Origin of the sequence: Allobosea lupini (genome assembly GCF_900109525.1) — a bacterium.
Classification (GTDB): Bacteria; Pseudomonadota; Alphaproteobacteria; order Rhizobiales; family Beijerinckiaceae; genus Allobosea; species Allobosea lupini.
Map to the genome: position 1 here is coordinate 275,247 of NZ_FOAN01000004.1, position 222,203 is coordinate 497,449.

General features: G+C 67.3%; 214 protein-coding genes and 1 tRNA gene (2 of these 215 cut by a window edge). 94 read left to right on the plus strand and 121 right to left on the minus strand.

Translation table 11 applies throughout. The features are described 5' to 3' along the window. Both BMZ21_RS13975 and hrpB read left to right on the plus strand, forming a co-directional pair. Positions 1-480 carry the 3' portion of a class II glutamine amidotransferase gene (locus tag BMZ21_RS13975; protein ID WP_091835194.1) on the plus strand. It extends 309 nt beyond the left edge of the window, so the window shows 480 of its 789 coding nt (coding positions 310-789); the start codon falls outside the window, past its left edge; the stop codon is at positions 478-480. 43 nt (positions 481-523) lie between these two features. After that, on the plus strand, positions 524-3,022 hold the full coding sequence (gene hrpB / locus BMZ21_RS13980; protein WP_091835197.1) for an ATP-dependent helicase HrpB: 2,499 nt from the start codon (positions 524-526) through the stop codon (positions 3,020-3,022). Positions 3,023-3,026: 4 nt separating this feature from the next. Here the strand turns inward: hrpB and BMZ21_RS13985 are convergent, their stop codons facing one another. Next, positions 3,027-5,177 (minus strand): transglycosylase domain-containing protein, encoded by a 2,151-nt coding sequence (locus BMZ21_RS13985; protein ID WP_091835200.1) that lies wholly within the window; start codon positions 5,175-5,177, stop codon positions 3,027-3,029. A 310-nt stretch (positions 5,178-5,487) separates the two neighbouring features. Between BMZ21_RS13985 and BMZ21_RS13990 the strand changes: the two genes are divergently transcribed. Continuing rightward, the gene (locus tag BMZ21_RS13990; protein ID WP_091835204.1) at positions 5,488-5,883 is read left to right on the plus strand and encodes a DoxX family protein; all 396 of its coding nucleotides are present in this window, start codon (positions 5,488-5,490) and stop codon (positions 5,881-5,883) included. Positions 5,884-5,957: 74 nt separating this feature from the next. On the opposite strand, the gene trxA is transcribed toward BMZ21_RS13990, so the two are convergent. Further along, positions 5,958-6,278, minus strand: a complete 321-nt coding sequence (gene trxA / locus BMZ21_RS13995; protein ID WP_091835207.1) for a thioredoxin — start codon at positions 6,276-6,278, stop codon at positions 5,958-5,960. A 163-nt stretch (positions 6,279-6,441) separates the two neighbouring features. After that, positions 6,442-7,686: a Zn-dependent hydrolase gene (locus BMZ21_RS14000; protein WP_091835209.1), complete on the minus strand. Its 1,245-nt coding sequence runs from the start codon at positions 7,684-7,686 to the stop codon at positions 6,442-6,444. Positions 7,687-8,078: 392 nt separating this feature from the next. On the opposite strand from BMZ21_RS14000, the gene BMZ21_RS14005 reads away from it, so the two are divergent. From BMZ21_RS14005 to BMZ21_RS14025, 5 genes are all read left to right on the plus strand, one after another. Further along, positions 8,079-9,014, plus strand: a complete 936-nt coding sequence (locus BMZ21_RS14005; RefSeq protein WP_091835212.1) for a sugar ABC transporter substrate-binding protein — start codon at positions 8,079-8,081, stop codon at positions 9,012-9,014. Positions 9,015-9,083: 69 nt separating this feature from the next. Next, positions 9,084-10,232 carry an ABC transporter permease gene (locus BMZ21_RS14010; RefSeq protein ID WP_091836051.1) on the plus strand — a complete coding sequence of 383 codons (1,149 nt, stop codon included), beginning with the start codon at positions 9,084-9,086 and terminating at the stop codon, positions 10,230-10,232. A 2-nt stretch (positions 10,233-10,234) separates the two neighbouring features. After that, complete coding sequence (locus tag BMZ21_RS14015; protein WP_091835215.1) at positions 10,235-11,032, plus strand: ATP-binding cassette domain-containing protein; 798 nt, start codon at positions 10,235-10,237, stop codon at positions 11,030-11,032. A 220-nt stretch (positions 11,033-11,252) separates the two neighbouring features. Continuing rightward, complete coding sequence (locus BMZ21_RS14020; protein ID WP_091835218.1) at positions 11,253-12,365, plus strand: Gfo/Idh/MocA family protein; 1,113 nt, start codon at positions 11,253-11,255, stop codon at positions 12,363-12,365. A gap of 112 nt (positions 12,366-12,477) precedes the next feature. Continuing rightward, positions 12,478-12,933: a MarR family winged helix-turn-helix transcriptional regulator gene (locus tag BMZ21_RS14025; protein WP_091835221.1), complete on the plus strand. Its 456-nt coding sequence runs from the start codon at positions 12,478-12,480 to the stop codon at positions 12,931-12,933. A gap of 167 nt (positions 12,934-13,100) precedes the next feature. Here the strand turns inward: BMZ21_RS14025 and phnN are convergent, their stop codons facing one another. Beyond that, positions 13,101-15,143 carry a phosphonate metabolism protein/1,5-bisphosphokinase (PRPP-forming) PhnN gene (gene phnN / locus BMZ21_RS14030; RefSeq protein WP_091835223.1) on the minus strand — a complete coding sequence of 681 codons (2,043 nt, stop codon included), beginning with the start codon at positions 15,141-15,143 and terminating at the stop codon, positions 13,101-13,103. Positions 15,144-15,163: 20 nt separating this feature from the next. Next, on the minus strand, positions 15,164-15,997 hold the full coding sequence (gene nadC / locus BMZ21_RS14035; RefSeq protein ID WP_091835226.1) for a carboxylating nicotinate-nucleotide diphosphorylase: 834 nt from the start codon (positions 15,995-15,997) through the stop codon (positions 15,164-15,166). A 391-nt stretch (positions 15,998-16,388) separates the two neighbouring features. Between nadC and BMZ21_RS14040 the strand changes: the two genes are divergently transcribed. The 4 genes from BMZ21_RS14040 to BMZ21_RS14055 are packed head-to-tail and all read left to right on the plus strand — an operon-like array spanning position 16,389 to position 19,923. Then, positions 16,389-17,873, plus strand: a complete 1,485-nt coding sequence (locus BMZ21_RS14040) for a 6-hydroxynicotinate reductase (RefSeq protein ID WP_091835229.1) — start codon at positions 16,389-16,391, stop codon at positions 17,871-17,873. Positions 17,874-17,877: 4 nt separating this feature from the next. Continuing rightward, positions 17,878-18,765 (plus strand): UPF0280 family protein, encoded by an 888-nt coding sequence (locus BMZ21_RS14045; RefSeq protein ID WP_091835232.1) that lies wholly within the window; start codon positions 17,878-17,880, stop codon positions 18,763-18,765. Beyond that, positions 18,758-19,342 carry an amino acid synthesis family protein gene (locus BMZ21_RS14050; RefSeq protein ID WP_091835235.1) on the plus strand — a complete coding sequence of 195 codons (585 nt, stop codon included), beginning with the start codon at positions 18,758-18,760 and terminating at the stop codon, positions 19,340-19,342. Before BMZ21_RS14045 ends, BMZ21_RS14050 begins: the two co-directional genes overlap by 8 nt. Then, positions 19,339-19,923 carry an amino acid synthesis family protein gene (locus tag BMZ21_RS14055; protein WP_091835238.1) on the plus strand — a complete coding sequence of 195 codons (585 nt, stop codon included), beginning with the start codon at positions 19,339-19,341 and terminating at the stop codon, positions 19,921-19,923. The genes BMZ21_RS14050 and BMZ21_RS14055 overlap by 4 nt, the downstream gene beginning before the upstream one ends. A gap of 28 nt (positions 19,924-19,951) precedes the next feature. Here BMZ21_RS14055 and BMZ21_RS14060 read toward each other — a convergent pair whose 3' ends face one another. The 5 genes from BMZ21_RS14060 to BMZ21_RS14080 all read right to left on the minus strand — a co-directional run bounded on the left by BMZ21_RS14060 (position 19,952) and on the right by BMZ21_RS14080 (position 25,612). Further along, the gene (locus BMZ21_RS14060) at positions 19,952-20,731 is read right to left on the minus strand and encodes an ATP-binding cassette domain-containing protein (protein ID WP_091835241.1); all 780 of its coding nucleotides are present in this window, start codon (positions 20,729-20,731) and stop codon (positions 19,952-19,954) included. An 11-nt stretch (positions 20,732-20,742) separates the two neighbouring features. Further along, positions 20,743-22,047: a sugar ABC transporter permease gene (locus BMZ21_RS14065; protein ID WP_425285442.1), complete on the minus strand. Its 1,305-nt coding sequence runs from the start codon at positions 22,045-22,047 to the stop codon at positions 20,743-20,745. Continuing rightward, a complete protein-coding gene (gene xylF, locus BMZ21_RS14070; RefSeq protein ID WP_425285446.1) occupies positions 22,040-23,059 on the minus strand; it encodes a D-xylose ABC transporter substrate-binding protein in 1,020 nt (339 codons plus the stop codon). The genes BMZ21_RS14065 and xylF overlap by 8 nt, the downstream gene beginning before the upstream one ends. 222 nt (positions 23,060-23,281) lie before the next feature. Beyond that, a complete protein-coding gene (locus BMZ21_RS14075; RefSeq protein ID WP_091835247.1) occupies positions 23,282-24,520 on the minus strand; it encodes a COG3904 family protein in 1,239 nt (412 codons plus the stop codon). Positions 24,521-24,673: 153 nt separating this feature from the next. Then, a complete protein-coding gene (locus tag BMZ21_RS14080) occupies positions 24,674-25,612 on the minus strand; it encodes an aldo/keto reductase (protein ID WP_091835250.1) in 939 nt (312 codons plus the stop codon). 172 nt (positions 25,613-25,784) lie between these two features. On the opposite strand from BMZ21_RS14080, the gene BMZ21_RS14085 reads away from it, so the two are divergent. Both BMZ21_RS14085 and BMZ21_RS14090 read left to right on the plus strand, forming a co-directional pair. After that, positions 25,785-26,699 (plus strand): hypothetical protein, encoded by a 915-nt coding sequence (locus BMZ21_RS14085; protein ID WP_091835253.1) that lies wholly within the window; start codon positions 25,785-25,787, stop codon positions 26,697-26,699. Between the two features lie 40 nt (positions 26,700-26,739). Beyond that, a complete protein-coding gene (locus BMZ21_RS14090) occupies positions 26,740-27,180 on the plus strand; it encodes a peptidoglycan-binding domain-containing protein (RefSeq protein ID WP_091835256.1) in 441 nt (146 codons plus the stop codon). Positions 27,181-27,223: 43 nt separating this feature from the next. Here BMZ21_RS14090 and typA read toward each other — a convergent pair whose 3' ends face one another. Beyond that, positions 27,224-29,047, minus strand: coding sequence for a translational GTPase TypA (typA, locus tag BMZ21_RS14095; RefSeq protein WP_091835259.1), 1,824 nt, complete (start codon positions 29,045-29,047; stop codon positions 27,224-27,226). Between the two features lie 195 nt (positions 29,048-29,242). On the opposite strand from typA, the gene BMZ21_RS14100 reads away from it, so the two are divergent. Further along, positions 29,243-29,704 carry an Rrf2 family transcriptional regulator gene (locus BMZ21_RS14100; protein ID WP_091835262.1) on the plus strand — a complete coding sequence of 154 codons (462 nt, stop codon included), beginning with the start codon at positions 29,243-29,245 and terminating at the stop codon, positions 29,702-29,704. Continuing rightward, positions 29,679-30,584 (plus strand): NAD(P)/FAD-dependent oxidoreductase, encoded by a 906-nt coding sequence (locus tag BMZ21_RS14105; protein WP_091835265.1) that lies wholly within the window; start codon positions 29,679-29,681, stop codon positions 30,582-30,584. Before BMZ21_RS14100 ends, BMZ21_RS14105 begins: the two co-directional genes overlap by 26 nt. Before the next feature lie 7 nt (positions 30,585-30,591). On the opposite strand, the gene BMZ21_RS14110 is transcribed toward BMZ21_RS14105, so the two are convergent. Continuing rightward, positions 30,592-30,927, minus strand: coding sequence for a hypothetical protein (locus BMZ21_RS14110; RefSeq protein ID WP_091835268.1), 336 nt, complete (start codon positions 30,925-30,927; stop codon positions 30,592-30,594). Between the two features lie 72 nt (positions 30,928-30,999). After that, a complete protein-coding gene (locus tag BMZ21_RS14115; protein WP_091835271.1) occupies positions 31,000-32,295 on the minus strand; it encodes a TAXI family TRAP transporter solute-binding subunit in 1,296 nt (431 codons plus the stop codon). Positions 32,296-32,383: 88 nt separating this feature from the next. On the opposite strand from BMZ21_RS14115, the gene BMZ21_RS14120 reads away from it, so the two are divergent. The 3 genes from BMZ21_RS14120 to BMZ21_RS14130 all read left to right on the plus strand — a co-directional run bounded on the left by BMZ21_RS14120 (position 32,384) and on the right by BMZ21_RS14130 (position 35,129). Then, positions 32,384-33,082, plus strand: coding sequence for a phosphoribosylanthranilate isomerase (locus BMZ21_RS14120; RefSeq protein ID WP_091835275.1), 699 nt, complete (start codon positions 32,384-32,386; stop codon positions 33,080-33,082). Beyond that, the gene (trpB, locus tag BMZ21_RS14125) at positions 33,079-34,296 is read left to right on the plus strand and encodes a tryptophan synthase subunit beta (protein ID WP_091835278.1); all 1,218 of its coding nucleotides are present in this window, start codon (positions 33,079-33,081) and stop codon (positions 34,294-34,296) included. The genes BMZ21_RS14120 and trpB overlap by 4 nt, the downstream gene beginning before the upstream one ends. 95 nt (positions 34,297-34,391) lie before the next feature. After that, positions 34,392-35,129, plus strand: coding sequence for an SIMPL domain-containing protein (locus BMZ21_RS14130; RefSeq protein ID WP_167561638.1), 738 nt, complete (start codon positions 34,392-34,394; stop codon positions 35,127-35,129). Between the two features lie 3 nt (positions 35,130-35,132). On the opposite strand, the gene BMZ21_RS14135 is transcribed toward BMZ21_RS14130, so the two are convergent. Beyond that, positions 35,133-35,981: an aldo/keto reductase gene (locus tag BMZ21_RS14135; RefSeq protein ID WP_091835284.1), complete on the minus strand. Its 849-nt coding sequence runs from the start codon at positions 35,979-35,981 to the stop codon at positions 35,133-35,135. Positions 35,982-36,089: 108 nt separating this feature from the next. Here BMZ21_RS14135 and BMZ21_RS14140 point away from each other — a divergent pair, with 108 nt between their 5' ends. Then, positions 36,090-36,923 carry an alpha/beta hydrolase family protein gene (locus tag BMZ21_RS14140; RefSeq protein WP_091835287.1) on the plus strand — a complete coding sequence of 278 codons (834 nt, stop codon included), beginning with the start codon at positions 36,090-36,092 and terminating at the stop codon, positions 36,921-36,923. Positions 36,924-36,928: 5 nt separating this feature from the next. Here the strand turns inward: BMZ21_RS14140 and BMZ21_RS14145 are convergent, their stop codons facing one another. From BMZ21_RS14145 to BMZ21_RS14165, 5 genes are all read right to left on the minus strand, one after another. Next, the gene (locus BMZ21_RS14145) at positions 36,929-37,342 is read right to left on the minus strand and encodes a hypothetical protein (RefSeq protein ID WP_091835290.1); all 414 of its coding nucleotides are present in this window, start codon (positions 37,340-37,342) and stop codon (positions 36,929-36,931) included. 21 nt (positions 37,343-37,363) lie between these two features. Continuing rightward, a complete protein-coding gene (locus BMZ21_RS14150) occupies positions 37,364-38,686 on the minus strand; it encodes a bifunctional folylpolyglutamate synthase/dihydrofolate synthase (protein ID WP_091836055.1) in 1,323 nt (440 codons plus the stop codon). 34 nt (positions 38,687-38,720) lie between these two features. Beyond that, positions 38,721-39,617 carry an acetyl-CoA carboxylase, carboxyltransferase subunit beta gene (gene accD, locus BMZ21_RS14155; protein ID WP_091835293.1) on the minus strand — a complete coding sequence of 299 codons (897 nt, stop codon included), beginning with the start codon at positions 39,615-39,617 and terminating at the stop codon, positions 38,721-38,723. An 89-nt stretch (positions 39,618-39,706) separates the two neighbouring features. Beyond that, positions 39,707-40,552, minus strand: a complete 846-nt coding sequence (gene trpA / locus BMZ21_RS14160; RefSeq protein WP_091835296.1) for a tryptophan synthase subunit alpha — start codon at positions 40,550-40,552, stop codon at positions 39,707-39,709. Positions 40,553-40,610: 58 nt separating this feature from the next. Further along, the gene (locus tag BMZ21_RS14165) at positions 40,611-40,997 is read right to left on the minus strand and encodes a DUF488 domain-containing protein (RefSeq protein WP_091835299.1); all 387 of its coding nucleotides are present in this window, start codon (positions 40,995-40,997) and stop codon (positions 40,611-40,613) included. An 86-nt stretch (positions 40,998-41,083) separates the two neighbouring features. On the opposite strand from BMZ21_RS14165, the gene BMZ21_RS14170 reads away from it, so the two are divergent. Together BMZ21_RS14170 and BMZ21_RS14175 are read left to right on the plus strand one after the other, a co-directional pair. Then, a complete protein-coding gene (locus BMZ21_RS14170; RefSeq protein ID WP_091835302.1) occupies positions 41,084-41,329 on the plus strand; it encodes a type II toxin-antitoxin system Phd/YefM family antitoxin in 246 nt (81 codons plus the stop codon). Next, positions 41,329-41,781 (plus strand): PIN domain-containing protein, encoded by a 453-nt coding sequence (locus BMZ21_RS14175; RefSeq protein WP_091835305.1) that lies wholly within the window; start codon positions 41,329-41,331, stop codon positions 41,779-41,781. The genes BMZ21_RS14170 and BMZ21_RS14175 overlap by 1 nt, the downstream gene beginning before the upstream one ends. A gap of 6 nt (positions 41,782-41,787) precedes the next feature. On the opposite strand, the gene BMZ21_RS14180 is transcribed toward BMZ21_RS14175, so the two are convergent. Further along, positions 41,788-42,723: an acetamidase/formamidase family protein gene (locus tag BMZ21_RS14180; protein ID WP_091835308.1), complete on the minus strand. Its 936-nt coding sequence runs from the start codon at positions 42,721-42,723 to the stop codon at positions 41,788-41,790. A gap of 17 nt (positions 42,724-42,740) precedes the next feature. Further along, positions 42,741-43,835, minus strand: coding sequence for a DMT family transporter (locus BMZ21_RS14185; protein ID WP_091835314.1), 1,095 nt, complete (start codon positions 43,833-43,835; stop codon positions 42,741-42,743). Between the two features lie 257 nt (positions 43,836-44,092). On the opposite strand from BMZ21_RS14185, the gene BMZ21_RS14190 reads away from it, so the two are divergent. Continuing rightward, positions 44,093-45,187, plus strand: a complete 1,095-nt coding sequence (locus BMZ21_RS14190; protein ID WP_091835317.1) for an AbrB family transcriptional regulator — start codon at positions 44,093-44,095, stop codon at positions 45,185-45,187. Here the strand turns inward: BMZ21_RS14190 and BMZ21_RS14195 are convergent. Then, positions 45,184-45,993, minus strand: a complete 810-nt coding sequence (locus BMZ21_RS14195) for a WecB/TagA/CpsF family glycosyltransferase (RefSeq protein WP_091835320.1) — start codon at positions 45,991-45,993, stop codon at positions 45,184-45,186. The genes BMZ21_RS14190 and BMZ21_RS14195 overlap by 4 nt on opposite strands. A gap of 357 nt (positions 45,994-46,350) precedes the next feature. On the opposite strand from BMZ21_RS14195, the gene BMZ21_RS14200 reads away from it, so the two are divergent. From BMZ21_RS14200 to BMZ21_RS14210, 3 genes are all read left to right on the plus strand, one after another. Continuing rightward, the gene (locus BMZ21_RS14200) at positions 46,351-47,805 is read left to right on the plus strand and encodes an undecaprenyl-phosphate glucose phosphotransferase (RefSeq protein ID WP_167561639.1); all 1,455 of its coding nucleotides are present in this window, start codon (positions 46,351-46,353) and stop codon (positions 47,803-47,805) included. Between the two features lie 163 nt (positions 47,806-47,968). Continuing rightward, positions 47,969-48,715 carry an SDR family NAD(P)-dependent oxidoreductase gene (locus tag BMZ21_RS14205; RefSeq protein WP_091835326.1) on the plus strand — a complete coding sequence of 249 codons (747 nt, stop codon included), beginning with the start codon at positions 47,969-47,971 and terminating at the stop codon, positions 48,713-48,715. Positions 48,716-48,784: 69 nt separating this feature from the next. Beyond that, entirely contained in the window at positions 48,785-50,044 is a 1,260-nt protein-coding gene (locus BMZ21_RS14210; protein WP_091835329.1) for an allantoate amidohydrolase, read from the plus strand. A 45-nt stretch (positions 50,045-50,089) separates the two neighbouring features. Here BMZ21_RS14210 and BMZ21_RS14215 read toward each other — a convergent pair whose 3' ends face one another. Together BMZ21_RS14215 and BMZ21_RS14220 are read right to left on the minus strand one after the other, a co-directional pair. Further along, positions 50,090-50,572: a hypothetical protein gene (locus tag BMZ21_RS14215; protein WP_091835332.1), complete on the minus strand. Its 483-nt coding sequence runs from the start codon at positions 50,570-50,572 to the stop codon at positions 50,090-50,092. Positions 50,573-50,611: 39 nt separating this feature from the next. Beyond that, positions 50,612-51,520: a protein-methionine-sulfoxide reductase heme-binding subunit MsrQ gene (locus BMZ21_RS14220; protein WP_091836058.1), complete on the minus strand. Its 909-nt coding sequence runs from the start codon at positions 51,518-51,520 to the stop codon at positions 50,612-50,614. 128 nt (positions 51,521-51,648) lie between these two features. Between BMZ21_RS14220 and BMZ21_RS14225 the strand changes: the two genes are divergently transcribed. Next, a complete protein-coding gene (locus BMZ21_RS14225; protein ID WP_091835335.1) occupies positions 51,649-52,260 on the plus strand; it encodes an HAD family hydrolase in 612 nt (203 codons plus the stop codon). Between the two features lie 62 nt (positions 52,261-52,322). On the opposite strand, the gene BMZ21_RS29935 is transcribed toward BMZ21_RS14225, so the two are convergent. The 3 genes from BMZ21_RS29935 to BMZ21_RS14235 form a co-directional block, all read right to left on the minus strand. Continuing rightward, a complete protein-coding gene (locus BMZ21_RS29935) occupies positions 52,323-52,622 on the minus strand; it encodes a hypothetical protein (protein WP_143079710.1) in 300 nt (99 codons plus the stop codon). Between the two features lie 94 nt (positions 52,623-52,716). Next, the gene (gene lepA / locus BMZ21_RS14230; RefSeq protein WP_091835338.1) at positions 52,717-54,522 is read right to left on the minus strand and encodes a translation elongation factor 4; all 1,806 of its coding nucleotides are present in this window, start codon (positions 54,520-54,522) and stop codon (positions 52,717-52,719) included. A gap of 67 nt (positions 54,523-54,589) precedes the next feature. Then, positions 54,590-55,357, minus strand: coding sequence for a YiiX/YebB-like N1pC/P60 family cysteine hydrolase (locus BMZ21_RS14235; protein WP_091835341.1), 768 nt, complete (start codon positions 55,355-55,357; stop codon positions 54,590-54,592). 244 nt (positions 55,358-55,601) lie between these two features. Here BMZ21_RS14235 and BMZ21_RS14240 point away from each other — a divergent pair, with 244 nt between their 5' ends. Continuing rightward, on the plus strand, positions 55,602-56,135 hold the full coding sequence (locus BMZ21_RS14240; RefSeq protein WP_091835344.1) for a GNAT family N-acetyltransferase: 534 nt from the start codon (positions 55,602-55,604) through the stop codon (positions 56,133-56,135). Between the two features lie 7 nt (positions 56,136-56,142). On the opposite strand, the gene BMZ21_RS14245 is transcribed toward BMZ21_RS14240, so the two are convergent. The 3 genes from BMZ21_RS14245 to fdxA form a co-directional block, all read right to left on the minus strand. After that, entirely contained in the window at positions 56,143-56,385 is a 243-nt protein-coding gene (locus BMZ21_RS14245) for a DUF3297 family protein (protein ID WP_091836060.1), read from the minus strand. Between the two features lie 233 nt (positions 56,386-56,618). Continuing rightward, a complete protein-coding gene (locus BMZ21_RS14250) occupies positions 56,619-57,392 on the minus strand; it encodes a ferredoxin--NADP reductase (protein WP_091835346.1) in 774 nt (257 codons plus the stop codon). Between the two features lie 60 nt (positions 57,393-57,452). Continuing rightward, a complete protein-coding gene (gene fdxA, locus BMZ21_RS14255) occupies positions 57,453-57,782 on the minus strand; it encodes a ferredoxin FdxA (protein WP_091835349.1) in 330 nt (109 codons plus the stop codon). 151 nt (positions 57,783-57,933) lie between these two features. Here fdxA and BMZ21_RS14260 point away from each other — a divergent pair, with 151 nt between their 5' ends. From BMZ21_RS14260 to BMZ21_RS14270, 3 genes are all read left to right on the plus strand, one after another. Beyond that, positions 57,934-59,130, plus strand: a complete 1,197-nt coding sequence (locus BMZ21_RS14260) for an amidohydrolase family protein (protein WP_091835352.1) — start codon at positions 57,934-57,936, stop codon at positions 59,128-59,130. A 252-nt stretch (positions 59,131-59,382) separates the two neighbouring features. Further along, on the plus strand, positions 59,383-59,874 hold the full coding sequence (locus BMZ21_RS14265; protein ID WP_091835355.1) for a (2Fe-2S)-binding protein: 492 nt from the start codon (positions 59,383-59,385) through the stop codon (positions 59,872-59,874). Beyond that, positions 59,871-63,395, plus strand: a complete 3,525-nt coding sequence (locus BMZ21_RS14270; RefSeq protein ID WP_091835358.1) for a molybdopterin cofactor-binding domain-containing protein — start codon at positions 59,871-59,873, stop codon at positions 63,393-63,395. Before BMZ21_RS14265 ends, BMZ21_RS14270 begins: the two co-directional genes overlap by 4 nt. An 82-nt stretch (positions 63,396-63,477) precedes the next feature. On the opposite strand, the gene BMZ21_RS14275 is transcribed toward BMZ21_RS14270, so the two are convergent. Continuing rightward, positions 63,478-64,836 (minus strand): esterase-like activity of phytase family protein, encoded by a 1,359-nt coding sequence (locus BMZ21_RS14275; RefSeq protein ID WP_091835361.1) that lies wholly within the window; start codon positions 64,834-64,836, stop codon positions 63,478-63,480. A 153-nt stretch (positions 64,837-64,989) separates the two neighbouring features. On the opposite strand from BMZ21_RS14275, the gene BMZ21_RS14280 reads away from it, so the two are divergent. Beyond that, positions 64,990-65,211, plus strand: coding sequence for a hypervirulence associated TUDOR domain-containing protein (locus tag BMZ21_RS14280; protein WP_091835364.1), 222 nt, complete (start codon positions 64,990-64,992; stop codon positions 65,209-65,211). A gap of 59 nt (positions 65,212-65,270) precedes the next feature. On the opposite strand, the gene BMZ21_RS14285 is transcribed toward BMZ21_RS14280, so the two are convergent. Continuing rightward, positions 65,271-68,717 (minus strand): class I SAM-dependent DNA methyltransferase, encoded by a 3,447-nt coding sequence (locus BMZ21_RS14285; protein WP_091836064.1) that lies wholly within the window; start codon positions 68,715-68,717, stop codon positions 65,271-65,273. 139 nt (positions 68,718-68,856) lie between these two features. On the opposite strand from BMZ21_RS14285, the gene uvrB reads away from it, so the two are divergent. After that, positions 68,857-71,532: an excinuclease ABC subunit UvrB gene (gene uvrB, locus BMZ21_RS14290; RefSeq protein ID WP_208862282.1), complete on the plus strand. Its 2,676-nt coding sequence runs from the start codon at positions 68,857-68,859 to the stop codon at positions 71,530-71,532. A gap of 13 nt (positions 71,533-71,545) precedes the next feature. Here uvrB and BMZ21_RS14295 read toward each other — a convergent pair whose 3' ends face one another. The 7 genes from BMZ21_RS14295 to BMZ21_RS14325 all read right to left on the minus strand — a co-directional run bounded on the left by BMZ21_RS14295 (position 71,546) and on the right by BMZ21_RS14325 (position 78,048). Then, positions 71,546-72,517: a DarT ssDNA thymidine ADP-ribosyltransferase family protein gene (locus BMZ21_RS14295; protein WP_091835367.1), complete on the minus strand. Its 972-nt coding sequence runs from the start codon at positions 72,515-72,517 to the stop codon at positions 71,546-71,548. Continuing rightward, positions 72,502-73,419, minus strand: coding sequence for a macro domain-containing protein (locus BMZ21_RS14300; protein ID WP_091835370.1), 918 nt, complete (start codon positions 73,417-73,419; stop codon positions 72,502-72,504). Before BMZ21_RS14300 ends, BMZ21_RS14295 begins: the two co-directional genes overlap by 16 nt. Positions 73,420-74,342: 923 nt before the next feature. After that, the gene (locus BMZ21_RS14305) at positions 74,343-74,612 is read right to left on the minus strand and encodes a hypothetical protein (protein ID WP_091835375.1); all 270 of its coding nucleotides are present in this window, start codon (positions 74,610-74,612) and stop codon (positions 74,343-74,345) included. Between the two features lie 96 nt (positions 74,613-74,708). After that, entirely contained in the window at positions 74,709-75,440 is a 732-nt protein-coding gene (locus BMZ21_RS14310; RefSeq protein ID WP_091835380.1) for an ABC transporter permease, read from the minus strand. Between the two features lie 29 nt (positions 75,441-75,469). Continuing rightward, positions 75,470-76,216: an ABC transporter permease gene (locus BMZ21_RS14315; RefSeq protein WP_091835383.1), complete on the minus strand. Its 747-nt coding sequence runs from the start codon at positions 76,214-76,216 to the stop codon at positions 75,470-75,472. A gap of 3 nt (positions 76,217-76,219) precedes the next feature. Beyond that, a complete protein-coding gene (locus BMZ21_RS14320; RefSeq protein ID WP_091835387.1) occupies positions 76,220-77,062 on the minus strand; it encodes an ABC transporter ATP-binding protein in 843 nt (280 codons plus the stop codon). Beyond that, positions 77,059-78,048 carry an ABC transporter substrate-binding protein gene (locus tag BMZ21_RS14325; RefSeq protein WP_091835391.1) on the minus strand — a complete coding sequence of 330 codons (990 nt, stop codon included), beginning with the start codon at positions 78,046-78,048 and terminating at the stop codon, positions 77,059-77,061. Before BMZ21_RS14325 ends, BMZ21_RS14320 begins: the two co-directional genes overlap by 4 nt. A 547-nt stretch (positions 78,049-78,595) precedes the next feature. Here BMZ21_RS14325 and BMZ21_RS14330 point away from each other — a divergent pair. Further along, positions 78,596-80,551, plus strand: coding sequence for a glycosyltransferase (locus BMZ21_RS14330; RefSeq protein ID WP_167561640.1), 1,956 nt, complete (start codon positions 78,596-78,598; stop codon positions 80,549-80,551). Here the strand turns inward: BMZ21_RS14330 and BMZ21_RS14335 are convergent. Continuing rightward, positions 80,496-81,089, minus strand: a complete 594-nt coding sequence (locus BMZ21_RS14335; RefSeq protein WP_091835397.1) for an SCO family protein — start codon at positions 81,087-81,089, stop codon at positions 80,496-80,498. The two genes, BMZ21_RS14330 and BMZ21_RS14335, sit on opposite strands and share 56 nt — an antisense overlap. A gap of 32 nt (positions 81,090-81,121) precedes the next feature. Continuing rightward, positions 81,122-81,298 carry a hypothetical protein gene (locus BMZ21_RS30370; RefSeq protein ID WP_158673287.1) on the minus strand — a complete coding sequence of 59 codons (177 nt, stop codon included), beginning with the start codon at positions 81,296-81,298 and terminating at the stop codon, positions 81,122-81,124. A gap of 323 nt (positions 81,299-81,621) precedes the next feature. Here BMZ21_RS30370 and BMZ21_RS14340 point away from each other — a divergent pair, with 323 nt between their 5' ends. The 3 genes from BMZ21_RS14340 to BMZ21_RS14350 all read left to right on the plus strand — a co-directional run bounded on the left by BMZ21_RS14340 (position 81,622) and on the right by BMZ21_RS14350 (position 86,516). Continuing rightward, a complete protein-coding gene (locus BMZ21_RS14340) occupies positions 81,622-83,568 on the plus strand; it encodes a PrkA family serine protein kinase (protein WP_091835400.1) in 1,947 nt (648 codons plus the stop codon). 75 nt (positions 83,569-83,643) lie between these two features. Then, the gene (locus BMZ21_RS14345; RefSeq protein WP_091835402.1) at positions 83,644-84,948 is read left to right on the plus strand and encodes a YeaH/YhbH family protein; all 1,305 of its coding nucleotides are present in this window, start codon (positions 83,644-83,646) and stop codon (positions 84,946-84,948) included. 11 nt (positions 84,949-84,959) lie between these two features. After that, positions 84,960-86,516 carry a SpoVR family protein gene (locus BMZ21_RS14350; protein WP_091835404.1) on the plus strand — a complete coding sequence of 519 codons (1,557 nt, stop codon included), beginning with the start codon at positions 84,960-84,962 and terminating at the stop codon, positions 86,514-86,516. Positions 86,517-86,535: 19 nt separating this feature from the next. Here the strand turns inward: BMZ21_RS14350 and BMZ21_RS14355 are convergent, their stop codons facing one another. From BMZ21_RS14355 to psrA, 5 genes are all read right to left on the minus strand, one after another. Beyond that, a complete protein-coding gene (locus BMZ21_RS14355; RefSeq protein WP_091835406.1) occupies positions 86,536-87,273 on the minus strand; it encodes a metallophosphoesterase family protein in 738 nt (245 codons plus the stop codon). A 105-nt stretch (positions 87,274-87,378) separates the two neighbouring features. Further along, entirely contained in the window at positions 87,379-88,182 is an 804-nt protein-coding gene (gene phnE / locus BMZ21_RS14360; RefSeq protein WP_091835409.1) for a phosphonate ABC transporter, permease protein PhnE, read from the minus strand. Between the two features lie 14 nt (positions 88,183-88,196). Continuing rightward, positions 88,197-89,006: a phosphonate ABC transporter ATP-binding protein gene (gene phnC / locus BMZ21_RS14365; protein WP_091835413.1), complete on the minus strand. Its 810-nt coding sequence runs from the start codon at positions 89,004-89,006 to the stop codon at positions 88,197-88,199. Positions 89,007-89,037: 31 nt separating this feature from the next. Beyond that, the gene (locus tag BMZ21_RS14370; protein WP_091835416.1) at positions 89,038-89,913 is read right to left on the minus strand and encodes a phosphate/phosphite/phosphonate ABC transporter substrate-binding protein; all 876 of its coding nucleotides are present in this window, start codon (positions 89,911-89,913) and stop codon (positions 89,038-89,040) included. A gap of 78 nt (positions 89,914-89,991) precedes the next feature. Then, a complete protein-coding gene (psrA, locus tag BMZ21_RS14375) occupies positions 89,992-91,080 on the minus strand; it encodes an iron-containing alcohol dehydrogenase PsrA (protein ID WP_091836067.1) in 1,089 nt (362 codons plus the stop codon). A gap of 108 nt (positions 91,081-91,188) precedes the next feature. Here psrA and BMZ21_RS14380 point away from each other — a divergent pair, with 108 nt between their 5' ends. Beyond that, complete coding sequence (locus BMZ21_RS14380) at positions 91,189-92,076, plus strand: LysR substrate-binding domain-containing protein (protein ID WP_091835419.1); 888 nt, start codon at positions 91,189-91,191, stop codon at positions 92,074-92,076. Between the two features lie 99 nt (positions 92,077-92,175). On the opposite strand, the gene BMZ21_RS14385 is transcribed toward BMZ21_RS14380, so the two are convergent. The 3 genes from BMZ21_RS14385 to BMZ21_RS14395 form a co-directional block, all read right to left on the minus strand. Continuing rightward, positions 92,176-92,250, minus strand: a tRNA-Gly gene (locus BMZ21_RS14385). 126 nt (positions 92,251-92,376) lie between these two features. Then, positions 92,377-92,673 (minus strand): hypothetical protein, encoded by a 297-nt coding sequence (locus BMZ21_RS14390; protein ID WP_091835422.1) that lies wholly within the window; start codon positions 92,671-92,673, stop codon positions 92,377-92,379. 253 nt (positions 92,674-92,926) lie between these two features. Next, on the minus strand, positions 92,927-94,090 hold the full coding sequence (locus BMZ21_RS14395; RefSeq protein WP_244543841.1) for a 2'-deoxycytidine 5'-triphosphate deaminase: 1,164 nt from the start codon (positions 94,088-94,090) through the stop codon (positions 92,927-92,929). Between the two features lie 244 nt (positions 94,091-94,334). On the opposite strand from BMZ21_RS14395, the gene apaG reads away from it, so the two are divergent. Both apaG and argE read left to right on the plus strand, forming a co-directional pair. Beyond that, complete coding sequence (apaG, locus tag BMZ21_RS14400) at positions 94,335-94,727, plus strand: Co2+/Mg2+ efflux protein ApaG (RefSeq protein WP_091836072.1); 393 nt, start codon at positions 94,335-94,337, stop codon at positions 94,725-94,727. Next, positions 94,724-95,902: an acetylornithine deacetylase gene (gene argE, locus BMZ21_RS14405; protein ID WP_280141482.1), complete on the plus strand. Its 1,179-nt coding sequence runs from the start codon at positions 94,724-94,726 to the stop codon at positions 95,900-95,902. The genes apaG and argE overlap by 4 nt, the downstream gene beginning before the upstream one ends. Positions 95,903-96,024: 122 nt before the next feature. Here argE and BMZ21_RS14410 read toward each other — a convergent pair whose 3' ends face one another. Genes BMZ21_RS14410 through BMZ21_RS14420 form a run of 3 tightly spaced genes read right to left on the minus strand, consistent with a single transcriptional unit; the run spans position 96,025 to position 99,166 of the window. Then, positions 96,025-97,023, minus strand: a complete 999-nt coding sequence (locus tag BMZ21_RS14410; protein ID WP_091835425.1) for an Hsp33 family molecular chaperone — start codon at positions 97,021-97,023, stop codon at positions 96,025-96,027. Next, entirely contained in the window at positions 97,023-97,952 is a 930-nt protein-coding gene (gene argF / locus BMZ21_RS14415; RefSeq protein ID WP_208862283.1) for an ornithine carbamoyltransferase, read from the minus strand. The genes BMZ21_RS14410 and argF overlap by 1 nt, the downstream gene beginning before the upstream one ends. A 2-nt stretch (positions 97,953-97,954) precedes the next feature. Then, a complete protein-coding gene (locus BMZ21_RS14420; RefSeq protein WP_091835432.1) occupies positions 97,955-99,166 on the minus strand; it encodes an aspartate aminotransferase family protein in 1,212 nt (403 codons plus the stop codon). Positions 99,167-99,826: 660 nt separating this feature from the next. Between BMZ21_RS14420 and BMZ21_RS14425 the strand changes: the two genes are divergently transcribed. Both BMZ21_RS14425 and BMZ21_RS14430 read left to right on the plus strand, forming a co-directional pair. After that, positions 99,827-100,375, plus strand: coding sequence for a GcrA family cell cycle regulator (locus BMZ21_RS14425; protein WP_091835435.1), 549 nt, complete (start codon positions 99,827-99,829; stop codon positions 100,373-100,375). A 77-nt stretch (positions 100,376-100,452) separates the two neighbouring features. Then, a complete protein-coding gene (locus tag BMZ21_RS14430) occupies positions 100,453-100,773 on the plus strand; it encodes a YnfA family protein (protein ID WP_091835438.1) in 321 nt (106 codons plus the stop codon). A 9-nt stretch (positions 100,774-100,782) separates the two neighbouring features. On the opposite strand, the gene phoB is transcribed toward BMZ21_RS14430, so the two are convergent. The 16 genes from phoB to BMZ21_RS14510 form a co-directional block, all read right to left on the minus strand. Further along, positions 100,783-101,481: a phosphate regulon transcriptional regulator PhoB gene (gene phoB / locus BMZ21_RS14435; RefSeq protein ID WP_091835441.1), complete on the minus strand. Its 699-nt coding sequence runs from the start codon at positions 101,479-101,481 to the stop codon at positions 100,783-100,785. A 28-nt stretch (positions 101,482-101,509) separates the two neighbouring features. Next, a complete protein-coding gene (gene phoU / locus BMZ21_RS14440; protein ID WP_091835444.1) occupies positions 101,510-102,235 on the minus strand; it encodes a phosphate signaling complex protein PhoU in 726 nt (241 codons plus the stop codon). A 39-nt stretch (positions 102,236-102,274) separates the two neighbouring features. After that, positions 102,275-103,081 (minus strand): phosphate ABC transporter ATP-binding protein PstB, encoded by an 807-nt coding sequence (pstB, locus tag BMZ21_RS14445; protein WP_091835447.1) that lies wholly within the window; start codon positions 103,079-103,081, stop codon positions 102,275-102,277. A 22-nt stretch (positions 103,082-103,103) separates the two neighbouring features. Next, a complete protein-coding gene (pstA, locus tag BMZ21_RS14450) occupies positions 103,104-103,994 on the minus strand; it encodes a phosphate ABC transporter permease PstA (protein WP_091835450.1) in 891 nt (296 codons plus the stop codon). Positions 103,995-104,009: 15 nt separating this feature from the next. Further along, on the minus strand, positions 104,010-104,981 hold the full coding sequence (pstC, locus tag BMZ21_RS14455) for a phosphate ABC transporter permease subunit PstC (protein ID WP_091835453.1): 972 nt from the start codon (positions 104,979-104,981) through the stop codon (positions 104,010-104,012). Positions 104,982-105,155: 174 nt separating this feature from the next. Then, a complete protein-coding gene (gene pstS / locus BMZ21_RS14460; RefSeq protein ID WP_091835456.1) occupies positions 105,156-106,181 on the minus strand; it encodes a phosphate ABC transporter substrate-binding protein PstS in 1,026 nt (341 codons plus the stop codon). A 108-nt stretch (positions 106,182-106,289) separates the two neighbouring features. Beyond that, entirely contained in the window at positions 106,290-107,342 is a 1,053-nt protein-coding gene (locus tag BMZ21_RS14465) for an ATP-binding protein (protein ID WP_091835459.1), read from the minus strand. Between the two features lie 90 nt (positions 107,343-107,432). Continuing rightward, entirely contained in the window at positions 107,433-108,536 is a 1,104-nt protein-coding gene (locus BMZ21_RS14470; protein WP_091835462.1) for a helix-turn-helix transcriptional regulator, read from the minus strand. A 112-nt stretch (positions 108,537-108,648) separates the two neighbouring features. After that, entirely contained in the window at positions 108,649-109,596 is a 948-nt protein-coding gene (locus BMZ21_RS14475; protein ID WP_244543842.1) for a lysylphosphatidylglycerol synthase domain-containing protein, read from the minus strand. 220 nt (positions 109,597-109,816) lie between these two features. Further along, positions 109,817-111,340, minus strand: coding sequence for an ABC-F family ATP-binding cassette domain-containing protein (locus BMZ21_RS14480; protein ID WP_091835467.1), 1,524 nt, complete (start codon positions 111,338-111,340; stop codon positions 109,817-109,819). A gap of 326 nt (positions 111,341-111,666) precedes the next feature. Beyond that, positions 111,667-112,230 carry a hypothetical protein gene (locus BMZ21_RS14485; protein WP_208862284.1) on the minus strand — a complete coding sequence of 188 codons (564 nt, stop codon included), beginning with the start codon at positions 112,228-112,230 and terminating at the stop codon, positions 111,667-111,669. Positions 112,231-112,302: 72 nt separating this feature from the next. Continuing rightward, complete coding sequence (locus tag BMZ21_RS14490) at positions 112,303-114,096, minus strand: ABC transporter ATP-binding protein/permease (RefSeq protein ID WP_091835471.1); 1,794 nt, start codon at positions 114,094-114,096, stop codon at positions 112,303-112,305. Positions 114,097-114,240: 144 nt separating this feature from the next. Next, positions 114,241-114,717, minus strand: coding sequence for an SRPBCC family protein (locus BMZ21_RS14495; RefSeq protein ID WP_091835474.1), 477 nt, complete (start codon positions 114,715-114,717; stop codon positions 114,241-114,243). Between the two features lie 45 nt (positions 114,718-114,762). Beyond that, complete coding sequence (locus BMZ21_RS14500) at positions 114,763-115,437, minus strand: glutathione S-transferase family protein (protein WP_091835477.1); 675 nt, start codon at positions 115,435-115,437, stop codon at positions 114,763-114,765. Positions 115,438-115,502: 65 nt separating this feature from the next. Next, positions 115,503-115,976: an SRPBCC family protein gene (locus tag BMZ21_RS14505; protein ID WP_091835480.1), complete on the minus strand. Its 474-nt coding sequence runs from the start codon at positions 115,974-115,976 to the stop codon at positions 115,503-115,505. Next, positions 115,973-116,326, minus strand: coding sequence for an ArsR/SmtB family transcription factor (locus tag BMZ21_RS14510; RefSeq protein WP_091835484.1), 354 nt, complete (start codon positions 116,324-116,326; stop codon positions 115,973-115,975). The genes BMZ21_RS14505 and BMZ21_RS14510 overlap by 4 nt, the downstream gene beginning before the upstream one ends. Before the next feature lie 189 nt (positions 116,327-116,515). On the opposite strand from BMZ21_RS14510, the gene BMZ21_RS14515 reads away from it, so the two are divergent. Then, a complete protein-coding gene (locus BMZ21_RS14515) occupies positions 116,516-117,559 on the plus strand; it encodes a GMP reductase (protein WP_091835488.1) in 1,044 nt (347 codons plus the stop codon). Between the two features lie 160 nt (positions 117,560-117,719). Continuing rightward, complete coding sequence (locus tag BMZ21_RS14520; protein WP_091835491.1) at positions 117,720-118,949, plus strand: TIGR03862 family flavoprotein; 1,230 nt, start codon at positions 117,720-117,722, stop codon at positions 118,947-118,949. Here the strand turns inward: BMZ21_RS14520 and mutS are convergent. Then, the gene (gene mutS, locus BMZ21_RS14525) at positions 118,933-121,659 is read right to left on the minus strand and encodes a DNA mismatch repair protein MutS (protein WP_091835495.1); all 2,727 of its coding nucleotides are present in this window, start codon (positions 121,657-121,659) and stop codon (positions 118,933-118,935) included. The two genes, BMZ21_RS14520 and mutS, sit on opposite strands and share 17 nt — an antisense overlap. A gap of 102 nt (positions 121,660-121,761) precedes the next feature. Between mutS and BMZ21_RS14530 the strand changes: the two genes are divergently transcribed. Then, entirely contained in the window at positions 121,762-123,597 is a 1,836-nt protein-coding gene (locus BMZ21_RS14530; RefSeq protein WP_091835498.1) for a methyl-accepting chemotaxis protein, read from the plus strand. A gap of 134 nt (positions 123,598-123,731) precedes the next feature. Continuing rightward, positions 123,732-126,017 carry an NADP-dependent malic enzyme gene (locus BMZ21_RS14535; protein ID WP_091835501.1) on the plus strand — a complete coding sequence of 762 codons (2,286 nt, stop codon included), beginning with the start codon at positions 123,732-123,734 and terminating at the stop codon, positions 126,015-126,017. Positions 126,018-126,151: 134 nt separating this feature from the next. Here BMZ21_RS14535 and BMZ21_RS14540 read toward each other — a convergent pair whose 3' ends face one another. Beyond that, entirely contained in the window at positions 126,152-127,363 is a 1,212-nt protein-coding gene (locus BMZ21_RS14540; RefSeq protein ID WP_244543843.1) for a penicillin-binding protein activator, read from the minus strand. Between the two features lie 171 nt (positions 127,364-127,534). On the opposite strand from BMZ21_RS14540, the gene rsmI reads away from it, so the two are divergent. From rsmI to gshB, 3 genes are all read left to right on the plus strand, one after another. Then, complete coding sequence (gene rsmI / locus BMZ21_RS14545; RefSeq protein WP_091835507.1) at positions 127,535-128,461, plus strand: 16S rRNA (cytidine(1402)-2'-O)-methyltransferase; 927 nt, start codon at positions 127,535-127,537, stop codon at positions 128,459-128,461. After that, positions 128,458-128,838, plus strand: a complete 381-nt coding sequence (locus BMZ21_RS14550) for a YraN family protein (protein WP_091835510.1) — start codon at positions 128,458-128,460, stop codon at positions 128,836-128,838. The genes rsmI and BMZ21_RS14550 overlap by 4 nt, the downstream gene beginning before the upstream one ends. A gap of 70 nt (positions 128,839-128,908) precedes the next feature. Then, complete coding sequence (gene gshB / locus BMZ21_RS14555; RefSeq protein WP_091835513.1) at positions 128,909-129,856, plus strand: glutathione synthase; 948 nt, start codon at positions 128,909-128,911, stop codon at positions 129,854-129,856. Between the two features lies 1 nt (position 129,857). Here the strand turns inward: gshB and BMZ21_RS14560 are convergent, their stop codons facing one another. Further along, positions 129,858-130,643, minus strand: coding sequence for a HesA/MoeB/ThiF family protein (locus BMZ21_RS14560; protein ID WP_091835516.1), 786 nt, complete (start codon positions 130,641-130,643; stop codon positions 129,858-129,860). A 128-nt stretch (positions 130,644-130,771) separates the two neighbouring features. Here BMZ21_RS14560 and BMZ21_RS14565 point away from each other — a divergent pair, with 128 nt between their 5' ends. From BMZ21_RS14565 to BMZ21_RS14610, 10 genes are all read left to right on the plus strand, one after another. Next, positions 130,772-131,542 carry an SDR family oxidoreductase gene (locus BMZ21_RS14565; protein ID WP_091835519.1) on the plus strand — a complete coding sequence of 257 codons (771 nt, stop codon included), beginning with the start codon at positions 130,772-130,774 and terminating at the stop codon, positions 131,540-131,542. A 132-nt stretch (positions 131,543-131,674) separates the two neighbouring features. Next, positions 131,675-132,676: a BMP family lipoprotein gene (locus BMZ21_RS14570; protein WP_091835522.1), complete on the plus strand. Its 1,002-nt coding sequence runs from the start codon at positions 131,675-131,677 to the stop codon at positions 132,674-132,676. Positions 132,677-132,689: 13 nt separating this feature from the next. Then, entirely contained in the window at positions 132,690-134,222 is a 1,533-nt protein-coding gene (locus tag BMZ21_RS14575) for an ABC transporter ATP-binding protein (RefSeq protein WP_091835525.1), read from the plus strand. Beyond that, positions 134,219-135,319 carry an ABC transporter permease gene (locus BMZ21_RS14580; protein ID WP_091835528.1) on the plus strand — a complete coding sequence of 367 codons (1,101 nt, stop codon included), beginning with the start codon at positions 134,219-134,221 and terminating at the stop codon, positions 135,317-135,319. Before BMZ21_RS14575 ends, BMZ21_RS14580 begins: the two co-directional genes overlap by 4 nt. Positions 135,320-135,322: 3 nt before the next feature. After that, positions 135,323-136,294 carry an ABC transporter permease gene (locus BMZ21_RS14585; RefSeq protein ID WP_091835531.1) on the plus strand — a complete coding sequence of 324 codons (972 nt, stop codon included), beginning with the start codon at positions 135,323-135,325 and terminating at the stop codon, positions 136,292-136,294. After that, a complete protein-coding gene (locus BMZ21_RS14590) occupies positions 136,295-136,705 on the plus strand; it encodes a cytidine deaminase (protein ID WP_091835534.1) in 411 nt (136 codons plus the stop codon). Between the two features lie 61 nt (positions 136,706-136,766). Further along, positions 136,767-137,579: a purine-nucleoside phosphorylase gene (locus BMZ21_RS14595; protein WP_091835537.1), complete on the plus strand. Its 813-nt coding sequence runs from the start codon at positions 136,767-136,769 to the stop codon at positions 137,577-137,579. A 2-nt stretch (positions 137,580-137,581) separates the two neighbouring features. Next, a complete protein-coding gene (gene deoC, locus BMZ21_RS14600) occupies positions 137,582-138,343 on the plus strand; it encodes a deoxyribose-phosphate aldolase (RefSeq protein WP_091835540.1) in 762 nt (253 codons plus the stop codon). Further along, positions 138,343-139,650 (plus strand): thymidine phosphorylase, encoded by a 1,308-nt coding sequence (deoA, locus tag BMZ21_RS14605; RefSeq protein WP_091835543.1) that lies wholly within the window; start codon positions 138,343-138,345, stop codon positions 139,648-139,650. The genes deoC and deoA overlap by 1 nt, the downstream gene beginning before the upstream one ends. 13 nt (positions 139,651-139,663) lie before the next feature. Then, positions 139,664-140,608: a 2-hydroxyacid dehydrogenase gene (locus BMZ21_RS14610; RefSeq protein ID WP_091835546.1), complete on the plus strand. Its 945-nt coding sequence runs from the start codon at positions 139,664-139,666 to the stop codon at positions 140,606-140,608. A gap of 106 nt (positions 140,609-140,714) precedes the next feature. On the opposite strand, the gene BMZ21_RS14615 is transcribed toward BMZ21_RS14610, so the two are convergent. The 3 genes from BMZ21_RS14615 to BMZ21_RS14625 all read right to left on the minus strand — a co-directional run bounded on the left by BMZ21_RS14615 (position 140,715) and on the right by BMZ21_RS14625 (position 143,557). After that, positions 140,715-141,572: a C40 family peptidase gene (locus tag BMZ21_RS14615; RefSeq protein ID WP_091835549.1), complete on the minus strand. Its 858-nt coding sequence runs from the start codon at positions 141,570-141,572 to the stop codon at positions 140,715-140,717. Positions 141,573-141,743: 171 nt separating this feature from the next. After that, positions 141,744-142,097 carry a MarR family winged helix-turn-helix transcriptional regulator gene (locus BMZ21_RS14620; protein WP_091835552.1) on the minus strand — a complete coding sequence of 118 codons (354 nt, stop codon included), beginning with the start codon at positions 142,095-142,097 and terminating at the stop codon, positions 141,744-141,746. Between the two features lie 74 nt (positions 142,098-142,171). After that, positions 142,172-143,557: a leucyl aminopeptidase family protein gene (locus tag BMZ21_RS14625; RefSeq protein WP_208862285.1), complete on the minus strand. Its 1,386-nt coding sequence runs from the start codon at positions 143,555-143,557 to the stop codon at positions 142,172-142,174. A gap of 141 nt (positions 143,558-143,698) precedes the next feature. Between BMZ21_RS14625 and BMZ21_RS14630 the strand changes: the two genes are divergently transcribed. Then, positions 143,699-144,538: a tetratricopeptide repeat protein gene (locus BMZ21_RS14630; protein WP_091835554.1), complete on the plus strand. Its 840-nt coding sequence runs from the start codon at positions 143,699-143,701 to the stop codon at positions 144,536-144,538. A 207-nt stretch (positions 144,539-144,745) separates the two neighbouring features. On the opposite strand, the gene BMZ21_RS14635 is transcribed toward BMZ21_RS14630, so the two are convergent. The 9 genes from BMZ21_RS14635 to BMZ21_RS14675 form a co-directional block, all read right to left on the minus strand. Further along, positions 144,746-145,723, minus strand: coding sequence for a type II secretion system F family protein (locus BMZ21_RS14635; protein WP_091835557.1), 978 nt, complete (start codon positions 145,721-145,723; stop codon positions 144,746-144,748). Positions 145,724-145,735: 12 nt separating this feature from the next. Continuing rightward, positions 145,736-146,716, minus strand: a complete 981-nt coding sequence (locus BMZ21_RS14640; protein WP_091835561.1) for a type II secretion system F family protein — start codon at positions 146,714-146,716, stop codon at positions 145,736-145,738. 18 nt (positions 146,717-146,734) lie between these two features. Continuing rightward, positions 146,735-148,180: a TadA family conjugal transfer-associated ATPase gene (locus tag BMZ21_RS14645; protein ID WP_091835564.1), complete on the minus strand. Its 1,446-nt coding sequence runs from the start codon at positions 148,178-148,180 to the stop codon at positions 146,735-146,737. Between the two features lie 3 nt (positions 148,181-148,183). Further along, positions 148,184-149,431, minus strand: a complete 1,248-nt coding sequence (locus BMZ21_RS14650) for a CpaE/TadZ family protein (protein ID WP_091836080.1) — start codon at positions 149,429-149,431, stop codon at positions 148,184-148,186. 8 nt (positions 149,432-149,439) lie between these two features. Then, entirely contained in the window at positions 149,440-150,168 is a 729-nt protein-coding gene (locus BMZ21_RS14655) for a CpaD family pilus assembly protein (protein WP_244543844.1), read from the minus strand. 28 nt (positions 150,169-150,196) lie between these two features. Further along, on the minus strand, positions 150,197-151,681 hold the full coding sequence (locus BMZ21_RS14660) for a type II and III secretion system protein family protein (RefSeq protein WP_091835570.1): 1,485 nt from the start codon (positions 151,679-151,681) through the stop codon (positions 150,197-150,199). After that, positions 151,678-152,454, minus strand: coding sequence for a Flp pilus assembly protein CpaB (cpaB, locus tag BMZ21_RS14665; RefSeq protein WP_091835573.1), 777 nt, complete (start codon positions 152,452-152,454; stop codon positions 151,678-151,680). The genes BMZ21_RS14660 and cpaB overlap by 4 nt, the downstream gene beginning before the upstream one ends. 125 nt (positions 152,455-152,579) lie before the next feature. Continuing rightward, positions 152,580-153,092, minus strand: coding sequence for an A24 family peptidase (locus BMZ21_RS14670; protein WP_091835575.1), 513 nt, complete (start codon positions 153,090-153,092; stop codon positions 152,580-152,582). Positions 153,093-153,251: 159 nt separating this feature from the next. Then, complete coding sequence (locus BMZ21_RS14675; protein ID WP_091835578.1) at positions 153,252-153,416, minus strand: Flp family type IVb pilin; 165 nt, start codon at positions 153,414-153,416, stop codon at positions 153,252-153,254. 426 nt (positions 153,417-153,842) lie between these two features. Between BMZ21_RS14675 and BMZ21_RS14680 the strand changes: the two genes are divergently transcribed. Continuing rightward, positions 153,843-154,388, plus strand: coding sequence for a pilus assembly protein N-terminal domain-containing protein (locus BMZ21_RS14680; protein WP_091835581.1), 546 nt, complete (start codon positions 153,843-153,845; stop codon positions 154,386-154,388). A 23-nt stretch (positions 154,389-154,411) separates the two neighbouring features. Here BMZ21_RS14680 and BMZ21_RS14685 read toward each other — a convergent pair whose 3' ends face one another. The 4 genes from BMZ21_RS14685 to BMZ21_RS14700 all read right to left on the minus strand — a co-directional run bounded on the left by BMZ21_RS14685 (position 154,412) and on the right by BMZ21_RS14700 (position 158,541). Further along, on the minus strand, positions 154,412-155,911 hold the full coding sequence (locus BMZ21_RS14685; protein ID WP_091835584.1) for a phosphomannomutase/phosphoglucomutase: 1,500 nt from the start codon (positions 155,909-155,911) through the stop codon (positions 154,412-154,414). 134 nt (positions 155,912-156,045) lie between these two features. Next, a complete protein-coding gene (locus BMZ21_RS14690; RefSeq protein ID WP_091835588.1) occupies positions 156,046-156,567 on the minus strand; it encodes a retropepsin-like aspartic protease family protein in 522 nt (173 codons plus the stop codon). A 172-nt stretch (positions 156,568-156,739) separates the two neighbouring features. Then, on the minus strand, positions 156,740-157,648 hold the full coding sequence (locus BMZ21_RS14695; RefSeq protein ID WP_091835591.1) for a ribokinase: 909 nt from the start codon (positions 157,646-157,648) through the stop codon (positions 156,740-156,742). Beyond that, on the minus strand, positions 157,645-158,541 hold the full coding sequence (locus BMZ21_RS14700; protein ID WP_167561641.1) for a 2-dehydro-3-deoxygalactonokinase: 897 nt from the start codon (positions 158,539-158,541) through the stop codon (positions 157,645-157,647). Before BMZ21_RS14700 ends, BMZ21_RS14695 begins: the two co-directional genes overlap by 4 nt. Before the next feature lie 190 nt (positions 158,542-158,731). Between BMZ21_RS14700 and BMZ21_RS14705 the strand changes: the two genes are divergently transcribed. Next, positions 158,732-159,616 carry an aldose epimerase family protein gene (locus tag BMZ21_RS14705; protein ID WP_091835597.1) on the plus strand — a complete coding sequence of 295 codons (885 nt, stop codon included), beginning with the start codon at positions 158,732-158,734 and terminating at the stop codon, positions 159,614-159,616. Positions 159,617-159,625: 9 nt separating this feature from the next. On the opposite strand, the gene BMZ21_RS14710 is transcribed toward BMZ21_RS14705, so the two are convergent. From BMZ21_RS14710 to ubiE, 3 genes are all read right to left on the minus strand, one after another. Further along, the gene (locus tag BMZ21_RS14710) at positions 159,626-160,264 is read right to left on the minus strand and encodes a L,D-transpeptidase (protein ID WP_091835600.1); all 639 of its coding nucleotides are present in this window, start codon (positions 160,262-160,264) and stop codon (positions 159,626-159,628) included. A gap of 183 nt (positions 160,265-160,447) precedes the next feature. Continuing rightward, positions 160,448-162,007, minus strand: coding sequence for a 2-polyprenylphenol 6-hydroxylase (gene ubiB / locus BMZ21_RS14715; protein ID WP_091836082.1), 1,560 nt, complete (start codon positions 162,005-162,007; stop codon positions 160,448-160,450). Between the two features lie 151 nt (positions 162,008-162,158). Further along, positions 162,159-162,920 carry a bifunctional demethylmenaquinone methyltransferase/2-methoxy-6-polyprenyl-1,4-benzoquinol methylase UbiE gene (ubiE, locus tag BMZ21_RS14720; RefSeq protein ID WP_244543845.1) on the minus strand — a complete coding sequence of 254 codons (762 nt, stop codon included), beginning with the start codon at positions 162,918-162,920 and terminating at the stop codon, positions 162,159-162,161. 95 nt (positions 162,921-163,015) lie between these two features. Here ubiE and mutM point away from each other — a divergent pair, with 95 nt between their 5' ends. Both mutM and BMZ21_RS14730 read left to right on the plus strand, forming a co-directional pair. Then, entirely contained in the window at positions 163,016-163,906 is an 891-nt protein-coding gene (mutM, locus tag BMZ21_RS14725; protein WP_091835605.1) for a bifunctional DNA-formamidopyrimidine glycosylase/DNA-(apurinic or apyrimidinic site) lyase, read from the plus strand. Positions 163,907-163,911: 5 nt separating this feature from the next. Next, the gene (locus BMZ21_RS14730; protein WP_091835608.1) at positions 163,912-164,493 is read left to right on the plus strand and encodes a chloramphenicol phosphotransferase CPT family protein; all 582 of its coding nucleotides are present in this window, start codon (positions 163,912-163,914) and stop codon (positions 164,491-164,493) included. Here the strand turns inward: BMZ21_RS14730 and BMZ21_RS14735 are convergent, their stop codons facing one another. Both BMZ21_RS14735 and BMZ21_RS14740 read right to left on the minus strand, forming a co-directional pair. Next, a complete protein-coding gene (locus tag BMZ21_RS14735) occupies positions 164,494-164,967 on the minus strand; it encodes an SRPBCC family protein (protein WP_091835611.1) in 474 nt (157 codons plus the stop codon). 69 nt (positions 164,968-165,036) lie between these two features. Next, on the minus strand, positions 165,037-165,894 hold the full coding sequence (locus BMZ21_RS14740; RefSeq protein ID WP_091835615.1) for a LysR family transcriptional regulator: 858 nt from the start codon (positions 165,892-165,894) through the stop codon (positions 165,037-165,039). Positions 165,895-166,025: 131 nt separating this feature from the next. Between BMZ21_RS14740 and BMZ21_RS14745 the strand changes: the two genes are divergently transcribed. From BMZ21_RS14745 to BMZ21_RS14790, 10 genes are all read left to right on the plus strand, one after another. Beyond that, positions 166,026-166,439: a nuclear transport factor 2 family protein gene (locus tag BMZ21_RS14745; RefSeq protein WP_091835618.1), complete on the plus strand. Its 414-nt coding sequence runs from the start codon at positions 166,026-166,028 to the stop codon at positions 166,437-166,439. 118 nt (positions 166,440-166,557) lie between these two features. Further along, positions 166,558-167,331: an enoyl-CoA hydratase gene (locus BMZ21_RS14750; protein WP_091835621.1), complete on the plus strand. Its 774-nt coding sequence runs from the start codon at positions 166,558-166,560 to the stop codon at positions 167,329-167,331. Positions 167,332-167,449: 118 nt separating this feature from the next. Continuing rightward, entirely contained in the window at positions 167,450-168,448 is a 999-nt protein-coding gene (locus BMZ21_RS14755) for a threo-3-hydroxy-L-aspartate ammonia-lyase (RefSeq protein WP_091835625.1), read from the plus strand. After that, the gene (locus BMZ21_RS14760) at positions 168,445-168,840 is read left to right on the plus strand and encodes a RidA family protein (protein WP_091835628.1); all 396 of its coding nucleotides are present in this window, start codon (positions 168,445-168,447) and stop codon (positions 168,838-168,840) included. Before BMZ21_RS14755 ends, BMZ21_RS14760 begins: the two co-directional genes overlap by 4 nt. Before the next feature lie 169 nt (positions 168,841-169,009). Then, on the plus strand, positions 169,010-169,276 hold the full coding sequence (gene rpsT, locus BMZ21_RS14765; protein WP_091835631.1) for a 30S ribosomal protein S20: 267 nt from the start codon (positions 169,010-169,012) through the stop codon (positions 169,274-169,276). Positions 169,277-170,065: 789 nt separating this feature from the next. After that, positions 170,066-171,580, plus strand: coding sequence for a chromosomal replication initiator protein DnaA (gene dnaA, locus BMZ21_RS14770; protein ID WP_244543846.1), 1,515 nt, complete (start codon positions 170,066-170,068; stop codon positions 171,578-171,580). A gap of 137 nt (positions 171,581-171,717) precedes the next feature. After that, complete coding sequence (gene dnaN, locus BMZ21_RS14775; RefSeq protein ID WP_091835634.1) at positions 171,718-172,836, plus strand: DNA polymerase III subunit beta; 1,119 nt, start codon at positions 171,718-171,720, stop codon at positions 172,834-172,836. Positions 172,837-172,851: 15 nt separating this feature from the next. Continuing rightward, positions 172,852-173,979, plus strand: a complete 1,128-nt coding sequence (gene recF / locus BMZ21_RS14780; protein ID WP_244543847.1) for a DNA replication/repair protein RecF — start codon at positions 172,852-172,854, stop codon at positions 173,977-173,979. Between the two features lie 124 nt (positions 173,980-174,103). Further along, positions 174,104-174,718, plus strand: coding sequence for a LysE family translocator (locus BMZ21_RS14785; protein WP_091835641.1), 615 nt, complete (start codon positions 174,104-174,106; stop codon positions 174,716-174,718). Between the two features lies 1 nt (position 174,719). Next, entirely contained in the window at positions 174,720-175,073 is a 354-nt protein-coding gene (locus BMZ21_RS14790) for a cupin domain-containing protein (protein ID WP_091835645.1), read from the plus strand. Between the two features lie 3 nt (positions 175,074-175,076). Here BMZ21_RS14790 and BMZ21_RS14795 read toward each other — a convergent pair whose 3' ends face one another. Next, positions 175,077-175,733, minus strand: coding sequence for an ankyrin repeat domain-containing protein (locus BMZ21_RS14795; protein ID WP_091835648.1), 657 nt, complete (start codon positions 175,731-175,733; stop codon positions 175,077-175,079). Next, complete coding sequence (gene hrcA / locus BMZ21_RS14800; protein WP_091835651.1) at positions 175,730-176,812, minus strand: heat-inducible transcriptional repressor HrcA; 1,083 nt, start codon at positions 176,810-176,812, stop codon at positions 175,730-175,732. The genes BMZ21_RS14795 and hrcA overlap by 4 nt, the downstream gene beginning before the upstream one ends. Before the next feature lie 137 nt (positions 176,813-176,949). Between hrcA and rph the strand changes: the two genes are divergently transcribed. The 4 genes from rph to BMZ21_RS14820 all read left to right on the plus strand — a co-directional run bounded on the left by rph (position 176,950) and on the right by BMZ21_RS14820 (position 180,922). Further along, positions 176,950-177,666: a ribonuclease PH gene (gene rph / locus BMZ21_RS14805; RefSeq protein WP_091835654.1), complete on the plus strand. Its 717-nt coding sequence runs from the start codon at positions 176,950-176,952 to the stop codon at positions 177,664-177,666. Positions 177,667-177,670: 4 nt separating this feature from the next. Beyond that, entirely contained in the window at positions 177,671-178,318 is a 648-nt protein-coding gene (gene rdgB / locus BMZ21_RS14810; protein WP_091835657.1) for an RdgB/HAM1 family non-canonical purine NTP pyrophosphatase, read from the plus strand. Further along, the gene (hemW, locus tag BMZ21_RS14815) at positions 178,315-179,517 is read left to right on the plus strand and encodes a radical SAM family heme chaperone HemW (RefSeq protein ID WP_244543848.1); all 1,203 of its coding nucleotides are present in this window, start codon (positions 178,315-178,317) and stop codon (positions 179,515-179,517) included. Before rdgB ends, hemW begins: the two co-directional genes overlap by 4 nt. A gap of 193 nt (positions 179,518-179,710) precedes the next feature. Next, the gene (locus BMZ21_RS14820; protein ID WP_244543849.1) at positions 179,711-180,922 is read left to right on the plus strand and encodes an SMP-30/gluconolactonase/LRE family protein; all 1,212 of its coding nucleotides are present in this window, start codon (positions 179,711-179,713) and stop codon (positions 180,920-180,922) included. Positions 180,923-180,931: 9 nt separating this feature from the next. On the opposite strand, the gene tsaE is transcribed toward BMZ21_RS14820, so the two are convergent. The 8 genes from tsaE to BMZ21_RS14860 all read right to left on the minus strand — a co-directional run bounded on the left by tsaE (position 180,932) and on the right by BMZ21_RS14860 (position 191,024). Beyond that, positions 180,932-182,548 (minus strand): tRNA (adenosine(37)-N6)-threonylcarbamoyltransferase complex ATPase subunit type 1 TsaE, encoded by a 1,617-nt coding sequence (tsaE, locus tag BMZ21_RS14825; RefSeq protein ID WP_091835663.1) that lies wholly within the window; start codon positions 182,546-182,548, stop codon positions 180,932-180,934. Continuing rightward, complete coding sequence (locus BMZ21_RS14830; protein WP_244543861.1) at positions 182,545-184,989, minus strand: sensor histidine kinase; 2,445 nt, start codon at positions 184,987-184,989, stop codon at positions 182,545-182,547. Before BMZ21_RS14830 ends, tsaE begins: the two co-directional genes overlap by 4 nt. Before the next feature lie 475 nt (positions 184,990-185,464). Further along, on the minus strand, positions 185,465-186,865 hold the full coding sequence (gene ahcY / locus BMZ21_RS14835; RefSeq protein ID WP_199777565.1) for an adenosylhomocysteinase: 1,401 nt from the start codon (positions 186,863-186,865) through the stop codon (positions 185,465-185,467). A 275-nt stretch (positions 186,866-187,140) separates the two neighbouring features. Then, positions 187,141-187,473, minus strand: coding sequence for an HPr family phosphocarrier protein (locus BMZ21_RS14840; RefSeq protein ID WP_091835672.1), 333 nt, complete (start codon positions 187,471-187,473; stop codon positions 187,141-187,143). Positions 187,474-187,504: 31 nt separating this feature from the next. Continuing rightward, a complete protein-coding gene (locus tag BMZ21_RS14845) occupies positions 187,505-187,906 on the minus strand; it encodes a PTS sugar transporter subunit IIA (RefSeq protein ID WP_057189350.1) in 402 nt (133 codons plus the stop codon). A gap of 106 nt (positions 187,907-188,012) precedes the next feature. Beyond that, the gene (locus BMZ21_RS14850; RefSeq protein ID WP_091835675.1) at positions 188,013-188,465 is read right to left on the minus strand and encodes an HPr kinase/phosphorylase; all 453 of its coding nucleotides are present in this window, start codon (positions 188,463-188,465) and stop codon (positions 188,013-188,015) included. Continuing rightward, positions 188,462-190,258 carry a sensor histidine kinase gene (locus BMZ21_RS14855; RefSeq protein WP_091835678.1) on the minus strand — a complete coding sequence of 599 codons (1,797 nt, stop codon included), beginning with the start codon at positions 190,256-190,258 and terminating at the stop codon, positions 188,462-188,464. The genes BMZ21_RS14850 and BMZ21_RS14855 overlap by 4 nt, the downstream gene beginning before the upstream one ends. Positions 190,259-190,322: 64 nt before the next feature. Beyond that, on the minus strand, positions 190,323-191,024 hold the full coding sequence (locus BMZ21_RS14860) for a response regulator transcription factor (RefSeq protein WP_091835682.1): 702 nt from the start codon (positions 191,022-191,024) through the stop codon (positions 190,323-190,325). 147 nt (positions 191,025-191,171) lie between these two features. On the opposite strand from BMZ21_RS14860, the gene BMZ21_RS14865 reads away from it, so the two are divergent. The 3 genes from BMZ21_RS14865 (at position 191,172) to BMZ21_RS14875 (ending at position 194,792) form a co-directional block, all read left to right on the plus strand. Continuing rightward, positions 191,172-191,921 carry a HugZ family pyridoxamine 5'-phosphate oxidase gene (locus tag BMZ21_RS14865; protein WP_091835685.1) on the plus strand — a complete coding sequence of 250 codons (750 nt, stop codon included), beginning with the start codon at positions 191,172-191,174 and terminating at the stop codon, positions 191,919-191,921. Between the two features lie 212 nt (positions 191,922-192,133). Continuing rightward, the gene (locus BMZ21_RS14870; protein WP_244543850.1) at positions 192,134-193,744 is read left to right on the plus strand and encodes a phosphoenolpyruvate carboxykinase; all 1,611 of its coding nucleotides are present in this window, start codon (positions 192,134-192,136) and stop codon (positions 193,742-193,744) included. 37 nt (positions 193,745-193,781) lie between these two features. Further along, on the plus strand, positions 193,782-194,792 hold the full coding sequence (locus BMZ21_RS14875) for an Lnb N-terminal periplasmic domain-containing protein (protein WP_091835692.1): 1,011 nt from the start codon (positions 193,782-193,784) through the stop codon (positions 194,790-194,792). A 55-nt stretch (positions 194,793-194,847) separates the two neighbouring features. On the opposite strand, the gene BMZ21_RS14880 is transcribed toward BMZ21_RS14875, so the two are convergent. Together BMZ21_RS14880 and BMZ21_RS14885 are read right to left on the minus strand one after the other, a co-directional pair. Continuing rightward, a complete protein-coding gene (locus BMZ21_RS14880) occupies positions 194,848-195,588 on the minus strand; it encodes a M48 family metallopeptidase (RefSeq protein ID WP_091835695.1) in 741 nt (246 codons plus the stop codon). A gap of 52 nt (positions 195,589-195,640) precedes the next feature. Beyond that, positions 195,641-196,942 carry a polyhydroxyalkanoate depolymerase gene (locus BMZ21_RS14885; RefSeq protein WP_091835698.1) on the minus strand — a complete coding sequence of 434 codons (1,302 nt, stop codon included), beginning with the start codon at positions 196,940-196,942 and terminating at the stop codon, positions 195,641-195,643. Positions 196,943-197,126: 184 nt separating this feature from the next. Here BMZ21_RS14885 and BMZ21_RS14890 point away from each other — a divergent pair, with 184 nt between their 5' ends. The 3 genes from BMZ21_RS14890 to BMZ21_RS14900 all read left to right on the plus strand — a co-directional run bounded on the left by BMZ21_RS14890 (position 197,127) and on the right by BMZ21_RS14900 (position 199,596). Then, positions 197,127-198,476, plus strand: a complete 1,350-nt coding sequence (locus BMZ21_RS14890) for an ActS/PrrB/RegB family redox-sensitive histidine kinase (protein ID WP_091836087.1) — start codon at positions 197,127-197,129, stop codon at positions 198,474-198,476. 85 nt (positions 198,477-198,561) lie between these two features. Beyond that, positions 198,562-199,131 carry an ActR/PrrA/RegA family redox response regulator transcription factor gene (locus BMZ21_RS14895; RefSeq protein WP_143079712.1) on the plus strand — a complete coding sequence of 190 codons (570 nt, stop codon included), beginning with the start codon at positions 198,562-198,564 and terminating at the stop codon, positions 199,129-199,131. 15 nt (positions 199,132-199,146) lie between these two features. After that, positions 199,147-199,596 carry a group III truncated hemoglobin gene (locus BMZ21_RS14900; protein WP_091835705.1) on the plus strand — a complete coding sequence of 150 codons (450 nt, stop codon included), beginning with the start codon at positions 199,147-199,149 and terminating at the stop codon, positions 199,594-199,596. A 5-nt stretch (positions 199,597-199,601) separates the two neighbouring features. Here the strand turns inward: BMZ21_RS14900 and BMZ21_RS14905 are convergent, their stop codons facing one another. Continuing rightward, positions 199,602-200,039: a hypothetical protein gene (locus BMZ21_RS14905; RefSeq protein ID WP_143079713.1), complete on the minus strand. Its 438-nt coding sequence runs from the start codon at positions 200,037-200,039 to the stop codon at positions 199,602-199,604. A 120-nt stretch (positions 200,040-200,159) separates the two neighbouring features. After that, complete coding sequence (locus BMZ21_RS14910; protein ID WP_091835711.1) at positions 200,160-200,624, minus strand: MmcB family DNA repair protein; 465 nt, start codon at positions 200,622-200,624, stop codon at positions 200,160-200,162. Between the two features lie 80 nt (positions 200,625-200,704). Between BMZ21_RS14910 and BMZ21_RS14915 the strand changes: the two genes are divergently transcribed. Together BMZ21_RS14915 and BMZ21_RS14920 are read left to right on the plus strand one after the other, a co-directional pair. After that, complete coding sequence (locus tag BMZ21_RS14915; RefSeq protein ID WP_091836090.1) at positions 200,705-201,724, plus strand: MraY family glycosyltransferase; 1,020 nt, start codon at positions 200,705-200,707, stop codon at positions 201,722-201,724. Further along, positions 201,721-202,650, plus strand: coding sequence for an NAD-dependent epimerase/dehydratase family protein (locus tag BMZ21_RS14920; protein ID WP_091835714.1), 930 nt, complete (start codon positions 201,721-201,723; stop codon positions 202,648-202,650). The genes BMZ21_RS14915 and BMZ21_RS14920 overlap by 4 nt, the downstream gene beginning before the upstream one ends. Here BMZ21_RS14920 and BMZ21_RS14925 read toward each other — a convergent pair. The 3 genes from BMZ21_RS14925 to BMZ21_RS14935 form a co-directional block, all read right to left on the minus strand. Next, positions 202,571-204,538: an SDR family NAD(P)-dependent oxidoreductase gene (locus tag BMZ21_RS14925; RefSeq protein WP_091835717.1), complete on the minus strand. Its 1,968-nt coding sequence runs from the start codon at positions 204,536-204,538 to the stop codon at positions 202,571-202,573. The genes BMZ21_RS14920 and BMZ21_RS14925 overlap by 80 nt on opposite strands. Before the next feature lie 57 nt (positions 204,539-204,595). Beyond that, the gene (locus tag BMZ21_RS14930; protein ID WP_091835720.1) at positions 204,596-205,192 is read right to left on the minus strand and encodes a TetR/AcrR family transcriptional regulator; all 597 of its coding nucleotides are present in this window, start codon (positions 205,190-205,192) and stop codon (positions 204,596-204,598) included. 154 nt (positions 205,193-205,346) lie between these two features. After that, the gene (locus BMZ21_RS14935) at positions 205,347-206,825 is read right to left on the minus strand and encodes a cobyric acid synthase (RefSeq protein ID WP_091835723.1); all 1,479 of its coding nucleotides are present in this window, start codon (positions 206,823-206,825) and stop codon (positions 205,347-205,349) included. 260 nt (positions 206,826-207,085) lie between these two features. Between BMZ21_RS14935 and BMZ21_RS14940 the strand changes: the two genes are divergently transcribed. Then, positions 207,086-208,237, plus strand: a complete 1,152-nt coding sequence (locus BMZ21_RS14940; RefSeq protein ID WP_091835726.1) for an aminotransferase — start codon at positions 207,086-207,088, stop codon at positions 208,235-208,237. On the opposite strand, the gene BMZ21_RS14945 is transcribed toward BMZ21_RS14940, so the two are convergent. From BMZ21_RS14945 to hisF, 7 genes are all read right to left on the minus strand, one after another. Next, positions 208,238-209,638, minus strand: a complete 1,401-nt coding sequence (locus BMZ21_RS14945; RefSeq protein ID WP_143079714.1) for a hypothetical protein — start codon at positions 209,636-209,638, stop codon at positions 208,238-208,240. It abuts the gene before it with no gap. A gap of 94 nt (positions 209,639-209,732) precedes the next feature. Continuing rightward, positions 209,733-210,083 carry a RidA family protein gene (locus BMZ21_RS14950; protein ID WP_091835733.1) on the minus strand — a complete coding sequence of 117 codons (351 nt, stop codon included), beginning with the start codon at positions 210,081-210,083 and terminating at the stop codon, positions 209,733-209,735. A gap of 61 nt (positions 210,084-210,144) precedes the next feature. Further along, positions 210,145-210,594 (minus strand): YqaA family protein, encoded by a 450-nt coding sequence (locus tag BMZ21_RS14955; RefSeq protein WP_091835736.1) that lies wholly within the window; start codon positions 210,592-210,594, stop codon positions 210,145-210,147. Then, positions 210,594-211,121 (minus strand): DUF1697 domain-containing protein, encoded by a 528-nt coding sequence (locus BMZ21_RS14960; RefSeq protein ID WP_091835739.1) that lies wholly within the window; start codon positions 211,119-211,121, stop codon positions 210,594-210,596. The genes BMZ21_RS14955 and BMZ21_RS14960 overlap by 1 nt, the downstream gene beginning before the upstream one ends. Positions 211,122-211,153: 32 nt before the next feature. Further along, on the minus strand, positions 211,154-212,128 hold the full coding sequence (coaA, locus tag BMZ21_RS14965) for a type I pantothenate kinase (protein ID WP_091835742.1): 975 nt from the start codon (positions 212,126-212,128) through the stop codon (positions 211,154-211,156). A gap of 74 nt (positions 212,129-212,202) precedes the next feature. Further along, positions 212,203-212,523: a phosphoribosyl-ATP diphosphatase gene (locus BMZ21_RS14970; RefSeq protein WP_091835745.1), complete on the minus strand. Its 321-nt coding sequence runs from the start codon at positions 212,521-212,523 to the stop codon at positions 212,203-212,205. A gap of 3 nt (positions 212,524-212,526) precedes the next feature. Further along, entirely contained in the window at positions 212,527-213,291 is a 765-nt protein-coding gene (gene hisF, locus BMZ21_RS14975; protein ID WP_091835749.1) for an imidazole glycerol phosphate synthase subunit HisF, read from the minus strand. A 153-nt stretch (positions 213,292-213,444) separates the two neighbouring features. Here hisF and BMZ21_RS14980 point away from each other — a divergent pair, with 153 nt between their 5' ends. Continuing rightward, positions 213,445-214,242 carry a transporter substrate-binding domain-containing protein gene (locus tag BMZ21_RS14980; RefSeq protein WP_091836092.1) on the plus strand — a complete coding sequence of 266 codons (798 nt, stop codon included), beginning with the start codon at positions 213,445-213,447 and terminating at the stop codon, positions 214,240-214,242. 203 nt (positions 214,243-214,445) lie between these two features. Continuing rightward, positions 214,446-215,231 (plus strand): transporter substrate-binding domain-containing protein, encoded by a 786-nt coding sequence (locus BMZ21_RS14985; RefSeq protein ID WP_244543851.1) that lies wholly within the window; start codon positions 214,446-214,448, stop codon positions 215,229-215,231. A 3-nt stretch (positions 215,232-215,234) separates the two neighbouring features. Here the strand turns inward: BMZ21_RS14985 and hisA are convergent, their stop codons facing one another. The 4 genes from hisA to hisB form a co-directional block, all read right to left on the minus strand. Continuing rightward, the gene (gene hisA, locus BMZ21_RS14990; RefSeq protein WP_208862286.1) at positions 215,235-215,972 is read right to left on the minus strand and encodes a 1-(5-phosphoribosyl)-5-[(5-phosphoribosylamino)methylideneamino]imidazole-4-carboxamide isomerase; all 738 of its coding nucleotides are present in this window, start codon (positions 215,970-215,972) and stop codon (positions 215,235-215,237) included. Beyond that, positions 215,960-216,616 (minus strand): imidazole glycerol phosphate synthase subunit HisH, encoded by a 657-nt coding sequence (gene hisH / locus BMZ21_RS14995; protein ID WP_091835755.1) that lies wholly within the window; start codon positions 216,614-216,616, stop codon positions 215,960-215,962. Before hisH ends, hisA begins: the two co-directional genes overlap by 13 nt. After that, positions 216,613-217,098, minus strand: coding sequence for a DUF2628 domain-containing protein (locus BMZ21_RS15000; RefSeq protein ID WP_091835759.1), 486 nt, complete (start codon positions 217,096-217,098; stop codon positions 216,613-216,615). The genes hisH and BMZ21_RS15000 overlap by 4 nt, the downstream gene beginning before the upstream one ends. A 78-nt stretch (positions 217,099-217,176) precedes the next feature. Further along, complete coding sequence (gene hisB / locus BMZ21_RS15005; RefSeq protein WP_091835762.1) at positions 217,177-217,764, minus strand: imidazoleglycerol-phosphate dehydratase HisB; 588 nt, start codon at positions 217,762-217,764, stop codon at positions 217,177-217,179. A gap of 185 nt (positions 217,765-217,949) precedes the next feature. Here hisB and BMZ21_RS15010 point away from each other — a divergent pair, with 185 nt between their 5' ends. After that, a complete protein-coding gene (locus BMZ21_RS15010; RefSeq protein WP_091835767.1) occupies positions 217,950-218,720 on the plus strand; it encodes an isocitrate lyase/PEP mutase family protein in 771 nt (256 codons plus the stop codon). On the opposite strand, the gene BMZ21_RS15015 is transcribed toward BMZ21_RS15010, so the two are convergent. After that, a complete protein-coding gene (locus BMZ21_RS15015) occupies positions 218,634-219,161 on the minus strand; it encodes a hypothetical protein (protein WP_208862287.1) in 528 nt (175 codons plus the stop codon). The two genes, BMZ21_RS15010 and BMZ21_RS15015, sit on opposite strands and share 87 nt — an antisense overlap. 42 nt (positions 219,162-219,203) lie before the next feature. Between BMZ21_RS15015 and hslV the strand changes: the two genes are divergently transcribed. The 4 genes in view from hslV to murJ are tightly spaced (each overlapping or abutting the next) and all read left to right on the plus strand, a layout consistent with a single transcriptional unit that may run on beyond the window. After that, positions 219,204-219,773, plus strand: a complete 570-nt coding sequence (hslV, locus tag BMZ21_RS15020) for an ATP-dependent protease subunit HslV (RefSeq protein ID WP_091835770.1) — start codon at positions 219,204-219,206, stop codon at positions 219,771-219,773. Beyond that, a complete protein-coding gene (locus BMZ21_RS15025; protein WP_091835773.1) occupies positions 219,770-220,270 on the plus strand; it encodes a GNAT family N-acetyltransferase in 501 nt (166 codons plus the stop codon). The genes hslV and BMZ21_RS15025 overlap by 4 nt, the downstream gene beginning before the upstream one ends. Further along, positions 220,270-221,577: an ATP-dependent protease ATPase subunit HslU gene (gene hslU, locus BMZ21_RS15030; RefSeq protein ID WP_091835776.1), complete on the plus strand. Its 1,308-nt coding sequence runs from the start codon at positions 220,270-220,272 to the stop codon at positions 221,575-221,577. Before BMZ21_RS15025 ends, hslU begins: the two co-directional genes overlap by 1 nt. Beyond that, positions 221,574-222,203: the start of a murein biosynthesis integral membrane protein MurJ gene (gene murJ, locus BMZ21_RS15035; protein WP_091835779.1), read on the plus strand. Its footprint extends 975 nt past the window's final position; the window shows 630 of its 1,605 coding nt (coding positions 1-630); it begins with the start codon at positions 221,574-221,576; its stop codon lies beyond the right edge, outside the window. Before hslU ends, murJ begins: the two co-directional genes overlap by 4 nt.

The window sequence follows — 222,203 nt, forward strand, 5'->3', positions numbered from 1 at the left end:
CATGGCCGGCATCTGTTCATGCATAATGGCCAGATCGGCGGCTACGCCCTGATCAGGCGCAGGCTCGAGAGCCTGATCCCCGACGGGCTCTACGGCGCGCGCGTCGGCACGACCGATTCCGAGGCGCTGTTCCTGCTGGCACTGGCCCGCATCACCGAGGGCGCTGCGCCTGGCGATGCCCTGGCGGGCGCGCTCGGCGATGCATTCGCGCTGATGCAGGAAGCCGGCGTGCGCGAGCCCTTGCGCTGCGCCGCCGCGCTGGCCGACGGCGAGACGATCCATGCGGTGCGCTGGTCGTCCGATCCGAAGCCGCCGACGCTCTATCTCTGCGATCGCGGCGATGCCGTGGTGATCGCCTCCGAGCCGGTCGATGCCGCCCGCGATTGCTGGCAGGCGCTGCCCTGCAACACTTTGGTCTCGGTCAGGGCCGGCACCGTCAGCATGACGCCGTTCGCGGTTGGATTGCAGCAGGCGGCCTGAGGCGGCTTGCACAGCAGCGCCGCCTGCGCCACATCGCAGGCGCATGCGCGCCTTCGACACAGCCCTCCCGATCGACACGGTTCTCGACGCCCTCGCTAACTCGCTGCGCGAGAAGCCGAACGCCGTGCTCGTCGCTCCGCCCGGCGCCGGCAAGACCACGCGTGTGCCGCTCGCTCTGCTGGATGAGCCTTGGACCAGCGGCGGCAAGCTGATCGTGCTGGAGCCGCGGCGCCTCGCAGCCCGCGGCGCGGCCAATCGCATGGCACAGACATTGGGCGAGCGCGTCGGCGAGACGGTCGGCCTGCGCGTCCGGCTCGGCTCGAAGATCGGCCCGAAGACGCGGATCGAGGTCGTCACCGAAGGCGTCTTCGCCCGGATGATCCTCGATGATCCCGCGCTCGACGGCATCGCCGCCGTGCTGTTCGACGAATTCCACGAGCGCTCGCTCGATGCCGATTTCGGGCTGGCGCTGGCGCTCGATGCGCAGGCCGGCCTGCGCGAGGACCTGCGCATCCTGGTGATGTCGGCGACGCTGGACGGCGCGCGCGTCGCCAGGCTTCTCGGCGATGCCCCGGTGATCGAGAGCCAGGGCCGCGCCTATCCGGTCGAGACGCGCTATCTCGGCCGCGACCCGCTGAAGCGCATCGAGGATCAGGTCACCGAGGCCGTGCTGCAGGCGCTGAACGAACAGGTCGGCTCCCTGCTGGTCTTCCTGCCCGGCCAGGGCGAGATCCGCCGCGTCGAGGAGCGCTTGCGCGAGAGGATCCGCGATCCAGCGATCGAGATCGCGCCGCTCTATGGTGCGCTCGACCAGGCCGAGCAGGACCGCGCCGTGCTGCCGGCGCCCAACGGCAGGCGCAAGGTCGTGCTGGCGACCTCGATCGCCGAGACCTCGCTGACGATCGAGGGCGTGCGCGTCGTCATCGATTCCGGCCTCGCCCGCATACCGCTCTACGAGCCCGACATCGGCATCACCCGCCTCGTCACCCAACGCGCCAGCCGCGCAGCCTGCGACCAGCGCCGCGGCCGCGCCGGCCGCACCGAGCCCGGCATCTGCTATCGGCTCTGGGAGGAGGCGGGCAATGGCGCGCTCGAAGCCTTCGCCCGCCCGGAAATCCTCTCGGCCGATCTCGCGCCGCTCCTGCTCGACTGCGCCGCCTGGGGCGTCTCCAATCCGACCACGCTCGCTTTCCTCGACCCGCCGCCGGCGCCGGCGCTCAAAGAAGCGCGGACGCTGCTGAACGACCTCGACGCGCTCGATTCCGACGGGCGGATCACCGAAGACGGCAAGGCGCTGCAGGGCCTGCCGCTGCCACCGCGGCTGGCGCATATGGTCGTCGGTGCGGCGCATGTTCGCCAGGCCGAGCCCGCCGCCGTGCTGGCGGCGCTGCTGGTCGAGCGCGGGCTCGGCGGCGATGCGATCGACCTGTCCGAGCGGCTGGAGCGCTTCGGCCGCGAGCGCGGCGGCCGCGCGGCCGACATGCGCCGCCTCGCCGAGGGCTGGGCGCGGCAGGCGGCGAGCAAGGTCAAGGCCGGCGCGGAGCAGCCGCTCTCGCCCGGTTTCCTGCTCGGCCTCGCCTTTCCGGATCGCGTCGCCAAGGCGCGCCAGCCCGGCTCCGGCCAATACCTGCTCGCAAATGGTCGCGGCGCGGCCCTCGAACCCGGCCAGAGGCTGGCGCGCGAGCCCTATCTCGTCGTCGGCGAGATGACCGGAAGCGCCCAGCAGGCCCGCATCCTCAGCGCCGTCGCGATCAGCGAGGCCGAGACCGCCGCGCTGGCCGCCTCCGGCCTGATCCGGATCGGGCTGTCCGAGCGCAACGAGACCGTCTTCGACCGGCAGGCAAGGGCATTGCGGGCCCGCGCCGCCCGCAAATACGGCTCGCTGGTGCTGGCCGAGCGGCCCTTGCCGGTCGAGTCGTCCGCGGAGAATGCCGAGGTGCTGGCAAAGGGCATCGCCATCATCGGCATCGAGACGCTGCCCTGGAGCAAGGCGCAGGCGCAATTGCGCGAGCGCGTCGCCTTCCTGCGCACAGCGGAGGGAGAGGATGCCGGCTGGCCCGATCTCTCAGATACCGGCCTCGCCCAGATGGCCGCGGACTGGCTGGCGCCGCATATCGTCGGCCGGAGCTCCCTGGCGGCAATCACGCCGGGCGATCTCGATGCCGCGCTGTCGACACTGCTGCCCTGGGAGTTGAAGCGGCGGCTCGATGCGGAGGCGCCGACGCATTTTGCCGCGCCGACGGGCTCGCAACTCGCGGTCGACTACGGTGCCGAGGCCGGGCCGACGATTTCGGTCCGGGTGCAGGAGCTGTTCGGGCTGGCCCAGCACCCTTCGCTCGCCGGCGGGCGGGTACCGCTGGTGCTGGAGCTGCTCTCGCCCGGACACCGGCCGATCCAGATCACCCGCGACCTGCCGGGCTTCTGGCGAGGCTCCTGGGCTGCGGTAAAGAGCGAGATGAAAGGTCGCTATCCGCGCCATCCCTGGCCAGACGATCCTGCTGCGGCGGCACCGACGACGCGGGCCAAGCCGCGCGGGACCTAAGGGGTCAGCCGCCGAACAGGCGCTCGAAGAAGTTCTTCTCCTGCGGCGCCGGCGGGGTCCAGGCGCGGTCGCCGGAAGCGACCGGCTGGGTCCGTGGCGAGGGCGCGACGCCGGCGACCGGCTCGCCGCCATCGAAGATCGACTTCGGCGCCGACTGCCAGAGCCCGCCCGGCAGCTGGATCGGTTGCTGGCCGGCATGGGCCGTCTTCATGTACTTGCCCCAGATCTCGGCCGGCAGGCCGGAGCCGGTGACGCGCTTCATCGTCGAATTGTCGTCATTGCCGACCCAGACGGCGGTGACGAGGCGGCCGGTGAAGCCGACGAACCAGGCGTCGCGATAATCCTGCGTCGTGCCCGACTTGCCGCCGACCTCCCAGCCGGGAATGTTGACCTTGCTGCCGGTGCCGCCGGTCATCACCGCATGGAACATCGAGTTCATCATCGAGAGCGTCTGCGGCTGGATCACCGGGCCGAAATTATTCGCCTTGCGGGCATAGACGACCTTTCCACTGGTCGATTTGACCTCGCGGATGACATAGGGAAGTACCGACTGGCCGCCATTGGCGAAGGTCGCATACGCCGCGGTCATCTCCAGCGGCGTCACCTCCGAGGTGCCGAGCGACAGCGACGGGTTGGCCTGCAGCGACGAGTTCACGCCAAGGCGCTGGGCCGTGCGCACGACCTCGCGCGGCGTCACCTCCTGGATCAGGCGCGCCACGACCGTGTTCAGCGAATGGGCGAAGGCGGTCTGCAGTGTCACCGGGCCGCGGAAGGTGCGCGAATAGTTCTCAGGCTCCCAGCCCTTGATCGAGACGGGCGAGTCGTCGCGGATCGTATCCGGCGTCATGCCCTTCTCGAGCGCGGTGAGGTAGACGAAGGGCTTGAAGGACGAGCCCGGCTGGCGATGCGCGGCCGTGGCGCGGTTGAACTGGCTCTTGGTGTAGTCGCGCCCGCCGATCAAAGCGCGGATCGCCCCGTCCGGCGCCAGCGAGACCACCGCGCCCTGCGAGGCGTTGAGCTTGGCGCCCTGCGCCGAGAGCGCCTCGACAAGGATGTTTTCCGCCGAGCTCTGTAGCTTGGTGTCGACCGTGGTCAGCACGGTGACGTCGCCCTCGATCGCGCCGATGAAGTCGTCGAGCACGTCCATGACGTAATCGGCGGCGTAATTGACCGAGCCGGCGCCGACGCGCTCTGGCACCTCGGCGGGTGCGCCAAGCGCGGTCTTGGCCGTGGCCTGCGAGATCAGGCCCTGCTCTGCCATCGCCGAGATCACCAGCTGGGCGCGTTTCTCCGCCGCTTCCGGGTTGCGGTTGGGCGCGAGGCGCGAGGGCGCCTGGACGAGGCCGGCGAGCATGGCGGCTTCGGCGACCGAGACCGAACGCGCCGACTTGTTGAAATAGCGCTGCGCCGCCGCCTCGACGCCATAGGCGCCCGAGCCGAAATAGACGCGGTTGAGATAGAGTTCGAGGATCTGGTCCTTGGTGTAGGTCCGCTCCAGCCAGAGCGAGAGGATCGCTTCCTGGATCTTGCGCGCCGCCGTGCGCTCCTGGGTCAGGAACAGGTTCTTGGCGAGCTGCTGGGTCAGGGTCGAGCCGCCCTGGACGCCGCCGCGCTTGGTCAGGTTGTTGACGATGGCGCGGCCGAGGCCGATCGGGTCGATGCCGAAATGGTCGTAGAAGCGCCGGTCCTCGATCGCGACGAAGGCTTTCGGCAGATAGGGCGGGACTTCACCGATGGTGATCGTGCGTCCGCCGGTCTCGCCGCGATTGGCGAGCAGCGTGCCGTCGGCCGCGAGGATCGCGATGTTCGGCGGCCGCTTCGGTACGGTTAGCTGGTCGATCGGCGGCAATTGCGCGGCGTGATAGGCGACGAGCCCGCCGACGGCGAGTACCGCCCAGAGCCCCATGACGACGCCCCAATAGAAGATGCGGCCGAAGAAGGAGCCGCGCTTGCGGCGCGGCTTGCGGCCGCCCTTGCTGCGCTCGTTCTGCGGTCGGCGCGGTTGCTGGCGCGGTGCCACCGAATTCTTTCCTCCGCGATAGGGGCGGTCCTCGGCCGACAGGCGCAATTCGCCGTCGTCGCGCCCGTAATCGTCGCGCGCACGCTCGAAGGACGGCTCGCGCCGCTCACCGCCTCGTTTCGACCGGTCGTTCATCCCGCCCCGTTCAGGCCCCGCCACCGCGCTGCGATCCGCAGCCCGGCGTTTTCCAGACAGGATTCAAACATGGCGCTTTTAAGGGGTGGTTAAGCCCGATTTCGGCGAACTTTCCGCAAGGGTGAACGAAGCGGCCGCTGTTGCGGATTTGCCGCTCGGTGATTTTGCTGCACTGCAAACGAAAACGTGACTTGATAGATCTTCTTTGCATGGGGACAAGCGCGAGGCGATGAGGAAGACTTCTTCGCCAGCAAACCCAACCACTTAGCAAATTTTTCCAATTCCAAACCGGACGGAAGGCAACCCGCCCATGCAGGCTCTCAACTCCCTCAATCGCTACGCGCCGCAGGCGCTCGCACTGCTTCGCATTGCCACGGCGCTGATCTTCATCGCCCATGGCACGCAAAAGCTGTTCGGCTTCCCGGCTCCGCCGGCGAGCGGCTTGCCTGCAGCGTTCACGCTGTTCTGGTTCGGCGCGATCCTCGAGGCCTTCGGCGGCCTGCTCATCCTGATCGGCCTGTGGACCCGCCCGGTCGCCTTCATCCTCTCGGGCGAGATGGCCTATGCCTACTGGATGTTCCATGCGCCGCGGAACGTCTACCCGCTGCTGAACAATGGCGATGCGGCGATCCTTTACTGCTTCGTCTTCTTCTACCTCGTCTTCGCCGGCGCTGGCGCCTGGGCTCTCGACAACCGCTCCAAGTGACGCAGCGCATAGCCTGAAACGAAAAAGGCCCGCCCTCATCGAGAGCGGGCCTTCCTGATTTTGCGATCGCCAGATCAGACCGCGGCCGAGATCCAGCGCGACAGGTCGCTCTTGGGGGCAGCGCCGACCTTCTGCGAGGCCAGCTTGCCGTCCTTGAACAGCATCAGGGTCGGGATCGAGCGGATGCCGAACTGGGCCGGAATCTGCTGGTTCTCGTCAACGTTCATCTTGACGATCTTGACCTTGCCGTCGAGCTCGCCGGCGATCTCCTCGAGCGCCGGGCCGATCATCCGGCAGGGGCCGCACCACTCGGCCCAGAAGTCCACCACCACCGGCTCAGCTGACTTCAGCACATCGGCCTCGAAGCTCGCATCGGTCACTTTGGTCGTCGCCATGGCTCATCGCCTTTCGATTCTGAGTGCGGCAACAATACCGCTATTCGAGGCTGAAGCTATGAACGGGCGGGCACAGGGTCAAGGCTGGCTCACCTTCCGGTGATGCGGGTCAGCCGTGCTTCCACCGGGGATGGATGGTTGCCTCGGGGATCGACATGCGGGTTCAGCGATTCGCCCGCGCCACCACCGTGTGCAGCAGCACGTTGAGGCCGGGTTCGAGATCGTCCGGCGTGCACAGCTCCTGATTGTTGTGGGTGATGCCGCCCCTGCAGGGCGCGAAGATCATCGTCGTCGGCGCATGGCGGGCGACGAAATAGGCGTCGTGCCCGGCCTGGCTCAGGATGTCGCGGGTGCGGTAGCCGAGGCCGAGCGAGGTGGCCCGGACCTGCTCGATCAACTCGTCGGCGAAGACCTTGCCGCCCCAGTTCCAGACATCGAGGATCTCGGCCGTGCAATCGGCCCGCGCCGCCGCTTCATGCACGGCGCGGCGCACGCGCTCGGCCATCACGGCGCTGGTTTCCGGATCGGCATGGCGGACGTCGCAGGTCGCCTGGGCCCAGTCGGAGAGAATGCCGGGCTTGTTCGGCCAAGCTACGAGGCGTGAAGCCGTCGCCTTGCCGCCGCTGCCGGCATGCTCCCAGCCGAGATCGTCGACAGCGACCAGCAGGCGCGCGCCGGCGATCAGCGCATTCCTGCGCCGCTCCATCGGCCAGGGGCCGGTATGGGCGGTTTCGCCGCGGAATTCGACCAGCATGCCGGTGCTGGCATAGCCGCCGGTGACGACGCCGACCTGCATGCCCTCGCGGTCGAGGATCGGGCCCTGCTCGATATGGAACTCGACATAGGCGTCGAAGGGGCGGGGCGTAGCCTCCATCTCACCGCGATAACCGATCCGGTCGAGCTCCTCGCCGATCGTTCGGCCGTCGTCGTCACGCCGGCCCAGCGCCCAGTCGAGCGTGTACGCGCCGGTGAAGCAGCCCGAGCCGACCATGGGCGGCGAGAAGCGCCCGCCCTCCTCATTGGTCCAGTTGACCACTTCGATCGGCCGTTTCGTGCGGTGGCCGAGCTGGTCGAGCGTCCGGCAGACCTCGAGTCCGCCGAGCACGCCGGCGATGCCGTCGAAGCGCCCACCATTCACCTGGGTGTCGAGATGGCTGCCCATCACCACCGGCGGCAGGCTGTCGTCCTCACCGGGCCGGCGCGCGAAGATGTTGCCGATGCCGTCGATCCGGACGCTCAACCCCGCCTCCCGGCACCAGGCGATGAAGACGTCGCGGACCTCCCGGTCGGCATCGCCGAGCGCCAGCCGGGACAGGCCGCCCGGTCGACCGACCCCGATCTCGCCGGAACGCTCGATCGTCGTCCAGAAGCGCCCGATATCGATGCGCGCAGTCGCTGGCAGGCCCATGACATTCCCCCGGTACCGGGCGCTGAGCGCGCCGCCTCATCACCGACAATCGAGGCCGCAGCCCGATCCTGGCAAATCGATATTGGTGATGAATTTCTCCGGTCCCGGTGGAACGATCAGATGCACGCTCAGGTATGTCAGCGGCGCAGAAGGCGCTTGACAGCTGCGTATGCGCGATGGAATGATTGTTCCATTGAATATTGAAAACGGTTTTTTTGTTTCGTTTTGAATGAAGCGCAGAGTCGGCGGTCGCGCCTGGCGCGCCCTCCCTCCTACGCCATCCCAGGCAGTCCGCGGCGCTTCGCGGCCGGCCAAATCGCCCGAAAACCGGCCGATCGAGCCCGATCGGACCGATAACGAAAGCGGGGGACATCCCCGCAAGGGAGGATGAGATGAAGCGTTTTCTCGCAGGGATGATTGCTGCCGCCGCCATCGCGGTTGCAGGGGCGACGCCGAGCGTCGCGCAGCAGACCAGGATCATCGTCGTCAGCCATGGCCAGGCCGCGGACCCGTTCTGGTCGGTTGTCAAGAACGGCGTCGCCAAGGCGGCGGCCGATCTCAAGGTGTCCGTCGATTATCGCGCGCCCGAGACCTTCGACATGGTGGCGATGAGCCAGCTGATCGATGCCGCGGTGAACCAGAAGCCGGCCGGCCTCGTCGTCTCGATCCCCGACGCCTCGGCGCTCGGCCCGTCGATCCAGAAGGCCGTCGCCGCCGGCATCCCGGTGATCTCGATGAATTCCGGCTCCGACGTCTCGAAGAAGCTCGGCGCACTCCTGCATGTCGGTCAGGACGAGTTCGACGCCGGCAAGGCCGCCGGCGAGAAACTCGCCAGCATGGGCGGCAAGGTCGGCGTCTGCGTCAACCACGAGGTCGGCAATGTCGCGCTCGACCTGCGCTGCAAGGGTTTCGCCGAAGGCTTCAAGGGCAAGGTCACCGTGCTGCCGGTCTCGAACGACCCGTCCGAGATCCGCTCCAAGGTCAAGGCGGCGCTCTCCGACGCCAGCGTCGACACGGTGATGGCGCTCAGCGCATCGCTCGGCGGCGAGCCGACCCTGGCGGGCGTCAAGGAGGCCGGCAAGATCGCCAGCGTCCGTGTCGCCACCTTCGATCTCTCGGCCAATTTCCTCAAGGCGATCGTCGCGGGTGAGGCCGCCTTCGGCATCGACCAGCAGCAGTTCCTGCAGGGCTATCTGCCGGTCGCTTTCCTGGCGCTCAACGCCGAGTACGGGCTCGTGCCCGGCGGCAATGTCCCGTCCGGCCCGAACCTCGTCACCAAGGAGAAGGCGGCCCAGGTCGTCGACCTCTCGGCCAAGGGCATCCGCTGAGCTTTTGCGGCGGCGCATCCAGCGCCGCCGCCCCCTCTCCGGACAGTGCAGAAGCTGAAGGTGCGCGCCATGGCCACATCGACCGCCGATCTCGCTGCGGGCTCGTCCCGTATTCCTGACCCGGCCGCTGCGGCCCGCGACGAACGGCTGCGCCGCGTCTCGCTGATCGCCCGGCTGATGCGCCGGCCCGAGCTGGGCGCGGTCGCCGGCCTCGTCCTGGTCACCGTCTTCTTCGGGCTCACCGCCAATCCGGCGATGTTCACCCTCGCCGGGCTGATGACTGTGCTCTCGCCGGCGGCCCAGCTCGGCATCCTCGCCATCGCGGCGGCGCTCTTGATGATCGGCGGCGAATTCGATCTCTCGATCGGCTCGATGATCGCCTTCGCGGGACTCATCTTCGGCGCGCTGATCGTCGTCGGCGACCTGCCGCTGCTGGCGGCGATCGTCGCGACCTTCGTCTTCGCCGGGTGGATGGGTGCGGTGAACGGGCAGATCGTCATCAGAACGCGCCTGCCCTCGTTCATCGTCACCCTCGCCTTTCTCTTCATCCTGCGCGGGCTCTCACTGGTCGGGCTGAAATGGGCGACCGGCGGCTCGACGCAATTGCGCGGCATCGGCGACAAGGCAGGCACGGGCGTGGTGCGCGAGCTCTTCTCCGGCCAGGCGCTCGAGGGGCTGTTCGCCTGGCTGGCGCAGGCCAACCTGATCGCCAAGTTTCCCAACGGCACGCCGACCGTGACGGGCGTTCCCGTCGGGGTCCTCTGGTTCCTCGCCATCGCCGCCCTCGCGACCTATGTCCTCTTGCGCACCCGCTTCGGCAACTGGATCTTCGCCGCCGGCGGCGATCCCAATGCGGCCCGCAATTCCGGCGTGCCGGTCAACATGGTCAAGACGACTTTGTTCGTGCTGACCGCCTGCGCCGCCACCCTCGTCGCCATCCTCACCGTGCTCGACGCCGGCTCGACCGATGCCCGCCGCGGCTTCCAGAAGGAGTTCGAGGCGATCATCGCCGCGGTGATCGGCGGCTGCCTGCTCACCGGCGGCTATGGCTCGGCGATCGGCGCCTTCTTCGGCGCGATCATCTTCGGCATGGTCTCGATCGGCCTGACCTACACCAGCTTCGACAGCGACTGGTTCCAGGTCTTCCTCGGCGGCATGCTGCTGCTCGCCGTGCTGTTCAACAACTTCATCCGCCGCAAGGCGACAGGGGAGCGCTGAACATGACAACCGCAGCTCCAGAACAGACGCCCCTCATCGAGGTCCGCGACATCGTCAAGCATTTCGGCTCGGTGATCGCGCTCTCGGGCGTCTCGCTCAAGGTCTCCGCCGGCGAGGTGCTCTGCCTGCTCGGCGACAACGGCGCCGGCAAGTCGACGCTGATCAAGACGCTCTCGGGCTGCCACAAGCCGAGCTCGGGCGAGTTCCTGGTCGAGGGCCGGCCGGTCGCCTTCTCCAGCCCGCGCGACGCGCTCGATGCGGGCATCGCCACCGTCTACCAAGATCTGGCGATGATCCCGCTGATGTCGATCACGCGGAACTTCTTCATGGGTCGCGAACCGATCCGCGGCTTCGGCCCGCTGAAATGGATCGATTTCGACCTCGCCCACGCGGTGACCCGCGACGAGATGCACAGGATCGGCATCGACATCCGCGATCCCCATCAGGCGGTCGGCACGCTCTCCGGCGGCGAGCGCCAATGCGTCGCCATCGCCCGCGCCGTCTATTTCGGCGCCAAGGTGCTGATCCTGGACGAGCCCACTTCCGCACTCGGCGTCGCCCAGACCTCGATGGTGCTGAAATACATCAACCTCGTGCGCGCCAAGGGCCTCGGCGTGATCTTCATCACCCATAATGTCCGCCACGCCTATGCCGTCGGCGACCGCTTCACCGTGCTCAACCGCGGCAAGACGCTCGGCACCTACGCCAAGTCCGGCATCGCCATGGACGAGCTGCAGAACCTGATGGCAGGCGGCAAGGAGTTGCAGGCGGTCTCCGAGGAGCTCGGCGGCACGGTCTGACCCATTCACGCCATCCCCTCAGTCCTCATCCTGAGGAGCGCCGAAGGCGCGTCTCGAAGGATGTTTCAGGAGACTCGGGAACCAGCTGGAGCATCCTTCGAGACGGCCGCTGACGCGGCCTCCTCAGGATGAGGGCTGTGAAAATAGGTGATCTTGGATCGGCGCGGCTTAGCCGCTTGTCCGGGATGACCCGAATTTGTAGCGGAAGAAGGATGGTCTCATGCGCGCGCTCGGCGTCGGCCTGATCGGTACCGGCTATATGGGCAAATGCCATGCGCTGGCCTGGAACGCCGTCGCACCGGTCTTCGGCGACGTGCGTCGTCCGAAGCTCGCCATGCTCTGCGAGGTCGACGAGGCCCTGGCGGCGCAGCGGGCCGGCGAGTTCGGCTTCGCTGAATCGACCGCCGACTGGAAGGCGCTGATCGCTCATCCCGAGGTCGATGTCGTCTCGATCACCACGCCGAACGCCTTCCATGCGCAGATGGCGATCGCGGCGCTGAAAGCCGGCAAGCATGTCTGGTGCGAGAAGCCGATGGCGACGAGCCTCGCCGACGCCGAAGCGATGCTGGTGGCGGCGAAGGCGGCCGGCACGGTCGCCGCCCTCGGCTACAACTACATCCAGAACCCCGCGATCCGGCTGGCGCAACGCCTGATCGCCGATGGCACGATCGGGCCTGTCAACCATGTCCGCGTCGAGATGGACGAGGACTTCATGGCCGATGCCGGCGCGTTGTTCTCCTGGAAGAGCGAGGCGGCGTCCGGCCATGGCGCGCTCGACGATTTTGGCGTGCACGCCTTCTCGCTGATCAAGGTGCTGATCGGCGAGGTCGAAGCCGTGATGGCCGATATGGCCAGGCCCTATGCCGAGCGCCCGCTCGCGGCCGGCGGCACCCGCGCGGTCGAGACCCACGACATTGCGACCTTGCTGCTGCGCCTCTCGTCCGGCGCTTCCGGGCTCGTCGCGCTCAACCGCTCGGCCTGGGGCCGCAAGGGCCGCATCGCCCTGCAGGTTTTTGGTGCCAAGGGGACGATCGCCTACGACCAGGAGCGGATGAACGAGATCGAGCTCTACACCGCCGACGGCGACAGCGACGTCCAGGGCTTCCGCCGCATCCTGACCGCCCCGGCGCACGCGCCCTATGACCGCTTCATCCCGGCACCCGGTCATGGCCTCGGCTTCAACGAGCTCAAGATCATCGAATGCCGCGAGCTGCTCCGCGCCATCGCCGGCGAGCCTGCGCATCTCCTCGATTTCGAGGCAGGCCTGCGCATCGAGCGTACGGTCGACGCCGCGGCCCGGAGTTTCCGCGAAGGGCGCTGGACGACGATCTGAGGACCTGCTTCGCTGACATCGTGGACGAAGCGTGATTTTCGGCGATCCAGCCGGTTCCGGTCGCCAGAAAAGCGCGCTAGAAATATCGTTCGTATACGAACGAGGACCAGCGATGGCGCGACCGAGCACTGCGGCCGAGACGCCCGACCTTGCCGATGAGAGCTATGATCTCGCCGAGCAGGTCGGCTTCATCATGCGCCAGGCGGCGCAGCGCCATGTCTCGATCTTCAACGAGATCATGGGCGCCGACCTGACGCCGACGCAATGGGCGGTGCTGGCGCGGCTTTACCAGGATGGCGGGTCCTCGCAGAACCTTCTGGGACGCCAGACCGCGATGGACGCGGCCACGATCAAGGGCGTGGTCGACCGTCTGCTCAAGCGCAAGCTGGTGCAGACCAAGCCCGATCCGGAGGATGGCCGCCGACTCATCGTCGAGCTCAGCCCGGCCGGGGTCGACTACACGCGCGAGCTACTGCCCAAGGCGGAGACAGTGACCAAGGTGACGCTGGCCCCGCTCGCGACCAACCAGCGGGCGACGCTGATCGCGCTGCTGAAGCAGCTGCGCTGAGGCTTTTCAGGCGGATCAGGCTTTAACGCGAGTCATCCCGGGCGACCGAAGTGAGACCCGGGATCCATTCCGGAGCCTTTCCGATAGAGGTTCCGGAATGGGTCCCGGATCGGCGCGGCTTCGCCGCTTGTCCGGGATGACTCGCGTTTGGGTGTGCAGGAATTCAGCTACCTGATCACGTAGCAGTCGCAGCTCTCCGCCATCGCCTTGGCCTCGTCGAGATCGCTCGAGGCGCTGGCATGGATGGCGAAGAGCGGATCGCCGACCGCAACGGCGTCGCCGACATGGCGGCGCAGATCGATGCCGGCCGCCTTATCGAACGGCGCTCCCGCACGCCGCGCGATTCCCGCGACCGCCCAGCCGTCGATCTCGGTGACGAGCCCCGCCTTTGGCGAGCGCACGGTATGGACCAGCAGCCCCGGCGCGACCGGCGGCTCGCGCCGCCCCTGCGCATCGATAATCCGCTCGAAGGCGGCGCGCGCCGCGCCGGAGCGCAGCAGTTCCTCCGCGCGTGCCCGCCCGGCCGCGATCGAGCCGAGGGTCGGGTCCCAGGCCAGGATGCGGCTGGCGAAGAACAGCGCCTTCTCGACCAGGTCGGCCGGTGCCTGCGGGTCGTTATCGAGCACCCAGCCGACATCGCGGCATTCCAGCGCCGGGCCGATGCCGCGCCCGATCGGCCGGCTGCCATCGGTCGGGAAGGCCTTGACGACGAGGCCGAGCCCGGCACCGACCGTCTCGAACAAATCAGCCAGTTCGGCGGCTTCCGCTTCGCTTCTCAGCTTCGCGCGCGGGCCATAGGGCAGGTCGACGATGACATGGGTCGAGCCCGCCGTGAGCTTCTTCGACAGGATCGAAGCGACCGACCAGCGGTTGGAATCGATGCCGAGCGGCCGCGTGATCGCGTTCATCACGTCGTCGACGACGGAATGGTTGAGCCGCCCGTTCCAGGCGATGCAGCCGCGCGCCTTTTCCACGCAGGCGCGCAATTCGGCCGGGTTCAGCTCGACGCGGGCGAGCGCCTCCATCGCATCGGCCGTGCCCGCCGCCGAAGTGATGGCGCGCGACGAGGTCTTCGGCATCAGGAAGGCGCCATGCGCGGCGACGATCGGCACGACGATCAGCGTGATCCGGCTGCCCGGAATGCCGCCCATCGAATGCTTGTCGACGACGATCCCGTCCGGCCAGGTGATCTTTTGCGCGAAGCGGGTGCGCACCCGCGCCAGCGCGACGACCTCGTCGTCGGAGAGCGTCTGCGTCGCCGCGACCAGGAAGGCCGCGACCTCGCCATCGGGATAGCGCGCCTCGACGATGTCGCGGATCAGCGTGTGGTACTGCTCCTCGGTGAGCTCGCCGCCCTGGATCTTGCGGGTCAGCGCCGCCCGGCTCTCCGGCGAGGGCGTGCGCCGGAGCGTGACTTCGCTGCCCTCGGGCAGACCGAGCTCGTCGAAGGCCTCGGCCGAGAGGCCGATCTCGTCGCCCGCGAGCAGCGCGGGTAAATCGACCACCTGTACGTTCGAGCGGATGCTGGCGCCGACACCGGAAATCTCGACCCGTCCCGGCCCGAGATAGTCGAAGCCGTTGACGATCTCGCCCTTGGCCGGGAGATAAGCGCAGTGCGCCCGTCCCGCGAAAAGCGGCAGGCGGCGCAGGCGCATCGTGTTGGCGGCGGCCTCGACCGCAGCGACGAAGCGCTCGATGCCGATCTCGACACTCTGGTCGTTGCAGATCGTCGCCGCCCGGATTCCGTCCGGACGCGGCTCGACCGTGCGCGACAGGCGCTTCTCGATCGCTTCGCCGCTCTCGCGCCCGCGCCCGGCGATACGGGCGGCGAGCACCTCGGGCGGCGCCGTGACCTCGACCACGACGAAACGCGGCAGGCGGGCGGCGAGCGCCGCGATCGTGGCGCGCGAGCCATTGGCGATGACGTTGCGCCCGGCCTCGACCAGCCGCTTCAGTTCGGCCGGCAGGCCGTAGCGCAGGCCGTGGGCGCCCCAGGTGATCAGGAAGTCGCCTTTGGCCTCGCGCGCGTCGAAGGCCTCGTCCGTCGCCGCCTCATGGTCCTCGCCCGGCGAGCCCGCGGGGCGGGTGACGACGCGGCGCGCGAAGACATAGCGGCCGGTCGGCTCCAGCAAGGCGCGGGCGCCGTCGATCAGCGAGTCCTTGCCGGCCCCGCTTGGGCCGACGACGAGGAAGAAGGTGCCTTGCCGCATTCCCTGGCCGCAGTCCCTGCTCAGGCTTCGTCGAGGCCGATATCCACCGCCGGCGCCGACTGGGTGATCTTGCTGGTCGAGATATAGTCGACACCGGTCCTGGAGATCGGGCCGATCGTGTCGATATTGATGCCGCCGGAGGCCTCGACCTTGGCGCGGCCGGCGATCAGCTCGACCGCCTTGGTCATGTCGGCGACCGACATGTTGTCGAGCATGATCACGTCGGCGCCGGCCCTGGCGGCCTCTTCGACCTGCTCGAGCCGGTCGCACTCGACCTCGAGCTTGGTCAGCACCGGCAGCTTCTTGCGGGCGCGTTCGACGGCGGCGGTGATGCTGCCGCAGACGGCGATGTGGTTGTCCTTGATCATCACGCCATTATCGAGGCCGAGGCGGTGGTTGAGGCCGCCGCCGCAGGTCACCGCGTGCTTCTCCATCATGCGCAGGCCGGGCGTGGTCTTGCGGGTGTCGATCAGGCGCGCCTTGCTGCCGGCCATGGCGGCGGCGTAGCGCGCGGTCTCGTTGGCGATGCCGGAGAGGCGCTGGGCGATGTTGAGCGCGGTGCGCTCGGCGGTGAGCACGCTGCGGGCCGAGCCCTCGATCTCGACCAGGATCGCGCCCTTCTCGACCTTGTCGCCGTCCTTGACGCGCAGGGTCACCTTGAGATCGGGATCGTAGCGCTTGAACACCCGGGCTGCGACCTCGACGCCGGCGACGATCATCGGCTCGCGGGCGTTCATGTGGAACCTGCCGGTCTCATTCGGCTCGATCATCACCTGGACGGTGAGGTCGCAGGCGCCGATGTCCTCGACAAGCCAATGGTCGATCAGGCGGTCCGTGGCGAAGACGTCATACATGGCAGGGCCCTCTCTCCCGCGGCGATACCGCTTCAAACATGTTTGTATGCAAACAATAGCAGCGGGAAAATTTGGCTGTCAATGCGCCATCGATGCCGTGCTTGCAACCGCCAATCGCGTCATATGGAAGTCACCTCGGCCGGGTAGGAGCGCCGCACAGAAGCGCCTCGAATATTCTTGTATGCAAGATTACGTGGGCACACTGTCCTCTCATCGACGAATCGGCACGCGCTCGGCCGTCGCGGCCGAAGCTGTGGGCCAGCCCTGGGAACAGGCGTAGGGTGGGGGCGGTCCCGCGCCTCGCGGCTGTCTTGACTTGCTCCAAGAGGCGCGCCAGTATCGTTTGTACACAAACAAAATCCTCAAGGCCCGCTCTGCGGGAGGATCAAGCATGGCGCTGGACGAAGCGAGCCCGGTCGCGGACGACAAGATCCGCTGCGATGCCTGCCCGGTGATGTGCTTCATCAAGCCGGGCGCCGTCGGCGCCTGCGATCGCTACGGCAATGTCGACGGCGAGCTGGTGCGGATGGAGCCGCATATCGTGCTCGAACGCACGCTGGAGCATGGCGGCGAAATCGTTCCCTTCGCCGGATCGCGCGAGTGGGACGGCGAGATCGTCCACCAGCAGGGCACCTTCATCACCGCGATCGGCGCCGGCACCACCTATCCCGACTACAAGCCCGCCCCGTTCATCGTCTCGTCCGAGGTCGACGGCGTCGACATGGTCACCGTCGTGACCGAGGGCATCTTCAGCTATTGCGGCGTCAAGGTGAAGATCGACACCGACCGCTTCCTCGGCCCCGAGCAGGCGACGGTGCGCGTCGAGGGCGAGGCGATCGGCCATGTCACCACCGGCGAATACGGCTCGCAGATGCTCTCGCTCGGCGGCGTTCACCACCTCACCGGCGGCTCGAAGAAGGAGGGCCGCGTCACCTGCGACGCCCTGCTCCAGCTCAGCAACAGCAAGGCGGTCGAGCTGACCATCGACGAGGGCGAGACCGTGATCGTCCAGGCCGGCAAGCCGCCGATCGTCAACGGCATCCAGGAAAGCCGGATGCGCGTCGGCTGCGGCTCGGCGACGATCGGCATCTTCGCCAAGCAATGGCACGGAAAGGTCGACGAGGTCGTCGTCGTCGACGACCACATCACCGGCGTCCTCTCCGAGCACCAGGCCGGCAAGCTGCTCGGCATGGCCGGCACCGGCATCAAGCTGAAGGGCCGGCGCTCGACGCCCGGCCGCTATTTCCAGGTGGCGCAGCCCGGCACCGGCTGGGGCGGCACCAATATCAGCGACCCCCTGACCATTCTCGGGCCGTTCGATCCCAAGGTTGCCTATCCCGGCCTGCGCCTGCTGATGGTCTCGACCACCGGCGAGCACGCCGCCTATTACGAGCTCGACGAGAACCTCGTGCCGGTCGAGATGCAGATGCCGCAGCCGCTGGTCGAGCCGGTCGAGCGCATCGCCGAGAACTGCGAGCCGGCGCTGTCGACCGTTCTCTTCATCGGCGGCGCCGGCGGCTCGCTGCGCGCCGGCGTCACCGAGAACCCGGTCCGTTTGACCCGCTCGGTCAAGGATGCGCTGACTTATGTCACTTGTGGGGGAGCCCCTGTGTATATCTGGCCGGGCGGCGGCATCACCTTCATGGTCGACGTCACCCGCCTGCCCGAAAACGCCTTCGGCTATGTGCCGACCCCGGCCTTGGTCGCGCCGCTGGAGTTCACCATGAGCCTGACCGACTACGAGGCGCTCGGCGGCCATATGGACGCGATCCAGCCGCTGGCTTCGCTCAAGGGCGGCAGCCGCCTGCGCCTGCCGCAGCGCCCGGACAATCCCTGGCCGCTGGCGCCGGAGCAGCCGCGCCGCTCGCTGGGGTAGGGCGATGTGGGAGAAGCCCTCCGCGCGCGTCCTGCCGGATGGCCGGCGCCTGCTGCTGCAGCAGGGCCCGATCGATCTCGTCATCGAGGCCGTCGGCGAGCAAGCCGCGGTCAGGGCCGCGCACGAGGCTGCCATCCTTCGCTTCGACGGCCTGCTTGTCGAACTCTGTGACGAGCTGCAGCTGCTGCGCACGGCGGTGACCCGGACGAGCCCGCTGCCGCTTGGCCCCGTCGCTCGGCGCATGCATGCGGCCGTCAGCCCCTTCGCCATCGGCGGCTTCATCACCCCGATGGCCGCCGTCGCCGGCTCGGTGGCGCAGGAGATCCTCGGCGTGATCTGCCAGGCCGCGCCGCTGCGGCGCGCCTATGTCAACAATGGCGGCGACATCGCCCTGCATCTCGCCCCTGGCGAGCAGTTCCGCATCGGCCTGGTGAAGCGTCCCGACCGGCCGGAGTTCTTCGCAACCGCGACGATCCGGCCTGAACACGGCGTCGCCGGCATCGCCACATCGGGCTATCCCGGCCGCAGCTTCTCGCTGGGGATCGCCGAGGCGGTAACCGTAATGGCGCCCACAGCGGCCATGGCCGACGCTGCCGCGACCATGATCGCCAATGCGATCGACCTGCCCGGCCATCCCGCGGTCGAGCGCCTGCCGGCCAGCTCGATCCAGAGCGACAGCGATCTCGGCGAGCGGCTCGTCACTCGCGACGTCGGTCCGCTAGCCACCGACGAGATCGAGACCGCGCTTGCCGCCGGGCTGGCCGAGGCGGAGCGCCTGCGGGCGGCAGGTCTGATCGTCTCTGCGGCCATGCATCTTCAGGGCGTGAGTCACATGCTCGCCACGCCTATGATCGTTCAAGAAAAGCCTGAGAGGAGACTGGCCCGTGCCTGAGATCGCTGTCCGCAAATACGCCGTGACCGTCGAGGAGATCCATCACGAGGGCGGCCCCGCCGCCGCGGTGCCGCTGAAGCGCGGCGCGGCGCTGGCGGTGATCGCCAACCCCTATGCCGGCCGCTACGTCGAGGACATCCAGGGCTTCATGGACGACCTTAAGCCCTTCGGCCTCGCCATGGCGCAGCGCCTGCTCGCGGCGATGGGCGGCGATGCCAAGGCGATCCAGGGCTATGGCAAGGGCGCCATCGTCGGCGCCGCCGGCGAACTGGAGCATGGCGCGCTCTGGCATGTGCCGGGCGGCTACGCCATGCGCGAACTGCTCGGCGATGCCAAGGCCATCGTGCCCTCGACCAAAAAGGTCGGCGGCCCCGGCACGCGCCTCGACATTCCCGTCACCCACATCAATGCCTCCTATGTCCGCAGCCATTTCGACGCCTTCGAGATCGGCATCACCGACGCTCCCAAGGCCGATGAATTGCTGTTCGCGCTGGTGATGACCACCGGCTCGCGCATCCATGCCCGCGTCGGCGGCCTCAAGGCGAGCGAGATCAAGGGCGAGGACGGCCTGCGATGAAAGCCAGGATCCGCAAGATCGTCACGGTCCTCGACGAGACCCATAGCGAGCTCGGGCGCCCCGTCTCGCCGCCGATCAAGCGCGCTGCCGCCGTCGCGGTGATCGCCAATCCCTTCGCCGGCACCTATCAGGATGATCTCGCCGAGCTGATCGACATCGGCGAGGAGCTCGGCGACCTGCTCGGCCGCCATGCGCTCGCCGCGCTCGGCATCGCGGGCGAGGCGGTCCAGGGCTATGGCAAGGCCGCCGCCGTCGGTGAGGATGGCGAATTGGAGCACGCCGCCGCGATCCTGCATCCCAAGCTCGGGGCGCCGCTACGCAAGCTTCTGGGCAAGGCGCCGGCTCTGATCCCGTCTTCGAAGAAGCGCGGCTCGCTCGGCGTCGTCCTCGACGTGCCGCTCGGCCACAAGGCGGCGGCCTATGTCCGCAGCCATTTCGACGGCATGGAGGTCCGCATCCCCGACGCGCCGCGCGCCGGCGAGATCGTCGTTGCGGTGGCGCTGACCAGCGGCGGTCGGCCCTTGCCGCGCGTCGGCGGGCTCACCCATGCCGAGGCGAAGGGCGAGGACGGCTTGCGCTGAGGCGCGTCCCGTCGGTTCGCCAGCGCTGCTAGCTCCGCAGCGCGCCCGGCCCGGCTACCGCGCCGGGCGGGCATTTGCCGGATATGATCATCCCCAGCACCTCGTCCTGCGTGACGTCGCGGACATGGGCGCTGCCGACCACCTTGCCGTTCTTCATCACGCTGACGCGGTCGGCGAGGTCGAAGACATCGTGCAGGTCATGGCTGATCAGGAAGATGCCGATGCCCTGCTTCTTCAGTTCGAGGATGAGATCGGCGACCTGCTTGGTCTCTGCCGGCCCGAGCGCCGCGGTCGGCTCGTCCATGATCAGCACCCGCGCGTTGAAATAGATCGCGCGGGCGATCGCGACAGACTGGCGCTGGCCGCCGGAGAGCGCCTTCACCGGCTCCTTGAAGCGGCGGAAATGCGGGTTGAGCCGGCCCATCACCTTGCGGGTCTCGGCCTCCATCGCGCTGTCGTCGAGCGTGCCCCAGTTGGTCAAAAGCTCGCGGCCGAGGAAAATGTTGGCGGCGGCGTCGACATTGTCGGCCAGCGCTAGCGTCTGGTAGATCGTCTCGATGCCGTGGCGCTTGGCGTCGCGTGGGCTGGAGATGGCGACTGGCTCGCCGGCGATCCTGATCTCGCCGGCATCGGCGCGATAGGCGCCCGACAGGATCTTGATCAGCGTCGACTTGCCGGCGCCGTTATGGCCGAGCAGGCCGACGACCTCGCCGGCATGGAGATCGACGCTCGCGCGGTCGACCGCCTTGATGCCGCCGAAGGCGATCGAGATTTCGCGCATCTCGACGAGGGGCGTAGTTGCGTCCATGGCGCCCTCCTTCAGCCGAGCCGCTTGCGATAGAGCCCGTCGAGCCAGACGGCGAGAACGAGCACGAGTCCGACGACGATGTTCTGCAACGGCGTGTCTACGCCGATCAGCACCATGCCCGATTGCAGCGACTGCATCACCAGCGCGCCCAGCATCGCGCCGGCGATGGTGCCGACGCCGCCGGCGAGCGAGGTGCCGCCGATCACCGCCGCGGCGATGACATAGAGCTCGTCGAGCTGGCCGGCGGAGTTGGTCGCGGCGTTGAGGCGGGCGGTCGAGATGCAGGCGGCGATGCCGACCAGCATGCCCATCAGCCCGTAGACCAGCATCAGCACTTTTCGCGTGTTGACGCCGGAGAGCTGGGCCGCCTCGGGATTACCGCCGATCGAGAAGACATAGCGCCCGAAGCGCAGGCGCCGCGCCAGAAAGCTCATGGCGACGCCGACCGCGAGCGCGAGCAGTACCGGTACGGCGAGGCCATGGCCGATGACGAGCCCGCCCTCAGGCCAGCTGCCGCCCTTGGCCTCGACGAGGCGGCGGGCGACGCCGGCCGGCAGTGCATAGGCGTTGGCGATCATGACCGCGCCGATCACCGTGCCGCAGGCGAGCCCGCCGAGCACGATCTCGGCCCAGAGCGGGCGCAGGGCGAAGCCGTAGCGCTTGCGCCGGCGCCGGGCGAAGGCGATCCCCGCGAGGATCAGGGCGCAGATGACGAGACCGATGACCCAGGAGGCGGTGGTGCCGATCGCGCCCTCGATGCCGCCGCCGAGCGGGCGAAAACGCGAATCCATCGGCGCGATGGTCTGGCCCTGCGTCACCCACCAGGCGCCGCCGCGCCAGACCAGCAGGCCGCCGAGCGTGACGATGAAGGAGGGGATGGCGAGATAGGCGATCAGCGCGCCCTGGAACAGGCCGATCAGCCCGCCGAGCACGATCGCGGCCAGGATCGAGAGCAGCCAGGTGGCGGGGTGCTCGAAGCCGATGAGGCCGGGGAGCAATTGCGCCTGGACGAGGCCGGTGACCATGCCGACGAAGCCGAGCATCGAGCCGACCGAGAGGTCGATGTTGCGGGTGACGATGACCAGCACCATGCCGCAAGCCATTACCGCGACCGAGGCGGTCTGGACCGAGAGGTTCCAGAGATTGCGCGGCGTCAGGAAGGCGCCGCCGGAGAGCCAGTTAAAGCCGAGCCAGATCACCGCCAGCGCGGCGACCATGCCGACCATCCGCGCGTCGAACTCGATGGCGCGCAGATGATCGGCAAGGCTCTTCGCATCCTGCGACGGCGTTGCCGGCGCGGGAACGGTTTCAGTCACAGGCCTTGACCTTGCCGGCGGCGACGCCCTGGCAGACAGCCGCCTTCGGCGCCCAGCCGGCCTCGATCACCACGCCGAGATTGTCCTTGGTCACCGGCACCGGCTTCAGGAAGAGCGCGGTCATCTTGGCCTTGCTCGGGCCCTGGTCCCAGGCGGTCGCACCGGCGACCTCGGTCAGCTTGGCGCCCCCGGCGAGCTTGATCGCGATCTCGGCGGCGGTGCGCCCGAGTTCGCGCGCATCCTTCCAGATCGTCACCGTCTGGGTGCCGAGCGCGACGCGGTTGAGCGCGGCGCGGTCGGCGTCCTGGCCAGAGACGGGCACGGAGCCGGCGAGGCCCTGCGCGGCCAGCGCCGCGATGGCACCGCCACCGGTGCCGTCATTGGCGGCGATCACGGCGTCGACCTTGTTGGCGTTGCGCGTCAGGAACTGCTCCATGTTGCGCTGGGCGTTGGCTGGCAGCCAGCCATCGGTATAGGCCTCGCCGACATTCTTGATCTTGCCGGCGTCGATAGCGGGCTTCAGCACCTCGATCGAGCCCTGGAACAGGAAGTTGGCGTTCGGGTCCGAGCTCGAGCCCTTGATGAAGACGTAGTTGCCTTCCGGCTTCGCCTTCTGGATCTCGCGCGCCATCATCCGGCCGACCTCGACATTGTCGAAGGTCAGGTAGAAGGCCTGCGGGATCTCGATCAGCCGGTCATAGCCGACGACTGCGATACCCTCGTCGACCGCCTTCTGCACGGCAGGGCGGATCGCCTGAGCATCCTGCGCCAGCACGATCAGGGCCTTGGCGCCGCGCGCAATCAAGCTCTCGACATCGGTGAGCTGCTTGGCAGGCGAGGATTGCGCATCGGCCGAGAGATAGGTGCCGCCGACCTTCTCGATCGCGGCCTTGATCGCGGCCTCGTCGGTTTTCCAGCGTTCCTCCTGGAAGTTCGACCAGCTGACCCCGATCACCGGGCCCTTGCTCTGGGCGAAAGCCGGGAATGCGCCACCGAAGGTCGCGAGCGCCAATCCGGCGACAAGAAGATTGCGTCTCAACACGGCGTCTCTCCCTTGTTGTCTCATGCGCGCTTCTGGGCTCGGCGCATCCTGAGGCGAAGGTGAGCCCATTGGCAGGTGGCCTGTCAAGCGGCCATATCGCAAAATTTGAGGTACGCACCTCAATACTTTCCGCTAAAGGTCGCGGATCGAAGGCCAATTGGTTCCAAACGGGAATTTCCGCGTTGCCCCGCGTCAGCGACAGATCTGCGAGCGCAGGTTCGACAGGCGCAGCAGCTCGGCGGCGGTGCCACTGCGTTGCCAGGTCGAGGGCGTACCATCTTCGGCCGGCGGATCGATCTTCAGCGACACGGCGGTGCGATCGGTCAGGCCACACAAGGTCTCGCGCAGAACATCGGCGGTCATTGCTCCTGCCGGGTCGTTGCCATCCTCGTTCTGCGCGACGATCGGTGGGCTGCCCGGCAGAGTCAGCGTGACCGTCCGCAGCCGCGACGGGATCGGGGCATCGCCGAACAACAACTGCATCTGGAGGGTGGTCGTCTGCTGATAGCGCCCTTCGCCGACCGACAAGGCCAGCCGCAGCCTGCCGCCGCGATGCGGGCCGAGTTCGACCGAGCCGATCGGGGTCGCCGGCGCAGCCAGCGTCGCCGGCAGCACCGGCGCCGTTCCCAGGCTCCTTGAAGGGCCGGGAGCGGGAGCCAGTCCGGAGCGGAGATCCGAGAAGGCGAGCGCAGCCGGCCCGACTTCGGTCGCGATCGTGGTCGCGCGCATCTCGTCGGGCTTGAGGTAGCGCATCGTGTCGGCTGGGGTCGACACCGTTACCTCGATGAAGGAGCGGTCGAGCCCCATTGCGTCGAGATAGCGCCGCATCTTCGCGTCGATCTCGCCGGTCGCCTGCTCCTGCTTGACCGTCCGCGTCTCCGTCCTCTCGTCGACCAGCTCCCTGCGACCGCGCACGATCTTGTAATCGCGCACCGTCGTGGTCTCGGTCTCGACGATGGTCTGCTGGTGCACGCCGATGCGCGATTGCGGCGGGATGATCCGGCGTTGTCCCCCGGCGAGGAAAAGCGTGCAGGCCGAGGCGCAGAGCGGGCTGCGCTCGTCGATGGTGCCGAGCGCCGGCTCGCGTTGGCTGAAGACGGTGCGGGCGACGGCGATATCGAGGCCGCTCTTGCGCACGAGCTCGCCCATGGCGATCGCCGCTTCGACCGTGCCGCCGGTGGAATAGACCAGCAGCGGCAGCTTGCGCCCGTTCAGCTCGGCGAGCGCGCGGCGCAGTTCGGCCGGCGTGTCCTTGGTGATCGCGCCCTGGGCGGCGAGCCATTCGCGGCAATCTGGCTCGCAGGGCTCGGCGCTGCGCGTCAGCACGATGCGCATCGGCTCCGGCGGAGGTGCCGCAGCGGGCTTGTCCTGAGCCACGGCCGGCGAAGCGGCTAGGCACAGGGCGAACGCCAGGAGACGGGCGATGCGCATCACGGAGTCGGCGGCCTCAACTGCAATTGCGCAAGGGAACCCCAGGCGCGGGGATTTGACAACAGTCTCCCTGCCCCGTCGCAGGGACAGGGAGACAGCCTAAACGCTTTCGCCTGGCGGTTGGGCTTCTTTGAGGCGCTCTCGCGGCCGATTTCAGCGCGTGATCGCGTCGACCTCGGCGAGCTCCTCCGGAGTCAGCGCCCAGTCCGCCGCCTTGACGTTGGCCGCGACCTGTTCCGGCTTCGTCGCGCCGGCGATGACGCTCGACACGACCGGCTGGGCGGCGAGCCAGGAGAAGGCGAGCTCGAGCAGGGTCTTGCCACGTGCGTCGCAGAAGGCGGCGAGCTTTTCGGTCCTCTGCCAGTTCGCCTCGGTCAGCACCTCGCCGGCGCGCTGCGCCTCGCGGGTCATGCGCGCCCCCTCCGGCATCGGGGCGTTCCGCTGATACTTGCCGGTGAGCAGGCCGTTGGCGAGCGGGAAATAGGGCAGCAGCCCCATGCCGAAATGGCTGATGGCCGGGATCAGTTCCTTCTCGGCGCCGCGAACGAGCAAGCTGTATTCGTCCTGCGCCGAGGCGAAGCCTTCGAGGCCGAGCGTCCTGGCCGTCCAATGCGCGTCGGCAACCTGCCAGGACGGCAGGTTCGAGCAGCCGATATAGCGGACCTTGCCCTGGCGGATCAGGTCGTCGAGGGCACGCAGCGTCTCCTCGATCGGGGTCAGCGGATCGGGCCGGTGCAGCTGGTAGAGGTCGATCCAGTCGGTCCGCAGCCGCTTCAGCGAAGCCTCGACCGCCTCGATGATGTAACGGCGCGAGCCGCCCTTCTTCACGCCCGCTTCGTCCATGTTCATGCCGAACTTGCTGGCGAGCACGATGTCCTTGCGGCGGGCGCCGAGCAGTTCGCCGAGCGCAAGCTCCGAGCCGCCGCGATTGCCGTAGATGTCGGCGGTATCGAACAGGGTGATGCCGTGCTCGATCGCGGCGTCGACGACCTTGCGCGCCGCCTCCAGGTCGATCCGGCCGCCGAAATTATTGCAGCCGAGGCCGACGAGCGAGACGCGCAGGCCGGAGCGGCCGAGATTGCGGAACTGCATGGCGATGATCCTCCTTCGGTCGCGGGCACCCGACCAGAGCGGCACGATGACGGCAAGCGCAGCGGACGCAGGGCGGCTGCGCCCCGGCCGAGGGACATCCGCCGAATGAAGGATGCGGCCGTTGCAGCGGGCGGACTAGCCTGGTCGCCGGCGGGCAAGAAAAGGCGGCGCGATGCCAAGTCCCTTCAGCACGAAAGGGTGCGATGCGAATGGGCGCTGGAGCCGCCCGCCCGATGGCTTCTCCTATCTCTGGCCGGCGCAGAATGCCTACCAGTTCGTGCCGGTCGGCCAGTCGCGCGCGCTCTCTCTCAAGACCGACCACAGGCCGTGGACCCTCACGGCGGTCGATCTGACGATGTCCGGCGGCATCGACGTCCGCCTGAATGCTCGAAAGACCGTAATCGGTCCGTTCCAGACCTATGTGCTGGAGCCGGGCATGAAGTACCCGCTGGACCTCACCGGCAATGCCGAGGCGGCTCTCGCCCTCGTGATGTCGACCCCGGGCGAGGCCGATAAGCCCTTGCTGTATGCGCACGCGGGCGGGACCCTGACGGTGCATTATGCGGTGAACGTCATCCTTCGCGACTGCTCGCAGACGCTGGAGCAGTATTCGCGCTCCGAGCTTCTGACCCTGCTGCGCGAGGTCGAGACGAGCTACGCCCAGGCCAACATCCGCCTGGTGCGCGTAGGGCCGATCCACCTTCTCGAGCTAAAGACGATGTCGCTCGGCCCGCAGATCATCACCGACAGTCGTCACGGCGACCTGATACGCGATCACATCACGGCTTCGGGGCGCGGCCACCTGAAGAACCTTGTCTATGGCTGGGATTTCGAATCGGAGCCGAAGCCGCCGAACGCCGCCAATCTGTCGTCAGGACTAACCGAGTTCGGCGGTAACGTCTGCTTCATCGACTGGGGCAACCGCAGCATGGTGACCGCCCACGAGCTCGGTCATGCGCTGCGCCTGATCGACCGTCCGCGCGGTGACATCACGATCATGCAGCCACAGCGCTCGAGCGCCCCGTTCATCCCCTTCGACTATGCCCAGATCGAGGTGCTGCGCATGGTCGCGAAGCAGGTCGCGTGACGATGCAAGCCTGTTTCGCAGACGACGGAAGGAATCGGCAATGACATTGCGGTCGTTCATCTTCGCCGGCCAGAAGCGGCTCGAGGCCTGCCTGCGCGACGATGCGAGTCATGTCGCGCGCGGAGCCGGCGGCGAGCATGTCTGCTTGATCCAGACCGCGCTGGTCCATCTCGACGGCGCCGACATCGATCCGGCCGAGCTCAATCGTGGCTTCTATGGGCCGTCCACGGCACGCGCCGTGCTGGCCTTCAAGACGCGCCGCGATATCGTCAACCGCAGTTACCAGAAGCGCGCCGACGACGTCGTTGGCAAGATGACGATCGCTGCTCTCGACGCCGAGATGCTGGCGAGCCAGAAACCGGCGCCACGGGCCCATCGGAAGGCGCACGGGCCGGCGCGGACGAGCGCCTTGTCCGCCGAGGCGTCCGTGCGGCGCGCCCTCGACCAGATGCTTGCGAGCGCGCTGGCGAAGCTGCGCTGACCGCTGAAACGGCTCTCGACCGAGATATCGGCTGCGGCCAGGCTCAGGCGACCTCGGCCTTCTGCTTCTGCGAGCGCTTGCGTTCGTTCGGATCGAGGATGCCCTTGCGCAGGCGGATCGACTTCGGGGTGACTTCGACCAGCTCGTCGTCGTCGATCCAGGCGAGCGAGCGCTCCAGCGTCATCCGGATCGGCGGCGTCAGGCGCACCGCCTCGTCCTTCGACGTCGTGCGGATGTTGGTGAGCTTCTTGCCCTTGAGCACGTTCACCTCGAGATCGTTCTCGCGGGTGTGCTCGCCGACGATCATGCCCTGATAGACCTTCCAGCCGGGCTCGATCATCATCGGGCCGCGGTCTTCGAGGTTCCAGAGCGCGTAGGCGACGGCCTCGCCGGTCTCCATCGCGATCAGAACGCCGTTGCGGCGCCCGCCGATCTCGCCCTTGTAGGGCAGGTAGTCGTGGAACAGCCGGTTCATGATCGCGGTGCCGCGCGTATCGGTCAGCAGTTCGCCCTGATAGCCGATCAGGCCGCGGGTCGGGGCGTGGAAGACGAGGCGCAGGCGATTGCCGCCGGAGGGGCGCATCTCCAGCATATCGGCCTTGCGCTCGGACATCTTCTGCACGACGACGCCGGAATGCTCCTCGTCGACGTCGATCACGACCTCCTCGATCGGCTCCAGCAGCTGGCCGGCCTCGTCGCGCTTCAGCACGACGCGCGGACGCGAGACGCCGAGCTCGAAGCCCTCGCGACGCATGGTCTCGATCAGGATGGCGAGCTGCAATTCGCCGCGGCCGGAGACGATGTAGCTGTCCTTGTCGGAGGCTTCCTCGATCTTCAGCGCGACATTGCCCTCGGCCTCCTTGAACAGGCGGTCGCGGATGACGCGGGTGGTGACCTTGTCGCCTTCCGTGCCCGCCAGCGGCGAATCGTTGACCATGAAGGTCATCGACACGGTCGGCGGGTCGATCGGCTGGGCCTTGATCGGGGTGTCGACCGACGGGTCGCAGAAGGTGTCGGCGACCGAGCCCTTCACCAGGCCGGCGATCGAGACGATGTCGCCCGGGATCGCTTCCTCGATCGGCGTGCGCTCGAGCCCGCGGAAGGCGAGGATCTTGGTGATGCGGCCGGTCTCGACCAGCGAGCCGTCGCCCGAGAGAACCTTGATGGTCTGGTTCGGCTTGGCCGTGCCCGAGACGACGCGGCCGGTGATGATGCGGCCGAGATAGGGATTGGCCTCGAGCAGCGTGCCGATCATGCGGAACGGCCCCTCCTCGATGCGCGGCTCAGGCACGTGCTTCAGGATCAGGTCGTACATCGGCGCCAGGCCCTGGTCCTGCGGACCTTCCGGCGAGGGCGCCATCCAGCCCTGCTTGCCCGAACCGTAGAGGATCGGGAAGTCGAGCTGCTCGTCGGTGGCGTCGAGCGCGGCGAAGAGGTCGAAGACCTCGTTGATCACCTCGGTGACGCGCGCGTCGGGCTTGTCGACCTTGTTGATCGCGACGATCGGGCGAAGGCCGAGCTTCAGTGCCTTCGAGACCACGAACTTGGTCTGCGGCATCGGGCCCTCGGCAGCGTCGACCAGCACGATCGCGCTGTCGACCATGTTGAGGATGCGCTCGACCTCGCCGCCGAAATCGGCGTGGCCGGGGGTGTCGACGATGTTGATGCGCGTATCCTTCCAGACCACCGAGGTGGCCTTGGCCAGGATGGTGATGCCGCGCTCCTTTTCGAGATCGTTCGAGTCCATCACCCGCTCGGCGACGCGCTGGTTCTCGCGGAAGGCGCCGGACTGCTGCAGCAGCTTGTCGACCAGCGTGGTCTTGCCGTGGTCGACGTGGGCGATGATGGCGATGTTGCGCATGGACATGCGGGAAGCGGCCTTGGTTCAAGACCGCGAGCCGGCAGGGAAAACCCGGCCGGCGCAGCCTGTGTGTTGCGTGAATCTGGAATTCGTTGCGCTGCACATAAACGCTTGACGCCGTTTGGGCAACCGCAACCGCACGATGCCCGTGCTTCACGGTGCGCTTGACATGCTCCTGTTTCATGTAACATGTATTGTTACATGAAACAGGACAGCCGCCTCTCAGCCACCCTGCACGTGCTGCTGCACATGGCCGATCGTGGCGCCCCGATGACCTCGGAGGAGCTCGCGGCCTGCCTCGGCACCAATCCGGTCGTGATCCGCCGCACCATGGCGGGCCTCAGGGAAACCGGGCTGGTGCACTCCGAAAAAGGCCATGGCGGTGGTTGGACGTTGGCGCGTGCGCTCGACGCGATCACGCTCGGTGACGTGCATCGCGCACTCGGCGAGCCCGCTCTGATCGCGCTCGGCCATCGCAGCGAGAACCCGCAATGCCTGGTCGAGCAGGCGGTCAATTCGGCCCTCGGCGAGGCCTTCGCCGAGGCCGAAGCGCTGCTCGCCGGCCATTTCGACCGGGTCCGGCTGTCCGATCTCGCGGCGGATTTCAGCCGCCGCTTCGACGAACGGAGACAGATCCATGCCAAGCACAACCACACCCTATGACGCCATCATCGTCGGCGGCAGCTTCGCCGGCCTTTCCGCCGGATTGCAGCTGGCGCGGGCGCGCCGCCGCATCCTGGTGATCGACGAGGGGCAGCGGCGCAACCGCTTCTCCAGCCATTCGCATGGCTTCCTCGGCCAGGATGGGCGCGAGCCGGCGACGATCGTCGCCGAGGCGAAGGCGCAATTGCTCGCCTATCCGACCGTGGCTTGGCGCGATGCCAAGGCCGGCGAGGCGAAAGCCGAAAGAGAGGGGTTCAGAGTCACCGATTCCAGGGGAGGCGAGCACCAAGCGCGCCGCCTCCTGCTCGCGACTGGCGTGCGCGACGAACTGCCCGCGATCCCCGGCCTGAGGGAGCGCTGGGGCAAGAGCGTGCTGCATTGTCCCTATTGCGACGGTTATGAGCTCGGCGGCGGCAAGCTCGGCGTATTGGCGAGCGGTGCGTTCTCGGCCCTGAAGGCGGCGCTCGTCGCCGATTGGGGCGCGGTTACACTGTTCCTCAACGGCGAGGCCGAGCCGGACGCCGAGGCGACCGCCTTGCTGGAGCGGCGCGGCGTCGCGGTCGAGCGTGCCCGGATCGTGGCAGCCGAGGGCGACGGGACGGCGATGGCGGGCCTGCGCCTCGCCGACGGCCGGTTGGCGCCGATCAAGGCGCTGTTCATCGCCGCCGGCATCTGCCCGGCGAGCCCGCTGGCGGAAGAGCTCGGCTGCGCCTTCGATGACGGCCCGTTCGGTCCGCTGCTGCGCGTCGACGGGATGAAGCAGACCAGCGTCACCGGCGTCTATGCGGCGGGCGATGCCGCGACCGCCCGGCACAGCGTCGCGCTCGCCGTTGCCGATGGCGTCGTCGCCGGGACCGGCCTGCACATGTCCCTGCTCTAGAGGCGGGTCACGACTTCCGGCAGGCGTAGGGCATGAAGGTCGAGGACACCCCGGCGTTCATGCCCGCCATCACCATGACATTAGCGAAGTTGAGCTCCTCGGCGCTGCGCGGACAGACATCGGGCGGGTTCTGGCAACCGGAAGCGATGAAGGCCTCGTTGCCGGCGACGAACTCTGGCCCGAGCCCCTTCCTGCCGATGCGCTTCAGCGCCTCGTCATAGGCGCTGCGCCAGCGCTCGCATTTCACCTGCGGCCAGTTTTCGGGCGCCTGAGCCCGGAGCGGGACGGCATCGGAAAGCGCCAGCAGCGTCCCGAGGGCGAGCGAGGCAAAGGCGGAGGTCATGAGGAGCTCTCGAAACTGTCGGTGCGACCGCGCCATCCGCATGAACGCGCTTTGCGGCAGGAATAAAGCCGGTCACTCGGCTGCCGCTTCGGCCAAGACGATGCGCCGCTCGGTCGCCGCGCGGCCGAGCTGGTCCATGGCAAAACGATAGGCGCCGATCCCGCCGGAATCGATGTCGCCGCGCGCATAATTCTCGAGCACGCCGGCAAGGATGGCGTCGGCCTCGCGCTCCATCGCCGCCAGATCCCGCTCGTCCTCGGCCGTCCGCATCGCCGCGAGCAGGACGACGAGACGGCTGAGGTCCGCCATTGCCCGCTTGCGGCGCGACGCGCTCTCGACGCCGAGCAGGCCGGCCGCGCCGGAGCCGAGCACGGAGAGCACCATCACGCCGAGATAGAACCAGTCGCCATAGCGCTCGAAGAAGGTCTCCTGCTCGCCGTCGATGAACGCGGCTGCTCCGGTATGCACCGCGAGCGGCGCGTCCTTGTCGGTCTCGGGCGTCTCCAGTCCCTGGATCGCCGGCAGGTCGGCGGCGAGCGTGACGCGCAACGACAGGATCGCGCTGACGAGCTCGCCGACCCTGGCATCGTCGAGGGATTGCGCCGCCATCAGGCGCGAGGTGATCGAGATGCTCGGCAGGTTTTCGGCCGGCACTGGCGGATCACCACCGAGCGCGCCGCGGACGATCTCGCCGCTCTCGATGGCACGGTTGCGGGCGGCGAGCGCATCGGCCTCGCGGATCGGGATGATGGTCGGGCTCTCGCCGAAGGCCCGGTGCAGGCGCGCGCCGACTTCGGTGACGACGCGGGCATTCAGCACGTTGACGGCGAAGAGCACGTCGATATGGCCATCGGCGATAGCGGCGGAGACGTCCTCGGGCCCGAGCGGGACGATCGTCACCGCCTCCGGCGAGACCTCGTATTGCGACAGCACGAGCTTCAGGAGATCGAGATTGCCTGATGGCGCCCGCACCACGCCGATGCGCTTGCCGCGCAGTCCTGAGATGCGGTCGGTGCCGAGATCCTTGGAGCCGATGAAGAAAGGGAAGGAGCGGCGGGTGATCAGCGCCGTATCGGCCTTGGCCGGCAGCGCGACATCGGGGCGGACGATGGCGAGATCGACCGTGCCGGCGTCGATCTTCAAGGCGCTCTCGGCCGAGCCCTCGGTCAGGACGAGCCGCAGGCGCACCGGCTTCTTCTCGCGGCTGAGGCCCTGGACGAGGGCCGCGGCAAGCCTGGCATCGTCGGAGCCGAGCGGGCCGACCGCGAGCTTCAGCGTCCGTGGCTGGGTCCACATGTAGACGCCAAGCGCAACGAGACCGGCCATCAGCAGGAGCGCCGCCAGACCTGCAAAGAAACGCCGCCCCATTCGTCGTCCGCTCTCGCCCCCATGCTTCGCTTTCGACCGGCATCATGTCACGAGTGCGGTGGGAAGGGCTATGTGCTAGAGCGCCCGAATGACACATGGCGACGCCTTTCCGATCAAGATCTGCGGCCTCTCGACTCCGGAGACGCTGGAGGCGGCGCTTGCCGCCGGCGCTGACATGATCGGTCTCAACTTCCACCCGAAGAGCCCGCGATACGTCACGCCGCAGCGCGCCGCCGAACTCGCCGACCAGGCCCGCGGCCGGACCGGGATCGTCGCGCTGGTCGTCGACTACACGCCGGAGCAGGCGGCCGAGCTGGTGCGGATCGTGCGGCCGGACTGGATGCAATTGCACGGCAAGGAGACGCCGGAGCAGGTCGCCGCGATCAAGGCCGCGACCGGCCTGCCGGTGATGAAGGCGCTCGGCGTCGCCACGGCTGCCGATCTCGACCAGGTCGCGCTGTATCATGGCGTCGCCGACGCCATCCTGCTCGATGCCAAGCCGCCCAAGGATGCCGCCTATCCCGGCGGCCATGGCAAGCCCTTCGACTGGAATCTGGTCGCCGGGCTCGACCCGGCTCTCGCCTTCATGTTATCGGGCGGCCTCGACCCGGCCAATGTGTCGCAGGCCATCGGCGTCGTCCGACCTGCGGGCGTCGACGTATCATCGGGGGTCGAGCGCGCTCCGGGTGTCAAGGATATCGGGCGGATCTCGGAATTCGTCAGGGCGGCCCGCGCGGCGGCCAAGGCTTTGAATGACGACCAGTTGAAGAAGGCAGGCCAGGCATGAACGCGCCGCACGCACGCAACAGCTTCCGGAACGGCCCGGACGAGAACGGCCGCTTCGGCCAGTTCGGCGGCCGCTTCGTCGCCGAGACGCTGATGCCGCTGATCCTCGAGCTGGAGCAGGCCTACAATGCCGCCAAGGTCGATCCCGCCTACCAGGCAGAGATGGCGAGCGGGCTGAAGCATTATGTCGGCCGGCCCTCGCCGCTCTATCTCGCCGAGCGGCTCACCGACCATTTCGGCGGCGCCAAGGTCTACTTGAAGCGCGAGGAGCTGAACCACACCGGCTCGCACAAGGTGAACAATGTGCTCGGCCAGATCCTGCTCGCCCGGCGCATGGGCAAGAAGCGGATCATCGCCGAAACCGGCGCCGGCCAGCATGGCGTCGCCACCGCGACGCTCTGCGCCCGCTATGGCCTCGAATGCATCGTCTACATGGGCGCGGTCGACGTCGCACGGCAGGCTCCGAACGTCTTCCGCATGCAGATGCTGGGCGCGACGGTGGTGCCGGTCGAATCCGGCACCAAGACGCTGAAGGACGCGATGAACGAGGCACTGCGCGACTGGGTGACCAATGTCGGCACGACCTTCTACTGCATCGGCACGGTCGCAGGCCCGCACCCCTATCCGGCGATGGTGCGCGACTTCCAGTCGATCATCGGCAAGGAGACGCGCGAGCAGATGCTGGAGGCGGAAGGCCGCCTGCCGGATTCGCTCGTCGCCTGCATCGGCGGCGGCTCGAATGCGATGGGGCTGTTCCATCCCTTCCTCGACGACACCAGCGTCGAGATCTACGGCGTCGAGGCCGCCGGCCACGGCATCCCCTCCGGGCTGCATGCGGCCTCGCTGACCGGCGGGCGCCCGGGCGTGCTGCACGGCAACCGAACCTATCTCCTGATGAACGAGGACGGGCAGATCAACGACGCCCATTCGATCTCGGCCGGGCTCGACTATCCCGGCATCGGCCCGGAGCATTCCTGGCTGCACGATATCGGCCGCGCCACCTATCTCTCGGCGACGGACGAGGAGGCGCTCGAGGCTTTCCAGCTGATCTCGAAGCTCGAAGGCATCATCCCGGCGCTGGAATCGGCGCATGCGCTCGCCCGTGTCGCCGAGCTCGCTCCGAAGAAGCCCAAGGACCATCTGATGGTCGTCAACCTCTCCGGCCGCGGCGACAAGGACATCCCGCAGGTCGCGGAGATTCTGGCGGCGCGATGAGCGTGTCGTCCTGATGCTGCCCCAATAGGTTGCGCATGGTCGCCCGGCAGGAGCGGTCTCCGCTTCTGCGGACCATTCCTCAGCGAAGGACGACCATGTCGAAGACCAAGAAGGCCCTGCTCATCGCCGCGCTCGCGGCGTTTTCCGCTCCCGTGCACGCCCAGACCGCTGGGCCGCTCGCGCCGGCGGAAGGCATCGTGATCCAGACCACCGGCGAAGTCAGGGTGAAGCCTGATCTCGCCACGGTCCATGCCGGCGTGGTCAGCGAGGGCAAGACCGCCGCGGAAGCGCTGTCGAAGAACACGCCGGCGCTGGCCAGGCTGATCGAGGCGGTGAAGGCCGCCGGCGTCGCCCAGGGCGATCTTTCGACCTCGCAGATCGCGCTGACGCCGCGGATGACGCAGCCCTCCGCCTCCTCCTCGCCGCAGGCGCGCGCGCCGAAGATCGACGGCTACGAGGCGCGCACCGGCATCACCGTGATCGTGCGCGACCTCGCCAAGTCCGGCCCGCTGATCGATGCGCTGGTTGCCGCCGGCGCCAACGACATGTCGGGCATCAGCTTCGGCCTCGCCGACGAGGACAAGGCCAAGGACCAGGCCCGCGACAAGGCGGCCGAAGCGGCGCGCACCCGGGCCGAGATCTATGCCAAGCGCCTTGGCGTGAAAGTGGGCGAGCTCGTCTCGATCGTCGAGGCGGAGGCCGAGCCGCCGGTACGGCCGATGGGCGATACACGCGCCTATCGCATGGCCGCCGGTGCCGCACCGGTCCAGGTCGAGCCGGGCGAGGTCACCGTCAGCGCTGCGTTGCGCACGGTCTGGCGCATCGAGAAGTAAAGACTACAGCATCGGCAGCCCGCGCGGTTTCGGACCGCGCGGGAACGCGGCGTCGAGCCGGGCGATGTCCTCGGCGCCGAGCCGAAGCCCGAGCGCGCCGGCATTGTCCTGCGCATGGCTGGGCTTGGCCGCTTTCGGGATTGCGAAGACGCCGGAGCTGCGCGTCAGGAAGGCGAGCGCGACCTGGCGCGGGCTCGCGCCGTGGGCCGCGGCGATCTCAGCGAGCACCTTGCCTTGCGCCGAGCCCCCTTGCGGAAAATCATCCTGCCCGAACGGGCTGTAGGCGGTGACCGCGACGCCGTTGCGCTCGCACCAGGGCATCACCGCGTGTTCGATCGCCCGTTCGCGCAGGTGGTAGAGCACCTGGTTGCAGGCGATCCTGCCGGGGCCGACGACACGCAGCGCTTCGTCGAGATCGCCGACATCGAAATTGCTGACGCCCCAGGACATGATCTTGCCCTCGGCGCGAAGCTCCTCGAACGCGGCAAAAGTCTCGGCCAGCGGATAGGAGCCGCGCCAGTGCAAGAGATAGCAGTCGAGCCGGTCGGTCCGCAGCCGGCGCAGCGACTGCTCGCACGCCCTGCGCGTGCCGGCTTTCGAGGCGTTATGGGGCAGCACCTTCGAGACCAGGAAGACCTCGTCGCGCCGGCCGGCGAGCGCTTCGCCGGTGATCTGCTCGGCAAGGCCATCGCCATACATCTCGGCCGTGTCGATATGGGAGAGGCCGAGATCGAGCCCGCTCCGCAGCGCCGCGATCGCCTCGCTTCGCGGGGCGCGCTCGATGTTCCAGGTGCCCTGGCCGATCCGCGAGACCGCCGGACCGCCCTTGCCGAACGTTTGCTGTGCCGTCATGCGCGCGATCCTAGCGGCGCTGCGCGGACAAGGCCATGGCGGCGAGCGTCTTGCCGTCGCGCGAGCAAGCTGCGATCCAATAGGCAGGTCGCGGCTGGGGAGTTGGTCATGCGCAGGATCATTGCAGCGCTGGCTTCGGCTGGGCTGGCCGCCATGCTAGCCGTTACCTCGGCGGCGGCTGAAACGGTCGAGGCCCTGCAGGCGCGCATCGACGACCGGCAGATCGCGGTTTACCTCCACAAGCCAGACGGACCCGGTCCCTTCCCCGTCCTGGTGCTGTCGCATGGCAGCCCACGCGATGCGGCGGGACGGGCAGAGTTCGGCAAGGGCACGCTCGCCGCGGTCGCCCGCCATTTCACGGCGCGCGGCGTCATGGTCGCGGTGCCGATCCGGCGCGGCTACGGCACGGACGGCGGCGCCTGGGCCGAGGGCTACGGCGCCTGCGATCGGGCCGAGTTCCATCGCGCCGGTTTGACCAGCGCCCGCGACATCCGCGCGGCGCTCGATGCGGTGCTGTCCCGGCCGGATGCCGATCAGCGCCGCGTCGTGCTGATGGGGGTGTCAGCCGGTGGCTGGGGCTCGCTCGCGGCTGCCTCGCAATCCGTCCCCGGCCTGCTCGGCGTGGTCAACTTCGCGGGGGGACGCGGCTCGCTGAAGGCCGGCGAGGTCTGCTCGCCTGACGCGCTGGTCTCGGCTGCCGGCCGCTATGGCAGCGGCTCACGCGTGCCGCAGCTCTGGCTCTACAGCAGCAATGACCGCTTCTTCGGACCGGAGATTGCCGGCCGGCTCCATCGCGCCTTCCAGGAGGCAGGAGGCCGGGCGGAGTTCGTCGCAGCGCCGCCCTTCGGCGAGGACGGGCATCGCTATATCCGTGCGATCGACCAATGGCGCGGCAAGGTCGACGGCTTCCTGGCGACGATCGGCTTCACCGGCCGCCGCTGACGGTCTCAGCGGACCTCGACCTCATAGCGGCCATGGCGGATCTCGCCGTCGGAATAGCGCACACGCACCTGGAAGCTGTCGCGGCCGCGATAGTCGGGAGCGGAGGTGTATTCGAAGGCGAGCGCCTTGCCGACCTTGCCGTCGCAATGCTGGTAGGCGCCGGGACCGTAGACCGCCGTAGCCTTACGCGTCAGCATCCGGACGCTGCCATGCTGCGGCTTCTGTGTCAGCACGGCGGTCGGCCGCTTCACCTGCCGGCAGCGCTTGTCCATGGGCATATAGGTCTGCTGCATGAAGGTCGGCTCGCCGGGGACCGCGCGGTCGATGCCGTCGCCACTCCTGGCGCCCGCGGTCACGCAGCCGCCAAGCGCCCCGCAGAGCAGGATCAGCCCGAGCGTCGTCAATTCGGAGATCGGCATGGCGCTTCTCGTGCGGGCTGATCAAACCGGCGGCGTGCCGTTGGCCGCGAGCACCTCGCCGGCGAGGTAGAGCGAACCGCAGATCAGGATGCGCGGCGGGGCCGGCCAGGTCCGTGACGCGATCTCCCGCAACGCCTGCTCCACCGAGCCGGCGATCTCGGCCTTCAGGCCCGCCTCGCGCGCCAGCGTCGCGACCTCCTCGGCCGTGCGGGCCGCGAGCTGGTTCTGCATGGAGACGGCGAACAACATCTGCGCCAGTCCCTTGAAATGGCCGAGCGTGGCGCGCGCATCCTTGGTCGCGAGCAGGCCGGCGATCATCACGAGCGGGGCCGGGTTCTTCTCCTCGAGATCGGCCATCGCCTGTGCGAGCACGCGCCCGCCATCGGGGTTGTGGCCGCCATCGAGCCAGAGCTCGGCGCCGGCGGGAGCGAGCTCGGCGAGCTTGCCGCGCGCCAGCCTCTGAAGGCGGGCCGGCCATTCGGCCTCGGTCATGCCGCGCTCGAAGGCGGAGGCCGGCAGGCCGCCATAGCCGGCAGCGCGCAGGGCGGCGATCGCCGTGCCGGCATTGGTGTGCTGATGGCGGCCGGCGAGACGCGGCAAGGGCAGGTCGAGCAGGCCGTCGGCGTCCTCATAGACCAGCCGGCCGCCATCCTCGTGGACGTTGAAGTCCTGCAGGCCGACCAGCAGCTTCGAGGCGCCGACGCGCTCGGCCGCCGCTTCAAGCACGGCGGTCGGCTCCGGCTCCTGCGGTGCGATAACCGCCGGCGCGCCGCGCTTGAAGATGCCGGCCTTCTCGCCGGCGATCTTGGTGACGGTGTCGCCGAGATATTCGGAATGGTCGAGCGAGACCGGCGTCACCACCGTGCAGGCCGGGTGGTCGATCACATTGGTCGCATCGAAGCGACCGCCGAGCCCGACCTCGAGCAGCACGACATCGGCCTTGTGCTCGGAGAAGAGCAGGAAGGCGGCGGCGTTGGTGATCTCGAAGAAGGTGATGGGATCGCCGGCATTCGCCTTCTCGCAGCGTTCCAGCGCATCGACCAGGAGCGCCTCGTCGACGAAACGCCCTCCGCCGGAGCGGCCGAGCCGGATGCGCTCGTGGAAGCGCACCAGATGCGGCGAGGTGTAGACATGGACGCAGAGGCCGGCCGCTTCGAGGATCGCCCGCATGAAGGCGATGGTCGAACCCTTGCCGTTGGTGCCGGCGACATGGATCACCGGCGGCAGCTTCTTCTGCGGATCGCCCAGCCGCTCGAGCAGGCGCAGGATGCGCCCGAGCGACAGGTCGATCAGCTTGGGATGCAGCGCGAGGAAGCGCGCCAGCAACAGGTCGGATGTGCTCATGCGGACACCGGCCTCCCGGCCGGGGTGGAGGCGGTCAGGCAGCGGCGGGCTGCGGCTCGGGTTCAGGGGCATTCACGGCCGGCAGCGGCTGCTTGGTGAAAAAGCGGCCGAGCCGCGCCAGCGTCGCCGGGATGTCGTGGCGGTGGACGACCATGTCGACCATGCCGTGCTCCTTCAGATATTCGGCGCGCTGGAAGCCGTCGGGCAGCTTCTCGCGGATCGTCTGCTCGATCACGCGCGGTCCGGCGAAGCCGATCAGCGCGCCCGGCTCGGCGATGTGGACGTCGCCCAGCATGGCGTAGGACGCTGTGATGCCGCCGGTCGTCGGGTCCGTGAGCACCACAAAATAGGGCAGTTTCGCTGCCTTCAGGCGCCGCACGGCCACAGTCGTGCGCGGCATCTGCATCAGCGACAGAATACCTTCCTGCATGCGCATGCCACCGCCGCAGGCGAACACGACCAGAGGCGTCTTCTTCTCCAGCGCCGTCTCGGCCGCCTTGATGAAGGCCTCGCCGGCGGACATGCCGAGCGAGCCGGCCATGAAGTGGAAGTCCTGGACCGCGACCGTCATCGGCAGGCCTTTGACGCGGCCATAGCCGACCTTGATGGAGTCCGTCGCGCCGGTCTTGGTGCGGGCGTCCTTGATCCGGTCGGTATAACGCTTCTCGTCGCGGAATTTCAGCGGATCGGCCACGGTCTCGGGGAGGGCGACGTCGATCCACTTGCCCTCGTCGAAGGTCAGCCGCAGCCGGTCCTGCGCGGTGACGCGCATATGGTGGTCGGAGCCCGGGATGACGAAGCCGTTGGCCTCGACATCCTTGTGGAAGACCATCTGCCCGGAATCCGGGCACTTGATCCAGAGATTCTCCGGGGTCTCGCGCTTGAACAGCGTCTTGATGCGCGGACGGACGACTTCGGAAATCCAGTTCATCGGATCATCCTTGAATTATGCTGAAGCCGGATCCGATGAGATCGCGTCGAAGCGACCGGTGAATCCGTCTCTCTTTCCAGTCTGGCGACTCAGGCCGCCTTGGCGACCGAGCGGATGCCGGCCGCGAGCTCGGCGACCAGCGAGGTGACAGCCGAAACCGTCTTTTCCGTGGCCTTGCCGTCGGCGTCGAGCGAGAGCCGGACGCGGTCGACCAGGGCCGAGCCGACGACGACGCCGTCGGCCCCCTTGGCGATCGCGATCGCATCCTCCGGCGTCTTGACGCCGAAGCCGACCGCGACGGGCAGCGTCGTGTGCTGCTTGATCCGGGCGACCGCCGCGCCGACCGCGTCGTAGTTCACGATCGCGCCGCCGGTCACGCCGGTCATCGAGACGTAATAGACGAAGCCGGAGGTGTTCTGCAGTACGCGCGGCAGGCGCTTGTCGTCGGTGGTCGGCGTCGCCAGGCGGATGAAGCTGACGCCCGCGGCCAGTGCCGGCAGGCAGAGCTCATCGTCTTCCTCGGGCGGCAGGTCGACGACGATCAGCCCGTCGATCCCGGCGGCGCGGGCATCCTTGAGGAAGGCCTCGACGCCATAGGCCCAGATCGGGTTGTAGTAGCCCATCAGCACGATCGGCGTGTCGTGTCCGGCCTTGCGGAAGGCCGTGACCATGGCGAGCGTCTTGTGCAGGGTCTGCCCGGCCTTGAGAGCGCGCTGGCCGGCGAGCTGGACCGGCACGCCGTCGGCCATCGGGTCGGTGAAGGGCACGCCAAGCTCGATGATGTCGGCGCCGGCCGCCGGCAAGGCGTTCAGGATCGCGCTGCCGGTGTCGAAATCGGGATCGCCAGCGGTGACATAGGTCACCAGGGCGGCGCGGCCCGTCGCGGCGCAGGCGGCAAAGCGGGCTTGGATGCGGGCTTGTCCAGTCTCGGTCATGCCGGAGCGGTTAGCATGGCCGCGCTCGGCTGGCGAGAGGGCGCGGCTGCTCGGAGGATCAGGCGAAGCTGGCGCCCCGTTCGGTCAGCAGCGCCCGCAGCACCGAGCGATGGCAACGCGCCTCGTTCTCGCAATAGCAGCCGACCGAGAAGTCGCTGCCATGCGACAGGGTCGCCAGCAGGTCGAGCGCCTGGCGCGGCGCCGGCTCGGCCATCTCCGCCTTGAAGGCGCGGGTGAAGCCGGCCCAGTCCTTCTCGCTTTCGGCGGCCTTGGCCTGAGCCATCAATCCGGGCGTCGGCGACAGCACCGGGAACCAGACGTCGAACCAGTTCTCGCTGGCATAGCGCTCCTTCGGCACGCCGCGCGGCACGCGCCGGACCGTGCCGATGCGCGTGCCCTCGCCGGGATCGCGCGTGCTGCCGAGACGGACGATGCGGACGCTCACTGGTCTGTCCTTCAGCTCGATCGCGCTTGCATTCCCGCCGCGCGCTATCCATAAAGGTAGTGACATCACTACATCGGGAGGCCGTCATGGTGAAGACGGTTTCGGCTGCGCAGGCCAACCGCGAATTCTCCAAGCTGATGAAGCTCGCCGAGAGCGGCGAGCGCGTCGTCGTGACCTCGCGCGGCCAGCCGAAGGTGCAGATCACCCGCGTCGAGGAGCCCGACGCCGAAAAGGCGCGGCGGCGCGAGGCGTTCGACAGGTTGACGACCTGGCTGAACAGCCGGCCGGTCCAGAATTTTCCGAAGCTGACGCGCGACGACTTCTACGACTGATGCTCGTCGCGTTCGACACGAATGTCTTGATTTGTGCGGGCCGCTTCAACGATGAGGAGCGGGCGGCCAAGGCGAATGCAATCCGCGACGCTTTGCCGCCGGAGCAGTCGGTCATTCCCACGCAAGTTATCGGCGAATTCTACCATGCGATTGTCGGCAAGTTCCGGATCGACCGGCGGGAGGCGGCTCGTGCCTGCGAATGGCTGCGCCTCAGCGCCCATGTGCGGGCGGCGACCGAGAGGGATTTCACCGAAGCCCTGTCCCTTTCGGCCACCCATAACCTACAATTCTGGGATGCGCTCATCCTCGTCACCGCGGCGGAGGCCGGCTGCGCCCTGCTCTTGTCCGAAGACATGCAGGACGGGTTCGTCCATCGCGGCATGACGGTCGCCAATCCCTTCGCTGACCCACTGCATCCGCTCCTTGCGGATGCGCTGCGGCATTACGGCTGACCAGGACTACGCCACCAGGCTCTTCGGCAGCATGCAGTGGATGCCTTTGGAGCCGTTGACGGTCTGGGTCACCCGCAGGTCGGCGGCGAGGCTGCAGAGCATATAGGCCTCGTCCCGCGTCAGCTTCGTCCTGGAGGTGATCAGGTCGATCATCTCGCGCAGCGCATCTTTCGCGCAGATGTCGAGATCGGGGTCGATGCCCATGGTGATGTGGTGGCTCCTGGTCTCCGCGCGCGGCATCGCATGGGACAGATCCTCGCGCAGATGGAACTGGAAGGTGCCTTCCAGCGCCGTCTCGATCGCGGTGATGCAGACCTCGCCGTCGCCCTGCGCACCATGGCCGTCGCCGCAGGAGAACAGCGCGCCCTCGACGAAGACGGGCAGGTACAGCGTCGCGCCGGCGCCGAGCTCCTTGTTGTCGAGATTGCCGCCGAAGGCGCGCGGGATCAGCGAGGTCAACCGACCCCAATGCGCCGGCGGCGCCGTGCCCATCACCCCGAAAAACGGCGAAAGCGGCAGCTCCATGCCCCAGGGCAGGTTGGCGACGTTCCGCTCGCGGTCGAGATGGATATAGCGGAAGGCGTGATAATCGAACTCGTCCGGCAGCGTGCCGCCGAGCGGGCGGAACATGGTGTAGCCGAAATCGGTGCGCGGGCTGACGCTCCTGATCTGCACCTCCAGCACCTGGCCGGGTTTGGCGCCCCTCACCGCGATCGGGCCAGTTAGGATGTGGCCGGGCAGCATGCGCTCGGCCTTGTCATGGATCTCGTGGATTTCCGGCGGGATCGTCGCATTGCCCTCGGGCAGATGGGCGGGCCCGCCGGTGACGGTGCGGATGGTGACGCTGTCGCCGCTCTCGATCTCGAGCACCGGCGTCAGCGCGGCGTCGAAATAGCCCCAATGGCAGGTGGCGAGGGAGGCATCGAGCTGATGATGCGTCATGGTCTATCCGTGAGTGGTCAAGGCGGGGCGGAGAGGTCGGAGCCGATGCGGCCGCGGGCATTGCGACGCATCGTGTAGAGCGTCGCGCCGATGACGATGGCGGCGCCGGCGAGCGTCGTCAGCGATGGCACCTCGGCGAAGAAGACGAAGCCGGTGAAGCCGGCCAGGATCAGACGGCTGAAATCGAGCGGCGCGAGGGCGGCGGCCTCGCCGACCTGATAGGCCTTGGTGATCAACCATTGCCCGGCGGTGCCGAACAGGCTGAGCAGCACCAGCCAGAACCATTGCTCGGCCGTCGGCCAGACCCAAAGCGCCCAGGCCGGCCAGGCGAGCACGACCATCAGGACGAGGCCCTGGTAGATCAGGATCGTCTCGGTGCGCTCGCTGGTGCCGAGGATGCGCACGCTGACGGTGATGCCGGCCCCGAACAATGCCCCGCCGACCGACAGCAACGCCCAGACGTTCAAGCCCTCGCTCGAGGGGTTGAGCATGATCAGCACGCCGACGAAGCCGAGGCCGGTCGCGATCCAGCGCGCCACGTCGACGCGCTCCTTCAGGATCAGCACGGCCGCGACGGTGACGAACAGCACCTGGCTGAAGCTGATCGCGGTTGCCTGGGCCAGCGGGATGTGGACGAGGGCGCTGAAGCCGCACAGCATCGAGGCCAGTGTGATCAGGCCGCGAAATATCTGCAGGCCCGGCCGGTCGGTCTTGAAGGCCAGAGGCAGGCTGCGGCCGGCGATGACGAAGACCACCGCGCTCATGATGATCTGGCGGATCATCAGCGTCTCGATCAGCGGGATCGCGGTGCCCAGGTGTTTGAAAGCCCCGACCATCACCGCATAAACCAGAAGCGCGGTGATCATGTAGACGGTGCCGCGCAGATTGGGGCTCGCCCCGCGCCACCAGAGACGCGTGCGATTGCGGCGCGCAGCGAGCCAGCTCTCGCCGGATGGGGCGGACAGAGCCGGCGGTAACGGGAGCTGCGGCGAGCGGGATTCCGAAGGTTCCGGCCGACTGCCATCCTCTTCGGCCGAGACAGGCAGGGCTTCGGCCAAGCCTATGCTTTCGCTGCCGCGGCCGGTCGTGTCCGAAAGGCGGTCTTCGCTCATCGTTGCCCCGAGCCGGGCGGACGACGCCGACGGCCTGTCAGATATCCTGCAGGACCCGACTGTCGCCGATTTTCCGCCCGTTCGTCAGTCACTTGCGGGCATGGCAGGGTTGCCTGTCACGTTTGCCGCCACGTCCATTCGCTCCGCCACGGGGGCAGAGGCGACATGCCGACAACGCCCTGTCATCGCCATGCGAATGGCGTATAGCAGCGCCGTGGCTTCGCCACAGGCATGCGTCCGGGGAGGTGATCGGGGCAATGCGGGATCTGCTGCGGGATACGGTCGACGGCATCAGAGAATTGTCGTCGCGACGATTTCCCTGGCGTCGTTTCCTGTTCGCCCTCGCACTCGGCACGATCGGCGGCTGGCTCTTTGCCTATTACCGCCTGCCATTGCCCTGGATGCTGGGCTCGATGGTGTTCTGCACCATAGCCGCCATCGCCCGTGCGCCGGTCGCGGCGCCACCGGTGATCCGCCCGCCCATGTCGGCGGTGATCGGCGTGATGCTGGGTTCCGGCTTCAAGCCGGAAATCGTCGCGCAGATGCCGAACTGGCTGCCGACGATCGGCGGCCTCGTGCTGTTCATGGCCGCCTGCGGCCTGTGCTGCGTCACTTACTTTCGCCGCGTCGCCGGCTACGACCCCGTGACCGCCTTCTTCTCCGGCATGCCCGGCGGCCTGGTCGAGATGGTGATCACCGGCGAGGAGAAGGGCGGCGATGCGCGCACCATCGCGCTGATCCATTCCGCCCGCATCCTCCTGGTGGTGATGACGCTGCCCTTCATCGTGCAATGGCTCGAAGGCGTCTCGCTCGGCATCAACCGCAACCAGGGCCCGTCAATGTTCCAGACGACGGCTTCGGGCTGGTTCTGGCTGGTCGCCAGCGCAATCGCCGGCGTGATGCTCGCCCATGCCTTGCGCATGCCTGCCAAGCAGTTGCTCGGGCCGATGCTGGTCTCGGCGATCGTGCACCTCCTCGGCTTCAGCGACTCCGTGCCGCCCTACGAGATCGTCAATGTCGCCCAGCTCATCCTCGGCGTCACCATCGGCTGCCGCTTCGTCGGCACGCCGCCGCAGGCGATCCTGCGCATCCTTATGATCTCGGTCGGCTCAACTGCGATCCTGGTGGCGCTGACGCTGGTCTTCGCCTTCGCCGTTGCGCATGTCTCCAGCTACAAGCCGGTGCCGCTGATCCTGGCCTATTCGCCGGGGGGGCTCGCCGAAATGAGCCTGATCGCACTGGCGCTGCACACCGAGGTCGCCTTCGTCGCGGCTCACCACATCATCCGGGTGTTCCTGGTGATGATCGGCGCCGGCCCATTCTTCGGTGTCATCGTCGGGAAGAAGGCTTAGGCGCCCTCAGGTGTCGGCCGGGTCAGCTTCTGGCGCAGCACGCGCAGGAGGAAGGCGGGGTTGCCGACGACATAGCGCCGCCAAAGCCGGCGCGGCTCGAGCCAGAGGCGGTAGGTCCACTCGATCCTGAGGACACGGAAGGTTTCCGGCGCCCGCGCCACCTCGCCAGCGAGGAAGTCGAACAGCGCGCCGATGCCGGCTGCGACCGCGCAATGGCGGGCATCGATATGGTCTGCGATCCACTGCTCCTGCCGCGGATTGCCGAAGGCTACCAGCAGCAGGTCGGGCCGCTCATGCGCGAGCCGCGCCAGGAGCGCCGTTTCCTCGTCCGGGCCGAAATAGCCATGGCTCAGCACGGAGAAGCGATGCTGCGGATAGTCCGTGCGCAGCCTCGCCGCCGCGCGCTCCGCAACGCCTGGCCGGCCGCCCAGCAGCATCACGCGCAGCCGCTGCTTGCGGGCGGCGAGGATGGTCGGCGTGAAGTCGGTGCCGTTGAGATTGGCGGGGAAGGGGGCGCCGTAGAGCAGGCGCGAGGCGATGTCGACGCCGATCCCGTCGGGCAGGATCAGGAAACCGGCGAGACGCTCGCGCAAAGCCGCATCGCGGGCGGCGATGTTGACGAGGTTAGCGTTGCAATAGGCCAGGTGGAGATGGCGGCCGCCGTCGAAGGCGTGCTCGATCAGCGCGAGCGCCTCGTCCCGCGTCATGGCCGCGACCGGGACGCCGGCGATGTCGCGGCGCGACGGTTCGGGCGGAGCGCCGAGGGCAGCCGGACGCTGCGAGGGTTTGAAGAGAACGACGTTCATCTCGATCGCTGCTGGCGCACGCCTCGCCATTCTGACGGCGTAGGCCTTTGTCTTCGTTGCGTTTCCAGCCAGGGTCAAGCGGAACCCCGCCATAGGATGAACGCGGCCTTTCCCCAATCTTGTAGCCGATCTTGCCGCCTCGTGGCGCGGTTGTCCCGGCGGTTGTTCCGTTATGACACGCCTTGTCGTCATGCCTCACTCGACATTGGCCGGATCAGCCCGATTCCGGCGCGTTTTCGCCGGAAACGCCGCAATGCCGCTACGGCATCGCCCTTGCCACCTCGACCGGCAAGGCGGCCTCCGGCGCATCTCCTGTGCCGAATCCGGACCGCCGTGCGACCAAGCGAGCGCGGCATGATGAGTGTCAACGACCTGGACTATGAAGTCGCAACAGCAGCCGACCAGCGCGCCAATGCGCTGCGGCATTGGATCGGGTTGATCACCGCTCTGGTCGACGCGGCGACTGTCGCGACCGTGGTTGCCGGCACCTCGATCGTCTACCACTTCGCCGCCTATCGCCATCTCGGCAACGACAAGGTCACGGTCGAGCTCGCCTCGATGATCGCCGCGATTTTCGTCTTCACCAATATGATGCGCGGCCGCTACCGGCTGGAGAACTATCTCTCGACCAAGGGCCAGATCGCCTCGGCCTTCGCGGTCTGGAACCTGACGATGATCGCCTTCGTCGCCATCGTCTTCATGGCCAAGATCAACGACCAGTACTCGCGCGCAGTGGTGGTTGCCACCTATCTCGCCGGCGCCCCGCTGATCGCGCTCGCCCGCTCTGCGATCGTGCGCACCATCTCGATGGCCTCGAAGACCGGCCGCATCACCTCCGAGCGGGTCTTCCTGATCGGCCGCGAGAGCGAGGTGATGTCCTTCGTCTCGCGTCATCAGCCGTGGAACATCGGCTTCTCGATCGTCGACGTCGCCTTCCTGCGCAGCAATGATCCGCGCCGCATCAACGATCCTCAGGCGGCGCTCGCCGCCGACCTCGCCACCGCCTCCGCCCGCGCCCGCGACCTCAAGCCGGACGCCGTCTTCATCGCCCTGCCCTGGTCGGACCAGGAGACGATCGACGCCTGCATCGACGCCTTCATGAACCTGCCAGTCGCAATCCACCTGACGCCGGAACGCGTCATGGACCGTTTCGACAACCCCCATATCGTCCGGATCGGCTCGCTCGCCTCGCTCAGGCTGACGCGCCCGGCCCTATCCTTCGCCCAGATCATGTTCAAGCGGGTCTTCGACGTCGTCGCCGCGAGTGCGATCCTGCTGGCCAGCCTGCCGGTGCTGCTCCTGATCGCGCTCGCGATCAAGCTCGACTCGAAGGGGCCGGTCCTGTTCCTGCAGCGCCGCTACGGCTTCAACCAGGAGCCCTTCCGGATCTTCAAGTTCCGCACGATGACCACGACCGACGATGGCGAGGTGGTCAAGCAGGCGACGCGCAACGATCCACGCATCACCAGGATCGGCGGTTTCCTGCGGCGCTACAATCTCGACGAGCTGCCGCAACTCCTGAACGTGATCGCCGGACAGATGTCGCTGGTAGGCCCGCGCCCGCATGCGCTCGCCCACGACCGCGAGTTCCAGCGCAAGATCGCGCTCTATGCCAGGCGCCACAACGTCAAGCCCGGCATCACCGGCTGGGCCCAGGTCAACGGCCTGCGCGGCGAGACGGACACCGACGACAAGATGGCCCGCCGCATCGCCTATGATCACTGGTACATCGACAACTGGTCGTTCTGGCTCGATATCGGCATCCTGCTCCGCACAGCGTTCAGCCCGCGCGCCTTCCGGAATGCGCGCTGAGCGCCAGCGCGCTTTCCGTTCGGCCGGATTCGGCCGAACGATAAGAATTCGCGCGACGACAAAGATGGTCTGACGCAACCCTCCCCCCGGACCATCGCGGCTTTGCGGCGGCCGGCTTTGCGGTAGAGTTCAGCTGCAAGTTCCAGGGAGGGATGCCTTTTCAATGAACCAAATCGATTTAAGGGACCGGGTCGCCATCATCACCGGTGGCGCGCAGGGGATCGGCCGTGCCGTTGCCGAGCGTCTCGCCGCCAGCGGCGCCAAGGTCGCGATCTGGGACCTCGACGGCAAGCTCGCCGATGAGGCGGCCGCCGCGATCGGGCCGGCCGCGAGCGGGCTTTCGATCGATGTGACCGACGCAAAGGCCGTGAACGCCGCCGCCGCCGAGCTGGAGCAGCGCCATGGCAGCGTCGACATCCTCGTCACCAGCGCCGGCATCGCCGGGCCGAACCTGAAGACCTGGGAATACCCGCTCGACGAATGGGCCAGGATCATGCGCCTGAATGTCGACGGCACCCTGCATTGCTGCCAGGCGGTGATTCCCGGCATGATCAAGCGCAACTACGGCCGGCTCGTGCTGGTCGCCTCGATCGCCGGCAAGGAGGGCAACCCCAACGCCTCGGCCTATTCGGCCTCGAAGGCGGCGGTGATCGCGCTGACCAAATCGCTCGGCAAGGAGCTGGCGCAGCAGGACATCGCGGTGAACTGCATCACCCCGGCCGCCGCGCGCACCCGGATCTTCGACCAGATGAGCGAGGAGCATATCGGCTACATGCTGGCCAAGATCCCGCGCGGGCGCTTCCTGCAGCCCGACGAGGTCGCTTCCATGGTCGCCTTCCTCGCCTCGGCCGAGAACAGCTTCACGACGGGGGCGGTCTTCGACCTCTCGGGCGGGCGCGCAACTTACTGACACGCAAATCGATCCCACCGCGCTAAAGCGGGCTGGCCACATCCACGGCTGGCCCGCTAGGTTGACATAATGACCACGACCCTGCCCTCACCCGCCGTCCTCGGCGCCCGCGCCTTCGCCGCCCTCGCCGGCCTCAACCGCTTCAGCGACGAGCCGGGCAAGCTGACCCGGCTCTATCTCTCGCCCTCGCACCGGCAGGGCGCGGAGTACGTCAAGGGCGCGATGGAGGTCGCGGGGCTGACCGCCTTCATCGATGCGGCCGGTTCGGTGCAGGGACGGCGCGAGGGCGCGTCCCCAGGCCTGCCGGCGGTGATGATCGGCTCGCATATCGACACGGTCCGCGATGGCGGCCGTTTCGACGGCAATCTCGGTGTCGTCGCCGGCATCCTGGCGGCGCAGGCGATCCGCGACGCCGGGATCACCTTGCCCTTCGCGCTCGAGGTCATCGCCTTCGGCGACGAGGAGACGGTGCGCTTCCCGACCTCGCTCTCGACCTCGGCCGCGCTGACCGGCCGCTATGACCAGGGCTGGCTTACGGCGCGCGATGCCGACGGCGTCGTACTGCGCGATGCCCTCACCGCCTTCGGGGGCGATCCTGCCGGGATCGCCGCGCTCGCGCGCAAGCCGGGTTCAGTGAAGGCCTATCTCGAGGTTCATATCGAGCAGGGACCAGTGCTCGAGGCCGAGAACGAGGCGGTCGGCATCGTCACCGCCATCGCGGCGCAGGGCCGTGCCGGCGTGCGCGTCACCGGCGAGGCCGGCCATGCCGGCACCGTGCCTATGAAACTGCGCAAGGATGCGCTCGCCGCGGCGGCGGAGATGGCGCTCGCGCTGGAGGCGATCGCTCATGAGCATGAGCGCGCGGTTGGCACGGTCGGCGTCTTTCGGCCCGACCCCGGCGCCACCAATGTCGTGCCGGGCGCGGTCGACTTCACCATCGACTTCCGCGCGCCGGAGGGCGCGACCGTCGCCGGCATGGATGCGGAGATCCATCGCCGCTTCGCCGAGATCGCGGCGCGGCGCGGTGTCAGCCTTACGATCACGCCCTATTCGCGTGGCGACGCCGTGCCGATGGACGAGGGCCTGCAGGAGGCGTTCGCCACCGGCATCGCGCGCACCGGCTCGAACCTGACGGCGCGGCGTCTGCCCTCGGGCGCCGGGCACGATGCGATGGAGATGGCAAAGCTCTGCCCCGCCGCCATGCTGTTCGTGCGCTGCGAGAAGGGCATCAGCCATTCGCCGCTGGAGAACATGACCGAGCTCGATGCCGGCATCGCCATCCGCGTCCTGATCGAGACGATCCTGGAACTGGCGCGGCGCGAAGGTTGAGTCCGACCGAGGCGGCCGCCGCCCTCAGGCGGCTTCGCCATTCCGTCATGCCCGCAGCAACGGATTCTCCGAACCCAGCAGATGCGGCGCATAGTGTCGAACGACCGTCCTGATCTCGTCGACGCCGACGTCGAGCTCGCTCAGGGCCACGGACGCCGATCTTCGGCCGGGGTCGGCGTAATCGATCACGAGATAGGCCCCGCGTGCGCCGAAGACTTGGCTCTGGAGCTTGACGGCCGAGACGGCGCTCCACGGATCCGGGGATGAATCGCCGAGCTGAATTCCGGCCCCGTCGATGGCGAACAGCAGCGGATTGGCCTGCCCCGGCTGCGGCGCGCCGATCAGGACGGCGCCGTACAGCGCCAGGCCGATGAGGACCGGCAGGATCGCGGCGCGCCAATCGACGAACAGGGCCATGACGCCGACCGCGACGCCGACAGCCAGGTAGATCGGCGCCATGATACGCGCTTCGCGAGCCGAGCGGCGCGCCTCGATGCGTGGGCCCTGGTCGATATCACGCGTCTGCATCGGAGCTGCTCTTCTGCCGTCAAGTCTGCGCAGATCGCATCAGCCCCCCGCCGCTTCGGAGGCCATCGCCTGTCGGCGCTGGCGTCGTTCCGGCTTCGGTGCAGGCTTCCGGAAGAGATGCAGGACCGCAAGCGCGAGCCCGACAGCTGCGACCCAATGGCCGGGCCTCAGCGCCGTCCAGTCCTGGTAGACGACGATGTCGGCATTGGCCTGGAAGATCAGCCAGGCCGAGGCGCCGGTGGCGAAGGCGTACCAGGCGGTTTCAGCCAAAGCGGTCGCGAGGCCCGTCGCGAGCCCCGTCAGCGCCAGCGAGGTGAAGCTCAGCGGAATCCTGAACCGGCTGAGGCCGCGGTAAGCGATCAGCAACGCGAACAACCCGGTGAGCAGCACTGGCTGGGTCACGTCGATCTTCGACTGCAGGGCGAAATGGAACAGGCCGAGGCAGGCGATCGGGTAGACGAGGTTGTGCAGCCGCTGCCAGCGGCCCGATCCCAATCGACGGATCATGCCGTCGGTCGAGGTGATGCCGAGCGCAACGAGCCCGATCAGGGCAGTGATCCCGACGACGAGATAGAAGCGCTTGACGATCTCGGAGAGGATCAGCCCCCAGTCGAAGGCGAGGTCGATGCAGTAGAGCGCGAGATGGCCGAGCGCATAAGCCATGGCCGAGAGACCGAGCATGCGACGTATGCCGATCAGCTTGTTCCAGTCGAGAATGCGGCGCAGCGGCGTGACGGCGAGCGTGATGACGAGGATGCGCAGGGCCCAGGTGCCGGTGTCGTGCACGGCCTGCGTCCACGGCTTCGAACCGAGCTGGTGCGTCCAGGCCTGCCAGGCGAGGATCAGCGCCGGGACGAGCACGAGAGCGAAGCAGCCGGCGCGCAGAGCGGAAAAGCGCCCCTGCCGGTCATTCCATGGCCAATAGCTGCCTGTTCCCGCTGAAGCCATGAACTGTGCCTTGTTGCCGAACCCCAACGCGAATACGCCAGAATCGATGTGAAGGTTACGCCGGCCCGCACACAAGGGCGTGAGTCGCGTCGGCGCCGTCGCCGCAAACGGAGTGGGAAAGCCTGTCCATGCCTGGAAATCGCAAGGTCGTGTTCGATGTCGGCAATGTCCTGCTGCGCTGGGATCCGTTCCATCTCTACCGCAGCTTGATCCCGGATGATGCCAAGCGCGACTGGTTCCTCAGGAATGTCTGCACCGCCGCCTGGAATGTCGAGCAGGATCGCGGCCGGCCCTGGTCCGAGGCGGTGGCGCTGCTGGTGGCGGAGCATCCGGAATGGGAGGCCGAGATCAAGGCCTATGACGAGCGCTGGCACGAGACGGTGCCGTCGACGATCGAGGACAGCGTCGCGACGCTGGCGGAGCTGAAGGCGAAGGGCGAACAGGTCTACGCCATCACCAATTTTTCGCGCGAGAAATGGGCGGAGTGCCTGATCCGCTTCCCGTTCCTGCAGAGCTTCGACGGCGTGATCGTCTCAGCGCACGAGCAACTGCTCAAACCCGATCCGGCGATCTACAATGTCCTGCTGGAACGTTATGGGCTAAGCGCCGGCGAGTGCATCTTCGTCGACGACAGCGCCAAAAATGTCGAGGCCGCCCGCTCGATCGGGATGCAGGCGGTCCATTTCGTCGAGCCGATCGACCTCAGGGCCCAGTTGCGCGGTCTCGGCGCCAACCTCTGATCGCCAAACGCGTCCTCCGCGAACCCGATAGCTCGCGGAGGACGCCCGGGCTTCACCCAGCGCTACCAGTAGCGGCGGCGGTAATAGCGCGGCCGGTAGTAACGACGGCGGTAGTAGTACCGCGGCCGGTAGTAGCGGCGGCGCCAGTAACGCCTGCGCCAGCGTCGGCGACGGCGATAGTAGTACTGGGCGTAATCGGCGTCGGCCTTGTCCAGTGCCTCGGTATCGACCTGTGGCGGAGCCTCAGGCAGTGGCGGCTCTACTGCCGCCGGTTTCGGCTGCGGCCTTGCAAGTGCAGCCGTGCCCAAGCTCGCCGCGGCCAAGCCACCGACCAGGCTCGCGAGGAAAGAGCGTCTGTCCACGATGCTGTCCTCCCTTTTGTTGAGGGTTGCGGATCAACACCGTGCCGGGCGGGATGGTTCCCCGAATATGTTTGCCCGAGCTGAGCCTTCCGGCTCAGTCGTCCATCTTCAGCGCCGCAATGAACGCTTCCTGGGGGATCTCGACGCGGCCGAACTGCCGCATCTTCTTCTTGCCTTCCTTCTGCTTGTCCAGGAGCTTGCGCTTGCGCGAGGCGTCGCCGCCATAGCACTTGGCGGTCACGTCCTTGCGCAGCGCCCGGATGGTCTCGCGGGCGATGATCTTGCCGCCGATCGCCGCCTGGACCGGAATCTGGAACATGTGCGGCGGGATCAGGTCCTTGAGCTTCTCGCACATCGCCCGGCCGCGGGCGTCGGCGCGCGAGCGGTGGACCAGCATGGAGAGCGCGTCGACCGGCTCGGCGTTGACGAGGATCGACATGCGCACGAGGTCGCCCTCGCGATAATCGGTGATGTTGTAGTCGAAGGAGGCATAGCCCTTCGAGATCGACTTCAGCCTGTCGTAGAAATCGAACACCACCTCGTTCAGCGGCAGGTCGTACACCACCTTGGCGCGCGAGCCGACATAGCTGAGGTCAATCTGCAGGCCGCGCCGGTCCTGGCAGAGCTTCAGCACCGAGCCGAGATACTCGTCCGGAGTGAAGATCGTGGCGCGGATCCAGGGCTCCTCGATGAACTCGATCTTCATCACGTCCGGCATGTCGGCCGGGTTGTGCAGTTCGAGCGTCGTGCCGTCGCGCAGCTTGAGATGGTAGACGACCGAGGGCGCCGTCGAGATCAGGTTGAGGTTGAACTCGCGCTCGAGCCGCTCCTGGATGATCTCCAGGTGCAGCAGCCCGAGGAAGCCGCAGCGGAAGCCGAAGCCGAGCGCGGCCGAAGTCTCCATCTCGTAGGAGAAGCTGGCATCGTTCAGCCGCAGCCGCGACATGGCGCTGCGCAGCACCTCGAAATCGGCGGCGTCGACCGGGAAGATGCCGCAGAACACCACCGGCTGCACCGGCTTGAAGCCCGGCAGCGGCTCGGCGATCGGCTTCTTGTCGTCGGTGATGGTGTCGCCGACGGCGGTGTCGGCTACTTCCTTGATCGAGGCGGTGAAGAAGCCGACCTCGCCCGGGCCGAGTTCCTTCACTTCGAGCATCTTCGGCTTGAACACGCCGACGCGATCGACGCCATAGCTGGCGTTGGCGCGCATCATCCGGATGGTCATGCCCTTCTTCAGCACGCCGTCGATGATTCGCACGAGCACGACGACGCCGAGATAGGCGTCGTACCAGCTGTCGACCAGCAGGGCCTTGAGCGGGGCTTCGGCATCGCCCTTGGGTGCCGGCAGCTTCTTGACGATCGCTTCGAGCACGCCCTCGATGTTGAGGCCGGTCTTGGCCGAGATCGGCACCGCCTCGGAGGCGTCGAGCCCGATCACGTCCTCGATCTGCTGCTTGATCCGCTCCGGCTCTGCGGCCGGCAGGTCGATCTTGTTGAGGACCGTGACGATCTCGTGGTTGGCGTCCAGCGCCTGGTAGACATTGGCCAGCGTCTGCGCCTCCACTCCCTGCGAGGCGTCGACGACGAGGAGCGAGCCCTCGCAGGCCGCCAGCGAGCGCGAGACCTCATAGGCGAAGTCGACGTGCCCGGGCGTGTCCATCAGGTTGAGGATGTAGGTCTTGCCATCCTCGGCCAGGTAGTCCAGCCGGACGGTCTGCGCCTTGATGGTGATGCCGCGTTCCTTCTCGATATCCATCGAGTCGAGGATCTGCTCGCTCATGTCGCGCGCCGCCACCGTGCCGGTCTGCTGGATCAGCCGGTCGGCGAGGGTCGACTTGCCGTGGTCGATATGCGCCACGATCGAGAAATTGCGGATGTTGTCAAAACTGCGGGTGCTCATGCGCGCGCCATAGCAGTGCGCGCGGGTTGCGCCAAGGGTCGCGCCGCCGGTTTGCTGCGCCGCTGCGCTATTCTGCCGCGAGCCGGTGCTCCTGCGCCCAGTTCAGCGCCCGATAATCGAAGCCGGCTTCCAGCGTCGGCTTGACCACGGCAAAGTAGGGCGAGATGTCGAAATCGCGCGGCATGTAGAGCGAGTGATGCCGGATGTGCAGGACTTCGCTCCGCTCCTCCGCGCCCATCGCCTGCGCATATTCGACGGTCGGCAGCACGGGATAGCGCGCCGCCTCGAAGGCCTGGGCGATCAGCGTCGAGCAGATCGCCCGCGTCGGGTCGCCCGAGCCGAGCGCGATCATGCGCCGGCGCCAGCTTGCCGGCGCCCATGGGATCGGGATCAGCCAGCGCGCGAGGTCGAGGATGTTCTTGAGGTCGTATTGCGTGCCGAGCCGGGCGAGCACGTAGTCGACGGCGCTCTGGCGGCCTTCGCGGTCGAGCGCTTGCGGCCGGCAGATGCGGGTGCCGAAGGCGCCGTATTTCGACAGCGGCGAAAGCACGCAGCCGACATCCATCTCGACCTCGGCCAGCACCAGCGGCTCGCCCTCGGGGCTGACCTTGCCGGTGTCCCCGACATAGAGCGCGGCGTGCGACCATGTCGATTGCGTCAGGTACTTGATCGCGGCCGAGACCTTCATGTGCCCTTCGACCAGCAGCACATCGCCCGGGCGCAGCGCCGCCTTGAGCCGGGCCAGCGCCTTCGCGTCGACCGGACCTGCCTGCGGCTTGCCACGCGTAATGAAGCGGACCACCGACCGGCCGATGAAGTCCAGTCCCCTGTTCATCGACGCCTCCCCTTGCGCCGGCGCCGTTCCCGGCGTCTTCCGGCCCTCAGTCAAAACGCGAGCCCGTGACTTTTTCGGAAATCACCTGGCTGATTTGGGCAGGGGAGACCGGAATTCGCCGAACGTCGTAAAATCCGGGTTGACGGCGGGCCTCGGCGATCTTGCTTTGGCATAATCCATTATGTTGGAATTATTCTTGCATGATGGAGTATGCCGCTGATCGGCGGCGCGAAGGAGACGGATCATGACGGCGCTGGACAGCGTGACCATCGAGCAGCTCGACGGGGATGCGGCGCGGGCCGCGGTTCCGTCATTGGCGGAGATCCTGCGCGATTCCGTGGCGAACGGCGCTTCGGTCGGCTTCATGGACTGGAACACGTCAGCCGATTTCGAGGATTTCTGGGCCGGCATTACGGCGGAGGTCGCCGCCGGGCGCATCCATCTGTTCGTCGCGCGCGACGGCCGCGGCATCGTCGGCACGGCCCAGCTTCACTTGATCGGCAAGCCGAACCAGCCGCATCGCGCCGAGATCGCCAAGGTGCTGGTGCATTCCCAGGCGCGCCGCCGCGGCATCGGCGAGGCGCTGATGCTGGCGGCGGAGGCCGCCGCGCTGGCGCACGGGCGCGACCTCCTGGTGCTCGACACCGACGAAGCCGGCGCGGCGCGGCGCCTCTACAATCGCCTGGGCTGGACCGAACTCGGCACCATCCCGCGCTATGCGCTGATGCCGGACGGGCGCGATTGCGGCTCGACCTTCTTCTACAAGCAGATCGGCTGAGCGCGCCTCACTCGGCGTTGCGGAAATAGGGCTCGACCGTGCCCTTGAGCTTGACCGTCATCGGGTTGCCATGGCGATCCTTGGCATTGCCGGCGGTGAGGCGGACCCAGCCCTCGCTGATGCAGTATTCCTCGACATTGGTCTTCTCGACGCCCTTGAAGCGGACGCCGATATCCTTCGCCAGCAGTTCCTCGTTGTAGAACGGGCTGTTGGGGTTGGAGGACAGGCGGTCGGGGAGAGTGTCGGTCATGGCGCTGCTCGTCTGCGGAAGTGATTTGCCGGACAGGTAGCAGGCCAGGGCGCATTCGGCAAAAGCCGGCACACGCTATCCCCTCTCCCCTTGCGGGAGAGGGTTAGGGTGAGGGGTCTCGCGACGCGGATCGTAAGCCCGGCGCCGCTTGCCCGAACTTCAAAGACCTGAGCGACCCCTCATCCGGCCCTTCGGGCCACCTTCTCCCGCAAGGGGAGAAGGGAAGGAGCGTATCAGCGCTCCGCAAAAGCCTTCTCGATGACGTAGTCGCCGGCCTCGCCGTGATTGCCTTCCTCGAGACCGCGCTCCTCGAAGATCTGCTTGAGGTCGACCAGCATCTGCGGGCTGCCGCAGAGCATGAAGCGGTCGCCGGCCGGATCGAACGGGCCGAGGCCAGTGTCGCTGAAGAGCTGGCCGGAGGTGATGAGGTCGGTGATCCGGCCGCGGTTGCGGAAGGGCTCGCGCGTCACGGTCGGGTAATAGATCAGCTGCTCGCGGATCATCTCGCCCAGGAACTCGTCGTTGGGCAGTTCCTTCTGGATGCGCTCGCCATAGGCAAGTTCCGAGACCTGGCGGCAGCCATGCACGAGCACGACCTTCTCGTAGCGCTCATAGGTCTCGGGATCGCGGATCAGCGACAGGAAGGGAGCCAGGCCCGTGCCGGTGCCGAGCAGGAACAGGCGCTTGCCGTCCTTGAGATTGTCGAGCACCAGCGTGCCCGTCGCCTTCTTGCCGATGATGATGGGATCGCCGACCTGCAGGTTCTGCAGGCGCGAGGTCAGCGGGCCGTCCGGCACCTTGATCGAGAAGAACTCGAGGTTCTCGTCGTAATTGGTGCTGGCGACGCTGTAGGCGCGCAGCAGCGGCTTCTCGCCGACCTTGAGACCGATCATCGTGAACTGGCCGTTCTTGAAGCGGAAGGTCGTGTCGCGGGTCGTCGTGAAGCTGAAGAGCGTATCGGTCCAGTGATGGACGGAGAGGACGCGCTCCTCGTAGAAATTGCTCATCTCGTCGATCCTCAGATAGTCTAGCGATTTAGCAGATTATCGGATGCAGGCCACCCAATATCACATTGCCGGACGTTCGGAAAGCAGGTCGATCTTGTCCGGTATTCCCTTCCAGTCGTCGGCATCGGCCGGCGGCTCGCTCTTCTGCGTGATGTTCGGCCAGAGCGGCGCCAGCCGGGCGTTCAAGGCTAGCCACTGCTCGGCACCGTCGGCGCTGTCGGCCACGATCGCCTCGGCCGGGCATTCCGGCTCGCAGACGCCGCAGTCGATGCATTCGTCCGGGTGGATGACGAGCATGTTCTCGCCTTCATAGAAGCAGTCGACCGGACAGACCTCGACGCAATCCATGTACTTGCAACGGATGCAGGCGCTGGTGACGGCGTAAGGCATGCGCGATCCTTGCTGCTTGACAGCCGGGTCCGGACGGGGCAGAAATTCATTCGTATACAAACAATATCTCGCATCCTCCGGCGCTTGTCAATCAGGCTCGTGGCGATGAGGATGGCGGCGGATTTCGGACAACGACGACAGGGCGGATACGATGGCTGAACAGCAGGCGACGACGGTCAGCAGCACCCACAAGCTGGTGGTGAAGAATATCGGCCTGATGCTCTCCGGCGACATCGAGCGCCCGATCCTGGAGGCCGACACGCTCGTGGCCATCGGCGGCCGGATCGCTGCGGTCGGCCGCTTCAAGGATCTCGACACGGACGGGGCCGACACCGTCGTCGACGCCAATGGCACGGTGCTTTCGCCCGGGCTGATCGACAGCCATGTCCACCCGGTCGCCGGTGACTGGACGCCGCGCCAGAACCAGCTCGGCTGGATCGATTCGACCATGCATGGCGGCGTCACCACCATGATCTCGGCCGGCGAGGTCCACACCCCCGGCCGGCCGAAGGACATCGTCGGCCTGAAGGCGATGGCGATCTATGCCCAGCGTGCCTTCACCGCCTTCCGCCCCGGCGGCGTCAAGATCCATGCCGGCGCGCCGGTGATCGAGCCCGGCATGGTCGAGCAGGACTTCAAGGACCTGGCGGATGCCGGCGTGAAGCTGCTTGGCGAGGTCGGCCTCGGCGGCGTCAAGGACGGCGCCCGGGCGAAGGAGATGGTGGCATGGGCCCGCAAATACGGCATCCAGTCGACCATCCACACCGGCGGCCCCTCGATCCCCGGCTCCGGGCTGATCGGCGCCGACGTCGTGCTGGAAGCCGATACCGACGTCGTCGGCCACATCAATGGCGGCCACACCGCCTTGCCGGACAAGGAGATCCGCTGCATCTGCGAGGGCTGCAAGCGCGGCCTGGAACTCGTCCATAACGGCAATGAGCGCGCCGCGCTCTACACGCTGCGCGTCGCCCGCGAGATGGGCGAATTGCAGCGGATCATCCTCGGCACAGACGGCCCGGCGGGCTCGGGCGTGCAGCCGCTCGGCATCGTCCGCATGGTCTCGATGCTGTCATCGCTCGGCGATGTCCCGGCCGAGGTCGCGTTCTGCTTCGCCACCGGCAACACCGCCCGGATGCGCAGCCTCGATTGCGGGCTGATCGAGGTCGGGCGCAGCGCCGACTTCGTCTTCATGGACAAGGCCCAGCACTCGGCCGGCCGGAACTTCCTCGACTCGATCCAGCTCGGCGACCTTCCCGGCATCGGCATGATCGTGATCGACGGCATCGTCCGCAGCGGCATCAGCCGCAACACCCCGCCGGCGGAGAAGATCCCGTCGGTGGGGCACTGAGAGCCATCTAGCCGTCATTCCCGGGCGAAGCGAAGCGCAGACCCGGGAATCTCAGGACGAGAAGGCGCTACCCGGAGCCTCTTCCGGTCTGAGATGCTCGGGTCAAGCCCGAGCATGACGGAGTGGGCCTCCCCAACAAGATCCCGCTTGCCGCGCGCTTCAATTTATCCTTATTCTCATTCGTATACGAACGATCTCGGTGGCCGTGACGATCAGGACGATCAGGCGCGCCTCGCCCCGCCTGGGCGAGTCATGAGGACGACGAGGCGTTTTTCGCTTCGCGTCAACGGCGCGAACCATGAGGTCGAGGGCGAAGCCCAGACGCCTCTGCTGTTCTTCCTGCGCAACGACCTATGTCTCAACAGCCCGAAATTCGGCTGCGGCCTCGGCGAATGCGGCGCCTGCACCGTGCTGGTCGACGGCCAGGCAGCGCGCGCCTGCGCCCTGCCGATCCGGTCAATGGAGGGCCGTGAGATCGTCACCCTCGAAGGCCTTGGCAGCGTCGATGCACCGCATCCGCTGCAACAGGCCTTCGTCGACGCGCAGGCGGCCCAGTGTGGCTACTGCATCGCCGGCATGGTGATGACCGCGAAGGCCTTCCTGGATGTTCGGCCTGATCCGAGCGAGACGGAAGTGCGCGAGGCGCTGCGCCATAACCTTTGCCGCTGCGGCACCCATGTCGAGATCGTCAAGGCGGTCCTGCTCGCTGCCGAGCGCGGCCGGCAGGACGCGGCGGCGTCATGAGCGAGCCCCTTTCCCGCAAGGCACTGTTGAAGCGCGCCGGGGTGATCGGCGTGGTCGCGCCGCGCAAGGGGGCAACTGCCGACGCCGCGCCCGAGGACGGGCTCGACCTGCATGTCTGCCTCACGGCGGAGGGCCGCATCCTCGCCTTCAACGGCCATATCGACCTCGGCACCGGCATCCGCACCGCGCTCGCCCAGATGGTGGCGGAGGAGCTCGATTTCCCCTTCGAGGCGGTCGAGATGGTGCTCGGCGACACCGCCGATACGCCCGATCAGGGCGCGACCATCGCCAGCGAGACGATCCAGGTCACCTCGCTCGCGATCAGGATCGCGGCGACGCAGATCCGCGCGAGGCTGATCGCCCTTGCGGCCACCGCCTTGTGCTGCGCCGAGGACGAGATCGCGCTCAGCGACGGCGTGATCTCGCGCAAGGGCGAGATGGCGCCGGCCATCGCCCTCGACACGCTGCTCGCCAATGAGCGCATCCTGCTGCCGCTGGCCGGGAGCGCTGAGTTCAAACAGGTCGACCAGCACAAGCTCGTCGGCCGTTCGGTCGCCCGCGTCGACATCCCCGCCAAGGTCACCGGCAGCTTCGCTTACGTCCACGATGTCCGCGTGCCGGGCATGCTGCATGGCCGGGTAGTGCGCCCGCCCTATGCCGGCATGGATGCCGGCGATTTCGTCGGCAGGAGCCTGATCGCGGTCGATCGCGATTCGATCGCCGACGTGCCCGGCATCCGTGCCGTCGTGATCGAGGGTGACTTCATCGGCATCGTCGCCGAGCGCGAGGAATGGGCGGCCGAAGCCGCGCTCAAACTCAGGACGCAATGGCGCGAGTTCACCCCGCCGGACCTCTCCGATCTCGGCCAGGCGCTGCGCACCCACCCTTCGACGCCGCGCCTCCTGGCCGAGGAAGGCGATGTCGATACGGCGCTTGAGAACCTAGAGACGCGCCTCGACCGTACCTATGTCTGGCCCTACCATATGCATGGCTCGATCGGCCCGTCCTGCGCCGTCGCCGATGTGCGCGCGGACGGCATTACCGTCTGGACCGGTAGCCAGAATCCCTATCCGCTGCAGAACGACCTGGCCGTGCTGACAGGACTGCCGAAGGAGCGGATCGACGTCATCCGCTTCGAGGCCGCCGGCTGCTATGGCCGCAATTGTGCCGACGACGTCGTCGCAGATGCAGTGCTGCTCTCGCGTGCGGTCGGCGCCCCAGTGCGGGTCCAGCTCACCCGCGAGCAGGAGCATCTCTGGGAGCCGAAGGGCGCCGCCCAGCTGATCGACATCAAGGGCGGGCTCGGGCCGGGCGGTTCGCTGAAAGCCTACGACTTCCACACCTGGTACCCGTCGAACGCCGCGCCGACCCTGGCGCTGCTGCTGACCGGGCGCATCCCGAACCAGCCAGCGACGCTCCGGATGGGCGATCGCACCGCGCTGCCGTCCTACACTTATGAAAACATGCGGCTGACGGCCTATGACATGCCGCCGATCGTGCGCGCGTCCTGGCTGCGCGGCGTCTCGGCCATGCCGAACGTCTTCGCGCATGAGAGCTATATCGACGAGCTCGCGCATGAAGCCGGCGTCGACCCGGTAGAGTTCCGCCTGCGCCACATCAATGACGAGCGCGCCGCCGAGCTGACGCGGGCGACGGCAGAGCGCGCGAACTGGCAGCCGCATGTCGGCCCGCGCCTGGAGCAGGACGGCGACATCATGCGCGGGCGTGGCTTCGCCCAGGCGCGCTATGTCCATGGCGGCTGGCCGGGTGTCGGCGCCGCCTGGGCCGCCTGGGTCGCCGATGTCGCGGTCAATCGGACGACCGGCGAAGTCACCGTCTCCCGCGTCACCGTCGGCCAGGACACCGGCATGATGGTCAACCCGGCCGGGGTGACGCACCAGATCCATGGCAACGTCCTGCAATCGACCAGCCGGGTGCTGCGCGAGGAGGTGACGTTCTCGCAGACGACCGCCGTCGCCAGCCGCGACTGGGGCTCCTATCCGGTGCTGAGCTTCCCGGAGCTGCCGGCGATCGACGTCATGCTGATGGAACGGCAGAATCTGCCGCCGATGGGCGCGGGCGAGTCGGCCTCCGTCCCGAGCGCGGCGGCGATCGTCAACGCGGTCTATGATGCGACCGGGGTGCGCTTCCGCGAATTGCCGCTGACGCCCGAGCGCGTGCTCGCCGGCCTCAACGGCGCACCGCTGCTGAAGGGGTCGAAGCCCGAGCCGAGCAAACGCCTGCCCTGGTGGGGCAAGCTCGGCGCTGCCGTGGCAGGCGCCGCGACCTTCGCCGCGGTCTCGCTCGCCGTCGCACCCGCGATCGCCCCGATCGCCCGGCCTGATCCGGCGACCTGGTCGGCGGCGACGATCGAGCGCGGCCGCCAGCTCGCAGCGCTCGGCGCCTGCGCGACCTGCCATACGGCTAAGGACGGCGTGCCCTATGCTGGCGGGCTCAGCTTGCCGACGCCGTTCGGCACGGTGATGACCACCAACGTCACGCCGGACGTAGAGACCGGCATCGGCAGCTGGTCCTATGCCGCCTTCGAGCGGGCGATGCGCGCCGGCCTGCACCGCGACGGCCGCCAGCTCTACCCGGCTTTTCCCTATCCGAGCTTCGCCAAGGCGAGCGAGGCCGATCTGCAGGCGCTCTATGCCTTCCTGATGTCGCAGCCGGCGGTGCGGCAGGAGAACGAGCCGAGCCGGCTGACTTTCCCATTCAACCTGCGCCCGCTGCTGGTCGGCTGGAACCTGCTGTTCAACCGTGGCGGTGAGCTGAAGCCCGATCCCGCCCGCTCGGCCGAGTGGAATCGCGGACGCTATCTCGTCGACGGGCTCGGCCATTGCGGCGCCTGCCACACGCCGCGCAACGCGCTCGGAGCCGAGAAGGCCGGCAGCGCCTATCTCGCCGGCGGCGAGGCGGAAGGCTGGGAGGCCCCGGCCCTGACGAAGCTCTCGGCCGGGCCGATTCCCTGGAGCGAGGCTGAACTCTACGCCTATCTCAAGACCGGCACCTCGCAGCATCACGGCGCAGCTTCCGGGCCGATGGCGCCAGTGATCGCCGAGCTGAAAGAGCTGCCCGACGCCGATATCCGGGCGATGGCGACCTATCTGGCTTCGCTGAGCGAGCCTCTCCCTGCGGCCGAAGCCGAAGCGCTGGTAGCCCGTGTCGGCGAGCAGACGGCGCGGGCGACAAACCCTGCTACCTCCCCGGTCGCGCGCCTCTATGAGGGCGCCTGCGCCGCCTGCCACGAGACCGGCCGCGCCGCGCCGCTGCTCAATGCCGGCCCAATATTGGGCCTCTCGTCCAAGCTCCATGCCGCCACGCCGACCAACCTGGTCAACATGCTGCTCGAAGGCGGCCAGCATGGCATCGGCTCGATGCCGTCCTTCGCGACTGCGCTCGACGATCGCCAGCTCGCGGATCTCGCAGCCTATCTGCGCGGCCGCTTCGCGCCCGAGAAACCGGCCTGGAACGGCATCGAGGATGCGATCGCGAAGGCGCGCAAGTCAGCGCACTGAGCGCCGGACTGCAACGAAAAGCCCCTCTCCTGCGAGGAGAGGGGTTCGAATTGTCGCCAGAAGGTCTGCCTGGGCTCGCCGCTCACTTGGCCGCAAGCAGGTCCTTGACCTGCAGAAGCACCAGCTCGTTGTCGTCAGCCTTCTTCGGATCGCGCGACGAGGAGAACGGCAGGTTGTTGTCGTTGCCGACGACGATGATGCCGCCCGCGAGATCGACAACGTCGACGTTCTCGATGGTGAAGAACGGGAAGGGCAGCACGCCGTCGATCGCACCCTGCTTCGCCTTCTTGTCGGGGTCGGCGATCTTCATCAGGTCGATATAGCCGATCTTGCGTACGGGCTTCCCGACATTGGCGTCGGTCATCTCGATCTTGACGATGCGCTTGAACCTGGCGAGGTCGTGGAAGCAGTCCGGGCCCTTCTGACTGGGCGCGCAGGCGCGGTCGGCGGTGCCTTCACCATTGTCGCGCTCGATGATCAGCGCTGTGGTGCTGTCGATCATGTTGAAGTCGCCGATGGCGAGGCCCTTCTGCTCGAGCGGGAAGAACCAGGAGCGGCCGGTCCACCTCTCGTTCTGCACGTCGAATTCGAGGATGCGCAGCACCTCCTTGCCGTCGACCTCCTCATTGCCCTTGGTTTCGGCATTCCAGAGCGGGCCCTCCAGCAGCGGGTAGAGGAAGCGGCCGTCCGGCGACTGCGCCATGCCCTCATAGCCCTTGGAGCGGCGGACGTTGAACTCGACGGGCAGGTTCGGCGCGCTCGGCGTCGTCACGGCGTAATGGTCGGGCGAGCGGGCCGGCTTGCCGTCGACCGTGGTCTCGAACACGGCCTCGACCTTGCCGGTGGCGTCGACGCGGATCAGATAGGGGCCGAACTCGTCGCCGATCCAGAACTTGCCGCCGATCGGCTGGATCGACTCGGGATCGAAATCGGCGCCGGTCAGGTAGCGCTTCTCGGTGCCTTCATGGACGATGCGGAACGGCACCTTCTTGTCGGGGTCGTGCAGGAAGGTGGTCGACAGGCGCTCGATCTTGCCGCCCTCGAAATCGGCCTTGAGCTTATGGAAGAACAGCATCGCGTCCGGCGAGTTCGCCTTGGCGCCGAAGCCGTTGTCGGTCAGCACCAGGAACTCGCCATTGCCCAGCGAGCGGATGCCGGAGAAGCCCTGCACCGGCTGGCCGGCGAAGGGGGTGGAGAGCCCGGTCGGGCGGCCGCCCGAGGTGCCCATCACCGTGCCGACCTGCTCGATGCGCTTGCCCGGCGTTGTGAACTTGCCGGAGACCTTGAGGTCGCCCGGGGCATCGGCCGGGGCCGGGATGATGGTGTTGGCCGGCAGCAGGGCATGGCCGACCAGCTTGGCCGGAAATTCCTTTGGCGCATCCTGTGCGCCGGCGAGCATGGTCGAGGAGAGCAGGAGGGCGGCGGCGAGGCGCAGGCGCATGGCGTGAAGCTCCGGTTTCGGGGAACAGCGGGACGGCCCCGCTTCGCGTCCGGAGTTTGCAGTCGCGCGACAGCGCCGTGACGCTCGCGTGACGGGGCGCCTGAACGAAAGCGCCGTTCCAGCGTTTCGCAGGCACCGAAGGAGAGCTGCGAAGTGACCACGGCATACAAGGCTGGCACCGACGTGACCTGGCGCTGGGGCGCTCACACCGCCAGGGGCCGCATCGAGCAGGTCTTCACCGAGCCGGTGACCCGCACGATCAAGGGCACCGAGGTCCGCCGCAACGCCTCGCCGGAGAACCCGGCCTATCTCGTGACGCAGCCGCGCGGCGGCTACGCGTTGAAATCTCACAGCGAGCTTGAGAAGGACGGCTGAGCATCTGCCGGCGGCCGGGGTCGCATCGCTTGGTGGCGTTCGCGCTGCCAGCGCGATCGTCAGCCGGTCGCGAGGAAGCGGCGCACGAAGCTTCCTCCTCCGTCCATGGTCGAGGCCTCGCCGACGCGCGCGAGCGATATCAGGATCGCCGCGATGGTCCCGCGGACCTTGAGCCCCTGCCGGAAGCGCTGCGCGATCGCGGCGGCGTCGAGCGGCATGGTCGCGGTCGCCAGCACGGCCAGGACGGCCGCCACCCGCTCGACCGGCTGGGTCGGGAAGACCGGCTTGGCGCTGCGGGGCGCCGGCAACGACAGCAACTCGGCCACCTCGATCTGCTCGTCGACCGCAGCCTCCCGCCCGAAGCGCGGGCGCTGATAGTCAGGCCGCAGCCAGCGCGTCGTTCCGCGTTCCTCCTCGCGGGCCCGGTCGCGGTTGAGCGCGACCAGCATCGCCAGGATCGTCTCGTCCTCGGCGTCCGCCGGCAGCCCGTAGGCGGAAGCGACCGCCGCGTCGATCGCCTCGTGATGCTCGTTCAGGATCAGCACCAGCCCGCGATCGCGGATATCGGCCTCGGTGCTGGACAGCGGCCTGCCGGCGAGGATCGCCTCGCGGACATTGTAGAGCCGGGTCAGCGTCAGGTTCGGGTGCCGCTCCAGCACGTCCTTGCGAAGCGCGTCGAGCGCCTCGGCCGATGCGCGGATCACCTGCTTTTGTGTCTCAGCGACCTCGGGGAACGGGAAGGGATCGAAGCAAAGCGATTTGGAATAACGCGGATCGTTGCCGATGCCGAGCCAGCCGCCGGCTTGCAATGCCCAGACGCAATGGACACGCGAGGACAGCACGCCGAGATGGAAGGCGTCCGACAATGAGACAGCGACCAGCATGTTGTCGGGCAGGATGCTTGCGTCGAGGAACTGGAAGACGCGATGCTTGGCCGTTTCGACGGTAGCGATGTAGCGCTGGAGGCCGGCGAGAGCCGGACGTAGTTCCTTGCGGGGCTCGCCGAACAGCCACCATAGCTCGCGATAGCTCGCCCGGTTGTTGGCGTCGCGCCCGACGAGTTGCCCGCTCGCGTCCCTCTCTTCCTTCACCCTCAGCTTGACGTGCTGATAGACCTCTGGAAAGCGCTCGCGTACTTCGGTCGCGGTCAGCCCGAACAGGTCGATCGCCATGACGTCGCGCGAATGCGCCGTCAGGTCGCGTCCATTGCGATAATGGCGGATATGATCGTCGAGGCCCGGCCGTCTGCCGAGCCCGAGCGCTTCGGCCTCGGCAGGCGTGACGATGAAGCCGGCACCATGCAGCTTCACGCCCGGCGAGCACAGGCCCTCGTTCGCGAGCAGACGCGTGGTCCGGGTGACGTCGGTACCGATGCTGAGATCGGAGTTGATCACCCCCAGCCGCTCGCGCACATCCACGCGCGGCTGGTCGGTATCGAGCCCGGATTCCGCGATCACCTCGAGCAGCCGCCCTTCCCGCCGACCGGTCTCCGCGACGGTCATCGCGATCCTGACGGCTGCCGCATCCTTGTCCGCCTTGGTCCAGGGGTGGTCGGCGATGGCGAGCAGCAGAGAGATGGGCTTCTTCGCGCCAAGGTGCCGCTCGACCACGCGGCGCTGGAACAGCTGGGTGATCGAGTTGGTGGTGACGAAGCCAAAGCGCCGGAGCTTCGTCTCGGGCATGACCAGCAGCTCGGCCGCCCGGTCCCACCAGTACATGACGAGGTCGGCACTCTCGTTCATCTGCGGATAGGCGGCGCGCAAAGCGCCCACATAGCTCTCGCCCAGTCGCCCGCGCAGATCCTTGCCACCGATGAAGGGGGGATTGCCGACGATGAACTCGACCTCCGGCCAGTCCGGGCGGCGCGGATTGCGTGGCGTGACCTCACGCCCGCCTTCGACGAGGGGCACCGGCCAGTCGTCCCAGGCGAGCAGGGCATCGCCCGGGACGATCTGGGTCAGCTCTTCCAGGATCGGCTCTGTCGGCGCGAAGGCACGGGTGCGCAGATGCCATTGCAGATAGCCGATCCAGAGCATCAGGTCGGCGATCGCGACGGCGCGGCGATTGGCGTCGATACCGAAGAATTGCCAGGGCCCGACGCCGCGCGCGCCGAAGCCGCCGAGCTGTTCCGTCGCCCCGAGCTCGGCGGCGACTTCCAGGACTTCGCCTTCGAGCCGCTTCATCAGGTCCTGGGCGACATGCAGGAAGTTGCCGGTTCCGCAGGCCGGGTCGAGCACGCGTGTGTTGCGGAGCTGGCTGTTGAAATCCTCGACAAGCGCGAGCGCGCTCCTCAGGCTGCCGGCGTCACGGGCCTGCTGCGCCGCAGTCAGCACGTTGCGCCAGTCGTCGCGCAGCGGAGCGATCACCGTCTCGACGACCAGGCGCTCGACATAGGCGCGCGGCGTGTAATGCGCGCCCAGCCTGGCCCGCTCGGCCGGCTCCAGCGCCTGTTCGAGCAAGGTTCCGAAGATGGCGGGATCGACCAGGCTCCAGTCATGCTCGGCGGCCGCGAGAAGCTCGGCGATGCCGTCCCGGCCCAGCGCGAACACTTGCGGCTCGGCGAACATGCGGCCGTTGAAGCGCTTCAGCTCGGCGCGGACGGCGGAGGAGTAGCGGCCGAGATCCATGGCGCGCCAGAGATCCTCCACCAGCGGCTTGAAGCTCTTCGGCGCCTCCAGGCACTCGCGCAGCAGCCGCTTGAAGCTGTCGGCCGGGATCAGGCGGACATCCTCGGCGAACATGGTGAAGACGCAGCGCATCAGGAACAGCGCGACGTCTTCCGGATCGTGACGGCGCTCCAGCGCCTTGGAGACCAAAGCGAGGCGCTGGGCGATCTGGCGCGTCGCCAGGGCGGCCTGGCGGGACGGATCGAGCGAGGTGGGATCGCTCCAGATGCGCGCGATCCCGGCCCGGATGGCGGGATCGCGCAGGTCCTCGAGATAGACCCGGAAGCGGTGCCTGTCCGGGAACTGGGCATAGTTCTTCCCCTGCCCGGAGAAGTCCGCGTAGAACTCGAAACAGTGGCCGACATCGCAGAGGATGACGAAGGGCGGCCAGCCATGCGAGGCGGGCAAGGCGCGGCAATACTGCTCCGCCTGGCGCTTGGCGTTCAGCATCATCACGTCGAGGCCCCGATCGGCGCCGCGGCGCCCTCGCGGCGCGCCGGCCGGCTCGTCGTCGGTATCGCCGGCGGGCAGGATTTCCTTGGGCTGGCCCCTCAGCCGACTCTGCTTGGCCTCCATGACGAAGCAGCGCTTCCGATAGAGGTCGATCCGTCCAGTCGTTCCCGAGCCGTCCGGTCCTGACAGCCTCACCGGGTATTCGAAGCGGTAAGCCACCGCCTCGACGTCGCTTGTCGGCGGCTGCGGGCGCTCCATCCGCAGCAGCTCGCAGAACTCGCCGATGAAGGACGGGAATGACGCCCGTTCCGCGCCTTCCGAGATGCGCCAGCGCGCGATGAAGGCTTCGACCTCCGTCGCACCGGGCGCGCACCCATCCCCGACCATCTTCACTTCTTCCGAGTGCAGTTTATGGTTAAATCAACCTAAGGTTGAATATTCCTTCCTGTCAACTCCTGTCACCAACACGTCGCCTTGCGCGCTGCACCCCCTCGCATCCGCCGCAAATCGCTCCCATATTGCGCTCATGCCAAAGAGCACCGATACGACCGCCGCCAAGCCCGAAGTCGCGACCAGGCCGGCTGCGAAGAAATCCGCTGCGACCCGCACGCCCAATTCCAAGGCGACCAAGCCGGATCTCAAGCCACTGGACGGGTATCTCGCCGACCTGCTCAACCCGGCGATCAATCGCGGCAAGGCGGTGCCGGGCGGCGCAGCCGGCTTCAGCGATGCGCCGCAGGCCGGCTACGAGGCGCGCCCGGGCGATGCCGGCGAGGCGAAGCCGCGCAAGCTCTCCAAGAAGGCCGATGCCGCCTTCGATCCCGACAGCGACAGCGCGGCGTCGCTGACGGCGAAGTCGCTGCAGGCGCTGCTCGAGACCGGCAGCCCCTTCATCGAGCCCGGTAAGCCCTGGACGCCGCACCGGCCCGAGCGCCCCGAGAAGTCGGAAGGCGGCCTCCGCTTCCAGATGAAGTCGGATTTCGAGCCGGCCGGCGACCAGCCGACCGCGATCGCCGATCTCGTCGACGGTATCAGGCGGCAGGAGCGCGACCAGGTCCTGCTCGGCGTCACCGGCTCGGGCAAGACCTTCACCATGGCCAAGGTGATCGAGGAGACGCAGCGCCCGGCGCTGATCCTGGCGCCGAACAAGACGCTGGCGGCCCAGCTCTACGGCGAGTTCAAGAGCTTCTTCCCCGACAACGCGGTCGAGTACTTCGTCTCCTATTACGACTATTACCAGCCGGAGGCCTACGTCCCGCGCTCGGACACCTATATCGAGAAGGAATCCTCGATCAACGAGCAGATCGACCGCATGCGCCATTCGGCGACGCGTTCGTTGCTCGAGCGCGACGACGTCATCATCGTCGCCTCGGTCTCCTGCATCTACGGTATCGGCTCGGTCGAGACCTATACGGCGATGACCTTCTCGCTGAAGCTCGGCGAGCGCATCGAGCAGCGCCAGTTGATCGCCGACCTCGTGGCGCTGCAGTACAAGCGCACCCAGCACGATTTCGCCCGCGGCTCGTTCCGGGTGCGCGGCGACACGGTCGAGCTCTTCCCGGCCCACTATGAGGACCGCGCCTGGCGCATCGGCCTGTTCGGCGACGAGGTCGAGTCGATCTCGGAGTTCGACCCGCTCACCGGGCAGAAGACCGGCGAGCTCGAATTCATCAAGGTCTACGGCAATTCGCACTACACCACGCCGCGCCCGACGCTGAACCAGGCGGTCAAGTCGATCAAGCAGGAGCTCAAGGGGCGGCTCGACGAGCTCAACCGCATGGGCCGCTATCTCGAGGCGCAGCGGCTCGACCAGCGCTGCACCTTCGACATCGAGATGATCGAGGCGACCGGCTCCTGCAACGGCATCGAGAACTATTCGCGCTATCTCACCGGCCGCAAGCCAGGCGAGCCGCCGCCGACCCTGTTCGAGTACCTGCCCGACAACGCCCTCGTCTTCACCGATGAGAGCCATGTCACGGTGCCGCAGATCGGCGCGATGTACAAAGGCGACTTCCGCCGCAAGGCGACGCTGGCGGAATACGGCTTCCGTCTGCCCTCCTGCATGGACAACCGGCCGCTGCGCTTCGAGGAATGGGACGCGATGCGCCCGTCCTCGATCCATGTCTCGGCCACGCCCGGCGGCTGGGAGATGGACCAGACCGGCGGCGTCTTCACCGAGCAGGTCATCCGCCCGACCGGGCTGATCGACCCGCCGGTCGAGATCCGTCCGGCCAAGCACCAGGTCGCCGACCTCTTGGACGAGGTCAAGGAGGTCACCGAGAAGGGCTACCGCACCCTCGTCACCGTGCTGACCAAGCGCATGGCCGAGGACCTGACCGAATACCTGCACGAGAACGGGGTGCGCGTGCGCTACATGCACTCCGACATCGACACGATCGAGCGCATCGAGATCCTGCGCGACCTGCGCCTCGGCGCCTTCGACGTGCTGGTCGGCATCAACCTGCTGCGCGAGGGCCTCGACATCCCCGAATGCGGCTTCGTCGCCATCCTCGACGCCGACAAGGAGGGCTTCCTGCGCTCCGAGACCTCGCTGATCCAGACCATCGGCCGTGCCGCGCGCAATGTCGACGGCAAGGTCGTGCTCTATGCCGACCATGTCACCGGCTCGATGGAGCGGGCGATGGCCGAGACCAATCGCCGGCGCGAGAAGCAGGAGGCCTACAACGCCGCCCACGGCATCACGCCGCAGACGATCAAGCGCGCCATCGGCGACATCCTCGGCTCGGTCTATGAGCGCGACCATGTCACCGTCGACAAGGGGCTGGTCGAGGGGCCGGTCGCCGGCCACAACCTCAAGGCCGCGATCGCCGATCTCGAGAAGCGCATGCGCGAGGCCGCCGCCGACCTCGAATTCGAGACCGCCGCGCGCCTGCGCGACGAGATCAAGCGCCTGCAGGCGACCGAGCTCGCCATCGCCGACGACCCGCTCGCCCGCCAGAGCGATGTCGAGGGCAGCGCCGGCAAGTATCAGGGCGAGCGGTCCTACGGCGCCTCGGCCAACCTGCCGACCCGCGCCCGCAAGCCGACCGACGCCGATATGGGCCCGCACAACTGGGGTGGGGGCGAAGGCAAGCCGAAGGCGAGCGTGGCGCGGCCGAGGAAGCCGACGCTCGACGAGATGGGGCCGGTGCCGGAAGCGCGGCCTAAGGGGGCGGGGGAGAGGCGGAGGCGGGGGAGGTGAGCGATTGGTTATGTTAACCGAAAACCGACGATTTCTGGTTGCTTAAATTGCCTTGGAAGGCCAGAACGTCCTCAATCTTAATTTCCCATACGGCATCTGAGTCGTCGTTAAAATTAATGAAATTAACAATGGTATCTCGTAACATGTAGCGATTGTTGTATCGCCTTATCACTCCATTTCTACAATTTTGTATTATATCTATAAGATAACTTCCGTCTGGGGACGCGTTTCTAGGCAAATTAAAACCTAATTTCAGCTCGGTTGCCGAGGAGCTAATATCATTAAGATACATACCCCAGTGAAGAAACAAAGAAGATCGCAATTGCTCAACAATTAGGCGGTGCGGACATGGTATTTGTCCTTGAGCCAGTTTATATCTAAAGGTTTCCATGTCCCATTTAGTTCGGAAAGCGAGCCCAACGAGGGCGTCGAGATCAATTCGTCCGATAACAGCAACTTCTGCCATTCGGCAATTGTGTATATGATCTCGGTTATAAATATCCGTCGCAGAGTCGTGGTAAATATAGTTAAATTCTAATTGATCAAATGCGGCGTCACCATTCATAAATTCTTGTGATCTTTGTACATTTCCAGAGCTAAATACAGCATCGCATCGACTTATTACACGAGAAAAATCAAACAAAAACATTACAGGAATCGACATATGTGAATCGGCTCTATTGTTGTCTGCTAAATGCTTTATGCCCTCTGTTTTGAGATGAAATCCATTCTTGGGTCTAAAATACAAGCGAGCATAATCATGAGAACCCTCATAATTCGCTAGCGCGCCCTGATTCGCTACGTCGTGAAAATTTGCAACACGGTTTCGGCACGATAAAAATCCGTCAGAAACAATTCTTATTGCATTATCGACGTGTGTCGCATGATAAAGATATCGCGGCCAGTCCTTTCTTTCTTTCGAAAAAGAAAGGCGTGCGCATTGTTCGGTGACATGGCGATTAGCGCGCTCTAAAGAGATAGACACTGCTGCTGTTCCGAGTCAGAATTTTTACCAACTACGACCTTACCTTGTGTGCGGTCTGATCGTTTAATATAGAGTCCGTGCGCTGGGATATTCGCATTCCATTGCGGTTTATTTATCTCGGCTACATGTATGTAGGGTAGCTCTGAGAGTATGCTAAATAGGTACGATTTCGATTTCTGAGAATCCCTTCCGGGAAACTGATCAACTGACAGAATTCCTGATTGTAGAGAAACCCATGCCCATTCAATATGTTCAGGGCGAATCACATCATGGCCGCTTGAGCGATCAATGAGGATGCCGCCGTCATCGTGCCAGCTGGCACAAAATCGAGATCTGCCCTTTAGTGTCAAAAAATTCCCAGATGTAGACCGCATCTGATCCCGAATATCGACGAGAAACTCCTCGAATGTTGTCGGTATTCTATCGACGTGCTTCTCCCTATGCTCAGGAACAAAGCCTCTTGTGACTTGCTTGTCATGAACGTAAACTTGAATATCAAGTTTGCTAAGATACCGCTCCATAATAGGTTTCACTTCTAACCAGTCGAGATTTCCATTCCCACAACCAAGTGGAGGAAAGGAAATCGAAGAAATCCCCATATCTTTGTAAGATTCTACAAATGTATCAAGACCAGAGGTTATGTATTCAATTTTGGAAGGGTTTTTCCAAGTTGTTTTTGTAGGGAAATTTAAAATCCAATGGTCGTTATCTTTCCATAGATGTAGTTTCCCGACATCCAAAGTGCCGGATTTGCATATCTCTCTATATGCTAGAAACATTTTAGGGTAACGCTCACGGAACTGGAGCGCGATACCCTTTCCCATGACACCGACGGTATTAACGGTGTTCACCAATGTTTGTGCTGGCGAGTCGAACAAATTCGTTCTCACATACGTCAGCATGATTTCTCCCGATTCGAAACATTCTCAGCGCCGCAAAAAGGTAGCGCAGTCCGCGACGACAGACCATATGATTGCGACCTCTAAAGGGCTGCGGCGCGGAACGCGGCACACCAGAGATTCGACATTCTTCTATAAATTGCATTCGTTGTGGGCATCTCAGTGGCAGCCGCGTATCTGGCGGCATGGATGGCATGCGACCAGAGACGAGCGTCGACGCCGACCTACGGATGTGGATAATCGGGATAAGCCCAACCATAACGGTAGAGGCTATTCGGGGATAGGCCGCAAACTTATCCCCGCCCTCCGAACCTCCCGTATGATGCCGCGCATCCCATCCCCGAGGGGCGGCCGACCGGAGGCATGTCGTTTGGCGGGGTGGGTGCGGCGCCTGCGGGCGAGGGTTGCGCCTCGCTCCCGGGAGGCTTCGGGAACCGACCTGGAGGCACTACGACCTCTGCGCGAGGAGCTCGCTAGACCGCGCCGGCTCACGCCGGCGCGACAGAAGCGCGGCCCGGAGCTTTAAAATCGCCGCCAAGCGGAGCGCCACGGGGCGTGCGGATGGTGGCTCAATCCATCCGCGCCGCGTCCGTAGCTCACGGAAGCGGATACCAAACCAGCGCCTCGCGGCGCTCCGCTGCCCCTCATTTGCGACAACGCCCGCAGGCTGAGCCTGCGGGCGGGGAAAAGCTTGGGCGCGGGAAGCGCGGGGAACCCCGCTCCCATCCGGGAGAAGGAAGGGTCTGGTTTCCAACGCCTCCCAACGTCATGCTCGGCCTTGTGCCGAGCATCCGCGTCCTGCGGCGCTGACGGCATGCCTTCGCTGCGGGCGTCGTGGCTGACCGCTATCCTGCAAAGGCGTGGGATGGCCGGGCCATGACGGGAAGAGTGCCGTTACCGCCCGCGAAACCTGGCGCCGCGAGGCCTCAGAAGCCCTGCGGAAGTGTGCCGCGGCCATAAAGCTCGCCCTGCCCGGCCCCGCTGCCGAGGCCGGAGCGGACATAGGCCGGGCCGCCCTCGCGCGCCGGCGGCAGGCCAAGCTGGAGATCGCCGCTATCCGGCGGCGGCGCGTTCCGCACCACCCGCGTGCGCATCACCGGAGCAGGCTCCGAGACGGGGATCGGCTCCTCGCGCGAGACGCAGCCGCCAAGCAGGGTGACGAGGACGGCAGCCGCGCCCAAATGATAGCGGTTCATGGTTTTTCCAATGCGGGAGGCGCGGGCGACCGCAGCCGAGTCAGTCCGGCGCAACCTGCATGACCCACGCAGTCCACGCAAGCGCCCAAACGAGCCCTAGCGGTGCGTCAGCCGCCGGTCGAAGCGCATCATCAGCGCATTGCAGGTCACCGCGAAGACGGTCAGCAGCAGGGCGATCGCCATGATCGTGTCGATCTGGCCGAGATTGATCGCGCTGGTCAGCAGGAAGCCGAGGCCGCGCTGCGAGGCGAACATCTCGCCGATCAGCACGCCGAGCAGTGTCAGCGAGAAGCCGAGCCGAACGCCCGAGATGATCTCGGGCAGGATCGCCGGCATGATCACGGTGAAGGCGTTCTGCACGGGCGAGAGCCGCATCACCTGCGAGGTCCGGCGATAGACCGGCTTCATCTGGCGAATCGCATTCATCGAGAACAGCGTGATCGGAATCAGCCCATGCATCACGCCGAAGGCGATCTTGGCGGAGATGCCGAGGCCGAAGCAGAGCAGCACCAGCGGGTATAGGACGACCTTGGGGATCGAGTAGAGCGTCGTCAGGATCGGCTCGGCGACATTGCCGGCGAGCTTGCGCACCCCGAGCACGATGCCGAGCGCGATGCCGCCGAAGAGCGAGATCGCGAAGGCGGCGACGAAGGCCCGCATGGTCTCGGAGATGTTGAGCCAGAACTCGCCGGTCACGAGCAGGGACGCGAGCTTCGCGACCGTCGCCGCCGGCGAGGCCAGCGAGGAGGCGCCGACCAGGAGATGCAGGCCCTGCCAGAGGACGAGGAGAGCGAGGAGGACGACGAGCGTCCCGGCGGAGCGTGGCATGAGAGCAGTTGCAAGGCTTGGCATCGGCATCACCTCTGCCTGCGCGCCTGGAGGCGCCGGTCGATCACATTGAGGAAGGTGTTGACCACGGTGACGACGATGAGGACGAGCAGCATCAGCGCGTACATGTGCCCGTTCTCGAACAGGTTGTAGGCATAGGCGATGGCATAGCCCACACCGGCGCCCGACAGGATGAACTCCGAGGCGATCACGCCGATGAAGGAATAGGCGACCGAGAGCTTCACCCCGGTGAAGAGATAGGGCGTCGCAGCCGGCAATTCGATCAGGAGCGCGGTCTTGATCCGCGACATCCGGTAGATCTGGCCGGTCTTGCGCAGCACGCGCGGGATGCGGTCGAGCCCGTTCAGGGTCGCAGTCACCATCGAGACGATGGCTAGCAGCACTGCGATCGCGATGATCGAGGCCGAGCCGACGCCGAACAGGGTGATGAAGATCGGATAGAAGACGAAGGTCGGGACGGCGTAATAGCTCGCCAGCAGCGGCTCGATCGCATTGCGCAGGCCCGGCAGCGAATAGATCACCACGCCGGCGGCGAAGCCGAGCAGAACCGAGAGCACGGTCGAGATCGCGATATTGGTGAAGGTGATGCGGATATCGGCCGAGAACTGCCCGGAGGCGAGGATCCTGCCGAGCTCGACCACCATGTCGGATGGGGCGATCATCACCATGCGCGGGATGATGCCGATGCGGCAGAGCGCCTCGACCAGCAGGATCATCGCGGTGACGACCGCAACGCGCAGCCATTTCTCGGACATGGCTCAGGCCTTCCCGGCCGACATGATCTTCAAGGCCTCGATCCGGAGCTTTTCCCAGAGGCGGGCGGTGATGTCGCCGAAATGCGGGGTCGAGACGACGCGGCTGTCGCGGTCCCGCTCCCAGCCAGTCTCGACGAAATCGATGAAGGTGCCGGGCCTGGTCGACATCACCCCAACGCGGTCCGACAGCATCGCCGCTTCGTCGAGCGCGTGGGTGATGAGCAGCACGGTGGCGGAGGTCTCGCGCCAGAGCCGCAGCAATTCGTCGCCCATCAGCAGGCGGGTCTGCTGATCGAGCGCGCCGAAGGGCTCGTCGAGCAGGATCAGGCGCGGTTGCAGCACTAAGGTGCGGGCGATGCAGACACGCTGGCGCATGCCTCCGGAGAGCTGCGCCGGATAGGAGGCGGCAAAGTCCTTCAGCCCCATGAAGCCGACGGCGTAGTCGACGCGGCGGTTGATCTCGGCCGGATCGACGCCGGCCCGGCGCAGGCCGAAGGCGACATTGTCGCGGACATTGAGCCAGGGGAAGGAGGCGTCCTCCTGGAAGACGACGCCGACGCCGTCGGGCACGCCCTGGATGGGCTTGCCTTCGAACTCGGCCGTGCCGGCTTGCGGGGCGCTGAGGCCGGCGAGGATGTCGAGCAGGGTCGACTTGCCGCAGCCGGACGGGCCGACCACCGAGAAGAACTCGCCCTTGGCCAGATCGAGATCGACCGGGCCGAGCGCATGCAGGGTCGATTTCGGGAGATCGAAGACGCGGGTGACGCCGCGCAGCCTGGCATGGGCCGGGGCGGCGGCAGCATGGGGCGCGAGCGGCACGACCTTGGCCCCCGATGCCGCGCTCATTGCTTCGCCTGGAGGTCGGCGGGCAGATACGATTTGTCGAGCACGGTCGCCCAGTCGACGTCGCTCTTGACCTCGCCGATCAGCTTCAGGCCCTCGACCATGCGGTTGAGCTCCTCGACGTTGAACTCGCCCTCGCTCCACATCTTCGGCGGGATCATGTTGTCGACGGCTTCCTTGGCGATCGGCGCGTCGAGCTTGTAGAGCTTCTCGATGATCTTGGCGGTTTCGGCCGGGTCCTTGTAGATCGCCTGCACGCCGGCGCGGCGGCCGGCGATGATCGCCTTGAGCTTCTCCGGGTTTTCCTGCGCGTATTTGCGCGTGGTGATGCCGACCGAGGTGGTCATCGGCTTCAGGACGTCGCCGGCCTTGTAGAGCGTGCGGTACTTGTCCTTGCGGATGATCGAGAGCGGCTCGATCAGCACCGAGCCGACGACGGCGTTCTGCTCGAGCATGGTCAGCGCCGGGACATAGCCGCCGGCAGCGACGCGCTGGACTTTGCTCTGGTCGACGCCCTTCTCGCGCAGCACCATCAGGAGGAGCATCTCGGAGACGGATTTCGGCGAGGTGATCGCGACCTTCTTGCCCGCGAGGTCCTCGACGCCCTTGAGCTCGGAGTTCGGCATCACGACCATCGAGGCCTCGGCAACGCTGCGCGTGCCGGTGTTGACGATGATCAGGTCGAGCCCCTGCGCCTTGGCGGCAAGCGCGGCGGAGACGGCGACCTCACCATAGGGAGTCGCGCTGGCAAGGATGTTGCGCACGGTGGTGCCGCCGCCGCCCGAGCCGATGATGCCGGTGATGTCGATGCCGGCCTGCTTGAACAGGCCCTTCTCCATCGCCACCGCATAAGGCCCGCCATAGAGGCTCGCACCCCATTGGGTGACCGAGATCTCCTCGGCGCGTGCCGGCGCCTGCAGGGAGAGCACGGCCGCAGCGGCGACGGCCGCGAGACGATTGAACGGAGTCAGGCCAAGCCAAGCGGTCATGTCACTCTCCCATTATGGCTGGCCGCCGATCGTTATCGTTGCAGCAGCCGGACATTCACATCCAAATTTCATTTGTATGCAAACAACGATCTCAACGGATTTCAAGCTTGTCAAGCGATTTGAGATCGACCATTTGCAAACTGCCGACGGCAGCCGGGAGCGAGACTATCGCGCCCGATCTCGTTCGCAACCGCGAAGTGAAATGGCACTCGAGCGCTGCCGCGCCGCGCAGATTCGCCGAGAAATGAAAGAGTTGGATAGACCACAGGTTCTATCGCGGCTCGGCATCGCGCACAGGCCAAGCCGCTCCAGACTCGCGGATCGGCGGCAGTTCGATCACTGCTGCGGGAAACGGCAGGCTCGCCTCATTTGTATGCAAATGATCTGAGGTGGCTATTTCGTCCCGCCCCGGCGCTGACGGCGCCGCCTTGTCGAAGGGGACAATACGCCGGCCTCTCCCGCCCGACTCGACTCCGACCTATCGTTAAGCAACCATAAGTTGCTGCCGGCTGCGGGAGCGCTCAACTGCGACCCCTGGGGGATGGGGATGGAAGCCTTAGCTTGGCCGCGCGCCGACGCTAGCGCGGTGCGTATGCTCGGCCTGCCTGCCGAGATCGCCTTCCTCGCCGATCATGGCGTGCCGCCCGCAGAATTGCGGGAGGCCGCCCGGCTCGCGGAGCGGATCGGCGTGTCACCGAGCCGTCAGGTCATCGCCTCCGGCCTTGTCGAGGAAGAGGAGTTCTACCGGGCGCTGGCTGCCGAGCTCGACCTGCGCTTCCAGCCGCACGCGCCGCCCTTGCAGCGGGGCGGCGACGTCGCGGCTATCCTGCGCGAGGGCCTGGCCGCCACGCGTGTCCGCCCGGAAAGCCCCCTGCGCTTCGCGGCCGCGCCCCCACCGGGCCCGGCCTTGCGACGCTTCTTGTCGGCCGGGGCCCGGGCTCGCGAGGATATCGTCGTGCTGCCCCCCGCGGCGCTGGCAGCCGAGCTGCGGCGGACGAACGCCGGACCCATCACGCGCGCGGCGGCCTGGCTGGACGAGGCCGGGCTAAGGCGGTTCAGCGCACGCACCGGAAGCAGCTGGCTGCAGAAAGGCCTTGCTTGCCTTATGGTCGGGCTTCTGTCCTGGTTCGGCACGCTGGCGCCTCTCGCGACCTTGACCGGCCTCGGCCTCATGCTCGGCCCCTTGTTCTTCGGCGCCGTGATCCTGCGCTTCGCGGCCCTGGCCGAGAAGCCGGCGGCCGATCTGTGGCGCGACCATCGCTGGCAGATCGATGACAGCCGCCTGCCGGTCTATACCGTCGCCGTGCCCATCTTCGGTGAGGAGGCGGTTCTCGACCAGCTCATCCAGGCGCTCGCGGCGCTCGACTACCCCGCCACCAAGCTGGACATCCACATCCTAGTCGAGGAGATCGACTGGAACCTGCGGCGCGCACTCGCAACCCGCACGCTGCCGGCCTTCATGCAGGTCACGATCGTGCCGCGCGGCCAGCCGCAGACCAAGCCGCGCGCCCTCAACATCGCCCTGGCCGAAGCGCGCGGCGAGTTGTTCGCCATCTTCGACGCCGAGGACATTCCCGACCCGCGGCAGCTGCGCCTGGCCGCCGCGCGCTTCCTGCGCTCCGATGACGACCTCGTCTGCCTGCAGGCCCATCTGGTTATCGACAATCCCGAAGACAGTTGGCTCAGCGGCTGCTTCGCCCTGGAATATGCCGGGCTCTTCGACGTGCTGAATCCCGGCCTGCTCGCCGCCGGACTGCCGATCATGCTCGGCGGCACATCGAACCATTTCCGCACGCAGGCACTGCGGCGCGTCGGAGGCTGGGACCCCTGGAATGTGACGGAAGACGCGGATATCGGCTTCCGGCTCGTGCGCTCGGGCGGCTACATGGCCGACCTGCCCAGCCATACGCTGGAAGAGGCGCCGCGCGATCTCCGGGCCTGGCTGAAACAGCGCCGGCGCTGGCTGAAGGGCTATCTGCAGACGCTGATCAGCCATATGCAGCGGCCAGACCGGTTGGTTCGCGAAGCCGGGGTCGGCGCGACCCTGACGTTCCTGGTGCTGACGCTGGGTACCCTGCTGGGAACGCTGCTCCTGCCGTTCCTCGTCGTGATGACAGGGGCCGCAATACTGCGCGGTTCGCTGCTGTCGCCGAGCACGCCTTTGGAAATGTGCTTTTCGGCGCTATCGCTCGGCCTTGCCGGCTGCGGCCTCCTGACGATGTTCCTGGTCCCAGCACTCGGCGCCAAGCGGCGCGGCGCTCCCGATCTATGGCGCCGCCTCTGGCTTCTCCCGCTCTACCATCTCGTGACCTCGCTCGCCGGCTGGCTGGCGCTCTACGACTATGTCGACGACCGCTTCGGCTGGCACAAGACGGCGCATGGGCTGGCGCGCTCGTCCCGCTATCGTGGCCCCACGTCCAGCGGCCGAGCAGCCAGGCCTGGCGAACTCACAGATGCCGCAGCCACTCCTGCGCCGCCTCTGCCGGCGGGCGCTCGATATTGAAGGCGCCGACGAAGCCGCCGTTCTTATCCATCAGATAGACCAGAGCGGTGTGGTCCATGGTGTAGTCGCCGTCCTTGAGCGGCACCTTGCGGGCATAGGCGCGATAGGCCTTGACCGCGGCGTCGATCGCGGCGCGCTCGCCGGTCAGCCCGATGATGCGCGGGTCGAATGAGCCGAGATAGCTCTTCATCGTCTCGGCGGTGTCGCGCTCGGGATCGACGGTGACGAAGAGCGCCTTGAGCTTCTCGCCCTTGGTCCCAGCCGCGCGCAGAACCTCCGAGATCTCGAACAGCTTGGTCGGGCAGATATCGGGGCAATGGGTGAAGCCGAAGAAGACCAGGAAGGGCGCGCCGCGCAGGTCCTTGTCGGTCAGGGTCTTGCCTTCGGCGGTGGTGAGGGTGAACGGCCCGCCGACGCTGGACGCCAGGCTCTGCCCGCTCTGGCGCGAGGCCGGAGCGAAGGTGACGAAGGCGGCAGCGGCGAGCGCGGCGGCGCCAAGCAGGAAGACCAGCAGGGGCAGGAGCAGGCGGCGGTTCACGGGAAGACCCTCGAAGGCGAGTGGAACGCCGCTCAGAAGCAGGCAAGGAGCGCGGCGATCAGCCCGTCGGTGAACAGCCGATCGCCTTCACGCCACCAGAGCAGCAGGCCGGCCGCCAACAGCAGCCCGAAGCCGCCGGCGAGCAGCCAGAGGCCCGGGCGGTGGCCCGGAGCGGCGTCCTGAGTATCGGTCTGCGGCGCTGCGCTCATCGCCGCAATCTAGCGCCACGCATGGTCGATCGGAAGCTGCGTTCATGCCGCAGGGATACTCCGACTTCCCATCTGCGCGATCCCTCTTGGCGATCCCGCTCAGCCTCCCCACATGAGATCATAGGCGCGCAGGCTGGCGCCCATCTCTGGCGTGGACGCGAAGAGGTGAGTTGAGGATGGGTCGCGTCAGCGTTAGGGGCAGGGCCCAGATGCCCGGCGGCCGTCAAGGCGCCCCTTATCGGCCAGGAACTTGCAAGTCTATCTGCGGTTGATTGTTCAGGGGCATTGTCGGCAAAGCCGGCTTGCGCTGGAGGGCTACCACGATGGAACGAGACGGCGAGGTCTTCCGCTTATTTTCCGAGGATTATCGAAGCTATTCTCAGGAAGAGATGAGCCTGCAGGAATATCTGCTCGCTTGTCGCGAAGACCAATCGATGTACGCGTCCGCCGCCGAGCGCATGCTCGAAGCGATCGGCAAGCCGAAGCTGTTCGACACCAGCCAGGACGAGCGCCTGGGTCGGATCTTCTCCAACCGGACGATCAAGATTTACCCCTCCTTCGCCGATTTTTTCGGCATGGAGGATACGATCGAGCGGATCGCCGGCTATTTCCGCTACGCCTCGCAGGGCCTGGAGGAGCGCAAGCAGATCCTTTATTTGCTCGGCCCCGTCGGGGGCGGCAAATCCTCGCTCGCCGAGCGGCTGAAAAAGCTGATGGAGGAGCGTCCCTTCTACACGCTCAAGATCGGCGACCAGATCAGCCCGGTGTTCGAATCGCCGTTGGGCCTGTTCCGGCCCGACCGCATGGGCGATCTCTTCGAAGACAAATACGGCATCGCCCGGCGGCGCCTGACCGGCCTGATCTCACCCTGGGCATCGAAGCGGCTCGACGAGATCTCGGGCGACATCGCCAAGTTCCGCGTCGTCAAGCTGACGCCCTCGCGCCTGCGCCAGATCGGCATCGCCAAGACCGAGCCGGGCGACGAGAACAACCAGGACGTCTCGACCCTCGTCGGCAAGGTCGACATCCGCCAGCTCGAGAACTTCAGCCAGTCGGACCCGGACGCCTATTCCTATAGCGGCGGGCTGAACCGGACGACGCAGGGCCTGCTCGAATTCGTCGAGATGTTCAAGGCGCCGATCAAGGTGCTGCACCCGCTGCTGACCGCGACGCAGGAGGGCAGCTACAACGGCACCGAGAATTTCGGCGCCTTCCCCTATCAGGGCATCGTGCTGGCCCATTCCAACGAGTCGGAATGGCTTCAATTCAAGAACAACAAGAACAACGAGGCCTTTCTCGACCGCATCCTGGTGGTCAAGGTCCCCTATTGCCTGCGCGTCACCGAGGAGCGGCAGATCTACGAGAAGCTGCTGCGCGAGAGCGAGCTCGCCGGCAGCCCCTGCGCGCCGGAGGTGCTCGACCTGCTCAGCCGCTTCTCGGTCTCGACCCGGCTCAGCGAGTTCGAGAATTCGCCGCTCTACACCAAGATGCGCGTCTATGACGGCGAGAACCTGAAGGAGGTCGAGCCCAAGGCCAAGGCGATCCAGGAGTATCGCGACGCCGCCGGGGTCGACGAGGGCATGACCGGCGTCAGCACGCGCTTCGCCTTCAAGATCCTGTCGCAGACCTTCAACTACGACACCGAGGAGCTCGCCGCCGACCCGGTGCACCTCATGTACATCCTCGAGGGGGCGATCAAGCGCGAGCAGTTCCCGAAGGAGACGGAAGCGGCCTATCTCGACTTCATCAAGTCGGAGCTGGCGACGCGCTATGCCGAGTTCATCGGCCACGAGATCCAGAAGGCCTATCTCGAATCCTACGGCGAATACGGCCAGAACCTGTTCGACCGCTACATCGCCTATGCCGACGCCTGGGTCGAGGACCAGGACTACAAGGATCCCGACACCGGCCAGATCCTCAACCGGCAGGTCCTCGACAACGAATTGTCGCAGATCGAGAAGCCGGCCGGCATCGCCAATCCCAAGGACTTCCGCAACGAAGTCGTGAAGTTCACCTTGCGCGCCAGGGCCAGGAACAACGGCCGCAACCCGTCCTGGACCAGCTATGAGAAACTGCGCGAGGTGATCGAGAAGCGGATGTTCGGCCAGGTCGAGGACCTGCTGCCGGTGATCAGCTTCGGCTCGAAGCAGGACAGCGTGACCGAGAAGCGCCATCACGGCTTCGTGCAGCGCATGGTCGAACGTGGTTATACCGAACGCCAGGTCCGGCGCCTGGTGGACTGGTACATGCGCGTCAACAAGGCGGGCTAGAGCATCGGCCCGAAAAGTGGGGTGCGGTTTTCGGACCATGCCGATGCAAAATCAGAATGCCGGCCGGAGCCTGCCATGCCGATCTTCATCGATCGCCGCCTGAACCCGAAGGACAAGAGCCTGGGCAACCGCCAGCGCTTTCTGCATCGCGTGCGGGCGGAGCTGAAGCGCAGCGTCCAGGAGCAGATCCGCTCCGGCAAGATCGCCGATGCGGACGGAGAGCATGCCGTCTCGATCCCGGCGAAGGGCACGAGCGAACCGAGCTTCCGCGACGCGAGGAACAGCGGCCGGCGCCAGCATGTCCTGCCCGGGAACAAGCAGTTCTCGCCAGGCGACAGAATGCCGAAGCCGGGCCAAGGCAGCGGAGCGGGCTCGTCGCCCGGCCTGCAGGATTCAGAGGACGACTTCCGCTTCGTGCTGTCGCGCGAGGAGGTGCTCGACCTGTTCTTCGAGGATCTCGAGCTGCCCGACATGGTCAAGCTCGCCCTGAAGGAGATCATGGCCGCCAAGCCGCGGCGGGCCGGCTTCTCCACCGGCGGTTCGCCGACCAACATCAATGTCGGCCGCACCATGCGCAACAGCCATGGCCGGCGCATCGCACTGCAAAGGCCCAAGCGCGCAGAGGTCGAGGCGATTCTCGCCGAACTGGCGCGAATCGAGGCCGAGGGCACGGATGCGGTGGGCGCCAAGGCCGCGGCCCTGCGCGCCGAGATCGACCGGCTGGAACGCCGGCGCCGGGTGATCGCCTTCATCGACCCCGTCGACATCCGTTTCAACCGCTTCGAGGCGCAGCCCCTGCCGAACGCCAACGCGGTGATGTTCTGCCTGATGGATGTCTCCGGTTCGATGGGCGAGCGCGAGAAGGACCTCGCCAAGCGCTTCTTCGTGCTGCTCCACCTGTTCCTGAAGCGGCGCTACGACCGCACCGAGATCGTCTTCATCCGCCATACCCACACGGCGCAGGAAGTCGACGAGGATACCTTCTTCCTGAGCACGCAGAGCGGCGGCACCGTCGTCTCGACCGCGCTGGAGGAGATGCAGCGCGTCATCGCGCAGCGCTACCCCAGCAAGGACTGGAACATCTACGTCGCGCAGGCTTCGGACGGCGACAATTTCGCCAGTGATTCCGAGCGATGCCTACGCCTGCTCGACGGCGAGATCATGCGTCTGTGCCAGTATTTCGCCTATGTCGAGATCATCGACGAACGCGAGAGCGAGATCTTCGGTTCGACCGACAACGGCACCTCGCTCTGGCGCGCCTATCTCAAGATCAAGGAACGCTGGCCGAATTTCGACACGACCCGCATCGCCAAGGCTGCCGACATCTACCCGGTCTTCCGCCAGCTCTTCACCCGGCAGCCGGCGCGGCCGCGCAACTGAAGGACGCGCCGATGCCCAGGCACGCGCACCGACCCGATCTGCTGTTTACCGGCTCGGACTGGAATTTCGGAACCTTGTCGCATGCCTATGACGTCATCGAAGCGGTGGCGAAGGAGGAGCTGCGGCTCGACATCTACCCGGTGCAGATGGAGGTGATCTCCTCCGAGCAGATGCTCGACGCCTATTCCTCGATCGGCATGCCCCTGATGTATCGCCACTGGTCGTTCGGCAAACACTTCCTCCATCACGAGCTGCACTACCGCAAGGGCGGCCGCGGCCTGGCCTATGAGATCGTCATCAATTCCGACCCCTGCATCGTCTATCTGATGGAAGAGAACACCATGGCCCTGCAGGCGCTGGTGACGGCGCATGCGGCCTTCGGGCACAACCATTTCTTCAAGAACAACTATCTGTTCCGGCAGTGGACCGACGCCGACGCGATCCTGGGCTATCTCGATTTCGCCAAGAGCTACATCACCCGCTGCGAGGAGAAGCACGGCGTCGCAGCCGTGGAGGCCATTCTCGACGCCGCCCACGCGCTGATGGACCAGGGCGTGTTCCGCTATCGCCGCCCGCCGAGACTTTCCTCCGAGAAGCAGCGCGAGGGCCTGCGCGAACGGCTGGAATATGAGGAACGCTCCTATAACGACCTCTGGCGGACGCTCCCGCGCCAGGCGGATGGCAGCAAGGCGGCGGCAGCGGAAAATGCAGACCTGATCGCCGAGCGGAAGAAGGCGCTCAACCTGCCCGAGGAGAACCTGCTCTATTTCCTTGAGAAGACCAGCCTGATCCTCGAGCCCTGGCAGCGCGAGGTCCTCAGGATCGTCCGCGTCATCGCGCAGTATTTCTATCCGCAGCGGCAGACGCAGGTGATGAACGAGGGCTGCGCCACCTTCGTGCACTACACCGTGATGAACGCGCTGTTCGATCAAGGCCGGATCGGCGAAGGCGCCATGCTGGAGATCCTGCGCAACCATTCGAACGTCATCTTCCAGCCCGGCTTCGACGATCCCCGCTTTTCCGGCATCAACCCCTATGCGCTCGGCCTCGACATGATGCAGGACATCAAGCGCATCGCGACCGAGCCGACCGCGGAGGATCGCGACTGGTTCCCCGAGATCGCGGGCAGCGGCGACTGGCGCACGATCCTGCTCGACGCCTGGGCCAACCACCGCGACGAATCCTTCATCCGCCAGTTCCTCAGCCCGGCCCTGATCCGGAAATGGCGATTGTTCCTGCTCTCCGATGCGGCCAACGAGTCGTTCTACAGCGTGGCTTCGATCCACAACGAGCGCGGCTATCGGAAGATCCGCGCCGCTTTGGCCCAGCGATACGACATCGGAACGAACAACACCGACATCCAGGTCGTCGATGTCGACCTGCTCGGCCAGCGGCACTTGCGCCTGCAGCACAAGGTCCGCGACGGCATCGTGCTGGATGGCGGCAGCTGCGAGGCGACCCTGCGCCATGTCCAGCGGCTCTGGGGCTACGAGGTCAGCCTGCAGGGCATCGACGCGCAGACAGGCGCAACGGTCTATGAACGCTCCAGCAGCCAGCTGGCGCAGTGACCAGCGGCACAGGCCCTACTTATGTCGGCAGAACCCGCCCGGTCCGCAAGGCATGGGCCCAGTCGGCGCGGCCATTGCCTTCAGCCCGCCTTGCCGCATGCTCCCAGTCATAGGCGACCGCGTGGTGCTCGATCTCGACGAAATCCGCCATCGTCACCACGGCGAAGCGGGCATGCGGCGCGCCGCTCTCCGAGACATGGATGCCGGGCTCGTCGGCGTTGTAGGCGGGATTGCCGACGCTGCCTGGATTGACCACGACAGTGCCGTCATCGAGCCGAAGCAGGCGCGGTTGATGGCTGTGCCCGCACAGGACCACGGCGGGACGAGTCGGTCCGAGCAACGTCTCGACCGCGCCCGGGGCGGCGGCGACCAGGCGTCCGCCTTCGATCGCGTCGAGCAGATAGGTGTCGTCGTCCTTCGGGCTGGCATGGAGGCAGCGCGCCCCGCCGACCTCGAGCTCGAAGGGCAGGCCGGCCAGCCAATCGCGGGCATCGGCGTCGAGATCGCGCCAGGCGAAGCTGTCGGAGGCGCCGAGGCCATCGGGCGAGGCCGCGCCGAGCGCCCTGTCGTGGTTGCCGCGAACATGGCTCATCGGGGTCGCCCGCAGGAGCCGCACGGTCTCCGCCGGCCAGAGCGGGCCCGAGGCACAGTCGCCGAGATTGACGACGCGATCGACGGAGAGCCTGGACAGCCGGGCAAGCACGGCTTCGAGCGCCGGCAGATTGCCATGGATGTCGGCGATGACGCCTAGCCGCATGTCGCAAATCCCGAATCCTGAGCCGGTTCAGGACCGGCCAATCCTGTGATGACGCGTCCCGGGCCTCGCGCCAAGGCCCGGGACGTCGTGGCTTCGACGATACGATCAGCGGATCAGGGCCCTGACGCGGGATGAGACGAGGTCGGCGATCAGGACCATGGCGAGGATGACGAGGATGCAGGTCGCGGTGTCCTGGTACTTGAACAGCTTCATCGAGGAGACGAGCTCGAAGCCGATGCCGCCGGCGCCGACCATGCCCAGCACGGTCGACTGGCGGACATTGGTCTCCAGCCGGTAGAAGATCGTCCCGAGCCAGGCCGGCAGGACCTGCGGCAGCACGCCGAAGAAGAAGGTCTTGAACGGGCCGACCCCGGCCGAGCGGAACGCCTCCAGCGGCCCCTCGTCGATATCCTCCATCGCCTCGGCGAAGAACTTGCCGAGCATGCCGGCGCCATGGATGGCGAGCGCCAGCACGCCGGCGAAGGGGCCGAGACCGATGGCGGCGACGAAGATCAGCGCCAGGATGATCTCGTTGATGCCGCGCATGCAGTTGAGCAGCTGCCGTGTCGCATGAAAGACGACCGGGCTCGGGCTCAGGTTTCGCGCCGCGAAGAAGCAGACCGGGAGGGCGATTACGACGCCGAGCAGCGTCCCCCAGACCGCGACCTGCAGGCTTTCCAGAGCCGGCTGCCAGAGCCGCTCCAGGAATTCCGGGTTGGGCGGCATCATCCGGACGAGGAAGTCCACCATGTAGGGGATGCCGTTCCAGAGATTATTGGCGTTGATCTGCGAGCCGAGCGCGGCCCACCACAGGAAGACCAAAGCACAGAGCGTGACGAAGCCGACGCCCCACCAGCCGAAGCGGCCTTGCGGGGGACGAAGGACGAGCTGCAGCGTTCCGAACGACATGGCTTGCTTCCCCGTCAGGCGGTTGCGGTGGCGATCATCGGCGCCAGCACAGGGTGGCTCGCCGGGCGAGGCTTGAGTACGCGGGCGATGCCGGGGTCCTCAAGGCCGGGATAGATCTGGTGGACGATCTCCGAGGTCAGCTGGTCGGGCGTGTCGTCGAAGACCACCCGGCCGCCGCTCAGGCCGACGATGCGCTCGCCGAACTCGACGGCATAGTCGACCTGATGGAGGTTGCAGATCACCGCGATGCCCTCCTCCTTGCAGATCGCCTTGAGGTAGCCGAGCACGACGCGCGAGGTCTTGGGATCGAGGCTCGCCACCGGCTCGTCGCAGAGGATCACCGCCGGCTGCTGGGCCAAGGCCCTGGCGATGCCGACGCGCTGCTGCTCGCCGCCGGAGAGCTGGTCGCCGCGCGAATTCGCCTTCTGGGCGAGCTCGACCCGGGCCAGGCACTCCATCGCGATCGCGACATCGGCTTTCGGGAAGAGCTGCAGCATCGAGAGGAAGGACGACAGCCCCGCCATGCGGCCAACCAGCACGTTCTTCAGCACCGACAGGCGCTTCACCAGGTTGTGGTGCTGGAAGATCATCGCCACCGGCCGCTTGCCGGCGGCGCCGCGCTTGAGGTCGAGCACCTTGCCGTCGATGACGGTCCGGCCCGCATCGGGCTGCGCCAGTCCGTTGATGCAGCGCAGCAGCGTCGACTTGCCGGCGCCGCTGGGGCCAAGCACGACGAGGAACTCGCCGGCTTTGACGCTGAGGTCGATGCCCTGCAGGACCGGGCGGCCCGCATAGGACTTCTTCAGTCCTTCGATCTTGATCATGCCGCTTCCTCCGCCGGTCGCGTTTGCGCGACTACTTCATCTTGGTGAGATCGAGCTTCAGCACCTTCGCGGTCTCGCGAATGATGTCGTAGGCTTGGTCGTTCGTCTCGACGAAGCGGTTGAGCTTGCCCTGGTCGGCCCAGGTGATGTCGCGAATGTTCAGGAAGGCCGATTTGATGTTCGCCTTCAGCTCCTCCGGCAGATTCTTGCGCCAGCAGGTCGGCGATTCCGGGATCGGGTCCGACTCCCAGACGACCTGGAGGTCGGCGCGATCGACCAGCTTCTTCTGGACGGCAGCATCGAGGATGCGGTCTGCGATCGTCGCCGCATCGACCCGCTTGTTGGCGACGGCGAGCGCATTGGCATCGTGCGAGCCGGTAAAGAGGACCCGGCCGAAATCCTTGTCGGGATCGAAGCCGAGCTTCATCAGCCCAGCCTTGGGAAAGAGATGGCCCGAGGTCGAGGACGGATCGACGAAGGCGAAGGTCCGCCCCTTCAGGCCCTTCCAGTCGCTGATGCCGCTGTCCTTCCGCGCAATGATCTGGCTGCGATAGAAGCTGCGGCTCGATTTGGCCGTCTCGGCGGTGGCGAAGGCCTCGATCGCCGCGACGGTGGTGCCGAGCACATAGGAGAACGGGCCGAGATAGGCGACGTCGACATGGTTCGAGCGCATCGCCTCGATCACGCCGTTGTAATCCGAGGCGACGAAGCCCTGGACGGTGATCCCGAGATTCTTCTGGAGCGCGGCGAGAAGCTGGGCGCTCGACTCCAGCATCGCTCGCGAATCCTCGGACGGGATCAGCCCAACCCGGACCAGCTTGGTCTGGGCTCGGACCAGGGCCGGTGCCGCCAGCAGCGATCCCGCAGCCAGCGAACCCTTCAATATCGTGCGACGCGTGGTGGTCATGTCATCCTCCCGAGATGATCCGGCGATCTTTTGATCGTCCGGCGAACCGTTGCGGGCGTCGTTGCCCGATGCGTGCTCTCAGGCGGCCATGGCCGCCTGCCGTCCGATGAAATTGCGGCCGCGCTCGCCTTCGAGCGCCTTGCCGACGAGACGGTTCCATTCGCCGGCCGAGACGCCATAGGCGGCAGGGTCGGTCGCAACGCCGAGATCCCGCAGGAAGGCGCCGAGCCGCTCGGCCCCCGCCTCGAGATCGGGGCCGAAGACACGGCGCAGCGCCGCATCGCATTGCGGCTGCGCGCCCATCGCCCAGCGCATCACCATGGGCAGCGAGAAGGAGCAGGCGATGCCGTGGATCGTGCCGCTCTTCAGGGTGATGTCGTAGGAGATGTTGTGGGCGAGCGCCGTCCTGGTGTTGGAGAAGGCGAGGCCCGCCAGCAGGCTGGCGCGCATCTGCCGGGTCCGGAGCTCGATATCGCCAAGGCGTTCCAGCAGGCGCGGCAGCGTCTCGATGATCTCCCTGGCAGCCTCGACCGCATAATTGGCCGAGACCGGATTGCCGTTGACGTTCCAGATGCTCTCCAGCGCGTGGGAGAGGGCATCGAGCCCGGTCGCCAGGGTGAGGCCGCGCGGCGCGCCGACCGTCAAGGCGGGGTCGAGCACGGCCGTCTCCGGATAGAGACGGGGATGTGCGAGCGAATACTTGCTGCCATTGGCCTGATCCCACACCGTCGCCCAGGAGGTGACCTCGGAGCCGGTGCCGGCCGTGGTCGGCACGGCGATGATCGGGATGATCGCGGCCCCGTCGAGCGGCGTCTTCTCGGTCAGGTGCCGGCGGACTGTCTCGAAGTCGCCGTCGCTGGCCGCCAGCACCTTGGCGGCGTCGATCATCGAGCCGCCGCCGAGCGCGACGATGACCTCGGCCGGCTCGGCCGCGCCGAACTGGCGGCAGGATTCGGCGAGATCGGCGCAGTCCGGATTGGTCTCAATATTGGTGATCGAGACGACCGGCGCGCCGACCACTGCGGTCAGCCTGGCGGAGAATTCGCGGAAGAGCGGCTGGTCATAGGTGACGAGGGCCCAGCGCCGCCCGCCGATCTGCCCGGCGACCTCGTCGAGGAGGCCGCTGCCGAACCGGATCTTCACGGGGTTCCAGTACGCCCAGTTCATGCGGTCCATCCCTCGCAATGCGCCTTGCCGGCTCGTTGTCAGGGATGCTCACAGAGCTCCATTCTTATAACAAATTGATTTTTCGATCTGAATGAATAGAAATTCTCTATGCGTTACACTCAGCTCCGGTCGTTCCACAACGTCGCGAATGCCGGTGGCTTCAACGCCGCCGCCGAGGCTTTCAACATCAGCCAGCCGACGCTGACGGCGCAGGTCGGGGCGCTGGAGGAGGAGTTCGGGGTCGAGCTCTTCGTCAAGCGCGGCCGGCGGCGCGAGCTGAGCGAGAGCGGGCGCCAACTGCTTGGCATCACCACACGGCTCTTCGCCGAGGAGGCCGAGGCGCTCGCCTTCCTGACGGAATCGCGCGAGCTCCGGACGGGCCGGCTCTCGATCGGCGCCGTCGGCCCGTTCCACGTCACCGAAATGCTCGCCGCCTTCAACCAGGCCTATCCGGGGATCGAGCTGGCCGTGAAGATCGGCAACTCTGCCGAGGTGCTCGGGGACCTCGAAAGCTATCGCTGCGACGTCGCGGTGCTCGCCTATATCGACGAGGACGACCGGCTGCTGACCATCCCCTATCGCCGCCACCCCGTCGCGGTCTTCGTGCGGCGCGATCATCGCCTGGCGGATCAGCGCAGCATCCGGCTGCCGGAGCTGGCGGGGGAGCCGATGATCGCACGCGAACAGGGCTCGACGACACGGCGTGCCTTCGAGAGTGCGCTCGCCAAGACGGGCACGAAGCCGCGTCTGGTGATGGAGATCGGCAGCCGAGAGGCGATCCGCGAGGCGGTGATCCGCGGGCTCGGCATCAGCTATGTCTCGGAGGCCGAGTTCGTTCCGGACGAGACGCTGCGGCTGATCCCGATCGAGGGCGCCGAGGTCTACACCTATGCGCATGTGGTCGTGCTGAAGCAGCGGCAGACCAGCCGGATCATCAAGGCCTTCCTCGACGTCGTCCAGCGGACCCGCGACGCCTCAGGCATCGTCGATGCGTAGAGCGTTGAGGGAACGCGGAACGGCGCAAGCGGCGGCTACTTCAGCAGGATCGGCCGCCAACGACAAGCCGCCGCAATCGACTGAGCTTCAAAGAAATTCTGGAGCGGGCGATCGGGATCGAACCGACGACATTCAGCTTGGGAAGCTGACGTTCTACCACTGAACTACGCCCGCGTGCTGTCCGTATAGCCGGGCCGGACTGCCCGCCGCAAGCCGGTCGATCCAACATTCCGGATATAAACGAAAAAACCGCGCCGGACCCTGTCGCCCGGCGCGGCTTTCGTTCAGACGCCGAGCGCCTCAGTAGCAGCCGTAATAGCCGCAGCCATAATAGCCATAGTGGCGGCGCGACGAAGCGGCGATGACCGCACCGCCGACCGCACCGGCGACGACGCCGGCCGCAACCGCGTTGCTCGCCTGGGCGTTGGAGCGGCGGAAGCTCTGGAACACCTCGCTACGGCAGCGCTCGAAGGCGCGGGTGCCGGGGCGGTGGCCGGCATCGAGGCAGACCTGGTCGGACTCGGCCGCCGACTGCTCGACGCTCTGGCAGCCGCCGAGGGCAGCGGCGAGGACGCCGGCGATGATGAGGGCGCGCATGAGAAATCCTTTCCCTGTAGACATTTGGCCACGAAAGCCATGAAGCGGAAGGCGGTCGAAGCCTGCCGCCGGTGACACAAGCATGAACACGCCGCAGGCCAGCGGCCGGCAACGCCATCGGCGCTTGCAGCCATCTGACACGGAATCGCCGTTTTGTCGCCCCGTAGCTCGCCGTCCGGGCAATCTTCCTGCGTGCGTTGCGGATTCGCAGCTAAGGAAAGGTTGAATCGGCCGCGAACACGTCGCCTGCAGCCTAACTCCGGAAATGCTTGGAAAGTTTCAGCGCCTGGCCCTGGTAATTGGAGGTGCCAATCGCGCCGTAGAGCGCGTCGGGCTCGGTCGCCATCCGCTCGAAGGCGAGGCGCCCGACCACCTGCCCGTCCTCGAGCAGGAAAGGCACCTCGTGGCTCCGGACCTCGAGCACGCCGCGGCTGCCGGGCACGCCTCCGGCACCGACGCCGAAGCCGGGATCGAAGAAGCCGGCATAGTGGACGCGGAACTCGCCCATGGCCGGGTCGATCGGCGCCATCTCGGCGGCAAAGGCCGGCGGGATGTAGATCCGTTCCTTCGAGGCGAGGATGTAGAATTGATGCGGGTCGAGGATGAGCCGTCCCCGCTTGGCCGGGATCGGCGTCCAGAAATCGTCGATCTCATAGCCGCTGACCCGGTCGACATCGATGACGTCGGTGAAGCGCTGGGCCTGGTAGCCGATGATCTCGCCCTCGGCATCGCCGAGATGGATGCTGAACAGGAGGCCGTTGCGGATCGTCGCGGGGCCGTCGACCAGAGCGGTCTGGCGATGGACTTCGCGCAGCTCGCGGTCGGAGACGCGAAAGCCCTCCGCCTCCTCCTGGCCGGAGCTGCGGCGGCGGAAGCGCAACTGGTTGAGCCGGCTGCCCTTGCGCACCTTGATCGAGAAGCTCGACGGCGAGATCTCGGCGTAGAGCTTGCCGGAATAGCCGCCGGCGACGCTGTCGAAGGCCTCGCTGCGGTCGGCGATCAGGCGGGTGAAGACGTCGAGCCGGCCGGTCGAGCTCTTCGGATTGGCGAAGGCCGAGATCGTCGCGGGCAGATCGTGCAGCGACTCCATCAGCTCGACGACATAGACGCAGTTCTTCTCGAGGATCGCGCCCTCCTCAAGCGAGACCTCGTCCTGGGTCAGGTCGGCGAGCATCTGGGCGACGCTCTTGTTCGGCCCGGGCAGGAAGCTGGCGCGGACGCGATAAGCCTTGTGGCCGAGCCGAAGATCGATGCTCGCCGGCTGGTACTGGCTCTCTGAAAAGGCACCCGAGGTCGAGCGGACCATGCCGCGATGCACGAGCTTGCGGATGTCCTGGCGCGGCAGCACGCCGGAGGGGCCGGCGAGCGAAGCCGGCGCGGTCGCGATCTCGGCCAGCATGTCGGGCGATGTCGCCATGGCGCTATCAGACCACCTTGTGAAGCGCGGCGCAAAGCCAGCCTGCCGCGAGATTGATCGTTCTTCCTGCCGCACCGGGGAGCCGCTGGCGAGTCCGGTGCCACGTTTTCCACATGCCGGCATCGCTGCGGATCATCGGGTCTACATCCGGTTGACGGCATTGACGCTGCGCCGTTGCAGGTCATAACAAGGCCTTCCCGCCGCCCCGGCGAGAGCCGCGCGCAGACGGCACGGAGCCGCGATGATCTACCAGGCCGAAACCCATGGCGTGCGCGTCACTGCCTCGCCCAAGTTCATGGACTCTGAATCCACGCCGGACCAGAGCCGCTATTTCTGGGCCTATACGATCGAGATCGAGAACCTGTCGCCCCGCACCATGCAGCTGATGGCGCGGCACTGGGTCATCACCGATGGACGCGGCGAGGTGCACGAGGTCCGCGGCGACGGCGTGATCGGCCAGCAGCCGGTGCTGCAGCCGGGCGAGCGCTTCAGCTATACCTCCGGATGCCCGCTGATGACGCCCGATGGCAGCATGCGCGGCGTCTATGCCATGCTCGGCGAGGACGGCGCGCAGTTCGATGTCGAGGTGCCGCTGTTTCCGCTCGACTCGCCCTATGTGAAGAAGGTCCTGCATTGACGATCGCCACACCGACCGGGCAGCGCTACCAGCCGCTCGACATGCTCGCCCGCCTCGTCGCCTTCGACACGGTGAGCCACAAATCCAATCTCGACCTGATCGCCTTCGTCGAGGACTACCTCACTGGCTGGGGCGTGCCGTCCGTGCGCTTCCCGAACGCAACCGGCGACAAGGCGGCGCTGTTCGCCACGATCGGCCCGCAGGACAAGGGCGGTATCGTGCTCTCCGGCCATACCGATGTCGTGCCGGTCGAGGGCCAGGCTTGGTCGCGCGATCCGTTCACACTGCATGTCGAGAACGGCAAGGCCTATGGCCGCGGCTCGGTCGACATGAAGGGCTTCGTCGCGCTGGCGCTGGCGCTCGTGCCGGACTTTCTCGCCGCCGACCTCAAGACGCCGATCCACCTGTTCTTCTCCTATGACGAGGAGGTGACCTGCCTCGGCGTCGTCGACGGCATCGCCGCGATGGGCAGGAGCCTGCCCAAGCCACGCGCCGTCATCGTCGGCGAGCCGACCTCGCTCGAACTCGCCGATGCGCATAAGGGCATTCGCACCTTCTTCACCGCGATCACCGGCTTCGCCGCGCATTCGTCCAAGCCGCATCTCGGTGCCAGCGCCGTCCATGCCGGCACGCGCCTCGCCGCCGGCCTCGTCGCCATGGCCGATGAGCGCGAAGGCCGGATCGACGAGAGCGGCCGCTTCGATCCGCCCTATGACACCGTCCATATCGGCAAGTTCCATGGCGGGATCGCCCGCAACATCCTGGCCGATCGCTGCGATCTCGCCTGGGAGGTGCGCACGCTGCCGGGCTCCGATCCCGAAGAGGTGCCGGCCCGTTTCGCCAAGTTGTCGGAGGAGGTGCTGGCGCGGATGCGCAGGACCGCGCCGTCGGCTGCGATCGAGACGGTGATGAGCTCGGACGTGCCGGGCCTCGCGCCCGATCCGGGCTCGGAGGCCGAGACGCTGGTGATGCGCCTCGCCGGCCGCAACCGCACCATCGCCGTCGCCTATGCCACCGAGGCCGGGCATTTCCAGCGCGCAGGCCTGCCGACCATCGTGTGCGGCCCCGGCTCGATCGACCAGGCGCACCAGCCGGATGAGTACATCACGCTGGAGCAGTTCGCCGCCGGTGAGGCCTTCATGCGCCGGCTGCTGGCGGAATGCCGGGTGGGGTAATACGCCGTCATTCTCGAGCGAAGCGCAGCGCAGACCCGAGAATCTCCTGACGAGAAGGCACTAGACGGAGTCTTCTCCGGCCTGAGATGCTCGGGTCAAGCCCGAGCATGACGCCGAGCCCTTCACGCCCCCGCCGCGATCTCCGCCTCGACCTCGGCCGGGTCGAACTCGTAGCGGCGCGAGCAGAACTCGCAGGTGACGCCGAGCGTGCCGTCATCGGCGATCATCGCCTTGCGGTCGTCGGCAGAAAAGCCCTTGAGCATGCCGAGCACGCGTTCGCGCGAGCAGCGGCAGGCCTCGTGCACCGCGACGGGCTCGAAGACATGGGCGCCGCGCTCATGGAAGAGCCGGTAGAGCAGGCGCTCGCTCTCCAGCAGCGGATCGAGCAGTTCGTGATGCTCGATCGTCTCGACCAGCGAGCGCGCCTCGGTCCAGGCGTCGTCGCTGACACCGTCATCGTCGCCGGCGGCAAGGATCTCATGGCCTTCGGGCGCATCGCCAGGGTGGAGATCGGCAGCGCGCATGCGCTCGGGCGAGTTCGGCATGAACTGCACGATCAGACCGCCGGCACGCCAGGCGAGGCCGGCGCCGGTCAGGACCGAGCCGACGCCGAGCCGGATGCGGCTGGGAATCTGCTCGGACTGGCGGAAATACTGGTGGCCGGCTTCTTCCAGGCTCTGTCCGTCGAGCGCGACGACGCCCTGATAGCGCGTCGCCTCGCTGCCCTGGTCGACGGTCATGGCGAGGTGGCCCTTGCCAAGCAGATCGCCGGTCGAGATCGCGTTTGCATCGATCGCGGCCGCCAGCTGATCGGCATCGTAGCGAGCCATGGCGCGGTAGCAGTCGGGCGCGTTGAAGTCGACGACCAGCATCGAGACCGGCCCATCGCTCTTGGTCTGCAGCTGGAAGCGGCCTTCGCCCTTGAGCGTGGTACCGAGCATGACGGCGAGCGCCGCGGCCTCGGCGAGGACGCGCGCAACGGGCTCAGGGTAATGATGCCGCGCGAGGATCCGGTCGAGCGAAGGGCCGAGCCTGACGACCCGGCCGCGCACGTCGAGATCGGGCACGGCGAAGGGCAGCACCCGATCGTCGGGTGCGCCCGCGGGCGAGCCTTCCGCCATCAGGCCGCCACTCCGCCGAAGCACCAGGCCAAGATGCCCTTCTGGGCATGCAGCCGGTTCTCGGCCTCGTCGAAGACAGCCGATTGCGGGCCGTCCATGACCTGGTCGGTCACTTCCTCGCCGCGCGAGGCCGGCAGGCAATGCATGAAGATCGCATCCTTCTCGGCGCGGCCGAGCAGGCGCTCATCGACCTGGTAGGGCCGCAGCAGGTTGTGGCGCGTGCCTTCCTGGTCGCCCATCGAGACCCAGCAATCGGTGATGACGCAGTCGGCGCCCTCGACCGCCGCCTCGGGACGATGGGTCAACTGCAGCCTGGCGCCCTGGTCGCGGGCCCAGTCGAGCAGCGCCGGCGGAGGCGCGAGCTCTTCGGGCGTCGCGATGGCGAGCTCGAAATCGAGCCGGCCGGCGGCATGGACCCAGGAGGTCAGGACGTTGTTGGTGTCGCCGGTCCAGGCGATGCGCTTGCCCTTGATCGAGCCCTTGCGCTCCTCGAAGGTCATGACATCGGCCATGACCTGGCAGGGATGCTGGCGCTTGGTCAGGCCGTTGATCACCGGCACGGTGGCGTATTGCGCCATCTCGACCACGGCGTCGTGGTCGAGCATGCGGATCATGATCGCATCGACATAGCGCGAGAGCACGCGGGCGGTGTCGGCGATGGTCTCGCGCTCGCCGAGCTCGATCTCCTGGCCAGTCACCATCATCGGCGAGCCCCCGAGCTCGCGGATGCCGACATCGAAGGAGACGCGGGTCCGCAGCGATGGCTGCTCGAAGATCATGGCGATGACCTTGCCTTCGAGCAGGCGGTCGGCCGCGGCCGCGGGCGTGCGCCGGCGGGCCTTGATGTCCTCGCCGGCCTTGAGGATGGCGCGGAGCTCTCCGGCCGAGAAATCCGAGAGATCGAGAAAGTGACGCGTCGCAGACATCATGCTCACTCCGCTGCCGGCCGGGCGAGCTCCGCCTCGACCGCGCCAGCTGCCTTGTCCAGCCGCGCCACCGCCTCGGCCACCTCGCTCTCGCCGATGATCAGCGGCGGCAGCAGGCGCACGACATTGTCGCCGGCCGCCACCACGAGCAGGCCGGCGGCCCGCGCCTGCGCGACGAAATCGGTGTTCGGGGTCTTGAGCTTGAGGCCGAGCATCAGCCCCTCGCCGCGGATCTCCTCGATCACCTGGGGATGCTGATCCTTGAGCTGGGCCAGCGACTGGCGCAGGCGCAAGGCCGTCTTCTGGACATGGTCGAGGAAGCCCTGCGCCAGGATGACGTCGAGCACGGCGTTGCCGACCGCCATGGCGAGCGGATTGCCGCCGAAGGTCGTGCCGTGGGTGCCGAGCGTCATGCCGGAGGCGGCCTCTTCGGTGGCGAGGCAGGCACCCATCGGGAAGCCACCGCCGATGCCCTTGGCGATCGACATGATGTCGGGAGCGACACCGGAATGCTCATAGGCGAAGAACTTGCCGGTGCGGCCGACGCCCGTCTGGATCTCGTCGAAGATCAGCATCAGCCCGTGCTCGTCACAGAGCTCGCGCAGCTGCTTGAGGACACGCATCGGCACCGAGCGCAGGCCACCTTCGCCCTGGATCGGCTCGATCATGAGCGCGGCGGTCTCCGGGCCGATCGCGGCCTTCAGCGCCGCCTCGTCGTCGAACGGCACCTGATCGAAGCCATCGACCTTCGGGCCGAAGCCGTCGATGTATTTCTGCTGGCCGCCGGCGGCAATGGTCGCGAGCGTGCGGCCATGGAAGGCGCCCTCGAAGGTGACGACCCGGAAGCGCTCCGGATGGCCTTTCGCGGCGTGGTACTTGCGCGCCATCTTGATGGCGCACTCGTTCGCCTCGGCGCCCGAATTGGTGAAGAAGACGCGTTCGGCGAAGGTCGCCTCGCAGAGCCGGCGGGCGAGCTTCTCGCCCTCGGGCATGGTGTAGAGATTGGAGGTGTGCCAGATCCGCTGCGCCTGGGCGGTCAGCGCCTCGACCAGATGCGGATGGGCGTGCCCCAGCGAATTGACGGCGATGCCGGCGCCGAAATCGAGATAGCGGGTGCCGTCGGCGGTGATCGCCCAGGCGCCCTCGCCACGCTCGAGCGCGATCGGGGCCCGGGCATAGGTCGGCAGGAGAACGGAAGAAGCGGAAGCGGTGCTCATGGAGCAAAATCCTTGCGGCGAGACGGGAAAATAGCGCGGAATCTCGGGCCGGGAACGGCAGGATGGGACGCAAGGCGGCATGATGCCGGCACGATGCGACCCGCCGGCGACATTATCGTCGCTGGCCGCTCCCGCCGTCTCGTCGCGCGTCAAGCCGCATCAAAGGAAAATCCCGATCGCTCAAAAACATAAGCGCCGCCCTTGGGGGCGGCTGCGTCGCACGACTATGCAAAACCGGCCCGGCCCTGTCAATTCCGGCTGACTTGGAGCCCGTCCCCAACGGCTTCTCCCGCAAGCCGTCGGGGCAAAACGGTCTCCATTCCAAAAGTGGGAGACGGATTCACCGATCAGGGTATGCCACCCTGATCGGATCCGGCTCTCGCGGCAGCGTTGCCGAATAGACTCACTGTCCGGCCGTCTGCGGCGATTGGCTGGGGAAAAGCCGAATTACGATTCGGCGACTCTTGTGGCCGAGTCAGGCCATCTTGTATGGTCCTCTTCGTCAGATACGACATCTCGTGCGGCGTCTCCTGTATCGTCAGTTCCGGGCGTAACGGCTTCCGTTTTGTGACGGACGCTGCCGGTATCGGATTCCGCCATGATCTCTCCCTATGCCTCGCCGGCCCGCTGGCGAAGCATGACGAAGACAGGTGCAACCCCATGACCGAAGCCGGAGCCTGGACCGACGAACGCGTCGAACTGCTCAAGAAGCTCTGGAATGACGGCCTGAGCGCGAGCCAGATCGCCGCCGAGCTCGGCAGCGTCACGCGCAACGCCGTCATCGGGAAGGTTCACCGTCTCGGCCTGTCCGGCCGGGCCAAGAGCCCCGGTTCGGCCACGCCGCGCCCGCGCAAGCCGGCGGCCCGCCCGCCGAGCCATCCCGCCGGCCATCAGAACGGTGGCGCCGGGCTGACCCGCGGCAACACCGCGCTGGCACCGCAGTTCGCACCCGAAATCGCGACCGAAGCACAGGTCGAGCGCGCTCCGGCGCCGGCCGAGGACGTGGTCGTGCCGTTCTCCGAGCGGGTCACGATCATGGATCTGCGCGAGTATATGTGCCGCTGGCCGATGGGCGACCCGACCACGCCGGAGTTCCGCTTCTGCGGCGGCCGCAGCGCGACCGGCATGCCCTATTGCGCCTATCACGCCCGGATCGCCTACCAGCCGGCGGCCGACAGGCGCCGCGAGCGCAAGCCCGTCCGCGCCTGAGGCGGCGTAACCATCCAAAATCGGAAAAGCCGGCCCTCGTGGCCGGCTTTTTCATGGGAGATCCACGGGAGAGCGCGATGGCGACCTTCGCGACCTATGCCGCCGCGGCGCTGGCGGAGATCGCCGGCTGCTTCGCCTTCTGGGCCTGGCTCAAGCTCGGCAAGCCGGTCTGGTTGCTGCTGCCGGGTCTGGTATCGCTCGCGGCTTTCGCCTGGTTGCTGGCCCTGCTCGACAGTCCAGCCGCCGGGCGCACCTTCGCCGCCTATGGCGGCGTCTATATCGTGGCGTCGCTGGCCTGGATGGCGCTGGTCGAGAAGGTGCTACCAGGTCGCTACGACCTGGCAGGCGCCGCGCTCTGCCTTGCCGGCGCAGCGGTGATCATCGCCGCGCTGCGCTGACAGAAGCGCTCAGCTGCGGGCAAACGTCTCGTCGAAGGCGTAGCCGGCGCCGCGCACCGTGCGCAGCGGGTCCTTGGCATTGGCCGGCGTGATCGCCTTGCGCAGGCGCCCGACATGAACGTCGACGGTGCGTTCGTCGATATAGACGTCGCGGCCCCAGACGGCGTCGAGCAGTTGCGCCCGGGAATAGACCCGGCCCGGGGCCTGCATCAGGAATTCGAGCAGGCGGAACTCGGTCGGGCCGAGATGCAATTCGGCGCCGGCGCGGCGGACGCGCCGGGTGGTGCGGTCGAGCTCGAGATCGCCGGCAGCGAGCAGACCGGCGACATGGCCGGGCTTGGCGCGGCGCAGCAGCGCCTGGATGCGGGCGATCAATTCGGGCAGCGAGAACGGCTTGACGACATAGTCGTCGGCACCGGTGGCAAGGCCGCGGACGCGCTCTGTCTCCTCGCCGCGGGCTGTCAGCATGATGATCGGCACGCGCTCGGTGTCGCGCCGCGTGCGCAGGCGCCGGCAGAGCTCGATGCCGGAGAGGCCGGGCAGCATCCAGTCGAGCAGGACGAGGTCGGGCGTATGGTCGCGCAGGTGCAGTTCGGCGTCGTCGCCGCGCGCCACGCTGTCGACCTCGAAGCCCTCGGCCTCGAGATTGTAGCGCAGCAGCAAGGTGAGCGGCTCCTCGTCCTCGACGATCAGGATGCGTGCGGGCATGTCAGCGTCCGTTCAAGCGCCCGCCGGTTCAGCCATTGGCCGCCGGCAGGTCGACGAGGATGTTGGTGGTGTCGAGCTTCGGCCGGGTCTCGTCGATCGACTGGCCGGTGACGAGATAGTGGATGGTCTCGGCGATGTTGGTGGTGTGGTCGCCGATGCGCTCGACGTTCTTGGCGCAGAACAGCAGATGCGTGCAGAAGGTGATGTTGCGCGGGTCCTCCATCATATAGGTCAGGAGCTCGCGGAACAGCGAGGTGTAGAGCGCGTCGATCTCGTCGTCGCGGCGCCAGACATCCATCGCCTTCTGCTCGTTGCTGGCGGCATAGGCGTCGAGCACGTCCTTGAGCTGGGCCTGGACCAGGCGGCTCATATGCTCGAGGCCGACGACGGCGCGATGCGGCGGCGAGAACTGGCCGGAGATCGCGACGGCGCGCTTGGCGATGTTCTTGGCGAGGTCGCCGACGCGCTCGATGTCGGCGGCGATGCGGATTGCCGAGATCAGCTCGCGCAGGTCGTTCGCCAGCGGCTGGCGGCGAGCGATGGTCAGCACCGCCTTTTCCTCGACCTCGCGCTGGAGATTGTCGAGGCGCTGGTCGGCACTGATGATCTTCTGGGCGAGCGCGGTGTCGCGGCGCACCAGAGCCACGGTGGAGTCGCCGAGCATGCGCTCGGACATGCCGCCCATCTCGGCGAGGCTGCGGCGCAGGCCCTCGAGATCGGCGTCGTAGGAGCGGACGATATGTTGATCCGACATCGGGCGTATCCTTCGAGTCTGGCCGGCGCTTTCAGAACGTCAGCCGAAGCGGCCGGTGACGTAGTCCTGCGTCTGCTTCTTGTGCGGGTTCATGAAGATCGTGTTGGTCGCGTCGAACTCGATCACCTCGCCCAGATACATGAAGGCGGTATACTGCGAGATGCGCGCCGCCTGCTGCATGTTGTGGGTGACGATGACGATGGTGAAGTCGGTCTTGAGCTGCTCGAGCAGGTCCTCGATCTTGCCGGTCGAGATCGGGTCGAGCGCCGAGGTCGGCTCGTCGAACAGGATGACCTCGGGCTTCTGGGCGATGGTGCGGGCGATGCACAGGCGCTGCTGCTGGCCGCCCGAAAGGCCCATGCCGGAGCTCTTCAGCTTGTCCTTGACCTCGTCCCAAAGCGCGGCGCGGCGCAAGGCGCCCTCGACACGGTCATCGAGCTCCGACTTCGGCGGCTTCTCGTAGAGACGGATGCCAAAGGCGACATTGTCGTAGATCGACATCGGGAACGGAGTCGGCTTCTGGAAAACCATGCCGATGCGCGAGCGCAATTCGTTCACGTCGATGTCGTTCGAGATGATGTTGCGGCCGTCGAGCAGGATCTCGCCGGTCGCCTTCTGCTCGGGATAGAGCGAGTAGATCCGGTTGAAGATGCGCAGCAGGGTCGACTTGCCGCAGCCCGACGGGCCGATCAGCGCCGTGACGTGCCGGTCGCGGAAGTCGAGGTTGATGTTCTTCAGCGCCTTGTGCTCGCCGTAGTAGAAATCGAGGTTCTTCACGGCGATGCGGACGGGCGCTTCGGCATCCAGCGTCTGCGGGCTCAGTTCGAGGGTCGAAAGCATCTGCATGGTCCTTCCGATCGGACGCTATTCACTTGCCGCCGCGCACGATGCGCCGGGCGATGAGGGAAAGCACGAGGATTGAGACGGTGATGATCAGCGATCCCGCCCAAGCGAGCTGCTGCCAGTTCTCGTAAGGGGCCGACGCGAACTGGTAGATCGTCACCGGCAGGTTGGAGACGCCGCCGAGCAGCGTCGGCGAGAACCAGAAGCTGTTGTTGAGCGCGGTGAAGATCAGCGGCGCGGTCTCGCCGGCGATACGGGCGAGGGCCAGGAGGATGCCGGTGACCATGCCGGACTTGGCGGCACGCCAGGTGATCGAGGTGATCACGACCGAGGGCGGCGCGCCAAGCGCCGAGCCGGCCTCGCGCAACGGGCCGGGCACCAGGCGCAGCATGTCCTCGGTGGTGCGCACGATCACCGGGATCGCGATGATGCCGAGCGCGACGCCGCCGGCCCAGCCGGAATAGCCCCCGAGCGGCTCGACCAGGATGACGTAGACGAACAGGCCGATCAGGATCGACGGCGCCGAGAGCAGGATGTCGTTGATGAAGCGGATCAGGTCGGCGAGCTTCGAGCCTTTGCCGTATTCGGCCAGATAGGTGCCGGCGAGCACGCCGATCGGCGTCGCCACTGCGATGCCGAGGAAGGTCAGCACCAGCGAGCCGACGATGGCGTTGGCGAGGCCGCCGCCCTCTGAACCCGGGCCTGGCATGGTCTCGGTGAAGGTCGCGGCGGAGAGCCCGCCAAGGCCCTTCACGACCAGCATGCCGAGGATCCAGAACAGCACCGAGATCGCAAGCAATGTGAAGCCTGTCGCGATGATCTTCATCGCGCGGTCGGCGACCCGGCGCGACTGGCGTACCCGGCCCCAGGTTGCAGGGGGCAGCGCGCGAGCGGTTGAGGGCGTGGCGAGGCTCATGGTCTTTCCGTTCGCTCAGAAGGATTTGACCCGCGCGACCAGGATGCGCGCGATCACCAGGACGACGAAGGTAACGAAGAACAGGATGCAGCCGAGCGCGATCAGCGCATTGAGCTGCAGGCCAATCGCCTCGTTGAACTCGTTGGCGATACGCGAGGCGATGGTCGAGCCGGGATCCATGATCGAGGCCGAGAGCCGGTTGGCGTTGCCGACGACGAAGGTAACCGCCATGGTCTCGCCGAGCGCGCGGCCGAGGCCAAGCATGATCGCGCCGATGATCGAGACACCGGCCTGCGGGACGAGAACATGCCGCACCACCTCCCAGGTCGTGGCGCCGATGCCATAGGCGCTCTCGCGCAGAACCGAAGGGATCTGGTCGAGCATGTCGCGCACGATCGAGGCGATGAATGGGATGATCATGAACGCCAGGATGATGCCCGCCGACAGGATACCGAGGCCCGACGGGGAGGCGGCGTAGAGGATCGTGCCGACGATCGGCATGCCCTCGACGATGCGTGAGACCGGCTGCTGCACATAGGCCGCGAACAGCGGCACGAAGACGAACAGGCCCCACATGCCATAGATGATCGATGGCACGGCGGCGAGCAGCTCGATCGCGGTCGAGACCGGCCGCTTGAACCAGGGCGGAGCGAGCTGCGTCAGGAAGACTGCGATGCCAAGCGACAAGGGGACGCCGATCAGCAGTGCGAGAAAGGCTGTCGAGAGCGTACCGACAATGGCTGGCCAGGCGCCGTACTGATCGTTCTGCGTGTCCCAGACGCTGGAGGTGATGAAGCCCAGGCCCATCTCGCGAAAGGCCGGCCAGCCGCCGATGATCATCGAAAGCATGATGCCGGCGAGCAGCACAAGCACGAACAAGGCCGACAGGAGGCTGGCGTTGCGGAAGACGATATCGAAGGTGCCCTTCGGAGTCTTGCGCTGAGCGCCAGCGGCCGGAAGGCTCATAGGGTCTGTCACGGCTGTCATCCGTGGAACTCCGGTCTAAGCCAGCAATCGCAGGCAACAAGATTAAGAACGATCGTTTCTCTGGATCGAACCTTCATCCCGAGCAGCGGACAATGAGCACCGCTGCTCGGGATGAAGGTCGAGTGAGAGGCGAAGCGGGGGATGCTCCCCGCTTCGCCATGTCGTTGTAATCGCTCAGAAGACCGGCTTGCTGGAGGCGTCGGTGATACCCTTCCAGCTGGCGCGGATCTGGTCCTTCACGTTCGCGGGCATCGGCACGTATTCGAGATCGACCGCGAGCTTGTCGCCGTTCTTGTAGGCCCAGTCGAAGAAGGCCAGCGCAGCCTTGGACTGCTCGGGCTTCTCGGCCTTCTTGTGCATCAGGATGAAGGTCGCCGAGGTGATCGGCCACGCCTTCTCGCCAGGCTGGTTGTTGATGATGATGCCGAAACCGGGCGCTTCATTCCAGTTGGCGTTGGCCGCCGCGGCCTGGAAGGACTCGGTCTCCGGCACCGGGAACTTGCCGTCACGGTTCTGGACGAGGCCGTAGGCGAGCTTGTTCTGCTTCGCGTAGGCGTATTCGACATAGCCGATCGAGTTGGCGATCTGCTTGACCGAGGCCGAGACGCCCTCATTGCCCTTGCCGCCGATGCCGACCGGGAACTGCACCGAGGTGTTGGCGCCAATCTTCGACTTCCACTCAGGCGAGACGCGCGAGAGATAATCGGTCCAGACGAAGGTCGTGCCCGAACCGTCGGAACGATAGACCACGGTAATGTTGGCGTCGGGCAGCTTCACATCCGGGTTCAGGGCGGTGAGCTTGGGGTCGTTCCACTTCTTGATGTTGCCCTGGTAGATGTCCGACAGGATCGGACCCGAGAACTTGATCTGGCGAGCCTCGACGCCGGCGATGTTGATCGCCGGGACGAGCGCACCCATCACGGCCGGGAACTGCAGCAGGCCGTCCTTGTCCAGGTCCTCGCCCTTCAGCGGCATGTCGGAGGCGCCGAAATCGACGGTCTTCGACTTGATCTGGCGGATGCCGCCGCCCGAGCCGATCGACTGGTAATTCAGACCGATGCCGGTATCCTTCTTATAAGCTTCGGCCCATTTGGCGTAGATCGGGAAGGGGAAGGTCGCGCCGGCGCCGGTGATGTCGGCAGCCTGGGCAGCGCCCGTCAGGCCGATGGCGGCGGCTGTGAGAATGAGAAGTTTGCGCATCAGATGTCCTCTCTGGATCGCAAGTGCAGCGGCCCTGCTAGAACACCGGCTATATGACAGCCACATGACACACAGTCATGATAGGGCGCTTGCCGCCGTCACAAATCGTTAACGGGTCGGCTCCAGCAGGCGCGGCAGGATCGCCCGGAAGGTCGCGCCCTGGCCGACCACGCTCTCGATCGTCAGGCGGCCGCGATGGCGCAGGACGATGTGCTTGACGATGGCGAGGCCGAGGCCGGTGCCCCCGGCCTCGCGGCTCGCGGCGGTGTCGACCCGGTAGAAGCGCTCGGTCAGGCGCGGCAGGTGCTCCGGGGCGATCCCGGGACCGTCATCGCGCACGCTGAGGCTGGCCTCCTCGCCGGATATCGCGACGGTGATGCCGACCTCGCCGCCGCGCTGGCCGTATTTGATCGCGTTCTCGACCAGGTTCTCCATCAGCCGCAGCAATTCGTCGCGGTCGCCGGCGACGGTGACGGGCTGCTGCGGCGCGTCGAGCTTCAGCGTCACCTCGCGCTCGCGCGCCATCAGGACAAGGGAGTCGAGAATTTCGCGGGCGATGCTGGCGAGATCGACCGGCGTCTCCGGCGCGAGATGGGCGCGCAGTTCGATGCGCGACAGCGAGAGCAGGTCGTCGACGAGACGCGCCATGCGCAGGCCCTGCTCGCGCATGATCGTCAGGAAGCGGTCGCGCGCCACCGCATCGTTGCGCGCCGGGCCCTGCAAGGTCTCGACGAAGCCGAGCACGGACGCGAGCGGCGTGCGCAGCTCGTGGCTGGCATTGGCGACGAAATCGACGCGCATGCGCTCGGTCATGCGCTGCTCGCTGAGATCCTCGAAGGTCAGGAGCACGGCGCGGCGCCAGCCGCTGCCGGCGAGCGCGGCGATATGGATGCGGAAGGTGCGCTCGACCGGCACGCGCTCGATCAGCTCGACGGCGCGGCGGCCGCCATGGCGCGAGACCTGCTCGATCGCGTCGATCAGATCGGGATCGCGCATCACGAGGGCGAGCGGCTTGCCCTTGGCGAGCGCCGTGACCAGCGCCGGAGCCGTCGGGCTCAGCGCCTGGATCACTCCCTGCGGGTCGAGCAATACGGCGGGAACGCCGATGGCCTCGATCAGCGCCGCCGTGACAGGCGCCTTCGGGTCGACCAAAGCGTGCATGCGGTTCCTGCCTTCCGATGCGTGGCCTGCGGCGAGGCGTCATAGGCCGGAGCGGTGGTGCAGCGCAATTCCCCCGCGCGAAACCGGGCGCTATTCGCTTGCGATCGGCCGCGACAGCAGGTCCGGGGCACCCGGAGACTGAATGCCACCCAGCAGCTGGATCAGCTCGGCTTGGCGGCGCACACCCGTCTTGGCGAAGACGGATTTGAGCTGGCCCCGCACGGTTTCAGGCCGGATGCCATGGTTGTTCGCGATTCCGGAAACCGTGCCGCCCGACAGGAGAAGCCGGGTCACCTTCGCCTCCGCCGGGCTGAGATCGAACAGCGCTTCGAGGATGGCCGCGGACGGCGCCGCACCACGGCCGACCTCGGTGAGATAGAACAGCTGGGCCGCGCCGGAGAAGACGTCGAGCCCGGCGCGCCTGAGCGGAACGAGATGCGCGACGAAGGCGGGCCGGTCGCCGGTGGCGCGGATCGGGAACGACAGCCCGGCGTCCCCCGCCACGTCGAGATGGAGCTGCAGGCGCTCGTTCGCCATGGGATCGGAGAGACGCACGCGGTCGAAGGCGCCGATCTCGAACGCCCCGCACGCGATGATCAGCTCATTGGCCGCAAGCACGCTATGGCGGCCAGTGATGATCGCAGCCGGCAGGCCGATCAACTCCAGCGCCGCGACGCTGGCACGCGCCCGCTCGAGGCCGAGACGCGCCGCGATGATCGAGGCCCGCGCCAGATGCGGCCGGAACTGGTCGAGCGCGGCGGCCGTCTCGCGCGGAACCGGGCCGTCGGCGTAGAGGCGCTCGATCGAGAAGACGATGCTGTCGCCACTGGTCGCACGGATCGAGGTGCCGACGCACCAGCCCAAGCCACGCGGCCTCAGGAAATCGCGATAGAACGGGTCCTGCTCCAGCTCCTGCGGCGCGATCGCATCGAGATCGGTCAGGAAACGCGGTTCGTAGAGCGGGACCAGGCGCTTGCCCCGTAGATTGTCCGCGACGAAGGGCGAAGCGACCCATTCGGCCGCGACGCCTTGGATGGCCTGCGAGGAGGTCCACTGGAACCGGCTCGGCGATGCCGCGAACAGGATGGTGCCGACGGCGCCAGCCATGGCCGCCAGCCGGTCGAGCACATCAGCCCATCGCTCCGGCACGACGGCGGCCTCGTAGATCTCGTCGATGAGGTGCGCCGCGTCCACTGCTCTCCCCGGGCCGGTTGCTTCCTTGCGACAGGCCCGGCAGAATCGAGGTGGCGTCGACCAGCGGCCACGTCAAGGAGACGCCTGCCCGATCGGCGCAGACGCGGCGGCGTCAGATCTCGTGCCGCCGGATGCGCCGGATCATCTCGTTCAGCGCCAGCAGCACCAGCGCCAGGATGAAGGGCAGGATGTAGTAGATGATGCGGAAGAGCAGCAGCGCACCCAGCACCTGCTCGAAAGGCAGCCGGCTGAGCGCGATCAGCATGGTCGCCTCGAAGACGCCGAGCCCACCCGGCGCATGGCTGGCGATGCCGACCAGGCATGCGAAGATATAGGCGGCCAGGAAGCTTTCATAGGGCAGGTTGTGCCCGCCCGGCAGCAGGACATAGAGCACGGCGGCGGCGGCGCAGACTTCGGCAGCGCCCAGCAGCATCTGCGCGAGGGTAATGCCCAGCCCAGGCAGCGGCAGGTTCCAGCCGCTGACCCGCAAGGTGCGCTCGCCGGTCGCGACCCAGAAAAGGTAGCCTGCCGTGCCGAGCGCCACGGCGGCGCCGACAACCTGGATCACCAGCGGCGAGGTCCGCGCCAGCACGGCGACCGATTCCGTCGCATAGAACAGGCTGGCGCAGAGGATCATGCCGAGTCCGAGCCAGAAGGTCAGGCCGGCGATCACGGTGAGGCTCGCAACCTCCGAGGCGCGCACGCCCTTGGCCGAATAGACCCAGTAGCGCACGGTCCCGCCGGTCACGATCGGGAAGCCCAGCGTAAAGGCGACGGAATAGCTGGTGAAGGAGGCGAGCGCCGTGGTTCGATAGGGGATCGACAGGCCGAGCCGGCGCAACGCGACCGCGTCGTAGCCGGTCAGCAGCAGATAGCTCAGCGTGGTGAAACCCAGCGCCAGCAGGAGCTGGCGCTGGCTGGCGTTGGCGAAGGCGCGGGCAAGCTCGCCGGGCTCGATCTCGCGGACGATGTAATAAAGCACCACCAGCGATGCCGCGAAGATCACCGACGAGGCGAGCGGGCCGAGCCACCACCAGCGGCTGCGCTTGCGCAACGGCATTCCGGGCTCGTGCGGGCCGAACGACATCAGTGCTCTTGTCGGGTTGCGCACGCACGCAGAACGCGGCGAGCAAGGCGGGTTGCTGGCGGCTGGCCTGGCGGCCGGACCCGAGAGATAGCGCCTTCGCCGCGATGCACAAGACAGGACGGCGCGACGAATGCGCGCCATGAGGCCTACGCAGGACGCGCCAGCCTCATGGCGGTAGCGATGGCCGCGGCGGTCAACCCTCCGCCTCCATCGCCTCCCGGAAGAAAGCTTCGGGGTCGTCGACCTCGACCAGCCGCCGCTTGTCGATCCGCCAGAAGCGGTTGCCGACAGCGCGGACGAAGCTGCGATCATGCGAGACCAGCAGGCAGCTGGTCTCGCCGGCGGTGAGCTCGACCTCCAGCGCCTCCTGCCCCTCGATGTCGAGATGGTTCGTGGGCTCGTCCAGCAGGTAGAAATTCGGCCTGGCGAGGCGCAGCACCAGCATGGCGAGCCGCGCCCGCTGCCCACCGGAGAGCGCGCCGATCGGCCCGGTCTGGCGATCGATGGCGATACCGGCGCCGGCGAGCAGGCCACGGGCCGGCTGGTCGCCGACATCGAAGCGCCGGCTGATCAGCCCGTGCGGGGTATCACCATCAGGCAATTCGGCGAGGCTCTGGCTGGCGTAACCGAGTGCCAACGAGGGGGTCGCCCTGATACCTGCCTGCTCCTCGCCGCGAATGGCAGCGTGGAGCATGGCGACGAGCAGCGACTTGCCGGCGCCGTTGAGGCCGAGCAGTACGACACGATCGCCCGGACTGATCCAGCGTCTGCCAGCCCTGAACAGCAGCCGACCGCCCGGGGCCGCGACCGCGACGTCGTCGAGCTCGACCAGCGCCCGCACATGCGTCGTGCTGCTGGCGAGCCTGATCGCCCCGGCAGAGCGCTCGCGATGGGCCGGGCGGACCGTCGCTTCGAGCTCGTCGGCGCGGCGCTTGAGCTGCCTGGTCTTGCTGAGCAGGAGATCGCTGCCGGAGTTGATGCCGATATTGTTCAGCTTCGCCGCCTGCCGCCGCATCTGCTGGACGGACTTGAGGTCACGCTCGTGCCGGCGCGCCTGCGCCGCATCGGTCTGGTCGAGCGTTGCACGCGCCGGCGAATAGGGCAGCGCGAACAGTTGCGAGCTCTTCTGGCGCAGGAACAGCGTCCGATTGGTCGTCGCGTCGAGGAAGGCGCGGTCATGGCTCGACAGGATCACCGCGACGTCGCGCGGCAGGGCGGCGAGCCAGCTCTCCAGCACGCCGATGCGCGCGAGATCGAGATGGTTGGTGGGTTCGTCGAGCAGCAGCAGATCCGGCTCGACGATGCCGGCGCGCGCGATAAGGACGAGCCTTTGCCAGCCACCGCTCAATTGCCCGAGCGGGCGGCGGCGCAGTTCTTCCGGTATCGCGAGCGAATCCAGCGCGACCTCGACGCGCCAATGCTCGCTCTCGCGCTGGTCGGCCGGCAGCATGTCGAGCAGCAACTGGTCGACAGACTGCTCCAGCAATTGCGGCGAGGCGTCCTGCTCGACATGGCCGATGCGCAGGCCGCGCGAGCGGGTGATCTCGCCGGCGGATGGTTCGAGCGAACCAGAGAGGCAGCGGAGCAGGGTCGACTTGCCGCGGCCATTGGCGGCGACGAGGCCAAGGCGGTCGCCCGGTACGATGGAGAACGAGAGGTCGGAAAACAGGGGCGCGCCCAGCGTGACGCCGAGATTGCGAAGGGTAGTCAAGGTCATGGTCGGTCTCGGAACTGCCCGAGCCGCGCTCCGTCATTCGGCCGGGGTCCTTGCCCCGAGCATCACGAATGCGGAACGCCTGGCTCGATGAGGGATGGACGCAGCTGGCCGAGCTTTGGGCTCGAAGACGCTACGCCCTCACGAAGGGCAGACCTAGAAGAGACCTGAAACGATCGCCTGTGCGGTCAGCCCTGCAAGCCGGCTTGCAGGGCCTGAACGGGGCCGCGCTGACGATGGTGACGAAAGAACGTGATCACGCAGCCCTCCCCGGTTGGCATGCGGCGATGGGACGGAATTAGCGCCGTTCAGCGACCGGCGCAACCGCTTCAGGCGGTCTTGCGGAAGACGCGGAGCGTCTTGAACTCGCCGATCTCCTCGACCTGGCGCGACGTCGCCCACTCCGCGATCATCGGCTTAGCCGCCTCATAGGCGAAGGAGCCGGTGTAGAACAGGATATGGCCGCCGGCATCGGTCTGGTCGGTGAAGAGCTGCATCACCTGAAGATCGGTCAGCGCACCATAGGAGTCGTTCTTCTCGCTGCGGAACTCGCAGGAGTGGAACAGCGTGACGATGTCGAAGCGCGGCAGCAGCCGGGCATTGCTGGTGTAGATGTCGCCGAAATAAGCGGAATAGGTCTTGGTGATCGTCGGATTGTCGATCGCGAGCTTGACGAAGGCCTCGTATTCCTTGGGCGAGGCGGTGATCCCGAGCACGGTGTTGTCGAACTCCGGCTCGGCGCAGCGGATGCCGACATAATGGTGGCCGCCGGTGCCGAAATGGTAGATGCGCTTGCCGGTCAGGCCCTGCTCTTCCAGCCATTCGACGAAATGCACGTCGCAGGGGCACTGCTCGACCCGCAGGCCCCAATAGACGTCCCAGATGTTCAGCATGCGTTTGACTCCGTTTTTGAGACAGGCCGGTCCAGCCGGCGCGGATGGGAAAAGCGTGAACAGGCCCGAGCATCAGCCGCCGCCGGCTTCGACCCGTGTGGTCGGGCGCGGCATGTCGGACGAGGCGATGCGGGCGACGCCGCCGGCGCGCCGCATGGTGAGGTGATGATCGGCAGCCTCGGCGAAACCGGGACTTTGGCCGATCAGCAGCATCACCGCATCCGGCCGCGCCGCCCTGAGCCGCGAGAGCAGTTCGAGCGCCGCCTCGGTCTCGAGCCCGCTCGTCGCCTCGTCGAGCACGAGGATATCCGGCTTCGCCAATTCGGCGCGTGCCAAAGCGAGGCGCTGGCGATCGCCGGTGGTCAGCGCCTTGTCCCAGTCGTGCGCGAGATCGATCTGCGACACCAGGCTTGAGAGGCCGTAATGCCGCAATGCGGCGGCGGCCTCTGCGTCGCTGTGGCCGCCGATCGGGTCGAGCGCGGCGCGCAGGCTGCCTTCCGAGAGATGGAGATGCTGCGGCAGCACGGCGATGCGCGCCCCGTCCGGCAGGGCCACCGCGCCGCGCCCCCACGGCCAGAGGCCCGCCACCGCCTGGATCAGCGCGGCCTTGCCATGGCCGAGCTCGCCGGCGACGTGCAATGTCGCGCCGGCGGGCAGAGCCGTCGAGACGTCGGCGAGCAAGGTGCGGCCGTCGCGATCGGTCAGCGTCAGCTCGTCCAGCCGCAGGCCCGCGTCTTCGCTGGCGAGGACGGCGATGTCGCTCTCGGCCACACCGGCTTCGATCGCGCCGAGCGCGACGGCAAGCTCGTTGACCCGCCGCGCCGAAGCCAGCCATTCGGCGATGCGCATGAAGTTGTCGAGCACCCAGTTGAAGGCGTTCTGCACGGCGACGAAGGCGGCGGCGACCTGGACGACGTCGCCGAGCGACATCTCGCCCGAGAGATATTTCGGCGCCGCCAGCAGCAGCGGCACCACCGGCACCAAGGCCCCGCTGCCATTGGTGATCCAGGTCAAGCGGCCGCGCTGGCGGATCATCGCGAGCCAGCGCGCCACCAGCGTGTCATAGGTCGCGGCGACGGCGCGGCGCTCACCGGTCTCGGCGCGAGAGAGCGCGATCGTCTCGCCATGGTCGCGGATGCGCATCAACGAGAAGCGCAGGCGCGCCTCGCCCTCATTGCGGGCGGCGATCAGACGCGGCAGCGGCCGGCCGACCCAGGTGATGAGGCCGGAGACCAGCACGGCGTAGATGATCGCCGCCAGGACCATATAGGCGGGGATCTCGAAGGGGACGCCGTGCGCCTCGACGCTGAGCGAGCCGCCGATCGACCAGAGGATGCCGATGAAGGTGATCGCGGTGATGACGGCCGAGAGCAGGCCGATGGCGAAATCGACCACCGGCTCCGTGGCCCAGCGGACATCGTCGGCGATGCGGTATTCGGGATTGGCCGGCTCGTAGCCGGAGAGGCCGAGCCGGTAGAACCTTCGCTCGCCGATCCAGCCATCGGCGAGCTTGGCGGTGACCCAGGCGCGCCAATGGACCTGGAAGGTCTCGCGCGAGATCAGGATGATGACGCCGAGGCCTGCCGCGATCAGCACCAGCACCGGGAAGACGGCCATGGCGATCAGCGCGCTCTCGCCGTCCTTCTTCTCGAGCGCATCGAAGAACCAGCCGTTCCAGCGGTTGACCGTGACGTTGGCAAAGACGGAGAGGATGATCGCGCTCGCCAGCGTCAGCGACCAGAGCCAGGCCCGGCCGGCGGTGCCGCCGCGCCAGAAGCCGCCGGTGAGACGGGCGAAGCTCTTGGTGACCTGCCAGTCGGATGGCGGGCCGGCCGGCACGGTGTTCGGATCGACGGCCTTCAGCACAGTCGAGTGATCCCCCCGGATCGCGACATCGGAGGCGGCGCCCGCCGGGTCTTCCCGGTTCGGATGCCGCCAGCATGCCGGTTAGCCGGCCGGGGATGAACTGCGGCTGAATGGAGTTAGGCTCCATGCAGCCTGATCGAGGCGTCAGGCGGCCGGGTTGGCGGGCTCGCCGAGTATCCTGGCAAGCGCCTCCAGCAATTCACGCGAGCCTTCCTCGCGATGGATCGGGCCGTCCTTGCCGTCGAGATAGGCACCCTGCTCGGTGAAGACGAACCTGGTGCCGGTTCCCTCGGGCACGAACTCCATGGTCAGCAGCGAGCCCGAGAGCGGCGCGCCATCGATCGCCATGGCATAGGCGAGGATGATGCGCTCGTTCGGCTGGATCACCTGGTAGACGGTGTCATTGGTGATCGGCGGGCCGCCCTGGAAGCGAAAGCGGCTGCGCTCATGGCCGCCGACGCGGAAATCGACATCGAACTGCTCGACCTCCCAGCCTTCGCCCTCGGCAAACCAGCGGCGCTTCTGCGCGGGATCGGCGAAGGCTGCGAAGACGCGGGCGGGCGAGGCGGCATAGCTGCGCTCGATGGTGAAGCTGGCATGGACGACGGGATTGGCGGTCATGGTCTTGTCCTTTCGACAGTGGCGGTGTGGGTTCGCGAAGCCGTGCTAGCGGGAGAGCCCGGCATCGCCTGGATTGCGTGGGAAGTACTCGAAATAGGGCTCGGCCTCGGCCAGAGCGCGGGCATAGGACGGCCGCGTGCGCAGACGCTCGAAATAGGCCCAGAGCCGCGGATGGCTGTCGCGGAAGGACAGCGCCCGCTCGGCATAGAACAGCGCCGGTGCGGCCGAGCAGTCGGCCAGGCTGAACGCGTCGCCGAGCGCCCATTGCCGCTCGCCGATCTCCGCTTCGAGCACGTCATAGGCGCAAGCGAGGGTCGCCTTGGCCTCGGCGACGCCGACCGGGTCATTGCTTCCTTCCGGGCGCAGCCGGTCGAGCACCACCTTTTGCATGGGGATGGCGACATAGAGATCGAAAATCCGGTCGAGCCGCCGGACTTCGAGCGCCGCGACCGGGTTCTCCGGCAGCAGCGCCATCGGGCCGGGATAGTGCAGGGCGAGATACTCGATGATCAGGCTGGTCTCCGGCACCAGCCTTCCATTGCTGTCGTCGCGCAGCAGCGGGAACTTGCCGATCGGCCAGAGCTTCAGGAAATCGGCGCGCTCGTCGGCATCGCCGAAATTGACGAGATGCGGCGTGAACCGTGTCTCGTTCTCGTAGAGCGCAACCAGCACCTTCTGGCAGAACCCCGAGAGCGGGTGGAAATAGAGCGTCAGGGACATGAGTGTGCATTCCTGCTTCTGGAAAGGAGCGGGCTGAAACGGGATTGGTCGACGATGGCTGTGGTTCAGGCTGGTGCCTGCTCCTGCGCGAGATAGTCCGCCAGCCGGTCGAAGCCGATGCGCGAGCCCTGCTCTCGCCAGTCAGGCCGGTCGTGCCCGTCGAGGAAGGCGGCCTGCTCGGTGAAGCGAAGCCTTGTGCCGGCGCCGTCGCGATGGAACTCGATCGTCGCCAGCGAGATCGACAGGCGGATATCGTCGCGCAGCAATTCGTAGCTATAGATGATGCGCTGCTCCGGCACGATCTCGTGGAAGGTCGCGTTCATCGCGTAGACGCCGCCTTCGGCCGGGGCGCCGCGCATGGTCTCGCGGCCGCCTTCGCGGAAATCCAGCACATGCTCGCCGAGTCCGCCCTCGTCATGGCAGGCCGACCAGCGCCTTTTGGCGGCGGGATCGGCAAAGGCGGCGAAGACGCGGGCCGGGCTCGCATCGTAATGGCGCTCGATGGTGAAATCGGCGTGGACGACGGTCCGCTCGCTCATGGCTCGTCTCCTTGCTTCACGTCCTGGTCCTGCTCGGCGAGGAAGGCGCCGAGCCGGTCGAAGCGTCGCTCCCAGAGGGCGCGGCGCTCGCTGATCCAGCGCTCCGCCGCCCGCAACGCCTGCGTGTCGAGCTGGCAGGTGCGGACCCGCCCGATCTTCTGCGTCCGCACCAGCCCGGCTCCCTCGAGAACCGAAAGATGCTGCACCACCGCCGACAGCGTCATCGCGAGCGGCGCCGCGAGCTCGCTGACGCTCGCCGGCCCCTCGCAGAGCCGCTGCACCATCTGCCGGCGGTTCGGATCCGCCAGCGCCTGGAACATGAGATCGAGCTGGTCAGGTTGGTGAAGCATGCGCTTAAGTATCGTGCTGCGAGCAGCCTGTCCAGAGAAACTTTAGAGATTACTAAAGTTTGATTCCGCCGGAACCCCACCCTCTCCCGGCGCATTGCTCCGCAGGGTTCGAGCGGCTATGAATCCCGGCACGCTCCCTCATCCTGCGTGCGCTTTTTTTGACCTGCGCCAGTCGCCGGAGCTTTGATCATGCGCATCGAGAACGATCCGAAACTCGACTTCCGCGACGTGCTGATCCGGCCAAAGCGCTCGACGCTCGGCAGCCGCGCCGAGGTCGACGTCAACCGGAGCTTCCGCTTCGCGCATACCGGCCGCGAGTGGACCGGCTTCCCGCTGATCGCCGCGAACATGGACGTGGTCGGCACCATGGCGATGGCACGCGCGCTCTTGAAGCACGGCGCCATGGTCGCCCTGCACAAGCACTATGACGCCGACGAGCTGATCGCCTTCTTCAAGGAGGAGGGATCGGCCAATGCCTTCTATTCGCTGGGCACCACCGATTCCGACCATGACAAGCTCAAGGCGGTGCATGCCAAGGCGCCGATCGACAAGATCTGCCTCGACGTCGCCAATGGCTACACCGAAAAATTCGTCGACACCGTCAAGGCGACCCGCGACGCCTTCCCGAACGCGGCGATCATGGCCGGCAACGTCGTCACCGGCGACATGACCGAGGCGCTGATCCTGGCCGGCGCGGATATCGTCAAGGTCGGCATCGGCCCGGGCTCGGTCTGCACCACCCGCAAGATGACCGGCGTCGGCTATCCGCAGCTCTCGGCGATCATCGAATGCGCCGACGCGGCCCATGGCCTGAAAGGACTGGTCTGCGGCGATGGCGGGCTGACCGTGCCGGGCGACGTCGCCAAGGCCTATGGCGGCGGCTCCGACTTCGTGATGATGGGCGGCATGCTCGCCGGCCATGACGAATGCGAGGGCGAGATCCGCTACGAGACCCACGACGGCGAGAAAGTGCCGGTCGCGATGGTGTTCTACGGCATGTCCTCGGACACGGCGATGAAGAAATATTCCGGGGGCGTCGCCAAGTACCGGGCCTCCGAGGGCAAGACCGTCGAGGTGCCCTATCGTGGCCCGGTCGAGGGCACGATGCAGGAGATCATGGGCGGGGTGCGCTCGGCGATGACCTATATCGGCGCCGTCCGGCTCAAGGAGATGCCGAAGCGCACCACCTTCATCATGGTCGGCAGCCAGCTCAACACCGTGTTCGGCAATTGAGACTGCCGGCAGCATAGTCCCGAGCAAAAAAGAATGCTGTCGTCCCGGGCGACCGGAGGGAGACCCGGGACCCATTCCCGAACCTCTTTCGGAAAGGCTCCGGAATGGATCCCGGATCTCCGCTTCGCTGCGTCCGGGATGACCCGCGAGAAAAGGCCGGATGGTTCATACTAGAGACATCGACGTCGCCGTCGTCGGCGCCGGCCCTGCCGGGCTGATCGCGGCCGAGCGGCTGGCGCAGGCCGGCCGCAAGGTCGCGCTCTACGAGCGGATGGCCTCGCCGGCGCGCAAATTCCTGCTCGCCGGCCGCGGCGGGCTCAACCTGACGCATTCCGAGCCGCTCGACGCTCTTCTTGAGCGCTATGGCACCGCGCGCGCCTGGCTGGAGCCGGCAATCCGCGCCTTCCCGCCGCAGGCGCTGCGCGACTGGGCCGATGGGCTCGGGGCGGAGAGCTTCACCGGGTCGAGCGGACGCGTCTTCCCCAGGGCGATGAAGGCCTCGCCGCTGCTGCGGGCCTGGCTGGCCCGGCTCGACGGGCTCGGCGTCGCGCTGCATTCGGGGCGGCTCTGGTCGGGATGGGATGAGAGCGGCGCGCTGCGCTTTGCGGTTCGCGATGGCGCTGAGGAGATCGTGACGCCGCGCGCGACCCTGCTGGCGCTCGGCGGGGCGAGCTGGCCACGCCTCGGCGCGGACGGGTCCTGGGTCGAATTGCTTGCTGGCAAGGGCGTTGTGATCGCGCCACTGCGCCCCGCCAATGCCGGTTTCTCGGTCGACTGGTCGCCCTTGATGCGCGAGCGCTTTGCCGGTCAGCCGCTGAAGCGGATCGCGCTGAGCATCGCCGGACAGCGCGTGATGGGCGAGGCGATGATCGACGCAGGAGGTATCGAGGGCGGAGCGATCTATGCGCTGTCGGGCCCGCTGCGGGAGACCATCGCCCGCGATGGCGAAGCGACCCTGACGATCGACCTGCGACCGGACCTGATCGAGCCGGAGCTGGCCAACCGGCTGGCGAAGCGCCGTGCGGGCGAGACGCTGAGCAACCATCTGCGCAAGGCGGCGGGACTTTCGCCGGTTGCGGCGGCCGTGCTGCGGGAGGCTACGAGCGGACCGCTGCCGGCCGAGCCCGACGCGCTCGCGGGGCTTATCAAGGCTGCGCCCTTGCGCCTCACCGGCATGGCCTCGCTCGCCCGCGCCATCTCGACCGCCGGCGGCATCCGGGCCGAAGAGATCGACCAATATTTCATGCTGAAGCGCCTGCCTGGGATTTTCGTCGCCGGCGAGATGCTCGACTGGGAGGCGCCGACCGGCGGCTATCTGCTGCAGGCCTGCTTCGCCACGGGCATCGCAGCGGCGGAAGGGATCGGGCGCAGGTTCAATTCAGCCGCTTGAGCCTGTAGAGCGCCTCCAGCGCCTCGCGCGGCGTCATCTCGTCGGGGTCGAGCCCGGCGAGCGCCTCGCGCAATTCGTCGGGGCCGGCGACCGGGACGGCTGCCGGCGCGGGTTTGCGCATCTGCACCGCGAAGAGCGGGAGATCGTCGACCAAAGCCGCGACCGGCTTTTCGCGCTCGCTCTTCTCCAGCTCGGAGAGGATGGCGCGGGCGCGCTCGACCACGGCCGGCGGCAGGCCGGCGAGCTTGGCGACCTGAATGCCGTATGAGCGATCGGCGGCACCCGGCACGACCTCGTGCAGGAAGACGACTTCGCCATTCCATTCGGTGACGCGCACGGTGGCGTTGGCGACCCGGTCGAGCCGCTCGGCCAGCGCGGTCAGCTCGTGGTAATGCGTCGCGAACAACGCCCGGCAGCGATTGGCCTCGTGCAGATGCTCGATCGCGGCCCAGGCGATCGAGAGACCGTCGAAGGTCGCGGTGCCCCGGCCGATCTCGTCGAGGATGACCAGCGCCCGCGGCCCGGCCTGGTTGAGAATCGCCGCGGTCTCGACCATCTCGACCATGAAGGTCGAGCGGCCCCGCGCCAGATCGTCGGCGGCGCCGACGCGCGAAAATAGCCGGTCGACGATGCCGATATGGGCACTTTGCGCCGGCACGAAAGAGCCCATCTGGGCGAGCACAGCAATCAGCGCATTCTGGCGCAGGAAGGTCGACTTGCCCGCCATGTTCGGACCAGTGATCAGGCAGATGCGGCCGTCGCGGCTTTTGCCCGACGCGGACAGCTCGCTGTCATTGGCGACGAAAGGCTGGCCCTGCCGCTTCAACGCCGCCTCGACGACGGGATGGCGGCCGGCCCTGATGGTGAAGGCGGCTCCGTCATCGACCTGGGGCCTGGTCCAGCCGCCATCGATGGCAAGCTCGGCCAGTGCCGCGGCAACGTCGATCACCGCCAGCGCCTGCGCCGCCGCCTTGATCGGCTCGGCCTGCGCGAGCACGGCTTCGGTCAGCGCGGCGAAGATCGAAAGTTCGAGCTTGAGCGCCCGGTCGGCGGCCGAGGCGATCTTGGCTTCGAGCTCGCCGAGCTCGACCGACGAGAAGCGCATCGCGTCCGACATGGTCTGGCGATGCACGAAGACGGCGCGCCAGGGCTCCCGGAGGAAGGTCTCGCCAACCGCCTGCGGCACCTCGACGAAATAGCCGAGCATGGAATTGTGCTTGATGCGCAGGGTCCGGCAATCGGTCTCGGCGGCATAGCGCGCCTGCAATTGCGCGATCACCTTGCGCGAGTCGACCTGGAGGAGCCGGAGCTCGTCGAGCGCCGGATCGAAGCCCTCGCGGACGAAGCGGCCGTCGCGCTTCAGCAGCGGTAATTCGTCGGCAAGCGTGTTGGCGAGGCGCGTCGCCAGATCCGGATCGGTGCGCCCCAGCGCCAGCGCCGCCTCGCGCAATTCCTCCGGCAGACCCCCCTGGCGCAGCAGCGCCGCGGCGACTCCGCGCGCCGCCTCCAGTCCGGCGCCGAGCGCGGCGAGATCGCGCGGGCCGCCGCGGTCGAGCGAGAGCCGCGCCAGCGCACGGGCGATGTCGGGCACGCGCGACAGATCGCGCCGCAGCGCCTCGCGCAGCGAGGGCACCTCGACAAGCAGCGCGACGGCGTCGTGCCGCCTGCCGATCGCCTCGGGATCGGTGAGCGGGCCAGCGAGTCGCTCGGCGAGCAGGCGGCTGCCACCCGGTGTCTCGGTCCGGTCGATGGTGGCGAGCAGGCTGCCGGTGCGCTCTCCCGCGAGGGTCCGGGTGAGTTCGAGATTGGCGCGGGTCGCCGCGTCGATCAGCATGGTCGCGCTCATCCCCTCGCGGACGGGCGGCGACAAAGGCGGGCGGGCGCCGAGCTGGGTGCGCTCGACATAGGCGAGCGCGGCCGCGGCGGCGGCGATCTCGGCGCGGCTGAAGGCGCCGAAGGCGTCGAGCGTGGCGACGCCGAAGAACTCCTTAAGCCGCCGCTCGCCGGAGGCCGGATCGAGCCCCTCGCGCGCCAGCGGCGTCACGGGAGCGGCGACATCGCGCCAGAATTCCCTGAGCTCGGGATCGTCATGGATCGCATCGGGGCAGACGATCTCGCGCGGCTCCAGACGAGCGAGTTCGACGGCAAGGCCGCGTTGATCTGTCTCCAGCACGGCGAAGCGGCCGGTCGAGATGTCGAGCGCGGCGATGCCATAGGCGTAGATCTCGTCCGAGACCCGGCGCCGGGCCACGGCGACGAGCAGGCTCGCCCGGCCGGGATCGAGCAGGCGCTCCTCGGTGATGGTGCCGGGGGTGACGAGGCGCACGACGTCGCGCTTCACCACCGATTTGGCGCCGCGCTTCTTGGCCTCGGCCGGGTCCTCGATCTGCTCGCACACGGCGACGCGATGGCCGGCGGCGATCAGCTTCTGCAGGTAGTCGTCGGCGCGCTCTACGGGCACGCCGCACATGGCGATGTCTTCGCCGAGATGCTTGCCGCGCTTGGTCAGCACGATACCGAGGGTGCGCGAGGCGATCTCGGCGTCCTGGAAGAACAATTCGTAGAAATCGCCCATCCGGTAGAACAGCAGGCAGTCCGGATTGTTTGCCTTGATCTCGACGTACTGCGCCATCATCGGCGTGACGCGGCCGGCGTCGGCCGCAGCTGCGGTCCTGGCGTCCGCGATGTCGTCTGGTTTTGTGTGGCGCATGGGGCGCGCACGCTAGCAAATCGCGCCGGCAAGGCCATCCGTTAGGACTGCTTTCAACATATTTAAGCAGGGTCCGTGAGCTGTCTCCGGCCAAGGCCCGCCATGTCGCTGTTCATAAACCTGATCCAGAGCCTGTCCTTCCTGCTGTTGGCGGCTCTGATCCTGACCGCAGCGGCCAGCTGGATCGACCAGCGCCCGCTGCTGCGCCAGTTTGCGGTCGGCGTCCTGTTCGCGGTCGGTGCGCTGTGCAGCATGGCCAATCCCTTCGTCATCCAGCCCGGGCTGGTGGTCGATTCCCGCAACACCTTCGCTATCCTGGCAGGGCCGATCGGCGGGCCGATCGCGGCGCTGCTGACTGCCGTGCCGCTGGCGGTGGCGCGCTACAATCTCGGCGGCGTCGGCATGCCGACCGGGATCGCGGGGATCGTCCTGCATGCCGTCGCGGGCGCGATCTATGCCGCCTGGCTCGGCCGACAGAAGCGTTCGCTGACGCTGCGCGATCTCGCCTGGCTCAGCCTGATCAGCGCCGGCTGCCTGATCGCCTCGAACATCTTCATGCCGAACTGGGCCGCGGCCGAGCGCTTCCTCACCGAGGCGGTGCCGATCATGATCGTCGTCGGCACGCTCGGCACCGTGCTGGTCGGGCTCGTCCTCAGCAATGACCGCGAGCGGCGCGAGACCGCCTATCGCTACAAGACGCTGCTCGATCATGTGCCCGGCACGCTCTATCAGCGGATCGATCGGCCGGACGGCGAGCGCCGCTACCGCTTCGTCAGCTACCGCCTGGACGAATTGCTCGGCATCGGCCGCGAGGCGATCGAGAGCGATCCCGAGATTCTCCTGTCGAGAATCCTGCCGGAGGATCGCCAGCGCTGCTCGTCGACCAACGAGGAAGACCAGATCAACGAGCTCGGGCACCGGCGCACCGAACTGCGCTACCAAGCCGCCAGCGGCGCCGTCGTCTGGCTGCGCAGCGAGGCGACCCGGCGGCACCTGCCCGACGGCACGACCGTCTGGGACGGCATCCTGATCGACGTGACCACGGAAAAGACGCTGGCGAACGGCCGGCAGGAGATCGAGACGCTGCGCAAGGCCGCGCTGGAGGAGCTCGCCGTCAATCTCGAAGTGACCGTGGGCAAGGCGCTGCGCCGGGTCGGCGAGTCCGCGCGCAGCATGCTCGAAGCCGCGCAAGGCATGGCCGCCAATGCGGACCGCACCACTGCCCGCGCCGGCGAGGCGACGGAGCAGGCCGAGCTCGCCTCGCAGCGGGTCGGCAGCGTCGCCGATGCGGCCGAGCGGATCGACGCCTCGATCCGCGAGCTCACCCGCCAGACCGATCTCGCAGCCGAGACCGCCCGGCAGGCGGCCAGGCATGTCCGCTCGACCAGGACCGATGTCGACGGGCTCGCGGTCGCCGCCGACAAGGTCGGCGCCGTGCTCGCCTTCATCGAGGACATCGCGGTGCGCACCAATCTGCTCGCGCTCAACGCGACGATCGAGGCGGCGCGCGCCGGCGTCGCCGGGCGCGGCTTCTCGGTGGTCGCCGGCGAGGTCAAGAATCTCGCCGAGCAGACCCAGCAGGCGACGCAGGACATCGCCGCGACGCTGCAGGAGATCCGCGGCGCCGCAGCGGCAGTCGCCGACGCCGTCGGACAGATCGAAGGCACGATGGGGACGATCGAGACGACCTCGGACGCGATCGCACAGGTCGTCACCGGTCAGGGCGCGATCGCTTCGGGCATCGCCCTCGACGCCCAGGCTGTCGCCGGCTCGGCCGCCACCGTCACGCAGAACGTCGCCAGTGCCGGGGGCGAAGCCCGCGCCACCGGCGAAGCCGCCGTGCGCGTCGTCGCCGCGGCGCGCCTGGTCTCTGAGCAGGCGGTCGAGCTCGACCGCTATGTCGGCGACAGCGTCGCGCGCATGCGCGCCGGCCTCTAGAACCGGATCCGAGCGCAGGCCGACCCCTGCCGCAGCGGGAAAACTGCTGTCGCGCAATCGCGCCTTGTCGAGGAAAGCGACGCTGCCCTATGGTCGTTCCCCCCGAGGAAACGCCTGTGAAAAAGAATAAGCGCATGAACGATCGCTCCCCGCCCAAGCGCACCCGTCCGACCTTCACCGACCAGGAGGCGCTGCTCTTCCACTCGCAGGGGAGGCCGGGCAAGCTCGAGATCGTGCCGACCAAGCCGATGGCGACCCAGCGCGACCTGTCGCTGGCCTATTCGCCGGGCGTGGCCGTGCCGGTGCTGGCGATCGCGGAGGACCCGAGCCGCGCCTATGACTACACCACCCGCTCGAACCTGGTCGCGGTGATCTCGAACGGCACCGCCATCCTCGGCCTCGGCAATCTCGGCGCGCTCGCCTCCAAGCCGGTGATGGAAGGCAAGTCGGTGCTGTTCAAGCGCTTCGCCGACGTCGATTCGATCGACCTCGAGGTCGACACCGAGGATGCCGACAAGTTCATCGACGCAGTACGCTATCTCGGCCCGTCCTTCGGCGGCATCAACCTCGAGGACATCAAGGCGCCCGAATGCTTCATCATCGAGCAGCGCCTGCGCGAACTGATGGATATCCCGGTCTTCCATGACGACCAGCATGGCACCGCGATCATCGCCGCCGCCGGCCTGATCAATGCGCTCGACCTGACCGGGCGCGACATCCAGACGACAAGGCTCGTCGTCAACGGCGCCGGCGCCGCCGCGATCGCCTGCACGGAGCTGCTCAAGGCGATGGGCTTCAAGCCCGACAACGTCATCCTCTGCGACACCAAGGGCGTGATCTACCAGGGCCGCACCGAAGGCATGAACCAGTGGAAGTCGGCCCATGCCGCGGTCACCGACCGGCGCACGCTGGCGCAGGCACTGGAAGGGGCGGACGCCTTCTTCGGATTGTCGCAGAAGGGCGCGGTGACGCCGGAGATGGTCGCGTCCATGGCGGAGAACCCGATCATCTTCGCCATGGCCAACCCCGATCCGGAGATCACGCCGGAGGAGGTCCACGCCATTCGCGAGGACGCGATCATGGCGACCGGGCGGTCGGACTATCCGAACCAGGTCAACAACGTGCTCGGCTTCCCCTACATCTTCCGCGGCGCGCTCGACGTGCGCGCCACCACGATCAACATGGAGATGAAGATCGCCGCGGCCGAGGCGCTGGCGCAGCTCGCCCGCGAGGACGTGCCGGACGAGGTCGCCGCCGCCTATCAGGGCTCACGCCCACGCTACGGCAAGGATTACATCATCCCGGTGCCGTTCGACCCGCGCCTGATCCATGTCGTGCCGGCCGCGGTCGCCAGGGCAGCGATGGAGTCCGGCGTGGCCGGCAAGCCGATCGTCGACATGAACGCCTACAAGGCGCAGCTCTCGGCCCGGCGCGATCCCGTCGCCGGCACGCTCAACCGCATCTTCGAGCGCGTGCGACGCTATCCCAAGCGCGTCGTCTTCGCCGAGGGCGAGGAGGAGCAGGTCATCCGCGCCGCCGTCTCCTTCGTCAACCAGGAGCTCGGCAGGGCGATCCTGGTCGGCCGCGAGGAGCGCATCAACGAGACCGCCGAGCATCTCGGCGTCGACCTCGCCGCCAAGGGCATCGAGATCCAGAACGCCAGGCTCTCGCACCGCAACTCCGCCTATGCGCAGTATCTCTACGAGCGGCTGCAGCGGCACGGCTATCTGTTCCGCGACTGCCAGCGCCTGATCAACCAGGACCGCAACCATTTCGCTGCCGCGATGGTCGCGCTCGGCGATGCCGATTCGATGGTCACCGGCGTCACCCGCAACTACTCGATCGCGCTGGAGGAGGTTCGCCGCGTCATCGACGATCGGCCGGGCCACCGCCTGATCGGCGTCTCGATCGCGATCACGCGCGGGCGGACCGTGCTCATCGCCGACACCGCGATCACCGAGATGCCGACGGCGCAGGAACTGTCGGAGATCGCGATCGAGGCCGCCGGCGTCGCCCGCCGGCTCGGTTATGAGCCGAAGGTCGCCATGCTCGCCTTCTCGACCTTCGGCCATCCGGCCGGCGAGCGCTCGGAGAAAGTGCGCGATGCCGTGACGATCCTCGACGGCCAGCGCGTCGACTTCGAGTACGATGGCGAGATGGCCGCAGATGTCGCACTCAATCGCGACCTGATGGCGCAATATCCGTTCTGCCGCCTGACCGGACCGGCGAACGTGCTGGTGATGCCGGCGTTCCACTCGGCCTCGATCTCGACCAAGATGCTGCAGGAGCTCGGCGGCGCCACCGTGATCGGCCCGCTGCTGGTCGGCCTCGACAAGCCGGTGCAGATCGTGCCGCTCGGCGCCAAGGATTCCGACATCGTCAACATGGCGGCGCTGGCGGCGTTCAACATCGGCGGGTGACACCTGCCGTCATGCTCGGGCGAAGACCCGAGCATCTCATGACAAAAAAGGCGCCCTTGAAGGGGCGCCTCTTCCTGCTGGAGATTCTCGGGTCGGCGCTACGCACCGCCCGAGAATGACGCGCGTGCGGCCCGTCAGTTCGTGCGCGGGCCGAGATCGCGCGGGGCGGCGTTGACCGTGACGATCTGGCCATTGCGTAGTTCGAGCACGGCAAGGCCGCGCTCGTTCAGCCCGTCGGGACGGAAACGGAAAACGCCGTCGGCACCGGCAAAGCCGGACGCATTGGTGAGTACGCTTTCCGAGAAGCGCTGGCTGCCTTGCGTGCGGGCGAGCGCCGCCGCCAGCGAGACCGCGTCATAGGACAATGTCGCGGTGCGGGTCGGGGCGCTGTTGAAGCGCTTCTGGTAGCGGCCGGCGAAGGCATTGAAGCCGGCGGTGTCGGGCGAGGCGAACCAGCCGCCCTGGATCGCCGGAACGCGCGCGACATTGGCGTCGTTCCAGACGCCGGTGCCGAGCGGCTTGACCTTGGCCGGGTCGTAGCCGGCCTGCTGCAGGATGAGGCCCAGCGTCGGCATCGTCGCGGCGTCGGCCGGCACGAACAGCGCGTCCGCCTGCTGCAGCGCCGGCGCCAGCCGCGTGGCGGCGGCACGCATGCTGTTCTGGTCGGCCCCGAAGCGCTCGATCACAGCGACGCGGGCGCCACGATTGGCGACCGCCTGCTGGAAGGCGCCCTCGACGACCTTGCCATAGGCGGTCTCAGGCACGAGCGCGGCGAAGGATTTGCGCCCCTGTGCCGAGGCATAGGCGATGACGCGGTTGACGTCGTTCTCCGGCGGAAACGACAGCAGGTAGATGCCGCGCGAGGCGACGTTGCTGTCGCTGGAGAAGGCGATCACCGGTTTGCCGGCGCCACGGGCGACCTGGCCGACGGCCTGGACGGAGGGCGCGAAGAGCGGGCCGATGATCAACTCGGCGCCTTCGCGGAGAGCTTCCTGCGCCGCGGCCTGGGCGCCATCGGGCGTGCCGCGATCATCCTTGACCAGCAGCGTGAGGTCGGCGCCGGGGAATTCGGCAAGCGCCATCTCGGCGGCGTTCTTCAGCGAGTTGCCGACGGTCGCGCCCGAGCCCTCGGCGGTGAGCGGCAGAATCAGGCCGACCTTGACCGAGCCGGTGCCGATGGTCGGGCCGCTGGGCTGGGCAGCGCCGCCCGCCTGCGGCGCAGTGGAGCTGTCGAAGCCGGGCAGGCCGCCGGTTCCGCCGCTGCAGGCGGCGAGCGCCGCGCCGACACCGGACAACAGGATGAGGCGGCGGCTCGGCGGAGTGAGGAGCTTGCTCTGACGCGACACGGCTTTCGTCTCCACTCCTCGGCGAGGCGCGAGACCAAGCCCACACCAGCTGAATCTTGTCCCGAACCGTGGACCAGTCCTGCCAGTGAGCAAGGCTATTTTCAAGTTGTTAACTCTAGGTTGCCGTACCGGCAGTGGCATCTTCCGGGCCGCTGTGGCAGTTTCGCCGCCATGTCCGGCCCCATATCCGCCCCGCCCGCCCCAGGTCGCGCCTCGAGCTATGCGGCCTTCGGGCTCCGGGCCGAGGCCGAGCCGCTCGCACCGGGCCTGCATATCGTCGCAACGCCGATCGGCAATCTCAAGGACATCTCGTTCCGGGCGCTGTCGACGCTGGCTGCCGCCGACGCGGTGCTGGCCGAGGACACAAGGACTTCGAAGACGCTGCTGGCGCATTACGGCATCGCGACGCCGCTGCTGCCCTATCACGAGCACAACGCCGCGCAGATGCGCCCGAAGATCCTCGACAAGCTGCGCCAGGGCGGCAAGCTGGCGCTGATCTCGGATGCCGGCACGCCTCTCGTCTCCGATCCCGGCTACAAGCTCGTCGCCGAAGTTGTGGCGGAGGGTTTGCCGGTCACCGGCATTCCCGGCCCCTCTGCCGTGCTGGCGGCTTTGGTGCTGGCGGGATTGCCGACCGACCGCTTCTTCTTCGAGGGCTTCCTGCCGCCGAAGAGCGCGGCACGAAAGGCACGCCTCACCGAGCTTGCCGCCATTCCCGGCACGCTCGTCTTCTTCGAATCGCCGCGCCGGCTCGCCGAGATGCTGGCCGACGCCGCTGCGGTTCTCGGCGCACGCTCCGGCGCGGTCGCGCGCGAACTGACCAAGTATTACGAGAACGTCCGCCGCGGCGCCCTTGCCGAGCTTGCCGCCCACTATGCCGAAGCCGAGGAGGCGCGCGGCGAGATCGTCGTGGTGATCGGCCCGCCCGACGCCTCCGCCGTGGCCACGGCCGCGCAAGGCGACACGCTCGACGAAGCCCTGCGCGCCGCGCTCGCGAAAGTCTCGCTGAAGGAGGCGGTGGCGCAGGTCGCCGCCGCCAGCGGCCAGCCGCGCCGCGTCGTCTATGCCCGCGCCCTCGAACTGACGCGCACGCCATGAGCGAGGCGCTGCGCAGCCGGCGTGCGCGCCGTTCCGGCCTGTCCGGCCGCCGCGGCGAATGGCTCGCCGTCGCCTTCCTCAGCCTCAAGGGCTACCGCCTGCTGCAGCACCGCTTCGGCGGCAAGGGCGGCGAGATCGACCTGATCATGGCGCGCGGGAACGACATCGTCTTCGTCGAGGTCAAGGCGCGCGCATCGCTCGACGACGCGGCGAGCGCGATCACGGCGGACAAGCGCCGACTGATCGAAGCCCGCATCCGGCAATGGCTGGCGCGCAATCCCTGGGCGATGCAACGTAACCTCAGGGCCGATGCGGTCTTCCTCGCGCCCTGGCGGCCACCCCGCCATGTGCCCCGCGTGTTCGAGCTGGTGCTCTGACGCAAGGCTGAGCCACTTGCACGAGCGGGCTGTCACAGCCGATATAACGGCCGCAACCGGAGCTTCCGCCATGCCGCTGAACGTCGCCATCCAGATGGACCCGATCGACAAGGTCCGCATCGCCGGCGACACCGGCTTCGCGCTGATGCTGGAAGCGCAGGCGCGCGGGCACAGGCTCTTCACCTACACCCCCGACAAGCTCACCTTGCGCGATGGCAAGGTCACCGCCGTGATAAGCCCGGTCGAGGTGCGCGACGTCGAGGGCGACCATTACACCCTCGGCCAGCCCGAGCGGACCGATCTCTCGACGCTCGACGTGGTGCTGCTGCGCCAGGATCCGCCCTTCGACATGGCCTATGTCTCCTCGACGCATATGCTCGAGCGCATCCATCCGAAGACGCTGGTCGTCAACGACCCGACCGAGGTCCGCAATGCGCCCGAAAAACTGTTCGTCACGCATTTCCCCGAGCTGATGCCGCCGACGCTGATCACGCGCGACCGCGCCGAGATCGAAGCCTTCCGCGAGGAGTTCGGCGACATCGTGATGAAGCCGCTCTACGGCCATGGCGGCGCGACCGTGTTCAAGACCGGCAAGGGCGACCCGAATTTCGGCTCGCTCTACGACCTGTTCGCCAACCTCTTCCGCGAGCCCTGGGTGATCCAGGCCTTCCTCAAGGAGGTCTCGGAAGGCGACAAGCGCATCATCCTGATCGACGGCAAGGCGGCGGGCGCGGTCAACCGCGTGCCGGCGGCCGGCGACCTGCGCGCCAACATGGTGCGCGGCGGCGCGGCGAGGCCGACGGATCTCTCGAAGCGCGAGCTCGAGATCTGCGAGCGCATCGGCCCGGCGCTCAGGGAGCGGGGCCTGCTGCTGGTCGGCATCGACGTGATCGGCGGCAAGCTGACCGAGATCAACGTCACCGCCCCGACCGGGGTGCGCGCCATCAAGAAGCTCGGCGGCCCCGATCTGGCGGCCCAGCTCTTCGAGGTGATCGAGGCCAAGCGCGCGGCGAAATAGTTCAGGCGGCGACGCCAGACGTCCCGTTCAGCGGATTGTCCGGGTCCCAGCCGTATTTCATCGTCTCGAAGCGCATCGCCATCGCATCGACGAGCAGGAGCTTGCCGACGAGGGGGTCGCCGAAGCCGGTGATCGCGCGGATCACTTCCAGCGCCATCAGCGACCCCATCACGCCGGCGAGCGCACCGAGCACGCCGGCCTCGGCGCAGGGCGCGACCGTGCCGGGCGGCGGTTCGTCCGGGAACAGGCAGCGATAGGTCGGGTTGGGCTTCCCGTCTGGAGCCGTCTCATGCGCGCGGATCGTGGTGAGCGAGCCGTCGAAGCGGCCGAGCGCCGCCGTCACCAGCGGCTTCTTCTCGTGGAAGCAGGCATCGGAAACGGCATAGCGCGTCGCGAAATTGTCGGAGCCATCGGCGACGACGTCATAGAAGGCGACGAGCGCGCGCGCGTTGTGCGGGTCGATCCGCGTAACGTATTCCTCGATCTCGACCCGCGGGTTGAGCCGCGTGACGAAATTGGCCGCGGCGACCACCTTGCGTGCCCCGATATCCTCCGCGCCGAAGATGATCTGCCGCTGCAGATTCGAGAGCGAGACATGGTCGTCGTCGACGATGCCGATCGTGCCGACGCCGGCCGCCGCGAGATAGGGGATCAGCGGTGCGCCCAGGCCACCGGCGCCGATCACCAGAACCCGGGCGCGCTTGAGCTTCGCTTGGCCGGGGCCGCCGATTTCCGGCAGCACCAGATGGCGGGCATAGCGCTCGATCTCGGCTTCGTTCAGCGTCATGGCCGGCAAGCTAGGCCGATCCGTCCGCCTCAGCAATCGGGTGCCCTGCGGTGACAGGAAGCGGGTGTCTGCACCGTCCACGCGCCTGCGATCACCCGCGCCTCATCGTCTGAACGAAGGAACGGGACATGACGGCACTGAAGGACAAGGTCGCGATCGTCACCGGCGCGAGCTCAGGGATCGGCCGGGCAGCGGCAAAACTCTTCGCAGCGGAGGGTGCCTGCCTCGTCGTTACCGCGCGGCGGCAGAGCGAGCTCGATGCGCTCGTCGGCGAGATCAAGGCGGACGGCGGCGAAGCGATCGCCGTCGCCGGCGACATCCGCGAGGAGGCACTGGCGCAGCTCTTGGTCGAGACCGCGACCCAGCGCTTCGGCGGGCTCGACATCGGCTTCAACAATGCCGGGATCATCGGCGAACTCGGCCCGATTGGGCAGATGGCGAACCAGAACTGGCACGAGGTGATCGCGATCAACCTGACCAGTGCCTTCCTCGGCGCAAAGCATCAGGTTCCGGCGCTGGAGGCGCGCGGCGGCGGCTCGCTGATCTTCACCGCGAGCTTCGTCGGCCATACAGCCGGGCTTGCCGGCATGTCGGCCTATGCCGCCAGCAAGGCCGGGCAGATCGGCCTGGTGAAAGCGCTCGCAGCCGAGCTCGGCGGCAAGCGCATCCGCGTCAACGCCCTGCTGCCGGGCGGTACCGACACGCCGGCCGCGACGACCAATGCGCCGGGCGCCGGACCCGAAGTGCTGGCCTTCGTCGAGGGCATCCACTCCTTGAAGCGCATGGCACAGCCGGAGGAGATCGCCCGCGCCGCGCTCTTCCTTGCCTCGGACGCATCGAGCTTCGTCACCGGCACCGCCTTCCTCGCCGATGGCGGCGTCTCGATCCAGCGCGGCTGAGGCGACTGTTCATATGTGACCGATATCGCCGAGCGGGCCTGCAAGCCCGCTTGGCCCCGTCCGCAAGCCGTGCCATCGTGACCCCAGGCAGGAATGGCGCAACCATTCCGCATGTGACAGGGGAACGGCTCGATGCGTTTGAAATCTCTCGCCCTCGCTCTGGCGGGCGTCGCCCTTTCGGCCATGGGCGTCATGGCCCAGACCACGATCAAGCCGGCGATCGTCTATGACAAGGGCGGCAAGTTCGACAAATCCTTCAACGAGGGCGTCTTCGTCGGGGCCGAGAAGTTCAAGGCCGAGACCGGCGTCGAGTTCCGCGATTTCGAGCCGACCAACGACGCCCAGATCGAGCAGGCGCTGCGTCGTTTCGCCCGCGACGGCCATTCGCCGATCATCGCCGTCGGCTTCTCGCAGGCGACCGCATTGCAGAAGGTCGCAGCCGAGTTCCCGAATCTGAAGTTCACCATCATCGACATGGTGGTCGAGCTGCCGAACGTGCAGTCTGTGGTGTTCAAGGAGCATGAGGCCTCCTATCTCGTCGGCCTCATCGCCAGCCTGGCCTCGAAGACCAACAAGGTCGGCTTCGTCGGCGGCATGGATATCCCGCTGATCCGCAAATTCGCCTGCGGCTACGTCCAGGGCGTCAAGGCCGGCAAGAAGGACGCCGAGATATTCCAGAACATGACCGGCTCGACCCCGGCCGCCTGGAACGACCCGGTGAAGGGCGGCGAGCTTGCCAAGTCGCAGATCGACCGCGGCGCCGACGTGATCTACCACGCCGCCGGCGGCACCGGCATCGGCGTGCTGCGCGCCGCGGCCGACGCCGGCAAGCTCGGCATCGGCGTCGATTCCAACCAGAACATGCTGCATCCCGGCAAGGTGCTGACCTCGATGCTGAAGCGCGTCGACGTCGCCGCCTACACCTCGTTCAAGGAGGCGCGCGACGGCACCTGGAAGCCCGGCGTCTCGGTGCTCGGGCTGAAAGAGGACGGCGTCGGCTGGGCCCTCGACGACAACAACAAGGCGCTGATCACGCCCGAGATGAAGGCCGCCGCCGACAAGGCCCGCGCCGACATCATCGCCGGCACCGTCAAGGTCCACGACTACATGTCGGATTCCAAGTGCACGATGTGAGCGCGGCGCGTCGGTGAACAACCCGCACCCTGCGATCGAGCTCAGCGGCATCAGCAAGGCGTTCGGCCCGGTCAAGGCCAACAAGGACGTCTCGCTGTCGGTCGCCGTCGGCTCGATCCACGGCATCGTCGGCGAGAACGGCGCCGGCAAGTCGACGCTGATGTCGATCCTCTACGGCTTCTACGAGGCCGATGCCGGCGAGATCCGGGTGCGCGGCGAGCTGAGGCGCATCCGCTCTTCTTCTGATGCGATCGCCGCCGGGATCGGCATGGTCCACCAGCATTTCATGCTGGTCGAGCCGCTCTCGGTCGTCGAGAACATCGTGCTCGGCGCCGAGGGCGGGGCACTGCTCAAGCGCGGCATCGGCAAGGCGCGGGCCGAGCTGGCGCGCCTCAGCCAGGAATACGGCCTCGCCATCGATCCCGACGCGATCGTGGGCGAGCTCTCGGTCGGTCTGCAGCAGCGCGTCGAGATCCTGAAGGCGCTCTATCGCGGGGCTGAGGTCCTGATCCTCGACGAGCCGACAGCGGTTCTGACCCCGGCCGAAGCCGACCAGCTCTTCGAACTGCTGCGCGCTCTGAAGGCGCAGGGCAAGACGGTGATCCTGATCACCCACAAGCTGCGCGAGATCATGGCGGTGACCGACCGCGTCTCGGTGATGCGGCGCGGCGAGATGGTCGCCCATGTCGAGACGGAACGGACCTCGCCGGCCGAGCTCGCCGAGGCGATGGTCGGCCGGCGCGTGCTGCTGCGCGTCGAGAAGACACCGCGAAAGCGCGGCGCGCCGGTGCTGGAAGCCGCTGGCCTCTCCGTGATCGACGAACGCGGCTGCGAGACGCTGCGCGATGCCAGCCTGACCCTGCACGAAGGCGAGATCGTCGGCATCGCCGGTGTCGCCGGCAATGGGCAAAGCGAATTGCTCGACGTGCTCGCCGGGTTGACCCAGCCTGCCCGCGGCGTGATCCGGCTCGGCGGAAAAATCCTCAACGCCGCCGACCGCAACCCGGCCAATCTGCGCAGGCTCGGCCTGATGCACATTCCCGAGGACCGCTTGCGCACCGGCCTCGTCACCGCCTTCGCCGCGGCTGAGAACGCGATTCTGGGCTATCATGACGACCCGGCCTTCGGGCGCGGGCCCTTCCTGTCGCCGACACTGATCGAGCAGCATGCCCGCGCCGGGATGCAGGATTATGATGTCCGCCCGGTCGATCCCGGTTTGAAGACCGCGAAGTTCTCCGGGGGCAACCAGCAGAAGATCGTGCTCGCCCGCGAGATCGAGCGGGCGCCGAAGGTGCTGCTGGTCGGCCAGCCGACGCGCGGCGTCGATATCGGAGCGATCGAGTTCATCCATCGCCGCCTGATCGCCCTGCGCGACGCTGGGGTCGCGATCCTGCTCGTCTCGGTCGAGCTGGAAGAGGTGATGGCGCTCTCCGACCGGATCCTGGCACTCTGCGGCGGCCAGATCACCGGCGAGCGCGAGGCGGTGGCGACCGATGAGCGCGATCTCGGACTGCTGATGGCCGGCGTCAGCGAGCGGGCGGCATGAGCGCTGCGCCGATCGACCTCCCGCGCTGGGCCGACACCGCCCTTGTCCCGCTGGTCTCGGTCGCGGCGGCGCTCGTCGTCGCCGGGCTCGTCGTACTCTCGATCGGCGAAAGCCCGCTGGAGGCGACGGCGCTCTTGCTGAAGGGCTCGCTCGGCAGCCTCGAAGGCCTCGGCTTCACGCTCTACTACACCACCAATTTCATCTTCACCGGCCTTGCCGTCGCCGTCGCCTTCCATGCCGGGCTGTTCAATATCGGCGGCGAGGGCCAGGCGACCATCGCCGGCATCTTTGCCGCGCTCGCCTGCCTCTGGCTGGCGCCGCTGCCGGGCATCCTGCTGGTGCCGCTGGCCATTCTCGCGGCCGCGGCGGGCGGGGCGCTCTGGGCCTTCATCCCCGGCTATCTCCAGGCGACGCGCGGCAGCCATGTCGTGATCACCACGATCATGTTCAACTTCATCGCCGCGACGCTGATCGTCTATCTCCTCGTCGAGGTGATGGGGAAAACCGGTTCGATGCAGCCGGAAACTCCGGATTTCCCGAAGCAGGCGGTGCTGACGCCGATCCATGAGCTGCTCGGCGCCTTCGGGCTGAAACTGCCCTCGACGCCGCTCAACACTTCGTTCCTGCTGGCGCTGGCGTCGCTGGTCGCGGTCTGGGCGCTGATCTACCGCTCGCGGCTCGGCTATGCGATCCGCACCGTCGGCGCCAATCCCCGCGCCGCCGCCTATGCCGGCATCCCGCCAGCGCGGATCATCATGGTGGCGATGGCGATCTCGGGCGCGCTCGCCGGTGGGCTCGCCGTCAACGAAGCCATGGGCGTGCAGCACCGGCTCGTGCTCGATTTCACCGCCGGCTACGGCTTCGTCGGCATTGCGGTCGCGCTGATGGGGCGCGGCCATCCGGTCGGCGTCAGCCTCGCGGCCCTGCTCTTCGGCGTGCTCTACCAGGGCGGAGCCGAGCTCTCCTTCGACAAGCCGACCATCACCCGCGACATGGTCGTGGTCATCGGCGGCATCGTCATCCTCTTCGCCGGCGCGCTCGACGGCCTGTTCCGGCGGCTCGTCGCCAGCGTGCTTGCTCTCGGGCGCGGAGGCTAGGCGATGGAGATCGTCCAGACCATCGCCGTCATCCTCGATTCAACGATCCGCCTGTCGATCCCGCTGCTTTGCGCGGCGCTGGCCGGGCTCTGGTCGGAACGCTCGGGCGTCGTCGACATCGGCCTCGAAGGCAAGATGCTGATCGCCGCCTTCGCCTCGGCGGTGGTCGCCTATCACAGCGGCTCGGCCTGGGCCGGCTTAGGGGCCGGCATGCTCGCCGCGATCGCGCTGTCGCTGGTGCATGGCTTTGCCGCAATCACCTGGCGCGGCAACCAGATCGTCTCCGGCGTCGCGATCAACATGCTGGCGGTCGGGCTCACCGCCATCCTCGGCAATGCCTGGTACGGCCAAGGCGGGCGCACGCCCAACCTCGAAGGGGCCGCCCGCTTTCCCGAACTCGATCTGCCTTTCGTCGGGGCGCTGAAGGAGATCCCGGTCTTCGGACCGATCTACGACATCGCGATCTCAGGCCACGCGGCGCCGGTCTATCTCGCCGTGCTCGCCCTCGTGCTGACGGCGCTGACACTGAAGCACACCCGCTTCGGCCTGCGCCTGCGCGCAGTCGGCGAGAATCCGGCCGCAGTCGACACGGCCGGCGTCTCGGTCGCCGGTTTGCGTTATGCCGCGGTGATCATCTGCGGCGCGCTCTGCGGCCTCGGCGGCACCTATCTCGCTGTCTCGCAATCGGCCGGGTTCCTGCCGCAGATGACGGCCGGCAAGGGCTTCATCGCGCTGGCCGCCGTGATCTTCGCCAATTGGCGGCCCTGGCCGGCCCTGTTCGCCTGCCTGCTCTTCGGCCTGCTCGATGCCGTCGCGATAAGACTGCAGGGTGTGGTCCTGCCCGGCATCGGGCAGGTGCCGGTGCAGGCGATCCAGGCCCTGCCCTATGTGATGACGGTGGTGCTGCTCGCCGGCTTCATCGGCAAGGCGACGCCGCCCAAGGCCTCGGGCCTGCCCTATGTCAAGGAACGCTGAGTGTCCGCCGAACCCGATCTCGAGGCGCTCTTTGCCGCGGCGCTAGCAGCACAGCAGAAGGCCTATGCGCCTTATTCCCGCTTCAAGGTCGGGGCCGCCATCCTCGCCGATGACGGCAAGGTCTATCCCGGCTGCAATGTCGAGAACGCCGCCTACCCGGTCGGCGCCTGCGCCGAAGCGGGAGCGATCTCGGCGATGATCGCCGGCGGTGCGGGGGCGATCCGCGCGATCGTCGTCATCGGCGATGGCGCCGAGCTGGTGACGCCCTGCGGCGCCTGCCGACAGCGTATCCGCGAATTCGCCGCGACGGAGACGCCGATCCTGATCGCCGGGCCGGACGGAATCCGCGCCCGATTTTCGCTGGCCGAGCTGTTGCCAGCCTCGTTCGGACCGGCCAACTTGCCGAAGTGATTTGCGGGCACCGTCCAGGTGGCCCGACGAGCGCGGCCAACGCGCCGATGGAGCAGACAACATGGCAGCGGATGCGCTTTTCGACCAAGCGGCATCGGTATTGATCGATCGTGGCATCGATGGCGGCATCGACTGCGCCATCGTGCTCGGCACCGGGCTCGGCCGCATCATCGACGACATGGTCGAGCCGATCTCGATTCCGTTCGAGGAGATTCCCGGCTTCCCGAAGGGCGCGGTCTCCGGCCATGCCAAGCGGCTCAGCTATGGCGTCCTGCACGGCAAGCGCGTGCTGGTCTTCGAGGGCCGCGCGCATTTCTACGAAACCGGCGATCCCGCCATCATGCGCGTGCCGCTCGGCATGCTCGCCGCCTTCGGCTCGCCGCCGCTGGTGCTGACCAACGCCGCCGGCTCGCTGCGGCCCGATCTTCGGCCGGGCAGCCTCGCTTTGATCACCGACCACATCAACTATAACGGCCCCAACCCGCTGGTCGGCGATACCGGCGATGGCCGCTTCGTGCCGATGGTCGACGCCTATGACCCGCATCTGCGCGCCCGGCTGAAGAAGGCGGCGGCGGCCAGCGGCGCCAATATGGGCGAAGGCGTCTATATGTGGTTCTCCGGACCGAGCTTCGAGACGCCGGCCGAGATCAAGATGGCCAAGACGCTCGGCGCCGATCTCGTCGGTATGTCGACCGTACCGGAGGTGATCCTGGCGCGCCGCTATGGCCTGCGCGTCGCCGGCCTCTCGATCGTCACCAATATGGGCGCGGGCATTTTGGGCGGCGCGCCCAGCCATGGCGAGACGCGCGACGTCGCGGCGACCGCGACCACGGCGCTGCGGCGGGTGCTGCGCGCCTTCCTGAGCGAGCTCTGATCATGTCGGACGCCGACCTCGCCTTGCGCGCGCTACGCCTGCTCGATCTGACGGATCTGTCCGATCAGGCGAACGAGACCGGTACGCTGCAGCTCTGTGCACGGGCGGTCGCGGCGCCCGGCCCGGTCGCGGCGATCTGCATCTGGCCGCAATTCCTCAAGCTGGCGCGCCAGACGCTGAAAGCCTCGCCGGTCAGGATCGCAACCGTGATCAACTTTCCGGCCGGCAACAGCAATTGCAGCCTGATCGGCAGCGACATCACCGAGGCGATCGCGGATGGCGCCGACGAGATCGACCTGGTGCTGCCCTGGCGCGCCTTCCTCGCCGGCGATGCCGAGATCGCCCGCGAGATGGTCGCCGAGGCGCGCGGCAGCTGCGGCGACAAGACGCTCAAGGTCATCCTCGAAACCGGCGAGTATCCCGATCAGCTCGCGGTTCGCGCCGCTTCCGAGCTTGCGATCGCAGCGGGCGCCAATTTCATCAAGACCTCGACCGGCAAGACCAAGACCTCCGCCACGCCGGCGGCCGCCCGCACCATGCTGGAGGCAATCAAGGCCTCGGGCAAACCAGTCGGCCTCAAGCCATCAGGCGGGCTGCGCACGCTGGCCGACGCAAAAACCTATCTCGATCTCGCCGACGAGATCATGGGCCCTGACTGGGCGACGGCGAAGACCTTCCGCTTCGGCGCCAGCGGGCTCTATGGCGTGCTCGCCGACATCATCGCCGGCATCGCCCCGGCCGAACGGACCGACGGAGCCTATTGATGCGCCTGCCGCAGGAAATCATCGCAGCCAAGCGCGATGGCGAGCGCCTGAGCGTAAACGACATCCGCCAGATGATCGCCGGGCTGACCGACGGCGCGGTCAGCGAGGGCCAGGCCGCCGCCTTCGCCATGGCGATCTTCTTTCGCGACATGGACGCCGAGGAGCGCGTCGCGCTGACCCTGGCCATGCGCGATTCCGGCACGGTGCTGGACTGGCGCGACCTGCCGGGCCCGGCGCTCGACAAGCACTCGACCGGCGGTGTCGGCGACACGGTCTCGCTGCCGCTCGCCGCGGCAGTGGCGGCCTGCGGCGGCTATGTCCCGATGATCTCCGGCCGCGGCCTCGGCCATACCGGCGGCACGCTCGACAAGCTCGACGCCGTGCCGGGCTATGTCACCCAGCCGGGCATCGACCTCTTCCGCCATGTCGTGCGCGAGGCCGGCTGCGCCATCATCGGCCAGACCGCCGATCTCGCCCCGGCCGACAAGCGGCTCTATGCGATCCGCGACGTGACCGGCACGGTCGAATCGATCCCGCTGATCACCGCTTCGATCCTGTCGAAGAAGCTGGCCGCCGGGCTCTCCGGCCTCGCCATGGACGTAAAGTTCGGCTCCGGCGCCTTCATGCGCGATTTCGACAAGGCGCAAGCGCTGGCGCAGAGCCTCAGCGATGTCGGCAATGGCGCCAGCCTGCCGACGCGGGCGCTGCTCACCGATATGAGCGAGCCGCTGGCCTCAGCCGCCGGCAATGCGCTCGAGGTCGCCTATGCGCTCGATCATCTGACCGGACGGCGGCGCGAGCCGCGCTTCCATGAGGTCACCGTGGCGCTCTCCGCCGAGATGCTGCTGCTCGGCCGGCTGGCGGCGACGCGCGAAGAAGCGATCGCCAAAATCGAGGACGCCTTCGCCAGCGGCGCGGCGGCGGAGCGCTTCATCCACATGATCGCGGCGCTCGGCGGCCCGGCCGACCTGCTGGAGCATCCCGAGCGACATTTTCCGCGGGCGCCGATCGTCCGCCCGGTCTTCTCCGATCGTCCCGGCCTGGTCGAGGCGATCGACACCCGCGGCGTCGGCCTCGCCGTGGTCGCACTCGGCGGCGGACGTACCCGGCCGCAGGACGAGATCGACCATGCCGTCGGGATTACCGAGCTCGCCGGGCTCGGCGACCGGGTCGGGCCGGACAGACCGCTCGGTATCATCCATGCCCGCAGCGAGGCCGGCTTCGACGCCGCCCGCATCCGCCTGAAGAGCGCCTATCGCCGCGGCGAAGTCGCTGTTACGCGTGGGCCGCTGATCATCCCTGCCTAGGAGAGTCCTTTTCATGAGCCTGCTTCTGGCGATCACCGGCTGGCATGTCGAGAGCTGGCGCGAGCGCTTTTCGGCGCTGCTGCCGGACCTGCCGATCGTCACGCTCGGCGAGCCCTTCGACCGGCGCGCCGTGCATTATGTCGCGAGCTGGAAGCATCCCGAGGGCAGCCTTGCCGGCCTGCCCAATCTCGCAGCGATCTTCTCGCTCGGCGCCGGCGTCGACCACCTTTTCACCGACAGCCGCCTGCCGCACGCGCCGATCGCTCGCGTGATCGATCCCGACCTGACGACGCGGATGAGCGAATATGTCGTCATGCACTGCCTGATGCAGTTGCGCCAGCAGCGCCGCTACGAGCGCCAGCAGCGCGAGAAGTCCTGGGACGACGACCGCCACCAGCCGGCGGCGCGCGAGGTCCGCGTCGGCGTCATGGGGCTGGGCGAGCTCGGCCAGGACGCGGCGCGCAAGCTGCAGGTGATCGGCTTCGACGTCGCCGGCTGGAGCCGCTCGCCGAAGGTGATCGAGGGGCTCGCCACCTTCTCCGGCGAGGACGGCCTGGCGGCCTTTCTCGCCCGCACCGACATCCTGGTCGTGCTGCTGCCGCATACGCCGGAGACGGAAGGCATCCTGAACCGCCCGCTGCTCGCCAGGCTGGCGCGCGACGGCCGGCTCGGCGGGCCGGTACTGATCAATGCCGGCCGTGGGAAACTGCAGGTCGAGACGGACATCCTCGCCGCGCTCGACGCCGGCGAGCTCCGGGAAGCCGTGCTCGACGTGTTCGAGACCGAGCCGCTGCCGCAGGATTCGCGGCTCTGGACCCATCCGGCCGTGACGGTGACGCCGCACAACTCCGCCATGTCGGCGCCCGAGGCGGTCGCCGACCAGATCGCGGCGCAGATCAGACGGCTGGAGGCCGGCGGCGAGCTGCAGAACGTCGTCGATCCCAGCCGGGGTTATTGAGGCACGCCGTCAGCTCGTCATGCTCGCCCTTGTGGCGAGCATCCACGTCTTGAACACCATCTTCGACCGGCGAAGACGTGGATGGTCGGGACAGCAGCGGCGCAATTTAACCCAATCGCCGGATCGCGGTGATCGGCCCGCCATTGCGGGCGAGGATGCGATCGCGCGCCGGACGCAAGGGCTCGCTGATCACGCTCATCGTATAGGCGGTGGCGTGCAGCAGCGTATCGGGATCGGTCATGATGCCGACATGGCCCTTCCAGAAGACGAGGTCGCCGCGGCGAAGGCCCTCCAGGCCGTCGTCAAAGGCGACGGCCTCGCCGAGCCCGCGCTCCTGCATGTCGGAGTCGCGCGGCGCCGCCACCCCGGCAGCCGCCAGCGAGAGCTGGACCAGCGCTGAGCAGTCGAGGCCGAGGCTGGTCTTGCCGCCCCAGAAATAGGGCACGTTGAGGAAGCGCTCGGCGACGGCGACGAAATCCAGCTCGTGCTGCTCGCGGGGGCACAGATGCTGCTTGAAGATGTGGCCGCCATGGCCGGTGGTGAAGAAGTCGCCGCTCTCGCCGGTGACCGCCACCCCTGCATCGAGCGACAACGCCTCCAGCGGCGGCAGTTTGATCGAAGCGCCGGGGTAGACGAAGGTCCGGAGCGCGCTGACGCGATGCGTCGGCACCGGCGCGTCGCCGGCGAGGCAATCCTCGGGCAGGTAGCCGACATAGGAATCGCCGACGAGCTGGCCCCAGGCCCAGCCCTCATGCTGTTCGTAGACCCTGACCGCCTCTCCCGCGAGCGCCTCAGTGTCGAGCGGCGCATCCGGCCGGGGCTCGCGCCGCAGCGGCACTGACGGCGTCACCACCCGCATCGGCATCGGATCGACGAAAGCCAGGGCCTCGACCTGGCCATCGAGATGGCGGGCGGCGAGATCCGGGCGGGCCGGGGTGAGGCGGCGGTCGAGAATCGGGCTCATGCCGGCACTGTAATGGCTGCGGTCGCACGAAGGAATGCGCGAGTCGTCCCGGGCGGAGCGAAGCGCAGACCCGGACCCATTCCGGAACGGTTCAGGAATGGATCCCGGATCGGCGCCGCTGACGCGGCTTGTCCGGGATGACCAGCTTCTTGTGAGAAGCAGCAGCTTTGTTCAGGCTGGCCCCAATTCGCGCGCTCGCGCCGTGACGAGATCGGCGAGGTGCTCGACCGCCAGCGCGCCGGCGACGGTCCGCTGAATGACCACGTTGCGCTTATCGAGCTCGTCGCGCTTGCGGCTGACGAGACCAAGCTTACCCATGCTGTCGAGGGCGCGGGTGATCACCGGCTTGGTAACGCCGAGCCGCGCCGCGAGGCCGCGCACGGTGTGCGGCGGCAATTCGAGATAGATGGTCAGAAGGATCGCGGTCTGGCGCACCGAGAGATCGGCTTGCGTGTCGCGCACCAGATCGAGATGAACCTCGCGCCAGAGCCTGAGCGCCTGCGTCGGCTTGATCTCCAGCACCATCGCGTCCCCGATCGTTACGGGTCCGTATCATTATCGCAGCGTGATCGTCGCGCAAGCAGAGCCACGCAGCAGGCTTAACGCACGCCGTAGAGCTGCTTCGCCAGCGCGTAGGTCAGCCGTGCCGCCTGGCATTCGCCGCCTTCGGGCCGGCCGGGCCTGGTCGAGGGGTTCCAGCCGTAGATGTCGAAATGGGCATAGGAGCGGCTCTTCTCGACGAAGCGGTCGAGGAAGAGCGCCGCCGTCACCGAGCCGGCAAAGGCGCCGCCGGAGACGTTGTTCATATCGGCGATCTTGGAATCGAGCATGCCGTCATAGGGCGGCCAGAGCGGCATGCGCCAGACCGGATCGTTCACTGCCGCGCTGAGACGGGCGATCTCGGCGGCAAGTCCGTCGTCATGGGTATAGAACGGCGGCAGATCGGGCCCGAGTGCGACCCGTGCCGCACCGGTCAAGGTGGCATAGTCGAGCAGCAGCTCCGGCGCCTCCTCGTCGGCGAGCGCCAGCGCGTCGGCGAGGATGAGCCGCCCCTCGGCGTCGGTGTTGCCGATCTCGACGGTCAGCCCCTTGCGGCTCCGCAGCACGTCGCCGGGCCGGAAGGAGGAACCGGAGACGGCATTCTCGACCGCCGGCACCAGCAGGCGCAGGCGCACCTTGAGCTTCGCCCGCATGATCATGCCGGCCGCCGCGATCGCCGCCGCCGCGCCGCCCATGTCCTTCTTCATCAGCAGCATGCCGGCGTCGGTCTTCAGGTTGAGGCCGCCGGTGTCGAAGGCGACGCCCTTGCCGATGAGGGTAACCTTCGGATCGCCCTCCTGGCCCCAGCATAGCTCGACCAGCCGCGGCGCCCGCGGCGAAGCCCGTCCGACCGCGTGGATCATCGGGAAATTGGCCGCGAGCAGATCGTCGCCGACGATGCTGTCGACCTCGGCTGCATGGCTCTCGCCGAGCGAGCGCACCGCTGCCTCGATCTCGGCCGGGCCGAGATCGGCAGCCGAGGTGTTGACGAGATCGCGCGCCAGCGCGCTCGCCTGTGCGAGATTGCTCAACTCCTCGCCGTCGACGCCGTCGGGCAGGACGAGCCGCGCCGCGGCGGCCTTGGGCTTGCGATAGCGCTCGAAACGGTAGGAGGTCAGCAGCCAGCCGAGCGCGGCGAGGCCGGGATCGCCGATATCGCCGGCCAAGGCATAGTCTCCCGGCGGCAGGATGGCGGCGAGGCGGCCGGGCGCAAAGGGGTCGCGCCGGCGCGGACCTGACGGATCGACGCCGAGCAGCACCACAGCGAGCGCGCCGGCGGCATCCGGCAGCACGACATGCTGGCCGGGCCGCGCCTCGAAGCCTTGCGCCTGCGCGAAGCTGCGTGGCAGCGGCGCGAACCCGTCACGCAAAGCCGGCCAATCGGTCCTGGCGACGCAATGGACTGGAATGGCGGATGTTCCGGCAGGCAGCAGCAACGGATGCACGGTCGACGTACCTCGAATGACGCAATCTCGAGCGCCAGCATGCAAGGCGGGCGCCGATCCGCATGATTAACAGTCCGTTAGGGTTAACGTTTTATCACCAGGAGCAACAGCTTTCCCGTATCGGCGAGGCATCCCAGGCCTATGTCCATCCGCATTCGCGCCCTCCGTTTCGGCCATCTCGCCGCGGCTTCAGCTCTCTGCCTCGCGCTCGGCGCCTGCCAGATGCGCGGCGGCCCCGGTGACGTCACCGGCTCGATCGGCACCCGGCAGACGCAGCCCCGCACGGAAGCGCAATGGCGCAGCGAAGAGGCCGATTGGGGCAAGCGCTACGATGCGAACCAGAAGGACCGCAACGCCGCCTTCTTCTATGCCCGCGCGCTGCGGGCGCTCGACAAGAACGCCCAGGCGCTCGCCATCCTGGAAGGCGCCGTGATCATCCATCCCGACGATCAGGAGTTGCTCGGCGCCTATGGCCGCTCGCTCGCCGACAATGGCCGCCTGAAGCAGGCGGACGACGTGCTCGGCCGCGCCCATTCGCCGGAGAAGCCGGATTGGCGCATCCTGTCGGCACAAGGCACCGTCGCCGACCAGCTCGGCGAGCACGATCGCGCGCAGCAGCTCTACGCGGCGGCATTGAAGCTCGTGCCGAACGAGCCGACGGTGATGTCCAATCTCGGCCTGTCGCTCGCCTTGTCGAAGCGCCTGCCCGAAGCCGAGCGCATCTTGCGTGAGGCGGCGACGGTGCCGGGCGCCGACGGCAGGGTGCGCCAGAACCTCGTCCTGGTGCTCGGCCTGCAAGGGCGCTTCCAGGAGGCCGAGCAGCTCGCCCGCCAGGACATGAGCCCGGCAGAAGCCTCCGCGACCATCGCCTATCTGCGCCGCTCGGTGAGCCAGCCCAATAGCTGGGAGATGCTGCGCGGCAAGGCCAAGCCGGCCGCCCGCACGGCCGCTCCCGAAAAAGCGCCCCAGCCGACCGGCTGATCGCCGGTCCTTCTTTGGTTCTAAGATTGGCTTGCGATTGCGTGAGATTGCGTTGTCGCGATCGGTAGCGCGGCCATTTGCGGGCAGGCCTCACCCTTCTACAGCATGTGATATACCATCGTGACCGCATCCGTTTGGATGCGCGATGATCTCGGGCTCGTCTTGCAGGATTGAGGCCTCAGGTTCGATCGCGGCGAGATCCGACTGTCAGAAGGCCCTGAGGGCCTTCAGCACCGCCGGGGTCATGATCACCACGAAGAGCACCGGCAGGAAGAACACGATCATCGGCACGGTCAGCTTCGGCGGCAGGGCCGCCGCCTTCTTCTCGGCCTCGTTCATCCGCTGATCGCGGCTCTCCTGCGCCAGCGTGCGCAAGGCGGTGCCAAGCGGCGTGCCGTAGCGCTCGGCCTGAATCAGCGCGGTGCAGACCGACTTCACCGATTCCAGACCTGTGCGCAGCGCGAGGTTCTCATAGGCCTGCCGACGTTCGGAGAGATAGGAGAGCTCGGCCGTGCAGAGCGCGAACTCCTCGGCCAGCGCCACCGATTGGCTGCCGATCTCGGTCGAGACCTTGCGGAAGGCGAGCTCGATCGACATGCCCGATTCCACGCAGATCAGCATCAGGTCGAGCGCATCCGGAAAGGCTAGCCGCATCGACAACTGGCGCTTGGCCATCGTGTTGGACAGGTAGATTTCAGGTGCCTTGATGCCGACATAGGCGGCGCCGATCACGATCCCTGCCCGTACGATGACGGTCTGGCCGAGATCGTTGAGCACGAACAGATAGAACAGCGCGAACAGGAAAAGGCCGATCGGGGTGACCAGCCTGAAGAAGAGGAAGCCGACCTCGGCCTGCTGACCGCGGAAACCCGCCATGACGAGCTGCCGCTTGGCGGTCTCGGTCCCCAGCCAATCGCCGAGTTTGAAGCGCTCGACAATGTTTCGCATGAATGCCTTCGGCTCCTGGCGGAGCGAGACCTTGTCCACCTGGCGCGCCAGCCGGTCGCGCTCCCGGGCGCGGATCTTGTCGCGTTCGGAGGCGACGGATTTCATGCGCTTGCCGAGGACGTTGCCTTCGAGCAGCGGCGCTGCCACGGTCATGATCGTGACGGCCACGGCCACCCCGCCGACCAGCGCGAGCAGGACCCTCAAGTCGGTGACGTTCTCGATCAGGAGCGCGAGCATAGCGAAAGCTCCTCAGATCTGGAAGTTGATCATCTTGCGCATGACCAGCACGCCGATCAGCATCCAGACGCCGCAGCCGACCAGCGCGATGCGCCCCGCATCCGTGTAGAAGAGGGCGTCCATGTAGCCCGGGCTCGTCAGATAGACGAGGCCGGCGACGGCAGGCGGCAAAGAGCCGATGATCGCGGCGGAGGCCTTGGCCTCCATCGACACGGACTTGATCTTGTCGCGCATCTTGCGGCGCTCGCGGATCACCCGAGACAGGTTGGCCAGGGTCTCGGCGAGATTGCCCCCGGTCTTCTGTTGGATCGCCAGGACGATACCGAAGAAATTGGCCTCCGCGCAGGGCATGCGCTCATACAGCTTGGTAGCGGCGTCGGTCAGCGGCAGGCCGAGCGTCTGCGCCTCGACGATCAGCCGGAACTCGGACTTGACCGGCTCCTGGGCCTCGTTGGCGATGATGCGCAGGCAGTCGTTCAGTGGCAGGCCCGATTTGATGCCGCGCACGATGACGTCGAGCGCGTTCGGGAACTCGTTGATGAAGCGCATCATCCGCTTCTTGCCGAGATGGGACAGGTACCAGCGCGGCAGGCCGAGCAGGCCGACGACGAAGCCGACCAGCATCACGACCCAGTTGCCCGAGGTGAGCAGAAGCACGACGGCCATGACGATGCCCAGGACGACGCCGAGCAGCCAGTACTGCTTGCGCGACCAGGACAGCCCGGCCTGTTCGATACGGCCTTCGATGGTAACCTTGTGGCGCGCCTTCTCGCGATTCTCGATGTCCTTCAGGCTCTGCGCGACCTGCCCGCGCCGGGCCTGGCTCTGCGCTTCGCGATCGGCCGCAGCCCGGATCGCGGCCGGGGCGGCGAACTCACGACGGCGCTGCTCGGCGCGCGCCTGGCCGCTCAGCCTCGGATAGAAGAGGGCATAGGCGATACCGCCCGCCGAGACGGCGGCTAGGATGGCGGCGGCGATCTGGCCATAGTCCATGGCGTGCCTTCTTCCTGCTCAGGCGTCGACCCGGCCATCGGCCTCGAGCTGGTCGAGCGCCGCGGCGAGCCGCTGCTCGTCGCCGAAATAGCGGGCACGTTCCCACAGGCGCGGCCGACCGATGCCGGTCGAGCGATGCCGGCCGATCAACCTGCCATTCGGGTCCTCGCCGAGGATGTCGTAGACCATCAGGTCCTGGGTGATGATCACGTCGCCTTCCATGCCCATCACCTCGGTGATGTGGGTGATGCGGCGCGAACCGTCACGCATGCGCTGCGCCTGGATGATCACGTCGATCGAGGAGCAGATCATCTCGCGCAGGGTCTTCGAGGGCAGGCTGAAGCCGCCCATGGTGATCATCGACTCGATACGACTCAGGCACTCGCGCGGCGTATTGGCGTGCAGCGTGCCCATCGAGCCGTCATGGCCGGTGTTCATCGCCTGGAGCAGGTCGAAGGCCTCCGGCCCGCGCACCTCGCCGACGATGATACGCTCCGGCCGCATGCGCAGGCAGTTCTTGACGAGATCGCGCATCGTGATCGCACCCGACCCTTCGAGGTTGGGCGGGCGGGTCTCCAGGCGCACCACGTGCGGCTGCTGCAACTGGAGCTCGGCGGCGTCCTCGCAGGTGATGACGCGCTCGTCGTGCTCGATATAGTTGGTCAGGCAATTGAGCAGCGTCGTCTTGCCCGAGCCGGTGCCGCCCGAGATCACGATGTTGCAGCGGACCCGCCCAATGATCTTCAGGATCTCTGCGCCAGGCGGCGAGATCGCGCCGAAACGCATGAGCTGGTCGAGCGTCAGCTTGTCCTTCTTGAACTTGCGGATGGTGAGGGCAGGCCCGTCGATCGCCAGCGGCGGCGCGATCACGTTGACGCGCGAGCCGTCGGCGAGACGCGCATCGCAGATCGGCGAGGATTCGTCGACACGGCGGCCGACCTGGCTGACGATGCGCTGGCAGATGTTCATCAGCTGCGCGTTGTCACGAAAACGGATGCTGGTGAGCTGGATCTTGCCGCCGGTCTCGATGAAGGTCCGGCCGGCGCCATTGACCATGATGTCGGCGATATCGTCGCGCGCCAGCAGCGGCTCCAAAGGTCCATAGCCGAGCACGTCGTTGCAGATGTCGTCGAGCAGCTCCTCCTGCTCTGCGATCGAGAGCACGACATTCTTCAGCGAGATGATCTCGTTGATGATGTCGCGGATCTCCTCGCGAGCCGACTCGCCGTCGAGCTTGGCCAGCTGCGAAAGGTCGATCGCTTCGATCAGAGCACCGAAGATCATGCTCTTCATCTGATAATATTCGTCGGACCGCGGCATGTCCGCCGGTGCTGGTGGCGGCGGCGGCGCCCGCCGCGCCTCGACAGCCGCGGGTCGCTGCTCGGCCGCGCGCATCGGCGCAGGCGCCGCGGCGCTCGGCGCGCCTGCCAGAGCCGGGGCTGTCTGCTGTCGCTTGCCGAACATGGGTCAGGCCTTCCGACGCATCAACTTGGCCACCAGGGGCTCGAACAGGCTGCGCTTGCTGCGCTTCTGCTCGCCGCGACCGGTGAGAACCGTCCCGATCTGCACGAAGGCGTCCGCCACCTTGCTGCCCGGCTGGACCTCGGCGATCATCTGGCCGTTATTGGCCGCGGTACCGAAGAGCTGGGCGTCGAAGGGGATCGACGTCATCACCTCGATCCCGACCGCCTTGGCGAATTCGCTCGCCTCGATCTCCGGCCGCTTGGGCAAGCCGACCTGGTTGAGGATCAGGCGGGGCACGGAATCGTTCGGCCGGGCGGCACGCAACAAGTCCATCAGATTCTTGGCGTTGCGCAGCGAGGCGAGCTCTGGGGCGGCGACGATCGCGACCTCGTCGGCGCCGACCAGCGCCCGCTTGGCCCAGCCTGTCCACAGATGCGGCACGTCGAGCACGATGCAGGGGACGCTGGCCCGAAGCAGGTCGAGCACGAGCTCGAACGCGTCCTCGCCGAGATCGACGGTGCGGTCGAGCATCGCCGGAGCTGCGAGCAGGGAGAGATTCTCGCTGCAACGCGACAGGAGCCGGTCGAGCATGTTGGCGTCGAGTCGCTCCGGCGCGAACACGGCGTCGGCGACCCCCTGGGGCGGATCCTGGTTGAAATCCAGCCCAGCGGTGCCGAAGGCGATGTCGAGATCGGCGATCACCGTCGAGGCGTCGAGATTGCGGGCGATCGCCCAGGCGACGTTATGCGCGACGGTCGAAGAGCCGACGCCCCCCTTGGCGCCGACAATCGCGATGGTGCGCCCCAGCGTCGCCGAACCCGACGTCGCATAGAGTTCGGACAGGGTACGCAGCAGGTCGAGGACCCCGAACGGAGCGACCAGATAGTCGCTGACGCCGCGCCGGATCAGCTCGCGATAGAGCTGGATGTCGTTGACATGGCCGATGACGACGACCTTGGTACCGGGGTCGCAGCTCTCCGCGAGTGCATCGAGGTTGGAGACCAGCACTGCCGGTTCCCTGACGGTCTCGAGCACGATCACATTCGGCGTCGGGGCGCCGCGGAAGGCCTCGACCGCCGCCGCCGGGCCGCCCATCTGGACGCGCGCCTGGACCTTGTCCATGCGCCGGTCGGCGGTCACCGCCTGCATCGCCGCGGCGACGTCCTGCGTCTCGCAGAAGGCCTGCAAGGTGACGCGCGGCAGCGGCGCGATGATCTCGTCGCCGCCAGTCTCCGGCTCGAATCCCGGCATGCTCGCCATCATTTGCCTCCGACGGCGTCGCTGATCTTGGTCTGCTCCTGGCGATACTGCGTCGAGGGATCCTTGCCCTCGCGCAGCTTCTTGATCGCCTCCATGCGCTTTTGCGTGTCGAGGCGGCCCTCGCCGCGCGCGCGCACCAGATCCAGCGGATCGGCGATCTGCGCCGCGAGATTGGCCTGGGTGGAGCAGCCGAAATTCCAGTATGGCTCGTTCATCGCATCCGTCTTGTAGCTGGCGACGCCGAGATCGACCGGCCATTGCCCGCAGGAATGCGGGAGCCCGGCCTGCAAGGAGGCGTAGGTCAGGCGGATCGGCGATGCGAGCCCGGGATCGGCGATGCGATAGGTCCTGACCGAAAGCGCGCCGGGCGAGACGCCGGCCCGGGCGAGCGAGCGGCGGATGCCGTCGAGCGTGTCATGAGTCGCAAGATCGCGCCCGGTCCCAGTCGGAACCTCGGCAACCAACCCGCCCTTGCCGCTGCGGCGATAATCCTCGCCGAAGCGGGCGACGTCGTCGGCCTGGCGCGGGTCGAGCGCGCCGCCAGCCCGGCCGACGAAGACATCGAGCGAGCGCGGCGCATCGCGCAACACGATCGGATGACGCTCGCGGATGTCGGTGGGAATGCCGGACGTCGAGATATCGCCCTTGGCGCAGGCTCCGAGCAGGAGCGCGGCACCGAGCGTGACGGGCAACGCTGCCTTGTATGTCCGAGAGGGCTTGCTGGTCACGATCGCCATCCTTGTCGCGGCCCCGTCATCAATCGGCGATGAAGCCGACGCGGCCCTTGTAGGCCTGCGGAATCGGCCCGCCGCTCGTCGACCCGTAGATCTTGTTCAACCGGCCCATCAGGATCGTCTGGGCATCATGCGCCTCGACGAAGCCGTCATCCGGGCGCTGCAACCCGTTGGGGCCGACCGGCTTCACGATGTAGGGGGTTACGGCGATCATCAGCTCGGTCTCCTCGCGCTGATAGTCGCGGGAGCGGAACATCGCACCGATGATCGGGATGTTCATCAGAGCCGGCAGCCCGTTGATGGCCTGACGCGAGACGCGCTGGATCAACCCGGCTGTCGCCAGCGTGCCGCCCGACGGCAGTTCGACAGTGGTGTCGGACTTGCGCACGCGGAAGCCTGGCGCGTTGACCGCGATTGTCTCGGTGGGGTTGAGGCGCAGCTGGTTCTCGAAATCGAGCTCGGTGACCTCGGTGGCGATGCGCATCGAGATCTTGCCCTCGGACATCACGATCGGCGTGAAATTCAGGGAGACGCCGACCGGCTTGTACTCGATGTTGAGATTACAGCGGTTAGTCGTGTCGCAGGAATACCCTTTCGGGACCGGAATCTCGCCGCCGGCAGTGAACTTGGCACTCTCGCCGGAGATCGCCGTCACGGTCGGCTCGGCCAGCACGCGGGACAGGCCGGCGCGCTCGAGCGCTCGCATCGTTATGTTGGTCGAGTTGCCGATGCCGGCGCCGATCGCGGTTGCCGCCAGCTGCTGAGGTTGCAGCGAAAACGGGGTGTCGATCGTCGGGGTGATGCTGAACTTGCCGAGCTTCCACTCGCCGGTCGAGTTGATGCCGAGTTGCTTGATCGCCTTGCGCGATACCTCCGAAACGGTGACCTTGACCATGACCTGGTCGCGGCCGCGAATGGTCAGCGAATTGATCACCGCGCCCTTGGTCGCGTTCGCGCCCTCGCCGGAGATGCCGACAAAGGCATTGGCGATGTCCATGGCCTGCGTCGCCTCGGAGGCGCTCGAGACATTGCCGACCAGCAGGATTGAATTCCCGGCCGGTTTGACCTGGATGTCGGCGCCCGGCATGGCCGTGCGCAGCGTCGTGCGGAGCACGTTGAGATCGCGGCCGACCTCGATCTCCAGCGCCGTGATCTGTTTGCCCTCGGCGTCCATCACGAACATCGAGGTCGAGCCGTCGGCCATGCCGATGACGAAGAGCTTGCGGGCCGAGCGGACCACTGCGTTCGCCACCTTGGGATTGGCGACGAAGACCTCCTTGGCATCGCGCGGCAGTTCGACGATCAACGAGCGGCCGATCGAAAGATCGAGCCGGCGCGAAATCGCGTGCTCGCTGGCCCCGACGTTCAGAACCGGCGCCGCCCCCTTGCCCTGCGCAAGCGCCGGACCGGCGCAAAGCGGCAAGGCCAGCGGCAGAATCGCCAGAGACAATGCAAGGGCACGCTGCGGCCGACGCACTAGCGGATTGGAGTTCGACATGGACATCATGGCTTCACCGCCTTGGTGACGACGCCGTAGCGCACAAGCGTGAGGCCGCCGTCATCGACCGGAGTGCTCTTATCGCCGGCATCCTGCAGGCTGCGCAGCGCCAGCGAGAGGCTGCTGGTCTTCTGTGCCAGCGTCACGGCCTCGACCTGCTTCGGGTCGAGCTCGAGCGTCGCGGTCTCGCCCACGACGACCTTTTCGCCGTTCTTCTCCTGGATGCTCTGGCCGATCGCCAGAACGCGGACATTGGCGATCAGGGTCTCGCTGACCGGCGGCGACCCATCCTTGGAGTTGCTGTCGTCCCGGCTCGTGCGGATCACATCGACACGGTCATTGGGCAGGACGAAGCCGCCGGCGGTGTTGGCGCCGCGATTGTCGGTGGTGATGGCGACGGCGCGCTTGCCGGCTGGCAGGATCGCCGAAAGGAAACCGGAATCGGCCTTGAGCAGTTTATCGCGGCGGATCGGCTCCGAGCCGTACAGCGGCGCGCGGGCGATCTGGCCGATGAATTCGGCTTCGCCTCCGGGAAGGTCCTGGCGGCGGATCACCTCGGTAGGCAGGCTCGCCAGCGGCCAGGCCAGCCATTTCAGATCGCCGGCCGAAAGCTTGTTGCCGAGCGGGACATCTGCGGCGGCCACCAGCACCTCGACGGTCGGTGCCGGCTCGTATTTCGTCACCGACGGCGTCGTGACCTTTGGCGGTCGGCCGATCAGGAGCGCAGCCCCGAGGCCGGCGACGACCGCTATGGCGAGAATGATGATGCGGGCGGAACTCATGGCGCAGGATCCTTGGTCGGCATGCGCCAACCCTCAGCCGGATCGTGGCCTTCGAATCGTCAACTTATGGTTAACCGGAGGTATCTTTTTGTGCGTATCGGCGGTGCCGGTGCGTGGCCGCCCGGTCAGGAACCGATCGCGGCGCGCCAGATCGCCGTCTCCGGCAGAACGACGAGCGCGGCGAAGGCGAGGGCGATGCCGTAGGGCACGCCTTCGTCCTTGTCGTGAAGGCGCTGCGCCCAACTCCAGCCCAATGCCGGGCGAGGCAAGGGCATACTCCTCAGGCTGAGCAACGCGAGGGTGAGGACTCCACCGGCCACCGCGGAGATGAAGAGATAGGGCAGCAGCTGATCGAAGCCGAACCAGAGCGCCGTCACCGCAGCGAGCTTAGCATCGCCGCCGCCTATCCAGCCCGCCGCGAAGAAGCCGAAGGTGACGCCGAGGACGAGGAAGCCGGCAGCCAGATGCCAGCCCAGCTGCATCCAGCTCAAGCCAACGCTCCCCGCGCAGATCGCGAAGCCGGCGACGAGAACCAGGCAGAGCCGATTGGAGATCGTCATCGACACCATATCGCTGGCCGCGGCGTAAGCCATGGCCGCGGGAAAGACGACGAGGATCAGGAAAAACGAGATCGACATCATAAGTATCCGATAAGGAGTCGCATGCGATCTTGCCGCGACTGCCTCACCAAAGGCTTACCAATTCGGCCGCCGAGCAGCTCCGAACCCCAGACGCAAAACGCCCCAGGATATCCCAGGGCGTTTCGCAGCGTTCGAGAGTAACCGCTAGGCAGACGCTTACTGGAGCCCTTGGTTGATCAGGCCGAACTTCGCGGTCAGGCTGGAGCCGATCGTGCCCCAGATGCCGATGCAGACGACCGAAATCAGGGCGGCGATCAGGCCGTATTCGATGGCGGTGGCGCCCGACTCGTCCTTAGCGAAGCGCGCGAACAGATTCTTCATGGGGTAGCTCCTTTGCACCACGTTTGACTGCTGCCTTCGCTCTAGATGGCTTCGGTCAGCGACAGGAGTGACAGTACGGCGCCCGTCTTGCCGATCAGTTAAAGAGACCCAATAATTCGCCGAATTTTATAGGTCTTCACTCGATGGTTAATACGCTTTTAGCGCGGCGCGTCAGTTAACGAGAGGTATAAACCCTTCGATACTTAAAATAAAACCCGCCCTGCAAATCAGACAAACGCCGCATGACGCTTCGTTAGCGTGCGCGCGCCGGCACCACAAAGCGTTCTTCATTGTGGGCGATCAGGCTTCCAGCACCGACGCGGGAGCCGGATTGGCTCGGGAAATCGCCATCTTAGCAATCCATTCATCATTTTCGGCTTTCCTCGTCGCGTTCGAAACCTTGAGACGCGTGCGAGGTCCATTGTGATGCCGGGATCGCGGCTCTTCCAATCCTTCCAGAGGCTGGCCCTTGCCGGACTCTTAGCGGCTGGCGGCTCGAGCCTTTCGGCCGATGTCGTGCGCGCGCAGGCCCGGCTTATTCCAGCGCCGGCCCCGGAAACGCGGGGTGAAACCGGCGATGCAAGAATCGAAGCGGTCCAGGTGACGGTCGATCACGCCAAGGTGCTGCGACTGCCCGAGAAGGCCCAGACGGTGATCGTCGGCAATCCGGCGATCGCCGACGTCACCGTCCAGCGCAACGGCGTGATGATCGTGACCGGCAAGAGCTACGGCGTCACCAACCTGATCGCGCTCGACGCGACCGGCGCCCTGCTGGCGGAATCCTCGGTCCGTGTCGGCGCCGCCAGCGATTCGATCCTGACGGTGCAGCGCGGCCTCGAGCGCGAGAGCTATTCCTGCACGCCGAGCTGCCAGCCGAGCGCCCAGCTCGGCGACTCCAAGGCGTTCTTCGACGGCACCAGCGGCCAGAGTGGGGCTCGCAACGCCGCGGCGACCGGGGCGGAGAAGAAATAGCTCCCCGCCCCGCGCGAGAGCAATCAGATCGTCTGGTTGTAGGCGCCGACCTCAGGGTTCTCGCGCAGAACGCCGTCGATCGCCTTGAACATCTCGCGCATACGCGCTTCAGAGACCGGGCTCTCGCAGACCACGACCAGCTCCGGCTTGTTCGAGGAAGCACGGATCAGGCCCCAGGTGCCGTCCTCGTTGACGACGCGCACGCCGTTGACGGTGATGACGTCAACGATCTTCTGGCCGGCGATCTTGTCGCCCGCCGCCTGCATCGCCTGGATGCGCTGGGTGATCTTGTCGCTGACGCCGTACTTGATCTCGTCGGCGCATTTGGCCGCCATGGTCGGCGTGCCCCAGGTCTTCGGTACCGCGGCATAGAGCTCGGCCATTGACTTGTCCGGGTTGCGATCGAGCATGTCGATCACGGCGATGGCGGTGACGACACCGTCGTCATAGCCGCGCCCGACCGGGGCGTTGAAGAAGAAGTGGCCCGACTTCTCGAAGCCAGCGAGTGCATTGAGGTCGCGGACCCGGCGCTTGATGTAGGAGTGCCCGGTCTTCCAGTAGTCGGTCTTGACGCCGAGCCTCTGCAATTCCGGATCGGTCGAGAACAGGCCGGTCGACTTGACGTCGACGACGAACTGCGCGCCCGGATTGAGCTTGCCGAGGTCGCGTGCCAGCATCACGCCGATCTTGTCGGCGAAGATCTCCTCGCCATGGTTGTCGACGACGCCGCAGCGATCGCCGTCACCATCGAAGCCGAGCGCGACATCGGCGCCGTGCTGCTTCACGGCATCGGCCATGGCGTGCAGCATCTTCATGTCTTCGGGGTTGGGATTGTAGCGCGGGAAGGTATGGTCGAGCTCGGCATCCATCGGGATGACCTCGCAGCCCAGCGCTTCCAGGATCTGCGGCGCGAAGGCGCCGGCCGTGCCGTTGCCGCAGGCGGCGATGACCTTGAGCTTGCGCGTGATCTTCGGACGGTTCGTCAGGTCGGCGATGTAGCGCGCCGGGAAATCGGGCACGAACTGATAGGAGCCGCCGCCCGGCAGGTCGAAATCGCCGGCGAGCACGATGTCGCGCAACTGCCCCATCTCGTCCGGGCCGAAGGTGACCGGGCGCTGCGCGCCCATCTTGATGCCGGTCCAGCCATTGTCGTTGTGCGAGGCGGTCACCATCGCGACGCAAGGCACATCGAGCTCGAACTGGGCGAAATAGGCCATGGGCGACATGGCGAGGCCGATGTCGTGGACCTTGCAGCCGGCCGCCATCAGGCCGGTGACCAGCGCCATCTTGATCGAGGAGGAATAGCTGCGGAAGTCATGGGCGGTGACGATCTCGGGCTTGACGCCCATGCGCCTGATCAGCGTGCCCAGCCCCATGCCGACGGCCTGCACGCCCATCAGGTTGAGCTCTTTCCCGAAGAACCAGCGTGCATCGTATTCGCGGAAGCCGGTCGGCTTCACCATCGGCAGCGATTCGTACTCGAAGGTGTTGGGGAAGAGCTCGGGCAGGGGCTTCGGAAACATCGGGCCATCCAGTTTCGAGGACATCATGCAGCGAGCAGGCCACAGGCTACATGAATGCAGCCTGAGCATGACAGGGCGGGAACGCAAGGCCGGCATAGCCGATCGTCACGACGTTGGGAACCGACACGCGCCGCTCAGCCGCGCAGGACCATGCGGCCGCCCTCGACCTGATAACTGCGCAGTCGGCGCAGGAAGGAGGTGCCGAGCAGGCTGATCGAGAGCGCGCCGGCCGGCATCACCACGGCCTCGACATCGCGGACCGAGATGTCGCCGAGCCGGACTTCGCGCAGCATCGTCTTCGCGCCTCGCACCACACCGTTGGCCGTGCCGAGACTTACTGAGTAGGCGGAGCGGTCGGGCCTGATCCCGAGCGCCCGCGCGTCGCCGTCGGTCAGCACGATCAGGCTCGCGCCGGTGTCGACCATCATCCTGACGCGATAGTTGTCGATCGACGGATGGACGAGATAGTGGCCGCGATAATCGGCATTCACCGTCAGCACGCGCTCGGCCGTCGCCGGCATTGCTGGGCTCGAAGCCGCGCTCGCGGGTGCGGGGGCCGCGCTCGTCATCCGGTCGAGACTGCCCGCCGCATGGAAAGCGGCAAGGCCGGCGATCCCGGCAACGCCCAGGAACCACAGGACCGGCCGCTGGGCCATGATCGATTTCCCTTTCCCGCCTCGTCCCGGCGACGCTGCCGACAAAGGTGCTGACCAAGAGTAAACCGAGGCGCCGAAACCAGCGTCGCCGGCGCGGTCTCGCTTCGCCGAGCGCGTTCAGTCCTAATCGGTCGTCACCGGAGTCGGTCGCATTCGAGACAAAGCTCGCTCGCTACAGGACGCTCTTGCCGGCCAGGGCCTCGATCGCCTCGCGACGGGGCACGCTCGGCTGGGCGCCGGCAACGGTGCAGGCGAGCGAGCCGGCGGCAAGCCCGCGCTGGAGCGCGCCGGAAAAGCCGAAGCCGGCCTGCAGCGCCGCGGCGAAGGCGCCGACGAAGCTGTCCCCCGCCGCGACCGTATCGACGGCATCGACGACCGGCGCCTCGAGCCGGCGCCGAACTCCGCCATGCCAGCCGACCGCGCCCGCGCTCCCTAGCGTGACGATGCAGGCGATGCCGCGCTCACCGTCGATACGCCGGGCGATCGCGTCGGGCTCGGTCTCGCTCCAGCCGAGCGAGCCGGCGAGGATCAGAGCCTCGTGCTCGTTGACGATCAGTATGTCGGTCAGAGCCAGTAGTTCCGGCGCAGGCTCGCCGGCCGGGGCGAGGTTGAGGACGACCCGGCCGCCGCCGGCGCGCATCGCCCGCGCCGCCCGCAGGCACTCGCCCTCCGGCACCTCGCGCTGGAGCAGCAGCAGGTCACCCTCGCCCGGCCGCAGCGTCTCGACTGCATCGGCTTTGGCCAGCGCGTTGGCGCCGGCCGCGACCACGATCTGGTTGGAGCCGGCCGCATCGACGGCGATGAAGGCCGCGCCGGTCGGCGCCTCGACGCGCGCGACATGGGCGAGGTCGACGCCATCCTCAGCCAGCAGCCCAAGCGCGATCTCGGCGAAGCCGTCGCGCCCGACGGCACCGACCAGTGTCACCTCGGCGCCGGCGCGGCGGGCTGCCAGCGCCTGGTTGGCGCCCTTGCCGCCGGGATGCAGCGCATAGCCCGGCCCAAGCACGGTCTCGCCGGCGCCGGGCAGGCGTTCGACGGGCGTGACCAGATCGACATTGAGCGAACCGAAGACGGTGATCATGCCGCAAGGCCCCGCGCGAGGCGGGTGACGCCGGCGACGAAGGCATCCTCGGGCGTGGTCAGGCCATGGTCGAGCCCCGCGGCGGCCAGCGCCCGGCCATAGCTCCCGGCGAGCACGCCGTCCGCCACCAGGTGCAGATTGGCGAGGTCGCCGAACAAAGCGCGGGCACCCTCGATCTCCTGCGCCACCAGCAGGGCGGAGAGGTAGGGACCGACAGCGCCGCCCTGCATGCGCCCGCCGAGGACATCGCTGCGGGCGTGGAAAGCGGCGTTGAGCAGGCCGCCCGGCCGCTGCGCTGCGGCGAGCCCGCGCCTTGCGCCCTCGGCAGCATCGTCACCGACCGGCTCCGTCGCCAGGCGGGACAGAATCGAGTGCTCACGCAGCAGGCCGTAGATCTCGCCGGTCATGAAGCTGGCGAAGCGGGTGATGCGGCCGCCCTTGACCTCAGCCCATTTCGAATGGGTCCCGGGCAGGCAGGCGACGCCGTCGGTGAGCCCAAGGCCGACGATCAGCGTCTCCTCGCCGCGCATCACGTCGAAGGCGCCCTCATCGCAGGAGAGGCCGGGCAGGATGGTGGCGCGCGTGCCGTCGTCGAGCGTGACGGCAAGGCCGGCTGCCGCGATCTCGTCCGGGCTCGCCGGGCAGGCGACATAGGGCGCCTCGACCCAGCCATTGCGGCTGCCGACCATGCCGGCGAGCAGCACGGCCGCGTCGGGCCGCGCCTGGCGGAACTCGCCGGCGATCTGCGCGAAGGCGGCCGGGAAGCCGCCAGATGGCACCGACTGGATGCCGCGATCGGCGACGCGCTTGCCCAGCACCGCGCCATCCTCGCCGACGAGGAAAGCGCGGGCTCGCGTCGTGCCCCAGTCGAGCGCGATCAGGGGTGTGGGCATGGCAGGCTCCGGCGGAATTGCATGGCTTGTCCGGCGTTCCGGCCGAGGCGAAGCGAAGAGGCGTGGAATCTCCCCGGCCAGCGCGGCCCGGTCAAGCCCGGCCGGCCCTTGACGATACCTCGTGCCGGCGCAATCGAGGCGAGGGGAGCGGGTGCCGCGTTCGTCCCTCCGATTGCCGAAGGACACTGCCATGCTCACGCTCTCGTCAGGCCGCTATAAGGCCCGGATCGCCCCCGACGCCGGCGGGACGATCGCCACGCTCGATTGGCAGAAGCCGGACGGGACCACGCTGCCGCTTCTTCATGCGCCCGCGGGTGTCGCGCCGCAGACGGAGACACCGAACAAGTTCGGGGCCTGGGCCATGCTACCTTTCGCCAACCGCGCCTTCGACAGTGTGGTCGACGACGGCCATACCCGCTTCAGCGTGCCCTCGAACAATCCCGCCGGGACGATCCACGGGTTCGGCTGGCAGTCCGCCTGGCAGGTCGAGGAACAGTCCGCCGGTCATACCCTGCTGGTGCACCGCCGGACGGACGGCGCGGATCCCTATCGCTACCTCGCCAGGCAAGAGATCCGGCTGGGCGAGGACGGTATGACCGTGACACTTGGATTGACCAACGAGGCCGACCAGGCCCTACCGTTCGGCATGGGCCTGCATCCCTGGTTTCCCTGCGCCGCCGACACCCGCCTGCGCATGACGGCCACCGGCGCGTTGATCTTCGGCGACCAGTTCCGCGCCACCGGCAAGCAAGCCTTCGGCGATGGCGGCCCCTACGCCGGCAACCCGGTTTTCGCCACCGGCGCCGAGACCGCCTGGAGCTTCCTCGGCTGGGACGGTACCGCCCGGATCGAGACGCCCTCGACCGGCCTCGCCATCACGCTGAGCGCGAGCGAGAACCTGCGCTATCCCGTGGTCTGGGCGCCGGCCGGCGTCGATTTCCTCTGCGCCGAGCCGCAGAGCCACGCCGCGGGAGCGCCGAGCGAAAAGATCGTGCGCGAGGCCTCGCCGCTCTCCCGGCTGCAACCGGGCGAGACGCTGGCAGGCTGGGTGCGGATCGCCGCCGAGGCGATCTGAACCTCGAAGCTAGCGCCAGCCCGGCCCCGACAACGGCTGGAAGCCGATCGCGCCGGCCGGGATGGCCGGTCTGAGCAGCATCTGCTCGCGTGCTTCGCCCCAGGCCGGCCCCTGGCGCTGCTGCTTGGCGGTCAGCACGGCCTTCTGCGTCTTGATCTTGGCCTTGGCGATCTTGTGCTTGCCGCCCGAGGACGCCTTGGCGAAGCGCGAGAGATTATCGGGCGCGGCGCCGTTCAAGGCGATGCGCGTGTCGCCAGCGCCGTGCTTCTTGACCAGCGCGAAGAGCTTGGCGGCGTTGGCCGGATGCAGGCGGATGCAGCCATGCGAGGCCGGGCGGCCGAGCGCGCCGACGGCTGTCGTGCCATGGATGGCGTAGCCGCCGCGGAAGAACACGGCATAGGGCATCGCCCCGCCATATTTGCGCGAGTACCAGCTGCGCTCGAGCCGGGTCGGGCGATAGACTCCGTTGGGCGAGCGGAAGCCCTTGCGGCCGGACGAGATCGCCCAGTTGTAGGTTTCGCCATCGCTGGTGGCGACGCTCATGCGCTGGTTGGCGATATCGACGCGGACATCGACCTTGGCCTGCGCCGCGGCGAGGCCGGCGAGCGAGGCGCATAAGAAAGCGAGAATGCCGAGAAGGCGGGACATGACGCGACTCCTGAACGACGCAACCTGAAGAAAACGGCTCTTTGGTCGCTGTCGCTCGGGCGCGTGCGCCATGCGAAGCCAGCCCCGGCCTTGCCCTAAAGGAATCCCGAGGGGCCGATGCTTGTAAAGCTGAAACCGCTAAAATGGTTTCCAGTCGCGTCCTGTTGAAGCGACTGTCCTGCGCTAGTCGAAGAACACGATCCAGGCGAGCAGCGCCGCGATCAGCCAGAGCGCCCAGTTGCCCCAGCGGTTGCGCGCTGCTTCCGCCCGGCCGATCGCCTGGATGCTGGCCTCGTCGAGCGAGAAGCCGTGGCGCGACGACTCTTCCAGCTGACCGAGCACGCGCTCGGCCCGGCCGACCGTCTCCGGCAGGTTGGCGAGGCTCACCGCCAGGGTGCGGACGCTGCGGCCGGCATCCTCGATGCGCCCGATCGGGCCGAGATTGCGCGTCAGCCAGTCGCGCACCACCGGCTCGGCCGTGGTCCACATGTCCAGATGCGGATCGAGCGTGCGGGCGACGCCCTCGACCACGACCATGGTCTTCTGCAGCATGACGAGCTCGGTGCGCGTCGCCATGTCGAACAGGCCGGTGATCTCGAACAGCAGCGTCAGCACCTTCGCCATCGAGATCTCGTCGGCGCGCTTGTCGTGGATCGGCTCGCCGACTGCCCGGATCGCCTGGGCGAAGTCGTCGACCGAATGGTGCGGCGGCACATAGCCGGCCTCGAAATGCACCTCGGCGACGCGGCGATAGTCGCGCGTGATGAAGCCGAACAGGATCTCGGCGAGGAAGCGCCGCTCCTTGTGGCCGAGCCGGCCCATGATGCCGCCATCGACCGCGACGAGCCGCCCCTGCGCATCGACGAACAGGTTCCCCGGATGCATGTCGGCATGGAAGAAGCCGTCACGGATCGCGTGCCTGAGGAAGGACTGGATGACGTTGCGGCCGAGGGCGACCATGTCGTGCCCCGCAGCACGCAGCGCTTCGACATCCGAGAGGCGGATGCCGTCGATCCATTCGTCGACCAGGATTTCGCGGGCGGTCAGCTGCCAATCCGGCACCGGCACGCGGAAATCGGCATCCTCCCTGGTGTTCTCGGCGAATTCGGAGAGCGCCGCCGCCTCCAGGCGCAGGTCCATCTCCATGGTGACCGAGCGCGCCAGCGTCTCGACGATGGCGACGAAGCGCAGGCGCCGCGCCTCGGGCGAGCGGCTCTCGGCGAGCTGCGCACCGAAGCGCATCGCCGCGAGGTCGCGGTGGAAGCGGTCGCGGATGCCGGGCCTGAGGATCTTGACCGCGACCTCGCTGCCGTCCTTGCGGCGGGCGCGGTGGACCTGCGCGATCGAGGCGGCAGCGACCGGCTCGCCGAATTCGGCGAAGATCGCCTCGGCCGGCTTGCCGTGGGCGGCTTCGATCGCGGCGCGGGCCTGCGCCATCGGGAAGGGCGCCATCCGGTCCTGCAGGGCCGAAAGATCCTCGGCGATCTTCATGCCGACGACATCGGGCCGCGTCGCCAGGAACTGGCCGAACTTGACATAGGACGGGCCGAGGCGGGTCAGCGCCGCGGCAAGCCTCGTCGCGGAGGAGCCGGCGCCGCGCCGCTCGATCAGGCGGCCGAGCGCGATCAGGCCCCGCGCCGCCGGCGGCAGCACGGACGGATCGACGAGCGCGAGCGCGCCCTCGCGCGCCAGCACGAAGCCGACCCGCGCCGAGCGGGCGAGATGGGCGAGCGCGGAGATCATGCCGATAGCAACGCGGAACGCGCCTTCCTCGTCATGGTCGGGCTTGCCCCAACCATCCACGTCTTCCTTCGGGCAGCGCGGTGTTCAAGACGTGGATGCTCGCCACAAGGGCGAGCATGACGGCGGTGGGCAGTCACGGCCTCAGCCTCACTCACAGCTTCCAGCCGGAATGCAGCGCCACGACCCCGCCGGTCATCGGCGTGAAGCTGGCACGACGAAAGCCGGCGTCCGCGATCATGTTGGCGAAGACCTGCGGACGCGGGAACTTGCGGATCGACTCGACCAGGTACTGGTAGGGCTCGGATTCGCCCGTCACCATCCTGCCCATCGGCGGGATGACGTTGAACGAATAGGCCTCGTAGATCTTGTCGAGGACAGGCACGTCGACATGGCTGAACTCGAGGCAGAGGAAACGGCCGCCGCGCTTCAGCACGCGATAGGCCTCGGCCAGCGCCTTCTCGATGCGCGGCACGTTCCGGATGCCGAAGGCGATCGTATAGGCGTCGAAGCTGTTGTCCGGCAACGCCAGCTCCTCGGCATTGCCCTGGACGAAGCGGATGCGCTCATCCTCCGGAAAGCGCTTGTTCGCGCGCTCGCGGCCGACGGCCAGCATCTCGGCGTTGATGTCGAGCACGGTGACATCGGTCTGAGGGCCGCCCTCCTCCAGCACCTTGAAGGCGACGTCGCCGGTGCCGCCGGCAACGTCGAGATGATGGAAGGCCCGGTCGCGCGGCGGCTTCAGCGCGGTGAGCAAAGCTTCCTTCCAGACACGGTGCAGCCCGGCCGACATCAGGTCGTTCATCAGGTCGTAGCGGCCGGCGACCTTGTGGAAGACGTCGTCGACCTTGGCCTGCTTCTCGCCGAGCGGCACGTTCTCGAAGCCGAAATGGGTGGTGTCGGAGGCTGCTGTCACGGTTGGGCCGCTCTTGTGTTCGGGTGAGGCGATGAATAGCGAAAGCGTCGGGGCTTGTCGCGGGCCCTCTCGACGCATGCTGAAGAGCCGATGCCATGCCTGAACTTCCCGAGGTCGAAACCGTCCGGCGCGGCTTGGAGCCCGCCATGCTCGGCGAGCGCTTCGCACGCGTCGAGCAGAATCGGCCCGATCTGCGCTTCCCCCTGCCCGAGCGCTTCGCCGAGCGGCTGACCGGCCGGCGCATCGAAGCCCTGTCGCGGCGGGCGAAATACCTGATCGCCGATCTCGACGACGGCCAGGCGCTGGTCATGCATCTCGGCATGAGCGGGCGCTTCATCGTCGAGGCACCGGGCACGAAGCCGACCGAGCCCGGCGCCTATTACAACGAGATCGGCCGGCACCTGATCCACGACCATGTCGTCTTCCATCTCGGCTCGGGCGCCCGCGTCACCTACAATGACGTCCGCCGCTTCGGCTTCATGGATCTGCTGCCCCGCGCCGGGCTCGAAACCTCCAAGCATTTCGCCGGGATGGGCATCGAGCCGCTCGGCAACGAGCTCTCCGGCGAGCTCCTGGCGAAGCTGTTCTCAGGGAAGATCGCGCCGCTGAAGGCGGCGCTGCTCGACCAGCGCCTGATCGCCGGGCTCGGCAACATTTATGTCTGCGAGGCGCTGTTCCGCGCGGGCCTTCATCCGGAGGCCGAGGCTGGCTCGCTGGCGACGCCGACCGGCAGGCCGCGCGACAAGGCGCATCTGCTGGCGCAGATCATCCGCGATGTGCTGGAGGAGGCGGTCGCCGCTGGTGGCTCGACCTTGCGCGACTTCGCCCATGCCGACGGCTCGCTCGGCTATTTCCAGCATCGCTTCAAGGTCTATGACCGCGAGGACGAGCTTTGCGTCACGCCGGGCTGCGGCCATCTGGTCAAGCGTCTCGTGCAATCGGGCCGCTCGACCTTCTATTGCGAGAGCTGCCAGAAGCGGGGCTGAGGATCATGCCGGACACGCCTCGGCCGAGCGGCAGGATCATCCTGCTCAACGGCGCCTCCAGCAGCGGCAAATCCTCGCTGGCGCGCGCCGTCCAGGCCCGGATCGAGGAGCCGTTCTGGCACATCTCGATCGACCATCTGCGCGATTCGGGCGTGCTTCCGACAGCGCGCATCCGCAGCGGCGAATTCCAGTGGACCGCGATGCGCGACGCCTTCTTCGAGGGCTTCGAACAGTCGCTGCTCGCCTATGTCCGCTGCGGCAACAATCTGATCGTCGAGCACATCATGGAGAGCCGCGCCTGGCTGCTGCGTCTGGCCGGACTTCTGGCGGGGCAGGACGTATTCTTCGTCGGCCTGCATTGCGATCTCGGCGAGCTGGAACGGCGCGAGGCCGCCCGCGGCGACCGGCGAATCGGCGATGCCCGCCGCGACTTCCACCAGGTTCACAGCTATTGCCGCTACGATGCCGAGCTGGATTCGGCCGTCGCGCCCGAGGCCAATGCCGACAGGCTGATCGCCGCCTGGCGTTCGCGCGCGACGCCCTCGGCCTTCCAACGCCTGCTCGCCGAGGCCGGGCCGGCCGCCTGATCAGGCGTTTTCGATGAGGCGCGCGAGGTTCTCCAGCGTCGAGCGCAGGCCGGCATCGTGATCGGCCTTGCCGATGCCCGCGGGAACGTTTTCGCACAGGATCGTCACCTCGGTGCCGTCACGCACCTCCTTGAAGCGCCAGGTCATCGTCATCGTGCCGGCCAAGGCCGGGTCATCCGAGACGAAGCCGACCTCCCAGACGATGCGCTCGCCAGGATCGAGCGCGACGAAGCGACCTTCGACGATGTCGCTGTCGGCCGTAGCCTTGCCGGGAGCCCCGCTTGGATCGTCATAGGTCAGGACCATGCGGTAACTGCCGCCCGGATGCGGCTCGAAGCGCTCGATCGTCGCCCGCATCCCCTTCGGCGGCAGCCAGCGCGACAGCACGGCCGGGTCGGCGAAGGCATTGTAGACCGCCCCGGGCGAGGCCTTGACGAGGCGCGAGGCGGTATCGGTTCGGGTTTTGCCGGTCATGCGCACCTCCTGCTCGGCGGCCGTGCCCGATCAACGCGCGAGGTGGCCCAAGGGGACCAACTGCGGCGACTAGCCTTTCACCACGCTCCTGAATGCGGCCGAAAGCGCGGCGAGGGCATCGCGCGGGCGCCCATCCCTGACCCGCGTGTGCAGCAGAATCGGCAGGCGGGGCAAATCGGGCAGACCGAGCCTTTGTCCGACATCGACCGCGCCGAAGGGCAGCATGCGCGGCGCCAATGCTGCGATCCCGAGCCCGGCGGTGACGGCAGCCACGACCGCCGTGACGCCACCGCCGACGAAGCTCTCCGTCCAGGATATGCCGGCCTCGTCAAGGAAGCGCCCGGCGATCACGCGCACGCCGCACGGCTCGGCCATGGTGGCGACCGGCAGCGGCTCGCCCGGGCGATGCTGCCAGCTTGGCGCCGCGAACCAGCCGAACTTCTCGTCGGCAAGCTGCTCGCCATCGCTGCGCCCGGCATGCAGGCGCACGATCACCGTGTCGAGCTCACGCCGGTCGAAGCTCTGGAGCAGTTCACTGGACGTCCCGATCCTGATCTCGATCACCAGCTGCGGGTCCTGCGCGTTCATGCGCGCGATCAATGCCGGGAGGTCCGGCCCCGCGACATGGTCGCTGATGCCGATGACCAGCCGCTCTCGGGCCGAGACGAAGGCGGACAGCGCGCGCTCATGCACCTCCAGGAGCTGGCGGGCATGGTCGAGGAAGGCCGCGCCACGCGCCGAGAGCTCGACATGCCGCGGCGTACGTTCGACGAGCCGGCATCCCAGCCGCTGCTCGAGGCGCTTCAGTTTCAGGCTGACGGCAGCCTGCGTCGTCCGCATCGCCTCGGCGGCGCGCGTGAAGCTGCCGAGATCCACGATACGAACGAAAGCCTGGACGGCATCGAGGTCGAGCGGAGCCGATGTCATTTTCATTCGTTATGTCTGAAATCAGGGTCAATAGCGTTCAAAAATAGCTGGGTTGTCGCTAGCGTCAAACCAGTACGAACGCCCTTGGCGACGGCCGGCGCCGCTCGCGGGGAAAGCAGGAGGAGTTTGCGATGACGAAGACCAGGGAGCCCGCGGTCGACGGCTCGTCCGTGGCGGAGCTGACCGAGGCGATCGAGACCTATTTCGACCTGATGTATGACTGCGACACGTCCCGCCTCGAGCAAACCTTCGCGCCCACGGCCCAGCTGCACGGCTTTCGCGACGGCAAGTTGATGGCGTGGCCGATGCCGGTCTACCGCGACATTCTCGACAAGCGCCAATCGCCGAAGTCGGTCAACGCCGAGCGCGCGGACGAGATTCTGTTCATCGACTTCGCCTCCACGACGCAGGCGATGACGAAAGTGCGAGTGAGGGTCAACACGATGGTGTTCGTGGACCACCTGACCTGGCACCGGATCGACGGTACCTGGCTGATCACCTCGAAGGGATTTCATGTCGAATCGCAGGACGGGCCGCCGATCTAGAGGTCTCGCGCCGAACTGCCTGCGCCGAGGCTCGCATCGCGCCGTGCGTCCGCGCGCATGGACCACGGCCCGGGTGGCCGCTATTCCTGGCCCGGACACAGCGCATTGGGAGGCTGCCATGGCTTATGAGACCATTCTCGTCGAGGTGAAGGGCAAGGTCGGCGTCATCACGCTGAACCGGCCGCAGGCCCTGAACGCGCTGAACGTCCAGCTCATCGCCGACATCAACGCGGCGCTCGACGGCTTCGAGCGCGACGACAATATCGGCTGCATCGTCATGACCGGCTCGGAGAAGGCCTTCGCCGCCGGCGCCGACATCAAGGCGATGCAGGAGCGCAGCTATCCCGGCACCTATCTCGACGACAAGTTCGCCGACTGGGACCGGATCGGCCAGCGCCGCAAGCCGATCATCGCCGCGGTCGCGGGCTTCGCGCTCGGCGGCGGCTGCGAGCTCGCGATGATGGCCGATTTCATCATCGCCGCCGACAACGCCAAGTTCGGCCAGCCCGAGATCAACCTCGCCGTCATCCCCGGCGCCGGCGGCACCCAGCGCCTGACCCATGCGATCGGCAAGGCCAAGGCGATGGACCTTTGCCTCACCGGCCGCTTCATGGACGTGAACGAGGCCGAGCGCGCCGGGCTGGTCGCCCGTGTCGTGCCGCTTGCCGAGCTGATGACCGAGACGCTGAAGGCGGCCGAGCAGATTGCCTCGAAGTCGCTGCCCTCGCTGCTGTCGGCGAAGGAATCGGTCAATCGCGCCTTCGAGACGACGCTGGCCGAGGGCCTGCGCTTCGAGCGCCGCGTCTTCTCGGCGCTGTTCGGCACGCACGACCAGAAGGAAGGCATGGCCGCCTTCATCGAGAAGCGGAAGCCCGAATTCAAGAACTACTGAGGCCACAGGCCCCGGCAGCTCAACGCCACGCATGGCCGGGGCCAGTTTCTTTCACTTGAAAGGCCCGCGGCGCTGCTGGACCATGGCTGCTCACTCTGAAGAGCACGCAGGAATTGCCATGACCGCCGCAGCCCGCTCCCTCACCGACGGCATCGCGCTGCCGAGCTATGCCGATGTCGAAGCGGCGGCACAGCGCATCGCCGGCGTCGCGCATCGGACGCCGGCGCTGACCTCGCGCACCGCCAATGAGCGCACCGGTGCCAATCTCGTTTTCAAGGCCGAGAACCTGCAGCGCATGGGCGCCTTCAAGTTCCGCGGCGGCTACAATGCCATCGCGGCGCTGACGCCGGAGCAGCGCAAGGCCGGGGTCCTGACCTATTCCTCCGGCAACCATGCCCAGGCGATCGCCTATGCCAGCAAGCTCACCGGCACACCGGCGACGATCATCATGCCGCTCGACGCGCCCGCGGCGAAGGTCGCCGCGACCAAGGGCTATGGGGCCGAGGTCGTCACCTATGATCGCTATACGCAGGACCGGCTCGAGCTGGGCGCCCGGCTGGCGGCCGAGCGCGGGCTGACGCTAATCCCGCCCTACGACCATCCCGACGTCATCGCCGGCCAGGGCACGGCGACGAAGGAGCTGATCGAGGAGGCCGGCGAGCTCGACGTGCTGCTGGTCTGTCTCGGCGGCGGCGGGCTCCTCGCCGGCGCACTGCTGGCGGCGAGGGCGCTCAATCCCGGCTGCAAGGTCTATGGCGTCGAGCCGGAGGCCGGCAATGACGGCCAGCAGTCGCTGCGCAAGGGCGAGATCGTCAGGATCGACGTGCCCAAGACCATTGCCGACGGCGCCCAGACCGCCTTCCTCGGCAATTACACCTTCCCGATCATCCGCGATCTCGTCGAGGATATCGTCACCGTACCGGACGCCGCCCTCGTCGCGGCGATGCGCTTCTTCGCCGAACGGATGAAGCTCGTGGTCGAGCCGACCGGCTGCCTTGCGGCGGCAGCCGCGTTCACCGGCGCAGTGCCGGTCAAGGGCAAGCGCGTCGGCGTCATCCTGAGTGGCGGCAATGTCGACCTCGCCAGCTTCGCCCGTTTCGTCGGCGAGGGCGCGTGAGCGAGATCGAGACGATCCTGTCGCCCGATGTCCCGGCGCCGGCGGGGCATTATGCGCAGGCCGTCGCCTACAAAGACCTGGTCTTCGTCTCCGGCCAGCTCGCGCCGCGCCCCGACGGTAGCCATACCGCCGGCGAACCCTTCGCGGTGCAGGCACGCCAGGCGCTCGACAATCTCCTCGCCGTGCTCGCAGCTGCCGGCTGCGGCCCGGCCGATGTGCTGAAAGTCACCGCCTATCTGGTCGGCGCGGCGCATTGGCCAGAGTTCAATGGGATCTATGCCGAGGCGTTCGGACCGCATCGGCCGGCGCGCGCCGTCGTCCCGGTACCGGAACTGCACCATGGCTACCTCGTCGAGATCGAGGCCGTGGCGGTCCGCCGCAAGGCGGGTTGAAAACGTCAGCGATTCCGGCGTTGACGCCAAGCGCTGCAGGAACTATAGGGTCGGGCCTCGCGGCGGTCTTGCTCCGGCAGGACCGTCGCTCGCATTTTCAACTGAAGGTCCGTGGTCGTGCCAGCCGGCGATAGCCAGGCGCTCACCGCGATGAGGACGAGGACAGACCATGGCCAATACGACTTCGGCCAAGAAGGCCGCGCGCAAGATCGTACGGCGCACCGAAGTGAACAAGGCGCGCCGCAGCCGCGTGCGCACCTTCCTGCGCAAGGTCGAGGAGGCGATCGCCTCCGGCGACAAGAGCGCCGCTGCCGCTGCCCTGCAGGCTGCCCAGCCGGAGCTGATGCGGGCCGCACAGAAGGGCGTGGTTCACAAGAACACCGCGTCGCGCAAGGTTTCGCGTCTCGCACATCGTATCGGTGCGCTGGCTTCCTGATCGCCGTTCATCAGAGCGGATTTGCGAGCAGTTTTCGACCCGGCCGAAAGGCCGGGTTTTTGTTTGCCTGGGAGCTTGCGCGAGGCGCCCCGATGCCGCCGCGCAACACCCGCTGTCAACGGTAATTCCGCAATCTTTCCACGCCTTTACGGTCTTGACTTCAAGGCCGATTTAGAGGTCGGAGATCGTCCCGCCCGGGACTTTTGACCGCACAAAATTCCTCCATATTTTTCATCATCTTAGTGGGCAAAGCAATTCAGCTGGGTGAATCGCCGGGGGCCGGATGGCGCGGTGGAGGGACTCCGAAAAAAAAGATTCGGAGCCGGCACGAGACCCGCCCGGTAAAGAAAAGCTTAACTTCCCCAACTGATTGCGAGACACCTTCCGGTAGGGCAGACACTGGTCGCAGCGCCCCTCCACCACGCAGCCGGCTGAGGGGGATATTGCCCCCGTTCGAGGCCGCCCTGTAAGGTCCTTTTCATCGGCGGGCGGACAGCGATGTCCAACCGCCTCTCCAAAGAATTTTTGATTGTTTTGGCTTACAACCAGGCGGGGTTGGAAGAATGCGCTTCTATGTCTCAAAGATTTAAAGGCCTAGAAATTAGTCATAGCCGCGGCCGATCTTTTTAGAGCGCGCGGCTCTACCTCGAAAAGCGTTGGGGAGACCTCGCTTCGCGGCTTTCGTGCCGCCGGAGGCGGGCAGCGTTTTTCTCGATGAACAGATCACTGCATGGCCAACCTCGGAAAACGCGGTGGCAAAATGCACGACAATGGAATGGGGCAATTGGAATGTTCGAGCGGATGGAGACTGGCAATCTGGTTGAGGCTGCGGCCACCCCTGTGGTGACCAGGCTTGCCCCGACTGAGCCGGCGAGCGTCGCCGGGGCCAAGGACCGGTGGGACAGGGTCCGCCGGCGCCTGCGCGCCGAACTCGGCGAGGACGTCTTCTCGAGCTGGTTCGCGCGCGTCGAGATCGGCGCGGTCGTCGAGGGCGTCGCCCATCTCACCGTGCCGACCCGCTTCCTGAAGAGCTGGCTCGAAGCCCATTATGCCGAGCGCCTGCGGGCGCACTGCATGGCCGAGCTCGATGCGCCCAACGGCGTCGCCCTTTCGGTGCGCCAGGTGGCGAGAGAGAGCAGCGAGCCCTGCCAGGACCTCTCGGCACAGCGGGCGCGCCCGGCCCAGGCTCGCCCGGCCACCCCGATGTCGGATGTCGCCCCCGCCTCGGCCGCCACCCCGGCGAGCGATCGCGACCCCATGGACGCCTGCGGCACGCTGCTCGACCGGCGCATGACCTTCCAGAGCTTCGTCGTCGGCAAGTCGAATGCGCTCGCCTTCGCCGCCGCCGAGCGGATTTCGGCGGCGCCCGCCGGCTCGACGCCCTATAACCCGCTCTATCTCCATGCCGGTGTCGGCCTCGGCAAGACGCATCTGATCCAGGCGATCGCCCAGGATGCGCGCCAGCACGGCAAGCGCGTCGCCTATTTCACCGCGGACCGCTTCATGTACGGCTTCGTCGCCGCGCTGAAGTCGCAGACGGCGCTCGCCTTCAAGGAGAAGCTGCGCGGCATCGACCTTTTGATCGTCGACGACGTCCAGTTCATCCAGGGCCGCTCGATCCAGCAGGAATTCGGCCACACGATCAATGCGCTGATTGATGCCGGCAAGCAGATCGTCGTCGCCGCCGACCGGCTGCCGACCGATCTGGAGGCGCTCGACGAGCGCATCCGCTCCCGGCTCGCCGGCGGCCTCGTCGTCGAGATCGGCGAGCTCGACGAGGCGCTGCGGGTCAAGATCCTGACCACCCGCCTCGACGGGCTGAAGGCCGCCCATCCGAGCTTCCACGTCAATCCGGACGTGATCGCCTATGTCGCCAAGCTCGTCGCCACCAATGGCCGCGATCTCGACGGCGCCGCCAACCGCATCCTGGCGCATGCGACGCTGACCGGCGCCAGCGTGACGATGGAGACGGCGGAAGCGGCGATCCGCGATCTCGTCCGGACGCGCGAGCCGCGCCGGGTCAAGATCGAGGACATCCAGAAGCTGGTCGCGACCCGCTACAATGTCAGCCGCGCCGACATCCTGTCGGAGCGCCGGACAGCGGCGGTGGTCAAGCCGCGCCAGATCGCGATGTATCTCGCCAAGGCGCTGACGCCGCGCTCGCTGCCCGAGATCGGGCGCCGCTTCGGCGGGCGCGACCACACCACCGTGCTGCATGCGGTGCGCAAGATCGAGAAGGCCATCGTCGAGGACCGTCTCCTCCATGACGAGGTCGACCTCCTGAAGCGCATGCTGCAGGAGTGAGGCGTCAGCCTCCCCTTCTGCGTTAACTGTGCAGGCGGGCTCGCGCGCCCTTGCGCGCGGCCCGGCCGTCCGGCAATGTCGCGGGCCACCTTTCTGCCTGCCGGCTCGCCGCGGGCGCCAGCATGCCAGAAGACGCCATGAAGGTTACGGTCGAACGCTCCACGCTCCTGAAGTCGCTCGGGCATGTCCATCGTGTCGTCGAGCGGCGCAACACGATCCCGATCCTGTCGAATCTCCTGCTGCGCGGCAGCGAGGATGGGTTGAAGCTGAAGGCGACAGACCTCGACATCGAGGTGGTCGAGACCGTGCCGGCCGACGTGGTCGAGTCCGGCGCGACCACGGTCCCCGCGCACACGCTCTACGACATCGTCCGCAAGCTGCCAGACGGCTCGCAGGTCTCGCTGGAGACCACCGGCGAGACCGGCCAGATGGTGCTGCGCTCGGGCCGCTCCCGCTTCACCCTGCAGACGCTGCCGGAAAGCGATTTCCCGGACATCACCGCCGGCGAGATGGCGCACCGCTTCGTGCTGCCGGCCGGCGAGTTCAAGCGCCTGATCGACAAGACCCAGTTCGCGATCTCGACCGAGGAGACGCGCTACTATCTCAACGGCATCTATCTGCACGCCATCGACGTCGACGGGCGCCCGGTGCTGCGCGCGGTTGCGACCGATGGCCATCGCCTCGCCCGCGTCGACACCGCCGCCCCACAGGGCTCGCTCGGCATGCCCGGCGTGATCGTGCCGCGCAAGGCCGTGGCCGAGATCCAGAAGCTGCTGGAGGACGGCGAGAGCGAGGTCCAGATCGAGCTCTCCGCCACCAAGATCCGCGTCGCCACGGCCGAGGTCGTGCTGACCTCCAAGCTGATCGACGGCACCTTCCCCGACTATCAGCGCGTCATCCCCTCGGGGAACGACAAGCTGCTCACCGTCGACCGGAGCGATTTCGCGGCCTCCGTGGACCGCGTCTCGACGATCTCGTCCGAGCGTGGCCGCGCCGTGAAGCTCTCCATGGCCGATGGCCGGATGACGCTCTCGGTGACCAATCCCGATTCCGGCTCGGCGACCGAGGAGATCGAGGTCGACTACGACGCGGGCCCGCTCGATATCGGCTTCAACGCGCGCTATCTGATGGACATCGCCGCCCAGCTTGACGGCGACACTGCGCTGCTCAAGCTCGCCGACCCGGGCTCGCCGACGGTGATCCAGGACCGCGAAGGCGCTTCGGCCCTCTATGTGCTGATGCCGATGCGGGTCTGATCCCGCGAGCGCATCTTGACCGCGGTCGCACGCCTCACGCTGCAGAATTTCCGCTCCTATCCGACCCTCGATCTCGCGATCGAGGGTCGGCTCGTTGCGCTGTGCGGCGAGAACGGCGCCGGCAAGACCAATCTGCTCGAGGCCCTGTCGCTGTTCGCGCCCGGCCGCGGCCTCAGGCGCGCCGATCTCTCCGACATGGTCCGCCAGCCCGGCGATGGCGGCTTCGCCGCCTCGATCGGTCTCACCGATGACGGGGCGCGGCTCGGCATCGGCCTGGAGCCGCCCGATGCCGAGGGCCGGCGGGCACGGATCGCCCGGATCGACGGCGCCCCGGCCGGCTCGGCGCTGGCCTTCAGCGACTATGTCAGGCTGGTCTGGCTGACGCCCGATCTCGACGGGCTGTTCCGCGGCGCCGCCGGCGATCGCCGCCGCTTCCTCGACCGGCTGGTGCTGGCGGTCGATCCCGGGCATGGCACGCGCTCGAATGCGCTGGAAAAGGCGCTGCGCTCGCGCAACCGCATCCTCGACGAGAGCCCGCACCAGCAGCGCTGGCTCGACGCGGTCGAGCGCGAGATCGCCGAGCTCGGCGTCGCCGTCGCGGCCGCCCGCGCCGAGACAGTGGCCCGGCTCTCCGCCATCATCGCGCAGACCGCGGACGAGACTTCGCCCTTCCCGCAGGCCGAGATCGCACTGGAAGGCGAGATCGACGCTCTGGTCGCGACCTTGCCGGCGCTCGACGCCGAGGATCGCTATCGCGAGCTCCTGCGGGAGATGCGCCCGCGCGACAAGGCGGCAGGGCGCACGCTCGCCGGCCCGCAGGCTTCCGATCTCGCCGTGCGCCATGCCGCCAAGGATATCCCGGCCGGGCAAGGCTCGACCGGCGAGCAGAAGGCGCTGCTGATTGGACTGGTGCTCGCCCATGCCCGTCTGGTCGCGAGGATGAGCGAGCTGCCGCCGCTCGTCCTGCTCGACGAGGTCGCCGCCCATCTCGATCCGCGCCGGCGGGCGGCGCTCTATGGAGCGCTGGCCGAGCTCGGCTGCCAGGTCTGGATGACCGGCGCAGACCCGGCCCTGTTCGGCGATCTCCCGGCCGGAGCCCAGCGTTTGCTGGTCACGCCGGGCGAGGTCCACCCCGTCTCCTGACAGCGGTGGTGCGGCGGCGATGCGTCAAAGTCGCTGATCAGCGCCATCACGCTTGCCGATAAGACGCGGGATCGGCTTGCTGCTAGCATGGCGCCAACAACGTCTTTTTGGGGAGCAACGCTCGATGGATCTCGCCGGGCTTCTGGTTTTCGCCGGTGTCTATTTCCTCGCCGTCGCCTCGCCGGGGCCGGGCATCGCCGCGATCGTGGCGCGCTCGCTCTCGACCGGGTTCCGGCGCGCCGTGCCCTTCGTGCTCGGCATCGCCGCGGCCGACCTGATCTGGCTGACCTTCTCGGCGCTCGGCCTGACTTTGCTGATGCAGAACTTCCACGGCCTGTTCCTGATCATCAAATATGCCGGCTGCGCCTATCTCGTCTATCTCGCCTGGAAGCTCTGGACCGCGCCGGTGAGGAGCCTGGAAGACCAGCCGGCGATGCGCGGCGAGGGTATCCGCCTCTTCCTCGGCGGCGTCGCGCTGACGCTCGGCAATCCCAAGGTGATGGTATTCTTCGTCTCGATCCTGCCGCTGATCGTCGACCTGCAGGCGATCACGCCGCTGGCCTTCGCCGAGGTCGCCGTGCTGACCATGCTGATCATCAACACCACCCTGCTCGGCTATGCCTTCGCCGCCGACAGGGCGCGCCGGCTGGTGGCGAGCCCGCGCACCATGCGCCGGATCAACCGCGTCACCGGCGGCGTGATGGCGGGCGCTGCGGCGGCGATCGCGGCGCGTGGCTGAGATGGCGGACGACACCACAACACAGCGCGCCATACGCCGCGAGGACTGGTCCGAGACCCCAGGCGAATGGCATGGCGAGGTGCAGGGCTTCGGCGGCGAGGTCTCGCTGATCTTCGTCCGGGCCGAGCCCGGCAAGGGGCCGAGGCTGCACAGCCATCCCTATCCCGAGACCTTCATCGTGCGCGCCGGGCGGGCGCTCTACACGATCGGTGACCGGGAGATCGAGGCCGGACCCGGGGAAATCCTGGTCGTGCCGGCCGGCGTGCCACATAAATTCCGCAGCCTCGGGCCGGAGGTACTGGAATCGATCGATATCCACGCCAGCGAGCGGTTCATCACCGACTGGCTGGAATAACGCTCAGCGCCCGCCGGCCGCCGCGATCAGCTGGGCGATCTCGCTTTGGCCGCGCTTGCGGGCGTGCTGGAGCGGGCTGACGTCATCCTTGTCGGCGAGATTGGGGTCGGCGCCCGCAGCGAGCACGAGCCGGGCCACCTCCTGATGGCGCGGGCCGCCATCGCCGAGGATCACGATCTCCAGCAGACAGGTCCAGCCGAGATTGTTGACGTGATTCACGTCGATGCCTGATGTCAGGAGCAGCTTGGCGGTCTCGACATGGGCGCGCTCGCAGGCCGGGATCAGGGCATTGCCGCCATAGCGGTTGCGGATCGTGAGATCGGGCTTCAGCGGCAGCATCGCCGCGATGATCTCGGTGCGGCCGCTGGCGCCGGCCAGAAGCCAGGGCGTGTCCTGGTTCGACGCCTGGGCGTTGGGATTAGCGCCTGCCGCCAGCAGCGCCTTGGCGACGGCGACATGATTGCCGGCGACGGCGAGCAGGAGCGCCGTCTGACGCTGGCCATCGCGCTGTTCGATATCCGCCTTGGCGGCGATCAGGCGATTCACCGCGGCAAGATCACCACGGGCGGCCGCTTCGAGCAGGCCGGTCTGTGCTCCGCTCGCTCCGGCCATCAGCAGCACTCCCGCCAGCAACGCAGCAGCCGGCAGCGGCCGCCTCATCGCCCGCCATCGAGCAGGCGCCCGACCACCTTGGCGGTGTAGTCGACCATCGGCACGATCCGGGCATAGTTCAGCCGGGTCGGGCCGATGATGCCGACCACGCCGACGATGCGCTGGCCGCCATCGCGGAAAGGCGCGGCGATGATCGAGGAACCCGACATCGAGAACAGCTTGTTCTCCGAGCCGATGAAAATGCGCACGCCGTCGCCGGCCTCGGCCCGCGAGAGCAGGTCGATCAGTTCGGTCTGCGTCTCCAGATCGGCGAAGAGCAGGCGGATGCGCTCCAGATCCTCCTGCGCCTTCAGGTCCTCGAGCAGATTGGCCTGGCCGCGCACGATGAGATGCCGGTCGCCGGAAGGGCCGGAGCTCGTCGCGATCCCGGTCTCGACCAGCCGGGCGGTCAGTTCGTCGAGCTCGCGCTCCATCAGGGCGCGGCTGTCGGCGATCTCGCGGCGAAGCTCGTCGAGCGTCTTGCCGACGATGCGGGCATTGAGGAAGTTGCCGGCCTCGACCAGCGCCGACGCCGGCAAGCCCGCCGGCAGCGCGAGGATGCGGTTCTCGACGGTGCCGTCATCGGCGACGAGCACGGCGAGCGCGCGGCCGGCGTCGAGCCGGACGAATTCGATATGGCGCAGGCGCGCATTGGCCTTGGTGGTGACGACGACGCCGGCGCCGCGCGAGAGGCCAGACAGCAAGGCCGAGGCCTCGGTCAGCGTCTGGTCGAGCGAGCGATTGCTGGCGGCGGCCCTGATCTGCGCCTCGATGCGGCCGCGCTCGTCCGAGGTGAGATTGCCGACCTCCATCATGCCGTCGACGAAGAATCGCAGGCCCCGCTCGGTCGGCAGCCGCCCGGCCGAGGTGTGCGGAGCGTAGATCAACCCCGCCATCTCCAGATCGGTCATGACATTGCGCACCGTCGCCGGCGACAGCGCGATCGGCAGCAGCCGGGCGATGTTGCGCGAGCCGACCGGCTCGCCGGTGGTCAGGTAGCCGTCAACGATCTGCCGGAAGATCTCGCGCGAGCGCTGGTCGATCTCGACCAGGCCGCCGGGTGTCTCGGGGCGCGTATGGGCGCTCATTCCGTGGCGAACAACCTCAACTGCATGATCCATTGTCCCCGCTGGGCGCGGCGGGATCAAGTCCCATGGCCCGCTCGCCTTGCCGCACCCCGCTTAAGCGCCTACAAGCCGCCGACTCCAAAAGACAGGAAGACACGATGAGACCCTCGAAGCGCGCAGCCGACGAGATGCGGAAAGTCACGCTGGAACGCGGCGTGGTGCGCTATGCGGAAGGCTCGTGCATGGTCACCTTCGGCGAGACCAAGGTGCTCTGCGCCGCCACAGTCGAGGAAAAGGGGCCGCCCTGGTTGCGCGGCACCGGCAAGGGCTGGGTCACCGCCGAATATTCGATGCTGCCGCGCGCCACGCACGAGCGCACCCGCCGCGAGGTCACCTCCGGCAAGCCCTCGGGCCGCACGCAGGAGATTCAGCGCCTGGTCGGGCGTTCGCTTCGCGCCGTGGTCGACCTGACCGCGATCGGCGAGCGCCAGATCGTCGTCGATTGCGACGTGCTGCAGGCCGATGGCGGCACCCGCACCGCCTCGATCACCGGCGCCTGGGTCGCACTGCACGACGCGCTGAAATGGATGGAGGGGCGCGGCATGCTGAAAGGTGCCAATCCGCTGAAGGATCATGTCGCAGCGATCTCCTGCGGCATCGTCGCCGGCAATCCGGTGATCGATCTCGACTATGTCGAGGATTCCGGCGCGCAGACGGACGCAAATTTCGTCATCACCGGCTCCGGCGGTCTCGTCGAGGTTCAAGGCACCGCCGAGGGCGCGCCGTTCTCCGAGGAGGAGCTGCTGGCGCTGCTCAAGCTCGCCAAGGGCGGGGTGTCGAAGCTGGTGGCGATGCAGAAGGCGGCGGTGGCCTGACGCCATGACCACAAACCGCCTCCTCACCGGCAAGGTCGTGATCGCGACCCACAACCAAGGCAAATTGCGCGAAATGCGCGAGCTGCTGGCGCCCTATGGCGTCGAGCTGGTCTCGGCCGGCGAGCTTGGCCTGCCGGAGCCGGTCGAGGATGGCCACATGTTCGCCGAGAACGCCGCGATCAAGGCGGTGGCGGCGGCCAACGCTTCCGGCCTGCCGGCGATCGCGGATGATTCCGGCGTCTGCATCGATGCGCTCGATGGTGCGCCCGGCCTGTTCTCGGCCAACTGGGCCGGGCCGGGCAAGGATTTTGCCCCGGCGCTGGCCCGTGTGCAGGCCGAGCTTGCACAGCGCGGCGCGACCACGCCCCAGCAGCGCAAGGCACATTTCGTCTCGGCGCTGGTGATCGCCTGGCCGGACGGGCATCAGGAATTGTTCGAGGGCCGCGTCTTCGGCACGATCGTCGAGGCGCCGCGCGGCACCGCCGGCTTCGGCTACGACCCGATCTTCCAGCCGGCCGGGCATGGCAAGACCTTCGGCGAGATGAGCGCAGAGGAGAAGCACGGTATCCCTAAGGACGGCTCCCCCGGCCTGTCGCACCGGGCCCGCGCCTTCCATGTGCTCGCCGCCGCCTGCCTGAGGGCGCCCGCTTGAGCCCTTCGGCCGCCCTTGCCGCGCGGCCCGGCGTGCCGACGCATCCGACTGCGGATGCCGGCTTCGCCGTCTATGTGCACTGGCCGTTCTGCCTGGCCAAATGCCCCTATTGCGACTTCAACTCCCATGTCCGGCACCAGCCGCCAGACCAGGCGCGCTATATCGCCGCCTTCCGCCGCGAGATCGCCCAGCGGGCCGAGCTGGCGCCGGGACGCACGGTCTCCTCGATCTTCTTCGGCGGCGGCACGCCTTCGTTGATGGACGGTGCGACGGTCGGGGCGATCCTCGATGCGATCGGCGAGCATTGGGCCGTCGATCCCGATTGCGAGGTCTCGCTGGAGGCGAATCCGACCAGCGTCGAGGCCGGGCGCTTCCGCGATTTCCGCGCCGCCGGCGTCAACCGCGTCTCGCTCGGCGTGCAGGCGCTGAACGATGCCGATCTCAAGGCGCTCGGGCGGATGCATTCGGCGCAGGAGGCGCTCGATGCGGTCGCGATCGCGCGGCGCTATTTCGAGCGCTATTCCTTCGACCTGATCTATGCCCGCTCGCCGAACCAGACACCGGCGCTGTGGCAGGCCGAGCTGGAACTGGCGATCAGCCATGCGGCGGAGCATCTTTCGCTCTACCAGCTCACCATCGAACCAGGCACGGCGTTCGAGCAGCTCTACAAGGCCGGCAAGCTCGCCATTCCCGACCCTGATGCGGGCGCAGCGCTCTACGAGCTGACGCAGGAGATCACGAACAAGCACGGGCTGCCGGTCTACGAGATTTCGAACCATGCAAGGCCAGGCGCGGAATGCCGTCACAACCTGGTCTACTGGCACTATGGCGAATATGCCGGCATCGGGCCGGGCGCCCATGGCCGGCTGGTGACGGCGGATGGCCGCTACGCGCAATCGACCGAAAAGCGCCCCGAGACCTGGCTGGAGCGGATCGAGGCCGGCGGCGACGCTTTGGTCGAGAACGAGAAACTTTCGGCCGAGGCGCAGGGCGACGAGTACCTGCTGATGGGCCTGCGGCTCGTCGAAGGCATCGATCTCGACGTGTTCGAGGGGCTGGCCGGGCGCAAGCTCAACGGCAACCGTATCGGCAGCCTGATCGCCGAAGGCTTCCTCGCCCGCAGGGCCAATGGCCGGCTCGCCGCGACGCCGGACGGTGCGCTGCTGCTCGATGCGCTCGTCGCCGATCTCGCAGCGTGAGTGCCGATCCCGGCGGCAGCCGCCGGACTCCACATCATTAAACCGATTTAGTCAGATGAGAAGCCCTGCTAGAGCAGGCCTCGCCATGACCGGGCGGTCTCCTTCCGCCACGTCACCGCCGCAATCGGCGCTCCCGATGGCCGGGTAAGAACAGCATAAGTTCAACCCAGGGAGGTCACCGATGCAGCAATGCATGATCGATGAATCACGCCCCGCCTTGTCACGCCGCCGCCTGTTGCAGGTTGCTGGCGCAGGAGCCCTCGCCGCTGCCGCCGATACGGCCCTGGCGCAGGCTCCGGCTGCAAGGCCCGGCCCGCCCACGACGATCACGACGCCGCCGCGCGATTTCAGCCGTGGCGGCGCGCCGACCACCTATTTCTGGGACCCGGACGTCCTCGCCGTCGATCCCGCCTTCGAAGGGCTAGCCCAGCCCAATGCCGCGATCCAGCGGCTGTGGACCGGAGCACTCTGGGCGGAAGGCCCGGCCTGGAACGCACAGGGGCGCTATCTCGTCTGGAGCGACATCCCGAACAACCGGCAGATGCGCTGGCTCGAGGATGACGGCCGCGTCAGCGTCTTCCGCACGCCATCGGGTAACAGCAACGGCAACAGCTTCGATTTCCAGGGCCGGCAGCTCTCCTGCGAGCATCTCAACCGCCGCGTCGTGCGCTACGAGCTCGACGGCTCGGTGACGATCCTCGCCGACAAGTTCGACGGCAAGCGGCTGAACTCGCCGAACGATATCGTCCAGCATCCCGATGGCAGCTACTGGTTCACCGACCCGCCCTATGGCGGCCAGCTCTATGAGGGCGCGCCCGATGCGGCCGGCGGGCCGAGCAACACCAGCGGCAAGATCAATCCCCGGCTCGGCCAGCCGCCCGAGATCGGCTTCTACAAGCGCGAATTGCCGACGAATTGCTATCGCATCGATCCCAGCGGCCGCGTCGATCTTGTCGTCACCGAGCAGCAGGTCCCCGATCCGAACGGCTTATGCTTCTCGCCGGACTACAAAAAGCTCTACATCGCCTCGACCGGCAAGGGCCCTGGCGATACCGGCCCCGGCGGCAAGGGCGACATCCATGTCTTCGACGTCGGCACCGACAACAAGCTCTCCAACGGCAAGCTGTTCTCCGACTGCATGGTCGACGGGGTGAAATGTGGACCGGACGGACTGCGCTGCGACGTGCAGGGCAATCTCTGGGCCTCCAGCAACGCTGGGCGCGCGGTCGGCTACAACGGCGTGCTCTGCTTCAACCCGGAGGGCAAGCTGATCGGCCGCATCCGGCTGCCGGAGGTCTGCGGCAATGTCTGCTTCGGCGGACCCAAGCGCAACAGGCTGTTCATGGCGGCGAGCCAGTCGATCTATGCGCTCTATCTGGGCACGCAGGGGGCCGGGCCGGGCTGAGCACCCGGCTCAGGTCTCACTCTGCTCGGGCTCGGGCCGGTCCTGCTCCGCGGGATCGGCCTCGACCTTCGCCTCCGGCTTCTCCTGCCCGGCATAGAGCTTGGGGAGATAGGTCTCGTACCAGGCCTTCAGCTCCGCCAGCGCCGGTTGTTCGAGATTGCGGCGCAGGTAAGCCTCGATCCGTGGCAAGTGCTTGAGATAGCCCGGCTTGCCGTCGCGGCGGTCAAGCCTCGCGAAGATGCCGGCGATCTTGGTGTTGCGCTGGGCGCCGAGGATGGCATAGGCGCGGGCGAAACCCGGCACGTCGAAATGGGGATCGGTGCCACGCCGCGCCCCCGCATAGGCGGCGAGCAGGCGCAGCTCCAGCGCCGCCGGCACATCGACGCGCGCGTCCTGGCCGAGCGAGACGAGATCATAGGCGGGGTGGCCGAGCACGGAGTCCTGGAAATCGATCAGGCCGAGCCTGGCATGGCCGACGCGATCGGGGAGCCAGATCAGGTTCGGCGAATGATAGTCGCGCAAGGTCCAGGTCGCCGGCGTCTCGAAGAGCTCGTCGAAGAGCTTGTCCCAGATGCGGCTGAACTCGGCCCGCGTCACCGCCGGCAAGGTGACGCCGGCGATGTGCGGGGCATACCAGTCGAGCACCAGCTCGGTCTCGATGGCAAGCGCCTCGCGGTCATAGTCGGGCATGACATGATCGCGCCCTTCGACCACCGGCAGAATCGTCGGCAGGGCATGCCGGTGCAGTTCGGCGAGCAGGCGGGCGGCGGCCTCGTAACGATCGGGGATCGGCCCGTCGGCACCGACAACCGGCTCGGCCCCGAGGTCCTCGATGATCAGCAGGCCGGTGACGAGATCCTGTGCCAGGATGTCCGGAGCCGAGAGGCCGAGCGAGCGCAGGGCCTTGTCCATGGCGACGAAGGCGTCGACGGTCTCGGCGAGATGGGCGATGGCACTGTAGGGCTTGCCCTGGCGGATCGCCGGCCCATCCGGACGCGGCGGCGAGATCATCAGGATCGCGGTCTCGCCCGACGGCCTGATCAGGCGCTCATAGGCGCGGCTTGAGGCATCGCCGAGCATGAACTCGCGCCTCGCCTCGCTCCAGCCGGCTTCGTCGATCAGGCGGCGGGCACCGATCGCAAGCGAAAGCCGCTGGCGCCAGAGCACGCCGCCGGAGAGCGTCGCGATCCGGCCCTGCTCGGGGTTGTCCGGATCGACCTCCAGCACGATGTCGAGCCGCCGGCCCGCCGGGAGGCGCGTGCCGGCCCGGTCCGGCCATTCGACGATGGTCATCGCGAGGTCGAGGTCCTCGATCAGGCCGATATCGTCGAGCTCGTCGGGGCTGCGGACGCGGTAGAGATCGGCATGGAGCAGGAGCCCACGCGCGCTGTCATAGCTCTGCACCAAGGTGAAGGTCGGGCTCGGCGCTTCCAGCGCCGGATCGCCGGCGAGGCGGCGCAGCATGGCCCGCGCCAGCAGCGACTTGCCGGCGCCGAGATGTCCGGAGAGCGCGACGATGTCGCCGGTCTTGAGGATGTCGGCGATGTCCTCAGCCAGCCGGACCGTCGCGGCCTCGTTCGGCAGGATGACGGTATGGGTACCCGCCCGCGCGGCCTCGTCACTCATTCAGCGGCGTCCGAGATGCGCATGCCTTCAGGCGGGAAGACGACGGTAACACGCGTGCCCTTGCCCAGGGCGGAGTCGAGCTCGACGCGGCCGCCATGCAGCTCGACAATCGAGCGGACCATCGACAGGCCGAGCCCGACGCCGCGATGGCGCGATCCCAGCGAATGACTCTCGAAGCGGTCGAACACCTTCTCCTTGACCTCGTCCGGGATGCCGCGACCCTCGTCGGCGACGGTGATGCGGATCTCGCCGCCGAAGCGGCCGGCGCTGACGCTAATGGTCTGGCCGGGCTGCGAGAAGCCGATCGCATTGGAAAGCAGGTTGAACAGGATCTGGCGCAGGCGCTTGGGATCGGCGCGCAAGGGGCCGGTCTGAGGAGCAATGTCGACCTGCAGCCTGAGCTTGCTGTCGGCCAGGCGATCCTGCAGCCCGGTCGCGGCCTGGGCGATGCTCTTGGCGACATCGACCTCCTCGATATCGAGCGCGAGCGCGCCATTGTCGATCGAGGCGAGGTCGAGGATGTCGTTGATGATGGCGAGCAGCGCGCCGGAGGACCGGACGATGTGGCCGGTATAGTCGCGCTGCTTTTCGTTGAGCGCGCCGACCGTCTCCTCGCCGAGCAGTTGCGCGAAACCGATGATGTTGGTCAGCGGCGAGCGCAGCTCGTAGGAGACGTGGTGGACGAACTCCTCGCGAAGCCGTGAAGCGCGCTCCAGGGCGTCGTTGCGTTCGGTCAGTGCCCGCTCGACGTTCACGCCGGCGGTGACGTCGGCGAAGGTGATCAGCGTCGCGCCATCGGGCAGCGGCGTGGCCGTGCAGTCGAGCACCGTGCCGTCCCGACGTTCCATATGGCAGCGATAATCCTCGCGCGCATCGCGCACGCCGGCGACGGCGCTGCGGATTTCGGTCCAGACCGCGTCATCCGGGAAGAGCGGGCGGCTCAGGGTCACGACCTCGTCGATATGCGGCGCCGCGGCTGCGCGCTCCGGGGTGAGCTTCCAGAGCTGGGCGAAGGCCGGATTGGAGAGCTTGAGGCGCCCGTCCGAACCGAACACCGCGACACCCTCGCGCAATGAATCGAGTGTCTCGCGCTGCGTACGCGAGAGCGCGTTGAAGCGCGATTCCAGGGTGAAGCGCTCGGTCTCGTCGTCGAAGAGATAGGTTACGCCGCCCTGCGGGTTCGGGCTGGCGACGACATGCACGGTGCGCCCATCGGGCAGATACCACCAATCCTCGCTGGCGCGCGTCGCGGTATAGGCGGCGTGGACCTGCGCCTTCCAGGTGCGGTAGTCGCCGAGTTCGGGCAGGCGGCGCTCGGTGCGCAGGCGGTCGAGGATCTCGCCGTCCGTCGGATTGGAGTCGAGGAAGCCCGGGTCGAGCGACCAGAGCGCCTCGTAGCCGCTGTTGCGGTAGACCAGGCGCTGCGAGGCGTCGAAGACGGCGACCCCGGTCTTCAGACGGTCGAGCGTGCGCACATGCGCGTCCATCTGGCGCTGCAGGTCGGCACGGACCGCCTCCAGCTCGCTCATGTCGGTGGCGATGCCGGCATAGCCCGAAGGCGTCGGCGTCTCCATCACGTCGACGATGCGGCGCTGGCCGGCCATAACGACGGGCGCGCGCAGCTGGAAGACGCGCCCGTCCTTGCGGGCCTTGGCCGCCGCCTCGCGCTCGCTGCGATCGAACAAATCGAGCCCGGCCGTGACCGCCTGCTGGCAATCGGCGGCCTCGACGGCACGGGCATAGGCCGCGTTGACCCAGGTCAGGCGGCCGTCGGTCGCGCGCATCCAGACCGGCTGAGGCACGCCGGCGAGCAAGGTCGTGAGCGCGGCATGGTCGGTGGCGAGCTTGCCGAGCTCATTCTCCAGCGCCAGCGCCCGCGCCCGTTCGCCGCCGACCTCGCGCAGGCGGATCACGGCGCGACCGGCGACGGGCCGGCCTTCCGCATCGACGAAACGCCCCGCCTTGGCCCTGAAGGTGAAGGAGAAGGCCTCGCCGCGCTCCTTGAGGGCCTCGGTCGCCAGCTCGAGACGCTTGGCCTCCGCCGGCGGCGCCCAGGTGCCGTATGCCAGCGCCGGGGCGGGGCCGCCAATGCCGAGAAAGCCGCTGTCGCCCTCCACCACCGGGCTCGCCTTCGGCCCGTCCCAGCTCAGCACGACCTGCCGGTCGCTCGCGAGCAGGGCGCTCAGCCGCTCCTGATGGCCGCGCGCCGCTTCCAGCCCGGCGGCGAGCTCGCCTTCCCGGCGGGTCCAGCGCGAGCGCTCGCGGACATAGAGGATCGAGGTGGTGGTGGCGAAGACGACGAGGCCGACGAAAATCAGGGAAAGTCCGCCAGTGCTCAGCCAGTCCGCCCGCAAGGGCAGCAGCGCCTCGGCCTGCGCGAGAGCCGGAGCCGGCGCAGCGCCGGCAAGCCCGGGCAGAAGGAGGCGGACCACTCCGTTCATCTCCCGCCCGACCTGCCTTGCCCGTCTCATTCTCGCATCCGTCCTGTTCCAGGCCAATCTTCCGGTCGCAGCCGGCCGGTCGCGGCCAACGCGACAATCGGCCATGGCTCCCTCCAGGGATCCACGCCCGCAACCCGCAAAGCCACCGCTGCACGAAACCGGGCGCCACATGCGAAGCCTGCCGGCAGCCCGAATCAGTGCCACTGTAATCACCGCACGACTCCGGCAGGAAGTGCTTAATCAACGGTAAAGGCCAAATGGCGACGGCCGGATTTGAGGTCACCAGAGGAGCGTCAACAAGTTGATGCCAGCTGCCGTCTCGCATCTATTAGTAGTATGAAAGGCTGCGGCCGGCCCCGAACGCGAAAAAGCCCGGCGCAAGGCCGGGCTTTCGAAAGATGGGCGCCTCGTCCGGGAAACCGGTTCCCGATGCGCGATGTCGCTTCGCCCGGCCGGCAGCCGCCGGGCGAGGGCGTCAGTAGCGATAGAGCTCCGGCTTGAACGGGCCGGCCTGCGCGACGCCGATATACTTCGCCTGAGCGTCGTTGAGCTTGGTCAGCTTGGCGCCGACCTTGGCGAGGTGGAGCGCCGCGACCTTCTCGTCGAGGTGCTTGGGCAGGGTGTAGACCTTGTTCTCGTACTTGGCGTGATGGTTCCAGAGCTCGATCTGAGCCAGCGTCTGGTTCGAGAACGAGCAGGACATCACGAAGGACGGGTGGCCGGTCGCGTTGCCGAGGTTCACCAGGCGGCCTTCCGAGAGCAGGATGATGCGCTTGCCGTCGGGGAACTCGATCTCGTCGACCTGCGGCTTGACGTTGTCCCACTTGAAGTTCTTCAGGCCGGCGACCTGAATTTCCGAGTCGAAGTGGCCGATGTTGCAGACGATGGCGCGGTGCTTCATCGCGCGCATGTGGTCGACGGTGATGACGTCGAGGTTGCCGGTCGCGGTGCAGAAGATGTCGGCGCGCGGCGCGGCATCTTCCATGGTGACGACCTCATAGCCTTCCATCGCCGCCTGCAGGGCGCAGATCGGGTCGATCTCGGTGACGAGCACGCGGCAGCCGGCCTGGCGCAGCGAGGCGGCCGAGCCCTTGCCGACGTCGCCATAGCCGGCGACGACCGCGACCTTGCCCGACATCATCACGTCGGTGCCGCGGCGGATGGCGTCGACCAGCGACTCGCGGCAGCCATAGAGGTTGTCGAACTTCGACTTGGTGACGCTGTCGTTGACGTTGATCGCCGGGAACGGCAGGCGGCCCGCCTTGGCGAGCTCGTAGAGGCGGTGCACGCCGGTGGTGGTCTCCTCGGAGACGCCCTTGATCGCGGCGCGGGTCTTGGTGAACCAGCCCGGATTGGCCTTCAGCTCGCGCTTGATCAGCGCGAAGAAGATCGTCTCTTCCTCATTGCCCGGCTTGTCGAGGAAGGCGGCGTTGCCGGCCTCGGCCTCGGCGCCGAGGATGATCAGCATGGTCAGGTCGCCGCCATCGTCGAGGATCATGTTCGGCGTGCCGCCGTCGCCCCAGGTCGCGGTGCGCAGCACGTACTCCCAGTACTCCTCCAGCGTCTCGCCCTTGATGGCGAAGACCGGGGTGCCGGTGGCGGCGATCGCCGCGGCGGCATGATCCTGGGTCGAGAAGATGTTGCAGGACGACCAGCGCACGTCCGCGCCGAGCTCCTTGAGGGTCTCGATCAGCACGGCGGTCTGGATGGTCATGTGCAGGCAGCCGGCGATGCGGGCGCCCTTGAGCGGGGCCTTGCCCTGGTGCTCGGCGCGGATCGCCATCAGGCCCGGCATCTCGTCCTGGGCCATGTTGATTTCCTTGCGGCCGTAATCCGCGAGGCTGATGTCCTTGACGACGTAATCCTGCTTCGACACGGGGAGGCTCCAATCGATCGTTCTTTGAATGATGGCGGCTCTCTAGCAGGGAGCCTGCCGGAAGGCAATCAAAGATATAAAGATGTCTTTATATCCGCAGCAAACCGCGCGGCCTGCCCTGCTCCGGACCTCTGCTGTGGCCACCAGCCTTCTCCCGGATTCGACGGATCGAGAGGCGCCCGGTCATGAGCATCCGGAAAAAGCCGATCAGGGAACGAGCATGACGATGCGGTCGACAGACGCGGACGGCGCCGAGAGCGCGCTTTATTCGCCGCCTATTCGCCCTCGCCGAACCGGTCGGCGACGAGCGCGCCCAGCGCCTGCAGCGCATCCTTGGCGTCGGCGCCCTTGGCGACCACGGTAATGGTCGAGCCGATGCCGGCGCCCAGGGTCAGGATGCCCATGATCGAGGTGGCTCCGACGGTCTCGCCGCAGCGAGAGACGGTGATATCGGCGTCGAACTGACTGGCGCATTGCACGAATTTCGCGGTGGCGCGGGCGTGCAGGCCCTTCTTGTTGACGATCTGGAACTCGCCATAGACGGCACCGGCCGGGATCTCGACCTCGGTGCAGTCGCAATCTTCGTCGCGGATCTCGTCTTCGCGCATGCCTTGCACGCCGAACCTCACTTACCCGAACTCATTTGCCCGCGAGCACGCGGCTGGCCACCGTGATGTATTTCCGGCCCGCATCCTGCGCGCTGCTGACGGCCTCGTCGAGGGTCTTCTCCTCGCGCACGCTGGCGAGCTTGATCAACATCGGCAGATTGATGCCGGCAACGACATCGATCCGGCCCGGCTCCATCACGGAGATGGCGAGATTGGAGGGCGTACCGCCGAACATGTCGGTGAGGACGATGACGCCCTTGCCGGTCTCGACCTGCTCCACCGCCGCGATGATGTCGCGCCGACGGCCCTCCATATCGTCATCGGGGGCGATGGCGATGGTGGCCAGGTTGGCTTGCGGGCCAACGACATGCTCGAGCGCGGCGCGGAATTCCGTCGCCAGGTGCCCATGCGTAACAAGCACGAGTCCGATCATTCAGTCCCACCGAAGAGCGCCCATCGGCGCCCGGACAAGGTCGCGGTTTATGCGGCAGGTGCGAAGGATAGGCAAGGCGCTTGTCTCGAACTCGTCGAAAAGCAATTCAATCAGAGCCGGCGAACAGTGCAAGCGCCGTCAGGATCAGACGTTCGTCGCCGGCCCTCGGCAGCACGGAGAGCCGCGGCAAGGTGATGCCGGCGACGGTCTCGACCAGCGCCTCCGGCTCCGGCATGCGCTCGGGTTCGCTGCCGCAATCGATCACCAGCCGGAGCACCGCGGCGGCCAGATGCGGCTCCGGCGTCAGGCCGAGGCCACGGCGCTCGACGAGGCCCTCGATCGGCGGCACCGGCGCAGCGAGGAGGCGGCCGGCCTTGACGGCAATTTCAGTACGATCGTCGGCGATGAGCCTGGCGAAACGGTCCTGCGATTGCGCCAGCCCGACCAGCGCCAGGGCCAGGGTGGACTTACCCGCACCGGAAGGGCCGCGGATCAGGATGCCGGCCTCGCCGATCACGACGGCACTGGCATGCAGGCGAAGCGGAGGCGCCGCGCTCATGCCGGCTGCACCGCGGCCGGCAGGCGCACGATGAAGCGGGCGCCGAGCCGCTTGTCCTCGCCTTCCGACTGCTCGGAGGCATAGCGGTTCTCGGCCCGGATCGTGCCGCGATGGGCTTCGACGATCTGGCGCGAAATCGACAGGCCGAGGCCGGAATTCTGGCCGAAGCCGCTTTCGGGCCGGTCGGTGTAGAAGCGCTCGAAGATCCGCTCCAGCGCATGCGGCGGAATGCCGGGACCGTCATCCTCGATGGTGATCAGCACGTCGCCGGCGACACGCGAGAGCTTGACCCTGACCGGCTTGTCGGCCGGCGAGAAGGAGCGAGCGTTCTCGATCAGGTTGACGAAGACCTGGCCGAGGCGGGAATCGTGGCCGAGCACGCGGAAAGGATCCGCGCCCGGGCGCTGGCCGCCACGCCGGTCAACCGTGAGCTCGACGATTGGCTGGCCGTCGCGCCGGATCTGGTTCTGGACCGAGACGACCGCCTCGACCAGCTGGGCAACGTCGAGCGGGACGGCATCGTCGCGCGCGAGCTCGGCATCGAGGCGCGAGGCGTCGGAGATATCGGTGATCAGCCGATCAAGCCGCTTCACGTCATGGCGGATCACCGCGAGCAGGCGGCCCCGCGAGTCCTCGCTCTTGGCCAGCGGCAGGGTTTCGACGGCACTGCGCAGCGAGGTCAGCGGGTTCTTCAGTTCATGGGCGACGTCGGCGGCGAAACGCTCGATCGCCTCCATGCGATTGTAGAGCGCCTGGGTCATCTCGCGGAACGAGCCGGAAAGATGGCCGATCTCGTCATGGCGGCTGGAGAAGTCCGGGATCTCCTCACGCGACTTGACGCCGCGGCGGACGCGCTGGGCGGCGTCGGCGAGCTTGCGGATCGGCTCGGCGATGGTCCCGGCGAGCAGCACCGAGAGGATGATCATCACGCCGGCCGCGACCGCGAAGACCTGGAAGATGGCGTAGCGCTCGGAGGCGATGACGGCGTCGATGTCGCCGCCTTGGGTCGACAGCAGCAGCGCACCGCGCACGGCCCGGAAGCGCTGCACCGGCACCGCAACAGAGACGATGGTCTCACCGCGGGTGTTGACGCGCACCACGCTAGCCGGCGAGCCGGCGAGCGCCCGGGCGACCTCGGTATAGGACCTGCCATTGGCGTTGGCGAAATCGTCATAGGCCGGCACGTCGGCGCGGCCGAGCCGGTTGCGCAGCAGGTTCCAGGTTCGTTCGAGCAAGGGCGGCTCGTCGCTCTCGCCGATGCGCGGCAGATCGAGGCGCAGGATGTCGCCACGCGAATAGAGATTGCGCGAATCCAGCGTCAGCATCCCGTCCTTGTCGTAGATCCGGGCGCGCGTCTTGGTCGGCGTCACCAGCCGGCGCAGCAGCGGAGCGACCTTTTCCGGATTGATCGAGAAATCGAGCGGATCCTCGGCGATGGCGCCGCTCTCGCCGGCCTGCATCTGCAGGAGCTTGTCGGGATCGATCGCGATCGTATCGGTCTCGACCGTGGCGGAGGCGGCGATGGCGCCGGCGATGATCTCGCCCTGGGTCAGAAGGCTCTGCACGCGAGCCTCGATCAGGCCCTCGCGGAACTGGTTGAGATAGAGGAAGCCGACGAGCAGCGCGACGAGGCCGGCGAGGTTAAGGACGACGATGCGCCGGGTCAGGCTGGAGGCCGCGCGCCCGGAGATGGCGCGCAGCATGCGGCGGCCGAACAGCGCAGCACGACGGCGCAGCGTCAGCCCCGGCCGCGGCCCGCCGGTGCGGGCCCCTTCCTGTTCGATGGTCGCCATGAGCGGCTCATACCCTGTCCCGGTGCCCGCGCAAACGTCATCGCGGCGTGCGCCGGGGTGCTTCTCAGGACTCCTTGAAGCGGTAGCCGACGCCGTAGAGCGTCTCGATCATGTCGAAATCGACATCGACCTGATTGAATTTCTTGCGCAGGCGCTTGATGTGGCTGTCGATGGTGCGGTCGTCGACATAGACCTCGTCGTCATAGGCCGCGTCCATCAGGGCGTTGCGGCTCTTGACCACGCCCGGGCGCTGCGCCAGCGACTGCAGGATCAGGAACTCGGTGACGGTCAGCGTCACCGGCTCGCCCTTCCAGGTGCAGGTGTGGCGCTCCGGATCCATCCGCAGCAGACCGCGCTCCAGCGCCTTGGCATCCTCGGTGCGCGGTGCCGCGCTCGCATCCTTGGCGCCGGCCCGGCGCAGGATCGCCTTGACGCGCTCGACCAGCAGGCGCTGCGAGAAGGGTTTGCGGATGAAGTCGTCGGCGCCCATCTTCAGGCCAAAGAGCTCGTCGATCTCCTCGTCCTTCGAGGTCAGGAAGATCACCGGCAGGTCGGATTTCTGACGCAGGCGGCGCAGCAGCTCCATTCCGTCCATGCGCGGCATCTTAATATCGAAGATGGCGAGGTCGGGCGGATTCTGCTTCAGTCCGTCCAGGGCCGAGGCGCCATCCGTATAGGTCTGGATGCGATAGCCCTCGGCTTCCAATGCGATCGAAACCGAGGTCAGGATGTTGCGGTCGTCATCGACCAGCGCAATGGTTGGCATAAGCTTTTCCGGCTCTTTGTGTGCTGGCGTTACAATCAAAGGGTCCACTCTCGCGCGAGAACGGCCAAAGCATGGCTGCAATCTAGCCAAGCCAAGGCGGTTTCGCTACGTCTGCCCGCGAAAACCTTCAAGACGGCGAAAAGTGCCATGGCGACCGATCCGATCAGGCCGACAGATGCCAGCGCACGCGGATTGGCGCGCGGCCTCCTGCGCAGTGCGCGCTCGGCATCCCTTGCGACGCTGACGCCGGAAGGCCACCCTTTCGCCAGCCTGACCAGCCTCGCCACCGATATCGATGGCACGCCGCTGATCCTGGTGTCCTCGCTTTCCGGCCATACCGGCAACCTCGTCGCCGACCCGCGCTGCTCGCTGCTGATCGCGCCGGGCGGCAAGGGAGATCCGCTCGCCCATGCCAGGATCACGCTGCTGGCCACGGCGGAAAAGGTCGAGCGCGAGTCGGAATTCGGCCGGCGCGCGCGCCGTCGTTTCCTGGCACGCCAGCCGAAGGCTTCTCTTTACGTCGATTTTCCCGATTTCTCGTTCTTCGCGCTCAGGCTCCAGCGTGCCAGCCTAAATGGCGGCTTCGGCCGCGCTTACGAGCTCGAGGCCGCCGACGTGCTCAGCGATTGCTCGCAGGCCGGGGCGCTGATCGAGGCCGAGGAAGGTGCGGTCGACCATATGAACGAGGACCATGCCGAAGCGATCGGGCTCTACGCCACGAGGCTGCTCGGCGGCGAGGACGGCGCCTGGCGCCTCTCCGGCGTCGATCCCGACGGAGCCGACCTGATGCTCGGCGACAAGGCGCTGCGCCTGCCCTTCGACGAGCCGGTGACGACGCCGGACGCGCTGCGCAGAACCCTGGCTGCCCTCGCCGGCAAGGCCCGCGAGGCCGCCTGAGCGCGGCGATTCACCACAGCTGAATTTTTCAAACGATTTAAATTTACTAAGGCCATTCGTGAGCCGGCCTCGTGACTTGAGCCGGCGTCATCATCCGCCTAAAGAGCCCTCCACTTCACCGGCCCATCAGGGTCATGGCGGGATTCTTGCTCCCGCTTCAATTACGGCGCCGGCATCGCCAGGCGACGGCTTCTCGGCAGGAGGAATTGCCAGTGGAGACCATCGGTCACGTCAACCCGAACAACGGCGCCGACTCGTTCGGCTTCCGTGGGCTCAAGGCGGTCTACTGGAACTTCGAGGCGGCGCGCCTCTATGAGGAATCGCTGCGGCGCGGCGAATCCCAGCTCGCCCGCGGCGGCGCGCTCTGCGCCGACACCGGCAGCCATACCGGCCGCTCGCCCAAGGACAAGTTCGTCGTCAAGGACGCACTGACCGAAAAGACGGTGTGGTGGGAGAACAACGGCGCGATCTCCTCTGAACAGTTCGAGACCCTGCTCGGCGACTTCATCAAGCACGCCGAAGGCAAGGAGCTGTTCGCGCAGGACCTCTATGGCGGCGCCGATCCGGCCCACCGCGTCAAGGCTCGGGTCTTCACCGAGATGGCCTGGCACTCGCTGTTCATCCGCAACCTGCTGATCCGGCCCGAGGCCGGCGATATCGCGAGCTACGTGCCCGAGTTGACGATCGTCGACCTGCCGAGCTTCAAGGCCGATCCGGCCCGCCATGGCTGCCGCAGCGAGACTGTCATCGCCATCGATTTCTCGCGCAAGATCGTGCTGATCGGCGGCACCGCCTATGCCGGCGAGATGAAGAAGTCGGTCTTCACCTATCTGAACTACACCCTGCCGGCGAAGGGCGTGGTGCCGATGCACTGCTCGGCCAATGTCGGCTCCAAGGACGATCCGGCGGTCTTCTTCGGCCTCTCCGGCACCGGCAAGACGACCCTCTCGGCGGATCCCGACCGCACCCTGATCGGTGATGACGAGCATGGCTGGTCGAAGGAGGGCATCTTCAATTTCGAGGGTGGCTGCTACGCCAAGACCATCCGCCTCTCGGCCGAGGCCGAGCCGCAGATCTTCGCGGCCTCGCAGCGCTTCGGCACGGTGCTCGAGAATATCGTCATGGATCCGATCTCGCGCGAAGTCGATTTCGACGACGAGACCAAGACAGAAAATACGCGCTCGGCCTATCCGCTCGACGCCATCCCGAACGCCTCGCGCACCGGCCGGGCCGGCACGCCGAAGAACATCGTGATGCTGACCGCCGACGCCTTCGGCGTGATGCCGCCGATCGCCAAGCTGACCCCCGCCGAGGCGATGTACCACTTCCTCTCCGGCTACACCGCCAAGGTCGCCGGCACCGAGCGCGGGCTGGTCGGCGTCCAGCCCGAGTTCTCGACCTGCTTCGGCTCGCCCTTCCTGCCGCGCCACCCGTCGGAATACGCCAATCTGCTGCGCGACTTCATCGCCAAGCACCATGTCGACTGCTGGCTGGTGAACACCGGCTGGACCGGCGGCGGCTACGGCACCGGCCGGCGGATGCCGATCCGCGTGACGCGTCGCCTGCTGACGGCGGCGCTCGACGGCTCGCTCAACCGCGCCGACTTCCGCCGGGACCCTTATTTCGGTTTCGCCGTTCCCACATCGGTGCCCGGCGTCGAGCCGCACATCCTCTACCCGGTCAAGACCTGGCAGGATAAGGCCGCCTTCGCCGAGACGGCCAAGAAGCTGGTCGGCATGTTCGCGGAGAATTTCGAGAAGTTCGAGGCCCATGTCGACGACGCCGTGAAGGCCGCGGCACCGACGAGCTCTCTGGCGGCTTGAACACAATCGGCGCAAAAGCGTGCTAAGGGAGGCGGCGATGAGCCGCCTCTTTTTCGTTCTGCTGCAGCTGCTGCTGACGCTCGCCGCCCTCGGTGCCACCGCCTGGGGCGCGGGGCTTCTGATCTTCCGCCTGCCCGGTGCGATCGGCATCGTCGGCGCGATCGGCTTCGGCCTCGCCGGTCTCGCCGGCACGATCGGCATCTGGAGCGGCGCGCCGCGCCTGCCGCTGGCCTTCGCCGTGCTCTTCATCGGCCTGCTCGGCTGGTGGGCCGGGCTCAAGCCTTCGCATGAGCGGAACTGGATCCCCGAGCTCGCACATCTGCCGCAGATGAGCGTTGCCGAAAACCGCCTGACGGTGACCAATCTGCGCCATTTCACCTGGCGGACGGAGAGCGACTACGACCAGCGCTGGGAAACCCGCAGCTATGACCTCTCGCGCATCCAGGGCGCCGATCTCTTCCTGTCCTACTGGTCGGGCGAGGCAATCGCGCATCTTCTGATCAGCTTCACCTTCGCGGACAACGAGCCGCTGACGATCTCGATCGAGATCCGGCGCGAGGAGGGTGAGGAATGGTCGGCGCTGGCCGGCTTCTTCCGCAATTACGAGATGGCCTATGTCGCCGCCGACGAGCGCGACCTGATCGGCCTGAGAACCCAGGCGCGCGGCGAGGACACCCGGCTGTTCCGGCTGAGCGCCAAACCGCAGCAGGCGCGCGACCTGCTCCTGGCCTATGCCGCGGACGTCAACCGCCTGGCGCAGGAGCCGCGCTGGTACAACACGCTGACCACGAACTGCACCACCGTGGTCTACCATCTCGTCGGCCAGGTCGCGCCCGGCTGGAGGTTCTCGCTGCCGCTCGATCCGCGCGTCCTGCTCTCGGGCTACCTGCCAGGCTATCTCCGCGACATCGGCGCGGTCCGCCAGGACATGCCGCTCGACGAGCTGGTGAAGCTGAGCCATATCGGCGAGAAGGCGCGCAGCCTGAAGCCCGACAGTCCGGAATTCTCGCGGGTCATCCGCGAGGGCGTGCCAACCGGTAATTTTTGATATCGCATTTTCTTCACGCGAACCGGTGTCCACTTCGCTTGAAAATGCTCAAGGCTCAACCATAGCCGTGCAGGCTCGCGCCATGGCGCTTGAGCCAGGCCTCCGCCTCCTCGGTGCGCGGGCAGAGCTTGTGCGTCAGCGCCCAGAAGCGGTGCGAATGGTTCATCTCCTTGAGATGCGCGACCTCATGGGCAGCGAGATAGTCGAGCACCAGGGCCGGCGCGAGGATCAGGCGCCAGGAGAAGCTGAGATGCCCCTTCGAGGAACATGAGCCCCAGCGGCTGGTGGTATCGCGCAGCGTGATCTTGCGCGCGGGGATGCCGAGCACGGCGGTATGCGTGCACACCGCCTTCTCGAGATCGGCCAGCGCCTCGCGGCGCAGGAAATCCGTGACCCGGCGCGCGACATGGGCCGCCTCGCCGCAGACCGCGATGATCGGCTCGCCCTCGGCCGAGAGCGTGGCACGGGTCACACCGCGTACCCTGGTCCAGTGCACGATGCGGTGCGGGACGCCGCGCAGCGGCACGACCGCACCCGGCTCGAAGGCGACGCCCTGCGGACGCTTGGCGAGGCGCGCTGCGATCCAGCCGCCATGCTTCTCGGCGAAGACGCGGCCGGTCGCGAAGTCGACGCGCTCGGGCAGGGTCAGGGTGATCTCGCCCGTCGCCTGCGAGACGCGCAGCGTCAAGCGGCGCGCGGTCGCGCGCCGCTTGACGCTGACCGGGTAGAGCGTGCCGGCATGGGCGACCTCGATCCGGTCGGGATCGGGCTGGCGCCTGAACAGGGAGAACCGCATCCCGGCGATTGTGCGGGATTCGCAGCGGAAGCGGAAGGGGGCGGAGCTTAACTCAGCCCGCGACCTTCAGCGCCTTGCGCGCCGTCTGCGCGGTCTCGTTGCGGCGCTCCTTGGCTGCCTTCATGTCGAGGGTCAGCATGAAGTCGGCAATGCGCGGCGCGATCTCGGAGCGGAAGCGCGAGCCGTTGAAGACGCCGTAATGGCCGACGCCCTTCTGCAGGTACTCGACCCGCATGTCGTCGGGGATGTTGACGCACAGATCATGCGTCGCCCTGGTCTGGCCGACGCCGGAGATGTCGTCGTTCTCGCCTTCGACCGTCATCAGCGCGACGCTGCGGATCGCCGTTAGGTCGACCAGCTTGCCGCGATGCATCATCTCGCCCTTGGGCAGAGCGTGCTTGACGAAGACGGTGTCGACCGTCTGCAGGTAGAACTCGGCGGTCAGGTCCATCACCGCCATGTACTCGTCGTAGAAGTCGCGATGCTTCTCGGCCGAGTCGCCGTCCCCGGCGATGAGATGCTTGTACATGTCGTAATGCGCGGTGAGATGGCGGTCGAAATTCATCGCCATGAAACCGGAGAGCTGCATGAAGCCGGGATAGACCTCGCGGAAAGCGCCGAGATGCGGGAACGGCACGCGGGTGATGCAGTTGCGGCGGAACCAGTCGGTGCCGCGCTCCATGGCGAGCTGGTTGACCGCGGTCGGCGAGCAGCGCGTGTCGATCGGCCCGCCCATCAGCGTCATCGAGCGCGGCGACGAGGGATCGGTCTCGGCCTCCATGCGGGCGATCGCGGCGAGCACCGGCACGGAAGGCTGGCAGACGGCCATGACATGGGTGTCGGGGCCGAGCTTGTGCAGCATGGCGATGACGTAATCGACATAGTCGTCGAGATCGAAGCGGCCGGCCGAGAGCGGCACCAGGCGGGCATCGACCCAGTCGGTGATGTAGACCTCGTGATCGGGCAGGAAGGCCTCGACGGTGCCGCGCAGCAGCGTGGCGTAATGGCCCGACATCGGCGCGACCAGCAGCACCTTGGGCTGCGGCTTGCGGCGACCTTCGATCTTGCGGTCGAAATAGACCAGGTTGCAGAAGGGACGCTGCCAGACGACGCGCTCCTCGACCGCGACCTTGACGCCGCCCATCGTGGTGGTGTCGAGGCCGAAGGCCGGCTTGCCGTAGCGGCGCGTGGTGCGCTCGAACAATTCGCAGGAGGCGGCGATCGTGCGGCCGAACGGGGTATAGGTCAGCGGGTTCGCCGGGTTCTTGAAAGCGAGCTGCATGGCGTCGGACATGGCCCGCGCCGGGCTGACCATCATATGAACCGCCTCATAGGCGTGATAGGCGAACGACATGGCGGCCCTTTCGCTCTTTCGCAGCGCCGCATCCCACGATGCAGTGCAGCAAGGGAACGCAGCCTAAGTAGAATTTGTTCTGATTCAATCGTCCAAAGGGCTAAGATTTCCTTGTGATGCCGATTAGCCACAACGTCCACCTTCCTGTCCGCTTGCGGCATTGCGAAACTTGCGCGCCGTGACGATCGCCGACCTCGTTCCTTCCGCTCCTGGCGGCACACCCCGGCATCTGCGGCTCGACACGCTGGTGCGCCTGCGCTGGCTGGCGATCGCCGGCCAGAGCGTCGCCGTCGCCGGCGTGCATTTCGGGCTCGGCTTCTCGCTGCCGTTCGGCTGGTGCTTCCTCGCCATTGCCGTCTCGGCCTGGCTCAACATCGCCCTGCGCATCCGCTTCCCGCTCAGCCACCGCCTGCGGGAAGGCGCGGCGACGGCACTGCTCGGCTTCGACATCCTGCAGCTTGCGGCCCTGCTCTATCTCACCGGCGGCCTGCAGAACCCGTTCGCGATCCTGTTCCTAGCGCCGGTGATGATCTCGGCGACGGCGCTGCCGCCGCGACACACGCTGGCGCTCGGACTGCTCGCCGCGGGGCTCGCGACACTGCTCACCATCCTGCACTGGCCGCTGCCCTGGGCCGGGAGCGAGCGCCCGGTGCTGCCGCCGCAATACCAGCTCGGCAACTGGATCGCGCTTTTGCTCGGGCTCGGCTTCACCGCCATCTATGCCTGGCGCGTCGCCAAGGAGGCGCGCGATCTGTCGGAGGCGCTGGCCGCGACCGAGCTCGTGCTGGCGCGCGAGCAGCACCTCTCGCAGCTCGACGGCCTCGCCGCCGCCGCTGCCCATGAGCTCGGCACGCCGCTCGCCACGATCGCGCTGGTCGCCCGCGAGCTCTCGCGGCTCGCCCCGGCCGAAGGCGAGATGGCGGAGGACATCACCCTGCTGCGCGAGCAGGTCGAGCGCTGCCGCGGCATCCTCGGCAAGCTCGCCTCGCTGCAGGACGACGATGCCGGCCCGCTCGACCAGCTTTCGCTCAGCCTCTTGATCGAGGAGGCCGCCGGGCCGCAGCGGCCCTTCGGCGTGCCGTTCGAGATCGCGCTGATCGGCGAGAAGCCGGAGCCGGTCTGCCGGCGCAATCCCGGCATGAACTACGGGCTCGGCAATATCGTCGACAACGCCGTCGACTTCGCTCGTTCCAAAGTGACGATCACGGCGCAGTGGACCGACGAAGCCGTCATCCTGACCATCGCCGATGACGGGCCGGGCTTCACGCCGGAAGTGCTGCTGCGGGCGGGCGATCCCTATCTTTCGCGCTCGCATGCCAAGGAATCGCGCGCCGGCGGCGGCCTCGGCCTCGGCCTGTTCATTGCCAAGACGCTGCTGGAACGCAGCGGCGCGACGCTGGAATTCTCCAATCTGCCGTTGCCGGCAACCGGCGCCAGCATCCGCATTACCTGGTTGCGGGCCGTCTTCGAACGCGATGATCGACCCAGCGGACCTTCAAACCCGGAGCTTTTGGCCCCATATGCGACAGAATGAGGCGTTGCGGCGTTTCAGCGCGTCGCGCAATCGGTAGAGTGGATAGTGAGCCGGACAGTTACCCGCCCGGCAGGAGATGATGGCGATGGACACGGCGCCGATGACAGGCGAGCTCACCGATACGACCGGCAGGGACATGTCTCTTCTGCTCGTCGACGACGACAAGCCGTTCCTGACCCGCCTCGCCCGCGCAATGGAAGGCCGCGGCTATTCGGTGAGGATCGCAGAATCCGTCCAGGCCGGGCTTGCCGCGGTCGAGGAGGCGGCGCCGGCCTATGCGGTGATCGACCTGCGCCTCGGCGACGGCAACGGCCTCGACGTGATCGCCCGGCTCAAGGAGAAGCGCCCGGATGCGCGCGGGGTCGTGCTGACCGGCTATGGCAACATCGCGACCGCGGTCAGCGCGGTGAAGCTCGGCGCTTATGACTTCCTCGCGAAGCCCGCGGATGCCGACGAGATCCATTCGGCGCTGGCCGCCGGGCCGAACGCCCGGCCGGTGCCACCGGAAAACCCGATGTCGGCCGACCGTGTGCGCTGGGAGCACATCCAGCGCGTCTACGAGCTATGCAGCCGCAATGTCTCGGAAACGGCGCGCCGGCTCGGCATGCACCGGCGCACCCTGCAGCGCATCCTGGCCAAGCGCGCGCCGCGATGAACTAAGGTTTGGGCATTGCCTTCTCAGAAAGCCGGCGAGCACTTTTCTGAGCAAAGCTCTGCGGCACTCCCCGAGCGCATCAGCGAAGAGCTGATCGCTGAGCTGGTCGACACCTTCTATGGCCGGGTACGGCTAGACCCGCTGATTGGCCCGATCTTCCTCGACAAGCTCGGCGACGACTGGGACGCCCACCTCGCCAAGCTGCGCGATTTCTGGTCGTCGGTAACGCTGATGAGCGGGCGCTATCGCGGCAAGCCACAGCAGGTCCACATGCCGCTGCCGCTCCAGATGCAGCATTTCGAGCGCTGGCTCGCGCTGTTCGAGCAGACGGTCACCGAGCTCTGCACCGGCCCGGCCAAGTTTCTGTTCATCGACCGCGCCCGGCGCATCGCCGACAGCCTGCAGATCAGCCTGAACATCGGCCCGAAGGCGCTGGCCCTGCCGGAGCGCAGCACCTCCGGCTGAGCTACTCAACACCGGAGTTTCGACAAGCGCCAGCGATGACTCAGCGAGGCGATGTCGCCGATCTTCCAGAGTTCGCCGACACGCACGAAGTCATAGCGGATATGGTTGGGCTCGCCGAAGTTCCGGAAACGGACGTCCACTGCAGCGCGGTTGTCGCCAGCCTTGGTCTCGATCCGTAGCGTGCGCGCGATTTCCCTGTCGTCGTAATCGTTTCCGCTGCTCGTAATGGCAAAATCGATGCAGAGGTTCTCGGTCTTGTCATCGGCGGCGAACAACCTGACGAGACCGGGCTGGAAATAGCGGGCGCGATTCTCGGGCGCGCGCAGCCGCCCGATCGAGCTCTGCGTCAGGCCGCCGGCATATATGCCGCGCACAATCGTTTCGGGCGTCTCCGCAGAGGCCGTCCCGACAGCAAGAAAGCTGAGGGCAGCGGCCGAAACCATGAGCCTGTACATCATTTCGATACCTGCAAACGGCCGGCGAGCCCGAACCTGCTAGCTCAGATCTTACCCAAGGTCACGTGCCCCGATGCGGTAACCCGGTCACGCGGAAAGACGCTGCTCTCAACCCAGCTCCGGATCCTCGATGCCGGAGAGCCGCCCAGCCGCCAGCCTGGCAAAGGCGATGGTCAGCATCTTCCGGCGCGCCGGCGCCAGCTGATGGCGCGGCGGCTCGCGCAACAGCTCGCCGCCGAAGGCATCGGCGACGATCAGGCCGACATCCTCGGGCAGGATCTCCAGCGGGAATTCAGGCGCGACCGCAAAGAGGAAGCCGTCGCAATAATCGCGATAGTCCGGCCATTTGCCGTCGACGCGATAGTCCTCGATCCCCGATTTGACCTCGACCACCAGCAGTTCGCCGGATGGCGAGAGCGCGACGATGTCGCCGCGCCGGCCATTGGCAAAGGTCATCTCCTTGACGATGGCATAGCCGCGCTCGCGCAGATGGCGCGAGGCGCCGCGGCAGACGGCACGGGTGATCTCCGGCCGCGCAGGCGGCGGATTGAGGGCGGAATCGGAGAGTGCCATGCTCGCTATGTTCTGCTTTTGTGCTCGCCGATGCAAGAGCTGCTTGCGATGACCGCCGGCATGGCTATGGTCCGCCCGCCTTGGAACGTTTCGCGCCCCTCCTGCTGATCGCGCTTGCCGCCGGCCTGGCCTATGGGCTGTGCTTGGCCCTGCGACCCTTGATGATGCGCTATGCGCTGGCGCGGCCGAATGCCCGCTCCAGCCACCGCACGCCGACACCACAGGGCGGCGGCATCGCCGTGCTCGCCGGTGCCTTCCTGGCGCTCGGGCTCGCACTGGCCTTCATTCCGATGGATGCGGGGGCCCGGCACGGGCTCGTCCTGGTCATGGTCGCCTCCGCTTTGCTGGCCGTCGTCGGCGCCTGGGACGACATCAGGCCACTCTCGCCGGCGCTGCGCCTGCCGCTGCAATTCCTCTGCGTCGGCATCGTCGTGTTCTACGCCGCACCCGACGTGCGGCTGCTGCCGGAAGCGCTGCCGCTCTGGGCCGAGCGCGGCCTTGCCCTAATCGCCGGCGCCTGGTTCGTCAACCTCGTCAACTTCATGGACGGGATCGACTGGATCACCCTCGCCGGGCTGGTGCCGCTCGCCGCTGCGATCGCGCTCGCCGGCGGCTACGGCATCGTCGATCCCGCCACCGGCCTGCTTGCCGCGGCGTTACTGGGCGGGCTGCTGGGCTTTGCGCCGCTCAACAAGCCGGTCGCGCGCATCTTCCTCGGCGATGTCGGGGCTTTGCCGCTTGGCCTGCTCGGAGCGTATCTGCTCTACCGCCTCGCCGGCACCGGCGCGCTGACCGCGGCGCTGATCTTGCCGCTTTATCACGTGATGGATTCGACGATCACGCTGCTGCGCCGCTTGGCGCGAGGCGAAAAGGTCTGGCAAGCGCACCGTTCGCACTTCTACCAGCAGGCGACCGATAACGGTTTCAAGGTGATCGAGATCGTCGCGCAGATCGGCCTGCTCAATCTTGGCCTCATCGCCCTCGCGGCGCTCAGCATCGCCGTGCCCGCACTCTGGGCACAGCTCGGCAGCCTGTCGATCGCGCTGGCGCTCACGATCGGCTTGCTGCGCCGCTTCTCGCGCAAGCGGGCGCGGCCATGAGCGAACGCATCCTGCTCACCGGCGCGAGCGGCTTCGTCGGCCGGCATGTGCTTGATGACCTCGCGGCGCGCGGCTATCGCGTGCGGACGGCAGGGCGGAGCGCAACCCCTGCCAGCCCCGATGTCGAGCATGTCGCGATTGGCGATCTCGGCGCGCCGGTCGACTGGCAGCCGCTGCTCGACGGCGTCGACCACGTGGTCCATAGCGCTGGCCTCGCCCATGCCGACGGCGACATTCCGGAGGAGCGCTACCGGGCTGTGAACACCGAGGCGACGCTGGCACTGGCGCGGGCAGCGCAGGCGGCAGGCGTGCGCCGCTTTATCTTCCTGTCCTCGATCCGGGCGCAGAGCGGGCCGATCAGCGAGCAGCCGCTGAGCGAGATCGATACGCCTGCGCCGAGCGATGCCTATGGCCGCTCCAAGCTCGCGGCAGAACAGGGCCTCGCCGGGCTCGATCTCGACTGGGTCGCACTGCGGCCGGTGCTGGTCTATGGCGCGGGGGTGAAGGCCAACATGGCGGCGCTCCTCAAGCTGGCGAAGCTGCCCGTGCCGCTGCCGCTCGGCGCGCTCTCGGCCAGGCGCTCGCTGCTCGCGATCGAGAATCTCTCCGCGGCGATCGCCTTCGCCCTGACGCAGGCCTGCCCGGCGCGGCGCAGCTACATCGTTTCTGATCCGGAACCCCTGTCGGTCGCGCAGATGCTCGCCGCGATGCGGGCCGGCCTTGGACGAGGGCCTGGGCTGATCCCGGTCCCGTCGGCGCTGCTGGCGCTGGCGGCGCGGCTCGCCGGGCACAGCGGTGCCTATGAGCGATTGGCGAACGGGCTCGTCGCCTCGCCGGCTGCGCTGATCAAGGCTGGCTGGCGGCCGCCCGCGGAGACGAAGGCTGCGCTGGCGCAACTTGCGGCAAGCCGGGCCGACGCCGGCTAAAATCGGGGATCGCAGCTTCGAGCACCGCCTCGGCGCCGAGCCTGTCCTGCGCCGCCAGCGCCCGCTCGAGCTCGTCGAGCCAACCCTGCATGCGTTCGCGCCCGGCGAAGATCGGCTTTGCCGCCATGACGCCGTCGAGCCCGGTCTCGGCCATCGGCTCGTCCTTGGCGAAGAGGATCTCGTTCAGGCGCTCACCCGGCCGGACGCCGGTCACGGCGATCTCGATGTCGACGCCCGGCTCATAGCCGGCGAGGCGGATCATGCGCTCGGCAAGATCCATGATCTTGAGCGGCTGGCCCATCTTCAGCACATAGACGGCGGCGCGCTCGTCCTGCGCCTCGTGCTCGGGCGCATGCGAGGCCGAGGTCAGCACGAGGTCGCAGGCCTCGCGGATCGTCATGAAGTAGCGGATCATCTCCGGGCTGGTCACGGTGACCGGCCCGCCGCGCTCGATCTGCGCCTTGAACTTCGGCACCACCGAGCCGACCGAGCCGAGCACGTTGCCGAAGCGGACCGCAACGAGGCGCGTGCCGCGATTGCCATTGGCGAACTCGGCATCGCGCGCCTGGGCATACATCTCGGCGAAGCGCTTGGTCGCGCCGAGCATCGAGACCGGCTCGATCGCCTTGTCGGTCGAGATCATCACGAAGATGCCGGCGCCGGCAGCGATCGCCGCCTCGATGGCGACGACCGAGCCGAAGATGTTGGTCTTGATGCCCTCGCCCCAGTCGGCCTCGAGATAGGGCACATGCTTCAGCGCGGCGGCATGGATGACGATGTCGGGCGCGAAGGCCTTGAACAACGGGCCGAGGCGCGCCTCGTCGCGGACATCGGCGAGCGCACCGGTGACCCGCATCGGGAGATCCTGGGCGGCCAGCGCCTCGGTGACGTGGAACAGCGCCGGCTCGGAATTCTCGACGACGAGCAGTTCCACCGCGCCGAAGGCAGCGCAGCGCAGGCAGATCTCCGAGCCGATCGAGCCGCCGCCGCCAGTGACGATGACGCGCTTGCCCTTGAGAAAGCCTTCGAGTCGCGCCCGATCGATCTTGACGGAGGGGCGCACCAGGAGATCCTCGATCTCGAGCGGCGCCAGCTCATTGCCGCGCATGCCCTCGCCGAGCGTATCGAGCCGCGAGATCGGGATGGCGAGCTTGCGGGTGTGGGCGAGCCATTTGTCCGGCTCGGCCTCGGGCGCGAGCGCGCTCGGCGTCGCGACGATGCGGCGGAACGGCTCGCCGCGCTCGCTGGCGTCGGTCGCGATCGTCTCTATCTGCGAGAGCAGGCCGAGCACTGGCACGCCACGGATGGACTGCCCGAGATCATCGGGCCTCGGCGAGAGGACGCCGGCCGGCCGCATCTTGCCCATCGCGCCCGATTCCATCGCCCGGATCACGATTTCGATGTCGACGGCGCGGCCGAGCAGCAGGGCCGGCAGGCTGGACCCGCGCGCGGCCTGGTGCTTGGAGCGGGAGTATTTGAAGTAGCGATAGGCTAGGCGCGGCCCCCCGAGGAGCGCGATCTGCACCAGCCAATAGAGGACGATGGTGATCTTGCCGAAGAAATAATAGCCGTAGAGGTTCTGCGCGACGAGCACGTAGTCGACGACCAGCAAGGTCAGGGTCAGGACCGTGACCGCCCGGACGATGTTCGAGAGATCCGGCAGCGAGGCGAAACGCCATTTCGAGCGATAGAGCTGGAAGAACCAGTACACAGCGCCGGCATAGGCGACGAAGAAGGGCAGGATCTTCGGCAATTGCCGCATCCGCTCCTCGAAAAGCCAGCCATCGAAACGCACGGCGAAGACGAAGACGATCGCGAGCGCGGTCATCGCCAGGTCGTGGGCGACCACGGCGAGCTTCTTGGCGCTCTGTTTGGTGAGATTCAGCATGCGCGGCGGGGTATCCCGCTCCGCCAGCGCCTTGTCAACGCAGGTCGGAGCTGCCGGTCAGGCAGCGGAGCGGACAGCGCCCAGCCCGGCGAGGATGAAATCGATCATCTCCTCGACGGTCGGGCCGGGAAGCTCGGCACATTGGGCGAGCAGGAGCGGATGACAGAAGCGCAGCATCGCCATGCGTACGCAATGGGTCGCGGTGACCGGATCGCGGGCGGTGAACTCGCCCCTGGCGATGCCGTCGGCGACGACCGAGCGCAGGATCGCGTCATAGCGCTCGATATGGCCGCGGACGACGTCCCAGCTCTCCTCCATCGCGCAGGCGACCATTTCATGCAGGCGGTGATTGTCGAGATAGCGGGCCGCATTGATGCGGCAGGTCGCAGAGAGGATGTCGCGCAGGCGCTCGCTCGCAGGACGCTTCTCGGCGGCGATCGCGGCTACGGTCGCCTCGAGCTCGCTCATCGAGCGCTCGGCGACGGCCTCGTTGATCGCCTTCTTCGAGTCGAAGAAACGATAGACATTCGCCGGGCTCATGCGCAGCGACTTGGCGATATCGGCGACAGTGGTCTTCTGATAGCCGATCTGGCGGAAGAACCGCTCGGCGACATCGATGATGTCGTGCCTCGTATCGCGCTCTACTGTGCTCATGCCACAGCAACTTCCCGGTCTGATGACTTGTTCCCATAGGCCGTCTGCGGACGCCATCGTTGCCTATGACGAATTTCGTCAGTCGTCAACAAATTGAACGGCAAAGCTTTATTTGTGTCCTCCTGACAGTTTTTCGCGGAACACCCGTTCGATGTCAGGAGCGCGATCGCGCCAGTGCGAGGATGGCGTCGATGTCGAGATGGCGCTCCAGATGCCCGGCCAGGCGGTCGAGCGCCGCCTCCACGGCCGGTTCATAGGCTTCTCCCTCCGCCAGCGGCTTTCCCGCCAGGTTTTCGAGCCAGGCGCGGCGCAGCGGGTCGCAGGTCAGGACGCCATGGAGATAGGTCCCGACCACCTTTCCGTCGGCGCTGCGAGCCCCTTCCGGCCGACCGTCGACGCGGAACGGCGCCCGCACGCGGTCCGGCCCGTCGCTGACGCCGAGATGGATCTCGTAGGCGCGGCCCGCCGTGCCGCTCTCCGGATGGGCGACCGCGACCTCGCGCACCGTCTTGTCCGGCGTGAGCTCGGTCTCGATGTCGAGCAGGCCGAGCCCAGGGGCGGCGCCGGCCGGGCCTTCGAGCCCGAGCGGGTCGCGCACGCTCCTGCCGAGCATCTGGTAGCCGCCGCAGAGACCGAGGACATGGCCGCCGCGGCGGCGATGGGCGAGGATGTCGATGTCCCAGCCTTCCTCCCGCAGCCTGGCGAGATCGCGCAGCGTCGTCTTCGAGCCCGGCAGGATCACCAGGGCGGCGTCACCCGGCAATGGCGTGCCGGGGCCAACGAAGACAAGCTCGACGCCGGGCTCGAGCTTGAGCGGATCGAGATCGTCGAAATTGGCGATGCCGGGCAGGACCGGCACGGCGATCTTCAGCCCGCCATCGCGAGCCGGGGCGCCGCGGATCAGGTCGAGCCCGTCCTCGGCCGGCAGGCGCGCAGCATCGGCGAACCAGGGCACGACGCCGAGGCTCGGCCAGCCGGTCGCCCGGGTGATCGTGTCGAGCGCCGGGGTGAACAGGCCGACATCGCCGCGGAAGCGGTTGATGGCGAAGCCGCGGATCATCGCCCGATCCTCGGCATCGAGCACGGCATGGCTGCCGACGAGACTGGCGATGACCCCGCCGCGATCGATATCGCCGACGAGGATCGCCGGAACGCCGGCAGCGCGCGCAAAGCCGAGATTGGCGATGTCGCGGGCACGCAGATTGGTCTCGGCCGGCGAACCCGCGCCCTCGACCAGGATCAGGTCGGCGCCATCGCTCAGTCGCTCGAAGCTCTCCAGCACCTTCGGCAGGAAATCGCCGCGGCGGCTGAAATCCCCGGAGGAGAGATGGCCGGCGACGCGGCCCTGCAGGATGATCTGGCTGCCGCGCTCGCTCTCCGGCTTGAGCAGCACCGGGTTCATGTCGACATGGGCGGCGATCCGGGCCGCACGCGCCTGCAGCGCCTGGGCCCGGCCGATCTCGCCCTGTGCGGTCGCGGCGGCGTTGTTCGACATGTTCTGCGGCTTGAACGGGCGCACTTTCAGCCCGCGATCGGCGAAGAGGCGGCAGAGGCCGGCGACGAGCAGCGACTTGCCGACATTGGAGCCGGTGCCGAGCACCATCAGGGCAGGGATTCGGTGGAAGGGATGCATGGAGCCTGCCTAGCCCGCTTCCAGCCCCAGAAAAAGCTCACCGATCCACGCCAGCGTCCCACGGCTCCAAAGGGGCGAAGAAACCGCGGAAGTGCTGTCGTGAACCGGCTGAGGGGTAGAAGACACTGACTACTGACGAATGTCAATATTCATCACTTCGCATAATCTGCCGCTTTTTCGGGACGATGCACACCGGCGTTGCGCGTGCTATGGCGGCATCCGAGCCTTTCCGCCCGCCTTCCCGAGTGAAGCCAGCCGCGATGAACCCGATCTTTTCCGCCCTTCCGACGACGATCTTCGAGACCATGTCGCGGCTTGCGCGCGAGCACCAGGCCGTCAACCTCGGCCAGGGCTTCCCCGACGATCCCGGCCCCGAGGACGTCCGCCGCAAGGCGGCGCAAGCCGTGATCGAGGGCTGGAATCAGTATCCGCCAATGATGGGCCTGCCGGAGCTGCGCCAGGCGACGGCGACGCATTTCCGGCATTGGCAGGGTCTGGAGCTCGATCCGGAGGCCGAGGTGATGATCACTTCCGGCGCAACCGAGGCGATCGCCGGCGCGCTGATGGCGATCGTCTCGCCCGGCGACGAGGTCGTGCTGTTCGAGCCGATGTACGACGCCTACCTGCCGCTGGTCCGGCGCGCCGGTGGCATCCCGAAATTCGTGACGCTGACGCCGCCGCATTTCGGGCTGAGCGAGGAGGCGCTGGCGAAAGCCTTCTCGCCGAAGACCAGGGTGGTGCTGTTCAACAATCCGCTCAACCCGACCGCGACCAATTTCAGCGAGGCCGATCTCGACCTGCTGGCCTCGTTCTGCGTCCGGCACGACGCGGTCGCGATCTGCGACGACGTCTGGGAGCATGTCGTCTTTGACGGCCACCGCCATCAGCCATTGATGAGCCGGCCGGGCATGCGCGAGCGCACGGTCAAGATCTCCTCGGCCGGCAAGATCTTCTCGCTGACCGGCTGGAAGGTCGGGATGGTGATGGCGGCGCCCAAGCTGATGCGCGTGCTCGCCAAGGCGCACCAGTACATCACCTTCACCACGCCGCCGAACCTGCAGGCGGCGGTCGCCTATGGCCTGGGCAAGGCCGACGGGTATTTCGAGGGAATGCGCGCCGATTTCCAGCGCTCGCGCGATCGCTTCGCAGGCGGCCTCAGCGATCTCGGCTTCAGCGTGCTGCCGAGCGCCGGCACCTATTTCCTCAATGTCGACATCGCCCCGCTCGGGCAAAGCGACGACGTCGCCTTCTGCCAGCGGCTGGTCGCCGAGCACGGCGTCGCCGCGATCCCGGTCAGCGCCTTCTATGCGGAAGGGGCGGTGCGCAATGTCGTGCGCTTCTGCTTCGCCAAGCACGACGCCACGCTCGACAAGGCGCTGGAGAGGCTCGCTGCCCTGCGCGTCAGGGCCTGATCAGCTCTTCCGAAGGGTCTCGACGAGGACTGCGGCCCGCCGCAGTTTCGGCTCACGCCGCTTGGCCTCGGCCGCGAGCCCGAGCCCGCGCAGCGTCTCGATCGCCATGACGAGCTCGGTGGTCGCCCTTTCGGCCTCGGCGCGGTGGCGGATGCGCTCGGCCAGCTCCAGCCGCGCCTCGGCCCGGTTCGCGGCGCTCTCAGCCCAGAGCGAGGGCACAATCTCGCGACGCCTGACCTCCAGCGCCGCGTCGAAGGCAGCGATCGCCTCCTCCAGCACGACCGGCTCGTTGTAATAGCGGGCGAGGCCGACCAGCGCGGCGCCGATCCGGTCCTGCACCTCGGCCCAGTCGAGCGGGACGCTCTCGCGCGGCCGGTCGTCGAGAACCAGCTTGAAGCAGTTCACCGCCGCTTCGAAAGCCGAGACGCCGCTGGCACGAAGGCCAAGCGCGACATGGGCCTTGCCGAGCTCCCATTGCAGGCGGCCCCATTCGCGCGGCATGTCGGCGCGCGTCATCCCTGACAGCCCGGCGCGAAAGGCAGCGACTCCGTCGTCGAGCAGGCCGGCATCGTCCTCGATCTCGCCGAGCCGGGCCAGCGCCTCGCCCAGCCTGGTCTGAAGCGCGGTCCATAGGCGCGGCGCCTTGGCGCGAGTCAGGTCCTCCAGCGTCGTGCGGTAGATCTCGACCACCTGGCGCAGCAGGGCGCTGCCGCCTTCGTAATGCGACAGCCCGGTAAGCGAGCGCGCCAGCCTGAGCTGGGTCTCGGCCCAGAGCACGGTCTGGTCGAAATTATCGAGCTTGGCGAGCATGCCGCGCAGCTGGCCGATCGACGCGACGAAGGCGGCCTTGTCGGAAAAGTCGGCGCCGCGCCGCGCCAGCGCATCGGCCTGCATCCAGGCATAAGTCAGCCCGCTGCCAGCTTCGGCCGAATCGGCGATCAGCGCCGCCTCGGCATAGCGCTCGGCGGCCTCGCGATAGGCTTGCGGATTGAGGTGTAGCATCGCCACCGCGCCACGATCGGCGCGGCCGGCGGCGGCGGCGAGCAGACGATCCCGGGAGAGCGCATCGGGAGCAGCGGCGCCATCGAGATTGCGCTGCTCGGCCAAAGCGAGCAGGCGGTCGGCTTCGGCGAGCCGGCCGTCGGCCAGCGCCTGAATGGCCTGTCCCTGCAGCCGGTCGCGCTCGGGATCGTTCCCGGACGGCTTGGCGAGCCGGGCCTGCAGGCTGCGGAAATCCCCGGCGCGGCGCGCCAGGTTGTTCTCGATGCGGGTGAAATCGGGCTTGCCGGAAGCGTCGCCCATCGAGGCGAGCACGCCCAGCAGCAGCGCGGGGGGAACCCCCTCGCGCTGCGAGACACGGGCCAGGATGGCGGCGAGTTCCGGATTCACGTTTCCCGTCACCCTAGATCACGGTGATCGATCCCAAGAACCCAGAGCAGGATCTCAGCGACAGACCGGTTCCCACTTTGCGGATCCTGCTCTCGTGCGACAGCGATCAGACCGCGGCGATGACCGCGATCTCGACGGTGTATTGCGGGCCGGCGAGCTTGGCCTCGACGGTGGCGCGGCCCGGCGTGTTGCCGGCCGAGACCCAACCGTCCCAGACCGCATTCATCTCGGCGAAGGTCGACATGTCCGAGAGCCAGATGTTGACCATCAGCAGCTTCGACTTGTCGGTGCCGGCTTCGGCCAGGAGCCCGTCGATGATCGAGAGGATGTCCTTGGTCTGCTCGGCGACGCTCTTGCCGGCCGCCTTGTCGGCGACCTGACCGGCGAGATAGACCGTGTTGCCATGCACGACGGCCTTCGACATGCGCGGGCCGGGGGCGATGCGCTTGATGCTCATGATCTGGTCTCCAACAGAAAGGGCCTCGCTGGTAGCCCGAGACCGGAATCCGCGCAAATGCTTATGCAGCGGCGGCCCAGCCCGCCCAGAGCAAGGCATAGCGTGCCGCCTTGCCGATGAACACGAGCAAAACGAAGCGTCCGAGCGGATAGTTGAGCGAGCCGGCGACGAAGGTCAGCGGATCGCCGCCGATCGGCAGCCAGGCGAAGAGCAAGGACGGCCAGCCGAAGCGGGCGAACCAGCCCTGCGCCTTGGCGAAACGCACGGGATCCGGCCGCAGCCGCGCCGGCAACCGCTCGACGCCACCCGTCGCGATCAGCCGGCCGAGCCACCAGTTGACGACCGAGCCGGCCGTGTTGGCGACCGAGGCGACGATGAAGAGCAGCGTCGGATCGACCGATCTCGCCGCCAGGAGCCCGATGAAGACGGCTTCCGACTGGGCCGGCAGCAACGTCGCGGCGACGAAGGCTGCACCCGCCATCAGGCCGAGGGACGCGAAATCGAGAGGCATCAGTCCAGCATCGCGGCGAGCGCGTTGACGGTATTGGCGTTGCGCAGCGTGCCGATGCCGAGCTTTTTCGTCGTCAGATGCGAGAGCAGCCTCGTCTCGCTCGGCTTGCCACCGAAATCGATCCAGAGATCGCCGTCGGAGATCGCGAGCGCAATGCCGGGCGCGGCGAGCCGGCGGAGCATGGACAGGGCGTCAGGGCCGAGCGGCTTGCGCATGACGCGGATGCCGATATCGGCGCCGTTGCCGTTCGGAAAGGGATTCCGGGCCGCGAGCCGCTTCCAGGCCTCTGCGGTGCGCGCGATGATGTCGACATGCTTGCCGAAGCGGGTGCGGAAGCCCGCTTCCAAGCGGCTTTCGACCGTCGCAAGCGGCGCATCCTCGCCCTCGAAGATCAGGTTGCCGGTGGCGACCCAGCTGCGTACATCACGAAAGCCGAGTTCCGCCGCCATCGCCTTCAGATCCACCATCAGCACGCGCCTGCCGGGGCCGAGCACGATCGAGTGCAGCAGGGCGACATAGGTCGTCATCGTGGTTTTGGACCCGGCGGTTCGATGCCGCGCTAAAGCCGCCGCAGCGCGACCTGCTGGATGCGGTGGCTCGCGCCCTTGGTCAGGATCAGACTGGCGCGCTGGCGGGTCGGCACGATGTTCTCGCGCAGATTGGGCAGGTTGATGCCGGTCCAGAGCTTCTCGGCGATCGAGAGCGCCTCGTCCTCGCCGATCTCGGCGTACTTGCGGAAGAAGGAGCGCGGATCGCGGAAGGCGGTCTGGCGCAGCGTCATGAAGCGGTTGACGTACCAGCGGTGCAGGTCGTTCTCGTCAGCGTCGAGATAGACCGAGAAGTCGAAGAAATCCGAGACGATCGGGGTGACCGTGCCGTCCTTGGGCAGGCGGCTCGCCTGCAGCACGTTCAGCCCTTCGAGGATCAGGATGTCCGGCCGCTCGACCGTGACCTGCTCGCCTGGCACGACGTCGTAGACCAGATGCGAATAGACGGGGGCGCTGACGGCGCGCTTGCCGGCCTTCACATCGGAGAGGAACCGCAGGATCGCGGCGCTGTCATAGCTCTCCGGAAAACCCTTGCGCTGCATCAGCCCGCGGCGTTCGAGCTCGGCATTGGGCAGGAGGAAACCGTCGGTGGTGACGAGCTCGACCTTGGGCGTGTTCGGCCAGCGCGAGAGCAGAGCCTTCAGGACGCGCGCCGTGGTCGACTTGCCGACCGCGACCGAGCCGGCGACGCCGATGACATAGGGGACCTTGACCTCGGCCTCGGCCATCAGGAAGCGCTGCGTCGCCTTGAACAGCCCTTGCGTCGCGGCGACGTAGAGCGAGAGCAGGCGCGAAAGCGGCAGGTAGATCGCGACGATCTCGTCGAGCGAGATCGGGTCGTTGATCGATTGCAGCTTGGTCAGGTCGTCGACCGACAGCGTCAGCGGCGCATCGGCTCGCAAATGCGCCCACTCGTCGCGCGAGAAACTGCGATAGGGCGAGACCAGATCGGGGGCGGAGGGCGCCGCGAGCGGACGCTGATCCATGATGCCCCCCGTATTCCAAGCTTCGAGGTTCAACGCAACGGCCTCGACTTTCAAACCTTGGGCACGACCATGCCCTAACGGGGTCGCGCCGCCTTCTCGGCCAGGCCGGAGCGCGCGGTGCGGGCCTCAAGCTGGCTCAAGACGTCCCGCAATGCAACATCGCGTGACCTGAGCACGACCAAAAGATGATAAAGCACATCGGCGCTCTCGGCGATCAGTTCGTCGCGATCGCCCTTAACAGCGGCGATGACGGCCTCGACCGCTTCCTCGCCGAACTTCTTGGCGGCGCGCTCGGGTCCGGCGGCCAAGAGCTTGGCCGTCCAGGATTCTTCGGGCGAAACACTGGCGCGCTCGGCGACGATGCGTTCGAGGTCAGCGAGGGAAAAAGAGGTCATCGCTCAATCCAGCCGCATCGCCAGCCCGGCGGCGGCCATATGCGCCTTGGCCTGCGGAATGCTGTAGGTGCCGAAATGGAAGATCGAGGCGGCGAGCACCGCCGAGGCATGGCCGTCGCGCACGCCGGCGACGAGATCGTCGAGATCGCCGACGCCCCCCGAGGCGATCACCGGCACCGAGACCGCGTCGGCGATGCGCTGGGTCAGGCCGATGTCGTAACCAGATTTCGTGCCGTCGCGGTCCATCGAGGTCACCAGCAACTCGCCAGCGCCGAGCGAGACGACCTCGCGGGCGAAGGCGATGGCGTCGATCCCGGTGGGGTTGCGCCCGCCATGGGTGAAGATTTCCCAGCGCCCGGGCGTGACCTGCTTTGCGTCGATGGCGACCACGATGCACTGGTCGCCGAATTTTTCCGCGGCTTCCTTGACGAAGGGGCGGTTGGTCACCGCCGCGGTGTTGATCGCGACCTTGTCGGCGCCGGCCAGCAGCAGCGCGCGGATATCCTCGACCTTGCGCACGCCGCCGCCGACGGTCAGCGGCATGAAGCAGGCCTCGGCCGTGCGGGTGACGACGTCGAGCAAGGTCCCGCGCGCCTCATGGCTTGCGGTGATGTCGAGGAAGCAGAGCTCGTCGGCGCCGGCCGCGTCATAGGCCTTGGCGGCCTCGACGGGATCGCCGGCATCGACGAGATCGACGAATTTCACGCCTTTGACGACGCGGCCGTCTTTGACGTCGAGGCAGGGGATGATGCGGGTCTTCAAGGTCATCGGCGGGCCTGCCCGAGCGGGAGCGACAAAAACGGGTCGGCGCATATAGCGCCGCCGCTGCACGGCACGCAAACGCAGCGCACACAGGCCGGATTGATCGCCGCCACGATCCCTGCTCTCCTGCGCGCCACAAGCAAAGCCGAGGGGATTTCCATGACGATCGCATCACCCTTCAAGGGCCTGAAACTGGCTGTGCTGAGCGCCGTGGCCGGGCTCGGTTTGAGCGCCGCCGCGCTGGCGCAGGCTCCGGCAAGCCAGCTCGAGACGATCCAGAGCCGCGGAGCCCTGCAGATCTGCACCACCGGCGACTACAAGCCGTTCACGCTCGCCAAGGACGGCAGCTATGAGGGCATCGACATCGAGCTCGGAAAATCGCTGGCGAAGGCCATCGGCGTCGAGGCCAAATTCGTGCAGACGAAATGGGCCGACCTGATGAACGACTTCACCGGCGGCAAATGCGACATCGCCATGGGCGGCATCTCGGTGACGCTCGACCGGCAGAAGCGCGCCTTCTTCTCCGCGCCCTATCTGATCAACGGCAAGGCGCCGATCGCCCGTTGCGCCGACGTCTCGAAGTTCCAGACCGTCGCCGACATCGACAAGCCGGAGACGCGCGTCATCGTCAATCCGGGCGGCACGAACGAACGCTTCGTGCGCGCCAATTTCAAGCAGGCCAAGATCGAGATCTTCCCGGACAACGTCACGATCTGGGATCAGATCCTCGCCGGCAAGGCCGACATCATGGTGGCCGAGTCGATCGAGACGAAGGTCCAGGAGAAGATCCGCCCGGGCTTGTGCGCCATCAACCCGGACTCGCCGCTGCAATATGGCGAAATGGGCTATCTGCTGCCGCGCGGCGACATCGTCTTCAAGGCGTTCGTCGATCAGTGGCTGCATCTCGCCAAGGCAACCGGGGAGTTCGGCACGATCTACAATCAGTTCGTTCGCTGACTTTTCGGCAGGGTCGCGCCGCTTCGCTGACAGACAGTGGCGTGGCGCAACCTGCAGCATGTTTCAGCACGACGCGATGCAACGCCTGCTAGTCAAGCGATGCATGCCAGGCACGGGCGCCCTTACCCGCATGGCAGTTGAAGCTGGTCCCGCGCGCTGCTCTCCTTGCGGCACTGACAAGAGAGGGGATGAGGGCTTTTTTCATGCTGTCGACGATCATCCGCGCGGCGTTCTCCGCCGCCTGCGCAGGCTTCATCTCGATCGGCGCCGTCCAGGCGCAGGCACCGGCCAGCGCACTCGATGCGATTCAGAGCGCCGGGACGCTGCGGATCTGCACCACCGGCGACTACAAGCCGTTCACCAATGCCGTCGGCGACAGCTATGAGGGCATCGACATCGAGATGGCGAAGTCGCTCGCCAAGGCGATCGGCGTCGAGCCCAAATTCGTGCGGACGAAATGGGCCGAGCTGATGGCCGATTTCACCGGCGGCAAATGCGACATCGCCATGGGCGGCATCGGCGTGACGCTGGAGCGGCAGAAGCGCGTTTTCTACTCGGATCCGGCGCTGCGGACCGGCAAGATCCCGCTGGTGCGCTGCGCCGACAAGGACAGATTCCAGAGCGTCGCCGACATCGACAAGCCCGGCGTCACCGCGATCGCCAATCCCGGCGGCACCAATGAGCGCTTCGCCAAGAGCAACTTCAAACAGGCCAAGGTCACGCTTCACCAGGACAATGTCGGCATCTTCGACGAAATCCTGGCTGGGCGTGCCGACGTGTTTGTCACCGAGGCGATCGAGGCGACCGTGCAGCAGAAGCTGAAGCCGGGCCTGTGCGCCATCAATCCCGACAAGCCGCTGACCTTCATCGAGATCGGCTATCTGCTGCCGCGCGGCGACGTGATCTTCAAGGCCTTCGTCGACCAGTGGCTGCACATCGCCAAGGCGACCGGCGAGTACCAGCGCTATTACGAGCAGTATCTGCGCTGAGTCTCAGGCCGCCGCGAGCCGCGCCAGCGCCGCCGCAGGATCGATCCGGCCGTCATAAAGGGCGCGGCCGGTGATCGCGCCTTCGAGGATCGCGGCATCAGGGGCGCAGAGGCGTTCGATATCGGCCATGGAGGCAAGGCCGCCCGAGGCGATCACCGGGATCGTCAGCGCATGGGCGAGCGCGATCGTACCGTCCCAGTTGATGCCCTGGAGCATGCCGTCACGCGCGATGTCGGTGTAGACGATCGCGGCGACGCCGGCATCCTCGAAGCGGCGCCCGAGATCATCCGCCGCCAGTGACGAGGTCTCGGCCCAGCCTTCCACGGCGACGAAGCCGTCGCGCGCATCGATGCCCACCGCGACCTTGCCCGGGAACGTCTTCGCGGCCTCGCGGACGAAACCGGGATCGCGCACCGCCGCCGTGCCGATGATGACGCGGGCAATGCCCTTGGCGAGCCAGCCCTCGACCGTCTTCATGTCGCGGATGCCGCCGCCGAGCTGAACGGGGAAGAGAACGCGTTTCAGGATCGCTTCGACCGCAGCCGCGTTCATCGGCTTGCCGGCGAAGGCGCCATCGAGATCAACAACGTGAAGCCACTGGAAGCCCTGTCCCTCGAAGGTCGCGGCCTGGGCGGCGGGATCGTCGTTGAAGACCGTCGCCTGATCCATGTCGCCCTGCTTCAGGCGGACGCAGCGGCCTTCCTTCAGGTCGATGGCGGGGAAGAGGATCACGGCGCCCACCTCAGGAAATTGCCGATCAGCTTGAGGCCGAGCTTCTGGCTCTTCTCGGGGTGGAACTGGGTGCCGGCGATATTGTCCTTTGCCACGATCGCGGTGACCGGGCCGCCGTAATCGGTCAGCGCCAGCACCTCCTCCGGCCTTGTGGCCGTCAGCGCGTAGGAGTGGACGAAATAGGCGTGCCAGCCGGAAGGGCCGGTCTCGATTCCGGCGAGGAGCGGATGCTCGTCCTGCGGGTGCAGCGTGTTCCAGCCCATATGCGGGATCTTCAGGGCGTCATCGCCCGGGCGGATCAGCGCGACGTCGCCGGCAAGCCAGTTAAGGCCCTCGGTGGTGACATATTCGAGGCCGCGGCTCGCCATCAGCTGCATGCCGACGCAGATGCCGAGGAAGGGCCGGCCCTTGCCGCGCACTGTCTCCTCCAGCGCCTCGACCATGCCGGGGACGGCGTCGAGCCCGCGCCGGCAGTCGGCGAAGGCGCCGACGCCAGGCAGCACGATGCGATCGGCGGCGCGGACCTCGGCGGGATCGCTGGTGACGCGGATGGTCGCTGGCGTGCCGGCCTCAACGGCGGCGCGCTCAAAGGCCTTGGCGGCCGAGTGCAGATTGCCCGAGCCGTAATCGACGATGGTGACGGTCTGGCTCATCGCCCGTTCGCCTCCGGGAAGAGGCCGATCACCGGCGCGGAGCTCTCTGCGAAGCGCGCGGGAGCCGGTGCCGTCTCGACGACGCGGGGCGGCGCGCCGGCCGGCAGGGCCCGCTCGAAGAAGCGGCGCTCGGCACTGGAGAGATCCGGCGCCTCGACCACATCGACCAGCCGCCAGCCCTTCCGCATCAGCTTGCGCGCAATCAGGTTCTGACCCTCGAAGCCGAGGAAGACCGCAAGCGCGGTATGCGACAGCATCACCGCGAAAAAGGAGAAGCCGATCTGGCGCTGCAGGTAGACCAGCCCGCCCCAGACCAGCGCATAGAGGATGAAGGCGAGCCAGAGCCGTTTGAACAGCAGCCAGAGACCGCCGAAGACCAGCGCCGAAAAGGTGAAGGTCTCGGGCAGGAGCCTGGCCTGCTCGACCTCCTCGCGCAGTCCGCCGGCGCCCGGCGGCGGGATCAGAGCCTGATAGAACGCCATGGCAGCGATCCCTTTGATCCCAAAAGTTTAGAGCATTGCTCAAGCAAAAAACCGGTTTCCACTTTTTCGCGCAATGCTCTAGAGGGCGCCCTTGGTCGAGGGCACGCGGCCGCCCTCGCGCGGATCGACTTCCAGCGCCTGGCGCAGCGCCCGCGCCAGACCCTTGAAGCAGCTTTCGGCGATATGGTGGGCATTGTCGCCATAGAGCGTCTCGACATGCAGGGTCAGCCCGGCATTGATCGCGAAGGCCTGGAAGAACTCGCGCACCAGTTCGGTGTCGAAGCTGCCGATCTTCTCCGCCCTGAACTGCGTCCGGAAGACCAGGAAAGGCCGGCCGGAGACGTCGACCGCGACGCGGGTCAGCGTCTCGTCCATCGGCAGGTGGACATCGGCATAGCGGCGGATGCCGTTCTTGTCGCCGAGCGCCTGCTTCAGGGCCTCGCCGAGCGCGATGCCGGCATCCTCGACCGAGTGATGGTCGTCGATATGGGTGTCGCCCTTCACCTTGACCGTGGTGTCGATCAGCGAATGGCGGGCGAACAGATCGAGCATATGGTCGAAGAAGCCGACCCCTGTGGCAATCTCGGCCTTGCCCGTGCCGTCGAGCACGAGCTTGACCGCGATGTCGGTCTCGTTGGTGCGGCGCTTCACTTCGCCCGAACGCATGCTGACCTCTGAACCCTCGCAAAACCGTGCCCGCTTTAGCAGGCGACCGGCCGGAAGGCCATGGCGATCGAGGCGGATCCGCTCTCGGCCGACCTTTCTCGTTGACTCGGCGCCTGGCGCATCTGCTGACAGAAGGCGACAGCCGGGTTCGCTACCAGCGGCGCGGCGAGGCAGGGAGAGGTGCGATGACACAGGCTGACAGAGCGAGCCAGTTTGCTGCACTGCATGTCAAAGGCCGGCCGCTCATCCTCTACAATATCTGGGATGCCGGCAGCGCCCGCTCGGCCGCCAAGGCGGGGAGCAAGGCGATCGCCACCGGCAGCTGGTCGATGGCGGCGGCCCATGGCTTCGACGACGGCGAGGCGATCCCGCTCGACTTCATCGAAACGATCGTCGGCCGCATCGCCTCCTCCGTCGCGCTGCCGCTGACCGTCGATTTCGAAGGCGGCTACGCGAAAGACCCGGACGGCGTCGCGAAGAATGCCGCGCGGATCATCGAAGCCGGCGCAGTCGGCCTGAACTTCGAGGACCGGATCGTCGGGGCAGGCGCGCTCTATGCCATCGCCGACCAGGTGCTGCGGATCAAGGCGATCCGGAGCGCGGCGGATCGTCTCGGCATCGCCGTGTTCATCAACGCCAGGACCGACCTTTTCCTGCTGGAGGCCGACAAGACGCGGCACTCCGGCCTCATCGACGCGGCGATCGAGCGGGCGCAGGCCTATCAGCAGGCCGGCTGCAACGGCTTCTTCATTCCCGGACTGCTGGACGAGAGCGGCATCGCGGCGATCTGCGCTGCGTCGACGCTACCCGTGAACGTGATGATGATGGGTGGCGCGCCCGATCGCGAGACACTGATCCGGCTCGGCGTGTCACGGATCAGCTACGGCCCCGGCCCCTATCTGGCGGCGCAGGCCCGCTTCGTCGAGCAATGTGCCGCCAGCCTGGCCGGCGCCTGACGGCGGCGGCCCGAAGCGGGCCAGGAACGCCCGCGCCCTCGGCAGCGCATCGTGGAGGAACTGGCCGGGCTCGCGCAGCCAGAGACCGTCATAGGCCTTCGATTTCGCTTCGCTGATCAGGACGTCCCGGGGCAGGGACAAGAGCGTTCCGTCCCAGCCCGCCCACCAGAGCCGGCCCTTGGCCCAGTGATGCGCGACCAACGCTTCTTCACAGCGATAGCCGTGAAAATCGAAGGCGATCCTGCCATCGCTGACGAAGACGTGGTTGCCGGTGAAGCCTTCGGCCGGCCTGATCCAGACGGCGTGGAAACCGTGCTCCGGATAGGTTTCCAGGAAGGCGTAGGCGAGGATGTGGCAGGCGCCGCAGGCGAAGAAGACCCGCTCGGGCAGATTCCAGCGTTTGACCGGGTCGCTCTTGATACCGGGCTTCAGCCTGAACATCTTGGCGGTTCCCGTCGACCGTTTGCCCGAGATCGAATCGCAATGTCAGAGACTAGCAACGCCCCCGTCATGCACGCGACCACCATCCTGATGGTGCGCAAGGGCAGCCGGGTCGTGATCGGCGGCGACGGCCAGGTTTCGCTCGGCCCGACGATCATGAAGGGCAACGCCAAGAAGGTCCGCCGCCTCGCCAAGGGTGCGGTGATCGCGGGCTTCGCGGGCGCGACCGCCGACGCCTTCACCTTGTTCGAGCGGCTGGAAGCCAAGCTGGAGCAATTTCCGACGCAATTGCTGCGCGCCTGCGTCGAACTCGCCAAGGACTGGCGCACCGACCGCTATCTGCGCCGGTTGGAGGCGATGCTGCTGGTCGCCGACAAGGACGTCTCGCTGCTGATCTCCGGCACCGGCGACGTGCTCGAGCCGGAAGCGTCCGAGCATGGCTCGGTGATGGCGATCGGGTCGGGCGGCAATTATGCGCTCGCGGCGGCCAGAGCCCTGATCGACGGCGAGGCCGATGCCGAGACGATCGTGCGGAAGGCGATGAAGATCGCCGGCGATATCTGCGTCTATACCAACCATTCCCTCGTCATCGAGAGCTTGGAGACCCCATGAATTTCGTCGCCGACGGCTATTCATTCGCCCCCGCGACGCCCGACGACTTCCCGATGCTGGCGCGCTGGCTCGAACAGGACCATGTCCGGCGCTGGTGGGGCGACCCCGACGAAGAGCTCGCCGAGATCGCGCGCATCTTCGGCGATCCCAGCATGGAGGCGCTGATCGTCAGCCATGACGGGCGCCCCTTCGCCCACCAGCAGAGCTGGGATCCCGCGCTCTGGCCCGACTACCCGCTGCAGGACCAGCCAGCCGGCACGCGCGGGATCGACCAGTTCATCGGCGAGGCCGACATGCTCGGCCAGGGCCATGGCACCCGCTTCATCGGCGCCTTCAGCCGGCATCTGCTGGCGCAGGGCGCGCCGCGGGTGGTGATCGACCCCGATCCGGAGAATCTCGCCGCGATCCGCGCCTATGAGAAGGCTGGTTTCACGGCCCTAGACGTTCGCGAGACCGGCGACGGCCCCGCGCTGATCATGATCCAGGAACCTGTTTGATGACGTCGTTTTCCCCCCGCGAGATCGTCTCCGAGCTCGACCGCTTCATCGTCGGCCAGAAGGACGCCAAGCGCGCCGTCGCGATCGCCCTGCGCAATCGCTGGCGCCGGCAGCAGCTCGAAGGGCCGCTGCGCGAGGAGGTCGCGCCCAAGAACATCCTGATGATCGGGCCGACCGGCTGCGGCAAGACCGAGATCGCGCGCCGCCTCGCCAAGCTGGCGAATGCACCGTTCCTCAAGGTCGAGGCGACCAAGTTCACCGAGGTCGGCTATGTCGGCCGCGACGTCGAATCGATCGTGCGCGACCTCGTCGAGGTCGCGATCGGCCTCGTCCGCGAGAGCCGGCGCAAGGATGTCGAGGCCAAGGCGCATGTCGCGGCCGAGGAGCGCGTACTCGATGCCCTCGTCGGACCGACGGCGAGCGCGACCACGCGCGACAGCTTCCGCCGCAAGCTGCGCAACAACGAGCTCGACGACAAGGAGATCGAGGTCGAGATCGCCTCGGCGGCCTCTAGCGCGCCGATGTTCGAGGTGCCTGGCATGCCCGGCGCTTCGATCGGCGCGATCAACCTCTCCGACATGCTCGGCAAGGCCTTCGGGCAGCGCGGCAAGCCCAAGCGCGTGCTGGTCAAGGAAGCCTACGCACCGCTGCTCGCCGAGGAGAGCGACAAGCTGATCGATCAGGACGCGATCGTCCAGGCGGCGATCCGCGAGGTCGAGAACAACGGCATCGTCTTCCTCGACGAGATCGACAAGATCTGCGCCCGCGAGGGCCGCGGCGGCGCCGATGTCTCGCGCGAAGGCGTGCAGCGCGACCTGCTGCCGCTGATCGAGGGCACCACGGTGGCGACCAAGCACGGGCCGGTGAAGAGCGACCACATCCTGTTCATCGCGTCGGGTGCCTTCCACGTCTCGAAGCCATCGGACCTCTTGCCGGAGTTGCAGGGCCGCCTGCCGATCCGGGTCGAGCTCTCGTCGCTCGACGTCGAGGATTTCAAGCGCATCCTGACCGAGACCGAGGCCAGCCTGATCAAGCAGTCGGTGGCGATGCTGACGACCGAGCAGGTCACGATCGACTTCACGCCGGACGCGGTCGCGGCGATCGCCCGCATCGCGGTCGAGGTCAATTCGAGCGTCGAGAACATCGGCGCGCGCCGGCTCCAGACCGTGATCGAGCGCATCCTCGACGAGATCTCCTTCACGGCGACGGATCGCGGCGGCGAGAGCATCACCATCGATGCGGCCTATGTCGAAGCGCGGATCGGCGACCTCGCCAGAAACGCCGATCTCAGCCGGTTCATTCTGTGAGCTCTTCGGGCGAGGCAGAGCCCCCATCCTCCCGCCTCGCCCGCGATTCGCTGATCGTCGGCGCTGCGACGATCCTGTCGCGCCTGCTCGGCTTTGCCCGGGACGTGCTGATCGCGCGCCTGCTCGGCGCCGGTCCCGTGGCGGACGCCTTCCTGGCAGCCTTGCGCCTGCCGAATCTCGTCCGGCGCGTGCTCGGCGAGGGCGGGCTGAACGCGCCCTTCGTGCCGCTCTACCTCGCGATCAAGGCCGAGCGAGGTGAAGAAGCCGCCAAGCGCTTTGCAGGCGCTGCCGCGAGCCAGCTCGGCCTGCTGCTGCTCGGCTTCGTCGTTCTGGCGGAAATCTTCGCGCCCTGGGTCGTGCTCGGCCTGGCCGGCGGCTTCGCCGACGAACCGCAGACGCTGGCGCTCGCCGCCTACTACACGCGGCTGATGCTGCCCTTCGTGCTGTTGACCACGCTTGCCGCACTGCTCGCGGCGCTGCTCAATGCCGAGGGGCGCTTCACCGTGGCGGCGTTGGCGCCGGCACTGATGAACGCGATCCTGCTCGCGGCCTTGCTGTTCGCACTGTTCCGCGGCGGTGACGCCCATGGCAGCGCGACATTGCTAGCCGCCTGCCTCAGCCTCACC

Bases quoted from the DNA above. Each gene is read 5' to 3' on its own strand.
- phnC (WP_091835413.1), bottom strand. From the start codon at position 89,006: ATGATCAAGATCGAAGGACTGAAGAAGTCCTATGCGGGCCGCCCGGTC.
- BMZ21_RS14480 (WP_091835467.1), bottom strand. From the start codon at position 111,340: ATGACCTTGACTACCCTTCGCAATCTCGGCGTCACGCTGGGCGCGCCC.
- BMZ21_RS14875 (WP_091835692.1), top strand. From the start codon at position 193,782: ATGAGCCGCCTCTTTTTCGTTCTGCTGCAGCTGCTGCTGACGCTCGCC.
- BMZ21_RS15015 (WP_208862287.1), bottom strand. From the start codon at position 219,161: ATGTTCAGGCTGAAGCCCGGTATCAAGAGCGACCCGGTCAAACGCTGG.
- BMZ21_RS14500 (WP_091835477.1), bottom strand. From the start codon at position 115,437: ATGTCCCTGACGCTCTATTTCCACCCGCTCTCGGGGTTCTGCCAGAAG.
- BMZ21_RS14685 (WP_091835584.1), bottom strand. From the start codon at position 155,911: ATGTTTCCGAAGCCCCTGCCCGAGCTCTTCCCCAACACCTTCGAGTAC.
- BMZ21_RS14150 (WP_091836055.1), bottom strand. From the start codon at position 38,686: ATGAGCACATCCGACCTGTTGCTGGCGCGCTTCCTCGCGCTGCATCCC.
- BMZ21_RS14565 (WP_091835519.1), top strand. From the start codon at position 130,772: ATGACGGCACTGAAGGACAAGGTCGCGATCGTCACCGGCGCGAGCTCA.
- BMZ21_RS14390 (WP_091835422.1), bottom strand. From the start codon at position 92,673: ATGCGCGCCCTCATCATCGCCGGCGTCCTCGCCGCTGCCCTCGGCGGC.
- BMZ21_RS14045 (WP_091835232.1), top strand. From the start codon at position 17,878: ATGTGGGAGAAGCCCTCCGCGCGCGTCCTGCCGGATGGCCGGCGCCTG.
- phnN (WP_091835223.1), bottom strand. From the start codon at position 15,143: ATGCGGCAAGGCACCTTCTTCCTCGTCGTCGGCCCAAGCGGGGCCGGC.
- BMZ21_RS14895 (WP_143079712.1), top strand. From the start codon at position 198,562: ATGGACACGGCGCCGATGACAGGCGAGCTCACCGATACGACCGGCAGG.
- BMZ21_RS14350 (WP_091835404.1), top strand. From the start codon at position 84,960: ATGCCCAGGCACGCGCACCGACCCGATCTGCTGTTTACCGGCTCGGAC.
- BMZ21_RS14025 (WP_091835221.1), top strand. From the start codon at position 12,478: ATGGCGCGACCGAGCACTGCGGCCGAGACGCCCGACCTTGCCGATGAG.
- BMZ21_RS14345 (WP_091835402.1), top strand. From the start codon at position 83,644: ATGCCGATCTTCATCGATCGCCGCCTGAACCCGAAGGACAAGAGCCTG.
- BMZ21_RS14005 (WP_091835212.1), top strand. From the start codon at position 8,079: ATGAAGCGTTTTCTCGCAGGGATGATTGCTGCCGCCGCCATCGCGGTT.
- BMZ21_RS14310 (WP_091835380.1), bottom strand. From the start codon at position 75,440: ATGCCACGCTCCGCCGGGACGCTCGTCGTCCTCCTCGCTCTCCTCGTC.
- BMZ21_RS14080 (WP_091835250.1), bottom strand. From the start codon at position 25,612: ATGCAGTTCCGCAATCTCGGCCGCTCCGGCCTGCGCGTCTCGCTCGTC.
- BMZ21_RS14135 (WP_091835284.1), bottom strand. From the start codon at position 35,981: ATGACGGCACAGCAAACGTTCGGCAAGGGCGGTCCGGCGGTCTCGCGG.
- BMZ21_RS14315 (WP_091835383.1), bottom strand. From the start codon at position 76,216: ATGTCCGAGAAATGGCTGCGCGTTGCGGTCGTCACCGCGATGATCCTG.
- BMZ21_RS14755 (WP_091835625.1), top strand. From the start codon at position 167,450: ATGACCGCCGCAGCCCGCTCCCTCACCGACGGCATCGCGCTGCCGAGC.
- BMZ21_RS14340 (WP_091835400.1), top strand. From the start codon at position 81,622: ATGGAACGAGACGGCGAGGTCTTCCGCTTATTTTCCGAGGATTATCGA.
- pstC (WP_091835453.1), bottom strand. From the start codon at position 104,981: ATGACAGCCGTGACAGACCCTATGAGCCTTCCGGCCGCTGGCGCTCAG.
- BMZ21_RS13985 (WP_091835200.1), bottom strand. From the start codon at position 5,177: ATGAACGACCGGTCGAAACGAGGCGGTGAGCGGCGCGAGCCGTCCTTC.
- BMZ21_RS14530 (WP_091835498.1), top strand. From the start codon at position 121,762: ATGTCGCTGTTCATAAACCTGATCCAGAGCCTGTCCTTCCTGCTGTTG.
- BMZ21_RS14950 (WP_091835733.1), bottom strand. From the start codon at position 210,083: ATGAGCATCAAGCGCATCGCCCCCGGCCCGCGCATGTCGAAGGCCGTC.
- pstS (WP_091835456.1), bottom strand. From the start codon at position 106,181: ATGCGCAAACTTCTCATTCTCACAGCCGCCGCCATCGGCCTGACGGGC.
- BMZ21_RS14735 (WP_091835611.1), bottom strand. From the start codon at position 164,967: ATGACCGGCAAAACCCGAACCGATACCGCCTCGCGCCTCGTCAAGGCC.
- BMZ21_RS14920 (WP_091835714.1), top strand. From the start codon at position 201,721: ATGAGCGAACGCATCCTGCTCACCGGCGCGAGCGGCTTCGTCGGCCGG.
- BMZ21_RS14970 (WP_091835745.1), bottom strand. From the start codon at position 212,523: ATGACCTCTTTTTCCCTCGCTGACCTCGAACGCATCGTCGCCGAGCGC.
- BMZ21_RS14640 (WP_091835561.1), bottom strand. From the start codon at position 146,716: ATGGACTATGGCCAGATCGCCGCCGCCATCCTAGCCGCCGTCTCGGCG.
- BMZ21_RS14240 (WP_091835344.1), top strand. From the start codon at position 55,602: ATGACGGCGCTGGACAGCGTGACCATCGAGCAGCTCGACGGGGATGCG.
- BMZ21_RS14820 (WP_244543849.1), top strand. From the start codon at position 179,711: ATGATCGATGAATCACGCCCCGCCTTGTCACGCCGCCGCCTGTTGCAG.
- BMZ21_RS14985 (WP_244543851.1), top strand. From the start codon at position 214,446: ATGCTGTCGACGATCATCCGCGCGGCGTTCTCCGCCGCCTGCGCAGGC.
- BMZ21_RS14520 (WP_091835491.1), top strand. From the start codon at position 117,720: ATGGTTCATACTAGAGACATCGACGTCGCCGTCGTCGGCGCCGGCCCT.
- BMZ21_RS14200 (WP_167561639.1), top strand. From the start codon at position 46,351: ATGAGTGTCAACGACCTGGACTATGAAGTCGCAACAGCAGCCGACCAG.
- BMZ21_RS14535 (WP_091835501.1), top strand. From the start codon at position 123,732: ATGAACGATCGCTCCCCGCCCAAGCGCACCCGTCCGACCTTCACCGAC.
- BMZ21_RS14615 (WP_091835549.1), bottom strand. From the start codon at position 141,572: ATGAGCCCGATTCTCGACCGCCGCCTCACCCCGGCCCGCCCGGATCTC.
- nadC (WP_091835226.1), bottom strand. From the start codon at position 15,997: ATGTATGACGTCTTCGCCACGGACCGCCTGATCGACCATTGGCTTGTC.
- BMZ21_RS14785 (WP_091835641.1), top strand. From the start codon at position 174,104: ATGGATCTCGCCGGGCTTCTGGTTTTCGCCGGTGTCTATTTCCTCGCC.
- BMZ21_RS14675 (WP_091835578.1), bottom strand. From the start codon at position 153,416: ATGAAGAATCTGTTCGCGCGCTTCGCTAAGGACGAGTCGGGCGCCACC.
- ubiB (WP_091836082.1), bottom strand. From the start codon at position 162,007: ATGATCTCCGCGCTCGCCCATCTCGCCCGCTCGGCGCGGGTCGGCTTC.
- BMZ21_RS14465 (WP_091835459.1), bottom strand. From the start codon at position 107,342: ATGCACGCTTTGGTCGACCCGAAGGCGCCTGTCACGGCGGCGCTGATC.
- BMZ21_RS14510 (WP_091835484.1), bottom strand. From the start codon at position 116,326: ATGCTTCACCAACCTGACCAGCTCGATCTCATGTTCCAGGCGCTGGCG.
- BMZ21_RS14270 (WP_091835358.1), top strand. From the start codon at position 59,871: ATGAGCGAGCCCCTTTCCCGCAAGGCACTGTTGAAGCGCGCCGGGGTG.
- BMZ21_RS14570 (WP_091835522.1), top strand. From the start codon at position 131,675: ATGCGTTTGAAATCTCTCGCCCTCGCTCTGGCGGGCGTCGCCCTTTCG.
- fdxA (WP_091835349.1), bottom strand. From the start codon at position 57,782: ATGCCTTACGCCGTCACCAGCGCCTGCATCCGTTGCAAGTACATGGAT.
- BMZ21_RS14855 (WP_091835678.1), bottom strand. From the start codon at position 190,258: ATGGCGACCATCGAACAGGAAGGGGCCCGCACCGGCGGGCCGCGGCCG.
- BMZ21_RS14830 (WP_244543861.1), bottom strand. From the start codon at position 184,989: ATGAACGGAGTGGTCCGCCTCCTTCTGCCCGGGCTTGCCGGCGCTGCG.
- BMZ21_RS14885 (WP_091835698.1), bottom strand. From the start codon at position 196,942: ATGTCGTTCGCCTATCACGCCTATGAGGCGGTTCATATGATGGTCAGC.
- BMZ21_RS14485 (WP_208862284.1), bottom strand. From the start codon at position 112,230: ATGCTGAACATCTGGGACGTCTATTGGGGCCTGCGGGTCGAGCAGTGC.
- BMZ21_RS14235 (WP_091835341.1), bottom strand. From the start codon at position 55,357: ATGAACAGGGGACTGGACTTCATCGGCCGGTCGGTGGTCCGCTTCATT.
- BMZ21_RS14515 (WP_091835488.1), top strand. From the start codon at position 116,516: ATGCGCATCGAGAACGATCCGAAACTCGACTTCCGCGACGTGCTGATC.
- BMZ21_RS14850 (WP_091835675.1), bottom strand. From the start codon at position 188,465: ATGAGCGCGGCGCCTCCGCTTCGCCTGCATGCCAGTGCCGTCGTGATC.
- BMZ21_RS14000 (WP_091835209.1), bottom strand. From the start codon at position 7,686: ATGGGCCTGCCAGCGACTGCGCGCATCGATATCGGGCGCTTCTGGACG.
- argF (WP_208862283.1), bottom strand. From the start codon at position 97,952: ATGATGTCTGCGACGCGTCACTTTCTCGATCTCTCGGATTTCTCGGCC.
- BMZ21_RS14550 (WP_091835510.1), top strand. From the start codon at position 128,458: ATGAGCGAGGCGCTGCGCAGCCGGCGTGCGCGCCGTTCCGGCCTGTCC.
- BMZ21_RS15010 (WP_091835767.1), top strand. From the start codon at position 217,950: ATGACACAGGCTGACAGAGCGAGCCAGTTTGCTGCACTGCATGTCAAA.
- trxA (WP_091835207.1), bottom strand. From the start codon at position 6,278: ATGGCGACGACCAAAGTGACCGATGCGAGCTTCGAGGCCGATGTGCTG.
- BMZ21_RS14320 (WP_091835387.1), bottom strand. From the start codon at position 77,062: ATGAGCGCGGCATCGGGGGCCAAGGTCGTGCCGCTCGCGCCCCATGCT.
- uvrB (WP_208862282.1), top strand. From the start codon at position 68,857: ATGCCAAAGAGCACCGATACGACCGCCGCCAAGCCCGAAGTCGCGACC.
- BMZ21_RS14660 (WP_091835570.1), bottom strand. From the start codon at position 151,681: ATGATGTCCATGTCGAACTCCAATCCGCTAGTGCGTCGGCCGCAGCGT.
- BMZ21_RS14960 (WP_091835739.1), bottom strand. From the start codon at position 211,121: ATGACGACCTATGTCGCCCTGCTGCACTCGATCGTGCTCGGCCCCGGC.
- BMZ21_RS14700 (WP_167561641.1), bottom strand. From the start codon at position 158,541: ATGCCCACACCCCTGATCGCGCTCGACTGGGGCACGACGCGAGCCCGC.
- BMZ21_RS14670 (WP_091835575.1), bottom strand. From the start codon at position 153,092: ATGTCGATCTCGTTTTTCCTGATCCTCGTCGTCTTTCCCGCGGCCATG.
- accD (WP_091835293.1), bottom strand. From the start codon at position 39,617: ATGAACTGGATTTCCGAAGTCGTCCGTCCGCGCATCAAGACGCTGTTC.
- deoC (WP_091835540.1), top strand. From the start codon at position 137,582: ATGTCGGACGCCGACCTCGCCTTGCGCGCGCTACGCCTGCTCGATCTG.
- BMZ21_RS14260 (WP_091835352.1), top strand. From the start codon at position 57,934: ATGGCTGAACAGCAGGCGACGACGGTCAGCAGCACCCACAAGCTGGTG.
- tsaE (WP_091835663.1), bottom strand. From the start codon at position 182,548: ATGAGTGACGAGGCCGCGCGGGCGGGTACCCATACCGTCATCCTGCCG.
- BMZ21_RS14425 (WP_091835435.1), top strand. From the start codon at position 99,827: ATGACCGAAGCCGGAGCCTGGACCGACGAACGCGTCGAACTGCTCAAG.
- rph (WP_091835654.1), top strand. From the start codon at position 176,950: ATGAGACCCTCGAAGCGCGCAGCCGACGAGATGCGGAAAGTCACGCTG.
- BMZ21_RS14645 (WP_091835564.1), bottom strand. From the start codon at position 148,180: ATGTTCGGCAAGCGACAGCAGACAGCCCCGGCTCTGGCAGGCGCGCCG.
- BMZ21_RS14300 (WP_091835370.1), bottom strand. From the start codon at position 73,419: ATGCTGACGTATGTGAGAACGAATTTGTTCGACTCGCCAGCACAAACA.
- BMZ21_RS14580 (WP_091835528.1), top strand. From the start codon at position 134,219: ATGAGCGCTGCGCCGATCGACCTCCCGCGCTGGGCCGACACCGCCCTT.
- BMZ21_RS14325 (WP_091835391.1), bottom strand. From the start codon at position 78,048: ATGACCGCTTGGCTTGGCCTGACTCCGTTCAATCGTCTCGCGGCCGTC.
- BMZ21_RS14305 (WP_091835375.1), bottom strand. From the start codon at position 74,612: ATGAACCGCTATCATTTGGGCGCGGCTGCCGTCCTCGTCACCCTGCTT.
- BMZ21_RS14115 (WP_091835271.1), bottom strand. From the start codon at position 32,295: ATGGGGCGGCGTTTCTTTGCAGGTCTGGCGGCGCTCCTGCTGATGGCC.
- BMZ21_RS14940 (WP_091835726.1), top strand. From the start codon at position 207,086: ATGAACCCGATCTTTTCCGCCCTTCCGACGACGATCTTCGAGACCATG.
- phoB (WP_091835441.1), bottom strand. From the start codon at position 101,481: ATGCCCGCACGCATCCTGATCGTCGAGGACGAGGAGCCGCTCACCTTG.
- BMZ21_RS14745 (WP_091835618.1), top strand. From the start codon at position 166,026: ATGACGAAGACCAGGGAGCCCGCGGTCGACGGCTCGTCCGTGGCGGAG.
- BMZ21_RS14505 (WP_091835480.1), bottom strand. From the start codon at position 115,976: ATGAGCGAGCGGACCGTCGTCCACGCCGATTTCACCATCGAGCGCCAT.
- BMZ21_RS14925 (WP_091835717.1), bottom strand. From the start codon at position 204,538: ATGCTGAATCTCACCAAACAGAGCGCCAAGAAGCTCGCCGTGGTCGCC.
- BMZ21_RS14790 (WP_091835645.1), top strand. From the start codon at position 174,720: ATGGCGGACGACACCACAACACAGCGCGCCATACGCCGCGAGGACTGG.
- BMZ21_RS14120 (WP_091835275.1), top strand. From the start codon at position 32,384: ATGACACATGGCGACGCCTTTCCGATCAAGATCTGCGGCCTCTCGACT.
- BMZ21_RS14910 (WP_091835711.1), bottom strand. From the start codon at position 200,624: ATGGCACTCTCCGATTCCGCCCTCAATCCGCCGCCTGCGCGGCCGGAG.
- phnE (WP_091835409.1), bottom strand. From the start codon at position 88,182: ATGTCGTTCGGAACGCTGCAGCTCGTCCTTCGTCCCCCGCAAGGCCGC.
- BMZ21_RS15000 (WP_091835759.1), bottom strand. From the start codon at position 217,098: ATGGCGTTCTATCAGGCTCTGATCCCGCCGCCGGGCGCCGGCGGACTG.
- rpsT (WP_091835631.1), top strand. From the start codon at position 169,010: ATGGCCAATACGACTTCGGCCAAGAAGGCCGCGCGCAAGATCGTACGG.
- BMZ21_RS14170 (WP_091835302.1), top strand. From the start codon at position 41,084: ATGGTGAAGACGGTTTCGGCTGCGCAGGCCAACCGCGAATTCTCCAAG.
- BMZ21_RS14695 (WP_091835591.1), bottom strand. From the start codon at position 157,648: ATGATCACCGTCTTCGGTTCGCTCAATGTCGATCTGGTCACGCCCGTC.
- BMZ21_RS14140 (WP_091835287.1), top strand. From the start codon at position 36,090: ATGCGCAGGATCATTGCAGCGCTGGCTTCGGCTGGGCTGGCCGCCATG.
- BMZ21_RS14195 (WP_091835320.1), bottom strand. From the start codon at position 45,993: ATGAACGTCGTTCTCTTCAAACCCTCGCAGCGTCCGGCTGCCCTCGGC.
- BMZ21_RS14285 (WP_091836064.1), bottom strand. From the start codon at position 68,717: ATGGTCGGGGATGGGTGCGCGCCCGGTGCGACGGAGGTCGAAGCCTTC.
- rsmI (WP_091835507.1), top strand. From the start codon at position 127,535: ATGTCCGGCCCCATATCCGCCCCGCCCGCCCCAGGTCGCGCCTCGAGC.
- BMZ21_RS14275 (WP_091835361.1), bottom strand. From the start codon at position 64,836: ATGCGCCTGCGCCTCGCCGCCGCCCTCCTGCTCTCCTCGACCATGCTC.
- BMZ21_RS14040 (WP_091835229.1), top strand. From the start codon at position 16,389: ATGGCGCTGGACGAAGCGAGCCCGGTCGCGGACGACAAGATCCGCTGC.
- hrcA (WP_091835651.1), bottom strand. From the start codon at position 176,812: ATGAGCGCCCATACGCGCCCCGAGACACCCGGCGGCCTGGTCGAGATC.
- BMZ21_RS14205 (WP_091835326.1), top strand. From the start codon at position 47,969: ATGAACCAAATCGATTTAAGGGACCGGGTCGCCATCATCACCGGTGGC.
- BMZ21_RS30370 (WP_158673287.1), bottom strand. From the start codon at position 81,298: ATGAGCGCAGCGCCGCAGACCGATACTCAGGACGCCGCTCCGGGCCAC.
- BMZ21_RS14860 (WP_091835682.1), bottom strand. From the start codon at position 191,024: ATGCCAACCATTGCGCTGGTCGATGACGACCGCAACATCCTGACCTCG.
- BMZ21_RS14475 (WP_244543842.1), bottom strand. From the start codon at position 109,596: ATGCCGTTGCGCAAGCGCAGCCGCTGGTGGTGGCTCGGCCCGCTCGCC.
- hslV (WP_091835770.1), top strand. From the start codon at position 219,204: ATGTCAGAGACTAGCAACGCCCCCGTCATGCACGCGACCACCATCCTG.
- BMZ21_RS14085 (WP_091835253.1), top strand. From the start codon at position 25,785: ATGCCAAGTCCCTTCAGCACGAAAGGGTGCGATGCGAATGGGCGCTGG.
- BMZ21_RS14075 (WP_091835247.1), bottom strand. From the start codon at position 24,520: ATGCGCATCGCCCGTCTCCTGGCGTTCGCCCTGTGCCTAGCCGCTTCG.
- BMZ21_RS14090 (WP_091835256.1), top strand. From the start codon at position 26,740: ATGACATTGCGGTCGTTCATCTTCGCCGGCCAGAAGCGGCTCGAGGCC.
- BMZ21_RS14265 (WP_091835355.1), top strand. From the start codon at position 59,383: ATGAGGACGACGAGGCGTTTTTCGCTTCGCGTCAACGGCGCGAACCAT.
- BMZ21_RS14370 (WP_091835416.1), bottom strand. From the start codon at position 89,913: ATGACCACCACGCGTCGCACGATATTGAAGGGTTCGCTGGCTGCGGGA.
- BMZ21_RS14330 (WP_167561640.1), top strand. From the start codon at position 78,596: ATGGAAGCCTTAGCTTGGCCGCGCGCCGACGCTAGCGCGGTGCGTATG.
- BMZ21_RS14730 (WP_091835608.1), top strand. From the start codon at position 163,912: ATGCCGGACACGCCTCGGCCGAGCGGCAGGATCATCCTGCTCAACGGC.
- BMZ21_RS14630 (WP_091835554.1), top strand. From the start codon at position 143,699: ATGTCCATCCGCATTCGCGCCCTCCGTTTCGGCCATCTCGCCGCGGCT.
- BMZ21_RS14560 (WP_091835516.1), bottom strand. From the start codon at position 130,643: ATGACGCTGAACGAAGCCGAGATCGAGCGCTATGCCCGCCATCTGGTG.
- BMZ21_RS15025 (WP_091835773.1), top strand. From the start codon at position 219,770: ATGAATTTCGTCGCCGACGGCTATTCATTCGCCCCCGCGACGCCCGAC.
- BMZ21_RS14420 (WP_091835432.1), bottom strand. From the start codon at position 99,166: ATGAGCACCGCTTCCGCTTCTTCCGTTCTCCTGCCGACCTATGCCCGG.
- BMZ21_RS14740 (WP_091835615.1), bottom strand. From the start codon at position 165,894: ATGACATCGGCTCCGCTCGACCTCGATGCCGTCCAGGCTTTCGTTCGT.
- BMZ21_RS14795 (WP_091835648.1), bottom strand. From the start codon at position 175,733: ATGAGGCGGCCGCTGCCGGCTGCTGCGTTGCTGGCGGGAGTGCTGCTG.
- BMZ21_RS14690 (WP_091835588.1), bottom strand. From the start codon at position 156,567: ATGGCCCAGCGGCCGGTCCTGTGGTTCCTGGGCGTTGCCGGGATCGCC.
- pstB (WP_091835447.1), bottom strand. From the start codon at position 103,081: ATGCAGATGCTTTCGACCCTCGAACTGAGCCCGCAGACGCTGGATGCC.
- BMZ21_RS14220 (WP_091836058.1), bottom strand. From the start codon at position 51,520: ATGGCTTCAGCGGGAACAGGCAGCTATTGGCCATGGAATGACCGGCAG.
- hslU (WP_091835776.1), top strand. From the start codon at position 220,270: ATGACGTCGTTTTCCCCCCGCGAGATCGTCTCCGAGCTCGACCGCTTC.
- BMZ21_RS14130 (WP_167561638.1), top strand. From the start codon at position 34,392: ATGTCGAAGACCAAGAAGGCCCTGCTCATCGCCGCGCTCGCGGCGTTT.
- BMZ21_RS14245 (WP_091836060.1), bottom strand. From the start codon at position 56,385: ATGACCGACACTCTCCCCGACCGCCTGTCCTCCAACCCCAACAGCCCG.
- BMZ21_RS14980 (WP_091836092.1), top strand. From the start codon at position 213,445: ATGACGATCGCATCACCCTTCAAGGGCCTGAAACTGGCTGTGCTGAGC.
- rdgB (WP_091835657.1), top strand. From the start codon at position 177,671: ATGACCACAAACCGCCTCCTCACCGGCAAGGTCGTGATCGCGACCCAC.
- BMZ21_RS14750 (WP_091835621.1), top strand. From the start codon at position 166,558: ATGGCTTATGAGACCATTCTCGTCGAGGTGAAGGGCAAGGTCGGCGTC.
- BMZ21_RS14355 (WP_091835406.1), bottom strand. From the start codon at position 87,273: ATGCGGCTAGGCGTCATCGCCGACATCCATGGCAATCTGCCGGCGCTC.
- hisB (WP_091835762.1), bottom strand. From the start codon at position 217,764: ATGCGTTCGGGCGAAGTGAAGCGCCGCACCAACGAGACCGACATCGCG.
- typA (WP_091835259.1), bottom strand. From the start codon at position 29,047: ATGTCCATGCGCAACATCGCCATCATCGCCCACGTCGACCACGGCAAG.
- BMZ21_RS14710 (WP_091835600.1), bottom strand. From the start codon at position 160,264: ATGTCCCGCCTTCTCGGCATTCTCGCTTTCTTATGCGCCTCGCTCGCC.
- BMZ21_RS14905 (WP_143079713.1), bottom strand. From the start codon at position 200,039: ATGGTTTCGGCCGCTGCCCTCAGCTTTCTTGCTGTCGGGACGGCCTCT.
- BMZ21_RS14020 (WP_091835218.1), top strand. From the start codon at position 11,253: ATGCGCGCGCTCGGCGTCGGCCTGATCGGTACCGGCTATATGGGCAAA.
- trpB (WP_091835278.1), top strand. From the start codon at position 33,079: ATGAACGCGCCGCACGCACGCAACAGCTTCCGGAACGGCCCGGACGAG.
- BMZ21_RS14060 (WP_091835241.1), bottom strand. From the start codon at position 20,731: ATGGACGCAACTACGCCCCTCGTCGAGATGCGCGAAATCTCGATCGCC.
- pstA (WP_091835450.1), bottom strand. From the start codon at position 103,994: ATGAGCCTCGCCACGCCCTCAACCGCTCGCGCGCTGCCCCCTGCAACC.
- BMZ21_RS14620 (WP_091835552.1), bottom strand. From the start codon at position 142,097: ATGGTGCTGGAGATCAAGCCGACGCAGGCGCTCAGGCTCTGGCGCGAG.
- BMZ21_RS14880 (WP_091835695.1), bottom strand. From the start codon at position 195,588: ATGCGGTTCTCCCTGTTCAGGCGCCAGCCCGATCCCGACCGGATCGAG.
- BMZ21_RS14610 (WP_091835546.1), top strand. From the start codon at position 139,664: ATGAGCCTGCTTCTGGCGATCACCGGCTGGCATGTCGAGAGCTGGCGC.
- BMZ21_RS14010 (WP_091836051.1), top strand. From the start codon at position 9,084: ATGGCCACATCGACCGCCGATCTCGCTGCGGGCTCGTCCCGTATTCCT.
- dnaN (WP_091835634.1), top strand. From the start codon at position 171,718: ATGAAGGTTACGGTCGAACGCTCCACGCTCCTGAAGTCGCTCGGGCAT.
- BMZ21_RS14845 (WP_057189350.1), bottom strand. From the start codon at position 187,906: ATGATCGGACTCGTGCTTGTTACGCATGGGCACCTGGCGACGGAATTC.
- BMZ21_RS14055 (WP_091835238.1), top strand. From the start codon at position 19,339: ATGAAAGCCAGGATCCGCAAGATCGTCACGGTCCTCGACGAGACCCAT.
- trpA (WP_091835296.1), bottom strand. From the start codon at position 40,552: ATGACCGAGACTGGACAAGCCCGCATCCAAGCCCGCTTTGCCGCCTGC.
- hisF (WP_091835749.1), bottom strand. From the start codon at position 213,291: ATGACCTTGAAGACCCGCATCATCCCCTGCCTCGACGTCAAAGACGGC.
- BMZ21_RS14410 (WP_091835425.1), bottom strand. From the start codon at position 97,023: ATGGCGGAAGGCTCGCCCGCGGGCGCACCCGACGATCGGGTGCTGCCC.
- BMZ21_RS14585 (WP_091835531.1), top strand. From the start codon at position 135,323: ATGGAGATCGTCCAGACCATCGCCGTCATCCTCGATTCAACGATCCGC.
- BMZ21_RS14190 (WP_091835317.1), top strand. From the start codon at position 44,093: ATGCGGGATCTGCTGCGGGATACGGTCGACGGCATCAGAGAATTGTCG.
- BMZ21_RS14650 (WP_091836080.1), bottom strand. From the start codon at position 149,431: ATGCCGGGATTCGAGCCGGAGACTGGCGGCGACGAGATCATCGCGCCG.
- BMZ21_RS14635 (WP_091835557.1), bottom strand. From the start codon at position 145,723: ATGCTCGCGCTCCTGATCGAGAACGTCACCGACTTGAGGGTCCTGCTC.
- BMZ21_RS14430 (WP_091835438.1), top strand. From the start codon at position 100,453: ATGGCGACCTTCGCGACCTATGCCGCCGCGGCGCTGGCGGAGATCGCC.
- BMZ21_RS14015 (WP_091835215.1), top strand. From the start codon at position 10,235: ATGACAACCGCAGCTCCAGAACAGACGCCCCTCATCGAGGTCCGCGAC.
- BMZ21_RS14180 (WP_091835308.1), bottom strand. From the start codon at position 42,723: ATGACGCATCATCAGCTCGATGCCTCCCTCGCCACCTGCCATTGGGGC.
- dnaA (WP_244543846.1), top strand. From the start codon at position 170,066: ATGTTCGAGCGGATGGAGACTGGCAATCTGGTTGAGGCTGCGGCCACC.
- mutS (WP_091835495.1), bottom strand. From the start codon at position 121,659: ATGCGCCACACAAAACCAGACGACATCGCGGACGCCAGGACCGCAGCT.
- deoA (WP_091835543.1), top strand. From the start codon at position 138,343: ATGCGCCTGCCGCAGGAAATCATCGCAGCCAAGCGCGATGGCGAGCGC.
- BMZ21_RS14145 (WP_091835290.1), bottom strand. From the start codon at position 37,342: ATGCCGATCTCCGAATTGACGACGCTCGGGCTGATCCTGCTCTGCGGG.
- cpaB (WP_091835573.1), bottom strand. From the start codon at position 152,454: ATGAGTTCCGCCCGCATCATCATTCTCGCCATAGCGGTCGTCGCCGGC.
- BMZ21_RS14250 (WP_091835346.1), bottom strand. From the start codon at position 57,392: ATGAGCAATTTCTACGAGGAGCGCGTCCTCTCCGTCCATCACTGGACC.
- BMZ21_RS14495 (WP_091835474.1), bottom strand. From the start codon at position 114,717: ATGACCGCCAATCCCGTCGTCCATGCCAGCTTCACCATCGAGCGCAGC.
- phoU (WP_091835444.1), bottom strand. From the start codon at position 102,235: ATGTCGGATCAACATATCGTCCGCTCCTACGACGCCGATCTCGAGGGC.
- BMZ21_RS14215 (WP_091835332.1), bottom strand. From the start codon at position 50,572: ATGCAGACGCGTGATATCGACCAGGGCCCACGCATCGAGGCGCGCCGC.
- BMZ21_RS14955 (WP_091835736.1), bottom strand. From the start codon at position 210,594: ATGCCTCTCGATTTCGCGTCCCTCGGCCTGATGGCGGGTGCAGCCTTC.
- BMZ21_RS13990 (WP_091835204.1), top strand. From the start codon at position 5,488: ATGCAGGCTCTCAACTCCCTCAATCGCTACGCGCCGCAGGCGCTCGCA.
- BMZ21_RS14930 (WP_091835720.1), bottom strand. From the start codon at position 205,192: ATGAGCACAGTAGAGCGCGATACGAGGCACGACATCATCGATGTCGCC.
- psrA (WP_091836067.1), bottom strand. From the start codon at position 91,080: ATGAACTGGGCGTACTGGAACCCCGTGAAGATCCGGTTCGGCAGCGGC.
- BMZ21_RS14210 (WP_091835329.1), top strand. From the start codon at position 48,785: ATGACCACGACCCTGCCCTCACCCGCCGTCCTCGGCGCCCGCGCCTTC.
- BMZ21_RS14595 (WP_091835537.1), top strand. From the start codon at position 136,767: ATGGCAGCGGATGCGCTTTTCGACCAAGCGGCATCGGTATTGATCGAT.
- BMZ21_RS14225 (WP_091835335.1), top strand. From the start codon at position 51,649: ATGCCTGGAAATCGCAAGGTCGTGTTCGATGTCGGCAATGTCCTGCTG.
- BMZ21_RS14680 (WP_091835581.1), top strand. From the start codon at position 153,843: ATGCCGGGATCGCGGCTCTTCCAATCCTTCCAGAGGCTGGCCCTTGCC.
- coaA (WP_091835742.1), bottom strand. From the start codon at position 212,128: ATGGATCAGCGTCCGCTCGCGGCGCCCTCCGCCCCCGATCTGGTCTCG.
- BMZ21_RS14395 (WP_244543841.1), bottom strand. From the start codon at position 94,090: ATGGCGACATCGCCCGACATGCTGGCCGAGATCGCGACCGCGCCGGCT.
- BMZ21_RS14175 (WP_091835305.1), top strand. From the start codon at position 41,329: ATGCTCGTCGCGTTCGACACGAATGTCTTGATTTGTGCGGGCCGCTTC.
- BMZ21_RS14105 (WP_091835265.1), top strand. From the start codon at position 29,679: ATGCCAAGCACAACCACACCCTATGACGCCATCATCGTCGGCGGCAGC.
- mutM (WP_091835605.1), top strand. From the start codon at position 163,016: ATGCCTGAACTTCCCGAGGTCGAAACCGTCCGGCGCGGCTTGGAGCCC.
- BMZ21_RS14100 (WP_091835262.1), top strand. From the start codon at position 29,243: ATGAAACAGGACAGCCGCCTCTCAGCCACCCTGCACGTGCTGCTGCAC.
- BMZ21_RS14705 (WP_091835597.1), top strand. From the start codon at position 158,732: ATGCTCACGCTCTCGTCAGGCCGCTATAAGGCCCGGATCGCCCCCGAC.
- hrpB (WP_091835197.1), top strand. From the start codon at position 524: ATGCGCGCCTTCGACACAGCCCTCCCGATCGACACGGTTCTCGACGCC.
- gshB (WP_091835513.1), top strand. From the start codon at position 128,909: ATGCCGCTGAACGTCGCCATCCAGATGGACCCGATCGACAAGGTCCGC.
- BMZ21_RS14935 (WP_091835723.1), bottom strand. From the start codon at position 206,825: ATGCATCCCTTCCACCGAATCCCTGCCCTGATGGTGCTCGGCACCGGC.
- BMZ21_RS14865 (WP_091835685.1), top strand. From the start codon at position 191,172: ATGGCGACCGATCCGATCAGGCCGACAGATGCCAGCGCACGCGGATTG.
- BMZ21_RS14380 (WP_091835419.1), top strand. From the start codon at position 91,189: ATGCGTTACACTCAGCTCCGGTCGTTCCACAACGTCGCGAATGCCGGT.
- hisH (WP_091835755.1), bottom strand. From the start codon at position 216,616: ATGAGCCAGACCGTCACCATCGTCGATTACGGCTCGGGCAATCTGCAC.
- BMZ21_RS14185 (WP_091835314.1), bottom strand. From the start codon at position 43,835: ATGAGCGAAGACCGCCTTTCGGACACGACCGGCCGCGGCAGCGAAAGC.
- lepA (WP_091835338.1), bottom strand. From the start codon at position 54,522: ATGAGCACCCGCAGTTTTGACAACATCCGCAATTTCTCGATCGTGGCG.
- BMZ21_RS14840 (WP_091835672.1), bottom strand. From the start codon at position 187,473: ATGCGCGAAGACGAGATCCGCGACGAAGATTGCGACTGCACCGAGGTC.
- BMZ21_RS14110 (WP_091835268.1), bottom strand. From the start codon at position 30,927: ATGACCTCCGCCTTTGCCTCGCTCGCCCTCGGGACGCTGCTGGCGCTT.